This is a genomic window from Burkholderia sp. AU30280 (genome assembly GCF_020420125.1).
Lineage (GTDB): Bacteria > Pseudomonadota > Gammaproteobacteria > Burkholderiales > Burkholderiaceae > Burkholderia.
Genome location: NZ_JAIZRY010000004.1, coordinates 342724 through 569971 on the forward strand (window position 1 = coordinate 342724; position 227248 = coordinate 569971).

General features: G+C 66.8%; 213 protein-coding genes, 1 other RNA gene and 5 pseudogenes (1 of these 219 cut by a window edge). 144 read left to right on the top strand and 75 right to left on the bottom strand.

The window, feature by feature from the left end; all coding sequences use genetic code 11:
• Positions 1-235: 235 nt before the first annotated feature.
• From infA to LGN17_RS11820, 3 genes are all read right to left on the bottom strand, one after another.
• Positions 236-535 carry a translation initiation factor IF-1 gene (gene infA / locus LGN17_RS11810; protein WP_226196923.1) on the bottom strand — a complete coding sequence of 100 codons (300 nt, stop codon included), beginning with the start codon at positions 533-535 and terminating at the stop codon, positions 236-238.
• Between the two features lie 443 nt (positions 536-978).
• Positions 979-1182 carry a cold-shock protein gene (locus tag LGN17_RS11815; RefSeq protein WP_175005330.1) on the bottom strand — a complete coding sequence of 68 codons (204 nt, stop codon included), beginning with the start codon at positions 1180-1182 and terminating at the stop codon, positions 979-981.
• Between the two features lie 542 nt (positions 1183-1724).
• Complete coding sequence (locus tag LGN17_RS11820) at positions 1725-2042, bottom strand: hypothetical protein (protein ID WP_226197151.1); 318 nt, start codon at positions 2040-2042, stop codon at positions 1725-1727.
• 664 nt (positions 2043-2706) lie between these two features.
• Between LGN17_RS11820 and LGN17_RS11825 the strand changes: the two are divergent.
• From LGN17_RS11825 to LGN17_RS11845, 5 genes and pseudogenes are all read left to right on the top strand, one after another.
• Positions 2707-2853, top strand: a pseudogene (locus tag LGN17_RS11825) (IS256 family transposase); the annotation flags it as partial.
• 221 nt (positions 2854-3074) lie between these two features.
• On the top strand, positions 3075-3389 hold the full coding sequence (locus LGN17_RS11830; RefSeq protein WP_119337996.1) for a Dabb family protein: 315 nt from the start codon (positions 3075-3077) through the stop codon (positions 3387-3389).
• Complete coding sequence (locus LGN17_RS11835) at positions 3386-3865, top strand: PaaI family thioesterase (protein WP_175955894.1); 480 nt, start codon at positions 3386-3388, stop codon at positions 3863-3865. The genes LGN17_RS11830 and LGN17_RS11835 overlap by 4 nt, the downstream gene beginning before the upstream one ends.
• A gap of 169 nt (positions 3866-4034) precedes the next feature.
• The gene (locus LGN17_RS11840; protein WP_226196925.1) at positions 4035-4994 is read left to right on the top strand and encodes an alpha/beta hydrolase; all 960 of its coding nucleotides are present in this window, start codon (positions 4035-4037) and stop codon (positions 4992-4994) included.
• Between the two features lie 41 nt (positions 4995-5035).
• A complete protein-coding gene (locus tag LGN17_RS11845; protein WP_226196927.1) occupies positions 5036-5476 on the top strand; it encodes a GNAT family N-acetyltransferase in 441 nt (146 codons plus the stop codon).
• 20 nt (positions 5477-5496) lie between these two features.
• On the opposite strand, the gene LGN17_RS11850 is transcribed toward LGN17_RS11845, so the two are convergent.
• Both LGN17_RS11850 and LGN17_RS11855 read right to left on the bottom strand, forming a co-directional pair.
• Complete coding sequence (locus LGN17_RS11850) at positions 5497-6342, bottom strand: NRDE family protein (RefSeq protein WP_226196929.1); 846 nt, start codon at positions 6340-6342, stop codon at positions 5497-5499.
• A 76-nt stretch (positions 6343-6418) separates the two neighbouring features.
• On the bottom strand, positions 6419-7453 hold the full coding sequence (locus tag LGN17_RS11855) for a YgfZ/GcvT domain-containing protein (RefSeq protein WP_226196930.1): 1035 nt from the start codon (positions 7451-7453) through the stop codon (positions 6419-6421).
• A gap of 77 nt (positions 7454-7530) precedes the next feature.
• Between LGN17_RS11855 and mltG the strand changes: the two genes are divergently transcribed.
• The 9 genes from mltG to LGN17_RS11900 all read left to right on the top strand — a co-directional run bounded on the left by mltG (position 7531) and on the right by LGN17_RS11900 (position 16157).
• Positions 7531-8550, top strand: coding sequence for an endolytic transglycosylase MltG (mltG, locus tag LGN17_RS11860; RefSeq protein WP_226196931.1), 1020 nt, complete (start codon positions 7531-7533; stop codon positions 8548-8550).
• The gene (tmk, locus tag LGN17_RS11865) at positions 8550-9170 is read left to right on the top strand and encodes a dTMP kinase (protein ID WP_226196938.1); all 621 of its coding nucleotides are present in this window, start codon (positions 8550-8552) and stop codon (positions 9168-9170) included. Before mltG ends, tmk begins: the two co-directional genes overlap by 1 nt.
• Before the next feature lie 19 nt (positions 9171-9189).
• The gene (locus LGN17_RS11870) at positions 9190-10218 is read left to right on the top strand and encodes a DNA polymerase III subunit delta' (RefSeq protein WP_226196940.1); all 1029 of its coding nucleotides are present in this window, start codon (positions 9190-9192) and stop codon (positions 10216-10218) included.
• Positions 10219-10360: 142 nt separating this feature from the next.
• Positions 10361-11140, top strand: a complete 780-nt coding sequence (locus tag LGN17_RS11875; protein ID WP_175955909.1) for a TatD family hydrolase — start codon at positions 10361-10363, stop codon at positions 11138-11140.
• Between the two features lie 43 nt (positions 11141-11183).
• A complete protein-coding gene (locus LGN17_RS11880; protein ID WP_175955911.1) occupies positions 11184-11894 on the top strand; it encodes an ankyrin repeat domain-containing protein in 711 nt (236 codons plus the stop codon).
• Positions 11895-12013: 119 nt separating this feature from the next.
• The gene (locus tag LGN17_RS11885; RefSeq protein WP_059506076.1) at positions 12014-12370 is read left to right on the top strand and encodes a Rap1a/Tai family immunity protein; all 357 of its coding nucleotides are present in this window, start codon (positions 12014-12016) and stop codon (positions 12368-12370) included.
• Between the two features lie 89 nt (positions 12371-12459).
• Positions 12460-13632 carry a mechanosensitive ion channel family protein gene (locus LGN17_RS11890; protein ID WP_226196942.1) on the top strand — a complete coding sequence of 391 codons (1173 nt, stop codon included), beginning with the start codon at positions 12460-12462 and terminating at the stop codon, positions 13630-13632.
• A gap of 30 nt (positions 13633-13662) precedes the next feature.
• Positions 13663-14838, top strand: coding sequence for an AAA family ATPase (locus LGN17_RS11895; RefSeq protein WP_226196944.1), 1176 nt, complete (start codon positions 13663-13665; stop codon positions 14836-14838).
• Positions 14839-15092: 254 nt separating this feature from the next.
• Complete coding sequence (locus LGN17_RS11900; RefSeq protein ID WP_175969683.1) at positions 15093-16157, top strand: glycosyltransferase family 4 protein; 1065 nt, start codon at positions 15093-15095, stop codon at positions 16155-16157.
• A 105-nt stretch (positions 16158-16262) separates the two neighbouring features.
• On the opposite strand, the gene LGN17_RS11905 is transcribed toward LGN17_RS11900, so the two are convergent.
• From LGN17_RS11905 to LGN17_RS11915, 3 genes are all read right to left on the bottom strand, one after another.
• The gene (locus tag LGN17_RS11905) at positions 16263-16850 is read right to left on the bottom strand and encodes a YSC84-related protein (protein ID WP_039367021.1); all 588 of its coding nucleotides are present in this window, start codon (positions 16848-16850) and stop codon (positions 16263-16265) included.
• A 230-nt stretch (positions 16851-17080) separates the two neighbouring features.
• On the bottom strand, positions 17081-17530 hold the full coding sequence (locus LGN17_RS11910; protein ID WP_175955919.1) for a hypothetical protein: 450 nt from the start codon (positions 17528-17530) through the stop codon (positions 17081-17083).
• Between the two features lie 269 nt (positions 17531-17799).
• The gene (locus tag LGN17_RS11915; RefSeq protein ID WP_226196945.1) at positions 17800-18090 is read right to left on the bottom strand and encodes a PsiF family protein; all 291 of its coding nucleotides are present in this window, start codon (positions 18088-18090) and stop codon (positions 17800-17802) included.
• Between the two features lie 274 nt (positions 18091-18364).
• Here LGN17_RS11915 and LGN17_RS11920 point away from each other — a divergent pair, with 274 nt between their 5' ends.
• Positions 18365-19387 (top strand): asparaginase, encoded by a 1023-nt coding sequence (locus LGN17_RS11920; RefSeq protein ID WP_226196947.1) that lies wholly within the window; start codon positions 18365-18367, stop codon positions 19385-19387.
• A 97-nt stretch (positions 19388-19484) separates the two neighbouring features.
• Here the strand turns inward: LGN17_RS11920 and lysM are convergent, their stop codons facing one another.
• From lysM to gcl, 5 genes are all read right to left on the bottom strand, one after another.
• Positions 19485-19955, bottom strand: coding sequence for a peptidoglycan-binding protein LysM (lysM, locus tag LGN17_RS11925; protein ID WP_021162125.1), 471 nt, complete (start codon positions 19953-19955; stop codon positions 19485-19487).
• On the bottom strand, positions 19921-20091 hold the full coding sequence (locus LGN17_RS11930; protein ID WP_226196949.1) for a hypothetical protein: 171 nt from the start codon (positions 20089-20091) through the stop codon (positions 19921-19923). Before LGN17_RS11930 ends, lysM begins: the two co-directional genes overlap by 35 nt.
• Before the next feature lie 322 nt (positions 20092-20413).
• Positions 20414-21352, bottom strand: a complete 939-nt coding sequence (locus LGN17_RS11935) for a 2-hydroxy-3-oxopropionate reductase (RefSeq protein ID WP_226197152.1) — start codon at positions 21350-21352, stop codon at positions 20414-20416.
• On the bottom strand, positions 21349-22158 hold the full coding sequence (gene hyi / locus LGN17_RS11940; protein WP_226196954.1) for a hydroxypyruvate isomerase: 810 nt from the start codon (positions 22156-22158) through the stop codon (positions 21349-21351). Before hyi ends, LGN17_RS11935 begins: the two co-directional genes overlap by 4 nt.
• Before the next feature lie 43 nt (positions 22159-22201).
• Positions 22202-23977 carry a glyoxylate carboligase gene (gene gcl, locus LGN17_RS11945; protein ID WP_226196956.1) on the bottom strand — a complete coding sequence of 592 codons (1776 nt, stop codon included), beginning with the start codon at positions 23975-23977 and terminating at the stop codon, positions 22202-22204.
• A gap of 172 nt (positions 23978-24149) precedes the next feature.
• Between gcl and LGN17_RS11950 the strand changes: the two genes are divergently transcribed.
• The 10 genes from LGN17_RS11950 (at position 24150) to LGN17_RS11995 (ending at position 31795) form a co-directional block, all read left to right on the top strand.
• Positions 24150-25061, top strand: coding sequence for a LysR family transcriptional regulator (locus LGN17_RS11950; protein ID WP_226196958.1), 912 nt, complete (start codon positions 24150-24152; stop codon positions 25059-25061).
• Between the two features lie 178 nt (positions 25062-25239).
• On the top strand, positions 25240-25881 hold the full coding sequence (locus LGN17_RS11955) for an RNA polymerase sigma factor (RefSeq protein ID WP_226196960.1): 642 nt from the start codon (positions 25240-25242) through the stop codon (positions 25879-25881).
• Positions 25871-26767: an anti-sigma factor family protein gene (locus LGN17_RS11960; RefSeq protein ID WP_175955933.1), complete on the top strand. Its 897-nt coding sequence runs from the start codon at positions 25871-25873 to the stop codon at positions 26765-26767. The genes LGN17_RS11955 and LGN17_RS11960 overlap by 11 nt, the downstream gene beginning before the upstream one ends.
• 242 nt (positions 26768-27009) lie before the next feature.
• Positions 27010-27384: a 30S ribosomal protein S6 gene (rpsF, locus tag LGN17_RS11965; protein WP_006402295.1), complete on the top strand. Its 375-nt coding sequence runs from the start codon at positions 27010-27012 to the stop codon at positions 27382-27384.
• Between the two features lie 40 nt (positions 27385-27424).
• Complete coding sequence (gene priB / locus LGN17_RS11970; protein WP_011657069.1) at positions 27425-27724, top strand: primosomal replication protein N; 300 nt, start codon at positions 27425-27427, stop codon at positions 27722-27724.
• Positions 27725-27728: 4 nt separating this feature from the next.
• Positions 27729-28004, top strand: a complete 276-nt coding sequence (rpsR, locus tag LGN17_RS11975; protein ID WP_006486248.1) for a 30S ribosomal protein S18 — start codon at positions 27729-27731, stop codon at positions 28002-28004.
• Positions 28005-28031: 27 nt separating this feature from the next.
• Positions 28032-28484, top strand: a complete 453-nt coding sequence (gene rplI, locus LGN17_RS11980; RefSeq protein WP_021156519.1) for a 50S ribosomal protein L9 — start codon at positions 28032-28034, stop codon at positions 28482-28484.
• Between the two features lie 142 nt (positions 28485-28626).
• Entirely contained in the window at positions 28627-30009 is a 1383-nt protein-coding gene (locus LGN17_RS11985; RefSeq protein WP_006486249.1) for a replicative DNA helicase, read from the top strand.
• 138 nt (positions 30010-30147) lie between these two features.
• On the top strand, positions 30148-30774 hold the full coding sequence (locus tag LGN17_RS11990; RefSeq protein WP_174388121.1) for a DUF47 domain-containing protein: 627 nt from the start codon (positions 30148-30150) through the stop codon (positions 30772-30774).
• Positions 30775-30784: 10 nt separating this feature from the next.
• Entirely contained in the window at positions 30785-31795 is a 1011-nt protein-coding gene (locus LGN17_RS11995; RefSeq protein ID WP_011354200.1) for an inorganic phosphate transporter, read from the top strand.
• Between the two features lie 115 nt (positions 31796-31910).
• Here the strand turns inward: LGN17_RS11995 and LGN17_RS12000 are convergent, their stop codons facing one another.
• On the bottom strand, positions 31911-33005 hold the full coding sequence (locus LGN17_RS12000; protein ID WP_226196962.1) for a C40 family peptidase: 1095 nt from the start codon (positions 33003-33005) through the stop codon (positions 31911-31913).
• Between the two features lie 237 nt (positions 33006-33242).
• Positions 33243-35045 carry a PhoH family protein gene (locus tag LGN17_RS12005; RefSeq protein ID WP_226196964.1) on the bottom strand — a complete coding sequence of 601 codons (1803 nt, stop codon included), beginning with the start codon at positions 35043-35045 and terminating at the stop codon, positions 33243-33245.
• Here LGN17_RS12005 and LGN17_RS36690 point away from each other — a divergent pair.
• A pseudogene (locus LGN17_RS36690) lies at positions 34941-35185 on the top strand (hypothetical protein); the annotation flags it as partial. The gene LGN17_RS12005 and the pseudogene LGN17_RS36690 sit on opposite strands and share 105 nt — an antisense overlap.
• A gap of 192 nt (positions 35186-35377) precedes the next feature.
• Here LGN17_RS36690 and LGN17_RS12010 read toward each other — a convergent pair.
• The 9 genes from LGN17_RS12010 to LGN17_RS12050 form a co-directional block, all read right to left on the bottom strand.
• Positions 35378-35839 carry a peroxiredoxin gene (locus tag LGN17_RS12010; RefSeq protein ID WP_006756046.1) on the bottom strand — a complete coding sequence of 154 codons (462 nt, stop codon included), beginning with the start codon at positions 35837-35839 and terminating at the stop codon, positions 35378-35380.
• Positions 35840-35947: 108 nt separating this feature from the next.
• Positions 35948-36844, bottom strand: coding sequence for a polysaccharide deacetylase family protein (locus LGN17_RS12015; protein ID WP_089456348.1), 897 nt, complete (start codon positions 36842-36844; stop codon positions 35948-35950).
• 13 nt (positions 36845-36857) lie between these two features.
• Positions 36858-37913 (bottom strand): bifunctional UDP-4-keto-pentose/UDP-xylose synthase, encoded by a 1056-nt coding sequence (locus LGN17_RS12020; protein WP_006482864.1) that lies wholly within the window; start codon positions 37911-37913, stop codon positions 36858-36860.
• A complete protein-coding gene (locus LGN17_RS12025) occupies positions 37910-38857 on the bottom strand; it encodes a formyltransferase (RefSeq protein ID WP_226196966.1) in 948 nt (315 codons plus the stop codon). Before LGN17_RS12025 ends, LGN17_RS12020 begins: the two co-directional genes overlap by 4 nt.
• Positions 38854-39891: a glycosyltransferase gene (locus tag LGN17_RS12030; RefSeq protein ID WP_226196967.1), complete on the bottom strand. Its 1038-nt coding sequence runs from the start codon at positions 39889-39891 to the stop codon at positions 38854-38856. The genes LGN17_RS12025 and LGN17_RS12030 overlap by 4 nt, the downstream gene beginning before the upstream one ends.
• Before the next feature lie 6 nt (positions 39892-39897).
• Positions 39898-41049, bottom strand: a complete 1152-nt coding sequence (locus LGN17_RS12035) for a DegT/DnrJ/EryC1/StrS family aminotransferase (RefSeq protein ID WP_226196969.1) — start codon at positions 41047-41049, stop codon at positions 39898-39900.
• Between the two features lie 134 nt (positions 41050-41183).
• On the bottom strand, positions 41184-41555 hold the full coding sequence (locus LGN17_RS12040; protein WP_011352303.1) for an EamA family transporter: 372 nt from the start codon (positions 41553-41555) through the stop codon (positions 41184-41186).
• A gap of 13 nt (positions 41556-41568) precedes the next feature.
• Positions 41569-43245 carry a glycosyltransferase family 39 protein gene (locus LGN17_RS12045; protein ID WP_226196971.1) on the bottom strand — a complete coding sequence of 559 codons (1677 nt, stop codon included), beginning with the start codon at positions 43243-43245 and terminating at the stop codon, positions 41569-41571.
• 124 nt (positions 43246-43369) lie between these two features.
• The gene (locus LGN17_RS12050) at positions 43370-43744 is read right to left on the bottom strand and encodes an Mth938-like domain-containing protein (RefSeq protein ID WP_012328660.1); all 375 of its coding nucleotides are present in this window, start codon (positions 43742-43744) and stop codon (positions 43370-43372) included.
• A 314-nt stretch (positions 43745-44058) separates the two neighbouring features.
• On the opposite strand from LGN17_RS12050, the gene LGN17_RS12055 reads away from it, so the two are divergent.
• From LGN17_RS12055 to LGN17_RS12080, 6 genes are all read left to right on the top strand, one after another.
• Positions 44059-45297: a pyridoxal phosphate-dependent aminotransferase gene (locus tag LGN17_RS12055; protein ID WP_226196973.1), complete on the top strand. Its 1239-nt coding sequence runs from the start codon at positions 44059-44061 to the stop codon at positions 45295-45297.
• A 52-nt stretch (positions 45298-45349) separates the two neighbouring features.
• On the top strand, positions 45350-46678 hold the full coding sequence (locus tag LGN17_RS12060) for a homoserine dehydrogenase (RefSeq protein WP_226196975.1): 1329 nt from the start codon (positions 45350-45352) through the stop codon (positions 46676-46678).
• Between the two features lie 12 nt (positions 46679-46690).
• Positions 46691-48142, top strand: a complete 1452-nt coding sequence (gene thrC / locus LGN17_RS12065; protein WP_175955952.1) for a threonine synthase — start codon at positions 46691-46693, stop codon at positions 48140-48142.
• A 242-nt stretch (positions 48143-48384) separates the two neighbouring features.
• Positions 48385-49632, top strand: a complete 1248-nt coding sequence (gene glp, locus LGN17_RS12070; RefSeq protein WP_226196976.1) for a gephyrin-like molybdotransferase Glp — start codon at positions 48385-48387, stop codon at positions 49630-49632.
• Between the two features lie 19 nt (positions 49633-49651).
• Positions 49652-49909: a molybdopterin converting factor subunit 1 gene (gene moaD, locus LGN17_RS12075; protein ID WP_175955956.1), complete on the top strand. Its 258-nt coding sequence runs from the start codon at positions 49652-49654 to the stop codon at positions 49907-49909.
• Positions 49910-49919: 10 nt separating this feature from the next.
• A complete protein-coding gene (locus tag LGN17_RS12080; protein ID WP_175969700.1) occupies positions 49920-50396 on the top strand; it encodes a molybdenum cofactor biosynthesis protein MoaE in 477 nt (158 codons plus the stop codon).
• Between the two features lie 66 nt (positions 50397-50462).
• On the opposite strand, the gene LGN17_RS12085 is transcribed toward LGN17_RS12080, so the two are convergent.
• Positions 50463-51023, bottom strand: a complete 561-nt coding sequence (locus tag LGN17_RS12085; RefSeq protein ID WP_226196978.1) for a group III truncated hemoglobin — start codon at positions 51021-51023, stop codon at positions 50463-50465.
• 248 nt (positions 51024-51271) lie between these two features.
• On the opposite strand from LGN17_RS12085, the gene LGN17_RS12090 reads away from it, so the two are divergent.
• Together LGN17_RS12090 and clpB are read left to right on the top strand one after the other, a co-directional pair.
• Positions 51272-51787 (top strand): Rrf2 family transcriptional regulator, encoded by a 516-nt coding sequence (locus tag LGN17_RS12090; protein WP_226196980.1) that lies wholly within the window; start codon positions 51272-51274, stop codon positions 51785-51787.
• A 158-nt stretch (positions 51788-51945) separates the two neighbouring features.
• Positions 51946-54543, top strand: a complete 2598-nt coding sequence (gene clpB, locus LGN17_RS12095) for an ATP-dependent chaperone ClpB (protein WP_175955964.1) — start codon at positions 51946-51948, stop codon at positions 54541-54543.
• A gap of 103 nt (positions 54544-54646) precedes the next feature.
• Here clpB and LGN17_RS12100 read toward each other — a convergent pair whose 3' ends face one another.
• Together LGN17_RS12100 and LGN17_RS12105 are read right to left on the bottom strand one after the other, a co-directional pair.
• Positions 54647-55084 carry a YidB family protein gene (locus LGN17_RS12100; protein WP_226196982.1) on the bottom strand — a complete coding sequence of 146 codons (438 nt, stop codon included), beginning with the start codon at positions 55082-55084 and terminating at the stop codon, positions 54647-54649.
• Between the two features lie 88 nt (positions 55085-55172).
• Positions 55173-55763 carry a ComEA family DNA-binding protein gene (locus LGN17_RS12105; RefSeq protein WP_226196984.1) on the bottom strand — a complete coding sequence of 197 codons (591 nt, stop codon included), beginning with the start codon at positions 55761-55763 and terminating at the stop codon, positions 55173-55175.
• Positions 55764-56049: 286 nt separating this feature from the next.
• Between LGN17_RS12105 and LGN17_RS12110 the strand changes: the two genes are divergently transcribed.
• Positions 56050-56511 carry a MerR family transcriptional regulator gene (locus LGN17_RS12110; protein WP_175955969.1) on the top strand — a complete coding sequence of 154 codons (462 nt, stop codon included), beginning with the start codon at positions 56050-56052 and terminating at the stop codon, positions 56509-56511.
• Positions 56495-56944: a carboxymuconolactone decarboxylase family protein gene (locus LGN17_RS12115; protein ID WP_226196985.1), complete on the top strand. Its 450-nt coding sequence runs from the start codon at positions 56495-56497 to the stop codon at positions 56942-56944. Before LGN17_RS12110 ends, LGN17_RS12115 begins: the two co-directional genes overlap by 17 nt.
• A 20-nt stretch (positions 56945-56964) precedes the next feature.
• Here LGN17_RS12115 and LGN17_RS12120 read toward each other — a convergent pair whose 3' ends face one another.
• Positions 56965-58881, bottom strand: a complete 1917-nt coding sequence (locus LGN17_RS12120) for a sigma-54-dependent Fis family transcriptional regulator (protein WP_226196987.1) — start codon at positions 58879-58881, stop codon at positions 56965-56967.
• A gap of 534 nt (positions 58882-59415) precedes the next feature.
• Between LGN17_RS12120 and LGN17_RS12125 the strand changes: the two genes are divergently transcribed.
• From LGN17_RS12125 to lipA, 6 genes are all read left to right on the top strand, one after another.
• Positions 59416-60474 carry an ATP-NAD kinase family protein gene (locus LGN17_RS12125; protein WP_226196989.1) on the top strand — a complete coding sequence of 353 codons (1059 nt, stop codon included), beginning with the start codon at positions 59416-59418 and terminating at the stop codon, positions 60472-60474.
• A gap of 59 nt (positions 60475-60533) precedes the next feature.
• Positions 60534-61310, top strand: a complete 777-nt coding sequence (locus LGN17_RS12130; RefSeq protein ID WP_226196991.1) for an SDR family NAD(P)-dependent oxidoreductase — start codon at positions 60534-60536, stop codon at positions 61308-61310.
• Positions 61311-61387: 77 nt separating this feature from the next.
• Positions 61388-62371, top strand: coding sequence for a thiamine pyrophosphate-dependent dehydrogenase E1 component subunit alpha (locus LGN17_RS12135; RefSeq protein WP_226196993.1), 984 nt, complete (start codon positions 61388-61390; stop codon positions 62369-62371).
• Positions 62372-62425: 54 nt separating this feature from the next.
• A complete protein-coding gene (locus LGN17_RS12140) occupies positions 62426-63430 on the top strand; it encodes an alpha-ketoacid dehydrogenase subunit beta (RefSeq protein WP_034181263.1) in 1005 nt (334 codons plus the stop codon).
• A gap of 4 nt (positions 63431-63434) precedes the next feature.
• A complete protein-coding gene (locus tag LGN17_RS12145; RefSeq protein WP_226196995.1) occupies positions 63435-64550 on the top strand; it encodes an acetoin dehydrogenase dihydrolipoyllysine-residue acetyltransferase subunit in 1116 nt (371 codons plus the stop codon).
• Positions 64551-64552: 2 nt separating this feature from the next.
• Positions 64553-65518, top strand: a complete 966-nt coding sequence (lipA, locus tag LGN17_RS12150; protein WP_226196997.1) for a lipoyl synthase — start codon at positions 64553-64555, stop codon at positions 65516-65518.
• Positions 65519-65529: 11 nt separating this feature from the next.
• Here lipA and LGN17_RS12155 read toward each other — a convergent pair whose 3' ends face one another.
• The 8 genes from LGN17_RS12155 to trxA form a co-directional block, all read right to left on the bottom strand.
• Entirely contained in the window at positions 65530-66891 is a 1362-nt protein-coding gene (locus LGN17_RS12155; protein ID WP_226197007.1) for an MATE family efflux transporter, read from the bottom strand.
• Positions 66892-66893: 2 nt separating this feature from the next.
• Entirely contained in the window at positions 66894-68651 is a 1758-nt protein-coding gene (locus LGN17_RS12160) for an ArnT family glycosyltransferase (RefSeq protein ID WP_413227020.1), read from the bottom strand.
• A 219-nt stretch (positions 68652-68870) separates the two neighbouring features.
• Positions 68871-69131: a type B 50S ribosomal protein L31 gene (locus LGN17_RS12165; RefSeq protein ID WP_006753671.1), complete on the bottom strand. Its 261-nt coding sequence runs from the start codon at positions 69129-69131 to the stop codon at positions 68871-68873.
• 157 nt (positions 69132-69288) lie between these two features.
• Complete coding sequence (locus LGN17_RS12170; protein ID WP_175955991.1) at positions 69289-70122, bottom strand: zinc-dependent peptidase; 834 nt, start codon at positions 70120-70122, stop codon at positions 69289-69291.
• A 38-nt stretch (positions 70123-70160) separates the two neighbouring features.
• Positions 70161-71717, bottom strand: a complete 1557-nt coding sequence (locus LGN17_RS12175) for an MFS transporter (protein WP_226197009.1) — start codon at positions 71715-71717, stop codon at positions 70161-70163.
• On the bottom strand, positions 71714-72214 hold the full coding sequence (locus tag LGN17_RS12180; protein WP_226197011.1) for a MerR family transcriptional regulator: 501 nt from the start codon (positions 72212-72214) through the stop codon (positions 71714-71716). Before LGN17_RS12180 ends, LGN17_RS12175 begins: the two co-directional genes overlap by 4 nt.
• 131 nt (positions 72215-72345) lie before the next feature.
• Positions 72346-73608 (bottom strand): transcription termination factor Rho, encoded by a 1263-nt coding sequence (rho, locus tag LGN17_RS12185; protein ID WP_006478662.1) that lies wholly within the window; start codon positions 73606-73608, stop codon positions 72346-72348.
• A 193-nt stretch (positions 73609-73801) separates the two neighbouring features.
• Positions 73802-74128, bottom strand: coding sequence for a thioredoxin TrxA (gene trxA / locus LGN17_RS12190; protein WP_006402348.1), 327 nt, complete (start codon positions 74126-74128; stop codon positions 73802-73804).
• A gap of 406 nt (positions 74129-74534) precedes the next feature.
• On the opposite strand from trxA, the gene ffs reads away from it, so the two are divergent.
• The 10 genes from ffs to LGN17_RS12240 all read left to right on the top strand — a co-directional run bounded on the left by ffs (position 74535) and on the right by LGN17_RS12240 (position 84105).
• Positions 74535-74633: signal recognition particle sRNA small type (gene ffs / locus LGN17_RS12195), an RNA gene on the top strand.
• Positions 74634-74760: 127 nt separating this feature from the next.
• The gene (locus tag LGN17_RS12200) at positions 74761-77121 is read left to right on the top strand and encodes a DNA polymerase III subunit gamma/tau (RefSeq protein ID WP_226197013.1); all 2361 of its coding nucleotides are present in this window, start codon (positions 74761-74763) and stop codon (positions 77119-77121) included.
• Between the two features lie 92 nt (positions 77122-77213).
• Entirely contained in the window at positions 77214-77540 is a 327-nt protein-coding gene (locus LGN17_RS12205; RefSeq protein WP_006482124.1) for a YbaB/EbfC family nucleoid-associated protein, read from the top strand.
• A 31-nt stretch (positions 77541-77571) separates the two neighbouring features.
• Entirely contained in the window at positions 77572-78168 is a 597-nt protein-coding gene (recR, locus tag LGN17_RS12210) for a recombination mediator RecR (RefSeq protein ID WP_006478665.1), read from the top strand.
• 48 nt (positions 78169-78216) lie between these two features.
• Positions 78217-79422 (top strand): CaiB/BaiF CoA transferase family protein, encoded by a 1206-nt coding sequence (locus LGN17_RS12215; protein ID WP_226197015.1) that lies wholly within the window; start codon positions 78217-78219, stop codon positions 79420-79422.
• A 222-nt stretch (positions 79423-79644) separates the two neighbouring features.
• Positions 79645-80406 carry a 5'/3'-nucleotidase SurE gene (gene surE / locus LGN17_RS12220; RefSeq protein ID WP_226197017.1) on the top strand — a complete coding sequence of 254 codons (762 nt, stop codon included), beginning with the start codon at positions 79645-79647 and terminating at the stop codon, positions 80404-80406.
• Positions 80403-81335, top strand: a complete 933-nt coding sequence (locus LGN17_RS12225) for a protein-L-isoaspartate(D-aspartate) O-methyltransferase (RefSeq protein WP_226197019.1) — start codon at positions 80403-80405, stop codon at positions 81333-81335. Before surE ends, LGN17_RS12225 begins: the two co-directional genes overlap by 4 nt.
• Positions 81336-81340: 5 nt before the next feature.
• Positions 81341-82225 carry a peptidoglycan DD-metalloendopeptidase family protein gene (locus LGN17_RS12230; protein WP_226197021.1) on the top strand — a complete coding sequence of 295 codons (885 nt, stop codon included), beginning with the start codon at positions 81341-81343 and terminating at the stop codon, positions 82223-82225.
• An 11-nt stretch (positions 82226-82236) separates the two neighbouring features.
• The gene (gene rpoS, locus LGN17_RS12235) at positions 82237-83325 is read left to right on the top strand and encodes an RNA polymerase sigma factor RpoS (RefSeq protein WP_175956006.1); all 1089 of its coding nucleotides are present in this window, start codon (positions 82237-82239) and stop codon (positions 83323-83325) included.
• A gap of 3 nt (positions 83326-83328) precedes the next feature.
• Positions 83329-84105, top strand: a complete 777-nt coding sequence (locus tag LGN17_RS12240) for a 3'-5' exonuclease (protein WP_226197023.1) — start codon at positions 83329-83331, stop codon at positions 84103-84105.
• 30 nt (positions 84106-84135) lie between these two features.
• On the opposite strand, the gene LGN17_RS12245 is transcribed toward LGN17_RS12240, so the two are convergent.
• Entirely contained in the window at positions 84136-84990 is an 855-nt protein-coding gene (locus LGN17_RS12245) for an endonuclease/exonuclease/phosphatase family protein (protein ID WP_226197153.1), read from the bottom strand.
• Positions 84991-85211: 221 nt separating this feature from the next.
• On the opposite strand from LGN17_RS12245, the gene rlmD reads away from it, so the two are divergent.
• A complete protein-coding gene (gene rlmD / locus LGN17_RS12250; protein WP_175956018.1) occupies positions 85212-86609 on the top strand; it encodes a 23S rRNA (uracil(1939)-C(5))-methyltransferase RlmD in 1398 nt (465 codons plus the stop codon).
• A gap of 63 nt (positions 86610-86672) precedes the next feature.
• Here the strand turns inward: rlmD and LGN17_RS12255 are convergent, their stop codons facing one another.
• Positions 86673-87371 (bottom strand): Bax inhibitor-1/YccA family protein, encoded by a 699-nt coding sequence (locus tag LGN17_RS12255; protein WP_006761414.1) that lies wholly within the window; start codon positions 87369-87371, stop codon positions 86673-86675.
• A 250-nt stretch (positions 87372-87621) separates the two neighbouring features.
• On the opposite strand from LGN17_RS12255, the gene ndk reads away from it, so the two are divergent.
• From ndk to LGN17_RS12340, 17 genes are all read left to right on the top strand, one after another.
• Positions 87622-88047, top strand: a complete 426-nt coding sequence (gene ndk, locus LGN17_RS12260; protein ID WP_006478674.1) for a nucleoside-diphosphate kinase — start codon at positions 87622-87624, stop codon at positions 88045-88047.
• A 55-nt stretch (positions 88048-88102) separates the two neighbouring features.
• A complete protein-coding gene (gene rlmN, locus LGN17_RS12265) occupies positions 88103-89242 on the top strand; it encodes a 23S rRNA (adenine(2503)-C(2))-methyltransferase RlmN (protein WP_089445762.1) in 1140 nt (379 codons plus the stop codon).
• Positions 89243-89406: 164 nt separating this feature from the next.
• Positions 89407-90426, top strand: a complete 1020-nt coding sequence (locus LGN17_RS12270) for a helix-turn-helix domain-containing protein (RefSeq protein ID WP_226197024.1) — start codon at positions 89407-89409, stop codon at positions 90424-90426.
• Positions 90427-90538: 112 nt separating this feature from the next.
• Positions 90539-91843: a flavodoxin-dependent (E)-4-hydroxy-3-methylbut-2-enyl-diphosphate synthase gene (ispG, locus tag LGN17_RS12275; RefSeq protein WP_226197025.1), complete on the top strand. Its 1305-nt coding sequence runs from the start codon at positions 90539-90541 to the stop codon at positions 91841-91843.
• Positions 91844-91859: 16 nt separating this feature from the next.
• Entirely contained in the window at positions 91860-93200 is a 1341-nt protein-coding gene (gene hisS, locus LGN17_RS12280) for a histidine--tRNA ligase (protein ID WP_039360260.1), read from the top strand.
• A gap of 54 nt (positions 93201-93254) precedes the next feature.
• The gene (locus LGN17_RS12285) at positions 93255-93884 is read left to right on the top strand and encodes a tetratricopeptide repeat protein (RefSeq protein ID WP_011352260.1); all 630 of its coding nucleotides are present in this window, start codon (positions 93255-93257) and stop codon (positions 93882-93884) included.
• Between the two features lie 41 nt (positions 93885-93925).
• Positions 93926-95071, top strand: a complete 1146-nt coding sequence (gene bamB, locus LGN17_RS12290) for an outer membrane protein assembly factor BamB (RefSeq protein WP_226197027.1) — start codon at positions 93926-93928, stop codon at positions 95069-95071.
• A 247-nt stretch (positions 95072-95318) separates the two neighbouring features.
• Positions 95319-96656, top strand: a complete 1338-nt coding sequence (gene der / locus LGN17_RS12295) for a ribosome biogenesis GTPase Der (protein ID WP_175956026.1) — start codon at positions 95319-95321, stop codon at positions 96654-96656.
• 154 nt (positions 96657-96810) lie between these two features.
• On the top strand, positions 96811-97050 hold the full coding sequence (hfq, locus tag LGN17_RS12300; protein WP_006399927.1) for an RNA chaperone Hfq: 240 nt from the start codon (positions 96811-96813) through the stop codon (positions 97048-97050).
• A 72-nt stretch (positions 97051-97122) separates the two neighbouring features.
• A complete protein-coding gene (gene hflX / locus LGN17_RS12305) occupies positions 97123-98298 on the top strand; it encodes a GTPase HflX (protein ID WP_226197154.1) in 1176 nt (391 codons plus the stop codon).
• Between the two features lie 47 nt (positions 98299-98345).
• Positions 98346-99686 carry an FtsH protease activity modulator HflK gene (gene hflK, locus LGN17_RS12310; RefSeq protein WP_226197028.1) on the top strand — a complete coding sequence of 447 codons (1341 nt, stop codon included), beginning with the start codon at positions 98346-98348 and terminating at the stop codon, positions 99684-99686.
• A gap of 15 nt (positions 99687-99701) precedes the next feature.
• Entirely contained in the window at positions 99702-100601 is a 900-nt protein-coding gene (gene hflC / locus LGN17_RS12315; protein WP_226197031.1) for a protease modulator HflC, read from the top strand.
• Positions 100602-100637: 36 nt separating this feature from the next.
• Positions 100638-100829, top strand: coding sequence for a DUF2065 domain-containing protein (locus LGN17_RS12320; protein WP_226197033.1), 192 nt, complete (start codon positions 100638-100640; stop codon positions 100827-100829).
• 102 nt (positions 100830-100931) lie between these two features.
• Positions 100932-102080: an ATP phosphoribosyltransferase regulatory subunit gene (locus tag LGN17_RS12325; protein WP_089440226.1), complete on the top strand. Its 1149-nt coding sequence runs from the start codon at positions 100932-100934 to the stop codon at positions 102078-102080.
• 113 nt (positions 102081-102193) lie between these two features.
• Positions 102194-103540 carry an adenylosuccinate synthase gene (locus tag LGN17_RS12330; RefSeq protein WP_175956029.1) on the top strand — a complete coding sequence of 449 codons (1347 nt, stop codon included), beginning with the start codon at positions 102194-102196 and terminating at the stop codon, positions 103538-103540.
• A gap of 7 nt (positions 103541-103547) precedes the next feature.
• Positions 103548-104144 (top strand): phosphoribosyltransferase, encoded by a 597-nt coding sequence (locus tag LGN17_RS12335; protein WP_011352251.1) that lies wholly within the window; start codon positions 103548-103550, stop codon positions 104142-104144.
• 276 nt (positions 104145-104420) lie between these two features.
• Complete coding sequence (locus tag LGN17_RS12340) at positions 104421-106337, top strand: potassium transporter Kup (protein WP_175956030.1); 1917 nt, start codon at positions 104421-104423, stop codon at positions 106335-106337.
• Positions 106338-106394: 57 nt separating this feature from the next.
• Here the strand turns inward: LGN17_RS12340 and LGN17_RS12345 are convergent, their stop codons facing one another.
• Positions 106395-107396, bottom strand: a complete 1002-nt coding sequence (locus LGN17_RS12345; protein ID WP_226197034.1) for a terpene synthase family protein — start codon at positions 107394-107396, stop codon at positions 106395-106397.
• Between the two features lie 416 nt (positions 107397-107812).
• Positions 107813-110137 carry a Tex family protein gene (locus tag LGN17_RS12350; RefSeq protein ID WP_226197035.1) on the bottom strand — a complete coding sequence of 775 codons (2325 nt, stop codon included), beginning with the start codon at positions 110135-110137 and terminating at the stop codon, positions 107813-107815.
• Positions 110138-110297: 160 nt separating this feature from the next.
• On the opposite strand from LGN17_RS12350, the gene LGN17_RS12355 reads away from it, so the two are divergent.
• From LGN17_RS12355 to LGN17_RS12365, 3 genes are all read left to right on the top strand, one after another.
• Entirely contained in the window at positions 110298-111050 is a 753-nt protein-coding gene (locus LGN17_RS12355; protein WP_226197037.1) for a hypothetical protein, read from the top strand.
• A gap of 75 nt (positions 111051-111125) precedes the next feature.
• Complete coding sequence (locus LGN17_RS12360) at positions 111126-111341, top strand: YdcH family protein (protein ID WP_006478692.1); 216 nt, start codon at positions 111126-111128, stop codon at positions 111339-111341.
• 55 nt (positions 111342-111396) lie between these two features.
• Positions 111397-113643 (top strand): ATP-dependent DNA helicase, encoded by a 2247-nt coding sequence (locus tag LGN17_RS12365; RefSeq protein ID WP_226197038.1) that lies wholly within the window; start codon positions 111397-111399, stop codon positions 113641-113643.
• Positions 113644-113764: 121 nt separating this feature from the next.
• Here the strand turns inward: LGN17_RS12365 and LGN17_RS12370 are convergent, their stop codons facing one another.
• Positions 113765-114589, bottom strand: coding sequence for an outer membrane protein assembly factor BamD (locus LGN17_RS12370; RefSeq protein WP_021163132.1), 825 nt, complete (start codon positions 114587-114589; stop codon positions 113765-113767).
• Positions 114590-114630: 41 nt separating this feature from the next.
• Here LGN17_RS12370 and LGN17_RS12375 point away from each other — a divergent pair, with 41 nt between their 5' ends.
• From LGN17_RS12375 to LGN17_RS12410, 8 genes are all read left to right on the top strand, one after another.
• Complete coding sequence (locus LGN17_RS12375; protein WP_226197041.1) at positions 114631-115839, top strand: RluA family pseudouridine synthase; 1209 nt, start codon at positions 114631-114633, stop codon at positions 115837-115839.
• Between the two features lie 6 nt (positions 115840-115845).
• A complete protein-coding gene (gene pgeF / locus LGN17_RS12380) occupies positions 115846-116685 on the top strand; it encodes a peptidoglycan editing factor PgeF (protein WP_226197042.1) in 840 nt (279 codons plus the stop codon).
• Between the two features lie 360 nt (positions 116686-117045).
• Complete coding sequence (locus LGN17_RS12385; RefSeq protein ID WP_226197044.1) at positions 117046-118911, top strand: PHA/PHB synthase family protein; 1866 nt, start codon at positions 117046-117048, stop codon at positions 118909-118911.
• Between the two features lie 99 nt (positions 118912-119010).
• A complete protein-coding gene (locus tag LGN17_RS12390) occupies positions 119011-120192 on the top strand; it encodes an acetyl-CoA C-acetyltransferase (RefSeq protein WP_089440219.1) in 1182 nt (393 codons plus the stop codon).
• Positions 120193-120313: 121 nt separating this feature from the next.
• The gene (locus LGN17_RS12395; RefSeq protein WP_175956262.1) at positions 120314-121054 is read left to right on the top strand and encodes a 3-ketoacyl-ACP reductase; all 741 of its coding nucleotides are present in this window, start codon (positions 120314-120316) and stop codon (positions 121052-121054) included.
• Between the two features lie 119 nt (positions 121055-121173).
• Positions 121174-121740: a polyhydroxyalkanoate synthesis repressor PhaR gene (gene phaR / locus LGN17_RS12400; protein ID WP_006485265.1), complete on the top strand. Its 567-nt coding sequence runs from the start codon at positions 121174-121176 to the stop codon at positions 121738-121740.
• A gap of 430 nt (positions 121741-122170) precedes the next feature.
• Positions 122171-122506 (top strand): lysozyme inhibitor LprI family protein, encoded by a 336-nt coding sequence (locus LGN17_RS12405; protein ID WP_226197051.1) that lies wholly within the window; start codon positions 122171-122173, stop codon positions 122504-122506.
• Entirely contained in the window at positions 122503-122964 is a 462-nt protein-coding gene (locus LGN17_RS12410; protein ID WP_226197053.1) for a hypothetical protein, read from the top strand. Before LGN17_RS12405 ends, LGN17_RS12410 begins: the two co-directional genes overlap by 4 nt.
• A 144-nt stretch (positions 122965-123108) precedes the next feature.
• Here the strand turns inward: LGN17_RS12410 and LGN17_RS12415 are convergent, their stop codons facing one another.
• From LGN17_RS12415 to LGN17_RS12425, 3 genes are all read right to left on the bottom strand, one after another.
• Positions 123109-123345 carry a hypothetical protein gene (locus LGN17_RS12415; RefSeq protein WP_226197055.1) on the bottom strand — a complete coding sequence of 79 codons (237 nt, stop codon included), beginning with the start codon at positions 123343-123345 and terminating at the stop codon, positions 123109-123111.
• A gap of 831 nt (positions 123346-124176) precedes the next feature.
• A complete protein-coding gene (locus LGN17_RS12420) occupies positions 124177-124764 on the bottom strand; it encodes an inclusion body family protein (RefSeq protein WP_226197057.1) in 588 nt (195 codons plus the stop codon).
• Between the two features lie 621 nt (positions 124765-125385).
• Positions 125386-125658 carry an HNH endonuclease signature motif containing protein gene (locus tag LGN17_RS12425; RefSeq protein WP_319000820.1) on the bottom strand — a complete coding sequence of 91 codons (273 nt, stop codon included), beginning with the start codon at positions 125656-125658 and terminating at the stop codon, positions 125386-125388.
• A 132-nt stretch (positions 125659-125790) separates the two neighbouring features.
• Here LGN17_RS12425 and rimO point away from each other — a divergent pair, with 132 nt between their 5' ends.
• The 5 genes and pseudogenes from rimO to LGN17_RS12450 all read left to right on the top strand — a co-directional run bounded on the left by rimO (position 125791) and on the right by LGN17_RS12450 (position 130163).
• Positions 125791-127152 carry a 30S ribosomal protein S12 methylthiotransferase RimO gene (rimO, locus tag LGN17_RS12430; protein WP_089456309.1) on the top strand — a complete coding sequence of 454 codons (1362 nt, stop codon included), beginning with the start codon at positions 125791-125793 and terminating at the stop codon, positions 127150-127152.
• A 3-nt stretch (positions 127153-127155) separates the two neighbouring features.
• A complete protein-coding gene (locus tag LGN17_RS12435) occupies positions 127156-128082 on the top strand; it encodes a sugar kinase (protein ID WP_226197058.1) in 927 nt (308 codons plus the stop codon).
• Between the two features lie 96 nt (positions 128083-128178).
• A pseudogene (locus tag LGN17_RS12440) lies at positions 128179-128307 on the top strand (acetyl-CoA C-acyltransferase); the annotation flags it as partial.
• Positions 128308-128325: 18 nt separating this feature from the next.
• The gene (locus LGN17_RS12445; protein WP_226197060.1) at positions 128326-128868 is read left to right on the top strand and encodes a hypothetical protein; all 543 of its coding nucleotides are present in this window, start codon (positions 128326-128328) and stop codon (positions 128866-128868) included.
• 113 nt (positions 128869-128981) lie between these two features.
• Positions 128982-130163, top strand: a complete 1182-nt coding sequence (locus LGN17_RS12450) for a cystathionine beta-lyase (RefSeq protein WP_226197062.1) — start codon at positions 128982-128984, stop codon at positions 130161-130163.
• Positions 130164-130250: 87 nt separating this feature from the next.
• On the opposite strand, the gene serB is transcribed toward LGN17_RS12450, so the two are convergent.
• On the bottom strand, positions 130251-131096 hold the full coding sequence (gene serB, locus LGN17_RS12455) for a phosphoserine phosphatase SerB (protein WP_226197064.1): 846 nt from the start codon (positions 131094-131096) through the stop codon (positions 130251-130253).
• Between the two features lie 167 nt (positions 131097-131263).
• Positions 131264-132205 carry a LysR family transcriptional regulator gene (locus LGN17_RS12460; protein ID WP_175956250.1) on the bottom strand — a complete coding sequence of 314 codons (942 nt, stop codon included), beginning with the start codon at positions 132203-132205 and terminating at the stop codon, positions 131264-131266.
• Positions 132206-132327: 122 nt separating this feature from the next.
• Here LGN17_RS12460 and LGN17_RS12465 point away from each other — a divergent pair, with 122 nt between their 5' ends.
• The 3 genes from LGN17_RS12465 to LGN17_RS12475 all read left to right on the top strand — a co-directional run bounded on the left by LGN17_RS12465 (position 132328) and on the right by LGN17_RS12475 (position 134780).
• The gene (locus LGN17_RS12465; RefSeq protein WP_226197065.1) at positions 132328-133344 is read left to right on the top strand and encodes a zinc-binding alcohol dehydrogenase family protein; all 1017 of its coding nucleotides are present in this window, start codon (positions 132328-132330) and stop codon (positions 133342-133344) included.
• 159 nt (positions 133345-133503) lie between these two features.
• Positions 133504-134055 (top strand): DUF6013 family protein, encoded by a 552-nt coding sequence (locus LGN17_RS12470; RefSeq protein ID WP_226197067.1) that lies wholly within the window; start codon positions 133504-133506, stop codon positions 134053-134055.
• Between the two features lie 251 nt (positions 134056-134306).
• Entirely contained in the window at positions 134307-134780 is a 474-nt protein-coding gene (locus LGN17_RS12475) for a PliI family lysozyme inhibitor of I-type lysozyme (RefSeq protein ID WP_226197078.1), read from the top strand.
• A 41-nt stretch (positions 134781-134821) separates the two neighbouring features.
• Here the strand turns inward: LGN17_RS12475 and LGN17_RS12480 are convergent, their stop codons facing one another.
• Positions 134822-135625, bottom strand: a complete 804-nt coding sequence (locus LGN17_RS12480) for an ABC transporter permease (protein ID WP_175971808.1) — start codon at positions 135623-135625, stop codon at positions 134822-134824.
• The gene (locus tag LGN17_RS12485) at positions 135622-136323 is read right to left on the bottom strand and encodes an ATP-binding cassette domain-containing protein (protein WP_226197080.1); all 702 of its coding nucleotides are present in this window, start codon (positions 136321-136323) and stop codon (positions 135622-135624) included. Before LGN17_RS12485 ends, LGN17_RS12480 begins: the two co-directional genes overlap by 4 nt.
• 152 nt (positions 136324-136475) lie before the next feature.
• Here LGN17_RS12485 and LGN17_RS12490 point away from each other — a divergent pair, with 152 nt between their 5' ends.
• The gene (locus LGN17_RS12490) at positions 136476-138767 is read left to right on the top strand and encodes an AsmA family protein (protein WP_226197082.1); all 2292 of its coding nucleotides are present in this window, start codon (positions 136476-136478) and stop codon (positions 138765-138767) included.
• A gap of 6 nt (positions 138768-138773) precedes the next feature.
• On the opposite strand, the pseudogene LGN17_RS36695 reads toward LGN17_RS12490, so the two are convergent.
• A pseudogene (locus LGN17_RS36695) lies at positions 138774-139225 on the bottom strand (lipocalin-like domain-containing protein).
• Between the two features lie 167 nt (positions 139226-139392).
• Here LGN17_RS36695 and LGN17_RS12500 point away from each other — a divergent pair.
• From LGN17_RS12500 to LGN17_RS12525, 6 genes are all read left to right on the top strand, one after another.
• Complete coding sequence (locus LGN17_RS12500; protein ID WP_226197084.1) at positions 139393-140985, top strand: ABC-F family ATPase; 1593 nt, start codon at positions 139393-139395, stop codon at positions 140983-140985.
• Between the two features lie 244 nt (positions 140986-141229).
• A complete protein-coding gene (locus tag LGN17_RS12505; RefSeq protein WP_226197086.1) occupies positions 141230-141979 on the top strand; it encodes an FkbM family methyltransferase in 750 nt (249 codons plus the stop codon).
• A complete protein-coding gene (locus tag LGN17_RS12510) occupies positions 141980-142972 on the top strand; it encodes a phosphotransferase enzyme family protein (protein ID WP_226197088.1) in 993 nt (330 codons plus the stop codon).
• A 1-nt stretch (position 142973) separates the two neighbouring features.
• Positions 142974-143852 (top strand): 4Fe-4S cluster-binding domain-containing protein, encoded by an 879-nt coding sequence (locus tag LGN17_RS12515; RefSeq protein ID WP_226197089.1) that lies wholly within the window; start codon positions 142974-142976, stop codon positions 143850-143852.
• Positions 143849-144910 carry an asparagine synthase-related protein gene (locus LGN17_RS12520; RefSeq protein ID WP_226197092.1) on the top strand — a complete coding sequence of 354 codons (1062 nt, stop codon included), beginning with the start codon at positions 143849-143851 and terminating at the stop codon, positions 144908-144910. Before LGN17_RS12515 ends, LGN17_RS12520 begins: the two co-directional genes overlap by 4 nt.
• A 7-nt stretch (positions 144911-144917) precedes the next feature.
• Positions 144918-146126 carry a glycosyltransferase gene (locus tag LGN17_RS12525; protein ID WP_226197093.1) on the top strand — a complete coding sequence of 403 codons (1209 nt, stop codon included), beginning with the start codon at positions 144918-144920 and terminating at the stop codon, positions 146124-146126.
• Here LGN17_RS12525 and LGN17_RS12530 read toward each other — a convergent pair.
• Entirely contained in the window at positions 146083-146772 is a 690-nt protein-coding gene (locus LGN17_RS12530) for a cephalosporin hydroxylase family protein (protein ID WP_226197094.1), read from the bottom strand. The two genes, LGN17_RS12525 and LGN17_RS12530, sit on opposite strands and share 44 nt — an antisense overlap.
• 25 nt (positions 146773-146797) lie before the next feature.
• On the opposite strand from LGN17_RS12530, the gene LGN17_RS12535 reads away from it, so the two are divergent.
• Positions 146798-147763 (top strand): phosphotransferase, encoded by a 966-nt coding sequence (locus LGN17_RS12535; protein ID WP_226197095.1) that lies wholly within the window; start codon positions 146798-146800, stop codon positions 147761-147763.
• Between the two features lie 12 nt (positions 147764-147775).
• Here the strand turns inward: LGN17_RS12535 and LGN17_RS12540 are convergent, their stop codons facing one another.
• The 6 genes from LGN17_RS12540 to LGN17_RS12565 form a co-directional block, all read right to left on the bottom strand.
• Positions 147776-148351: a polysaccharide deacetylase family protein gene (locus tag LGN17_RS12540; RefSeq protein ID WP_226197096.1), complete on the bottom strand. Its 576-nt coding sequence runs from the start codon at positions 148349-148351 to the stop codon at positions 147776-147778.
• 85 nt (positions 148352-148436) lie between these two features.
• On the bottom strand, positions 148437-148946 hold the full coding sequence (locus LGN17_RS12545; RefSeq protein WP_264165906.1) for a hypothetical protein: 510 nt from the start codon (positions 148944-148946) through the stop codon (positions 148437-148439).
• Positions 148947-149237: 291 nt separating this feature from the next.
• On the bottom strand, positions 149238-150047 hold the full coding sequence (locus LGN17_RS12550; protein WP_226197098.1) for an ABC transporter ATP-binding protein: 810 nt from the start codon (positions 150045-150047) through the stop codon (positions 149238-149240).
• Positions 150040-151113 (bottom strand): FecCD family ABC transporter permease, encoded by a 1074-nt coding sequence (locus LGN17_RS12555; RefSeq protein WP_226197099.1) that lies wholly within the window; start codon positions 151111-151113, stop codon positions 150040-150042. The genes LGN17_RS12550 and LGN17_RS12555 overlap by 8 nt, the downstream gene beginning before the upstream one ends.
• The gene (locus LGN17_RS12560) at positions 151110-152051 is read right to left on the bottom strand and encodes an alpha/beta hydrolase (protein ID WP_226197100.1); all 942 of its coding nucleotides are present in this window, start codon (positions 152049-152051) and stop codon (positions 151110-151112) included. The genes LGN17_RS12555 and LGN17_RS12560 overlap by 4 nt, the downstream gene beginning before the upstream one ends.
• Before the next feature lies 1 nt (position 152052).
• Positions 152053-153168: an ABC transporter substrate-binding protein gene (locus LGN17_RS12565; RefSeq protein WP_413227021.1), complete on the bottom strand. Its 1116-nt coding sequence runs from the start codon at positions 153166-153168 to the stop codon at positions 152053-152055.
• A 160-nt stretch (positions 153169-153328) separates the two neighbouring features.
• On the opposite strand from LGN17_RS12565, the gene LGN17_RS12570 reads away from it, so the two are divergent.
• The 11 genes from LGN17_RS12570 (at position 153329) to LGN17_RS12620 (ending at position 167729) form a co-directional block, all read left to right on the top strand.
• The gene (locus LGN17_RS12570) at positions 153329-154309 is read left to right on the top strand and encodes a helix-turn-helix transcriptional regulator (RefSeq protein ID WP_226197102.1); all 981 of its coding nucleotides are present in this window, start codon (positions 153329-153331) and stop codon (positions 154307-154309) included.
• Between the two features lie 117 nt (positions 154310-154426).
• Entirely contained in the window at positions 154427-156571 is a 2145-nt protein-coding gene (locus LGN17_RS12575) for a TonB-dependent receptor domain-containing protein (RefSeq protein ID WP_226197103.1), read from the top strand.
• A 49-nt stretch (positions 156572-156620) separates the two neighbouring features.
• Positions 156621-157805, top strand: a complete 1185-nt coding sequence (locus LGN17_RS12580) for an isochorismate synthase (RefSeq protein ID WP_226197104.1) — start codon at positions 156621-156623, stop codon at positions 157803-157805.
• Positions 157802-159415 carry a (2,3-dihydroxybenzoyl)adenylate synthase gene (locus LGN17_RS12585; RefSeq protein WP_226197105.1) on the top strand — a complete coding sequence of 538 codons (1614 nt, stop codon included), beginning with the start codon at positions 157802-157804 and terminating at the stop codon, positions 159413-159415. The genes LGN17_RS12580 and LGN17_RS12585 overlap by 4 nt, the downstream gene beginning before the upstream one ends.
• A gap of 52 nt (positions 159416-159467) precedes the next feature.
• Positions 159468-160346, top strand: a complete 879-nt coding sequence (locus LGN17_RS12590) for an isochorismatase family protein (protein WP_226197106.1) — start codon at positions 159468-159470, stop codon at positions 160344-160346.
• Positions 160343-160666: a DUF2218 domain-containing protein gene (locus tag LGN17_RS12595; protein ID WP_226197107.1), complete on the top strand. Its 324-nt coding sequence runs from the start codon at positions 160343-160345 to the stop codon at positions 160664-160666. The genes LGN17_RS12590 and LGN17_RS12595 overlap by 4 nt, the downstream gene beginning before the upstream one ends.
• 45 nt (positions 160667-160711) lie before the next feature.
• Positions 160712-164629, top strand: coding sequence for a non-ribosomal peptide synthetase (locus LGN17_RS12600; RefSeq protein WP_226197108.1), 3918 nt, complete (start codon positions 160712-160714; stop codon positions 164627-164629).
• Complete coding sequence (locus LGN17_RS12605) at positions 164626-165420, top strand: 2,3-dihydro-2,3-dihydroxybenzoate dehydrogenase (protein ID WP_226197109.1); 795 nt, start codon at positions 164626-164628, stop codon at positions 165418-165420. Before LGN17_RS12600 ends, LGN17_RS12605 begins: the two co-directional genes overlap by 4 nt.
• A 28-nt stretch (positions 165421-165448) precedes the next feature.
• The gene (locus LGN17_RS12610) at positions 165449-165817 is read left to right on the top strand and encodes a hypothetical protein (protein WP_226197110.1); all 369 of its coding nucleotides are present in this window, start codon (positions 165449-165451) and stop codon (positions 165815-165817) included.
• Complete coding sequence (locus LGN17_RS12615) at positions 165798-167027, top strand: MFS transporter (RefSeq protein ID WP_226197111.1); 1230 nt, start codon at positions 165798-165800, stop codon at positions 167025-167027. Before LGN17_RS12610 ends, LGN17_RS12615 begins: the two co-directional genes overlap by 20 nt.
• A 222-nt stretch (positions 167028-167249) precedes the next feature.
• A complete protein-coding gene (locus LGN17_RS12620; RefSeq protein WP_175956187.1) occupies positions 167250-167729 on the top strand; it encodes a DUF2501 domain-containing protein in 480 nt (159 codons plus the stop codon).
• Positions 167730-167861: 132 nt separating this feature from the next.
• On the opposite strand, the gene LGN17_RS12625 is transcribed toward LGN17_RS12620, so the two are convergent.
• Together LGN17_RS12625 and LGN17_RS12630 are read right to left on the bottom strand one after the other, a co-directional pair.
• Entirely contained in the window at positions 167862-168227 is a 366-nt protein-coding gene (locus tag LGN17_RS12625) for a hypothetical protein (RefSeq protein ID WP_059234078.1), read from the bottom strand.
• 311 nt (positions 168228-168538) lie between these two features.
• Complete coding sequence (locus LGN17_RS12630; protein WP_226197112.1) at positions 168539-169300, bottom strand: hypothetical protein; 762 nt, start codon at positions 169298-169300, stop codon at positions 168539-168541.
• A gap of 124 nt (positions 169301-169424) precedes the next feature.
• On the opposite strand from LGN17_RS12630, the gene LGN17_RS12635 reads away from it, so the two are divergent.
• From LGN17_RS12635 to LGN17_RS12645, 3 genes are all read left to right on the top strand, one after another.
• Positions 169425-170861 (top strand): aldehyde dehydrogenase family protein, encoded by a 1437-nt coding sequence (locus LGN17_RS12635; protein WP_226197113.1) that lies wholly within the window; start codon positions 169425-169427, stop codon positions 170859-170861.
• A 123-nt stretch (positions 170862-170984) separates the two neighbouring features.
• Entirely contained in the window at positions 170985-172175 is a 1191-nt protein-coding gene (locus LGN17_RS12640; RefSeq protein WP_226197114.1) for an NAD(P)H-dependent flavin oxidoreductase, read from the top strand.
• A 65-nt stretch (positions 172176-172240) separates the two neighbouring features.
• Positions 172241-172882, top strand: coding sequence for an OmpW/AlkL family protein (locus LGN17_RS12645; protein ID WP_175914602.1), 642 nt, complete (start codon positions 172241-172243; stop codon positions 172880-172882).
• Positions 172883-172957: 75 nt separating this feature from the next.
• On the opposite strand, the gene LGN17_RS12650 is transcribed toward LGN17_RS12645, so the two are convergent.
• The gene (locus tag LGN17_RS12650) at positions 172958-173161 is read right to left on the bottom strand and encodes a DUF1289 domain-containing protein (RefSeq protein WP_021159754.1); all 204 of its coding nucleotides are present in this window, start codon (positions 173159-173161) and stop codon (positions 172958-172960) included.
• Positions 173162-173581: 420 nt separating this feature from the next.
• Between LGN17_RS12650 and LGN17_RS12655 the strand changes: the two genes are divergently transcribed.
• The 4 genes from LGN17_RS12655 to LGN17_RS12670 all read left to right on the top strand — a co-directional run bounded on the left by LGN17_RS12655 (position 173582) and on the right by LGN17_RS12670 (position 177663).
• Positions 173582-174676 carry a polyamine ABC transporter substrate-binding protein gene (locus LGN17_RS12655; RefSeq protein ID WP_175956172.1) on the top strand — a complete coding sequence of 365 codons (1095 nt, stop codon included), beginning with the start codon at positions 173582-173584 and terminating at the stop codon, positions 174674-174676.
• Between the two features lie 85 nt (positions 174677-174761).
• Entirely contained in the window at positions 174762-175922 is a 1161-nt protein-coding gene (locus LGN17_RS12660; protein WP_175956170.1) for an ABC transporter ATP-binding protein, read from the top strand.
• Positions 175919-176845, top strand: a complete 927-nt coding sequence (locus LGN17_RS12665) for an ABC transporter permease subunit (protein ID WP_175956168.1) — start codon at positions 175919-175921, stop codon at positions 176843-176845. The genes LGN17_RS12660 and LGN17_RS12665 overlap by 4 nt, the downstream gene beginning before the upstream one ends.
• Positions 176842-177663: an ABC transporter permease subunit gene (locus LGN17_RS12670; RefSeq protein ID WP_226197115.1), complete on the top strand. Its 822-nt coding sequence runs from the start codon at positions 176842-176844 to the stop codon at positions 177661-177663. Before LGN17_RS12665 ends, LGN17_RS12670 begins: the two co-directional genes overlap by 4 nt.
• A 173-nt stretch (positions 177664-177836) precedes the next feature.
• Here the strand turns inward: LGN17_RS12670 and LGN17_RS12675 are convergent, their stop codons facing one another.
• Genes LGN17_RS12675 through LGN17_RS12685 form a run of 3 tightly spaced genes read right to left on the bottom strand, consistent with a single transcriptional unit; the run spans position 177837 to position 181243 of the window.
• Positions 177837-178643: a sulfite exporter TauE/SafE family protein gene (locus LGN17_RS12675; protein ID WP_226197116.1), complete on the bottom strand. Its 807-nt coding sequence runs from the start codon at positions 178641-178643 to the stop codon at positions 177837-177839.
• 18 nt (positions 178644-178661) lie between these two features.
• The gene (locus LGN17_RS12680; RefSeq protein ID WP_226197117.1) at positions 178662-180329 is read right to left on the bottom strand and encodes a bifunctional protein tyrosine phosphatase family protein/NAD(P)/FAD-dependent oxidoreductase; all 1668 of its coding nucleotides are present in this window, start codon (positions 180327-180329) and stop codon (positions 178662-178664) included.
• 29 nt (positions 180330-180358) lie between these two features.
• Positions 180359-181243: an MBL fold metallo-hydrolase gene (locus LGN17_RS12685; RefSeq protein WP_226197118.1), complete on the bottom strand. Its 885-nt coding sequence runs from the start codon at positions 181241-181243 to the stop codon at positions 180359-180361.
• Between the two features lie 248 nt (positions 181244-181491).
• On the opposite strand from LGN17_RS12685, the gene LGN17_RS12690 reads away from it, so the two are divergent.
• Both LGN17_RS12690 and LGN17_RS12695 read left to right on the top strand, forming a co-directional pair.
• Complete coding sequence (locus LGN17_RS12690) at positions 181492-182889, top strand: sigma-54 interaction domain-containing protein (protein ID WP_226197119.1); 1398 nt, start codon at positions 181492-181494, stop codon at positions 182887-182889.
• Between the two features lie 72 nt (positions 182890-182961).
• The gene (locus tag LGN17_RS12695; RefSeq protein ID WP_175956160.1) at positions 182962-183492 is read left to right on the top strand and encodes a M949_RS01915 family surface polysaccharide biosynthesis protein; all 531 of its coding nucleotides are present in this window, start codon (positions 182962-182964) and stop codon (positions 183490-183492) included.
• A 17-nt stretch (positions 183493-183509) separates the two neighbouring features.
• Here the strand turns inward: LGN17_RS12695 and LGN17_RS12700 are convergent, their stop codons facing one another.
• The 4 genes from LGN17_RS12700 to LGN17_RS12715 all read right to left on the bottom strand — a co-directional run bounded on the left by LGN17_RS12700 (position 183510) and on the right by LGN17_RS12715 (position 190482).
• A complete protein-coding gene (locus LGN17_RS12700) occupies positions 183510-184538 on the bottom strand; it encodes a MerR family transcriptional regulator (protein ID WP_226197120.1) in 1029 nt (342 codons plus the stop codon).
• A gap of 120 nt (positions 184539-184658) precedes the next feature.
• Entirely contained in the window at positions 184659-186224 is a 1566-nt protein-coding gene (locus tag LGN17_RS12705; RefSeq protein WP_226197121.1) for an efflux transporter outer membrane subunit, read from the bottom strand.
• Between the two features lie 2 nt (positions 186225-186226).
• On the bottom strand, positions 186227-189376 hold the full coding sequence (locus LGN17_RS12710) for an efflux RND transporter permease subunit (protein ID WP_226197122.1): 3150 nt from the start codon (positions 189374-189376) through the stop codon (positions 186227-186229).
• Positions 189373-190482 carry an efflux RND transporter periplasmic adaptor subunit gene (locus LGN17_RS12715; protein WP_226197123.1) on the bottom strand — a complete coding sequence of 370 codons (1110 nt, stop codon included), beginning with the start codon at positions 190480-190482 and terminating at the stop codon, positions 189373-189375. The genes LGN17_RS12710 and LGN17_RS12715 overlap by 4 nt, the downstream gene beginning before the upstream one ends.
• 186 nt (positions 190483-190668) lie before the next feature.
• Between LGN17_RS12715 and LGN17_RS12720 the strand changes: the two genes are divergently transcribed.
• Positions 190669-191289: a TetR/AcrR family transcriptional regulator gene (locus LGN17_RS12720; protein ID WP_175956151.1), complete on the top strand. Its 621-nt coding sequence runs from the start codon at positions 190669-190671 to the stop codon at positions 191287-191289.
• A gap of 93 nt (positions 191290-191382) precedes the next feature.
• On the opposite strand, the gene LGN17_RS12725 is transcribed toward LGN17_RS12720, so the two are convergent.
• Positions 191383-193116 carry a ClcB-like voltage-gated chloride channel protein gene (locus LGN17_RS12725; protein WP_226197155.1) on the bottom strand — a complete coding sequence of 578 codons (1734 nt, stop codon included), beginning with the start codon at positions 193114-193116 and terminating at the stop codon, positions 191383-191385.
• A gap of 103 nt (positions 193117-193219) precedes the next feature.
• A complete protein-coding gene (locus tag LGN17_RS12730) occupies positions 193220-194284 on the bottom strand; it encodes a YeiH family protein (RefSeq protein ID WP_226197124.1) in 1065 nt (354 codons plus the stop codon).
• 112 nt (positions 194285-194396) lie between these two features.
• On the opposite strand from LGN17_RS12730, the gene LGN17_RS12735 reads away from it, so the two are divergent.
• The 8 genes from LGN17_RS12735 to LGN17_RS12770 all read left to right on the top strand — a co-directional run bounded on the left by LGN17_RS12735 (position 194397) and on the right by LGN17_RS12770 (position 202292).
• A complete protein-coding gene (locus LGN17_RS12735; RefSeq protein ID WP_226197125.1) occupies positions 194397-195290 on the top strand; it encodes a LysR family transcriptional regulator in 894 nt (297 codons plus the stop codon).
• A gap of 164 nt (positions 195291-195454) precedes the next feature.
• Positions 195455-196219 carry a TIM barrel protein gene (locus tag LGN17_RS12740; RefSeq protein ID WP_226197126.1) on the top strand — a complete coding sequence of 255 codons (765 nt, stop codon included), beginning with the start codon at positions 195455-195457 and terminating at the stop codon, positions 196217-196219.
• 28 nt (positions 196220-196247) lie between these two features.
• On the top strand, positions 196248-197240 hold the full coding sequence (locus LGN17_RS12745) for a sugar kinase (protein WP_226197127.1): 993 nt from the start codon (positions 196248-196250) through the stop codon (positions 197238-197240).
• Between the two features lie 109 nt (positions 197241-197349).
• The gene (locus tag LGN17_RS12750; protein WP_226197128.1) at positions 197350-198630 is read left to right on the top strand and encodes an MFS transporter; all 1281 of its coding nucleotides are present in this window, start codon (positions 197350-197352) and stop codon (positions 198628-198630) included.
• Between the two features lie 5 nt (positions 198631-198635).
• Complete coding sequence (locus LGN17_RS12755) at positions 198636-199601, top strand: NAD(P)-dependent oxidoreductase (RefSeq protein ID WP_175956137.1); 966 nt, start codon at positions 198636-198638, stop codon at positions 199599-199601.
• 428 nt (positions 199602-200029) lie between these two features.
• Positions 200030-201073, top strand: coding sequence for a LacI family DNA-binding transcriptional regulator (locus LGN17_RS12760; protein WP_226197129.1), 1044 nt, complete (start codon positions 200030-200032; stop codon positions 201071-201073).
• Between the two features lie 54 nt (positions 201074-201127).
• A complete protein-coding gene (locus LGN17_RS12765; protein ID WP_226197130.1) occupies positions 201128-201916 on the top strand; it encodes a YhfC family glutamic-type intramembrane protease in 789 nt (262 codons plus the stop codon).
• A 13-nt stretch (positions 201917-201929) separates the two neighbouring features.
• Complete coding sequence (locus LGN17_RS12770; RefSeq protein WP_175956131.1) at positions 201930-202292, top strand: DUF3022 domain-containing protein; 363 nt, start codon at positions 201930-201932, stop codon at positions 202290-202292.
• Positions 202293-202325: 33 nt separating this feature from the next.
• Here LGN17_RS12770 and LGN17_RS12775 read toward each other — a convergent pair whose 3' ends face one another.
• A complete protein-coding gene (locus LGN17_RS12775; protein ID WP_226197131.1) occupies positions 202326-202757 on the bottom strand; it encodes a PGDYG domain-containing protein in 432 nt (143 codons plus the stop codon).
• Between the two features lie 135 nt (positions 202758-202892).
• Positions 202893-203438, bottom strand: a complete 546-nt coding sequence (locus LGN17_RS12780; RefSeq protein ID WP_226197132.1) for a Spy/CpxP family protein refolding chaperone — start codon at positions 203436-203438, stop codon at positions 202893-202895.
• 382 nt (positions 203439-203820) lie between these two features.
• Between LGN17_RS12780 and LGN17_RS12785 the strand changes: the two genes are divergently transcribed.
• Positions 203821-204285 carry an Lrp/AsnC family transcriptional regulator gene (locus tag LGN17_RS12785; RefSeq protein ID WP_006481526.1) on the top strand — a complete coding sequence of 155 codons (465 nt, stop codon included), beginning with the start codon at positions 203821-203823 and terminating at the stop codon, positions 204283-204285.
• 29 nt (positions 204286-204314) lie between these two features.
• On the opposite strand, the pseudogene LGN17_RS12790 reads toward LGN17_RS12785, so the two are convergent.
• Positions 204315-204815, bottom strand: a pseudogene (locus LGN17_RS12790) (hypothetical protein); the annotation flags it as partial.
• Positions 204816-205063: 248 nt separating this feature from the next.
• Here LGN17_RS12790 and LGN17_RS12795 point away from each other — a divergent pair.
• A complete protein-coding gene (locus LGN17_RS12795; RefSeq protein WP_011352168.1) occupies positions 205064-206164 on the top strand; it encodes a saccharopine dehydrogenase family protein in 1101 nt (366 codons plus the stop codon).
• A gap of 98 nt (positions 206165-206262) precedes the next feature.
• Here LGN17_RS12795 and LGN17_RS12800 read toward each other — a convergent pair whose 3' ends face one another.
• Together LGN17_RS12800 and cydX are read right to left on the bottom strand one after the other, a co-directional pair.
• On the bottom strand, positions 206263-206880 hold the full coding sequence (locus LGN17_RS12800; protein WP_175956122.1) for an AAA family ATPase: 618 nt from the start codon (positions 206878-206880) through the stop codon (positions 206263-206265).
• On the bottom strand, positions 206877-207023 hold the full coding sequence (cydX, locus tag LGN17_RS12805; protein ID WP_043182986.1) for a cytochrome bd-I oxidase subunit CydX: 147 nt from the start codon (positions 207021-207023) through the stop codon (positions 206877-206879). Before cydX ends, LGN17_RS12800 begins: the two co-directional genes overlap by 4 nt.
• A 179-nt stretch (positions 207024-207202) precedes the next feature.
• On the opposite strand from cydX, the gene corA reads away from it, so the two are divergent.
• Positions 207203-208180, top strand: a complete 978-nt coding sequence (gene corA, locus LGN17_RS12810) for a magnesium/cobalt transporter CorA (protein ID WP_226197133.1) — start codon at positions 207203-207205, stop codon at positions 208178-208180.
• A 7-nt stretch (positions 208181-208187) separates the two neighbouring features.
• On the opposite strand, the gene LGN17_RS12815 is transcribed toward corA, so the two are convergent.
• Together LGN17_RS12815 and LGN17_RS12820 are read right to left on the bottom strand one after the other, a co-directional pair.
• Positions 208188-208481, bottom strand: a complete 294-nt coding sequence (locus LGN17_RS12815) for a YciI-like protein (RefSeq protein WP_175956119.1) — start codon at positions 208479-208481, stop codon at positions 208188-208190.
• A 225-nt stretch (positions 208482-208706) separates the two neighbouring features.
• A complete protein-coding gene (locus LGN17_RS12820) occupies positions 208707-209195 on the bottom strand; it encodes an adenosine-specific kinase (RefSeq protein WP_226197134.1) in 489 nt (162 codons plus the stop codon).
• 145 nt (positions 209196-209340) lie between these two features.
• Between LGN17_RS12820 and LGN17_RS12825 the strand changes: the two genes are divergently transcribed.
• The 15 genes from LGN17_RS12825 to LGN17_RS12895 form a co-directional block, all read left to right on the top strand.
• Complete coding sequence (locus LGN17_RS12825; RefSeq protein ID WP_226197156.1) at positions 209341-210330, top strand: cysteine synthase A; 990 nt, start codon at positions 209341-209343, stop codon at positions 210328-210330.
• Positions 210331-210440: 110 nt separating this feature from the next.
• Entirely contained in the window at positions 210441-210926 is a 486-nt protein-coding gene (locus LGN17_RS12830; RefSeq protein ID WP_175956115.1) for an aminoacyl-tRNA deacylase, read from the top strand.
• 826 nt (positions 210927-211752) lie between these two features.
• Entirely contained in the window at positions 211753-212451 is a 699-nt protein-coding gene (locus tag LGN17_RS12835; protein WP_011352160.1) for an energy transducer TonB, read from the top strand.
• A gap of 86 nt (positions 212452-212537) precedes the next feature.
• Positions 212538-213452: a MotA/TolQ/ExbB proton channel family protein gene (locus LGN17_RS12840; RefSeq protein WP_226197135.1), complete on the top strand. Its 915-nt coding sequence runs from the start codon at positions 212538-212540 to the stop codon at positions 213450-213452.
• A 20-nt stretch (positions 213453-213472) separates the two neighbouring features.
• Positions 213473-213895, top strand: a complete 423-nt coding sequence (locus tag LGN17_RS12845; RefSeq protein ID WP_175013681.1) for an ExbD/TolR family protein — start codon at positions 213473-213475, stop codon at positions 213893-213895.
• A 323-nt stretch (positions 213896-214218) separates the two neighbouring features.
• Complete coding sequence (locus LGN17_RS12850; RefSeq protein WP_175971862.1) at positions 214219-214650, top strand: ExbD/TolR family protein; 432 nt, start codon at positions 214219-214221, stop codon at positions 214648-214650.
• A gap of 16 nt (positions 214651-214666) precedes the next feature.
• A complete protein-coding gene (locus LGN17_RS12855) occupies positions 214667-215857 on the top strand; it encodes a tetratricopeptide repeat protein (protein ID WP_413227022.1) in 1191 nt (396 codons plus the stop codon).
• A gap of 303 nt (positions 215858-216160) precedes the next feature.
• Positions 216161-216736 carry a helix-turn-helix domain-containing protein gene (locus tag LGN17_RS12860; protein ID WP_043182976.1) on the top strand — a complete coding sequence of 192 codons (576 nt, stop codon included), beginning with the start codon at positions 216161-216163 and terminating at the stop codon, positions 216734-216736.
• A 322-nt stretch (positions 216737-217058) separates the two neighbouring features.
• On the top strand, positions 217059-219842 hold the full coding sequence (locus LGN17_RS12865; RefSeq protein ID WP_226197136.1) for a TonB-dependent receptor: 2784 nt from the start codon (positions 217059-217061) through the stop codon (positions 219840-219842).
• Positions 219843-220064: 222 nt separating this feature from the next.
• Positions 220065-221987: an extracellular solute-binding protein gene (locus LGN17_RS12870; RefSeq protein WP_226197137.1), complete on the top strand. Its 1923-nt coding sequence runs from the start codon at positions 220065-220067 to the stop codon at positions 221985-221987.
• A 13-nt stretch (positions 221988-222000) separates the two neighbouring features.
• A complete protein-coding gene (locus tag LGN17_RS12875) occupies positions 222001-223053 on the top strand; it encodes a microcin C ABC transporter permease YejB (protein WP_175956103.1) in 1053 nt (350 codons plus the stop codon).
• A complete protein-coding gene (locus LGN17_RS12880; RefSeq protein ID WP_226197138.1) occupies positions 223007-224119 on the top strand; it encodes an ABC transporter permease in 1113 nt (370 codons plus the stop codon). The genes LGN17_RS12875 and LGN17_RS12880 overlap by 47 nt, the downstream gene beginning before the upstream one ends.
• A complete protein-coding gene (locus LGN17_RS12885; RefSeq protein ID WP_226197139.1) occupies positions 224119-225762 on the top strand; it encodes an ABC transporter ATP-binding protein in 1644 nt (547 codons plus the stop codon). The genes LGN17_RS12880 and LGN17_RS12885 overlap by 1 nt, the downstream gene beginning before the upstream one ends.
• Positions 225755-227206 (top strand): TldD/PmbA family protein, encoded by a 1452-nt coding sequence (locus LGN17_RS12890; protein ID WP_226197140.1) that lies wholly within the window; start codon positions 225755-225757, stop codon positions 227204-227206. Before LGN17_RS12885 ends, LGN17_RS12890 begins: the two co-directional genes overlap by 8 nt.
• Positions 227206-227248 carry the 5' end (the start) of a metallopeptidase TldD-related protein gene (locus tag LGN17_RS12895; RefSeq protein WP_226197141.1) on the top strand. Its footprint extends 1319 nt past the window's final position, so only the first 43 of its 1362 coding nucleotides appear in the window; its start codon is at positions 227206-227208; its stop codon lies beyond the right edge, outside the window. Before LGN17_RS12890 ends, LGN17_RS12895 begins: the two co-directional genes overlap by 1 nt.

The window sequence follows — 227248 nt, forward strand, 5'->3', positions numbered from 1 at the left end:
GTTGCAGCGCGAAGGAGGGGCGATGCAGCAAGAGGGCGGATGGAGGGGCGAAAGATCGGAGGTCTGGTGATCTCCCTGATGAACCCATCATACGCGCATCGTTTGATGCCCGTATGATTTATTTTGGGTACGTACAAGAACCTGTCGGCTTGCGGTGCGACAGGTGTGTGGTATCGGCTTGCGTGTGGCAGGCGGTGACCTTGTCACGCGTCCACTCGACGACCGCGTGATCAGGCTAGCGTCGAACGAATCGCTTTCCCGTCGAAGCGCCCGGCGCCCGGTCGTCTCTGTGCCGGAAATTGATGCGGCCGTTGGTCAGATCGTAGACGGACAACGCCAGCCTTACGCGAGCCCCTGCGAGGATCCTGATACGGTGCCTGGGCATGCGTCCCGATGCGTGTGCGGCGACTGTCGCGCCGTTTTCCGGTGTCACGCGGAATCTGCTGCCCGGGAGGACTTCATCGACAACGCCGTCCGGTTCCGGGCGTTCTTCTTTTGCCGTGCCAATGTCTCCCGTCAGAGCGATGACCTGCATCCGAAGGCAAGTTCGCTGTTACGACCGGCTCAATTCGCTATTGCGGCGCAAGTGGGCGCCTCTTCGGGCGCGAGTTGGTGCCCGAGGGCGGCTTTGGCGGCACCCAGTTCAATGCGGTGCCCAACTTGGGCAGGATCATGGCCTGCTTGGCACGCGGAGGGGCCTTGTTACTGCGAGGCTGACTTCGGGTCATGCGGATTCTCCTGATGTGCGGCTTGCGGGGAGGCGGTGAACATGCCTTGCCCGATCGCACTCGTGCGGCTGAACACGCGCGCTACGAGCGATGTTTGCGTATCGACATACGCACTTGGTCGACGGCCGGATGTGAGACGGATGGTCGGGCCTGGTCTGCGTCGAGTCGCGTTGCATCTACGACGGAGGGTGTAGCAATTGAAGCGGCAGTGAGGTGTCGCTTCGTGAGCAGGACGGATGGCGTCGGGCGATTACAGCGGGGTAATGTTCGATGCTTGCAGACCCTTGGGGCCATTCTTTGTCTCATAGCTGACTTTCTGACCTTCCGCGAGGGTCTTGAAGCCGTCGCCGCGAATTTCCGAGAAGTGAGCAAACAGATCGTCGCCGCCGCTGTCGGGGGTGATGAAGCCGAAGCCCTTGCTGTCGTTGAACCACTTGACGGTACCGGTATCCATGGCAGATCTCCTGAAAATGGACGAGCACATACGCCTCGAATGGACGAGGAAAAGAAATCAAGGAGGGAGAGGACAACGAATACCGCAGGTTGCGGTCGATGATGAGCAGCAATCGCGCTTCTTGAATACTTCAGCGACCGACAGTACGCGTCGTCAAGAAATGTGTCAAGCGCTTTTGGCCGGGGGGGAGCACGTGACAAACCGGTGAGTGACCGGAACTCAAGTGCCACAGTCGATGCAGGCGTCGTGCACCGACCGACGTTGATCAATTCTTCGAATTGCGAATGAATTTGCAGGTAGCGAACTGGGGGGCGTGGCTCTTGCGAACGACTGGACGATGCGTGAAAGCGCTGACCGATGCGTTCACGCGGCAACGTTCCGAAACGGGTGTGGATCACGTCGTCTCGTTCCCCAAACGGACTGCCTGGTGACACAGCTGCAAGGTGATCATTGATCCCGTCGTTCCGGGTGGCGAATCGCGATGGCGGGCACGGATGATCGTCAATTCGCGGACACGGCACGTTGACGCTGGCAAAACAACACTATCGTCGCGGGTGCTTCATTTCCTCGGCTTCCACCGCGGCGAGTCGTTCCTCGCTTGCGGAAACGGATCCCATGGCTTCGTCGATCGATGCCAATGCATACTCGCAAGCCAGTTTCGTTTCTTCAACCGTAGGCTCTGGCTCCGCATCGTCGCTGGGCAGAGGGGAGAGCATGTCTCCGAGCATCATCGCCAGTTCAGGGGTGTCCCATTGCTCGCCCCTTTGTTCCTTCTTCTTTATATGGTGCCGGATTTCCGCGTCTTGCTCTGGCGAGAGTGGAAGGTGTCGAAACGTGTTGCTTGGTTTGGCGTCAATCATGATGTTGCCCTGAAGGTTGAATTCGACTTGCTTGAACTGCCTCCCGGATTGGACGAGCCCAGGAAAATGATGAGGCTGACGGAACTGGTTTCTATTTGCAACTGCGCGCATTGTGGATTTGTTCGAGGCGTCCCAAAAGCTCATCTACTTGGAGTTCGAGGACCTTGTTTCGCTGAGATTGCCTGCGGAGTCTGTTGAGCTTGACTGTCCAATACGATGGATTGCTTACAGGCGATCTGTCGATGAAGGCATGTTCTGCTTGCTCAAGGAGTCCGATCGCTCGCCTGATGTGGACCAACTCGCGCTCCACTTCGCAGTACCAGCTCATGTTTGCCGCCTGTTGTTGACGATTTGCATCTTGACTTGCTGCCCCGCCAGAGCACTGGAGTTCACTCAGGGGCGCAGGAGTCGACTCCGAGCTGTGTCGCTGCCGCGCGGCGGGTGTGGTGAGGGGGGAATGTGGTGCGCAAGTAGGGCGCGACACGGACTGCAGGGGAGGGAGGGCCGTTAATCCACAAATGGAGCCCGGACGAAACCATCATACGCGCATCGCCGGTCAGGCAACTGTTTAATTTCGGTTGCGACGAAGAACACGCATCGTTGAATGCGAGATGAATCGCCGTCTCGGCTACGCGCCAGGCAGCGCCAAACCGTCCGGCGTGAGCTAAGCAAGATCATCAAGACCCGAGGCCGCTTCCCGACCGACAATGCGGCAACGAAACTGGTCTGGCTGGCACTGCGCAACCTCACGGCTGACTGGGGGCGTGCCGCTCACGACTGGAAGACAGCCATGACCCAGTTTGGTAGGCTTGTTGCCTGCCTTCGCTTGTCGGGTCTTGATGTCGGCAAGTGGCATGGTGAAAAAGAGGTATCGTCTTTGGATGGTCGAAATGATACCCCCCCTTTATTCCCCTACTTTTCGGCCGGACGCGATTTTCGGCGGATGTGAGCGAACGGTGGAAGGGCGTAAGGTGCCCAACTGGCAAGGGTTTTGGGGAAATTCCCGAACCATCACGAACAGGAGCGAACGAAGTGATCAGACATATTGTCATGTGGAAGTTGAAGGAATCGGCCGAGGGCGCGACGCGTGCACAGAACGCGCTGAAGCTGAAGGAAAAGCTCGAAGGCTGCCGCGACCTCGTGCCAGGCACGCTGCAGATCGACGTCGGCGTGGCGACGCCGGGCCTCGACGCGACCGCCGACATCGTGCTGGTATCCGATTTCGCGGACAAGGCCGCGCTCGATGCGTACCAGGTGCATCCGGTTCACCAGGAAGTGAAGAAATTCGTCGTCGCGGTGGCCGAATCGCGCGAGTGCGTCGACTACATCGTCGACACCGCACGATGAGCGACGCGGCAACCCCGACGGACGTCCCGTCGATCGAAAGCCCGTTCGTCGACCTGCTCGGTGTGCAGCTCGTGTCCGCGAAGGACGGTGCGAGCGAGCTCGTGTTGCCGCTCGAAGAGCGGCACATGAACACGTGGAGCATCGCGCACGGCGGCGTGACGATGACGCTCGCGGACATCGCGCTCGCGATGGCTGCACGCAGCCTGACCGATGACGGTGTCGGCGTCGTGACGGTCGAGATGAAGGTGAACTTCATGCAGCCGGGTCGCGGCGAGTTGCGCGCTTACGGGCGCGTGATGCATCGCTCGACGACGATGGCCTACTGCGAGGGCGAAGTGCGCGACAGCGACGGCAATTTCGTTGCGAAGGCGCTCGGCACGTTCAAGTACATGCGGCGGCTCGCGGTGGGCCGCGACATCAAGCGGCAACGCTCGCGCACGGCGCCTGACGCCCAGCCGGGCCCGAGCGACGCGTAAGCGCCCGGACGCACGGCCCTGCCTCTTCACCGGCGGGGCCGTCCTGTTTTGCGACGCGTCTTGGGGCACCGGAATGTCGATACGCACGGCGCGTGACGCTTGCCTGACGCGCGCATGGCATCATGCACGCTTGTCCGTTCACGGTGCCCCGCAGGCGCCGTCCTAACCGATGCCGCTGAATCCGAAGATCGCCCAGGTGCTCGACATGATCGAGCGTGCGAAACGTCCGTCCTATCACCACCAGACGCCGCAGCAGGCGCGTGCCGCGTACGAGAAAAGCGCGCCGATTCTCGACGTCGCGCCGGCGCCGATGCATTCGGTCGAGGAATGCGTCGTGCCGACGCGCGACGGCCGCACGATCGGTGCACGGCTGTACGTGCCGGTCGCGCCGAGCCTCGCGGAGCCGCTGCCCGCGCTCGTCTACTTCCATGGCGGCGGTTTCACGGTCGGCAGCGTCGATACGCACGACGCACTGTGCCGGATGTTCGCGCACGATGCGCAATGCGCGGTGCTGTCGGTCGGCTACCGACTCGCGCCGGAACACCGGTTCCCGACCGCGGTGAACGACGCCGACGACGCGTTGCAATGGCTGCATCGCGAGGCCGCCACGTTCGGTATCGACGCCGAACGGTTGGCCGTCGGCGGCGACAGCGCGGGCGGCACGCTCGCGACCGTATGCGCAGTGCTCGCACGCGACGCAGGCATTCGCCTGGCGCTCCAGATGCTGATCTATCCGGGCGTGACGGGCTACCAGGACACCGAATCGCATGCACGGCTCGCGAGCGGATACTTGCTGACGCAGGACACGATCCAGTGGTTCTTCACGCAATACGTGCGCGATCGGGCGGACCGCGACGACTGGCGTTTCGCGCCGCTCGACGGCATGCGCGATGCGCCGTCGTTCTCGGGCGTCGCGCCGGCGTGGATCGCGACGGCCGAATACGATCCGCTGAGCGACGAGGGCGCCGCGTATGCGGACAAGTTGCGCGCGGCGGGCAACGTGGTCACGCTGGTCTGCTATCCGGGGATGATCCACGAATTCTTCAAGATGGCCGGCTACGTGCCCGAGGTACGGGCCGCGCATGCCGATGCCGTCGCGGCGCTGAAGGCTGCATTCGACGACGTTTGATGGCGATGGTTGAGCGGCGTACGCGCCGCATGGGAGCTGCGATGACGGAAGGCGTGGTGGAAACCGGCGACTGGACGGTACTGGGCGGCGACGCCGCGCGGATTCGCGACGCGGTGTTCGTGCGCGAGCAGCAGATTCCGCCGGAATGGGAGCTAGACGAAGACGATCCGCTGTCGCTCCATGCGGTGGCGTACCGGGTCGATGCGGCGACCGGTACACGCCGCGCGGTCGCGACGGGGCGGCTGCTGCCGTCCGGCACGATCGGGCGCGTCGCGGTGCTGGCCGACGCACGCGGGCAGGGCGTCGGGTCGGCCGTGCTCGACGCACTGCTGGAGGCGGCGCGGCGGCGCGGCGAAATCGTCGTGCGGCTCTACGCGCAGGATTCGGCCGTGTCGTTCTACTTGCGGCACGGCTTCGCGGCGGTCGGTGAACCGTTCGTCGAAGCCGGCGTGCCGCACGTCGAGATGGCGCGCGCGCCGTAGCACGGCGCCTGTTCGCGCGCTCAGCGCGGCTGTGTCGCGTCGAGGTCGAACGTGAATGCGCGCTCGAACGTGCCCGGGCGGACGGTTCGGTGCGAGCCGTCGTCGTCGCAGCGTTCCTTGATCTCGACCGTCAGACGCACGCCTTCCTTCATCGTGACGCGCAGCGCGGTCGTGCCGCGTGTCCCGTATTCGGGGGTCTCGATGAACGCGGCCGACAGCGCACGCTCGCGCTCGATCGGAATGCCCGTGTGCGGGAGTGCGTCGTCGTCCGCGACATGCGGGTCGCGCATCAGCGCGATCAGCTCGTCGAGCGTCGGGGTTGGATTGTCGGTGAGCAGCGTGCCGAGTTCCGCGCGCTTGCGCACCACTTTCGGCCAGGGCGTATCGAGCCGCGCATTCGACAGCGCATGCACGCCGGGTGCGATCGCGACGGGCGCGGCGACACCGCTTTCGCCCTCGGGCGCGCGATTGCAGAACCACGCGAGTTCACGCCGCCGCCAGTCGCCGACGAGCAGGTTGAAGCCGTTGTAGACGGCCGCATGCTCGGCGAGCTGCCCGAGGTAGTCGAGCGGCGCGACGGACGGCCCGCCGAGGAAATCGGACACGAGCTTGCCGCGGGTTGGCGCGCCGGCGCGAATGTCGAACGGGGCGCGGTAGTTCGTCAGCGCGGCGAAACGGCCGTCGCGCGATACGCCGAGCCACGTGCCGCCTGCTTCGAGATCACGGCCGGCAAGCACGCCCGGTACATCTTCCCACCACGAGAGCGGCGCGCTCGTCCGACGGAAGAACTCGTCGCGATTGGCGGTGAGGGTAAAGACGGGACCGGCGGCGGCATCGGGCTGCCAGTCGAAGGCAATCAGACACATCGGGCGAATCTCTCGCAGGAAACGTCGGGCGCCGGCTGCGACTCGCGAACCGGCGCGCGAACGGGTTGTCGGTGCATCACGCTTCCGTCGGCCAGGCGTACGGCAGCGTGTCGAACGCAAGCACCGGGCCGTCGGCCGAACCGAGGTGCACCGTGCCGTTGTCGAGCGCGGCGAGCTTGATCTCGACGAGCGCGTCGACGCCACCCGCGGGCGCGGCCGCCGCGTTGACGATCATCCCGCACGGCTGGCCGGGATCGTCGCTGTGGAACAGCTCGATGCCGGCATGCACGGTATCGGTCTCGCCGGCGAGGTGCGCGAGCGCGGTGCGGCGCTTGATCGTGCCGCGGTACTGGCTGCGCGCGACGATTTCCTGGCCCGGGTAGCACCCCTTGCGAAAGTTAACGGCGCCGATCACGTCGAAGTTGACCATCTGCGGCACGAACTGTTCGACGGCAGGCTGCGTGATGCGCGGTTCGCCCGCGCGGATGTCGAGCCAGTCCCAGACGGCCGGCGACACGACCGGGAGCGTGCCGCCGAGCGCGGCGATGCGCGCGTCGACTTCCGCGCGCGGGCCGATCCACAGATAGCGCTTGCGGCCGGCTGCATCGGGCACGCGGATCAGCGTGCCGGCGGGGCCGTCGACCTTCACGTGCACGCCGTCCGGCAGCGCGTCGAAGATGCCCGACAGCGCGTCGCGCACGTCGCCGGCGAAACCGACCACCGCGAGCGCGTCGCTCGCATCCGTCAGCTTCGCTTTTGCACGCAGCACGAACATCGACAGCCGCTTCTGCACGGCGGGCTGCACGTCCTTCGACACCAGCAGGCGCACGCCGTGGCCGGCGCGCCACGTGAGGAACGAGCCGAGGAGGCGCCCCTTCGGCGAGCAGTAGCCGGACAGCCGCGCGCTCGCGGCGTCGAGATGTTCGATGTCGTTGGTGAACTGGCTGTGCAGGAACGTCGCGGCATCATCGCCGGCCACGTCGATCACGCCGAACTGCGGCAGCGGCATGCAGGCGCCCGGCGCGTCGAAATCGGCGGCGGGCGGGCGGGGGAAAACGGGGAGCGAGGCGGGTGCGGCCTGGACTGCCGGTGAAGCGAACGGTGTGCTCATGGAATGAGGGAACAGTCAACCCTGACTTTGACGGAGGCGAGCAAGTATTATATGGGTCTTACCTGAGTCACGTTTCCATGTCCCTACTGAAGAAATGCGCCGCGACGATCGCGGCGCTGGCCGTCGTTGTGGCCGCTGCCGGCGCGGGCGGCGGATATTACTGGGCAACCCGGCCCCTGCTGCTGGGTTCGGCATCGCTCGACGTCACGATCAAGCCGCGCAGCAGCGTGAAGAGCGTCGCGCTGCAACTGAAGCGCGGCGGCGTGCCGGTCGAGCCGCTCGGCTTCGTCGCGATGACCCGCGTGCTCGGGCTGTCGAGCCGGCTCAAATCCGGCAACTACGAATTCAAGACCGGCATCACGCCTTACGAGGTGCTGCAGAAGATCGCGCGCGGCGACGTGAACGAGTATGTCGCGACGGTCATTGAAGGCTGGACCTTCAAGCGGATGCGCGCGGAACTCGACTCGAACCCCGATCTTGCGCACTCGACGGCCGGCATGAGCGACGCCGAGCTGCTGCGCGCGATCGGCGCGTCGGACAGCGCGGTGCAGCGCGGCAGCGGCGAGGGGCTGTTCTTCCCCGATACCTATCTGTTCGACAAGGGCACGAGCGACCTGAACATCTACCGGCGCGCATACCACCTGATGCAGACGCGTCTCGACGAGGCCTGGGCCGCGCGCGTGTCGGGCCTGCCATACAAGACACCTTACGAAGCGCTGACGATCGCGTCGATCATCGAGAAGGAAACCGGCCATGCGGCCGACCGCGCGTTCGTCGCGGCGGTGTTCGCGAACCGGCTGCGCATCGGCATGCCGCTGCAGACCGATCCGTCGGTGATCTACGGGCTCGGCGATCTGTACGACGGCCGCCTGCGCAAGCGCGACCTGCAGGCCGACACTCCTTACAATACCTACACCCGGCGCGGGCTGCCGCCTACTCCAATTGCGTTGCCCGGCGTGGCCGCGCTGCAGGCGGCGATCAATCCGGCACAGACGAGCGCGCTCTATTTCGTCGCGAAAGGCGATGGCACGAGCGTGTTCTCCGACACGCTCGGCGACCACAACAAGGCCGTGGACAAGTACATAAGAGGGCAATAATGGCGAGCGGTAAATTCATCACGTTCGAAGGCATCGACGGGGCGGGGAAGACCACCCACCTGCAATGGTTTTGCGAACGCCTCCAGGGCAAGCTGGCCGCGGCCGGCAGGCAGGTTGTCGTCACCCGTGAGCCGGGCGGCACGCAGCTCGGCGAGAAACTGCGCGAGATCCTGCTGAACCAGCCGATGGATCTCGAGACGGAAGCGCTGCTGATGTTCGCCGCGCGCCGCGAGCATCTGGCGCTCGTGATCGAGCCGGCGCTCGCGCGCGGCGACTGGGTCGTGTCCGATCGCTTCACCGACGCGACGTTCGCGTACCAGGGCGGCGGCCGGGGGCTGCCGCGCGACAAGCTCGAGACGCTCGAGCGCTGGGTGCAGGGCGGTTTCCAGCCCGACCTGACGGTGCTGTTCGACGTCGCGCCGCAGGTTGCGAGCGAGCGCCGCGGCGCCGCGCGCATGCCCGACAAGTTCGAAAGCGAGTCCGACGCGTTCTTCAAGCGCACGCGCAGCGAATATCTGCGACGCGCGGAAGAGGCGCCGCACCGCTTCGCGATCGTCGACGCGGCGCAGACGATTCCCGAGATCCGCCAGCAGCTCGAACGCGTGCTTGCCGCGCTGTAATTCGCAAGGAGCGCACCCCATGATCTATCCGTGGCAGACCGACGACTGGAACCGCCTGCAGCAGCTGCGTGCGCAATGGCCGCACGCGCTGCTGCTGCATGGGCAGGCCGGGATCGGCAAGCTGCAGTTCGCGCAGCATCTCGCGCAGGGCTTCCTGTGCGAATCGCCGCAGCCGAACGGCGAGCCGTGCGGAACCTGCGCGGCCTGCACCTGGTTCTCGCAGGGCAACCATCCGGACTACCGGATCGTGCTGCCCGAGGCGCTGGCGGGCGAGGCGCCGGGCGCCGCGGACGACGCGAAGGCGGCCGACGCGGACGAAGGCAGTAAGAAGACGCGGGCGCCGAGCAAGGAAATCAAGATCGAGCAGGTACGCGCGCTGCTCGACTTCTGCGGGGTCGGTTCGCATCGCGGCGGCGCGCGCGTCGTCGTGCTGTATCCGGCCGAGGCACTCAACGTCGCCGCGTCGAACGCGCTGCTGAAAACGCTGGAGGAACCGCCGTCCGGCGTCGTGTTCCTGCTCGTGTCGGCGCGCATCGACCGCCTGCTGCCGACCATCATCAGCCGCTGCCGGCAGTGGCCGATGACCGTGCCGGCGCCGGACGCGGCCGCGGCCTGGCTTGCCGCGCAGGGCGTCGATCATGCGCCTGCGCTGCTCGCCGAGGCCGGCGGCGCGCCGCTCGCCGCGCTGGCGCTCGCGAGCGACGAGAATCGCCCGCTGCGCGACTACACGCTCGGGCAACTCGCGGCCGGGGTGGCGTGCGATCCGTTCGCGTGTGGCGAGACGCTGCAGAAGCTGCCGGTGCCGCTGGTGCTTGGCTGGCTGCAGCGCTGGCTGTACGACCTGCTCGCCCAGCGGATGGCGGGCACGCCGCGCTACTTCCCTATGCACGCGGCGGCGCTCGCGCGCTGCGCGGAAGCGGTCGATGCGAACGCGTTCGCCCGCTTCATGAAGGCCGTGACGCGGCAGCGGACGGTCGAGAACCATCCGCTCAACGCGCGGCTCGTATTCGAGGAATTGTTTCTCGGCTATCGGGAAATTTTCGCGTGATCCCGGCATTGTTTCGCATGAGTTGCGAAGCGATGACCGGCTCACACCGCGACGCGACCGTGGCCGGCCGGCCCGCGAACGCCGCCCGTTGCCGCATGCCGGCGCGCGCATGAGCAAGCGCCTTACGAATTCAGGAAACACGATGTTCGTCGATTCTCACTGCCATATCAATTTCAAGGGCCTGGCCGACCGCCTGCCGGCTGTTCTCGAGAACATGCGCGAGCACGACGTCACGCACGCGCTGTGCGTGTCCGTCGATTTCGAGACGCTGCCGGAGGTCCTTGCGATCGCGGACGCGCACGACAACGTCTATGCGTCGGTCGGCGTGCATCCCGATCATGAGGACGCGCGCGAGCCGACGCTCGCGGAGCTTGTCGAGCTGGCCGCGCACCCGAAGGTCGTCGCGATCGGCGAAACGGGCCTCGACTACTACCGTCTCGAAGGCCGTTCGATCGACGATATGGAATGGCAGCGCGAACGCTTTCGCACGCATATCCGCGCGGCGACCGCGACGATGAAGCCGCTGATCATCCACACGCGCTCGTCGTCGGAGGACACGCTGCGGATCATGGCCGAGGAGCGCGCGGACGTGCCGGGCGGCGTGATGCACTGCTTCACCGAGCCGTGGCCGGTGGCCGAACAGGCACTCGCGCAGAACTTCCATATCTCGCTGTCGGGCATCGTCACGTTCAAGAACGCGACCGACGTGCAGGACGTCGCGCGGCGCGTGCCGCTCGACCGGCTGCTGATCGAGACCGACTCGCCGTACCTCGCGCCGGTGCCGTATCGCGGCAAGCCGAATGAACCTGCGTACGTCAGCCATGTCGGACGCTTTATCGCATCCGAGCGCGGGATCGCCGTCGAGGCGCTTGCCGATGCGACGACGCAGAACTTTTTCCGGCTGTTCAAGATCGCCCGCTAACGACGCGCGCGCAGCCGACAACCCAGGGAAGGAGCCCACAACAATGACGAAGCCGACCAACCATCTGCCGAAACGCGTACTCGTTGCCGCCGCGCTTGTCGCGAGCGGCCTGTTCGCGACCGCCGGCGCGCATGCCGAATCGCTCGATGCGATCGTCAAGGCCGTCAAGTTCGACGACATCGCCGACATCGGCCAGCAGCTCAAGAGCGGCAAGCTCGATCCGAACACGGTCGCACCGAACGGCGACCCGCTGATCGTGATCGCCGCACGCGAGAAGTCCGACAAGGTCGCGGCGGCGCTCGCCACGACGCCGAACGTCGACCTCGAGAAGGAAGACAAGGCCGGCGAAAATGCGCTGATGCTCGCGTCGCTGAACGGCGACCTCGGCCTCGCGAAGCTGCTGATCGACAAGGGCGCGGAAGTCAGCAAGAAGGGCTGGGCGCCGCTGCACTACGCAGCGACCAACGGCCAGGACGCAGTGGTGAAGCTGTTGCTCGACCACGACGCGTACATCGATACCGCATCGCCGAACGGCACGACGCCGCTGATGATGGCCGCGCGCGGCAACCATGCGTCGACGGTCACGCTGCTGCTCGACCAGGGCGCCGATCCGCAGGTGAAGAACCAGCTCGGCATCACCGCGCTCGAATTCGCGAAGCACTACAACGCGCCGGACGCGATCGAGATCCTGAGCAAGCGGACGACGCGCATCGGGGCATCGACGCCGGCAGATGCGCAAAAGAGTGCAAAATAGCGGTTTTCGGTGCGGCAGACGGTGCCCGCCCGGCCGGATCCCGGCCGGCGCAGGGCGTCCCGGCGCCGCGCCGGCCAAGGCAGCAGGCGGTCTCGGGCCGCATTGACATAAGGAACACCATGTTGCGCGCAATGTTTTGTGCCGCGGCGTTTGCCGTGCCGTTGTCGGCGGCGGCTTTCACGGGCGCTGATCTCGACCGGCTGTGCGCGAAGACGGACGTCAAATCGCGGGCGTCGTGCGCGGCCTACATCGAAGGCGCCGCCGACGGCGTCTACAACACCATCGACGCGATCGGCGGCACGACGGGGCCGCGGGTCGGCCAGTATTTCTGCCTGCCGCCCGACATCCGGGCGCAACAGATGACCGACGCGGTGCGCAAGTACATCGCGGAAAATCCGAAGCTGGCCGACTACAACGCGAGCACCGCGGTGTCGCTCGGTCTCGGCAAGGCGTTTCCCTGCAGGAGCGGCAGCTGACCTGACGCCGTGTCCGGGCCCGCGCGTGGCCCGGGCGTCGCCGACGCATCCAGGACGAGGCGTGCGCGCCTCATAACCCACGGGCGCCGATGATTTCAATCGAGGAACTGCAGCGCATCACCGATGCGCCGCTGCATTCATGGCTCGGCACGCTGGCCGTGTCCGTCATCGTCTTGCTGGTCGTCACGGTCGTGCACCGTCTCGGCGCACGCATCGTCAAGCGCATCGCGCAGCCGTATCCGTTGATGAGCGCGATCCTGCGCTACATCGACAGGCCGTCGCTCGTCGTGCTCGCGCTGCTGGCGCTCGAATTCCTGTGGGTCCAGGCCGACGACGGCATGTCGTTCGTGCGCGGCATGCGCACGGCGGCGGCGGTCGGCTCCATCATTTCGCTCACGTGGCTGCTGGTGCGGCTCGCGGCCGGCGTCGGCGACGCCATCATCCAGGCGCATCCGATCGATACGGCCGACAACCTTCAGGCCCGGCGCATCCATACGCAGGCCAAGGTGCTCGTGCGGACGGTGATGGTGCTGATCGTGATCATCGGCACCGGCGCCGCACTCATGACGTTCCCGAACGTGCGCCAGGTCGGCGCGAGCCTGCTGGCGTCGGCCGGTGTTGCGGGCCTGGTCGCCGGTATCGCCGCGCGGCCGGTGCTCGGCAACCTGATTGCCGGGCTGCAGATCGCGCTGACGCAGCCGATCCGGCTCGACGACGTCGTCGTGATCCAGGGCGAGTGGGGGCGCATCGAGGAAATCACCGGTTCGTTCGTGTCGGTGCGCCTGTGGGACCAGCGGCGCCTCGTCGTGCCGCTGCAATGGATCATCGAGAACCCGTTCACGAACTGGACCCGCAGCAGTTCGGAAATCATCGGCACGGTCTACCTGTCGGTCGACTACCGCACGCCGCTCGCGCCGCTGCGTGAGGAACTCGCGCGGCTCGTCCACGCGGCACCCGAGTGGGACGGTCGCGTGCAGGTGCTGCAGGTGACCGACGCGACGGAACGCACGATGCAGCTGCGCGCGCTCGTCAGCGCGGCCGATTCGTCTTCATGCTGGGACCTGCGCTGCCGCGTGCGCGAAGGGTTGATCGCCTACCTGCAGGACCGCTATCCGCAATGCCTGCCGCGCAGCCGGATGGAACTGTATCCGCATGATTCCGCGCCGGATGCGCCGAATCCCGAACGGCCGCACGCGCGGTCGCCTGCCGCCAGTACGGCGGCCCATACCGCGGCCGACCCGCAGACCGCCGAAGGCCGCTGACAGCGGCCCGCATGCTCACCGTCCCTCGTCATGACCGCGCTGAACACGCTCGCCATCGCCAATTACCGCTCGCTGCGCGAGCTGATCGTGCCGCTCGCGGCGCTCAACGTCGTCACGGGGCCGAACGGCAGCGGCAAGTCGAGCGTGTACCGCGCCCTGCGGCTGCTCGCCGATACCGCGCAGGGGCGCGTGATCCCTTCGCTCGCCCGCGAAGGCGGGTTGCCGTCGACGCTGTGGGCCGGCCCCGAGCGTTTCTCCCGGGCGATGCTGGACGGCGATGCACCGGTTACCGGCACGGTGCGCAAGGGGCCCGTGAGCCTGAAGCTCGGCTTCGCCTGCGACGATTTCGGTTATTCGATCGATCTCGGCATGCCGACCCCGAGCAGATCGCAGTTCTCGCTCGATCCGGTGGTCAAGCGCGAGTGCATCTGGGGCGGCACGCCGTTACGCCCGTCGACGCTGCTGGTCGACCGGCAGGGCGCGCAGATCCGCGCGCGCACCGCATCGGGCGAATGGCGGACGATTCCGCAGCCGGTGGCCAGCTTCGACAGCATGATGACCGAATTCGCCGATCCGAGCGGCGCGCCCGAGATGATCGCGGTGCGCGAGCGGATCCGCTCGTGGCGCTTCTACGATCACTTTCGGACCGATGCGCAGGCGCCGGCGCGGCAGTCGCACATCGGCACCCATACGCCGGTGCTCGCGGACGACGGCGCCGACCTGGCCGCCGCATTGCAGACGATCCGCGAAATCGGCGACGGCGCGGCACTCGATGCGGCGCTCGACGACGCGTTTCCCGGTGCGTCGATCGAGATCGACAATCCGGGCGGCCGTGGCCGCTTCGACGTGCTGATGCGCCAGCCGGGGCTGCTGCGGCCGCTCGCGGCGGCCGAGCTGTCGGACGGCACGCTGCGCTACCTGCTGCTCGCGGCTGCGCTGCTGACACCGCGGCCGCCGGCGCTGATGGTGCTGAACGAACCGGAGACGAGCCTGCACCCCGATCTGCTGCCGGCGCTCGGCCGCCTGATCGCGCAGGCGGCGCAGCGTTCGCAGGTGCTCGTCGTGTCGCACGCCGCGCGGCTCATCGCGACGCTCGAGCGCGAGGCCGGCTGCGAATCGCTGGTGCTCGACAAGCAGCTCGGTGCGACGCGGCTCGTCGATGCCGAGACGCGCGACCTGCCGGCATGGAAGTGGCCGTCGCGCTGACAGGCAGGGTGGCCTTCGTCCGGGCTCGATTGTCGCGTTGGGGGCCGGATCGGCCCGACGGGCGGAATGTATCCTGCCTGTAACAACTTCCATAAAATGAAAGACGGGCGGTTCCGGGCACCGGGATCGCGAATAATGAAGCGATATCCGGCTGGCCCCGTGCCGGCCATGCGCCGCATGGGGGCGAGCGGGGCGCGAAAGCCTAGAGGCCCGCCGGCCGTGCCGCAACGGACAGGACACAGGAGACGTGGACCATGAGAATTGCCCAGATCGCGCCGCTGACCGAATCGGTGCCGCCGAAGCTGTACGGCGGCACGGAGCGCGTCGTGTCCTACATCACCGAGGCGCTCGTCGAGCTCGGCCATGATGTGACGCTGTTCGCCAGCGGCGATTCGACGACGCGGGCGAAGCTCGAGCCGGTCTGGCCGCGCGCGCTGCGGCTCGACGCGTCGATCCGCGACCGGGTCGCGCCGCACATGCTGCTGATGGAGACGGTCGCGCGCCGGGCGATGGACTTCGACGTGCTCCATTTCCACATGGACTACTACTCGTTCTCGGTCTTCAACCGGCAGGAGACGCCTTACGTGACGACGCTGCACGGCCGGCTCGACCTGCCCGAGCAGCAGCCGGTGTTCGACACGTTCAACACGGCGCCGGTGATCTCGATTTCGAACTCGCAGCGCCAGCCGCTGCCGCAGGCGAAATGGCTGACGACCGTCTACCACGGGCTGCCCGATACGCTGTACATGCCGCAGCCGGTCGAGCCGCGCTACCTCGCGTTCCTCGGCCGCATCTCGCCGGAGAAGCGCGTCGACACGGCGATCCGCATCGCCCGCCAGTGCGGGCTGCCGATCAGGATCGCCGCGAAGATCGACGCGGCCGACCAGGAATACTTCGAGCGCGAGATCAAGCCGCTCTTCGCGTTGCCGCACGTCGAATTCATCGGCGAGATCGCGGATCACCAGAAGGCCGAATTCCTGTCGGGTGCGCATGCGCTGCTGTTTCCGATCGACTGGCCGGAGCCGTTCGGCCTCGTGATGATCGAGGCGATGTCGTGCGGCACGCCGGTGATTGCGTTCAATCGCGGCGCAGTGCCCGAAGTGGTGGACGAGGGCGTGTCGGGTTTCATCGTCGAGGATGAAATCAGCGCGGTGGCCGCCGTGAACCGGCTGCACCTGCTGCCGCGTGCGCGCGTGCGGCAGCGCTTCGAGGCGCGCTTCACGTCGCGCCGCATGGCGCAGCAGTATGTCGATGTCTACCAGTCGGTGATCCGTGCGCAGAAACGCTCGCGCTTCAAGGTGATCGACTCGACGACCTGACGCGCGCGGCGCACGGCGCGCGCGGATAAAAAAACGGCGATGCCCGCAAGGACATCGCCATTTGCGCATCGCCCGCGCGCCGTGCGCACGGGCGGTGCGCCAGCGTCAGATCTTCAGCTTCGTGACTTTCGTGCCGTTGATCGACACGTCGCCCATCAGGCCCGCGTTCGTCAGCACGACGACCTGGACCGGTGCGGTGGCCGTGGTCGTGTCGACCGCGCCGTTCGCGCCCATCTTCACGAGCGCGACCGACGCGCCGGCGCCGGCTGCCCAGCCGTCCGAGCCGCGGAATTCGTCGAGCGCTTCCTGCGTCATGAACAGGAACACGATCGCCTTCGACTGTGCACCGGCCTGCAGGCCGACCGACAGCGACGACGTGTTGTAGTAGCCGACCGTGCTGCCGCCGACGCGCAGTGCGCCATTGCCGGACTGGCCGCCGACGATGAAGCCGGCCTGGATGACGTCCGGGAAGACGAGCACGCCGCGCGACTTCGCGACGAGTTCACGCGAACCCTTGACCGTGGAGTACATGCGCGACAGCGTGGCGTCGACGCTCGAGTCGATTGCCTGGCGCTTCGACGCGTTCGTTGCGGCGTTGTCCGGCTTGTCCGGGGTGGTGGTGCAACCGGTGAGCGCGAGGCTACCGACGATGAGCGCAGCGGCGGCTTTCAGCACAAGATTCCGTTTTTGCATCGTTCTTCTCCATCGGATGATGTTCGGAGTGAGTCTCGCTCAGGGAGCGGATCACGTCGGCAGTTATATCACAGCGGATTACAGCCTCTTTTCGTTGCGACGTGAAAAAGCGTCAAATCGCTCGAGGATGTCGCGGCGCGCCAACGGACGAACCGGCGCCCGCATGGCGACGTCACGTCGGCATGCGGGAAACACGGAGGTCGATCGGACTGCGGCGCCTGCCGCGCGCATCAGTGCGTGACGGGCGGAACAGGCGGCTTGATCGGGGGGCGGCGCAGCGCGCGGCGGATCAGCGCGATCACGACCCCGCACGCGAACAGGAACGCGGCCGGCACGACCCAGTAGCCGACGAACGCGTGCCACAGGTAGCTCGCGAGCGTGCTGCGACGCACCACGTATTCGTCGCGGGCCGCCTGCTGGCGCGGTGCATTGGCGGCGAGCACGTCGGCCGGGCAGCCGGCCGCGCGCGCCTCGTCAGGATCCCCGTGGCACTTCGCGGCGGCGCCGGTTCGCTGCTGCGCGTCGGTGAGCTGCCAGGTGGTCAGCGCGAGCTGCAGGTCCGCCTTGTTGTACGCCATTTCCTCGCGGATTTCGCGCACGGCGACGATCGCAACGGGCACGGCCCAGAACACGATCACGATCAGCCAGCGGCGGAACCAGCGGTGTTGTCTCCATGCCATCCATGCCTCCGTTTGACGCGCGTGCGCGTCTGTCTCGAGGGCGGCCCGATGGCGCTTCTTGTACTTGGATGGGCCGCGTTGCAGCCATCATAGAAGAAAACGCGGCGAATTGCCGCACCATGTGGCGGCGCCGGTACGGCAAGCCGGGAAAGCGGGGCAGGCGGCGTGGTAAAAGCGCGGGGGCGGGGCGCGTCGATGCGCGTGCAACGAAACAAAAATGCCGCGCCCGCCGAAGCGGTGCGCGGCATTCGATACGGGAGCGCCGGAACTCAGGCTGCCGGCTGGCTGCTCAGGCAGCTCTTCATGAAGGCCTTGCGGTCGTCGCCTTTCTTGCCGGTGGCCTGCGTGTTGCACGCCTTCATCTTGTCCTGCTGCGACATTGCCTTCGCGGGCTTCGCTGACAGGCAGTCCTTCATGAACGCCTTGCGTTCGTCGCCCGTCTTGCCGGTTGCCTGGGTGTTACAGGCTTTCATCTTGTCCTGCTGGCTGTTCGCCGCGAACGCGGGGGAAGCCAGCATGCCGCCGAGAAGCACTGCGGCTACGAGCGATTGGATTTTCATTTCGACACTCCCATGGGGTGAATTGCGTGTTATCGACGCCGTCACGAAGCACCGCGCAATGAAGTTGGGGCCGCATCGCACAGCGCGCTCCGATTATGGCAAATCAATGTGAAAACACCAAAACGGCATTTTCTATAACGTTGCGGACACCACGGCCGTTGACGGCACGTGGTGCCGGACGATCGGGATAAACCATGATGATGTGCGGCGGCCAGCCTCGGTCACCGTACCGGAACCTGCCGGATCCCGGCCGCAAGCCTTTACAATCGCGGCCATGAATACTCCGAATTTCGCAATCCGTTCGTCCGCGGCGGCCCTGCCGCGCATCGCCGTGCTCGCCACCGGCGGCACGATCGCCGGCGCCGCGCCCGACGCGGCCAGCACGGCCGGCTACCAGGCCGGCGCGCTCGGCGTCAATTTGCTGGTCGACGCGGTGCCGGCGCTCGCGTCCATCGCGCGCATCGACGCCGAGCAGATCGCCAGCATCGACAGCAAGGATCTCGCGCCGCCGCTGTGGAATACGCTCGCCGCGCGGATCGACGCGCTGATGGCCGATCCGGCGATCGACGGCATCGTGATCACCCATGGCACCGACACGCTCGAGGAAACCGCCTATGCGCTGCACCTGGTCGTCAAAGGCGACAAGCCGGTCGTGCTGACGGCCGCGATGCGCCCGGCGACTGCGCTGTCGTCCGACGGCCCGCTGAACCTGCTGAACGCCGTGACGGTGGCCGCGCATCCGTCCGCGCGCGGGCAGGGCGTGCTGGTCGCGTTCAACAACCGGATCCACGGCGCGCGCGACGTCGTGAAGACGAGCACCTATGCGGTCGACGCGTTCCAGTCGCCGGAGCTCGGCGCACTCGGCTGGGTGCAGGACGGCCGGGTCGAATTCGCGCGCCGCATCACGCGTTCGCGCGACACGCAACTGGCGATCGCCGCCGCGTGGCCGCCCGTCGAAGTTGTCGCGAGCTACGCGGGCGTGACGCGGACGGCCGTCGACGCGCTCGTCGCGGCCGGCGTACGCGGACTCGTCGTCGCGGGCACGGGCAACGGCTCGATCCATGCGACGCTGCAGGCGGCGCTGGCCGATGCGGTGAATGCAGGTGTCGCGGTGGTTCGCGCGTCGCGCGTCGGGTCGGGGCACGTGATGCGCAACGGCGCCGCGAACGACGATGCGCTCGGCTTCGTGAGCGCAGGGTCGCTGAACCCGTTCAAGGCTCGCGTGCTGCTGATGCTCGCGCTCGCGAACGGCATTCATGGCCGCGACGAACTGCAACGCATGTTCGATACGTTGTAACCGGCCGATTGATCCGCGCAGCCCGGGCCGCCGCGCGTCACCATGAAAAAAAGCAGGCCGATGGCCTGCTTTTGTCGCATCAGTCCGGCGGAAATGCTCAGGACTGCGGCGGAATCACGAGCTTCTGGCCCGGGTAGATCCGGTCCGGGCTCGACAGCATCGGCTTGTTCGCCTCGAAGATCGCCGGGTACTTGTTCGCGTCGCCATAGACTTCCTTGGCGATCGCCGACAGCGTGTCGCCCGGCTTCACGTCGTGGTACTGCACTTCCGGATCGTCCGGTTGCAGATCGTCGTCGTTGACGCCCGCGACACCCTGCACGTTACCGGCCGCGACCTTGACCTTGGCCTTCGTGTCGAGGTCGGCGACGCTGCCCGACAGCGTCACGGTGCGCGATGCGCCGTCGAACGCGACGGTCAGGTTCGACGTATCGAGACCCTGCGTGTTGATGTAGTTCTTGATGGCATCGGCCGCGGTCTGGTTTGCGGCATTCGGATCTTCCGCTGCTTGCGCATCGGCATGACCCAGCAGTTTTTCACCCGCCTCTTTGATAAACGAAAGAAGACCCATCGTTGCACTCCTTTGGTGGTTGAAAAGAAAACGCGCCATGAAGTGGCGAAAAAAACACCGCGCTGGGCGCGGTCACCGAAGTGACCGCAAGCGCGGCGGTTTTCTCGAAAGGCGTGGCGAAAGTGTAGGCGTTCATGACGACGATTGCATGAAAAATCGCACGCTTGAACGTAAAGAAATGTAATACGCGAAATCCGACAGGCGGACACCCGACGACGACGTCTGACCGACCAAGGCTTCCCCGGCGTCGCCGGGTGCCGCTGCGGACCCCACCACGCCGCTCTCAGCCCAGAGCGGCGTTTTTTCGCCCCGTTCCGCATGCCGTTGGCAGTGCAGGGCGGGGCGCCCCACCGTGATGCGCGAATGTGCCGCGCATCGATGCGACCGGCCGGGCCGGTCGCGTATGTCTGTCGCGCGCCTCCGCCATCGCAGCGGAAACGCGCATCGCCGCAGCCGCGTCAAGCGGTCGGCGTCTGGCCGATCTCGAAGTTCGACATGATCTCGAGCGCACGCACGAGTGCCGAGTGATCCCATGCCTTGCCGCCGTGCGATGCACACACGCTGAACAACTGCTGCGCGCTCGCCGTGTGCGGCAGTGCGAGGCCGAGCTTGCGTGCGCCGTCGAGCGCGAGGTTCAGGTCCTTCTGGTGCAGTTCGATGCGGAAGCCCGGATCGAACGTGCGCTTCGTCATCCGCGCGCCGTGCACTTCGAGGATGCGCGATGCGGCGAAGCCGCCCATCAGCGCCTGGCGCACGCGCTCCGGATCGGCGCCTGAACGTGCGGCGAACAGCAGCGCTTCGCCAACTGCCTCGATGTTCAGCGCGACGATGATCTGGTTCGCGACCTTGCAGGTCTGGCCCGCGCCGTTGTCGCCGACGAGCGTGATGTTCTTGCCCATCTTCTCGAACAGCGGCTTCGCGCGCTCGAAGGCCGCTTCCGGGCCGCCGACCATGATCGTCAGCGTCGCTTCGCGTGCACCGACTTCGCCGCCGGACACCGGCGCGTCGAGGTAGTCGCAGCCGAGTGCGTTGATCTGCTTCGCGAATTCCTGCGTGTCGAGCGGCGAGATCGAGCTCATGTCGATCACGAGCTTGCCGGCCGTCAGGCCCTTCGCGACGCCGTCGTCGGCGAACAGCACGTTACGCACGTCCGGCGTATCCGGCACCATCGAGATGATGATGTCCGCGTTCCGTGCGACTTCGGTCGAGTTCGCGACGACCTTCGCGCTCGTGCGCAGGTCGTCCGGGATCGGGAACGCGCCGTTCACGACGAGCTGGTGGTCGCCCTTGAGCAGGTTGCGCGCCATGTGCGCGCCCATGATGCCGAGGCCGATGAAACCGATGGTTGCCATGTGAAAGTCTCCTATGGGGCTGAAAACGGGAAGGGCGCTACTCAGGCTGCGCGACGCGCGGAGCCCGGCGCGCAGCCGGCGAAGCCTTGCAGCCAGCCGAGGCCTTCCGTCGTGGTGGTGCGGGGCTTGTATTCGCAGCCGACGTAGCCGGCATAGCCGAGCCGGTCGAGCAGCGCGAACAGGAATGCGTAGTTGATCTCGCCGGTGCCCGGCTCGTTGCGGCCCGGGTTGTCCGCGAGCTGGACGTGGCCGATCGATGCGAGGTTGCGTTCGATCGTCGCGGCCAGTTCGCCTTCCATGCGCTGCATGTGATAGATGTCGTACTGCAGGAACAGGTTGTCCGAGCCGACCGCGCGGATCACGTCGAGTCCTTCCGACGAGCGGTTCAGCGCGAAGCCCGGGATGTCGAAGCTGTTGCACGGCTCGACGAGCAGGCGGATGCCTTCGCGCTTGAGCGCGTCGGCGGCGAAGCGCAGGTTGTCGACGATCGTGACGAACGTCTTGTCGCGCGCCGTGCTGGCCGACGGGATGCCGACGAGGCAGTTCAGCTGCGGCACCTTCAGCGCCTTCGCGTACTCGATCGCACGGCCGACCCCTTCCTGGAATTCACCGACGCGATCGGGCAGGCACGCGATGCCGCGCTCGCCCTGGTCCCAGTTGCCCGCGGGCAGGTTGTGCAGCACGAGGCGCAGGCGATGCGTCTCGAGCCGCTCGGCGAGTTCCTCTTTCGCGTACGGATACGGGAACAGGAACTCGACGGCGTCGAAGCCCGCGTCGGCGGCCGCCTTGAAGCGGTCGAGGAACGGCACTTCGTTGAACAGCATGGTCAGGTTTGCAGCAAACTTCGGCATGAGCTAAGCCTCTTCGGTCGGTCAGTCAAAAATGTCGTGCGGTTCAGTCGAGCATCGAGATCGCGGTCGGCGCGTGCTCGGCCTTCTCGGCGAGATCCTCGAATTCATTGATCGCGTCGATTTCGGCGCCCATCGAGATGTTCGTCACGCGCTCGAGGATCACCTCGACGACCACCGGCACGCTGAACTCCTCCGCGAGCGCTTGCGCCTGACGCAGTGCCGGCTCGATCTCTTCCGGCTTGAACACGCGCAGCGCCTTGCAGCCGAGGCCTTCCGCGACGGCCACGTGGTCGACGCCATAACCGTTCAGTTCCGGCGCGTTCACGTTGTCGAACGCGAGCTGCACGCAGTAGTCCATGTCGAACGCACGTTGCGCCTGGCGGATCAGCCCGAGGTACGAGTTGTTCACGACGACGTGCACGTACGGCAGCTTGAATTGCGCGCCGGCGGCCAGTTCCTCGATCATGAACTGGAAGTCGTAGTCGCCGGACAGCGCGACGATCGGGCGGCTCGGGTCGGCCGCACGCACGCCGAGCGCGGCGGGAATCGTCCAGCCGAGCGGGCCGGCCTGGCCGCAGTTGATCCAGTTGCGCGCCTTGAACACGTGCAGGAACTGCGCGGCGGCGATCTGCGACAGGCCGATCGTGCTGACGTAGCACGTATCGCGGCCGAACACCTTGTTCATCTCTTCGTACACGCGCTGCGGCTTGACCGGCACGTTGTCGAAGTGCGTCTTGCGCTGCAGCGTACGTTTGCGTTCCTGGCATTCCGAGACCCATGCGCTGCGGTCCTTCAGCTTGCCGGCGGCCTTCCATTCCTGTGCGACGGCGACGAACAGCTCGAGTGCCGCCTTCGCGTCCGACACGATGCCGAGATCCGGGCCGAACACGCGGCCGATCTGCGTCGGTTCGATGTCGACGTGCACGAACTTGCGGCCCTTCGTGTAGACCTCGACGCTGCCCGTGTGGCGGTTCGCCCAGCGGTTGCCGATGCCGAGCACGAAGTCCGACGCGAGCATCGTCGCGTTGCCGTAGCGATGCGACGTCTGCAGGCCGACCATGCCGGCCATCAGCGGGTGGTCGTCCGGAATCGCGCCCCACGACATCAGCGTCGGGATCACCGGCACGCCGATCGTTTCGGCGAACTGGACGAGCAGGTCTTCGGCCGCCGCGTTGAGCACGCCGCCGCCCGACACGATCAGCGGCTTGTCCGCGTCGTTGAGCATCGCGAGCGCCTTCTCGATCTGCGCGCGGGTGGCCGCGGGCTTGTAGACCGGCAGCGGTTCATACGTGTCGATGTCGAATTCGATTTCGGCGAGTTGCACGTCGATCGGCAGGTCGACCAGCACCGGGCCCGGACGGCCCGAGCGCATCAGGTGGAACGCCTGCTGGAACACGCGCGGCACGAGCGCCGGCTCGCGCACGGTGACGGCCCACTTCGTGACGGGCTTGGCGATGGATTCGATGTCGACGGCCTGGAAGTCTTCCTTGTACAGGCGGGCACGCGGTGCCTGGCCGGTGATCGCGAGGATCGGAATCGAGTCGGCCGATGCGGAATACAGGCCCGTGATCATGTCGGTGCCGGCGGGGCCCGACGTGCCGATGCACACGCCGATGTTGCCCGGGGCCGCACGCGTGAAGCCTTCGGCCATGTGCGACGCGCCTTCGACGTGGCGTGCCAGCACGTGGCTGATGCCACCCGACTTGCGCATCGCGGAGTAGAACGGGTTGATCGCCGCACCCGGCACGCCGAACGCGGTCTGGATGCCTTCTTTCTCGAGCACGAGCACAGCGGCGTCGACGGCTCTCATCTTGGCCATGAATGTCTCCTTGAATGGGGTGGATCTTGCAAATGGGTCTGTTGGGGACACTTTAGGGATGCAGGAAAGGTTTGATAAGATCAGCCGAAGTCGCTTATTTCGAAACTAAAAGTATGGAATGACGGCTGGGCGAGGCTTTTCGCCGGTGCCGGAACAGAGACGGAGACGGGAGATGGATCGCTTCAAGCAGATCGAGACGTTCGTGCGGGTGGCCGATGCCGGCAGCCTCGCGGCGGCGGCGCTCGAGGAGGGCGTGTCGCCGGTGGTACTCGGGCGGCGCATCGACGCGCTCGAAAAGCGTCTCGGCGTGAAGCTGATGTACCGCTCGACGCGGCGCCTGGTGGTCAGCGAGGAGGGCGCTGCGTTCCTCGAGCGTTGCCGCGGTCTCCTGTCCGAATGGGACCAGGCGGAGAACGAGCTGGCCGCCGGGCGCCGCGCGGTCAGCGGGCACCTGATCGTGTCCGCGCCGGCCGCGTTCGGGCGCAAGCACGTCGCGCCGCACGCCCCCGGCTTTCTGGCCGACAAGCCCGAGATGCAGCTGTCGTTCAACCTGACCGACCGTGTCGTCGATCTCGTGCGCGAAGGCTACGACCTGTCGATCCGGATCGGCGGCGCCGTCGATCCGAACTTCGTCGCGGTGAAGCTCGCATCGAACCGGCGCGTCGTGTGCGGCACGCCCGAGTATTTCCGCCGGCACGGCCGGCCGAAGTCGCTCGACGACCTGCTCAAGCACAACTGCCTCGCGTTCAACCTGCAGGGCGGGCAGAACCGCGGCTGGTATTTCCAGCGCCACGGCAAGATCGCGACGATGCGCGTGGCCGGCAATCTCGACTGCAACGACGGCGAACTGCTGCACCGCTGGGTGGCCGAGGGTCTCGGGCTCGGCTGGCGCTCGACGTGGGAAATCGCCGCGCAGCTCGAGACGGGCGAGCTCGAGACCGTGCTCGACGAGTATGCATTGCCCGATTACGACATCCTCGCGGTCTACCCGCAGCAGCGCTACGTGCCGGCACGCGTGCGCTACTTCATCGACTACCTGCGCGCCGCTTACGCGAGCCCAGGCTACTGGAACACCACGCCGTAACTGGCGCGATCGGCCCCGGCCACCGGGCCGCCCGGCGTTTTTTTACGCTTCGGGCGCGCGGCGCGGGAATAAACTCGACGCAACGACGGTAAGGTCATCGAGCGCGCGCGTTGCCGGTCTGTCCGGGCACCGTGCGCGCGACGGGCGCGGCTTCGGCCGCCGGGACCAGGGAGGCCATGTGGGGCAAGGCGGACAGGCGGTCGATGAGCGGTCGGCGGACGACGCGGTGGCGCGCGGCGAGCGGTTTCGCGCGCTCGTGCTGCCGCATCTCGACGCCGCGTACAACCTCGCGCGCTGGCTGAGCGGCAGCGCCGGCGATGCGGACGACGTCGTCCAGGACGCGTGCATGCGCGCGCTGCGCTTCGTCGATTCGTGTCGCGGCGACAACGCACGGCCGTGGCTGCTGACGATCGTGCGCCACACCTGGTACACGGAATGGCGGCGCCGCACGCATGCGCACGAGGTCGCGCTGCCCGACACGCTCGACGACACCGACGTGCCCGACGACTGGCAACCGGCGACCGAGGATCCGCTCGCGCACCTGCTGCGCGGCGAGAATGTGCGGCTCGTGAATGAAGCGCTCGCGAAGCTGCCGCCCGAATACCGCGAGGTGCTCGTGCTGCGCGAGATGGAAGACCTGAGCTATCGCGAGATCGCGGCGATCGCAGATGTGCCGGTCGGCACGGTGATGTCGCGGCTCGCACGTGGCCGGCGCAAGCTCGCCGCGCTGCTGGGCGGCGCGCTGGCACCGGCGGCCGAAGGCAGGCCGGGCCGTACGCCGGCGGGCGGAACCGCATCGGAGGCTATCGATGGACTGTAACGAAGCGCGAGCGTTGCTGGACGCGGACGTCGACCGCGAGCTGTCGGCGCCCGACGCGTTGCGGGTCCAGCAGCATGTCGAAGGGTGCGAAGCGTGCCGCCGTGAACGCGCGCGGATCGTCACGCTGGTTCAGGCCGTGCGTCAGGCCGACTATCACCGTGCGCCGGATGCGCTGCGGGCGAGCATCCTTGCGAGCCTGCCGGCAGCGGCCGATGCGCCTGCACGCGAGCAGGCGCGGGCGGAGCCGCAGCCCGAACCGCGGTCACGGCCGCAGCCGCGTCCGCGTGGCCGCCGCTGGTTCTCGTGGCTGACGGATCAAGGCGCAGCGGCGCGCCCGGCGCCTGCCGGTGCGGGGCCGCGGGTCGCCGCGCTGCCCGGCCTCGGCTGGGGTGTCGCGCTGCTGGTGGCGCTCGCGGCGGCGGGCGGGATGGCATTGTCGGCGCGTCACGCCGACATCGACCGCACGGTCGACGAACTCGTGTCGAGCCACGTGCGGGCCGACCTGTCGGCGCGTGACATCGACGTGATCTCGACCGACCGGCACACGGTCAAGCCGTGGTTCAACGGCCGGCTCGACTATGCGCCGCCGGTCGAGGATCTCGCGGCGGACGGCTTCGCGCTGGTCGGCGGCCGGCTCGACTACGTCGGGCGCCGCCGCGTCGCGGTGCTCGTCTACCGTTACCGGCAGCACGTGATCGACGTCTACGTGCGGCCGGCCGGCGAAGGGCCGGGCACGCCGTACGCGACGGTGTCGCAGGGCTATGCGCTCGACCGTTGGGACGCGGCCGGGATGACGTGGTGGGCCGTGACCGACGCCGAGCCGCCGGCGCTCGCGGCGTTCAGGACCGCGCTCGATGCGCGGCTCGCCGGTACGCGCACCGAGTGACGGCGCGGCGGCGGCCTGCGGGCCCGCCGCGCGTTTCTGTTCCGACCCTGACCAGGAAAAGAGCCGAAGCGCGGCCCGCCCGCGCGGGTTCGCCTCTTCAAGTCTTTGAAAACATGGCCGAATCCGCGCGCGAATCGTCGATTGGCCTTGCATGCGCCCCGTATCCGGGTTAGAATCTTCGGCTTCTCACTTGCCACACCGGTTCAGACGCCCGGGTGGCTTCAATCCACAAGGAGTGTGTAATGCGTCATTACGAAATCGTATTCATCGTGCACCCCGATCAAAGCGAGCAAGTGCCCGCGATGATCGAGCGTTACAAGACCACGATCACGTCGCACGGCGGTCAGATCCACCGTGTCGAAGACTGGGGCCGTCGCCAACTGGCCTACATGATCGAGAAACTCGCGAAGGCTCACTACGTCTGCATGAACATCGAGTGCGACCAGACGACGCTCGACGAACTCGAACACGCGTTCAAGTTCAACGACGCCGTGCTGCGTCACCTCATCGTCAAGATGAAGAAGGCCGAGACCGGCCCGTCGCCGATGATGAAGGAAGTTCAGCGCGAAGAAGCCAAGAAGGCGGCTGCAGCTCAGCCGACCGAAGCGCAGGCTTAAGTTCGTCATTCATTAAGCCATCAAGGAGCGCGCCACTCACGTGAACAGGTTGCAATTGACGGCAAGCGTCGTCGAACGCGCGCCGGTGCGATATACACCGGCTGGTGTTCCGATCGCAAGCGCCACATTGCATCACCGCACGGAAGTCGTCGAAGCAGGCATTCCCCGTCAGGTCGAAATGACGATCGAGGCGGTGGCGGCCGGTGAGGCGAGCGGCAGGCTGGAAAGTCGTGAAATGGGCGTCGAAACGCTGTTCACGGGCTTCCTGGCAAAGAAGAGCCGCAACGCGAGAACCTTGGTGTTTCACATCACAGCATTGCAGGACATTGGAAAGGACTGAAATCATGCCCCGCCCGACTGGTAAGAAATTCGACAAGCGTCGTCAGCAACAAAACCCGCTCTTCAAGCGCAAGAAGTTCTGCCGTTTCACGGCTGCAGGCGTCGAGCAGATCGACTACAAGGACACGGAAACGCTGAAGGACTTCATCGGCGAAAACGGCAAGATCACGCCGGCTCGTCTGACGGGTACGAAGGCGCACTATCAGCGTCAGCTGGATACGGCCATCAAGCGTGCGCGTTTCCTCGCGCTGCTGCCGTACACCGATCAGCACAAGGCGTAATCAGGCGACGCAATAAGGAGAATTCGAATGCAAATCATTCTGTTGGAAAAAGTCGCCAATCTGGGTAACCTCGGCGACATCGTCAAGGTCAAGGACGGTTACGCTCGCAACTTCCTGATCCCGAACCGCAAGGCTCGCCGTGCAACGAAGGAAGCGATCGCCGAATTCGAAGTTCGCCGCGCCGAACTCGAAAAGATCGCCGCTGAAAAGCTGGCGGCATCGCAGGCAGTCGGCGAGAAGCTGAACGGCCAGTCGTTCGAAATCACGCAGAAGTCGGGCGTTGACGGCCGTCTGTTCGGCTCGGTCACGAACGGCGACGTCGCGGAACTGCTGAAGAAGGCAGGTTTCGAAGTCGAGAAGCTGCAAGTTCGCATGCCGGAAGGCCCGCTGAAGATGATCGGCGAGCACAACGTCCAGGTCGCGCTGCATACGGACGTCGTCGTCGACGTCACGATCAACGTGATCGGCGACCACGCGTAAGCGTACGCAAGCTTTCCGGGCGGCTTCCGCCGTCCGGGCTAGGGCAGGCGTCCGGGCAACCGGGGCCTGCCTTTTTTATTGCCTGCTCGCCGGCGGCTGTCTCTCTGGCGTCGTCGTAGGTTATTCGCGATAATCCCAACCCATGAACGCGCCGCAAGATCCCCAAATCGAATCGCTGAAAGTCCCGCCGCACTCGGTCGAAGCCGAACAATCGGTGCTCGGCGGCCTGTTGCTCGACAACGCGGCCTGGGACCGGATTGCCGACTTCCTGTCGCAGGGTGATTTCTACCGCTACGACCACCGGATCATCTACGAGCACATCGGTCGCCTGATCGCGTCGACACGCCCGGCCGACGTCGTGACCGTGTACGAAGCGCTGACCACGTCCGGCAAGGCCGACGACGTCGGAGGGCTCGCGTACCTGAACGCCCTCGCACAGAACACGCCGAGCGCGGCGAACATCCGCCGCTATGCGGAAATCGTGCGCGACCGCGCGGTGCTGCGCCGGCTCGTGTCGGTCGCCGACGAAATCTCGGCCGATGCGTTCAACCCGCAGGGCAAGGAAGTCCGCCAGCTGCTCGACGAGGCGGAGTCGAAGGTGTTCTCGATCGCCGAAGAGGGCGCGCGCGGCAACCAGGGCTTCCTCGAGATCGGCCCGCTGCTCACGCAGGTCGTCGAGCGCATCGATACGCTGTACCACACGGCGAACCCGAGCGACGTCACGGGCACGCCGACGGGCTTCGTCGACCTCGACCGGATGACGTCCGGGATGCATGGCGGCGAACTGATCATCGTCGCAGGGCGTCCGTCGATGGGTAAGACGGCGTTCTCGATGAACATCGGCGAGTACGTGGCGGTCGAGTACGGGCTGCCGGTCGCGGTGTTCTCGATGGAAATGCCGGGCACCCAGCTCGTGATGCGTATGCTCGGCTCGATCGGCCGGCTCGACCAGCACCGGATGCGGACGGGCCGCCTGACCGACGAGGATTGGCCGAAACTGACGCACGCCGTGCAGAAGATGAGCGAGGCGCAGCTCTTCATCGACGAAACGGGCGGCCTGAATCCGATGGAATTGCGCTCGCGCGCGCGGCGTCTTGCACGGCAGTGCGGCAAGCTCGGCCTGATCATCGTCGACTACCTGCAGCTGATGTCGGGTTCGTCGCAGGGCGAGAATCGCGCGACCGAAATCTCGGAAATCTCGCGATCGCTGAAGAGCCTGGCAAAGGAGCTCGACGTGCCGGTGATCGCGCTGTCGCAGCTTAACCGTGGCCTCGAACAGCGTCCGAACAAGCGCCCGGTGATGTCGGATTTGCGCGAATCAGGCGCAATCGAACAGGACGCGGACGTGATCCTGTTCATTTACCGTGACGAAGTTTACAACCCGGACAGCCCCGACAAGGGCACGGCCGAAATCATCATCGGCAAGCAGCGTAACGGTCCGATCGGCCCTGTTCGGCTCACGTTCCTGGGGCAATACACGAAGTTCGATAACTTTGCAGGGGCGCAGACGTTCTACGGCGAGTAACGCCGGTTGTAAAGCCCTAAATCGCCAAACGTTGTATCCAATCCCGGCGCGCGCATGTGCGCGCGTCGCGGCGCGACCGAAAACGGTACAATGTCGCCCGTTTTCGTGACAGTAGTTTGACAATCTCTCAGGAATCCCATGTTCGGTCGATTCATGCCCACCGAGGGCAAGTTCTTTGAACTCTTCAACGCGCACGCGAAGCACATCGTTTCCGGTGGCCGCGAGCTCGAACTGCTGATCGACAATCTCGCCGACGCCGAGATTCACAAGCAAAACGTGCAAATCGCCGAGAAGGCCGCCGACAAGCTCACGCACGAGGCGATCGATCTTCTGCACAAGACTTTCATCACGCCGCTCGATCGCGACGAGATCCACAAGCTGATCACGACGATGGACGACATCCTCGACCTGATGGAAGACGTCGCGACCGCCGTGTCGCTGTACGACGTACGTTCCGTCACGTCGGAAGCGAGCCAGCTCGCGCACATCGTCACGCAGTCGGCCCAGCACGTGCAGCAGGCGGTCGGGTTGCTGTCCGACATGAAGCAGTCGGCGCAGATCCTCAAGCAGTGCGAGGAGATCGACCGCTGGGAGTCGGAGGCCGATCGCGTGCTGCGCGCGGCAATGTCGAAGCTGTTCCGCGAAGAGGATGACGTGAAGACGCTCATCAAGCTGAAGGCGATCTACGAACTGCTCGAAGAGATCACCGACAAGTGCGAAGACGTCGCGAACATCATCGAAGGCATCGTGCTGGAAAACGCCTGAGCGGACCACGATGCATTCGATACAACTTGCCCTATGGATGGTCGCGACGCTGGTGCTCGTCGCGCTCGTATTCGACTTCATGAATGGCTTTCACGACGCGGCGAACTCGATCGCCACCGTCGTGTCGACCGGGGTGCTGAAGCCCCAGCAGGCCGTCGTGTTCGCGGCGGCGTTCAACGTCATCGCGTATTTCATCTTCCACCTGAAAGTCGCGCAGACCGTCGGTAAAGGCACGATCGATCCCGAGATCGTCGACCACTACGTCGTGTTCGGTGCGCTGGTCGGTGCGATCGGCTGGAACGTGATCACGTGGTACTACGGGATTCCGTCGAGTTCGTCGCATGCCCTGATCGGCGGCCTGGTCGGCGCCGCGCTCGCCAAGTCGGGCTGGAGTTCGCTGAACATCGACGGGCTGCTCAAGACCATCGCATTCATCTTCATCTCGCCGCTGCTCGGTTTCATCCTCGGCTCGCTGTTCATGCTCGGCGTGTCGTGGCTGTATTTCCGCACCGCGCCAAGCAAGGTCGACCGGCGTTTCCGCCGGCTGCAACTGCTGTCGGCCGGGCTGTACAGCCTTGGCCACGGCGGCAACGACGCGCAGAAGACGATCGGCATCATCTGGATGCTGCTGATCGCGTCGGGCTATGCGTCGGCGACGGCCGATGCGCCGCCGGCGTGGGTGATCGGCGCGTGCTACCTGTCGATGGGCCTCGGCACGCTGTTCGGCGGCTGGCGCATCGTGCGCACGATGGGCCAGAAGATCACGAAGCTCAAGCCGGTCGGTGGTTTCTGTGCGGAAACCGGCGGCGCGATGACGCTGTTCCTCGCTTCGTTCCTCGGCATTCCGGTGTCGACCACACACACGATCACCGGTGCGATCGTCGGCGTCGGCGCGACGCAGAAGCTGTCGGCCGTGCGCTGGGGCGTGGCCGGCAACATCGTGTGGGCATGGGTGCTGACGCTGCCCGCGGCTGCGTTGTTCGCGGCCGGTGGATGGTGGCTTGGCCACCGTATCTTCTGATCGCCGATACCGTCGAACGGATATGACATGCGCCGCAAGCCGAAAGGCTGCGGCGCATTTTTTTGGAGTGCGGGAATGGGCGGCGAATGGCGGGTGCAATCGCGGGCGAAGCGGGCTAGTAGCTTCCGTTCGCGAATCGGGCAATCGGATCGTCTGCGGTGGCGGTGCGCGGGCTGACGGGCGCAGATTGAGTCGACGCGCGCCATACCTGAACAGGGGCGGGCTCGATACTGCGCGGTGACGCCGCGGCGGTGGCGGGCGGCGGTTCCGCATCGAAAGCGGCAGCCTGGGCGGCAGTCAGCGCCGTCGTCGGAATCTGCGTGCCGACCTCGGCCGGGCCGGGCGGTGCGGCATTCGCCGTCATGGCAGTGATGCCCGTACCGTCGTTCACGGACGTAGCCTGCTGCTGAGCCGTCTGCATGCGCGGCTGCGGCGGTTCATACGGGTCGGCCGACGCGGCTGCGGGGGCAACCGCTGCGGTCGATACGACCGGTGCGGCCGGCGTGACCGGTACAGGTGCCTGGGGCGCGGCAGCTCGTAACGACGCATAGGCCGGCTGTCGCGGCGCGGCGGCAGTCACGACGACGGGAGCGGGCGCAACGGCCGGCGCGCTGCGCGGCTCGTCACGCTTCGCCTCGTAGGTCGGCGCATCGAACGGCGTAGGCACCCCGCGCGGCGGCGCGACGCGGCGAATGCCGTCGAAACGCTTGGCCCAGTAAGGGTTCGTCAGGTAGTCGAGCCGCACGGTGCCGCCCGTCGACGGTGCGTTGACGAAGCGCAGCTTGCCGACATAGATGCCGACGTGCGAATGCGGCCGCCCGGTCGTATTGAAGAAGATCAGGTCGCCCGGCGCGACCTGGTCGGGCTCGATCGATATGCCGCGGCCGCTCATGTCGGCCGTCGTGCGCGGCAGGTTCACGTCAGCCGCACGGCCGATCACGTAGCGCACGAGCCCGCTGCAGTCGAAGCCGCTCGTCGGTGTGTTGCCGCCCCAGCGATACGGGACGCCGACGAGGCTCATCGCCTGGATCGAGATTTCTTCCTGGCCGACGCTGTGATCGACGAACTTCGGGAAATTGGCGGGGGCGGGGAACGCGCGTGGCGTCGTGATCTTCATGCCCGAGGCGGGGCGCGATGCCGACTGCGGCGGCACGCTGGAGCAGGCCGCAAGCAGTGAAACGACAGCAACGGGAACCCAGATTCGAAGCATGGCAAGGCGGGCAAGCGCGGCGCGCTCGCGAATCGTATGACAACAGACAGACCCGATGGTAGACGCTCTGGCGGGGCTTAAGCAACTATTCTTGAGAATTTACTTGAAGTTTCGCGCGTAAACCGGGTTGTTGCGTGACGATGTGTTACCTGCGTTTTCGACCCCAAATAAAAACGGCGCTCCGGAAACGGAGCGCCGCGATGCGTCGAAAGCCGGCCGGGCGGCCGGCCTGTCGCGTTACAGGATGTCCGACGCGTAGTCGGCGAGCCGCGAGCGTTCACCACGCGCGAGCGTCACGTGGCCGCTGTGGCCCCAGCCCTTGAAGCGGTCGACGACGTACGTGAGCCCCGAACTGCCTTCGGTCAGGTAAGGCGTGTCGATCTGCGCGATGTTGCCGAGGCACACGATCTTCGTGCCCGGGCCCGCGCGCGTGACGAGCGTCTTCATCTGCTTCGGCGTCAGGTTCTGCGCCTCGTCGATGATCAGGTACTTGTCGACGAACGTGCGGCCGCGCATGAAGTTCATGCTCTTCACCTTCAGGCGCGAACGGATCAGTTCCTGCGTCGCGGCACGGCCCCATTCGCCGGCCGCGTCGTCGGTCTTCTGCAGCACTTCGAGGTTGTCGTCGAATGCGCCCATCCACGGCTGCATCTTCTCTTCCTCGGTGCCGGGCAGGAAACCGATGTCCTCGCCGACGGGCACGGTCGCGCGCGTCACGATGATCTCGTTGTAGCGCTTGTCGTCGAGCACCTGCGCGAGGCCGGCCGCGAGCGCGACGAGCGTCTTGCCGGTGCCGGCCTGGCCGAGCAGCGTGACGAAGTCGATCTCGGGGTTCATCAGCAGGTTCAGCGCGAAGTTCTGCTCGCGGTTGCGCGCGGTGATGCCCCACACGTTGTTCTTGTGGTGGCTGTAGTCGCGCAGCGTCTGCAGCAGCGCCGTCTTGCCGTTCAACTCGCGGACGATCGCGTGGAACGTCGGTTCGCCGTTCTGCGGCTCGAGATAGACGAACTCGTTGACGAGCATCGACGCGACGAGCGGGCCGGTCACGCGGTAATACGTGGTGCCCGTCTTCGTATCCTGCCAGCTCTCCATGCCCTTCGCGTGCTTGGTCCAGAAGTCCTGCGGCAGTTCGCGCACGCCGTTGTACAGGAGATCGGAGTCCTCGAGGACCTGGTCGTTGAAGTAGTCTTCCGCAGGCAGGCCGAGCGCGTGCGCCTTGATCCGCATGTTGATGTCTTTCGACACCAGCACGACCTGGCGGTCGGGCCGGTCGCGCTGCAGCGCGCGCACGACGCCGAGGATCTGGTTGTCGGCCTTGCCTTCGGGCAAGCCTTCGATCGGCGCGATGTCGGCAAGCTTCGTCTGGAAGTACAGGCGACCGAGCGCCTCGCGGCTGCCGAGGCGCGACAGCGGAATGCCGGCCGTGATCGCACCGGCATCGGCGACGAGCGCGTCGAGCGTGCGGCTGACCTGGCGTGCGTTGCGCGCGACTTCGGACATCCCCTTCTTGTGGTTGTCGAGTTCCTCGAGCGTCATCATCGGCAGATAGACGTCGTGTTCCTCGAAGCGGAAGAGGCTGCTCGGGTCGTGCATCAGCACGTTGGTGTCGAGCACGAACAGTTTCTGCAATTCGGCGTCGGCGGGCTTGCGGCCGCGCGATTTCGTCGCCGCGCCGGCATCGCGCGCCGGAGCGGCGGCCGGCTTGTCGGCGGCCGGCCGGTCGTTGCGCGCGACGACCGGCGCCGCGGGTTCGGCGGGCGCCGGCATCGGCTGCAACAGTGCGGCCGTCTGTCTGGTCTTGCGGCCGCGTGCGGGTGCGCTCGCGGCATCTTGCGTCGAAGACGCGACGGCGCGCAGCGGCGCGGCCGTATTCGCGGCTTCGATCATCGGTTGGGCCACGCTGGCCGGACCATAGTCACCGGCTGTGGATGCGTCCCCTTCGGCGGATTTCTTCGCGGCTTTCGCGGGCCGCGCTTTCGCCTTGTATTCGTCGGGCGGCAGCAGGCTGCCGAGCTTGCTGGGGGGAGTAGGCAAAGGCATGGTGTCCCTCGGGAGGAATCGTGTCGCAAGGCGTGCGCCGCTGATCGCATCCTGCGTGACGTAGACGCATGCAGTTTGCGCGCGGTGGCGCACAGGAAGTTCGTCTAGCCGGTTCGCCTAAGTGTCGATCAGCTCCTTGACGGGGTGAGGGCCGGACCGAGGGCCGGCGCGCAATCCATAAAAAAAGCCGCTGCCCCGTCGACAGGGACATGCGGCTCGGCTGATACCGTCGTGATGCGCGTCAGGTGCCGGGAAGCGTCGCATCGGGCACCGGCGCAGCTACGAGAAATATGGGGCGAACTGGCATTCATTGCGGCCCAATATAACGCGCCTCAAAGCGCTTGTACAGCACTTAGCACGTCGTCCACATGACCCGGTACCTTGATGCCGCGCCATGCCTGGCGAAGCACGCCGTCGGCGTCGATCAGGAACGTCGAGCGCTCGATTCCGCGCACTTCCTTGCCATACATTTTCTTCATCTTGATGACATCGAACAGCGCGCACAGCGCTTCGTCGGCATCGGAAATCAGCGGGAACGGCAGTTCGAGCTTTGCCTTGAAATTGTCATGCGAGCGCAGGCTGTCGCGCGACACGCCGATGACTTCCGCACCGGCTTTCTTGAACTTCGGATAGAGATCGCGGAACTGCAGCCCTTCGGTCGTGCAGCCCGGTGTGTTGTCCTTCGGATAGAAGTACAGCACGAGCTTCTTGCCCTTCAGGTCGGACAGCGAAATGTCGCCGCCCGTGGCCGGCGCGGTGAAATCGGGAACTTGACGGTCAACTTCGACAGACACGTGTTTCTCCTGTTGTTATGGAAAGGCGCCGCGGCGGCGGCGCGGTTCGGCGGGGCGTCGCGGCAGCGCCGCAAGGATGCGGCGGGCGACGCCGGCTCGCGCGCGAACTCAGTCGGGCTGGACGATCAGTTCGCCGGAGCGGCCGGGGATTTCGCCCCACGTGACAGGGTACGATGGCAGCGAGTCGCGGTCCAGCGTCGCGTGGTAGTCGCCCATCGTCGCAAACGTGTGGCCTTGCGCGCGCCAGCCGGCGAGCAGTTGTTCGAACACGGGCGCGAGCTTCTGGCCTTCCAGTTCCGCATGCAGCGTGAACACCTGGTCGTGCGGATTGGTTTCGGTGAACTTGAGGATGTGCGCGGCGACGTTGTGCGTGTCGATGCCGTCGATGCCGAGCACTTCGTCGAGCGTCGGCAGTGTGGTGGGCATCTGCACGTGCGACAGCGTGCGGCCGTTGACAACGGGCAGGTACGGCGAATGGCCGCGGCCGTCGGATGCGTAGCGCATCCCCCATGCGTCGATCTGCTCGAACGCGGAATCGTTCATCTGCCAGCCGGCCGCGCCGTGCGTGACGGGCGGCGCGCCGAAGACCTCGATGAAGCGTGCGTGACTCTTCTGCATTTCACGTGCAGTCCAGTCGCGATCCCGCGCGCGGACGTTGTCCTGCCAGTACACGTGATCCCACGTGTGGATCCCGCATTCGAAGCCGGCCTCGTGGATCGCGCGCATGTCGGCGATCGCGCGGCGGCCGATGTCGGGGCCCGGCAGCAGCACGCCGTACATCAGCTGCTTCACGCCGTAGTGCTCGACCACCGACGTGCGCGACACCTTCTTCAGGAAGCCGGGGCGGAACACGCGCCGCAGCGCCCAGCCCGTGTGATCGGGCCCGAGGCTGAAGAGGAAGGTCGCGCGCGCATTGAAGCGGTCGAAGATGCGCGCGAGGTTCGGCACGCCTTCGCGCGTGCCGCGCAGCGTGTCGACGTCGATCTTGAGGACGATGCGAGCCAAGCGAACGTCCCGATCAGCCTTGCTGTTCGACGAGCGCGCGCGCGTCGGCAACGTGGCCGCGATACGCTTCGAAGATGTTGCGCAGCGCGTCGTCGAACGTCGCTTGCGGCGCCCAGCCGAGCTCCTGCATCGTGTTGTCGATCTTCGGCACGCGGTTCTGCACGTCCTGGTAGCCGTTGCCGTAGTAGGCGCCGGACGTCGTTTCGACGAGCTTCACCTGCTTGGCCGAATCGGCGTACTCGGGGAATTCCGCCGCCAGTTCGAGCATCTTGTGCGCGAGTTCCCGGACCGAGAAGTTGTTCTTCGGATTCCCGATGTTGTAGATCTTGCCCGACGCGACGCCGTCCTTGTTTTCGATGATCTTCATCAGCGCGCTGATGCCGTCGCCGATGTCGGTGAACGCGCGCTTCTGCGAGCCGCCGTCGACGAGGCTGATGTTCTCGCCGCGCACGATGTGGCCGAGGAACTGCGTGACCACGCGCGAGCTGCCTTCCTTCGGCGTGTAGATCGAGTCGAGGCCCGGGCCGATCCAGTTGAACGGACGGAACAGCGTGAAGTTCAGGCCTTCCATCCCGTAGCCCCAGATCACGCGGTCCATCAGCTGCTTCGAGCATGCGTAGATCCAGCGCGGCTTGTTGATCGGGCCGTAGGTGAGGGCCGATGCATCCGGATCGAACTGCTCGTCCGAGCACATGCCGTAGACCTCGGAGGTCGACGGGAACACCAGGTGCTTGCCGTACTTGACGGCCGAACGCACGATCGGCAGGTTCGCCTCGAAGTCGAGTTCGAACACGCGCAGCGGCTGCTGGACGTAGGTGGCGGGCGTCGCGATCGCGACGAGCGGCAGGATCACGTCGCACTTCTTCACGTGATATTCGACCCACTCCTTGTTGATCGTGATGTCGCCTTCGAAGAAATGCATCCGCTCGTGGTTGACGAGGTCGCCCAGCCGATCGGTCTGCATGTCCATGCCGAACACTTCCCAATCGGTGGTTTCAAGAATGCGTTTCGACAGGTGATGGCCGATGAAGCCGTTCACACCCAGGATCAGGACTTTTTTTGCTTTCATGAATGACGGGAAGAATGAATGAACTGCGCGAATTCCGCGGGCGTCACGACGGTTTCGCTGCCGTCGCGCTGCTGCCACAGCTCGAGTATGGATAGGGCGCGGCTGTCGCCGCAGACGCCGAATAGCGCATTATCGCTTACGTGCAGGCCGGGCGGCAAATCTGCCGCGGCGGCCGCTACCGCGCTGCCGGGCGCCGCGAGGCGCGCGCGCGCGATCACGAAACGCGTGCCGTCGACGTCCGTAAACGCGCCCGGATACGGGGGCGCGACCGCGCGCACCAGGTTGTAGACCTGCGCGGCCGGCTTCGACCAGTCGACGCGGCCGTCCTCGGGCTTGCGCCCGCCGTAGTAGCTGCCGGTCGCGAGATCGTTCGGCAGGTGCGGCGCCTCGCCCGCGAGCAGCGCGGGCAGCACGCGCCAGAGCGTCTGCTCGGCGGCTACCGTGACCTTGTCGAACACCTGCGCGGCCGTGTCGTCCGGCAGGATCGGCACCGCGGTCTGGCCGATGATCGCGCCCGCGTCGGGCTTCGCGGCCATCTCGTGCAGCGTCGCGCCGGTTTCGGTTTCACCGTTCAGCACCGCCCAGTTGGTCGGTACCCGACCCCGGTATTTCGGCAGCAGCGAACCGTGCATGTTGTACGCGCCACGCGGCGCGATGGCGAGCAGGTCCACCGGCAGCATGTGCCGGTAGTAGAACGAGAAGATGAAGTCCGGCTGCGCGTCGGAAACCGCGCGGCGCAGCGCCGGATCGGCGGGATCGGCCGGCGTGACGACCGGAATGCCGTGCTCGGCGGCTACGGAGGCGACGCTGCCGAACCAGATGTTCTCGTTCGGGTTGTCCTCGTGCGTGACGACGAGCGCCACGTCGACGCCGCGCGCGAGCAGCACCTGCAGGCACCGGACGCCGACGTTGTGATACGCGAAGACGACTGCGCGCGGCTTCATTGCGCGGCCCCCGCGCGGTTCGCGCCGGCCGGCACCGCCGGCACGCCGTCGTGCTGCTCGAGCACGGCCTGGATCAGGTAGCGCGGCCGTGCGCGCACCTGCTGGTAGATGCGGCCGACATATTCGCCGAGCAGGCCGAGCGCGAAGATGATCACGCCGAGCAGGAAGAACGTGATGGCAAACAGCGTGAACACGCCTTGCACTTCCGCGCCGACGATGAAGCGTCGCACGAGCAGCAGCACGAACAGCGCGGCGGAGCCGAGCGACAGGATCACGCCGATGAACGACAACCACTGCAGCGGCACGACCGAGAAGCCCGTCACGAGGTCGAAGTTCAACCGGATCAGGCTGTACAGCGAGTACTTCGACTCGCCGGCGAAGCGCTCCTCGTGCGCGACCTCGATCTCGGTCGGCTTCTGCGCGAACGTGTACGCGAGTGCGGGGATGAACGTGTTGACTTCGCCGCACACGTTGATCGTGTCGATGATGCGGCGGCTGTACGCGCGCAGCATGCAGCCCTGGTCGGTCATCTTGATGCGCGTGATGCGCTCGCGCAGGCGGTTCATCATCTGCGACGCCTTGCGCCGCCACAGGCTGTCCTGGCGCTGCTTGCGGATCGAGCCGACGTAGTCGTAGCCCTCGCGCATCTTCGCGATCAGCTTGCCGATTTCCTCGGGCGGGTTCTGCAGGTCGGCGTCGAGCGTGATGACGATCTCGCCGCGCGATTGCGCGAAGCCGGCGAGGATCGCCATGTGCTGGCCGTAGTTGCCGTTGAGCAGCACGACGCGCGTCGTGTCGGGGCGCACGTGGAACTGATCGGCGAGCATCGCGGCCGAGCGGTCGCGGCTGCCGTCGTTGATCAGGATCACTTCGTATGACGTGTCGAGTGCGTCGAGCGCCGGATACAGCCGCGCGAACAGCGCGGCGAGGCCGTCTTCCTCGTTGTACACGGGGATGATGACCGATACTTCGGGTCGGCCGGCGTCCAGGTGCGCGGCGCCCGGATGCCCGGCGCGTGCTTCAAGGTGACTCATGTACGCTTATTTTCCGTATTGTTCGCAAATCTGGTTGATGGCATCGACCACGCGACGCACGTCGCCTTCCGTCATCTGCGTGAAGAGCGGCAGCGTGACGGTCGACGCGCCGTACCGTTCGGCGTGGGGGAACATGCCCTCCTTGAAGCCGCGTGCACGGTACAGCGTGAAAAGATGGATCGCCGGGTAATGGATGCCCGTGCCGATGCCGCGTTCCTTCATCTGCGCCATGAACTCGGCGCGCGAGATCGTCAGCCGCTCGAGCGGCAGCGTGATCAGGAACATGTGCCAGTTGCCGTTCTCGAATTCGGCGATCGGCAGGCCGACGCCGAGCTTCACGGCCGCGCTGCCGTCGAATGCGGCGAAATAGGCGCGCGCCAGCGCGCGGCGCTGCGCGGTGAAGCGTTCGAGGTGCGGCAACTGGCCGAGGCCGACGCGTGCGGCGACGTCGGTCAGGTTGTACTTGCCGCCGAGCACGTCGCAGTCCATCCCGTCGAAGCCGGTGCGCGTGATGCCCTGCAGCCGGTATTTCTGCGCGAGCGTGGCTTCTTCCTCGTTGTTCAGCACGAGTGCGCCGCCTTCGATCGTCGTCAGGTTCTTGTTCGCGTGAAAGCTGAACGACACGATGTCGCCGATCGCGCCGATGCGCTTGCCGTTCCACGTCGAGCCGAACGCCTGCGCCGCATCCTCGATCACGCGCAGCTTGTGCGCGCGCGCAATGGCGTACAGGCGGTCCATGTCGACCGGCAGGCCGGACAGGAACACGGGGATGATCGCCTTCGTGCGCGGCGTGATCACCTGCTCGAGCTTGTCGAGGTCGATGTTGCGGGTGACGGGATCGATGTCGGCGAACACGGGCGTCGCGCCGGTCTCGAGGATCACGTTGCTGGTCGAGACCCACGACGCCGGCGTCGTGATCACCTCGTCGCCGGCGCCGACGCCCGCGATGCGCAGGCCGATCTCGAGCGTGCAGGTGCCCGAATTGAACGCGCGGACCGGACGGCCGCCGCAGTACTCGGACAGCGCCGCTTCGAATTTCTGGCTCTGCGGGCCGGTGGTGATCCAGCCCGAGCGCAGCACTTCGACGACGCCCTGGATGGTTTCCTCATCGATCTCGGGGCGGGTGAACGGCAGAAACGGAGCGGTAGTCTGGCTCATGGACGCTTTGGTCTGTAATGGCGTGTAATAAAAGGGTCGGGCGATCCCGGCCGAAACCGGCATTAAACACCGGTTGGCGGAATCGCACCGTGATTTTTTGTAGGCGGACGCTTAACGCACGCGGCGGGGCGCAATCAGCTTCGCGCGAGCACCAGCACGCCGATCAGGATGATGCCGATGCCGACGAGCCGCTGGACCGACAGCACTTCGCCGAACAGGTACCAGGCCGCGAACGCGTTGACGACGTAGCCGAGCGACAGCATCGGGTACGCGATCGACACGTCGACCCGCGACAGCCCGACGATCCAGACCACGACGCTCAGCACGTAGCAGCCGAGGCCGCCGATGATCGGCAATTGGGTCGCGATCTTCAGGCCGACCGGGATGATGTTCGCACGGCTGAATTCGAAGTGTCCAACGGCGTTGACGCCGGCTTTCAGCAGAAGTTGCGCACAGGCGTTGAGCATCACGCCGGTGATGATGCAGACGAACGAAACGGGATTCATGCGGCGGGCGTCCTTACGATTGCGGTTTCTCGACGATCACGCGGCGGTTGTCGCGCGCAATCACGCGCATCGGCACGCCTTGCTTGACCAGGGCGTCGTACTGGTCGGGCGGCATGATCGCGAGCGCATGGGTTTCCTGCTCCCAGCGCTTGACCCACTCGTCGACGGTCGGAATCCACTTGTTCGGCTCCATCGAGATCCCGAACGCGAGCTCGTCCTGGCGCTGGACCATGATCGTCGTGTGGCCCACATAGAACGGGAACGTGTGATCGAGCATCTCGATCGAGTAGAACGGCGTATCGGCCGGCAGTTTCGCCAGTTCGGCGCGCACCGTCGGCGCAAGCAGCGCGCCCGAGCTGTAGCGGCCGAATTCATCGTGACCGGTGCCGCCGATCGTGCCGAACGCGAGCCAGGCGGCGCCAAATGCGGCGAGCGCGGCGGCGACGCCCGTGCGGCGGTTCAGCCATGCGGCCGCGAGCGTCAGCACGGCTGCGACCGCGAGGCCCGCGTACAGCCACATCTGGAACGCACGGTACAGCGCGTTCGGCGTGCGGGCGTCGCCCTGGTATGCGAGGAAGATGATCCCGAACGCCGCGACGACGAGGAACACGAGGTAGCCGAGCAGGTGGCGGCGGAACCGGTCGGCGCTCATCAGCGGCAGGTACGCGCCGATGATGAGCGCGAGCGCCGGCGCGACCGGCAGCACGTACGAGATCAGCTTCGAATGCGATGCGCTGAAGAACAGGAAGATGAATGCGCTCCAGGTCAGCAGCACGAGCATCGGCGAGAAACCGTTCGGCTGGCGCGGCATCCGCAGCGCATGGCGGAGGCTCTGCCACGCGACCGACAGCCACGGCAGGAAGCCGACCAGCAGCACGGGCACGAAGTAGTAGAGCGGGCCCGGGCGGTTCTGTTCAGGGGTCAGGTACCGGCGGAACTGCTGGACGATGAAGAAGAAGTTGAAGAACTCGGGGTTGCGCTGCTGGACGAGCACGAACCACGGCGTGACGATCGCGAAGAAGATCACGAGGCCGCTCACCAGGTACAGGCGCTTCCAGAGCGCCCAGTCGCGTGCGATCAGCGTATAGAGCACGAGCACGGCGCCGGGCAGGATCAGGCCGACCAGGCCCTTCGACAGCACCGCGAACGCCATCGCGGCCCAGCATCCCCACATCCAGCCGCGCGCCACGGCCGGGCGCAGCCCGGGCCGCTGCGCGAGCAGCAGCGAGCACAGCGACAGCGACATCCAGAACGCGAGCCCCATGTCGAGCGCGTTGAAGTGGCCCATCAGGTTCCAGTAAGGCGACGACGCGAGCACGACGGCGGCGAGGAAGCCCGACAGCGGGTTGAACAGGCGCGCGCCGGTGTAGCCGACCAGCAGGATGCCGGCGAAGCTCGCGACGGCCGTGTAGAGGCGCGCCTGCCATTCGCCGATGCCGAACCACGCGAACGTGAGTGCGTTCAGCCAGGTCTGCAGCGGCGGCTTCTCGAAATACTTGTAGCCGTTGTAGCGCGGCGTGATCCAGTCGCCGGTGACGAACATCTCGCGCGCCATTTCCGCGTAGCGGCCTTCGTCGCTCGGGATCAGGTGGCGCAGCCCGAGCGGCGCGAACCAGACGATCGCGAGTGCGACGACGAGGAGGACGAGCGTGATGCGATTGAGCGGTAGCCTCGACGGCGTATCGTTCATGGATTTTCAGCCTGTTGGTTATTGTGACGGGCCGCCGGCGGGTTGCGCCGGGGGCGGGCGGTCTGGCCGGGCCGATCCGGGGGATCGACCCGCTGAGCCGGCCCGAGTTTTACCGCATCGGGGATTAACGTTCAATTAAGAGCGCGGCGGCGACTTTGCGGCCCTCGGCCATCAGGATGTTGTAGGTCCGGCAGGCGGCCTGGAAATCCATCGTCTCGACGCCGATCCGCTTGGCCGTGAGCGCCGCGACGAGCCGCGGGTGCGGGAAGCGCAGCCGCGCGCCGCTGCCGAAGATCACGAGTTCGGGCGTCGGGTCGAGCAGCATCGCGAAATGCTCGGGCGCGAGCGCGTCGAACGACGACACGGGCCATGCCTGGACCGGCGCGCCGGGCAGTACGATGACGCTCGTTTCGTGGCGTTCGAGATTGACGTCGACATAATCGGGGCCGTAGCCGGTGACGGTGTTGAGCGCGCCGCTCGTGTCCTGGTGCAGTTTCAAATCGGTATTCCGCGGTTCCGTAGGGGAATGTATCGCAGGGCCACACGGGCCCGGATGGCCGGTTTCGCTCGCCCGGGCACGCGGGACGCCTGACGGCGCGGGCCCGGCGCGGCTATGGTGCATTGCGAAAGTCGGCCAAAATCCGCTAAATTATAACTTTTTGGTCGCCCCCGGGCGCCACTTGCGTCGCGCGTCGCCACAAGCCGCGCCCGACCGCCCGCTTTTTCCCAGTCTAGACAGCGCGCACAGACCGGCCGCTTTCCAGTTTTGATCCCGTCCCCCGGCCGCAAGGCCAACCCAGGAACCGTGTCGTCGTGAAACCGATTCAGAAGTCGAACAAGCTGCTCAACGTCTGCTACGACATCCGTGGCCCGGTGCTCGAGCACGCGAAGCGCCTCGAGGAAGAAGGCCACCGCATCATCAAGCTGAACATCGGCAATCTCGCGCCGTTCGGTTTCGACGCGCCGGACGAAATCATCCAGGACATGATCCGCAACCTGCCGACGTCGTCCGGCTATTCGGATTCGAAGGGCGTGTTCTCGGCGCGCAAGGCCGTGATGCACTACACGCAGGAAAAGGGCGTCGTGGGCGTCGGCCTCGACGACATCTACATCGGCAACGGCGCGTCCGAGCTGATCGTGATGGCGACCCAGGCGCTGCTGAACGACGGCGACGAAGTGCTGCTGCCCGCGCCCGACTACCCGCTATGGACGGCCGCGGTCAGCCTGTCGGGCGGCACGCCGGTGCATTACATCTGCGACGAGCAGAACGCGTGGATGCCCGATCTCGACGACGTCCGCCGCAAGATCACGCCGAACACGAAGGCGATCGTCGTGATCAACCCGAACAACCCGACGGGCGCGCTTTATTCGGACGAATTGCTGCTCGAGCTGCTCGAGATCGCGCGCCAGCACGGGCTGATCGTGTTCGCCGACGAGGTGTACGACAAGATCGTCTACGACGGCCTCGAGCACACGGCGCTGGGTTCGCTGTCGGAGGACGTGATTACCGTCACGTTCAACAGCCTGTCGAAGAGCTATCGCTCGTGCGGCTACCGAGCGGGCTGGATGGCCGTGTCGGGCCTCGGCGGCGACAACCGCCGGCGCGCGAAGGATTATCTCGAGGGGCTCGGCATCCTGTCGTCGATGCGCCTGTGCGCGAACGTGCCCGGGCAGTTCGCGATCCAGACGGCGCTCGGCGGCTACCAGAGCATCAACGAACTGATCGTGCCGAGCGGGCGCCTGTATAAGCAGCGCGAGCTCGCGTACGACATGCTCACGTCGATCCCGGGCGTGACCTGCGTGAAGCCGCAGGCCGCGCTGTACATGTTCCCGCGCCTCGACCCGAAGCTTTATCCGATCCAGAACGACCAGCAGTTCATTCTCGACCTGCTGCTCGAGGAGCGCGTATTGCTCGTACAGGGCACGGGCTTCAACTGGACGACGCCGGATCACTTCCGCGTGGTCTTCCTGCCGAACCTCGACGACCTGACCGATTCGATCAACCGGATCGCACGCTTCCTCGACGGCTACCGCAAGCGCCATTCGGCCTGAGCGGCAGAACCACGCGACACTCACTACTTCTTACTCAGCGATCACACGCAGCATGGAACCGATCAAAGTTGGCCTGTTGGGCTTCGGCACGGTGGGCAGCGGCACCTTCACGGTGCTGGGCCGCAACCAGGAAGAAATCAAGCGACGCGCGGGGCGCGGCATCGAGGTGACGCGCATTGCGGTGCGCAACCCGGCCAAGGCGCTGGCTGCGCTCGGCGGCAACGCCGGCGACGCGCAGATCACCGACGATTTCAACGCAGTCGTCGATGATCCGTCGATCGCGATCATCGCCGAGATGATCGGCGGCACGGGCATCGCACGCGAGCTCGTGCTGCGCGCGATCGCGAACGGCAAGCACGTCGTGACGGCCAACAAGGCGCTGCTCGCAGTGCACGGCACCGAGATTTTCGAGGCCGCGCGCGCGAAGGGCGTGATGGTCGCGTTCGAGGCGGCCGTCGCCGGCGGCATCCCGATCATCAAGGCGCTGCGCGAAGGCCTGACCGCGAACCGCATCCAGTACATCGCCGGCATCATCAACGGCACGACCAACTACATCCTGTCGGAAATGCGCGATCGCGGGCTCGACTTCGCGACCGCGCTGAAGGCCGCGCAGGAGCTCGGCTACGCGGAAGCCGATCCGACCTTCGACATCGAAGGCGTCGACGCCGCGCACAAGGCGACGATCATGAGCGCGATCGCTTTCGGCGTGCCGGTGCAGTTCGAGCGCGCGTATGTCGAGGGCATCAGCAAGCTCGACGCGACCGACATCCGCTACGCGGAAGAGCTCGGCTACCGGATCAAGCTGCTCGGTATCACGCGCCGCACCGAGCGCGGCATCGAGCTGCGCGTGCACCCGACGCTGATTCCGGAGAAGCGCCTGCTCGCGAACGTCGAAGGCGCGATGAACGCGGTCGTCGTGCACGGCGACGCGGTCGGCACGACGCTGTACTACGGCAAGGGCGCGGGCGCGGAGCCGACCGCATCGGCCGTGGTCGCGGATCTCGTCGACGTCACGCGCCTGCACACGGCCGACCCCGAGCATCGCGTGCCGCATCTCGCGTTCCAGCCGGACAGCCTGTCGAACACGCCGATCCTGCCGATCGAGGAAGTCACGAGCGGCTACTACCTGCGCCTGCGGGTGGCCGACCAGACGGGCGTGCTCGCCAACATCACGCGCATCCTCGCCGAATCGGGCATCTCGATCGACGCGCTGCTGCAGAAGGAATCGGAGCAGGTCGACGGCGCGAACGGCGAGACCGACATCATCCTGATCACGCACGAGACGCTCGAGAAGCGCGTCAACACGGCGATCGCGCAAATCGAGAGCCTCGCGACGGTCGTGTCGAAGGTGACGAAGCTGCGCATGGAAGCGCTGAACTGAGCTGAGGACGACATGAACTACATCTCCACGCGCGGCGCCGGCATCGGCGAGCGCCACACGTTCTCCGACATCCTGCTCGGCGGTCTCGCGAAGGACGGCGGGCTCTACCTGCCGGCCGAGTATCCGAAGGTGTCCGCCGACGAGCTCGCGCGCTGGCGCACGCTGTCGTACGCGGATCTCGCGTTCGAGATCCTGTCGAAGTTCTGCGACGACGTGCCGGCCGACGACCTGCGCGCGATCACGCGCCGCACGTACACGGCCGACGTGTACCGCAATACGCGCCATGGCGAGAACGCGTCCGACATCACGCCGCTGAAGACGCTCGGCACCGAGCACGGCGCGCCGATCTCGCTGCTCGAACTGTCGAACGGCCCGACGCTCGCGTTTAAGGACATGGCGATGCAGTTGCTCGGCAACCTGTTCGAGTACACGCTCGCGAAGCACGGGCAGACGCTGAACATTCTCGGTGCGACGTCCGGCGACACCGGCAGCGCGGCCGAATACGCGATGCGCGGCAAGGCCGGCGTGCGCGTGTTCATGCTGTCGCCCCACAAGAAGATGAGCGCGTTCCAGACGGCCCAGATGTTCAGCCTGCAGGATCCGAACATCTTCAACCTCGCGGTCGAGGGCGTGTTCGACGATTGCCAGGACATCGTGAAGGCCGTTTCGAACGATCACGCGTTCAAGGCGCAGCAAAAGATCGGTACGGTCAACTCGATCAACTGGGCGCGCGTCGTCGCGCAGGTCGTGTACTACTTCAAGGGCTATTTCGCGGCCACGCAATCCAACGACGAGCGCGTGTCGTTCACGGTGCCGTCGGGCAACTTCGGCAATGTCTGCGCAGGCCACATCGCGCGGATGATGGGGCTGCCGATCGCGAAGCTCGTGGTCGCGACCAACGAGAACGACGTGCTCGACGAGTTCTTCCGCACGGGCGCGTATCGCGTGCGCAGCGCCGAGAACACGTATCACACGAGCAGCCCGAGCATGGACATCTCGAAGGCATCGAACTTCGAGCGCTTCGTGTTCGACCTGCTCGGCCGCGATCCGGCGCGCGTGATGCAGTTGTTCCGCGACGTCGAGGAGAAGGGCGGTTTCGATCTCGCGGCGAGCGGCGATTTCTCGCGCGTCGCCGAGTTCGGTTTCGTGTCGGGCCGCAGCAGCCATACGGACCGCATCGCGACGATTCGCGACGTGTTCTCGCGCTACGACACGATGATCGATACGCATACGGCCGACGGCGTGAAGGTCGCGCGCGAACATCTCGACGCAGGCGTGCCGATGGTCGTGCTCGAGACCGCGCAGCCGATCAAGTTCGGCGAGACGATTCGCGAAGCACTCGATCGCGAAGCCGAGCGTCCGGCTGCATTCGACGGGCTCGAGGCGCTGCCGCAGCGTTTCGAGGTCGTGAAGGCCGACGCGCAGCAGGTGAAGGACTTCATCGCCGCCCATACGGGCGCATGACGCGCGGCCGGGCCGCGGGCCCGGCTGCGCAAGACGGCCGGAATGCCGATTCGTCGAACGGATCGGGGTTCCGGCCGTTTCGTTTGGCGGTGCCGCGTGGCGACCGCCGCACGGCACCCAAAACAAGTGCCAGAGCGGCGCGTTCGCGCCGATCACAGTTTCCGCATGCCGGCCATATCGCGCGCCCGTGCGACGGCGTCGCTACAATGACGGTTTGAATCCAACGATCCCCGATTCCATCGATGTCGAACCCGAATCCCGCGGCGCCGCGCGCGCCGATGCTGTCGACCGCCGAGGCACTCGCCGCGCTGCTCGATGCCGCGAAGCCGTTGCCCGGCGCCGAAACGGTCGCCACGCTCGACGCGCTCGGCCGCGTGCTGGCCACTGACGTGAGCTCGCCGCTCGACGTGCCGCCGATGCATACGAGTGCGATGGACGGCTATGCGGTGCGCGTCGCCGACCTGCTGCATGGCGAGCGGCGCTTGCCCGTGTCGCAGCGCATTCCGGCAGGTCATCCGGCCGCGCCACTGGCTGCCGGCACGGCCGCGCGGATCTTCACCGGCGCGACGGTGCCGCCCGGCGCCGACGCCGTCGTGATGCAGGAACAGACGGCGGCCGACGGCGATGCGGTGGAAATCCTGCACACGCCGAAGGCCGGTGAGTGGATCACCGCACAGGGCGCGGATATCCGGCAGGGCTCGGTGATCCTGCCGGCCGGCACGCGGCTCACGCCGCAGGCGCTCGGCCTGGCCGCATCGGTTGGCTGCGCGCAACTGCCGGTCGCGCGGCGGATTCGCGTCGCGGTGTTCTTCACCGGCGACGAACTGACGATGCCCGGCGAGCCGCTGAAGCCTGGCGCGATCTATAACTCGAACCGCTTCACGCTGCGCGGGCTGCTGGAGCGGCTCGGCTGCCACGTGACCGACTACGGGATCGTGCCCGATTCGCTCGCCGCGACGCGCGACACGCTGCGCGCGGCCGCCCGCGATCACGACGTGATCCTGACGAGCGGCGGTGTGTCGGTCGGCGACGAGGACCACGTGAAGCCGGCCGTCGAGGCCGAAGGGCGGCTCGCGCTGTGGCAGATCGCGATGAAGCCCGGCAAGCCGCTCGCGTACGGCGCGGTGCGCCGCGGCGACGATCGCGCCGACGCGCACTTCATCGGATTGCCCGGCAACCCGGTGTCGAGCTTCGTCACGTTCCTGCTGTTCGTACGGCCGTTCCTGCTGCGCTTGTCCGGCGTGCGCGACGTCACGCCGCGCGCGCTGTCGCTGCGCGCCGACTTTTCGCAAAACAAGGGCGACCGGCGCAACGAATTCCTGCGTGCGCGCGTGAACGCGGCCGGTGGCCTCGACCTGTTCCCGAACCAGAGCTCGGCGGTGCTGACGTCGACAGTGTGGGGCGACGGCCTGATCGACAACCCGCCGCAGCACGCGATCAGCGCTGGCGAGACCGTGCGTTTCATTCCGTTTTCCGAACTGCTGTCGTAACGCGACGGCCTCCCGAACCATGAAGATTCAACTGAAATTCTTTGCAAGCGTACGCGAGGCGCTGGGCGTCGCCGACGAGCAGGCCGACGTGCCGGACAGCGTCACGACCGTCGGCGACGTGCGCGCGTGGCTGCGCGTGCGCGGTGGCGCGTGGGCCGAGACGCTCGCCGAAGGGCGCGCACTGCGCATGGCGTGCAACCACGAGATGACCGATGCCGACACGCGGCTCACCGAAGGCTGCGAAGTCGCGTTCTTTCCGCCGGTGACGGGCGGTTGAGGCACGGGCGATGACAACGGTACGAATCCAGTCCGACGACTTCGACCTGAACGCGGAAGTCGCGGCACTGCGCGCACGCAACCCGAAGATCGGTGCGCTCGCGTGCTTCGTCGGCACGGTGCGCGACCTGAACGAAGGCGATTCGGTTGCCGCGTTGGAACTCGAGCACTATCCGGGAATGACCGAGAAGGCGCTCGAGAAGATTGCCGCCGAGGCCGGCCGGCGCTGGCCGGGCATCGACGTCGCGATCGTGCATCGCGTCGGCCGACTCCTGCCGCTCGACCAGATCGTGATGGTCGCGACGGTTGCGTCGCACCGCGGCGATGCGTTCGCGTCGTGCGAGTTCGTGATGGACTACCTGAAGACCGAAGCGCCGTTCTGGAAGAAGGAAACGACGCCGGATGGCGAGCGCTGGGTCGATGCGCGCAGCACCGACGATGCAGCACTCGCGCGCTGGGGCATCGAATCGGGCAATACGCGGCGCTGAGCGCGGCGTCAGGGGAGTGCGGCGAGGTGCCGCATGTGCGCAAGCGTCGCGCGTGACGGCTGCCCGTTACGCGTCCGGATCGCTGCTGCGCCCGATGATCTTCGTCGGAAACGGCTCGCCGCGGGCACGCGACGGCAACGCGTGCGGCTCGTCGCCCACGTCGCGACGGCGCGGCGAGATTGCGTCGAGCAGGGCCTGCTGCTCGGGCGGAATCGGGTAGTCCCAGCCGAACCGGCTCAACTGGAGGCTCTGCGCGATCCGCAGCGCAGGCGCCATGAAGCGGATTGCCGCGGGCGGCGCGTAGCGCGCCTCGACGGTCTTCAGGAACAGTGACAGCCAGCGGCTGAAATGGGCCGGCTCGATCCCGTCGAGCGGCTGATGCGCCTGCTGCACGTTGCCGCGATAGCCCTTGGTGCCGAGCACGAGGCTCGACCAGAAAGTGACCATCTTCGGCAGGTGGTCGTCCCAGCGACCCGCCAGCTTCGCATCGAACACGGGCCCGAGCAGCGGATCGGCGCGCACGCGGTCGTAGAACGCGTAGACGAGATCGCGGATGTTCTCTTCGGTCGGCTCGGTGTCGCGAAGGCGGGCCGGTGCGGTATCGGGCGAGGCGGGCGTGACGGTCATGGCAAAGGGCCGGAGAAATAGGCAACGACGGGGTGGCGGCGCGGACATCGTGCAGGACACCGACCGAATTTTGACGCAAAATGGCGTCCAATGACCCCTGAAAACGTGTAAGTGTCAAGCATCTTATTGCGCGCACGCCCTCCCGGCAAGCCGGGGCCGCAGAACAGGGCCGTCAACCGGCTTCGTGTGCATCCCGACCGGCCCGGCTCACGTAATCGGGGCACGATCGATCTTTTCCGTATTCGCCCATGAGACTCACCGACTACACCGACTATTCGCTGCGCGTGATGCTGTACCTTGCCGTGCGCGGCGAGGGGCTCGCCACGATCCAGGAGATCTCGGACGCTTACGGCATCTCGAAGAACCATCTGATGAAAGTCGTGCAGCAGCTCGGCGAGCTGGGGTGGGTCGATACCGTTCGTGGTCGCAATGGCGGGCTGCGGCTGTTCCCCGAATCGCTGCAACTGACCGTCGGCCAGGTCGTGCGCGCGACCGAGAGCGATTTTGCGCTGGTCGGCTGCTTCTCGGCCGACGGCGAGTCGCGCGGCTGCGTGATCGAGCCGCGGTGTCGGTTGAAGGGCGTGCTGGCGGCCGCGCGCGATGCATTCTTTGCCGAACTCGACCGTCACACGCTAGGCGAACTGGTCGAACCCGCTGCGCCGCTCGCCGCGTTGCTCGGCATCCGCCTGGTCGTGCACATGCGTGCCGAGTCGTCGCCGGAAGACGCACCGGCGCCCGTCGAGCCGCCGTCGACGGCCGGCTGATGCGCGCTCGCCGCGCTTCTCGATCCGGCCGTGGCCCCGTCCGGGCGCCGCTTCAAGGATATCCATCGATTTTTGCGCTGAATCAACCCGAATTTCGCTTGAAAGCCGCATAACCATCCTCATCTTGGTGTTAATCGAAAATTGGAGGTCTCGACTAAATGAGAATCGACAAGCTCACCACCAAGTTCCAGGAAGCACTCGCGGACGCGCAAAGCCTCGCGGCAGGCCGCGACAATCAATACATCGAACCCGTTCACGTTCTCGCGGCGCTGGTCGCGCAGCAGGACGGTTCGGCCCGCTCGCTGATGTCGCGTGCGGGCGTGCACATTCAGGCGCTGCAAGGCGCGCTGAACGAGGCTATCTCGCGCCTGCCGCAAGTGACGGGCACGGGCGGCGACATCCAGGTCGGCCGTGAACTGGCCGGGCTCCTGAACCAGGCGGACAAGGAAGCGCAGAAGCTCAACGACACGTTTATCGCGAGCGAGATGTTCCTGCTCGCCGTGTCCGATGACAAGGGCGACGCCGGCAAGCTCGCGCGTCAGCATGGCCTCACGCGCAAGGCGCTGGAAGCCGCGATTGCCGCTGTGCGCGGCGGCTCGCAGGTGCACAGCCAGGATGCGGAAAGCCAGCGCGAGGCACTGAAGAAATACACGGTCGACCTGACCGAGCGCGCCCGTGCGGGCAAGCTCGATCCGGTGATCGGCCGCGACGACGAAATCCGCCGTTCGATCCAGATCCTGCAGCGCCGCACCAAGAACAACCCGGTGCTGATCGGCGAGCCGGGCGTCGGCAAGACGGCGATCGTCGAAGGGCTCGCGCAGCGGATCGTCAACGGCGAAGTGCCCGAGACGCTGAAGGGCAAGCGCGTGCTGTCGCTCGACATGGCCGCACTGCTCGCAGGTGCAAAGTATCGCGGCGAATTCGAGGAGCGCCTGAAGGCGGTGCTCAACGACATCGCGAAGGACGAAGGCCAGACGATCGTCTTCATCGACGAAATCCACACGATGGTCGGCGCGGGCAAGGCCGAAGGCGCGATGGATGCGGGCAACATGCTGAAGCCGGCGCTGTCGCGCGGCGAGCTGCACTGCATCGGCGCGACCACGCTCGACGAATACCGCAAGTACATCGAGAAGGATGCCGCGCTCGAGCGCCGCTTCCAGAAGGTGCTCGTCGACGAGCCGAGCGTCGAGGCGACGATCGCGATCCTGCGCGGGCTGCAGGAGAAGTACGAACTGCACCACGGCGTCGACATCACCGACCCGGCGATCGTCGCCGCGGCCGAGCTGTCGCACCGCTACATCACCGACCGCTTCCTGCCTGACAAGGCGATCGACCTGATCGACGAAGCCGCGTCGAAGATCAAGATGGAAATCGATTCGAAGCCCGAAGAGATGGACAAGCTCGACCGCCGGCTGATCCAGCTGAAGATCGAGCGCGAAGCCGTGAAGAAGGAGCAGGACGAAGCGTCGCAGAAGCGCCTGCAGCTGATCGAGGAAGAGATCGAGCGGCTCGGTCGCGAGTATTCGGATCTCGAGGAAATCTGGACCGCCGAGAAGGCCGCGGTGCAGGGCAGCGCGCAGCTGAAGGAAGAGATCGAGAAGGTGCGGGCGGACATCGCACGGCTGCAGCGTGACGGCAAGCTGGAGAAGGTCGCCGAGCTGCAGTACGGCAAGCTGCCGCAGCTCGAGGCGCAACTGAAGCAGGTCACGCAGGCCGAAGAGCAGGAGCAGCACAACCCGACGCGTCCGCGCCTGCTGCGTACGCAGGTCGGCGCCGAGGAAATCGCGGAAGTCGTGTCGCGTTCGACCGGGATTCCGGTGTCGCGGATGATGCAGGGCGAACGCGAGAAGCTGCTGCACATCGAGGAAAAGCTGCATGAGCGCGTGGTTGGCCAGGACGAGGCGATCAGCGCGGTGGCCGACGCGATCCGCCGTTCGCGCGCGGGTCTCGCCGATCCGAACCGTCCTTACGGCTCGTTCCTGTTCCTCGGCCCGACGGGTGTCGGCAAGACCGAGCTGTGCAAGGCGCTGGCGTCGTTCCTGTTCGATTCGGAAGAGCACCTGATCCGCATCGACATGAGCGAGTTCATGGAGAAGCACAGCGTCGCGCGGCTGATCGGCGCGCCGCCGGGCTATGTCGGCTACGAGGAAGGCGGCTACCTGACGGAAGCCGTGCGCCGCAAGCCGTACAGCGTAATCCTGCTCGACGAGATCGAGAAGGCGCATCCGGACGTGTTCAACGTGCTGCTGCAGGTGCTCGACGACGGCCGCATGACGGACGGGCAGGGGCGCACGGTCGACTTCAAGAACACGGTGATCGTGATGACGTCGAACCTCGGCTCGCAGGTGATCCAGGCGATGACGGGGGCGCCGCAGGAAGAGATCAAGGACGCCGTGTGGCTCGAGGTGAAGCAGCATTTCCGCCCCGAGTTCCTGAACCGGATCGACGACGTCGTCGTGTTCCATGCGCTCGACCGCAGCAACATCGAGTCGATCGCGAAGATCCAGCTCGCGCGCCTGCACGAACGGCTCGCGAAGCTCGACATGGCGCTCGACGTGTCGGAAGCGGCGCTCGAACAGATCGGCAAGGTCGGCTACGATCCGCTGTTCGGTGCGCGTCCGCTGAAGCGCGCGATCCAGCAGGAGATCGAGAACCCGGTCGCGAAGCTCATCCTCGCGGGCCGCTTCGGTCCGAAGGACGTGATTCCGGTCGACGTCCACGACGGCACGTTCGTGTTCGACCGCGTCGTGCACTGATCGCCTGCCACCGGCTGCCGCCCGGTTTGCGCCGGGCGCGCGAAAACAAACACCCCGCCTCGGCGGGGTGTTTGCTTATGGCGCGTCGCAACGACGCGGCGCGTCAGCCCTGCTTGTTGCCGCCGAACATGCCGGCGATCTGCGACAGCGAGCCGAGCACGTTCGACGGGTCGACCTGTGCCTGGCCGTCGGCCGGCACCGTGCCGTCCGGCGTCGCGTGGTTGACGACGTGCGGCAGCACTTGCGCGAGGACGGTCGAGGCCATCGACGGATCGACGCCGAACTTGCTCGCGAGCGCGCCGATCGCGTCCGAGCCGAGCACGTTCTGCAGCGTGTCCGGCGAGATCGGCTGGTTCTGGCCGTTGCCGACCCACGAGCCGATGATGTCGCCGGCGCCGCCGGCCTTGAATTTCTCGATCAGGCCATTCAGGCCGCCCGGCTGGTTGTTGATGAATTCGAGCGCGGTCGTGATCAGCGCGCTTTGCGAGTTGCCGCCGGCCTGGCTGCCGAGCAGACCGCCAACGATGTCGAGGAGACCCATGGTTCTTCACCTTTACCGATAAGGGCGCCACGCAGTGGGCGCCCGTTGAACGAATGCCGCGCGCACGCCGTCGCGCGCGCGGCGCACATCAGGCGCCCGACGCCGCGGCGGCGGAGGCTGCCTTGTCCTTCTTGCCTTTCTTCTTCGAACTCTTCGTCGCTTTAGCCGACGACGCCGCGGCCGGTGCGCTCGCACCCGCATCGGCGGATGCCGCCGCTGCCGCGGCCGCTTTTTCCTTCTTCGTCATGCGCTTGGCCTTGGCCGGCTTCGCCGCCGCATCCGGCGCGCTGGCCGCCGGTGCCGGTGCCGGTGCCGGTGCGGTGGCCGTCGTGCCTGCTGACGTCGTTGCCGACGGGGTGGCCGAAGTCGTCGCGGCCGGCTTCGACAGCTTCACCCCCTTCGGCGGCGTCGTCGAGCCGCCGATCGTCAGGCCGTTTTCCTCGAGATGCCCGACCGATTTCGTGCCGAGGCCCTTCACGCGGTTCGCGAGATCGTCCGCGTCCTTGAACGGGCCGTTCTTGGTGCGTTCGTCGATGATCGCCTTCGACTTCACGGGCCCGAGACCCTTCACGGATTCGAGCGCGGCCTGGTCAGCCGTGTTGACTTCGACGGCCGCCGCGAGGCCTGCGGCGAGCGACAGCGATAGCGCGACGAACAGCATCAGCAGCTTTTTCAGCATGGCAAAGGCTCCCTGGTTCTGACGGATGAATGGCTGTTGCAACGAACGGCGGAGCGAGACCCGGCCGGGCGTCGCCGTTAAGCATAGGACAAATGCGTGCCCTTTTTAAGACAGGCTGACCGAATCTTGCTGAAGGCTTGCGGCGCTGTAAAGGCCGAAACTCGCGCCGGGCGGCGGTTTTGACCATTCTTTACGGTGTCGCCGGGGTATCGCCGAGGATCGTCGCACTGGCCGTTCGACAGGGCTTGACTTAGAGTGAACTCTAACTCCTAACCTTGTTCCTGCCATGTCGAAAACCGTAACCCAACCTTCCTCCGCCGGCCCGCTGACGATCGGCCAGGTCGCCGAAATGACCGGCTTGTCGACGCATACGCTGCGGTACTACGAGCAGGCCGGCCTGCTGCGCGCAATTTCGCGCACGGCGGCCGGGCACCGGCTCTATGCGCCGGCCGACCTTGACTGGCTGGCCTTCGTGATGCGCCTGAAGGCGACCGGTATGCCGATCGCGCAGATGCAGGCGTTCGCGGCGCTACGCGCGCAAGGCGAAGCGACCTTCGGTGCGCGGCGCAGTCTGCTGGTCGAGCATCGCGATGCGGTGCGCGCGCATATCGCGGAGCTGCAGGCGAGCCTCGACGTGATCAGCGACAAGATCGCGTACTACGAAGCACAGGAGCGGGATGCGGCGAGACGGGCGAAACCTTCTCACTCTCCATCGGAACAGGACGGACACAATGGAACGACTCGTTGAAGACCGCTACACGCGCGGCTGGAACAAACTGAAGGAAATCGACGGCGAAGTGGGCGAGCGCGTGATCGCGGCCCTCGCGCCGGTCGCGCCGGACTTCGGTCGGCTCCTGGTCGAATTCGGTTTCGGCGACATCTACAGCCGGCCGCAACTCGACCTGAAAGCGCGCGAGATCGCGACGATCGCGGCGCTGGCCGCGCTCGGCAACGCGCAGCCGCAACTCAAAGTGCATATCGAGGCCGCGCTCAACGTGGGTTGCACGCGCGACGAGATCGTCGAGGTATTCATGCAGATGGCCGTCTATGCGGGTTTTCCGGCCGCGCTCAACGCATTGTTCGCCGCGCACGAGGTGTTCGTGCGGCACGACGAAGCCGAGGCGGCCGGCAACGCGGGTGACACCGCGAACGCGCGCGAAGCGGCGGCGCATGCGTCATGAGTGGTAGGCGCGCCGGCGCGTCACGCGCGATGCGGCGCGACGATCCGGTGCTTCGCGATGCGCCGGTACAGCGTCGCCCGCGAGATGCCGAGCGCCTGCGCGGCCGCGTCGGGCCGCCAGCGATGCGCGGTGAGCGCGGCGATGATGCGGCCGCGTTCGTCGTCGGGCAGCGTGCCGGTCGCCACGCCGCCGAGTGACGCGGCAATATCGGCCGGCAGATCTTGCCGCGTCACGCGCGCGGCGTCGCACACCGCGCACGCATAGCGCAGCACGTTGCGCAACTGCCGCACGTTGCCGGGCCACGGGTACGCGGCGAGTTGTTCGGCGAGCGTCGCGTCGAGCGTCAGCACGTGGCCGGTTGCCTGCGCCTCCTCGGCGAACACGGCGGCAATCACGTCGCGCACGTCGGCACGCTCGCGCAGCGGCGGCAGTTCGAACGTCGCGCCGCTCAGCCGGTAGTACAGATCCTCGCGGAACGTGCCGTCGGCCACCATGCGTGCGAGATCGCGGTGCGTCGCGCAGATCACGTCGAGATCGACGCGTACGGGCGTGTCGCTGCCGAGCGGCACGACCTCGCCATCGGCGAGCACACGCAACAGGCGCGTCTGCAGCGCGAGCGGCATGTCGCCGATTTCGTCGAGGAACAGCGTGCCGCCGTCGGCGAGCGCGATCTTGCCGCGCGCGCCATGCTTGCGTGCGCCGGTGAACGCGCCGGCCGCATAGCCGAACAATTCGCTCTCGATCAGCGCTTCCGGTAGCGCTCCGCAATTGACGGCGACGAACGGCCGCGCACGTCGCGCACCGGCGTCGTGGATCGCACGCGCGAACACTTCCTTGCCCGCACCGGTTTCGCCGAGCACGAGAATCGGCAGCCGCTTGCTCGCGACACGCAGCGCGAGCTCGGCCTGCTGCGCGATATGCGCGTCGCTGCTGTGCAGGAACGGCGTCAGCGCGCCGACGTGGCGTTGCGCGGTGCCCGGGCGGCGCGAGGCCGTGCCGGGTTCGCGGCCGGTGCGCCGAAGCGGCGCACGCAGCCGTGCATAGAGCGGCGCGCCGGTCGCGCGCAGCCGCAGCGCGACGATCGCATCGAGCCGCGCGGCATCGCGCAGCGGCATCTCGGTCGCATCGAAGATCTCGTCGATATGGCGCGGTTCGCGCAGCGCCGGCAGCGCATCGCGTGCCTGCCGGTTCGCGGCGACGATATTGCCGCATTCGTCGAACGCGATCAGCCACTCGGGTTGCGCTTCGACGTAGTGACGATTCGGATGCCCGAACAGGATCCAGTGGTGCGCGGTGCTGTGCACGAAGTAGCCGTCTTCGATCAGCGCCGCGCTCTGCCGCACGAGCTGATAGACGAGACGCTGGCTGTCGCGGCCGTCGGGCGAATGAACGGCCGACGCGTCGAGCACGCCGATCAGTTCGCCGCCCGGCGAGAAGATCGGCGCCGCGCTGCAGGTGAGCGTCGTGAATGCCGCGCGAAAGTGATCGGTCTTGTGCACGGTAATCGGCGCGAGATCGGTCAGCACGTTCGCGACACCGCACGTGCCTTCCTCGCTTTCCGACCAGCACGAACCGATATGCAGCCCGGCGTGGCGGAAGTCGTTGCGGCGCTCGCGGTCGATCCGGTAGTCGATCGTCACGCCGTGTGCGTCGGTCAGCATCACGCAGTAGTCGGCGACGCGGATCATGTCGTGCAGCCGCGTCAGGCACTGGCCCGACGCGCGCAGGAACGCCTCCTCCTTGTCGCGCACTTCGCGCAGCTCGGCCGCGGTCAGCACGCGCGGACCGATCGACGAAGCGGGGTCGAGACGGTAGCGCTCCAGCGACCGCTGCCACGACGACACGAGGCGCGACGATTCGGCCGGCGCGGGCAGGCGTCCGGCGAGCGCGCCGAGCACACGGTCGGCGTGCTGGGCCTGGGGGACGGCGTAAGGCATGGTCGGCTCCGGTTCCGTACGGCGGGGAATGCGCTGTTCTTGTAGCACATCCCGTTCGACGGATCACATTGCATCGCAGCACGCGACGGGCGTGAGACGTTCGTCTCACCGGTATCGCGGGCCGTCTCGTGACGTTGAGACGCGTTCATGCGCGACCGGCGGAGATCGTCCCGCATGATGCGGCATGCGCGGCGCCGCGATGCCACGGGGTTTGCGAGCGCAACGGCCTGCTTGCGCCGGCGTCGCGAGGACCGTTTCGTCGCATCGGCGATGTGAGACGCACGAGCCGAATTGCCGCGTGCTCCGTCCTGCCAGCCGCGAACCGGGGAGCACCTGCATACCCGCCGCGTCAACATTCATAAGGGTTTCACGCACATCGCACGCACGATGGCACGCCGCTTGCAGAGATCACGGGCAAGTCGGCGCGGTCGCGTCGACGACGATCCGCCGCCCGGCGATGGCAGCGGACGAGACAGGCAAGGCCGCGGCGCACACCCATGCACCGGGGCCGGCCAACCGGATGGAGACGAACCCGTGACGACGCCCGTTACCGTCGGCGTGATCGCGAACCCCGCATCGGGGCGCGATATCCGCCGCCTCACGACGCATGCATCCGTATTTCCGACGGCGGAGAAGGCGAACATGATCGTGCGCCTGCTGGCCGGCCTCGGCGCGATGGGCGTCGAGCGCGTGCTGACGCTGCGCGACCGGACGGGCATCGCGACGCTGCTGCTGCGTGCGCTCGACACGCATCGTGCGGTCGCGCCGCGCGAGCGCTGGCCCGAGGTCGAATTCGTCGACCTGCCGATCACCGATACCGTCGCCGATACACAGGCCGGCGCCGCGTACCTGCACCGGATGGAGGTCGCGCTGATCGTCGTGCTCGGTGGCGACGGCACCCATCGCGCCGTGGCTGCGCACTGCGGCGCGACGCCGCTCGTCGCGCTGTCCACCGGCACCAACAACGCGTTTCCCGAGCATCGCGAAGCCACCGTCGCCGGGGTCGCGGCAGGACTCGCCGCGACCGGCGCGGTGCCGGCCGAAGTCGCGTGCACGCGCAACAAGCGGCTCGTCGTGCGCTGCGTGGCGGGCGCGCAGCCGGGGCGCGAGGAGATCGCGCTCGTCGACGTCTGTGCGGCACGGCAGCGCTTCATCGGCGCCCGTGCGATCTCGGGGCCTGACGACATCGATTCGCTCTACCTGACATTTGCGGAACCCGACGGGATCGGCCTGTCCGCGCTCGGCGGCGCATGGGCGCCGCTCGAACGCAGCGCGCCGCACGGGCTCGCGATGCGCTTCGCGACTGAAGGCAAGACGGCCGGCACGCCACTCGTCGCACCGATCGCGCCGGGCCGCGTCGATCGCGTCGTGATGCGCAGTTGCGAGCGGCTCGAGCCGGGTGCATGGCAGACGATCCCGTTCGAGCACGGCACGCTCGCGTTCGACGGCGAGCGCGAGATCGAGGTCGCGCGCGGCGATCGCTACGAGATCTCGCTGGACTGGCGTGGGCCGCTGACGGTCGACGTCGGCCGCACGCTGCGCTACGCGTCGTCACGCCAACTGCTGCGCGATGCCGGCGAGCGGCGCTATTGAGGCGCCGTGTTGCCGAGTGACATTTCGCCATCCATAACGATCACCCAGGAGACATCGCCATGACAACCCCACTCGACGGACAGGTCGCCATCGTCACTGGAGGTGCGCGCGGTATCGGTCGCGGCATTGCATTGACGTTCGCAGGCGCGGGCGCCGACATCCTGCTCGCCGACCTGCTCGACGACGCACGCGATGCCACCGCGCGCGAGGGACGCGCGCTCGGCCGCCGGGTGGCGGTCGCGAAGGTCGACGTCACGCAGGCCGCGCAGGTCGATGCGATGGTTGCGCAGGCGCTTGCCGAACTCGGCCGGCTCGACATCCTCGTGAACTGCGCGGGCGCGATCAGCATTCATCCGGTCGGCGAACTGACCGAGCGCGACTGGGATGTCGTGATGAACGTGAATGCGAAGGGCACGTTCCTCGGCTGCCGCGCGGCGCTCGCGCCGCTGAAGGCGCCGGGCCGCGGCCGGATCGTCAACGTCGCGTCGATCGCCGGCAAGGAAGGCTTTCCGAATCTCGCGCATGACAGCGCATCGAAATTCGCGGTCGTCGGCTTCACGAATGCACTCGCGAAGGAGGTCGCGCGCGACGGCGTGACCGTCAACGCGATCTGCCCCGGCATCGTGCGTACCGACATGTGGGACTGCCTGTCCGACGCATGGAAGACCGACGGCGAATCGGTCGAGGCGTCGTGGCAGCGGCACCCGTTGACGCTGATTCCGCAGGGCTGCGCGCAGACGCCGGAAGACATGGGCCGGCTCGCGCTGTTCTTCGCGACGATGGACAACGTGACGGGCCAGGCCGTGAACGTCGACGGCGGCTTCACGTTCCACTGACGGCCACAGGCCGTGCAATCCGTCGCCACGGCGCGGCCGGGGCGGCATTCGCAGTCAGACCTACCCAGGAGACACACATGACAGCTTCGACACAGCTCAGCAGGGACAAGCTGCTGGACGCCTACCGGCTGATGCGCACGATTCGCGAATTCGAGGAGCGCCTGCACGTCGAATTCGCGACCGGCGAGATCCCCGGCTTCGTTCACCTGTATGCGGGCGAGGAGGCGTCCGCGGTCGGCACGATGCTGCACCTCGGCCTCGACGACTACGTCGCGACCACGCACCGCGGCCACGGCCATTGCATCGCGAAGGGCGTCGACGTGCACGGGATGATGGCCGAGATCTACGGCAAGAAGACGGGCATCTGCCACGGCAAGGGCGGCTCGATGCACATCGCCGACCTGGCGATGGGGATGCTCGGCGCCAACGGGATCGTCGGTGCGGGCGGCCCGCTCGTCTGCGGCGCGGCGCTCGCGGCGAAGCACCGGAAGACCGGCGGCGTCGGCGTGTGCTTCTTCGGCGACGGCGCATCGAACCAGGGCGTGATCTTCGAATCGATGAACCTCGCGTCGGTGTGGCGGCTGCCCGCGATCTTCGTGGCCGAAAACAACGGCTATGCGGAAGCGACGTCGTCGAGCTGGTCGGTCGCGACCGACAACATCGCCGATCGTGCGAACGGGTTCGGGATGCCGGGCGTGATCGTCGACGGCTTCGATTTCTTCGCGGTGCACGAAGCGCTCGGCGAGGCCGTCGATCGTGCGCGCAACGGCGGCGGCCCGACGCTCGTCGAGGTGAAGTTCACGCGCTACTTCGGCCATTTCGAAGGCGATGCGCAAACCTATCGTGCACCTGGCGAAGTGCAGAAGCTGCGCGACGAGAAGGATTGCCTGAAGCATTTCGAAACGCGCGTCGTGCGGGCCGAAGCGCTGGCGACCGCCGATCTGCGCGCGGTCGATGCACAGGTCAAGGCGCTGATCGACGATGCGGTCGCGCAGGCGAAGGCCGCGCCGGTACCCGATGCAGCCGACCTGCTGACCGACGTCTACGTGTCGTACCCGTGAGCACGGCCTGACACCGCAGCCGGCACGGCGAACCGAACATTCCAGGAGACAGACATGGCAAGGAAGATCACTTATTCGCAGGCGATCAACGAGGCGCTCGCGCAGGAAATGGCGCGCGACGACAGCGTGATCGTGATGGGCGAGGACAACGCAGGCGGCGCGGGTGCGCCGGGCGAGGACGACGCGTGGGGCGGCGTGCTCGGTGTGACGAAAGGGCTGTTCCACAAGTTTCCGGGCCGCGTGCTCGATACGCCGCTGTCCGAAGGCGGCTACATCGGCGCGGCGGTCGGCGCGGCCGCATGCGGGATGCGGCCCGTCGCGGAGCTGATGTTTATCGATTTCATGGGCGTGTGTTTCGACCAGATCTTCAACCAGGCCGCCAAATTCCGCTACATGTTCGGCGGCAAGGCGGTGACGCCGGTCGTGATTCGCGCGATGTACGGCGCCGGCTTGCGCGCGGCCGCGCAGCATTCGCAGATGCTCACGTCGCTGTTCACGCACATTCCGGGGCTGAAGGTCGTGTGTCCGTCGACGCCGTACGACGCGAAGGGGCTGCTGATCCAGGCGATCCGCGACGACGATCCCGTGATCTTCCTCGAACACAAGTTGCTCTATACCCGTGAAGGCGACGTGCCGGAGGAGTCCTATGCGATTCCGTTCGGCGAGGCGAACGTGATGCGCGACGGCGACGACGCGACGATCGTCACGTACGGCCGGATGGTGCATCTCGCGATGGACGCGGCCGCGAAGCTCGCGAAGGACGGCATCCAGGTCGACGTGATCGACCTGCGCACGACGTCGCCGCTCGACGAGGAAACGATCCTCGAAAGCGCGGAGCGCACCGGGCGCGTGGTGGTGGTCGACGAAGCGAACCCGCGTTGCTCGATCGCGACCGACATCGCCGCGCTCGTCGCGCAGCGCGCGTTCCGAACGCTTAAGGCGCCGATCGAACTCGTGACCGCGCCGCATACGCCCGCGCCGTTCGCGAGCGTGCTGGAAGACCTGTATATCCCGTCCGCCGATGCGATTGCGCAGGCGGTCCTGAAGACGAGGAGCTGACACGATGTCGATTCACATGATCACGATGCCCAAGTGGGGGCTGTCGATGGAGCAGGGGCAGGTCAACGGCTGGCTGAAGGCGCTCGGCGAACGCGTGACGAAGGGCGACGAAGTGCTCGACGTCGAGACCGACAAGATCTCGTCGGGCGTCGAATGTGCGTTCGACGGTACGCTGCGCCGGCAGGTCGCGCAGGAAGGCGAGACGCTGCCGGTCGGCGCGCTGCTCGGCGTCGTCGCGGCCGCCGACGCGAGCGATGCCGACATCGACGCGGCGATCGCCGATTTCCAGCGCGATTTCGTGCCGAGCGCGGCTTCCGACGAAGCCGCGGGCCCACAGCCCGAAAAGGCGCAGATCGGCGGCAGGACGGTGCGCTTCCTGAAGCTCGGCGAAGGCGGCGGCACCCCCGCCGTGCTGATTCACGGCTTCGGCGGGGACCTCAACAACTGGCTGTTCAATCACGCGGATCTCGCCGCGCACCGGCCGGTGTGGGCGCTCGACCTGCCCGGTCATGGCAAGTCGGGCAAGGCGGTCGAGACGGGCAGCCTCGATGAACTGGCCGACGCGGTGCTCGCGCTGCTCGATGCGAAGGGCATCGACAAGGCCCACCTGATCGGCCATTCGATGGGTGGCGCGGTCGCGATGGCGGCGGCCGGGCGCGCCCCGCAACGCGTCGCGTCGCTCACGCTGATCGCGAGCGCGGGGCTCGGCACCGACATCAACCGCGCTTACATCGACGGCTTCGTCGCCGGCAACAGCCGCAACACGCTGAAGCCGCATCTCGGCGCACTGTTCGCGGACAACGCGCTGGTCACGCGGCAGCTCGTGGAGGATCTGGTCAAGTACAAGCGGCTCGAAGGCGTGCAGGCTGCGCTGGAGAAGATCGCGCATGCCGCGTTCGACGGCGCCGCGCAGCGGCGCGTGTTCCGCGACCGGCTCGCGACGCTTGCGCCTCGCACGCTCGTGATCTGGGGCGAGCGCGACCAGGTGATCCCGGTGCAGCACGCGCAGGGTTTGCCGGATGGCGTACGTGTCGAGGTGATCGCCGGCAGCGGGCACATGGTGCAGATGGAGGCGGCCGCCGATGTGAACCGCCTGATCGTCGCGTTTCTCGGAGACTGACGATGGCCGCCGCGCTCGAACGACCCAGCCTCACGGCGCTCGGCCAGCCGGGTGCGAGAAGCCGCGACAAGCTCGCGCGCATTCCGGTGCGCGTCGAGCCCGCGGCCGGTGCGGCATTGCCGAAGCCGCCGTGGCTGCGCGCGCGGCCGATGATGAGCGCGGCGGTCGCCGACACGGCGGCCGTGCTGCGCGACCATCGGCTGCATTCCGTCTGCGAGGAGGCGATGTGCCCGAACATCGGCGAATGCTTTGCGCAGCGCACGGCGACCTTCATGATCATGGGCGGCCTGTGCACGCGGCGCTGCCCGTTCTGCGACGTCGCGCACGGCCGTCCCGAGCCGCTCGATCCCGACGAGCCCGCGCGGCTGGCCGATGCGGCTGTCGCGCTCGGGCTGCGCTACGTCGTGATCACGTCGGTCGACCGCGACGACCTGCGCGACGGCGGCGCCGCGCATGTCGCCGCGTGCATCGCGGCGGTGCGCGCGAGCGTGCCGGGTATCGGCGTCGAAGTATTGACACCGGATTTCCGAGGCCGCGTGGGCCGCGCGCTCGATGCGTTGTCGACGGCATGGCCCGACGTGTTCAACCACAACATCGAGACGGTGCCGTCGCTGTATCGCGCAGCGCGGCCGGGCGCCGACTATCGCGGCTCGCTCGAACTGCTCGCGCAGGCGAAGCGGGCGCGGCCGGGACTGGTGACGAAATCGGGGTTGATGCTCGGCCTTGGCGAGTGCGACGACGAAGTGCGCGACACGCTGCGCGACCTGCGTGCGCACGACGTCGACGTGCTGACGCTCGGCCAGTATCTCGCGCCGTCCGCGCACCATCTGGCGGTGCGGCGCTACGTGAGCCCGGACGCATTTGCCGCGTGGCGCGACGAGGCACGATTGCTCGGTTTCAGGGAAGTCGTCGCGGGCCCGCTCGTGCGGTCGTCTTATCACGCGGCCGACGTGCTGGACGAGACGTAGCGTGCAGCGCGTCAGGCGGACGCGAAAGCGGAGGCATGCGCGCGACCGACGCGGCGCAGGTACAGCACGAGCCCGGCGCCCGCGAGCATCAGGCTGATCGTGTTCGCGAACCAGAAACCGCGCGCGCCAGTCAGCCACGCGGGTGCGATTCCGCCCACGTCGAAACCGAGCACGTAGCCGCCGCTGAGCCCGACGCCCCACAGCGCGACCGCATAGATCACGGTCGGCACGACCGCGACCTTGTACGCGCGCAGCACGAACGCCGACGTGACCTGCAGCGCATCGAAGACGTGGTAGCACGCGACGATCGCGACGAGCGGCATCGCGGCCGCGGCGACGGCCGGGTTCGGCGTATAGCCGCCGATGATCAGCGGGCGCAGCACGAACACGAGCAGGCCGTAGGTCGCGGCAATGCCGCACGCGAAAATCACGCTGTGCCGGCCGAGCAGCCGGGCTTCCTCGGGCTGCCCGGCGCCGAGCGCGCGCGCGACCAGCGTCGACGCCGCCACGCCGATCGACAGCGGCGTCATGTACAGCACCGCGCCGATGTTGCCGGCGATCTGGTGGCCGGCGAGCGTCGTCGTGCCGAACTGCGCGATGAACAGCGCCATGCACGTGTACGACGTGACCTCGATCAGGTACGACAGGCCCATCGGCACGCCGAGCTTCAGGATGGCCTTCTGGCGTTCCCAGACCGGCCAGCAGAAGCGCGAGAAGATCGCGAGCGGCGCGAACACGTCGAGCTTCGCGAGCAGCGTGTAGCCGATCAGCGCCAGCGCCCAGTTGATCAGCGTGCTCGCGAGCCCGCAGCCGGGGCCGCCGAGGGCCGGCACGCCGAACTCGCCGAAGATGAACCACACGTTGAGCGGAAACTTGAGCAGCAGCGCGCCGATCTGCAGCATCATCGCGAGGCGCGGCTTGCCGGCCGCGTTGGTCAGCGCGTTGTAGATGCGGAAGACGAGGCTGGCGGGCAGCCCGTACGACAGGATGCGCAGGTAGTCGACGGTGCGCTCGTGCAGCGCGGCGGGCGTGTGCGCGACGCGCAGCAGCGGTTCGGGAAAATGCAGCAGGAGAAAACCGGGCACCGCGAGCAGCAGCGCGAGCCACAGTGCCTGACGCACTTCCTCGCCGATTTCGGCATAGCGTCGCGCGCCGTACAGTTGCCCGGTGATCGGCTGCAGCGCCGACAGGATGCCCGTCAGGCCGATATAGATCGATATGTAGATCGACGAGCCGAGCCCGAGCGCGGCCAGATCGACGGCCGAGTAGCGCCCGACCATCGCGGTGTCGATCACGCCGAACGCGATGATCGCAAGCTGGCCGACGAGCACCGGCCACGCGAGACCGACGATCCGGCGGATGTCGCCGAACATCGTCAATCGGCCGGCTGGCGGCGCGGCGGACGTCGCTTGACGGGCGTCTTCGGCCGTTCGATGCGCTCGTACAGGCGGAAGCGCTCGTCGCGGTCGGCGGCGCGGCGGCCTTCCCACACGAGACGCCACACATATTGCGACATCGAGCTCGGCTCGCCGAAGTCGGCGCGATCCTGACGCAGGATCACGTCGCAGTCGCCGGAGAATTCGAAGCGCATGTTGCCGAAATACGCGAAGGTCGCGAGCTGCGCGTCACCGAGCCGTACCGGCGAGATGCACTCGTAGTCGGACGGCAGGTGCACTGCGATCTGCTGCGCGACATCGCGATAGGTTCGGCCGTAGTTGACAATCGGCAGCCACAGCGTCATCAGCAGCACCCACATCAGCGTGGTGCCCGCACTCGACAGCACGACGCTGCGCCACAGCACCTTCGGCTGTCGCGAGATGCGCCAGCGCACGAGGAAGCACCAGCACACGGTGGCGATCACCGCGCAGATGAACGACAGGATCTTGAAATGCGGTTCGTAGCCGGGCACGAGGCGCGCGAGGTTGCGCGCGAGCGGGTAAGGGAAGCCCGTGAGCGATGCGAGCCACACGAGCCACACGAAGGTGCCGAGGATCGTGAAGCTCAGCACCGCGAACCAGTCGATCGCGTTGATCGCGCCGCGCTTGAGCGTTGGCAGCGCGAACGTCGCGAGCACCGCGAGCGGCGGCAACAGCAGCATGTACATGCGGTTCGACTGCTGGCTCTGCAGGATCACGAGCGCGACGAGCGGCACGGCGACCGACAGCGGAATCGCGACGTGCGCACGGCGGCGCATGCCGGCCCAGCTCCACCACGCCCAGATCGCGAGCGGCCACGCGGGCCAGGTGAACAGCGGCAGGTTCTTCGCCGCATAGCCGAGCACGGCGGTCGGCGGCCCCGAAAAGCGCATCAGGCTGCCGTGGATCCACTGGTTGAAGAACCATGCGGCGTCGTCGGGCGCCGCGACGAACGCGGCCAGCGGCCACAGCGCGAAGATCGCGGCTGCGAGCGGCACGCCGACGAGCGGCAGGCTCAGGTTGCGCATCTCGGGCGTGACGATCCACAGCACGGCCGTGCCGACGAGCAGCGCGACGACCAGTACCGGATTGCCGGACAGTGCGACCAGGCCGATCGCGACGCCCCACCACAGCGCGCCCTGCATCGGCTTGTCGATGCCGCGCACGATCCCGTAGACGAGCATCGCGATCCACGCGAACTGCGCGAGCTGCGGCGTCGTTTCATGCCCGCGCTCCGCGAGACCGAAGCAGGCGACGAGAACCAGCAGCGCGCCGTCGGCGAGCGTGCGGCCGTAGTCGCGGGGCTCGGGCTCGCCGCCGAATGCGTATTTGAACGGCTGGACCTCGGCACGCCGGCCCAGCAGGTAGGCCGCGTACCAGACGAATGCACACGCGACGCAGAACAGCACGCCGGTTTCGACGCGCGACGCGTTGCTCGCGTCGACCCACGGGCCCAGGCCGCGGATCGACAGCGCGCCGAGCCAGTAGCCGAGCGGTCCGTCGGTCGTGATGAACTTGCCGACCAGGTTCGGCAATAGCCAGTCGTGCCAGCCGCCCTTGGCCATCGTCCACATCACGCCAAAGCCCGCCGCGTCCTCGTTCTTCCACGGGTCGCGGCCGAACAGGCCGAACGCGGCGTAGACGAAGCAGAGTGTGAGCAGCAGCCAGCGCGGCAGCGCGCGCGTGGCGGAGGCGGTGAGGCGGACGACAGGCTTCATGCAGATGAGCGATTTGTTATGGGCGGGCGGCCGGCGCGGAGGTGCGCGGTCGAGCCGGCTTCGAGCATCCGGCATTGTAGACGCGCCTGCTGTTGCGCGTCAGGTCGATGCCCGGGCGCCGGCCGGCGCCTGCCGGGCGAGCAGAGACAAAAAAGGGCAGCCTGGGCTGCCCTTTTGTGCGACACCGGTGCGTTGCAACCACCGGATGCAATGCGAAGCTTACTTCGCCTTGCCGCTGGCGCGTACGCCGAACTTGTTCTTGAACTTCTCGACACGGCCTGCCGTGTCCATGATCTTTTGCTGACCCGTGTAGAACGAGTGCGATTCCGACGACACTTCGATCTTGGCGAGCGGGTAGGTCTTGCCGTCGAGTTCGATGTTTTCGCGCGTCTGGATCGTCGAGCGCGTGATGAACTTGAAGCCGTTCGACATGTCTTGGAAGACGACTTCGCGGTAGTTCGGGTGGATGCCTTCTTTCATGGTCTTTCCTTGGTGAGAGCGGTAGCCAACCCGCCGCTTGCCGTGCCGGAGCGCGCACATTGCGCAAACCAGACGACGCCAAGCCCGGCGCGAGCCACTTGCCTAAGGTCGAAAAACGGCGATTATGCCAGAAAATCAGATGGTTGACGAATAATTTTCACGGTGCGTCGAGCGCGCCGGTGCCGGCCGGGTCTTGCCGGTAGTAGCGCGCGAGCAACCGGTACAGCTCCGGAAATTCGGACTCGAACGCTTTCGGTCGCACGAACAGCGCTTCGCTGCATACCGCGAAGAATTCCGACGGGTGGTCGGCCGCATACGGATCGATCAGCGAGTCCCGCTCGAAGCGCGCCCACGCGCGGTCCGGCACAGCGTCGACGCGCGCGCAGAATTGGTCGTACGCGTGCTCGAACACGTCGGCCCAGGCCTGCGCATCGAGGTGAGGCGCGTGCCAGCGTCGAAATAGGGGCGGATAGCCGTCGGCCGCGCCGTTGACCATGTCGATCTTGTGCGCGAACTCGTGGATCACGACGTTGTACGCATCGCGGCCGTCCGTCATCTGCGCGTCTTCCCAGGACAGGATCACGGGGCCGCCTTCCCAGGCCTCGCCGCTCGCATCCTGCTCGACCTCGTGGACGACGCCGTCCTCGTCCTGCACCGTCTTGCGGATCACGAATTCGCCCGGATAGACGACGACGCCGACCCAGCCGTCGTACAGCGACAGGTCGAGATTCAGCACCGGTAGGCAGGCCTGCGCGGCGATCGCGACGATCATCGCGTCGGTCAGCTCCAGCCCGTGCGCGGTCGAGAACGATTTCTTCGCGACGAACAGGCTCGTCAGTTCGCGCAGCCGGCCGAGCGCGTCGGGCGACAGCGCCGCGAGGAACGGCAGGCGCTCGACGGTGTCCTGCCACAGTGCGTCGGGGATCGGGTGGCTGCGCAGCGCGCGGTCGCGGCGGCGGTCGTCGAACCAGCGGGTCAGTTTCGAGAGCATGAAGGCGGCTCGCGGAAATCCAAAGCCTGTCTTTTAACTCAATCGATCTCTTTTTGCCATGCCGCGAAGAGCCCGCCGACCAGCGCCACGCCCGCCAGGAAGTAAAAGCCGTCGAGCGACGCGAGGAACGACGCCTGTTGCGCGACCATGCGCGCGATCGACGCGATCGCGAGGCCGTGCGCCTCGTTCAGCGCGTGGCCGGCGGCTGCGTAGCTGCGCGTCAGGGCGTCGACGGTCTGCTGGAACGCGGGGTCGAACACGTTCGCGCGCTCGACGAGCCGCGTCTGGTGCACGGCCACGCGGTGCTGTTCGACGATGATCACCGACGACGTCGCGAACGAGATCGTCAGTTGCCGCACGATGTTCTTCAGCCGGTAGCCGTGCGTATATTCGTCGATCGCGAAGATCCGGAACGTCAGGTTGGCCACCGGCAGCACGATGAAGAGCAGCAGCAATCCGCGCAGCAGCAGCGGGACGATCAGCGCGGCTTCACCGACCTGCGGCGTCATCCGCGTCATCCACAGCGCGGCCGTGATGGCGATCGCGAATCCCGGCACGACGAACCACTTCTTGTGCGTGACGAATTTCGCGTAACGCAGGTACGCGAACAGCGCGGTGGCCGAAATCAGCGACATCGTGCCCACCAGCCGCCCGGCGTTCTCGACCGGATAGCCGAGCCCGCCTTCGAGAAACCGCGACGTCAGGTAACTGAAGCCCGTCGACTCGTAGTAATAGAACATGTAGAGCAGCAGCCCGACCTGGAACGTCCGTTCGCGGAACGCGTGCAGCCGCACGAGCGGCTTCGGATGGTTCCACTGGTGATACGCGAACCACGCAAGTGCGCCGATCCCCGCGATCGTCAGCAGGATCAGCAGCGGCGAGCCGCTGTAGAGCTGGTAATGCACCTGCTGCAGCACGATCTGCAGCGCGCCTTGCGCGAGCGCGAACACGACATACGGCCAGAAGTGCCCGGAGCCGCGTTCGTCGTCGGGTGTCCGGCCCGAATCGGGCAGCGTGAGCAGCGCGAGGATCGCGAACGCGATGCCGGCCGGCGCCGAGCACGCGAACAGCGCGCGCCACGTCGAATGCGCGACGAGCAGGCCGCCGACGATCGGCGCGAGCGCGCTGCCGAGCAGGATCATGATCAGGAACGCGCGCGTCGCGGGCGGCCGTTCCTGCGGCTTGAAGCTGATCTGGATCAGGATCCGGCACGCGCCCATCATCGGGCCGATGAAATATCCCTGAAAACCGCGCGCGAACGCGAGTTCGAGCGAGGTGTCGGCGAGCGCGGCCGCGATCGCGCCGAACGAGAACATCAGCATGCAGCCCGCGACGTAGCGGCGATGCCCGAGCCGGTCGACCCACCATTGCTGTTGCAGGATGCCGAGCACGGCCGTCACCGCATACGCGCTCGACGACCACACGAGTTCGTCGGGCGACGCGTTGATGCCGCCCGCGATGTAGCTCGCGAAGAACGAGAAGGCCGCGTTGTCGAAATAGTCGATGCCGGTGACGAGTGCGAGCGCCCACGGGAACAGGTCCGCGCGCAGGTTGGCGCGGCTCCACAGTGGCGAGCGGCCGGGCACCGCATTCATTCGCGGTCCTTGCGCGTGCGCCGCGAGCCGGCTTCGGCCTGCCGCTGCGCGATCAGCGTATCGGGGCTTTCTCCGGCGAGACGCCGCTCGACGTAGTCGATGTCGTGCTGCAACTCCTTGCGCAGTGCGACGGCTTCCTTCAACTCGCGCTGGACGGCCGCGATCCGCCGGTCGAGCGTGTCGATCTGCTCGGCAAGGCCGGTACGGATGTCGCGCAGCGACGCGTCAGAATAGCGGCGCCTGCCGTCGCCCGTTTCTTCCAGCGGGCGCTTCAGCATCTCGGTGATGCCATGCAGCGAGAAGCCGAGCGCGCGCAGCCGCAGGATGCGCGCGAAACGTTCGAGGTCGGCTTCGTCGTAGAGGCGATAGCGGCCCTCGCTGCGCGATGGCGTGACGAGCCCGCGCTCTTCGTAATACTTCAGCGTGCGCGGCGTGACGCCGAGGCGCGATGCGGCGTCGCTCACGGTCAGCAGTGGGGGGCAGGCGTCGTTCGGCATCGGGAGGCGGGGATTCGATCGGGGCGATGACGCGATTATAGATCAACCTGTACGTTCACGTTCAGGTTGGGATCGAAAAACGGCCGCCGGGCAGGATGCGCGGGCGGCCGTTCGTTGCGGGGCGGGGGCGATCAGCCGCCGCGGCGCATCAGGTCGAAGAACTCGGAGTTGCTCTTCGTCTGGCGGATCTTGTCGAGCAGGAATTCCATCGCTTCGACTTCGTCCATGTCGTGGATGAACTTGCGCAGCACCCAGATCTTCTGAAGGATTTCGGGCTTGATCAGCATTTCTTCGCGACGCGTGCCCGACTTGTTCAGGTTGATCGACGGATACACGCGCTTTTCCGCGAGACGGCGCTCGAGGTGCACTTCCATGTTGCCGGTGCCCTTGAACTCTTCGTAGATCACGTCGTCCATGCGGCTGCCGGTTTCGATCAGCGCGGTGCCGATGATCGTCAGCGAACCGCCTTCCTCGATGTTGCGCGCCGCGCCGAAGAAGCGCTTCGGACGCTGCAGCGCGTTCGCGTCGACACCACCCGTCAGCACCTTGCCCGACGCCGGGATTACGGTGTTGTACGCGCGTGCGAGACGCGTGATCGAATCGAGCAGAATCACGACGTCATGCTTCATTTCGACGAGGCGCTTGGCCTTTTCGATCACCATTTCGGCGACCTGGACGTGACGCGTCGCCGGTTCGTCGAACGTCGACGCGATCACTTCGCCGGCGACCGAGCGCTGCATTTCGGTCACTTCTTCAGGGCGCTCGTCGATCAGCAGCACGAACAGGATCACGTCCGGGTGGTTCTGCTTGATCGCGTGGGCGATGTGCTGGAGCATCACGGTCTTGCCCGACTTCGGCGACGCGACGAGCAGGCCGCGCTGGCCCTTGCCGATCGGCGCGATCATGTCGATGATGCGGCCCGTGACGTTTTCCTCGCCGCGCATTTCGCGTTCGAGCGACAGCGGCTTGTTCGGGTGCAGCGGCGTGAGGTTCTCGAACATGATCTTGTGTTTCGAGGCCTCGGGCGGCTGCCCGTTGACTTTGTCGACCTTCACCAGCGCGAAGTAGCGCTCGCCGTCCTTCGGCGTGCGGACTTCACCTTCGATGGTGTCGCCGGTGTGCAGGTTGAAGCGGCGGATCTGCGACGGGCTGATATAGATGTCGTCGGTGCTTGCGAGGTACGACATTTCCGGCGAGCGCAGGAAGCCGAAGCCGTCCGGCAGCACTTCGAGCGTACCGTCGCCGAAGATCGTCTCTCCCGTCTTGGCGCGCTTTTTAAGAATGGCAAACATCAACTCCTGCTTGCGCAGGCGGTTCGCGTTTTCGATCTCCAGGCCATTGGCCATTTCGATCAGTTCGGAGACGTGCAGAGACTTGAGCTCGGATAAATGCATACGGAGAACCCGCCAGGGAGGAGACGACGAAAGAAATAAAGGGAGGAGGGCGAGCGGAAGCGCTCAGAGACTTAAATGCGTCTTGTAGACGTTTTTTAATTCTAGCATAGGCCGATTCGCGCTTGAGCGAGCGATCGGCGGCTTGTCGACGGACGTGTTGCCGGTTGACAACACGTCCGCGGAACTACCTGTATTACAGGTGGCTGTCCAGGAATGCGGTGAGCTGCGACTTCGACAGCGCGCCGACCTTCTGCGCGGCGGCCGCGCCGTTCTTGAACAGGATCAGCGTCGGGATGCCGCGCACGCCGAACTTCGCGGGCGTCGCCTGGTTGTCGTCGACGTTGATCTTCGCGATCTGCAGCTTGTCGCCGTAGTCCTTCGCGACTTCGTCGAGGATCGGGGCGATCATCTTGCACGGGCCGCACCATTCGGCCCAGAAATCGACGAGCACGGGCTTGTCGGACTTGACGACGTCCTGTTCGAACGATGCGTCGCTGATGTGTTTGATCTGTTCGCTCATTGGGTCAATACCTCTTTCGGTTCGGGGACTGCCTGCTTGCGCGTTGCGGCGTACCGGCTGCCGTTGGCTGCCGGCCGCTGCGGCAGGTCACTCCGCTCTCCGGAAAGGAGGGGTGTAAGCGCTGCATGCCGCGGCTCGCGGGTCGTTCGGGCGTCATATTAGCCTAAATTGCTATCTGCTGCGGGCGGCGATAGTAGCCGCTATGCGAGTAGGGGTACGACGCGACGTTCGACCGTTGTATCCCGCAGGTGGAGGCCGGCCCGCGAATTACAAGGGGTGGGCGCGCATGCAATTCGCTTTCTGGTGAGCTTCGTGCCGCCCGATGCGCGCCGGTTTGTCTGGTCAAATTGGCATTGGTGCGAACAAACGGTCGCATTCGTCCGGAAGCGGTGATAGAATATGCCGTGACGGGCCTCCTCGCATGGTGGGGCGGTGAACCTGGTCAGGTCGGGAACGAAGCAGCCACAATCGTTTTCCGCCAGTGCCGAGGGTTGGGCTCGTCACCTTCCTTCTCGCCCCGTTCGCCGGGCGTTTTTTATTTCTGCATCACACTTCGTTTTACCTGCGCGTTGCCTGTCTTCCGCACCGTTTCGCGTGTCGGCGCGACGCAGCGTTACTGATACAATTTCCCGATGACCTATCAAGTTCTCGCACGCAAGTGGCGTCCGAAGGATTTCGCTTCGCTCGTCGGCCAGGAGCACGTCGTCAGGGCGCTTACGCACGCGCTCGACGGCGGGCGTCTCCATCACGCCTATCTGTTTACCGGAACCCGCGGTGTCGGCAAGACGACGCTGTCGCGGATCTTCGCCAAGGCGCTCAACTGTGAAACCGGCGTCACGTCGCAGCCGTGCGGCGTGTGTCGCGCCTGTCGCGAGATCGACGAAGGGCGTTTCGTCGATTACGTCGAGATGGACGCCGCGAGCAACCGCGGCGTCGATGAAATGGCCGCGCTGCTCGAGCGCGCGGTGTACGCGCCCGTCGATGCGCGCTTCAAGGTCTACATGATCGACGAAGTGCACATGCTGACGAATCACGCGTTCAACGCGATGCTGAAGACGCTCGAAGAGCCGCCGCCGCACGTCAAGTTCATCCTCGCGACGACCGATCCGCAGAAAATTCCCGTTACCGTGCTGTCGCGCTGCCTGCAGTTCAACCTGAAGCAGATGCCGGCCGGACACATCGTGTCGCATCTCGAACGGATTCTCGGCGAAGAGCAGATCACGTTCGAGCCGCAGGCATTGCGCCTGCTCGCGCGTGCCGCGCAGGGCAGCATGCGCGACGCGCTGTCCCTTACCGATCAGGCGATCGCCTATTCGGCGAACGAAGTGACCGAGTCGGCTGTGTCGGGCATGCTCGGTGCACTCGACCAGACATACATGGTGCGTCTGCTCGACGCGCTTGCCGCAGGCAGCGGCCCGGAAATCCTCGCGATCGCCGACGAGATGTCGCTGCGCAGCCTGTCGTTCTCGACCGCGCTGCAGGATCTCGCGAGCCTGCTGCACCGGATCGCGTGGGCGCAGTTCGCGCCGGGCTCGGTGCTCGACGAATGGCCGGAAGCGGGCGACCTGCGCCGCTTCGCCGAGACGCTGAGCCCCGAGCAGGTCCAGCTGTTCTATCAGATCTCGACGGTCGGTCGCGCCGAGCTCGGTCTGGCACCGGACGAGTACGCCGGTTTCACGATGACGCTGTTGCGGATGCTCGCGTTCGAGCCGGCGGTTGCCGCCGGCAGTGCGCCGGGCGGCCAGCCGTCGGTGCCGCGTGCGGTGCCGGGGCCGCGCGTTGCGGCGGCATCGGCCGCTGCGGCGAAGCCGGCATCGGCTGCACCTGCCGAAGCAGCGCGGCCGCAGGCCGTTGCACCGGCAGCGCCCGCGGCACCGGTCGTGCGTGCAGCGCCGGTACAGTCCGGCGACGAAACAGACCGGCCGGCCGTGAAGCCGGCTGCCGTCCGGGCGGCAGCGCCGGCCCCGGTTGACGCGCCAGCCATCGAAACGCTGCAGCCGCAGACGCCTGCAGCACCGCAAGCAGAGCCTGCCGGCGATAACCCGGCACCTGCCGGCAAGGAACCCGAGCTGCCTGTTGCCGTTGCGCAGCAAAGCGACGAACCGGCGGCGCCGGCCGAACCGGTGCCGCGTGCTGCGCCGCCCGAGGCTGCTGCGCGTCCGGCAGCGCGTTCCGGAGGAGCCGCCGCCGCGCTCGACGTGCTGCGCAATGCGGGGATGCGTGTATCGTCCGACCGCGGGCGCGCAGGCGCGGCCGCTAAACCGGCAGCCCAGCCGGCCGCCGAGAAGTCGGCGGCAGCGCGTCCCGCCGCTGTGCAGGTGCCGACGCCGCGCGCTGCGGCCCGTGCGCCGCAGGCAGCCGATTCGCGCCAGGCGTCGCCGCCGTGGGAAGACATCCCGCCCGACGACTACGTACCGCTCAGCGCCGACGAGATGTTCGGCGGCCCGCCTGACGATGGCTTCGTGCCGGTGTTCGACAGCGGCCCCGACGATGTGCGCGTGACGCCGAGGCCGGCGGAAACCCGTCCTTCCGCGCCGGTCGACATGCGTCCGTTGCCGCCCGCGATCGCACTCGATCCGGTCGGCTTCGACGGTGAATGGCCGGCGCTGGCCGCGCGGCTGCCGCTCAAGGGTGTCGCGTACCAGCTCGCGTTCAACAGCGAACTGACGGCCGTCGATGCGACGACGTTGAATCTTTCCGTGCCGGTGCCGCAATATGCGGACGCCGCGCAGGTGGCGAAGCTGAAGGCCGCGCTGGCCGATGCGCTCGGCAAGCCGGTCGAGGTGGCCGTCGAAGTCGGGCCCGCACGGCGTACGGCGGCGGCGCTCGATGCGGCCGCGCGCGCGGCACGTCAGCGCGAGGCCGAGCAGGAGATTCACGGCGATCCGTTCGTCCAGCAACTCGTGCGCGATTTCGGTGCGCGCGTCGTCGAGGGTTCAGTGCGCCCGCTCGCCGACGCGTCGTCGGATGGCCCGCCGCCGACACTGCATTGAACTGACCGCCCCGCGACAGGCACAATCACGCCCACACATTGGCCGGCACGCACCGCGTGCCGGTTTTTACACGATCAAGAAGGAGTATTCCCATGTTGAAAGGCAACCTCGCCGGACTGATGAAGCAAGCGCAGCAAATGCAGGAAAACATGAAGAAGATGCAGGAGCAGCTTGCGCTGATCGAAGTCGAAGGGCAGTCGGGCGCCGGCCTCGTCAAGGTGACGATGACGTGCCGCAACGAAGTGCGTCGCGTGTCGATCGACCCGAGCCTGCTCGCGGACGACAAGGACATGCTCGAGGATCTCGTCGCGGCTGCGTTCAACGACGCCGTGCGCAAGGCCGAAGCGACGTCGCAGGAAAAGATGAGCGGCATGACGTCGGGCCTGCCGCTGCCCCCGGGCTTCAAGCTGCCGTTCTGAGCGCAGCGTCCGTGCCACTTTTTGCTGCCGTATGAAACAGCCGTCCGCCCTGTCCGCTCTCGTCGAAGCGCTGCGCGTGCTGCCCGGCGTCGGGCCGAAATCCGCCCAGCGCATGGCGGTCCACCTGATGCAGCACGATCGGGAGGGCGCGGAGCGGCTCGGCCGGTCGCTGCTGTTCGCGACCGAGCACCTGCAGCACTGCGAGAAGTGCAACACGTTCACGGAAGCGCAGATCTGCGAGGTCTGCAGCGACGAAGAGCGTGATCCGACGCTTTTGTGCGTCGTCGAGACACCTGCCGACCAGATCATGCTCGAGCAGACGATGACTTACCGCGGGCTGTATTTCGTACTGATGGGGCGCCTGAGCCCGCTCGACGGGATCGGCCCGAAGGAAATCCATTTCGACCGTCTCGTGCGGCGCGCGTCCGACGGCGTCGTCAAGGAAGTCGTGCTCGCGACCAACTTCACGAACGAGGGCGAAGCCACCGCGCACTACCTCGGCCAGACGCTGAAGGCGCGCGGGCTGGCAGTCACGCGCCTCGCGCGCGGCGTGCCGGTGGGCGGCGAGCTCGAATACGTCGACGCGGGCACCATCGCCCGCGCGATGCTCGACCGCCGCACGATGTAAGCCGGGCGCCGCTTGCGGGCGGCGCCGTTCCTCATGCCAGGGAGACACATGAGCACCAGCCAGGGCCCGCTCGCGGGCGTCAAAGTGCTCGAATTCGGAACGCTGATCGCGGGGCCGTTCGCGTCGCGGCTGTTCGCCGAATTCGGCGCGGAAGTGATCAAGATCGAGGATCCGAACGGAGGGGACCCGCTGCGCAAGTGGCGCAAGCTCTATCCGGAGCAGGGCGGCACGTCGCTGTGGTGGTCCGTCCAGGCGCGCAACAAGAAATCGGTCACGCTCAACCTGAAGGCCGACGCCGGCAAGGCGATCGCGAGGCAACTCGCGCGCGAGGCCGACATCGTGATCGAGAATTTCCGCCCGGGCTTGCTCGAAAAGCTCGGGCTCGGCTACGACGTGCTGTCGGCCGACAACCCGGGCCTCGTGATGGTGCGCCTGTCCGGTTACGGGCAGACCGGCCCGTACCGCGACCGGCCCGGATTCGGCGCGATTGCCGAGTCGATGGGCGGGCTGCGTCACATCACCGGCTATCCCGAGCTGCCGCCGCCGCGCATCGGCATCTCGATCGGCGATTCGATCGCCGCGCTGCACGGCGTGATCGGCGCGCTGATGGCGCTGCATCACCGCAAGGTCAACGGCGGTGCGGGGCAGGTGGTCGACGTCGCACTGTATGAAGCCGTCTTCAACATGATGGAAAGCGTGGTGCCCGAATACGGCGTGTACGGGATGGTGCGCGAGCGCACCGGCGCGTCGCTGCCGGGCATCGTGCCGTCGAATACGTATGCGTGCCGCGACGGCAGCATCGTGATCGGCGGCAACAGCGATCCGATCTTCAAGCGGCTGATGAAGGCGATCGGGCGCGACGACCTCGCCGACGATCCCGCGCTCGCGCAAAACGATGGGCGCGTGCCGCGCACGCAGGAGATCGACGACGCGATTGCCGCGTGGCTCGCGCCGCGCACGATCGACGAGGCGCTCGTCGTGCTCAACGCGGCCGACGTGCCGGCCGGGCGCATCTACAGCGCCGCCGACATGTTCACCGATCCGCAGTTCGTCGCGCGGCAGATGATCCAGCGCTTCAAGCTGGCCGACGGCACCGACATTCCGCTGCCGAACATCACGCCGAAGCTGTCCGACACGCCGGGAGAAACGCGCTGGCTCGGGCCCGAGCTCGGCGAACATACGGACGAGGTGCTGCGCGGCCTGGGCTACGACGCGCAGGCGATTGCCGCATTGCGCGACGCGGGCGCGATTTGAGCGCCCTCGGGCCAGTCGCTTCGAGCCAGGCTCCCGGAATAGCGCGTTCCCCAAGGGGGCTTGGTTGGCGGGGGGGAACCCGGGGCGGCGCGGCGTTTTCCTGAGCCTGCGGAACGCCGCACCGCAACGCAATGGCGCCGCGTGTCCGGGTGCCCGCAATCGTCCATCCGCAGACGCCGGACTGTCGCTCTCGCGCCATCTTTCCTCGGTTACAATCGCCGGATGCGAATCCTACTCAGCAACGACGACGGCTATCTCGCCCCCGGTCTCGCCGCGCTCAGCGACGCGCTGCAGCCGCTGGCCGACCTCACGGTGATCGCGCCCGAGCAGAACTGCAGCGGCGCGTCGAATTCCCTCACGTTGTCGCGGCCGCTGTCGGTGCAGCGGGCGGCGAGTACGGGTTTCTTCTACGTGAACGGCACGCCGACCGATTCGGTACACGTCGTGTTGACGGGGATGGCCGACGCTACGCCGGACCTCGTGGTTTCCGGGATCAACAACGGCCAGAACATGGGCGAAGACACGCTCTATTCGGGGACAGTTGCGGCCGCCACCGAAGGCGTCATGTTCGGCGTGCCGGCCATCGCATTTTCGCTGGTCGACAAGGGTTGGGCCCATCTGGCGGACGCCGCGCGCGTCGCCGCGGAAATCGTCGAGCACTATCTCGCGCATCCGCTGCCGGGCCAGCCGCTACTGAACGTCAATATTCCGAACCTGCCGTACGACGAACTGAAAGGCTGGAAGGTTACACGCCTCGGCAAGCGTCATCCGTCGCAGCCGGTGATTCGCCAGACCGACCCGCGCGGCGAACCGATCTACTGGATCGGCGCGGCGGGCGACGCGCTGGACGCCAGCGACGGCACCGATTTTCACGCAGTGGCAAACGGTTTCGTGTCGATCACGCCGCTGCAGCTCGACCTCACGCATACGCAGATGCTGCCCGCGACGCGCGAATGGGCGCGCGCTGGAGGGCGGGCTTCATGAGCGGCGAGCGCGCGAAGCGGTTCCCGCTCGCGCTCGAAGATCTCAAGCGAGCGCCACGCAAGTCGGAAGGTCGGGCCGGCGAACGCCATGCGGCGGTCGCGGTATCGAAGGCCGCCGACAAGCCCGCGGCCGTGCTGAAACCGGTTGCGGTGAAGCCTGCTGCGGCGCGAACGGCATTGCCCGGCTCCGCCGCCGCGAAGCCGGCGAGCGCACCGAAGCCGACCGTGCTGAAGCCTGCGGTGCCGAAGCCGGCCGCGCCGAGCGCCGCGCCGGCCGGCGCGTTTGCACTCACGTCGGAACGTGTGCGCGAACGGATGGTCGAACGGCTGCGCGCGAACGGCGTGACCGACGCGCGCGTGCTGGACGCGATGGCCGCGGTGCCGCGACATATGTTCGTGGATCCGGGGCTCGCGACGCAGGCCTACGAGGATTCGGCGTTGCCGATCGGCCACCAGCAGACCATTTCAAAGCCGTCGGTCGTCGCGCGCATGATCGAGCTCGCGATGGCCGGCCGCACGCTCGAGCGCGTCCTCGAGATCGGCACGGGCTGCGGCTATCAGGCCGCCGTGCTGAGCCACGTGGCACGCGACGTGTATTCGATTGAACGCATCAAGCCGCTCTACGAGCGCGCGAAGCTGAACCTGCGGCCGCTACGCGTGCCGAACATCCGTCTGCATTACGGCGACGGGCGTGTCGGTCTGCCGTCCGCGGCCCCGTTCGATGCGATCGTGATCGCGGCGGCGGGGCTCGACGTGCCGCAGGCGCTGCTCGAGCAGCTCGCGATCGGCGGGCGGCTCGTCGCGCCGGTCGGCGCGCAGAGCGGGCAGCACCAGGTGCTTACGCTCGTCGAGCGCGTCGCGCACGCGCAATGGCGAGAGTCACGGCTTGATCGCGTTTTCTTTGTCCCTTTAAAATCCGGAGTAATTTGAAACCGATGAGTATGTTGCGCGCGATGCAAAACAACCGTTCCAGGGAGCCGCTCACGCTCGCCCAGCGCGCGATCTGCGTGGCTGCGTTCTCCACGCTTCTGGCCGCCTGTGCGACGCGGCTCGACAACGCGCCCGTCGTCGATCGCTCCGGTTCGCTCGGCACGACCGGCACCGCGCAGCCCGCGGCGCCGCTCCCCCCGGCGCCGCCGGGTTACTACCGGGTGAAGCCGGGCGACACGCTGTACCGGATCGCACTCGAAAACGGGCAGAACTATCGCGACATCGCCGCGTGGAACAACCTGGCGAACCCGAATCAGATTGAAGTCGACCAGCTGCTGCGCGTTTCGCCGCAGGCCGGTGCCGCCGTTGCGGGCACGCAGGTCGCCGCGCCGATCGCGGGCGCCGCGGTTGCGACCGCGCCGCTCAGCAGCGGCCCGGCAACGCCGGGCGCCGGTACGTCGTCGGTCGCGACGCCGCCTGCCGCGGCAGCCGCATCGAGCGATACGGCTGCCGCGCCGAGCGGCCCCGTGACGTTCGCGTGGCCCGCGCGCGGCCCCGTGCTGAACGGTTTCGACGACGCGAAGAACAAGGGCGTCAATATCGGCGGCACGGCCGGCGAGGCCGTGAAGGCGGCGGCCGACGGTCGCGTCGTCTACTCCGGGAATGGTCTGCGCGGCTACGGCAACCTCATTATCATCAAGCACGATGCAACTTACCTCACGGCGTATGCACACAATCGCGCTTTGATGGTAAAAGAGGGGGACGCGGTAACGAAGGGGCAGAAGATCGCCGAGATGGGGAACAGCGATTCCGACCGCGTGATGCTGCATTTCGAGGTTCGCCGGCAGGGTAAACCTGTCGATCCGCTGAAGTATTTGCCGCCTCAATAACCGAGACGACCATGCCGAAATCGAAGCGCCACGAGCCGCAAGCCGAGTCTGAGAAAATCAGTCGTGCCACGCAAGCATCGGTGGGGCGAGCTGGTGCTTCGACGGACGACGAAGACGATGTCGCGGACAACGAGCGTGACCTCGAGGCACGCGACTCTGACGCGGAAGGTGGCGACGACGAGCGCGAAGGCCGCGCCGAGGCGTCGCCCGACGTCGACGATTTCCGTACGCTGCTCCAGGCCGAACTCACGGCCGACACGATTCAGCATTACCTGAACCGCATCAGCGTGAAGCCGCTGCTCACCGTCGAGGAGGAGCAGCGCTATTCGCGTCTGGCCAAGGCCGGCGAATTCGAGGCGCGGCAGGTGATGATCGAGCGCAACCTGCGCCTCGTCGTCAGCATCGCGAAGGGCTATCTGAACCGTGGCGTGCCGCTGCTCGACCTGATCGAGGAAGGCAACCTCGGCCTGATGCATGCAATCGAAAAATTCGACCCGACGCGCGGCTTTCGTTTTTCTACGTATGCGACGTGGTGGATCCGGCAGAGCATCGAGCGCGCGATCATGAACCAGGCCCGCACGGTGCGCCTGCCCGTGCACGTGATCCGTGAACTGAACCAGGTGCTGCGCGCGAAGCGCCACCTCGAAAAGAACTCGATGTCGACGGGCGAAGCGGCCGAGCGCCGCGAAGCCAGCATCGACGACATCGCCTATCTCACCGGCAAGACCGCCGAGGAAGTTACCGACATCCTCGCGCTCAACGAGCACACGGCGTCGCTCGACGCGCCGCTCGACCTCGATCCCGCGAGCAGCCTGCTCGACCTGCTGCCCGACGACCAGAGCCAGTCGCCCGATGCCGAGGTGCAGCACCGCGAGCTCGAGACGCTGACGCGCGCGTGGCTGTCGCGGCTGTCCGACAAGCATCGGCACGTGATCGAGCGTCGCTTCGGCCTGAACCACATCGAACCGGCGACGCTCGAGGAGCTGGCCGACGAGATGGGGCTCACGCGCGAGCGCGTGCGTCAGATCCAGCAGGAAGCGCTGGTGCGCCTCAAGCGGTTTTTCGCCTCCAACGGTGTGCGCAAGGACGCCGTTCTGTAACCGATGACTCCGATTCTTGTTTTTGACATCGAGACAATTCCCGATGTCGACGGCATTCGCCGTCTGGAAGACCTGCCCGCGACGCTCGACGATGCCGCGGTGGCCGAACATGCGTTCGCCGCCCGCCGCGAGAAGACCGGCAGCGATTTCCTGCCGCATCACCTGCAGCGCATTGCAGCGATTTCGTGCGTGTTCCGCGACAACAACGGTTTTCGCGTGCGCTCGCTCGGCACGCCGCAGGACAACGAGGCGACGCTGATTCAGTCGTTCTATCGCGTGATCGAGAAATACACGCCGCAGCTCGTGTCGTGGAACGGCGGCGGCTTCGATTTGCCGGTGCTCCATTACCGCGCGCTCGTGCACGGCATTCCCGCGTCGCGCTACTGGGATCTCGGCGAGGACGACCGCGATTTCAAGTGGAACAACTACATCTCGCGCTACCACTCGCGGCATACCGACCTGATGGATGTGCTCGCGATGTATCAGGCGCGTGCGAACGCGCCGCTCGACGCGCTCGCGAAGATGTGCGGATTTCCGGGCAAGCTCGGAATGGACGGCAGCCAGGTGTGGCCGGCGTTCCAGGCCGGGCGGCTCGAGGAAATCCGCAACTATTGCGAAACCGACGTCGTCAATACCTACCTGCTGTATTGCCGGTTCCAGTTGATGCGCGGCGGCCTGACGCCGAGCGAGTATGCAGACGAGATCCTGCTCGTGAGGAACTCGCTTGCGCAGGAGCCTGCGTCGCACTGGACCGAATACCTGGCCGGCTTCGACGCGTAACGCGGGTGGAGTGCGCAGCAGCCGGTGCGATCAGGAGAGTTCGAGCAGCACCGGCTGGTGATCCGACGCGCGCACATCGCCGTCGATCTCGCAGCGCGTGACGCGCGGCAGCAGCGTATCGGTCACGAACACGAAGTCGCACGTGAGCGGCCCCTCCGACCATTGCACCGTATCGTAGACGCCGGCCGTCGGCGGGGGCGTGCGGCCAGGGTGCCGTGCGATCCACGCGTCGATGAAGCGCGGCGCGTCTGGGATCGGCTCCAGGAATCGGCGATAGGCATCGCTGCCGAACGCGCTGTTGAAATCGCCGCAGACGATTGCATCGCCCGGCTGGCCGGTCGCGCTGAATGGCCCCTCGGCGGTTTCGGCGGGCGCCGGTTGTGCCGCGTGCGCGCAGGCCTCGCGGTGCCGGTCACGCAGCGCGTCGACCTGAGCGAGCCGCTGGCGCGCCGAATAGTATTCCAGATGCGTGGTGACCACCCGCAGTGGCCCGAAGGGCGCCTGCAACTCGACGTCGAGTGCAACGCGCGGCATCGACGGCGCGCCGGCGTCGGCTGGCCAAGGCAGCAACTGGCGGAGCACGCGCCCGACCGGTAGCCGGGTCGCGATCGCGTTGCCGAACTGGCGGCGCGGTGCGCCGGCTTCGATGGCTGGCAGGTCGGCGCCGATCGCCTCGATGATCGTATGGCCGGGCAGCAGCGCCGCGAGTTCGGCGAACTGGTCAGCGCTGGGCCGGCCGGGCAGTGCGCCGAAGCCGCGCGTAACCTCCTGAAGGCACAGCACGTCGAAGTCGCCGAGTTCGCGGATTGCCGCGACGGTGCGCGCAAGATCGACGCCGCCGTCTGCGTCCCGACCCCATTGGATGTTCCAGTCGATCAGTCGCATGGTCGAATCTCCTGTCGGGCGAATTTCGGGCCGAGGGCCGCGTCCGATCGGCCTGTCGATCGGCACCTGGCCATGGCGCTTCCGGGCCGCCTGTCTCGCGGCTCCGGCGCGATGCCGGACCGTCTATGCTCAAGTATCGACGCTTGCGTCATGCAAAGCGGGCGATACGGGCCTTCGTCGTCTACAATCTCGCCTTCTTCAACGTTTGTCAGGAAAAGCTGGTGTCCGAAGCCGTCCCCACTTCTGCGCGCAAATCTAGAAATGCGCCCGTCGCGCCCGGAATTGCCCCGGTTCTCGAGATCGAATCGCTCGACATGGAAGCGCGCGGTGTCGGCCGCACGATGACCGAGGACGGCGAGCCGGGCAAGGTCATCTTCGTCGAGGGTGCATTGCCGGGCGAGCGCGTGACCTATTCGAGCTTCCGTCGCAAGCCGAGCTACGAGCAGGCGACGGTTGTCGACATTCTGCGCCCGAGCGTGATGCGCACGAAGCCGAAATGCGCGTTCTTCGGCACCTGCGGCGGCTGCTCGATGCAGCATCTCGACATGCGTGCGCAGGTGGCGGTCAAGCAGCGCGTGCTCGAAGACAACCTGTGGCACCTCGCGAAGCTGCGCGCGGAAACGATGTTCGCGCCGATCCACGGCCCGTCCTGGGGCTATCGCTACCGCGCACGCCTGACCGTACGCAACGTCGCGAAGAAGGGCGGCGTGCTGGTCGGCTTCCATGAGAAGAAGAGCAGCTACGTCGCCGACATGACGAGCTGCGAAGTGCTGCCGCCGCACGTGTCCGCAATGCTCGTGCCGCTGCGCCGGCTGGTCGAGGGGCTGTCGATACGCGATCGGATGCCGCAGATCGAGCTCGCGGTCGGCTCGGAAGTCACGGCGCTCGTGCTGCGCGTCCTGGAGCCGATCAACGCGGACGACGAAGCGTTGTTGCGGGCGTTCGCGGACGAGCACAAGGTGCAGTTCTGGCTGCAGCCGAAAGGGCCGGACACGGTAACACCGTTCTATCCGCTCGACGTGTCGCTCGACTACACGTTGCCGGAATTCGGCATCCGCATGCCATTCAAGCCGACCGACTTCACGCAGGTCAACCATCAGATCAACCGTGTGCTGGTGGGCCGCGCGCTGCGTCTGCTCGCGCCGTCGCGCGACGACCGCGTGCTCGACCTGTTCTGCGGGATCGGCAACTTCACGCTGCCGCTCGCGCGGCTGTCGCGCGAGGTGATGGGCATCGAAGGCAGCGATACGCTGACGACACGCGCGCTGGCGAACGCCCGCGAGAACGGTGTCGACGGCCATACGACGTTCGCGTGCCGTAACCTGTTCGAAGTGACGGGCGATGACATCCGCGCGCTCGGCGCATTCGACAAGTTCCTGATCGACCCGCCGCGCGAAGGCGCGCTCGCGGTGTCGAAGGCGCTGGCCGAGATCGCGCAGAGCGGTGAAGGTCCGCTGCCGAAGCGCATCGTCTACGTGTCGTGCAACCCGTCGACGCTGGCGCGCGACGCGGGCCTGCTCGTGCACGAGGCCGGCTACCGCCTGAAGGGCGCCGGTGTCGTGAACATGTTCCCGAATACGTCGCACGTCGAATCGATCGCGCTGTTCGAGCGCGACTGAGCCGGGCGGCGGACGAAAAAAAACCGGCCCGCGGGCCGGTTTTTTCATGGTGTGCAGCAAACGTCAGTTGCGGTTGCCGCCGAAGATGCCGAGCAGCGCGAGCAGGTTCGTGAACACGTTGTACAGGTCGAGGTAGATCGCGAGCGTGGCCGAGATGTAGTTCGTCTCGCCGCCGTTCACGACGCGCTGGACGTCGAACAGCATGTATGCGGAGAAGATCGCGATCGCGAGTACCGACACGGTGAGCATCAGGGCCGGGAGTTGCAGGAAGATGTTCGCGACCGAGGCGAGCAGGATCACGATCACGCCCATGAACAGCCACTTGCCGAGCCCCGAGAAGTCGCGCTTGCTGACGGTGGCGATCGTTGCCATCGCGGCGAAGATGATGCCGGTGCCGCCGAACGCCAGCATGATCAGCGACGGGCCGTTCGAGAAGCCGAGGATGAAGCTCAGCAGCCGTGACAGCATCAGACCCATGAAGAACGTGAAGCCGAGCAGCACGAACACGCCGGCCGCGCTGTTTTTCGTCCGCTCGATCGCGAACATGAAGCCGAACGCAATCGCGAAGAACGCGAGCAGGCTCATCATCGGGCTCGTGGCCGCGAACAGCGAGAAGCCCGTCGCGACGCCGACCCAGGCGCCCAGCACGGTCGGCACCATCGACAGCGCGAGCAGCCAGTACGTGTTTCGCAGCACGCGGTTGCGAACTTCGGCGGTGCTGACGGAACCGCCGCGGCCGAAATTGTACGGATAGTCGTTCATGGTTTCTCCTAACATTGAACGCATGGGCGTCCAGGGCCGGTTCGGCGCGCGCGATGTGCGGCGCAGCAAACCGGGGCAGCTATGGCTAAGATACGTTCCGTGCCGAGAGGTTTCAATGGCCGGGCGGCACTAAAACATATGGATTCTGAACCTTTCACGTGTGTAAGGGTTCAATCGCAATGATACACGGGATCGTGCTACAATAGCGGATTCATTTGAACCTGTAACTTCTTAATTTTTTGGAGTTTTTATGGCAATCGAGCGCACCCTGTCGATCATCAAGCCGGATGCGGTGGCAAAGAACGTGATCGGCCAGATCTACAGCCGTTTCGAAGGCGCCGGCCTGAAGATCGTCGCATCGCGCATGGCTCACCTGTCGCGTGCTGACGCAGAGAAGTTCTATGCGGTTCACGCAGCACGTCCGTTCTTCAAGGACCTCGTCGATTTCATGATCTCGGGCCCGGTGATGATCCAGGTTCTGGAAGGTGAAGGCGCGATCCTGAAGAACCGCGACCTGATGGGCGCAACGGATCCGAAGAAGGCGGAAAAGGGCACGATCCGCGCCGATTTCGCCGACAGCATCGACGCGAACGCCGTTCACGGCTCGGACGCTGCAGAAACGGCAGCGGTCGAAATCGCGTTCTTCTTCCCGGAAATGAACGTTTACTCGCGCTAAGCCCTGGCTGGCAGCAAGTAGGCAGGATTCAGCGCACGCGGCAAGGCAGCACATCATGACGAGCGAAACTTCCGTCAATCTTCTCGACTTCGACGCCGAGGGTCTTGTCGCGTACTGCGGCAGCCTCGGCGAGAAGCCGTTCCGCGCCAAGCAGTTGCAGCGCTGGATCCACCAGTACAACGCTGGCGACTTCGACGGCATGACCGATCTCGCGAAGTCCTTGAGAGAAAAACTCAAGGGCCGCGCGTCGATCGGCATGCCCGAGATTGCCAGCGATCACGTTTCCACCGACGGCACGCGCAAGTGGCTGATCGACGTCGGAAACGGCAATGCGGTCGAAACCGTGTTCATCCCGGAAGAGACGCGCGGCACGCTGTGCGTGTCGTCGCAGGCCGGGTGTGCGGTCAACTGCCGCTTCTGTTCGACGGGCAAGCAGGGCTTTTCCCGCAACCTGTCGACAGCCGAAATCATCGGCCAGCTACGGATGGCCGAATTTGCATTGCGAGCGTCGCTGGGCCGTGCGCCCGGCCCGAACGGTAAGGCAGAGCGGGTCGTCACCAACGTGGTGATGATGGGCATGGGCGAGCCGCTGCTGAATTACAGCGCGGTCGTGCCGGCGATGCGGCTGATGCTCGACGACAACGCGTACGGCCTGTCGCGCCGCCGCGTTACGCTGTCGACGTCCGGCGTAGTCCCGATGATGGACCGCCTCGGCGCCGAACTGCCGGTTGCGTTGGCCGTTTCGCTGCACGCGCCGAACGATCCGCTGCGCGACGAGCTGGTGCCGCTCAACAAGAAGTATCCGCTGCGCGAGCTGATGGCGGCTTGCCAGCGATATCTGAAAGTCGCACCGCGCGACTTCATCACTTTCGAATACTGCATGCTGGACGGCGTCAACGACACCGAAGCGCATGCACGCGAACTGCTTGCCGTCACGCGCGACGTGCCGTGCAAGTTCAATCTGATCCCGTTCAATCCGTTTCCGGAATCGGGCCTCATCCGCTCGAAGCCGGAGCAGATCAAGCGCTTTGCACAGATTCTCATCGACGCGGGAGTCGTCACGACCGTGCGCAAGACGCGCGGCGACGATATCGATGCCGCGTGCGGCCAGCTGGCCGGCGCAGTGAAGGATCGCACGCGCCTCGCGGAACGTACGGGCGCAGCAGGAAAAATCATCGAAGTTCGGGCGATTTGACAGGGGCGCCCGGCCGGGGATGCCAGGGCCTTTGAGCGGTACAACACGCGAACAGCGATCGGTCGCGGCGCCTCGGCGTCGCGCATGGTATGGACAGTTGCGGGTGCCGGCCGGCGGGAACCGGCGGCGGCCGCCAGTGAAGAAGAATCGACGCGAGGACAAGGATGAGTGAGCCGCAGCCGTCTAACGGCGCAGAGACGAATGGCGCGAAGCCGGCACCGGCAGGGTTGGAATCGCTTGCGGCAGTCGGCAGCCGACTGGCGCAGCTTCGGGAAACGAGAGGTTGGACCGTCGACGACGTGTCGGCGCGACTCAAGGTCGCACCGCAGAAGCTTCGGGCGCTCGAGGCTGGCGACATCAGCCATTTGCCCGGCGTAACGTTCGCGCTTGGTGTCGTGCGCAGCTACGCGAAGATGCTCGGCGTCGATCCGGAACCGTTCGCGCAGGCGTTGCGCCGAGAGCGCGGGGTACCGGAAGTCGACCTGTCGATGCCTGCGTCGTCGGGGACGGATCTGCCGCGCGGCCGCGTGTCGATTCCGCTGGGCGGATCGTCGCGCCATCACCCGTGGCTGTGGGGCACGGGGATCGTCGTCGTCGCGGTGGTTGCAGTACTGATGTGGCACACTGGCGGCGATTCGTCGAGCCTGCTCGCGCGCTTCAAGAGCGGCGACGCGGAGCATGCGTCGGCCGCGAGCGTGCCGGCGGCGGCATCGCTGTCATCTGCCGAAGAGGCGGCCTCGAGCGGGGCATCTGCCGTGGTCGCGAACGAGGTTCCGGCCTCGGCTGTTGCGTCTGCAGCCCCGGCGCCGGCCGTTGCGTCGGCTGTTCCGGCGCCTGCGCCCGTGGCGCCGGTCGTGACGGCAGCCGCTTCACAGCCCGTCGGGGCAACGACGGCCGCAAGCGCCGCCGCGCCGGCGAGCGTCGTGGTCGCGGCCGGCCAGTCGATGGTGGAGCTGAAGGTGAAGCAGGACAGCTGGTTCAGCGTGCGCGACAAGAGCGGCAAGGAGCTGTTCTCCGGGCTGGTGCACGGCGGCGAGGCGAAGCAGGTCGCCGGCGACGGCCCGTTCAAGGTCACGATCGGCAACAAGGCGGGCCTCGACGCAATCGCGTTCGACGGAAAACCTGTCGATCCGGCAAAATATTCGGCAGCGCGGGGTAATGTGGCGCGGTTCACGTTGCCCTGACGTCAAGCGCCGTGGCGAAGGCCTGTCGTCGATATCGACGGGCCGCGAGGGCACGGCGCTTTTTCAATTCATGCGCCGCGTCGCGGCGCATTCCGCGTAAATGGATCTATCGATGCAATCCGAAGCTCAATCCCCACGCAGCAGTCAGATTTGTTCAACCGAGCCGGTGTTCGGCGGGCATCAGCCGCGCCGTGTATCGCATGCGGTGGATGTCCGCTGGGGCGGGCAGCTCGTGACGATCGGCGGCGACGCGCCGGTGCGCGTGCAGTCGATGACGAATACCGACACGGCTGACGCGATCGGCACGGCAATCCAGATCAAGGAACTCGCGAACGCGGGCTCCGAACTGGTGCGCATCACGGTCAACACGCCCGAGGCCGCGGCCGCCGTGCCGGCGATCCGCGAGCAGCTCGACCGCATGGGCGTGACCGTGCCGCTCGTCGGCGATTTCCACTACAACGGCCACCTGCTGCTGCGCGACTACCCGGGCTGCGCCGAGTCGCTGTCGAAGTACCGGATCAACCCGGGCAACGTCGGCCAGGGTGCGAAGCGCGATACGCAGTTCGCGCAGATGATCGAGGCTGCGGCCAAGTACGACAAGCCGGTGCGGATCGGCGTGAACTGGGGCAGTCTCGACCAGGACCTGCTGGCACGCATGATGGACGAGAACGGTGCGCGTTCGCAGCCGTGGGATGCGCAGAGCGTGATGTACGAGGCGCTGATCCAGTCGGCGATCGGCTCGGCCGAGCGTGCGGTCGAGCTGGGCCTCGGCCGCGACCGCATCATTCTGTCGTGCAAGGTCAGCGGCGTGCAGGACCTGATCGCCGTGTACCGCGAACTCGGCCGCCGCTGCGGCTTCGCGCTGCACCTCGGGCTGACCGAGGCCGGAATGGGCTCGAAGGGCATCGTCGCGTCGACGGCTGCACTCGGCGTGCTGCTGCAGGAAGGGATCGGCGACACGATCCGCATCTCGCTGACGCCGGAACCGGGCGCATCGCGCACGGGCGAAGTGATCGTCGGCCAGGAAATCCTGCAGACGATGGGCCTGCGTTCGTTCGCACCGATGGTGATCGCGTGCCCGGGCTGCGGCCGTACGACGAGCACGCTGTTCCAGGAACTCGCGATGCAGATCCAGACCTACCTGCGCGAACAGATGCCTGTCTGGCGCAAGGAGTATCCGGGCGTCGAGAAAATGAACGTCGCGGTGATGGGCTGCATCGTCAACGGCCCGGGCGAATCGAAGCACGCGAACATCGGCATCAGCCTGCCGGGCTCTGGCGAGAACCCGGCCGCGCCTGTCTTCATCGACGGCGAGAAGGTCAAGACGCTGCGCGGCGAGCGGATCGCCGAGGAATTCCAGCAGATCGTCAGCGACTACGTCGCACGCAATTACGGCCGAGCTGAGGCCACGAACTAATTCGTCCACACACACGATGACTGAACAAAAACGCAAGATCGAGAAGCTCACCGGCGTCAAGGGCATGAACGACATCCTCCCGCAGGATGCCGGCCTTTGGGAGTTCTTCGAAGCTACGGTGAAATCGCTGCTGCGCGCATACGGTTACCAGAACATCCGCACGCCGATCGTCGAGCACACGCAGCTCTTCACGCGCGGCATCGGTGAGGTCACCGACATCGTCGAAAAAGAGATGTACAGCTTCACCGACGCGCTGAACGGTGAAAACCTGACGATGCGCCCTGAAAATACTGCGGCCGTCGTGCGCGCGTCGATCGAGCACAACATGCTGTACGACGGCCCGAAGCGCCTGTGGTACATCGGCCCGATGTTCCGTCACGAGCGTCCGCAGCGAGGCCGCTATCGCCAGTTCCACCAGGTCGGCGTCGAGGCGCTCGGCTTCGCGGGTCCTGATGCGGATGCCGAGATCATCATGATGTGCCAGCGCCTGTGGGACGACCTCGGCCTGACCGGCATCAAGCTCGAGATCAACTCGCTCGGCCTCGCCGAGGAGCGCGCCGCGCATCGCGTCGAACTGATCAAGTACCTCGAGCAGTTCGCCGACGTGCTCGACGAGGATGCAAAGCGCCGCCTGTATACGAACCCGCTGCGCGTGCTCGACACGAAGAACCCCGCGCTGCAGGAAATCGCGCAGAACGCGCCGAAGCTGATCGACTTCCTCGGCGACGAATCGCGTGCGCACTTCGAAGGGCTGCAGCGCCTGCTGCTCGCGAACAACATTCCGTTCAAGATCAACCCGCGTCTCGTGCGTGGTCTGGACTACTACAACCTGACCGTGTTCGAGTGGGTGACCGACAAGCTCGGCGCGCAGGGCACGGTCGCGGCCGGTGGCCGCTACGATCCGCTGATCGAGCAGCTCGGCGGCAAGCCGACCGCCGCGTGCGGCTGGGCGATGGGCATCGAGCGGATCCTCGAACTGCTGAAGGAAGAGGATCTCGCACCCGAGCAGGAAGGCGTCGACGTATACGTCGTGCACCAGGGCGAGACCGCGCGCGAACAGGCGTTCATCGCGGCCGAGCGTCTGCGCGACACGGGCCTCGACGTGATCTTCCACTGCAGCGCCGACGGCGCGCCGGCGAGCTTCAAGTCGCAAATGAAACGGGCCGACGCAAGCGGCGCCGCGTTTGCGGTGATCTTCGGTGAAGAAGAGGTCGCGAACGGCACGGTGGGCGTGAAAGCGCTGCGCGGTGCGGGCGGAGACGGGGAAAAGAACGTTCAGCAGACCGTACCGGTCGAAGGCTTGACCGAATTCCTAATCAATGCGATGGTTGCATCCGCCGAAGACGGCGACGACTGATCGCGCTGACATCCGCTCGACAAAAAAGCCTGAACAGGAAGGAATCGCTCGCCGATGAGTTATCACGACGAACAAGAATCGATTGAAAGTCTCAAGGCGTGGTGGGCCCGCTGGGGCAACCTCACCACGTGGATCGTGCTCGCGGCGCTCGTCGTCGCGGCCGGTTTCAACGGATGGAACTACTGGCAGCGCCGTCAGGCTGCCGAGGCGTCCGGGCTGTACGAGCAGGTCCAGAAGGCTGCCGCCGCGAACGACAAGGCGACGATGGCTCGCGCGGCCGCCGACATGGAAGACAAGTTCGGCAGCACGCCGTATGCGCAGATGGCGGCGCTTTCTGCCGCGAAGACGCTGTACGCAGCCGGCGACTCGGCCGGTGCGAAGGCGCAGCTGCAATGGGCCGTCGATCACGCCAAGGATGACGAGTACAAGCAGATCGCGAAGCTGCGTCTCGCGTCGCTGCTGCTCGACGAGAAGGCGTACGATGCGGGCCTCGCGCTGCTGTCGGGTACGCCGGTCGATGCATTCAAGGGCCTCGTGGCCGATCGCCGTGGCGATCTGCTTGCCGCGCAAGGCAAGACCGACGATGCGCGCGCGGCTTACAAGCTCGCGCTCGACGGCCTGTCGAAGGACGACCAGTCTGCGCGTCAGCTCGTGCAGTTCAAGCTGGACGCGCTCGGCGGCTGAACCCCGGTCCCCTCAACCTCTTAACTCTGCTTCGCTAACCGATGAATTTGCTGAAACGTTACGCTGTGCCCGTTGCCTGCGCGGCGGCTGTCCTCGCTCTGGCGGCCTGCTCGTCGTCGAAGGACGCGCGCCGCGTGCCGACGCCGCTCACCGAGTTCAAGCCCGTGATGGACGTGCAACAGGTCTGGAAGGCGAGCGTCGGCAAGGGCGGGCGCTACCTGTTCTCGCCGGTGGCCGTGGGCGACGCCGTCTATGCAGCGGGCGAAAACGGTTCGGTCGAGAAGATCGACGCGAAGACGGGCCAGACGCTCTGGCGCGCGAAGGTCGGCTCCGACCTGTCGGCCGGTGTCGGCAGCGACGGCAACCTGACCGCGGTCGGCGCCCTGAAGGGCGGCGTGTTCGTGCTGGGTCCGGACGGCAAGCAACTGTGGAAGACCAGCGTGCAGGGCGAGATCTTCTCGCCGCCGCTCGTGGGTAACGGCCTCGTGGTCGTCCGTACGATCGACGGCCAGGTGATCGCGTTCAACGCGCAGACGGGCGAGCAGAAGTGGAACTACCGTAACCGCGCGGTGCCGCTGAACCTGCGCGTGTCGGCCGGCATGACGTTCGCGGGTGACGCGGCGGTGCTGGCGGGCTTCCCCGGCGGCGGGCTGGTCGCAATCAACCTGCAGACGGGCGAGCCGTTCTGGCAGACGCCGGTATCGTTCCCGAAGGGCGTGACCGAGGTCGAGCGCATCAACGATGTCAGCGGTCCGCCGACGCTCGTGGGCGCGGAAGCCTGCGCGGTGACGTTCCAGGGGCAGCTCGGCTGCTTCGATGCAAACTCGGGCCGCCCGCTGTGGGAAAAGCCGTTCTCGAGCCGCAGCGGTCTCGCGCAGGACGATTCGGTCGTCGCCGGCGGCGACGACTGGTCGGTCGTGACGGCGTACGATGCCGCCTCGGGCAACCAGCTGTGGCGCAACGACAAGCTGAAGAGCCGTGACGTCGGCGTGCCGTATCTGCTCGGGCATGCGGTCGTGTTGGGCGATTACCAGGGCTTCGTGCACTTCCTGTCGCGCGAAGACGGCAGCTTCATCGCACGGATGAAGACCGACGGCAGCGCGATTACGGCGGCGCCGGTCCTCGCGGGCAATACGCTCGTCGTGCAGACGAAGGACGGCGGCCTGTACGGGTTCCGTCCGCGCTGACGCGCAGGAAACATGCGCGGTCGCGGCGCGGCGGGCTTGTCCCGCTTGCCCCGGCCGCGCGACATGAAGGCGGCCGGTGTTCCCGGCCGCTCGGTATTTGAAAGGCAGTTCGAGACGAAAGACGACGGCGCGCAACGCGCGGCCGGCGCGCGCATCCGGCGCTGCGCGAATTCGTGATATTTTCATTCAGCGCAGCCGCCCGCAGCAGCGGGCCTCCCGCTGCTGCGCTTCACCGTAGAAAACACAGATGAAACCGGTCATTGCCCTAGTTGGGCGCCCCAATGTGGGGAAATCCACGCTGTTCAACCGGCTCACGCGCTCGCGCGATGCGCTGGTTGCCGACTTGCCGGGCCTGACGCGCGATCGCCATTACGGCGAAGGGCGCGTCGGCGAGCGGCCGTACCTGGTCGTCGATACGGGCGGCTTCGAACCCGTCGCGAAGGACGGCATCCTGCACGAGATGGCACGCCAGACGCGGCAGGCCGTCGAGGAAGCCGACGTCGTCGTGTTCATCGTCGACGGCCGCAACGGGCTCGCGCCGCAGGACAAGTCGATCGCCGACTACCTGCGCAAGACCGGCCGGCCGATCTTCCTCGTCGTCAACAAGGCCGAGGGGATGAAGTACACGGCGGTCGCGACCGACTTCTACGAACTCGGGCTCGGCGATCCGCGCGCGATCTCGGCCGCGCACGGCGACGGCGTGACCGACATGATCAACGAGGCGCTGGAAGTCGCGTACGCGGACCAGCCGGAAGAGGAAGACGACAACGACCCGTCGCGCGGCATCAAGATCGCGATCGTCGGCCGTCCGAACGTCGGCAAGTCGACGCTCGTGAACGCGCTGATCGGCGAGGATCGTGTGATCGCGTTCGACATGCCGGGCACGACGCGCGATTCGATCTACGTCGACTTCGAGCGTAACGGCAAGAAATACACGCTGATCGACACGGCCGGCCTGCGGCGCCGCGGCAAGGTGTTCGAGGCGATCGAGAAGTTCTCGGTCGTGAAGACGCTGCAGTCGATCTCCGACGCGAACGTCGTCATTCTTCTGCTGGATGCGCAGCAGGACATCTCCGACCAGGACGCGCACATTGCCGGCTTCGTCGTCGAGCAGGGCCGTGCGCTCGTGATCGGCGTGAACAAGTGGGACGGGCTCGACGACCACGCGCGCGATCGTGCGAAAGCGGATTTGACCCGCAAGCTGAAATTCCTCGACTTCGCGAAATCGCACTTCATTTCGGCCGCGAAGAAGACGGGCATCGGCACCCTGATGCGCTCGGTCGACGACGCGTACGCGGCGGCGATGGCGAAGCTGCCGACGCCGAAGCTCACGCGCGCGCTGATCGAGGCCGTCGAGTTCCAGCAGCCGCGTCGTCGCGGCCCGGTGCGTCCGAAGCTGCGCTACGCGCACCAGGGCGGCCAGAATCCGCCGATCATCGTCATCCACGGCAACGCGCTCGATGCCGTGACGGAAACGTACAAGCGCTACCTGGAAAACCGGTTCCGCGAAACTTTCTCACTGACAGGGACTCCATTGCGCATAGAGTTCCGTTCGTCGAACAATCCGTACGCGGACAAGAGCTGAAGACGTCTGTTACACGCGTCACGCAAGGGGGTGGCCGCAAGGCCTATGCCCCGGGCGGGCCAGGCAAAATCGGCTATAGTGTAGCGATTGGCGCCGGATCTCTTTTTCTTCGCCGCCAATCCAGATCAACCTGCAAAAAAAGATGGAGTACGCCATGAGCAACAAAGGGCAATTGTTACAAGACCCGTTTTTGAACGCACTGCGCAAAGAGCACGTTCCCGTTTCGATCTACCTCGTCAACGGCATCAAGCTTCAAGGGAACATTGAATCGTTCGACCAGTACGTCGTGTTGCTCCGTAATACGGTGACCCAGATGGTGTACAAGCACGCCATCTCGACGGTCGTGCCGGCGCGCCCGGTGAATTTCCACCCGGACGCGGAAGCCTCGTCCTAACCTATCGCAGCGGCCGGCATCCGGTCGCCGCGAGCGACCGATGCCAGCCGCCTTATCTTGACACCTGAAAATTTGATCAACGCAGCGCTCGTCGGCATCGATTTCGGCAAGACCGATTTCGAAGCCAGTCTCGAAGAACTCAGTCTTCTCGCCTCCAGCGCGGGGGCCCGTCCCGCAGTCACCCTCACGGGTCGTCGCTCCAGTCCCGATGCCAAGATGTTCATCGGCAGTGGCAAAGCCGAAGAACTCCGGCTCGCCTGCGACGCACACAACGTCGAAATCGTCATCTTCAACCACGCACTGGCGCCAGCCCAGCAACGTAATCTGGAGCAGGCACTTAACCGGCGTGTGGTCGATCGCACCAGCCTCATCCTCGACATCTTTGCACAGCGCGCCCGCAGCCACGAAGGCAAGCTGCAGGTCGAACTCGCACAGCTTCAGTATCTGTCGACGCGGCTCATTCGCGCATGGACCCACCTTGAGCGGCAGAAGGGCGGTATCGGCCTGCGCGGCCCCGGTGAAACCCAGCTCGAAACCGACCGCCGGCTGATCGGTGAACGCATCAAGATGCTGAAGTCGAGGCTCGACCGGTTGCGCCGGCAACACAGCACGCAACGCCGCCAGCGCGCGCGTAGCGGCACGATGTCGGTGTCACTCGTGGGTTATACGAACGCGGGCAAGTCGACGCTGTTCAACGCGCTGACGAAAGCGCAGGCCTACGCGGCCGACCAGCTGTTCGCCACGCTCGATACGACGTCGCGGCGCGTGTACCTCGGCGACGAGGTCGGCCAGATCGTCGTGTCGGATACGGTCGGGTTCATCCGCGAGTTGCCTCACCAACTGGTCGCGGCATTCCGCGCGACGCTCGAGGAAACGATCCACGCGGATCTGCTGCTGCACGTGGTCGATGCGTCGAGCGCGGTCAGGCTTGAACAGATCGAGCAGGTCAATGGTGTGCTGCACGAGATCGGCGCGGACACGATCCGGCAGGTGCTGGTGTTCAACAAGATTGATGCCGTGCCTGAGCTGGCGGCCCGCGGCGACGCGGTCGAGCGGGACGAGTATGGTAATATTTCGCGCGTCTTTTTGAGCGCGCGCACCGGTCAGGGTCTTGACGCGTTGCGTGCCGCCATCGCCGAAATCGCCTCCGCGGAACACCTTTCCGGCGCGACGTTACCCAACGGCGTGCTCGACGGCGCCCCCGCTGAACCACACGAAGACCACACGATTTCCGAACACGGGCGCTAACCGGTCCCGGCCGGTTCGCCGGCGTCTAATCTGGTGAACAAACTCTGGTGAACGAATACAACGAGCGGAGTACCTGGCGGCGGATGCGCGCCTTGCTGTCGATCAACGATCCCCGCTGGGGACGTGGCGAAAGCAATGGCAAAGACGGATCCCGTCCCCGTCCGAACGAATCGAAGCGTCCGCAAGGCGGCGACGGCGATGGTCCGCCCGATCTCGACGAGATGTGGCGCAACTTCAACCGGCGCCTGAACGGCCTGTTCGGCGGCAAGGGCGGCAACGGTTTCCGTCCTGACAACGGGCGAGCCGCGCGAGTCGGCGTCGGCATCGTGATCGGCGTGCTGGTCGCGGTCTACGCGGGCAGCGGGCTGTTCGTGGTACAGGAAGGACAGACGGGCGTCGTGCTGCAGCTCGGCAAGCTGTCGGGCACGGTCGGCCAGGGCGTGCACTGGCGCGCGCCGTATCCGTTCGCATCGCACGAGATCGTCGATACGTCGCAGGTCCGCTCGATCGAGATCGGCCGCAACAACGTCGTGCGTCTCGCGAACGTGAAGGAAGCGGCGATGCTGACGCGCGATGCCGATATCGTCGACGTGCGCTTCATCGTCCAGTACCGGATCCGTTCCGCGACCGATTACCTGTTCCGCAGTGTCGATCCCGAGCGCAGCGTGTCGCAGGCCGCCCAGGCCGCGGTACGTGCGATCGTCGGCACGCGCAGCGCAGCCGACGTGCTGAACCAGGACCGCGACGCGCTGCGCGAGCAGCTCACCGCCGCGATCCAGCGCGATCTCGATCGCTACCAGTCCGGGCTCGAGGTGACGGCCGTTACGATGCAGAGCGTTGCGGCGCCCGAGCAGACACAGGCCGCCTACGGTGAAGTCGCGAAGGCGCGCGACGAGCGCGAGGCCGCGAAGCGCGCGGCGCAGGCGTATGCAAACGACCTGCTGCCGAAGGCACAGGGCGATGCGGCGAAGCTCGTCGACGAAGCGAAGGCGTACGCCGATCGCGTGGTCACGGAAGCTGAAGGCGATGCCGATCGCTTCAAGCAGGTCTATGCGCAGTATTCGAAGGCGCCCGCGGTGATTCGCGAGCGGATGTATCTCGAGACGATGCAGGAAATCTATTCGAACGCGACGAAGGTGTTCGTCGGCAACAAGGGCGGCAACAGCGTCGTGTACCTGCCGCTCGACAAGCTCGTCGAGCAGGGGCGACAAAACGCCGCGGCGTCCACCGGCGCGTCCGCGCCCGATGCGGCGTCGGCACCGGCGGCTGTCGCGCCGGCTGCAGCGGCACCTGCGAGTGCGGCGTCGGCCGTGGGGGCGTCGGGCAACGACGTGCTGCGATCGCGCGAGGCGTTTCGCAGCCGGTCGCGCGAAGACGATCTGAAGTAACGGGGAGCGCAGAACATGAACCGAATCATTGCGCTCGTCGTCGCAATCGTGATCGTTGCCTTCGCGGCATCGTCGACAGTCCTTACCGTCGATCCGCGCCACGCGGCCGTGCTGTCGGGGCGCGATGGCGCGCAACCCGAGCTGGCAGGCCCGGGTATCCATTTCAAATTGCCGCCGCCGCTGCAGACGGCCACGCTGATCGACACGCGCCTGCAATCGCTCGAGTCGTCGGATCCGCTGCAACTGGCAACGGAAGACAAGCACGACCTGCTCGTCGCTTACGCGGTGAAGTACCGGATCAGCGATCCGATGAAGTATTTCACGACGACGGGCGGCGACCCGTCGGCAGCCGGCGACCGCCTCGCCGGCGCGCTGAAGAGCGCACTCGGTGACGCGTTCGGCAAGCGTGCGCTTGACGACGCGCTTGGCGGCCAGCGTGAGATCGCCGATGCGGCGCGCGACGAAGTGAAGACGACGGTGTCCGGCTTCGGCGTCGACGTGGTCGACGTCCAGCTGACGCGCGTCGACTTGCCGGCCGCTCAGACCGACGCCGTCTATCAGCGGATGATCGGCGCGCTGCGCGATCAGGCTGCGCAGGTGCGTGCGCAAGGCGCGGCCGACGTCGAGCAGATCAAGGCGGACGCCGAACGCGAACAGCAGGCCGTGCTCGCGAACGCGTACAAGTCCGCCCAGACGATCAAGGGCGAGGGCGACGCGAAGGCCGCGTCGATTGCCGCCGATGCGTTCGGCCGCGACCCGCAGTTCTATCAGTTCTACGCGAGCCTGCAGGCCTACCGGAACACGTTCAAGCGCAACGACATCATCGTCGTCGATCCCGACAGCGAGTTCTTCCGCTTCATGCGCAGCCCGACGGGCGGTGCCGCACCGGCGGCGCCTGCTCCCCGCAAACATTGACCTTGGGGCGCCGCGTCGAGCGGCGCCGTCGCTCGCATGGACCTGGCTGGCTCGTTGTTGCTTGCAGTAGCGCTGATGCTGATCATCGAGGGGGCGTTCCCCTTCGTGTTTCCCGTTGCCTGGCGCGACACGTTTCGTAGAATAGCTGAGCGGCCGCCGCATCATATCCGGATCGGTGGGCTGCTCGTGATGGTGCTCGGGCTCATACTGCTGCTGCTCGCGACCTGATCCGGACGGCGCATCCGCCGTTTGTCCCGCCCGAATTCAGAATTTCCGATTCACATCGCGGCGCGCGTGTCGCGCGCTGTTTCCCGTCGTAGGACCGTACCGATGTCGACCTGGTTACTTCCCGAGAATATCGCCGACGTACTGCCGTCGGAAGCGCGCAAGATCGAGGAGCTGCGCCGCAGGCTGCTCGACCGCTTCCGTTCGTATGGCTACGAAATGGTGATGCCGCCGCTGCTCGAGTATCTCGAGTCGCTGCTGACGAGCGGCGGCGCCGACCTGCGCCTGCGCACCTTCAAGCTGGTCGACCAGTTGTCGGGCCGTACGCTCGGCCTGCGCGCGGACATCACGCCGCAGGTCGCGCGGATCGACGCGCACCTGTTGAACCGCCAGGGCGTGACGCGTCTTTGCTATGCGGGCCACGTGATGCATACGCGTCCGCGCGGCCTGCACGCGACGCGCGAGCAGATCCAGATCGGCGCCGAAATCTACGGGCATGCCGGGCTGGAAGCTGATCTCGAGATCCAGCAACTGATGCTCGACGCGCTGCATCTCGCAGGCCTGTCGCGCATCCGCCTCGACCTCGGCCATGCGGGCGTGCTCGCTGCGCTGCTGGCGCGCGACGCGCAGGCTGCCGAGCGCGGCGAGTCGCTGTACGACGCGCTGTCGGGCAAGGACGTGCCGCTGCTGAACGAGCTCACCGACGATCTCGGCGCCGACACGCGCGCCGCGCTGCGCGCGTTGCCGCACCTCTACGGTGACGCGAGCGTGCTCGCCGAGGCGCGCGCACGCTTGCCGGTGCTGCCCGAGATCACGCGGGCGCTCGACGATCTGGCGCAACTCGCGGCGCAGGCAAAGGGTGCCGAGGTGGCGATCGATCTCGGCGACCTGCGTGGCTATGCGTATCACAGCGGTGCGATGTTCAGCGCCTACATCGACGGCGTGCCGAACGCGATTGCGCGGGGCGGCCGCTACGACCATGTCGGCCAGGCGTATGGCCGTGCCCGCCCGGCGACGGGCTTCTCGCTCGACCTGCGCGAACTCGCGCGGATTTCGCCGGTCGAGGCGCGCGGCACGGCGATTCTCGCGCCGTGGGCGCAGGACGACGCGCTGAGCGCGGCCGTGGCGGCGCTGCGCGATGCGGGCGAGGTCGTGATCCAGGCGCTGCCGGGCCACGATCATGTGCTCGACGAGTTCGCCTGCGACCGTTCGCTCGTCGAGCGCAACGGCGCATGGGTGGTCGAACCCCGATAAACAGACGTTCGCGGGACGTGCTTCGGCGCGCATATCGTTGAAGCGAAACGGAAAAATTCGGAATCGCCCGCGAACATAGGTAGAATACGTTTTTAACCAGCTAACGAATCAACATGTCTGCCAGCGCAGTGAACGTGACTCCCGGGCGCAATGTCGTCGTCGTGGGAACGCAATGGGGTGATGAAGGCAAGGGCAAGATCGTCGACTGGCTGACGGACCACGCTCAGGGCGTCGTGCGTTTCCAGGGCGGTCACAACGCCGGCCACACCCTCATCATCGGCGGCAAGAAAACGATCTTGCGCCTCATTCCGTCGGGCATCATGCGTGAAGGCGTCGCCTGCTACATCGGCAACGGCGTCGTCCTGTCCCCCGAAGCACTGTTCAAGGAAATCGGCGAGCTGGAAGAAGCCGGCGTGAACGTGCGCGACCGCCTGTTCATCTCCGAAGCCACGACGCTGATCCTGCCGTACCACATCGCGATCGACCAGGCGCGCGAAGCGCGCAAGGGCGCGGGCAAGATCGGCACGACGGGCCGCGGCATCGGCCCCGCGTACGAAGACAAGGTCGGCCGTCGCGCGCTGCGTGTGCAGGACCTGTTCGACGCGAAGACCTTCGCCGACCGCCTGCGCGAAAACCTCGATTTCCACAACTTCGTGCTGACCCAGTACCTGGGCGGCGCGGCCGTCGATTTCCAGGCCACGCTCGACACGATGCTCGGCTATGCCGACCGCCTGAAGCCGATGGTGGCCGACGTGTCGCGCCGCCTGTACGACGCGAACAATGCGGGCCAGAACCTTCTGTTCGAAGGCGCGCAAGGCACGCTGCTCGACATCGATCACGGCACCTATCCGTTCGTCACGTCGAGCAACTGCGTCGCAGGTGCGGCGTCGGCCGGCGCGGGCGTGGGTCCGCAGAAGCTCAACTACATCCTCGGTATCACGAAGGCCTATTGCACGCGCGTCGGCTCGGGCCCGTTCCCGAGCGAACTGTACGATGCGGACAATCCGCAGCGTCAGGATCAGGTCGGCGTCACGCTCGCCAACGTCGGCAAGGAATTCGGTTCGGTCACGGGCCGTCCGCGCCGCACGGGCTGGCTCGACGCGGCCGCGCTGCGCCGCTCGATCCAGATCAACGGCGTGTCGGGCCTGTGCATGACGAAGCTCGACGTGCTCGACGGCCTCGACGAAGTCAAGCTGTGCGTCGGCTACAAGATTGACGGCAAGGATGCGGACATCCTGCCGCGCGGCGCTGCCGACGTGGCCCGTTGCGAGCCTGTATACGAAACGTTTGCCGGCTGGAAGGAAAGCACGGTCGGCATCAAGACGTGGGAAGCACTGCCGGCAAACGCGCAGGCGTACCTGGCCCGCGTCCAGGAAGTGGCTGGCGTGCCGGTCGACATGGTGTCGACGGGGCCGGACCGCGACGAAACGATTCTGCTCCGCCATCCGTTCAAGGTGTAATTTTCAGATGACGCAGCAAATCACGATGACAGCGGCAGATTTGATGACCGATCCGCGCAACGACGACAAGAACCTGTGGGTAGGCTGGGACGAGTATCACCGTCTCATCGAGCTGCTCGCGCTGCAGGTGCATGCATCGGGGTGGAAGTTCGACCAGATCCTGTGCCTCGCGCGCGGCGGCCTGCGCGTCGGCGATCAACTGTCACGCATCTACGACGTGCCGCTTGCGATCCTCGCGACGAGTTCGTACCGCGAGGCGGCCGGCACGGAGCAGGGCGATCTCGACATCGCGCAGTACATCACGATGACGCGCGGCAACCTGGCGGGCAACGTGCTGCTGGTCGACGATCTCGTCGATTCGGGCGTGACGCTTGCGCGCGTGCAGGAGCACCTGAAGGAGCGCTATCCGTCGGTGACGGCCGTGCGCTCGGCCGTGCTCTGGTACAAGGGTTGCTCCAAGGTCAAGCCCGACTATCACACGCAGTTTCTGCCGACGAATCCGTGGATTCATCAGCCGTTCGAGGAGTGGGACACGGTTCGGCCGCACAACCTCGAGGCGTGGATCAAGCGCGGTCGCGCACAGCGTGACGGCTCGGGCGCGTAAGCGGCCGGCGAATCGAAGGAAAGCCTTGTACGGCGCCGCTTGCGGCGCCGTTTTTCATTACGGCGCCATGCGTGCCGGTGCCGCGCGTACCGTGGATCCGGTAGGCAGACGGCGCTGCCCCGGCTATGATTGGCAGCCCTGCCACAGCTCGCGCCAGATTGCATGCGCAGCGTGGATCACGTGGTTACAAGGCAACAGAGCAGGGCGGCGATTCACGGGGGCGCGAGTAGAATAGCGCTCGTTTTGTCCGACCCGGACCCGATTATTCCGCTTTATATGAACGACACGATCCACGCGACCGACGCAGCACACGCGCCGCATTCGACGCACCAACACTCGATGCGGGCGCTAGCGATAGCAGCCATCGGCGTCGTGTTCGGCGACATCGGCACCAGCCCGCTGTATTCGCTCAAGGAGGCGTTCAGCCCCGCACACGGCATTCCGCTCACCGAAGCATCGATTCTCGGCGTGATCTCGCTGCTGTTCTGGGCAATCATCCTGGTGGTCGGCATCAAGTACCTGCTGTTCGTGATGCGGGCGGACAACAACGGCGAAGGCGGCGTGCTCGCGCTGATGGCGCTGTCGTTGCGCCCGCTCGATTCGAAGACCCGCGTCGCGGGTGCGCTGATGGCGCTCGGGATATTCGGCGCGTGCATGTTCTACGGGGACGCGGTGATCACGCCGGCGATCTCGGTGATGTCGGCGGTCGAAGGTCTCGAAATCGCGACGCCGCACCTGTCCCATCTCGTGCTGCCGATCACGATCGCGATCCTGATCGCGCTGTTTTGGATCCAGCGTCACGGCACCGCGCTGGTCGGAAAGCTGTTCGGCCCGATCATGGTGTTGTGGTTCGTCGTGATCGCGGCGCTCGGCGTGTACCACATCGTGCGCGTGCCGGGCATCATGGCGGCCATCAACCCGTATTACGCGGCGTCGTTCATGGCCGACCACCTGCTGCAGGCGTACGTCGTGCTCGGCTCGGTCGTGCTGGTGCTGACCGGTGCGGAAGCGCTCTACGCGGATATGGGCCACTTCGGTGCGAAGCCGATCCGCATCGCGGCCTACGGGCTCGTGATGCCGTCGCTCGTGCTGAACTACTTCGGCCAGGGCGCGCTGCTGATCCAGAACCCGAAAGCGATCGAGAACCCGTTCTTCCTGCTGGCGCCCGAATGGGGGCTGCTGCCGCTCGTCGTGCTGTCGACGGTCGCGACCGTCATCGCGTCGCAGGCCGTGATCTCGGGCGCGTATTCGCTGACGTCGCAGGCGATCCAGCTCGGCTACGTGCCGCGCATGAAGGTGCTGCATACGTCCGATCTCGCGATCGGCCAGATCTACGTGCCGGTCGTGAACTGGCTGCTGCTGTTCGTGATCCTCTGCATCGTGGTCGGCTTCAAGAGCTCCGACAACCTCGCGGCCGCGTACGGCATCGCGGTGACGGCGACGATGGTGATCACGACCGTGCTCGCGGCCGTCGTGATGGTGAAGGTGTGGAACTGGAACCGCCTGCTGGTCGGTGCGATCATCGCGGTGTTCCTCGTGGTCGATCTCGGCTTTTTCGGTGCGAACCTGCTGAAGGTTGCGCAGGGCGGCTGGCTGCCGCTCGGCATCGGCGCGTTGCTGTTCTTCCTGCTGATGACCTGGTACAAGGGGCGCCACATCGTCAAGGAGCGCACGGCGGCAGACGGTATTCCGCTCGAGCCGTTCCTGCAGGGATTGCTCGCGCATCCGCCGCATCGCGTGTCGGGCACCGCGATCTACCTGACCGGCAACGACAAGCTCGTGCCCGTCAGCCTGCTGCACAACCTGAAGCACAACAAGGTGCTGCACGAGCGGACCATTTTCCTGACGTTCGTCACACGCGACTTTCCTTACGTGCGCGACGACAAGCGTCTGAGCTCGCGCGATGCGGGCGGCGGGCTGTACATCGTGAAGGCCGAGTACGGTTTCAACGAGACGCCGGATGTGAAGGCCGTGCTCGAGGAATTCGGCCGCACGCGCGACATGACGTTCGAGCTGATGGACACGTCGTTCTTCCTCGCGCGCGAAACGGTCGTGCCGACGCATCTGCCCGGGATGTCGATCTGGCGCGAGCGGGTATTCGCGTGGATGCATCAGAACGCCGCGAAGCCGACCGACTTCTTCTCGATCCCGGCGAACCGCGTGGTCGAGCTCGGGACGAAGATAGAGATCTGACCCCGGGGGCGGCGCGGGCCGTTCAGCCGCGCGCCGCCGAATCATCTGACCCGGCAATCAGGCAATCAGGCCGCGATCGTCCGCATCGCCGGCCGCGAATGCAGCCGCATAGCGCTGCGTATCCCGCGCCACCCAATCGAGATAGCCGCGTATCCAGTATCGGCAGCCGTCGACGAGGCCGCGCACACGCGTGTCGGCGTGCCGTGCGAGTGCATCGGCGCAGATGACGAAGTCGGTGATCTCGGTGCGTACGCGCTCGGCCGTGTAGTCGACGCTTGCCTGCAGCGTATGGCCGCGCGACGCGTGGATCAGCACCATGTTCCGGAACTGCCCTGGCTGGCGTGCCTCGACGCCGACGCTCTGGATATCGTTGCTCCAGCAGACGATATGGTTCGCGTGCCGGCACAGCGTCTGGATCTCCGGCCGATGAAACGTATCGGGCGGGACGGCGCCGGCATTGGCCGCGTCCGCCAGCGCGAGGCACGGATTCATCCCGCTCGTGTGACGCCGGATCGTCTCGTATTGCGGGATTGCGACGGGCTCTGTCCTCAGGTGGGCGAGGATCTGGAGCCCGGCGGTGGTGGCCCACAGGCGCATCCCTTGTGCGAAGCGCGCGAAATGTTCGGCCGACAGGCGCGCGCGCAGGCGCTGGCACAGATCGAGCCACGCTCGCTCGCCGTAGACAGGCTGGGGGCTGATACATTCGTAGTCGAGCACATCGATCATCGCGGTCAGATTGCGCAACGTATCAGGGCCGACCGGCGCCACACGATCGACGAACAGGTCGTCGACGAGAAAGAACCACACGAAATAATCGGCGAGCGCCTGCAGCAGGGAAGGATCGGCGTTCGGGTAGCAGCGCGCGGCGAGCCAGCCGTACCGGGTGCGCGCGACGCGTTCCCGGTAAGCGTCGCTGATGAACATGCCATATGCGTCGGCCCATTCGAGCATGCGCGATTCGATTCGTTCGACGTGCGGTGAACAGGCGCCGGCCCATGGCACATCGAAAACGGGAATGTGCAATGCGGCCAGTTCGGTTTTCAGATGGTCTTCTGTCATGGTTTCCCGATCCATTTTTCGCGAATCCGTCCCGGTTCACCGGCCAGGTGAGTACCGGATGCAATGCGTCGCGAATCGACTGCAAACAGCGAGACTGAAAGACGGGCGGGCCGGAAATGCATCGCGTGCGCGAGGGCTGCTGAGAACCTTGCCGCTGAGCGGAAAAATCGCTGCGTATTCCGGAAGCATCAAAATACTGTCGTTCGCAGATTTATTTTATGTACCGCTTGTGAAGCGTCAAGAAAACGTATCTCACAACGCGGATTGTTCAACTCGCCGATTAAACACGGGTAAATGATGATGAAAACGCGCATATTCGGTTTTCATCGCGAATACTGGAAATGCGTATGACGACTCAATAAAAAATGCCCGCCGGAAGGCGGGCATTTTTGTATGTCGAGAACGCTTGCGCGTACTCAGCGTTTCAGCTTCGCGAACGCCGCGGCCATTGCGCCGGCCGGTTCCGGCTCGCGCGAACGCTGCGGGCGGGCGGCGCCGCGCCCTGCGGTGCCGCGATCCTGGCCGCCGCGCGACGACATGCCGGGCGCTGCCGCGTCGTCGTCGAGGCGCATGGTCAGCGCAATGCGCTGGCGCTTCACGTCGACGTCGAGCACCTTCACCTTGACGACCTGGCCGGCCTTCACGACTTCGTGCGGGTCCTTGATGAACTTCGTCGACATCGCGGATACGTGGACGAGGCCGTCCTGGTGGACGCCGATGTCCACGAACGCGCCGAATGCGGCGACGTTCGTCACGACGCCTTCGAGCGTCATGCCCGGCACGAGGTCCGACACCTTCTCGACGCCTTCGCGGAACGTCGCGGTCTTGAATTCGGGGCGCGGATCGCGGCCCGGTTTCTCCAGCTCCGACAGGATGTCGCGCACGGTCGGCAGGCCGAAACGTTCGTCGACGAATTCAGCGGGGGACAGGCCCGACAGCGCCTCGCGGTTGCCGAGCACGTCGTCGATGCGCTTGTTGATCTTCGCGAGCATCCGCTCGACGACCGGATAGGCTTCCGGGTGCACCGACGAGCGGTCGAGCGGATTCTCGCCGCCGTTGATGCGCAGGAAGCCGGCGGCCTGTTCGAAGGTCTTGTCACCGAGGCGCGGCACCTTGCGCAGGTGCTCGCGCGACGGGAACGGGCCGTTTGCATCGCGATAGTCGACGATGTTGCGTGCGAGCGTCGCGTTCAGGCCCGACACGCGGGCGAGCAGCGGGGCCGACGCGGTGTTGGCGTCGACGCCGACCGCGTTCACGCAGTCCTCGACGACCGCGTCGAGCGAGCGGGCGAGTTCGCGCTGGTTCACGTCGTGCTGGTACTGGCCGACGCCGATGGCCTTCGGCTCGATCTTCACGAGCTCGGCGAGCGGATCCTGCAGGCGGCGTGCAATCGATACGGCACCGCGCAGCGACACGTCGAGCTCCGGGAATTCCTTCGCGGCCAGCTCGGATGCCGAATAGACCGACGCGCCGGCTTCCGACACGACGATCTTCTGCAGGCGCAGCTCCGGGTGTTTCGCGATCAGTTCGCTCGCGAGTTTGTCGGTTTCACGCGACGCGGTGCCGTTGCCGATGCTGATCAGCTCGGCCTGCGTCTGCGCGGCGATGCGTGCGAGTTTCGCGATCGAGCCGTCCCAGTCGCGGCGCGGCTCGTGCGGGTAGATCGTGTCGGTCGCGAGCACCTTGCCGGTGCGGTCGACGACCGCGACCTTCACGCCCGTGCGCAGGCCGGGGTCGAGACCGATCACGGCCTTCGGGCCGGCCGGCGCGGCCAGCAGCAGGTCGTTCAGGTTGCGCGCGAACACGCGGATCGCTTCGGTTTCGGCCGTTTCGCGCAGTTGCGTGAGCAGCTCGTTCTCGATATGCGGTTGCACCTTCACGCGCCAGCACCAGCGGCATACGTCGGACAGCCATTTGTCGGCCGGGCGATTCTGGTTTGCGATGCCGAAATGGCGTGCGATCATCCCCTCGCCGGGATGCGGCACCTGCGCGTCGAGTTCTTCACCGAGACCGAGCTTGACCGTCAGCACACCCGCATTACGGCCGCGGAACAGCGCCAGGGCACGGTGCGACGGCACGGTCTTGATGGTTTCCGCGTAGTCGTAATAGTCGCGGAATTTCTCGCCTTCCTCGTTTTCCTTGCCTTCGACGACGGCCGACGACACGACGCCCTGGTTGTACAGGTAGTCGCGCAGCTTGCCGAGCAGCTCGGCCGTCTCGCCGAACTGTTCGGACAGGATGTCGCGCGCGCCGTCGAGCGCGGCCTTCACGTCGGCGACGCCCTTGTCGGCGTCGACATACGCGGCCGCCTCGGCCTGCGGGTCGAGCAGCGGGTTCGCGAGCAGCGCCTGCGCGAGCGGCTCGAGGCCGGCTTCGCGGGCGATTTGCGCGCGCGTGCGGCGCTTCGGCTTATACGGCAGATAAAGGTCTTCGAGCACCTGCTTGCTGTCGGCCGCATCGATCGCGGCGCGCAGTTCGTCGGTCAGCTTGCCCTGTTCGTCGATGCTCGACAGGATCGCCGCGCGGCGATCCTCGAGCTCGCGCAGGTACAGGAGGCGTTCCTCGAGTTGGCGCAACTGCGTGTCGTCCAGGTTGCCGGTCACTTCCTTACGGTACCGGGCAATGAACGGAACGGTCGAGCCTTCGTCGAGAAGTTGCACTGCCGCCGCGACCTGGCGCGGCTGGACGGACAGTTCGGTGGCGATGCGCTGTACGATCTTGAGTGCTACGGTTTCCGTCATGTCGTGGATGATGTGCCTGCTGAAATCGCGGCGCGGGCCGGCGGGCCCGAAGCGGCGGGCTGCGTGGCGGGCCCGACGGGCCAGATGCCGCGGGTGAGTGAAGCGGGGCATTTTGCCATAAATGGCGGAGCGTCCAGCCGGGGGTGATAGAATTTGACACATGTCCCGCAGCTTTCCTACGACGTTGCCAACTTCCCGAATTTCTCTCGTCGCGCTCGGCGCAGCGCTCGCCGCGGCTTTGTCTGCCGGGGCCTCCGGCGCGTTCGCGCAAGCTTCGGACGCAACCGCGCCGGCCGCCGCCGCGGCTGCGCCCGCGATGGCCACGGCCGCACCGGATTTCGACGCCCGTCAAAAAGTGCTCAATCAACGCTCCGCAGAAAACGATTATCGTTATGCGGTGGCCGAGCACGATTGCTACAGCAAGTTCTTCGTCAATCACTGTCTCGGCAAGGCGCGTGACCAGATGCGCGACGAGCGGGCGAGCATCCGCCAGGAGCAGCTCGCGCTCAACGACGAGCAGCGGGCGGTGCGCGCGCAGCAGCGCGACCAGCAGCAGGCGCTGAAGGCGGCGCAGAATGCGGCGGAGGCGCCGCAGCGCGCGGCGAACGATGCGGCAAACGCGGCTGCGTTCCGCGACAAGCAGGAGCAGAATGCGCTGAAGCAGGCGCAGCGCGGCGCGGAAGGGCCGCAGCGCGCGGCGAGCAAGCAGGCATACGACCAGAAGCAGGGCGATTTCCAGCGCAAGCTCGACCAGGCGCACCAGCAGGCCGCGCAGAAGGCGCAGGAGCGGGCGGACAACGCCGCGCGCTACGAGCAGAAGCAGAAGGAAGCCGAGCAGCACAAGGCCGATGTCGAGCGGCGTCAGAAGGAAGCGGCCGAGAAGGCGCAGCAGAAGCAACAGCAGGGGCAGTAACGTGTTGGATTGATCGGGTCAGTCTCGGGCGCGCGGGCACGCCAGTCGGCGCGCTGCTTCGATGAGGAGGCAAATATGCAAAACCGTCACACGGAACAGCAGCAGGAATTGCACAACCGTTTGGCTGCATTGCAGGAGCAGCACCAGCAGCTCGCTCGGGAGATCGAGCTGAAGGAAGGGCACTCCGACATCGACGACATCACGCTGCACCGGCTGAAGAAGGAAAAGCTGGCGGCCAAGGACAAAATCATTTTGCTGCAGTCGCAGCTGGAACCGGATAAGCGCGCCTGAGCGCGGCCTGGCAAGCGCCGGCGCCGCCCGGGCGCTGGATACAGGAACGCTTGCCTTGAATTCACCGCTTGAAGCCACCCCCGATGCCCGGCGCGACGTGTCGTCCGCCGGGCGCGCTCGTGCGCCCGAAGGCACCTTTGAGCTGAGCCGCAAGCGCGTCGACGAACTCGACACGATCTTCGGCGAAGGCGGATTGCTGGCGCGTGCGCTCGACGGCTATCGGCCGCGTATGTCGCAGATCGAGATGGCGCGTGCCGTCGCGTCCGCGATGGAGGCGTCCGCCCGCCGGATGCCCGAACCCGAGATCTTCGAAACCCGCAAGCGGCCGGCGCGTCGCCTCGGCGACGGCGGCAAGGCGGCCGAGCCCGGCGCGGACGGCGGCGCAACCGAGTCCGATAGCGATGCCGGCGACAACACGCTGATCGTCGAGGCCGGCACGGGTACCGGCAAGACCTATGCGTACCTCGTGCCCGCGATGCTGTGGGGCGGCAAGGTGATCGTGTCGACCGGCACGAAACACCTGCAGGACCAGCTGTTCCAGCGCGACATCCCGACCGTGCGCAACGCGCTGGCGGTGCCGGTGTCGGTCGCGATGCTGAAGGGCCGCGCAAACTACCTGTGCCACTACTACCTGCAACGCACGGCCGACAACGGCCGGTTGCCGTCGCGGCAGGATACGGCCTATCTGCAGGAAATCGTCCGTTTCGCGAAGATCACGAAGAGCGGCGACAAGGCCGAGCTCGCGAGCGTGCCGGAAACGGCGCCCGTGTGGTCGATGGTCACGTCGACGCGCGACAACTGCCTCGGCCAGGAATGCCCGCATTACAAGGATTGCTTCGTGATGCAGGCGCGGCGCGAGGCGCAGCAGGCCGACATCGTCGTCGTCAACCACCACCTGTTCTTCGCGGACATCATGCTGCGCGACACGGGGATGGCCGAGCTGCTGCCGAACGCGAACACGGTCATCTTCGACGAAGCGCACCAGTTGCCGGAAACGGCGACGCTGTTCTTCGGCGAGACGTTGTCGACGACGCAGATTCTCGAGCTCGCACGCGACACGGTGGCGGAAGGCCTGAGCCATGCACGCGACGCGGTCGAGTGGGTGAAGCTCGGCGGCGATCTCGAGCGCGCGGCGCGCGACTTGCGCCTTGCGTTCGCGAACGACCAGATCGTCCGCATGTCGCTCGCCCAGCTCGGCGACGATCACCCGATGTTCGGCGCGCTCGATGCGCTCGAGGCTGCGCTCGACGCGCTGGCATCAGCGCTTGCGAGCCAGGCCGAACGGGCGGAATCGCTCGGCGCGTGCCTGCGGCGAGCACGCGAGCTGCAGGACCTGCTGGCGGGCTGGGTCGCGCCTGGCGCGACGGAAGCGGCCGCGAAGGCCGATGCAGCGGCGGCCGGCGACAAGGCGGCATCCGACGGCGATCCGAACGAGAAGGTGCGCTGGGTCGAAGTGTTCGCGCATACCGTCCAGCTACACGAAACGCCGCTGTCGGTCGCGCCGATCTTTGCCAAGCAGCGCGCGGGCGTGCCGCGCGCATGGGTGTTCACGTCGGCCACCTTGTCGGTGCGCGGCGATTTCACGCACTACGCGGCGCAAATGGGCCTCAGCTCGCGTCGCTCGATGACGCTCGCGAGCCCGTTCGACTACCAGTCGCAAGGGCTGCTGTACGTGCCGCGCAACCTGCCGCAACCGTCTTCGCCGGCGTTTACCGACGCCGTCTTCGACGCCGCGCTGCCGGCGATCGAGGCGTCCGGTGGCGGCGTGTTCATGCTGTGCACGACGCTGCGCGCGGTCGACCGGATCGCGTCGAAGCTGCGCGACGTGATCGAATCGCGCGGCTGGAACACGCCCCTGCTCGTGCAGGGCGATGCGAGCCGCACCGAATTGCTCGACCGTTTCCGTGCGTATGGCAACGCGATCCTGGTCGGCAGCCAGAGTTTCTGGGAAGGTGTCGACGTGCGCGGCGACGCGCTGTCGCTCGTCGTGATCGACAAGCTGCCGTTTGCGCCGCCGGACGATCCGGTGCTGGCCGCGCGGCTCGACGCGCTGACGAAGAAGGGGCTGAGCCCGTTCGCCGTGCACCAGTTGCCACAGGCCGTGATCACGCTGAAGCAGGGGGCGGGCCGGCTGATTCGCGCGGAGACGGATCGCGGCGTGCTGATGATCTGCGACACGCGGCTCGTCGACAAGCCCTACGGTCGCCGGATCTGGCAGAGCCTGCCGCCGTTCAAGCGGACCCGCGAGATCGCGGTTGTCCAGGACTTCTTCGACGAGCATCGCTCGGAAAAACGCACGTGACGGCACGCGCGGCGACCGCCGCGCGCCCGCATCCGTGCCGCCGGAATGCGGTGCCAACAAAAAACCCGGCCATCGAGCCGGGTTTTTTGTTGGTGCAGCTGGTGTTGCGTTGCTCAGTGCTTCAGAACTGCCACCACGACTTCTTCGCGCCGGGGCGCGAGTGGCCCGTGACGTACGGGCTGTCGGGGAACGTGCCGGCGAGTACTCGCTTCGTGTCCTCGGCAAGTTGCGGCTGGTTCAGCTTGCCGTACGACAGGATCATGATGTGCAGCGCGTCCTCGATCGCCGGGGCGCCCTTGTAGTCCTTGATCGCGAGCTGCGCACGGTTGATGGCCGCGACGTAGGCGCCACGACGGTAGTAGTAGTCGGCCGCGTGCACTTCGTGCGATGCGAGCGCGTTGACGATGTAGCGCATCCGCGCGGCGGCGTCGGGCGCGTACTTGCTCTTCGGGAAGCGGTCGACGACGACCTTGAACGCATCGTACGATTCGCGCAGTGCCTGCGGATCGCGCTCGCTCATGTCCTGGCCGGAGAAGCGGCCGAACAGGCCGAGATCGTCGTTGAAGTGGATCATCCCTTTCAGGTAGTACGCGTACGGGATATCCGGATGATCGGGATGGAGCTGGATGAAGCGATCGACGGCCTGGTCGGCGGCGGCCGCTTCGTTATCCTTCCAGTTGCAGTATGCAACGTTGATCTGTGCCTGTTGCGCGAAATGGCCGAACGGATCGCGACCTTGCAGCGATTCGAAATATTTCGCGCACTTGCCCCAGTCGCCGCCGGACAGTGCGTCCTGGGCCTCTGAGTATAATTTGTTGTTCGACCAGGTAGCCGTCTCGTCCTGCTTCTGCGGCAAGCCGTGGCAGCCGGCGATGAGGGCCGCGGCCGCTACCGCCGCAGCCCGGGCGGCGACGGTTCTGGCCGTACGTTTGGTCGAATTCATCATGCTCGCATGTCCTAGCTTCAAGTCTCGGTGACCCAGTCTAAATGACCCGTTCAAGTTCGCAGAATGCCCAGCCGGGCACACCAAATCGCGAAGATTATAGCCCAAGCGATCGGCCCGCCGACGCTGCCTCGGGGGATTCCCTCGATGACGATCTGACCGGCGACGCAATACAGCCGCCCGTCGTGCCGTCCGCGGCGGCCGATGACGCGCCGCGCATCGTCGAAGTGCCGATGTCGCTCGCGGGTGAACGCCTCGACAAGGCGCTCGCCCAACTGTTCCCCGAATTCTCGCGCAGCCGCCTGCAGAGCTGGATCGAGGCGCAGCGCGTACTCGTCGACGGCGCGCCGTCGAAGATCCGCCAGCCGGTGCCGCTCGGCGCGAAGATCGAGCTCGTGCCCGACCTGCTCCCCGAGCAGCTTGCCTTTGCGCCGGAGCCGGTGCCGCTCGACGTGATCTACGAGGACGACGCCCTCGTCGTCATCAACAAGCCGGCCGGCCTCGTCGTGCATCCGGCCGCCGGCAACTGGAGCGGCACGATCCTCAACGGGCTGCTGCATCGCTATGGCGACGCGGCGGCCGGCCTGCCGCGCGCAGGGATCGTCCACCGGCTCGACAAGGAAACGTCGGGCCTGATGGTGGTGGCGCGCACGCTGGCCGCGCAGACGGACCTCGTGCGCCAGTTGCAGGCCCGCACGGTGAAGCGCCGCTATTTCGCGCTCGTGTGGGGCACGATGCCCGAGGAAGGCACGATCGACGCGCCGATCGGCCGCGATCCGCGCGAACGCACGCGCATGGCCGTCGTCACGGGTGCCTCGGGCAAGCCCGCGCGCACGCATTTCCGCACGGTTGACACATGCCTGTGGCAACGTCAGCCGGTTTCGGCGATCCAGTGCGATCTCGAGACGGGCCGCACGCACCAGATTCGCGTGCACTGCGCGCACGTCGGGCATCCGCTGCTCGGCGATCCCGTGTACGGCCGTGCGCGCGGCAAGCGCTCGGTCACGCCGCTGCCGGACGGGTTCGCGCGACAGGCGCTGCATGCATGGCGGCTCGGCCTCGTACATCCGGTCACGGGCAAGGCGATGCAATGGCGTTGCCCGCTTCCGGACGACATGAACGCACTCGTTGCGGCGCTCGGCTTCGGGCAGGGCGACGAGGAATTCGACGACGACGACGGTGTCTACGACGATGACGATTTCGGCGGCGAGTATCACGATGACGAGCCGTACCTGGACGATGAGGAGGAGTGAGTGCCGATGACGAACCTGGCGCCGTTGACGTGGCGGGACTGCGTACAGCCCGATTGGCAGGTGTCGCCGCGCGTGCGCGCGCTGATCACGACGCGTGACGGCGGGGTGAGCGAAGGCCCATTCGGGCGCTGGCAGGGCGGAGAGGCGCTGCCGGGCGGAATGAATCTCGGCCTGCATACCGGTGACGACCCGGCCCATGTCGCCGGGAATCGCGCGCGCTTGCTGGCGCTGGCGGGCCAGTTGAGTGCCGCGTGGCTCGAGCAGGTTCACGGCGCGCAGATCGTGCGGGCGGACGAGGTGATCGCGGCGGCGCCTGCTGCCACGGCACCGGTGCAGGCCGACGCGAGCGTCACCGACCGGGCGGGTGCCGTCTGCGTGGTAATGGTCGCGGATTGCCTGCCCGTGCTGCTGTGCGACACGCAGGGCCGCGCAGTCGGCGCCGCACATGCGGGCTGGCGCGGGCTGGCGGCCGGCATCGTCGAGCAGACCGCGGCGCGCGTCGCGGCACTCGCGGGCGGCGCGACGGACGCGCTTCATGCGTACCTCGGGCCGGCGATCGGCCCGCGGGCGTTCGAGGTCGGCGCCGACGTACGCGACGCGTTTCTCGACACGGCCCCGCAGTCGGAGCATGATGAAACCCGGCTTGCGTTCGTCGCGATCGATGGCGCGCCGGGCAAGTTTCTTGCCGATCTCTATGCGCTCGCGCGCCTGCGTCTCGCGCGTGCGGGCGTTGCGCACGTGAGCGGCGGGACGGCCTGTACGCTCACCGAACAGGATCGCTTCTATTCGTACCGGCGCGATCGCGTGACGGGCCGCATGGCGGCGGCGATCTGGCTGGCGGATTGACGGGATGCGTATGCGCGTGGGGTTTGTTGCGTCGCAAAATCGGGTTATCTCGATATTTTGGCAGTCATGCCACGCAGCATGCGCGATCGAATGAAAGATTGCGACGTCAAGTCAATCAAAATGTTTTATGTTTCGCCGGAACCCTTGTCCCGTCTGTTGCGCGAGGATTATCTCCGTACGGAAATGTTCAGCGGTTTGACATGGCGCTTCACATGGGGAAAACGATAATGATAAAAATACCGCACTGCGGCAGAATCTGGAGACGCCTCTCCAGAGCATGACGGCCCGGCTCGCAGCCGGCACGCCGCGCGCGAGCAGGATTTCACGATAGACGCTCACGAATCACCGGTAAGGCAGGTAATGACAGCATCGAAAAAATCGTCGACGTCCGCTCAGGCGGGCACTTCCCCGGGCAGCATTGGTTTCGATCCGGCCGCCCAGCCGATGCAGCAGATGTTCGAGTCATGGTTGAATGCATGGCGCGGTTTTGCGGATCCGGCACGCGCCGCGACTGCGTCGGCCACCATGAATCCGTTCGCGACATTCCAGTTTCCGACATCGTTTCCGTTCCGGATGCCGTCGATGCCCGATTTCGGCGCGATGGCGTCGCCGTTCGCCGGGTTGAAGCTGCCGGCCGCCGCGATTCCGCCCGAGCGGCTGCAGGCGCTGCAGGCCGACTACGCGCGCGATTGCATGGCGCTGATGCAGCAGGCCGCCGCGGCGAAGCTCGAGTCTCCCGAACTGAAGGACCGCCGTTTCAGCGGCGATGCGTGGAAGGCGTCGCCGGCGCATGCGTTCGCGGCGGCCTGGTATCTGCTCAACGCGCGCTATCTGCAGGAACTGGCCGACGCGCTTCAGGCCGATCCCAAGACGCGCGAGCGCATTCGTTTCACGGTCCAGCAATGGACGGCCGCAGCCGCGCCGAGCAACTTCCTCGCGCTCAATCCCGATGCACAGAAATCGATCCTCGAAACGCAGGGCGAAAGCCTGCGGCAGGGGATGATGAACCTGCTCGGCGACATGCAGCGCGGCAAGATTTCGCAGACCGACGAATCGCAGTTCGTGGTCGGCAAGAACCTCGGGTGTACTGAAGGTGCGGTCGTCTACGAGAACGACCTGATCCAGCTGATCCAGTACACGCCGAAGACGGACAAGGTGTTCGAGCGGCCGCTGCTGATCGTGCCGCCTTGCATCAACAAGTTCTACATCCTTGACCTGCAGCCCGAGAATTCGCTCGTCGCGCATGCGCTGTCGAACGGCCATCAGGTGTTCCTCGTGTCGTGGCGCAACGCGGACGCATCGGTCGCGCACAAGACGTGGGACGACTACATGAACGAAGGGCTGCTCGCGGCGATCGACGCCGTGCAGCAGATCAGCGGCCGCGAGCAGATCAACACGCTCGGCTTCTGCGTCGGCGGCACGATGCTCGCGACCGCGCTCGCGGTGCTCGCCGCGCGCGGCGAACATCCGGCCGCGTCGATGACGCTGCTCACCGCGATGCTCGACTTCACCGACACCGGCATTCTCGACGTGTTCGTCGACGAGGCGCACGTGCAGATGCGCGAGCAGACCATCGGCGGCAAGAACGGCGCGCAGCCGGGGCTGATGCGCGGCGTCGAATTCGCGAACACGTTCTCGTTCCTGCGGCCGAACGACCTCGTGTGGAACTACGTCGTCGACAACTACCTGAAGGGCCGCACGCCGGCGCCGTTCGACCTGCTGTACTGGAACAGCGATTCGACGAGCCTGCCGGGCCCGATGTACGCGTGGTACCTGCGCAATACCTATCTCGAGAACAAGCTGCGCGAGCCGGGTGCGCTGACCGTGTGCGGCGAATCGGTCGACCTGACGCTGATCGACGTGCCGACCTTCATCTACGGCTCGCGCGAGGATCACATCGTGCCGTGGCAGACGGCCTATGCATCCACGTCGATCCTGTCGGGCCCGCTGAAGTTCGTGCTCGGCGCGTCGGGGCACATCGCGGGCGTGATCAATCCGCCGGCGAAGAAGAAGCGCAGCTACTGGGTCAACGACAGCGACCTGCCCGAATCGGCGGACGACTGGTTCGCCGGTGCAGCCGAGCAGCCGGGAAGCTGGTGGACGACCTGGGTCGAATGGCTCGATCAGTACGGCGGCCGCAAGGTGGAGCCGCCCGCGCAGCCCGGTACCGCGCAGTTCCCGGTGATCGAGCCGGCGCCGGGGCGTTACGTGTTGCAGCGCGATTGACGAAAACCGGACAGCGGAGCACGCTGTCCGATGCACCGCAGTTTTTTTAACAGGGCCGGTAGCGATGCGCCGTGTCGTGCGGGCCTGGAGGAAAGGGAAATGACGGACGTAGTGATCGTATCGGCCGCGCGGACCGCGGTCGGCAAATTCGGCGGTTCGCTTGCGAAGATTGCGGCGCCGGAGCTGGGCGCGACGGTGATCCGCGCGGTGCTGGAGCGTGCGGGCGTGAAGCCCGAGCAGGTCAGCGAAGTGATCATGGGCCAGGTGCTGACGGCCGGCTCGGGGCAGAACCCGGCGCGGCAGTCGCTGATCAAGGCCGGGCTGCCGAATGCAGTGCCGGGGATGACGATCAACAAGGTGTGCGGCTCGGGCCTGAAGGCCGTGATGCTGGCGGCGAACGCGATCGTCGCGGGCGACGCGGAGATCGTGATCGCGGGCGGCCAGGAGAACATGAGCGCGTCGCCGCACGTGCTGCCGGGCTCGCGCGACGGGTTCCGGATGGGCGACGCGAAGCTGGTCGACACGATGATCGTCGACGGCCTGTGGGACGTGTACAACCAGTACCACATGGGCATCACGGCGGAGAACGTCGCGAAGGAATACGGGATCACGCGCGAGGAGCAGGACGCGTTCGCGGCGCTGTCGCAGAACAAGGCGGAAGCCGCGCAGAAGGCCGGGCGCTTCGACGACGAGATCGTGCCGGTGGCGATTCCGCAGCGCAAGGGCGAGCCGCTGCAGTTCGCGACGGACGAATTCGTGCGTCACGGCGTGACGGCGGAATCGCTGGCGGGGCTGAAGCCGGCGTTCTCGAAGGACGGCTCGGTGACGGCGGCGAACGCGTCGGGGCTGAACGACGGCGCGGCGGCGGTGCTGGTGATGTCGGCGCAGAAGGCGGCGGCGCTGGGCCTGACGCCGCTGGCGCGGATCAAGGCGTACGCGAACGCGGGCGTGGATCCGAGCGTGATGGGGATGGGCCCGGTGCCGGCCTCGCGCCGGTGCCTGGAGCGCGCGGGCTGGACGCCGGGCGACCTGGACCTGATGGAGATCAACGAGGCGTTCGCGGCGCAGGCGCTGGCGGTGCACAAGCAGATGGGCTGGGACACGTCGAAGGTGAACGTGAACGGCGGGGCGATCGCGATCGGTCACCCGATCGGCGCGTCGGGCTGCCGGATCCTGGTGACGCTGCTGCACGAGATGGCCAAGCGTGACGCGAAGCGCGGGCTGGCGTCGCTGTGCATCGGCGGCGGGATGGGCGTCGCGCTCGCGGTCGAGCGTCCGTAACCGGCCGGTCTCGACCAGCGAACCGAATCCGTGTGCCGGCCGATTGCGGTTTCGGCCGGCGTCACGTGAAGTCAGAGGGGCCTTCGGCTGCCCTCGAAACCAAAAGAATGGAGTGAGATATATGTCTCAGCGAATTGCGTACGTAACGGGCGGGATGGGCGGCATCGGCACCAGCATTTGCCAGCGTCTGTCGAAAGACGGCTTCAAGGTCGTCGCGGGCTGCGGCCCCAACTCGCCGCGCCGTGTGAAATGGCTCGAGGAACAGAAGGCGCTCGGGTACGATTTCATCGCGTCGGAAGGCAACGTCGGCGACTGGGACTCGACCAAGGAAGCGTTCGACAAGGTGAAGGCCGAAGTCGGCGAGATCGACGTACTGGTCAACAACGCGGGCATCACCCGCGACGTCGTGTTCCGCAAGATGACGCACGAAGACTGGACCGCCGTGATCGACACGAACCTGACGAGCCTGTTCAACGTGACGAAACAGGTGATCGACGGGATGGTCGAACGCGGCTGGGGCCGGATCATCAACATTTCGTCGGTGAACGGCCAGAAGGGGCAGTTCGGCCAGACCAACTACTCGACCGCGAAGGCCGGTATCCACGGCTTCACGATGTCGCTCGCACAGGAAGTCGCGACGAAGGGCGTGACGGTCAACACCGTGTCGCCGGGCTACATCGGCACGGACATGGTGAAGGCGATCCGCCCCGACGTGCTGGAGAAGATCGTCGCGACGATCCCGGTGCGGCGTCTCGGCGCGCCGGAGGAAATCGGTTCGATCGTCGCGTGGCTCGCGTCGAATGATTCCGGTTTCGCGACGGGCGCCGACTTCTCGCTGAACGGCGGCCTGCACATGGGCTGAGCGTCCGCGCTGCGCGGGCCGGGCGGCCGCGCAGCCGGGCGTTTTCCGAAGGCCCCCGCCTCCCGGATTCGGGCGGCGGGGATTCGTCACTTCCGCTACGCTGCACTCAAAGGCGTTACATGACTACTACAAAGAAGACGGCCGAACGGCTCATCAAGAAGTACCCGAACCGTCGGCTCTACGATACCGAGACAAGCACGTACATTACGCTGACCGACGTGAAGCAGCTCGTGCTGGAGCAGGAGGACTTCAAGGTCGTCGATGCGAAATCCAACGAAGACCTGACGCGCAGCATCCTTCTGCAGATCATCCTCGAAGAGGAAAGCGGCGGCGTGCCGATGTTCTCGTCGTCGATGCTGTCGCAGATCATCCGTTTCTACGGGCATGCGATGCAGGGCATGATGGGCACGTACCTGGAAAAGAACATCCAGGCGTTCATCGACATCCAGAACAAGCTCGCGGATCAGTCGAAGAACCTGTACGAAGGCAACGCGATGAATCCGGAAGTCTGGTCGCAGTTCATGAACATGCAGGCGCCGATGATGCAGGGGATGATGACCAGCTACATCGAGCAGTCGAAGAACATGTTCGTGCAGATGCAGGAGCAGATGCAGAACCAGGCGAAGTCGATGTTCAGCACGTTCCCGTTCAAGCAGCCGGGCGCGTCGGAGCCGGAAAAGAAGTAACGGTTTCGCGGCAGGCCGACCGCGGTGGGCAACCGGTCGGGCGTCGGTGCCGTGAAGCAACGCGGTGCGGGTCGGCCGATCGCGCATCCGTGCGCGACGATGGGCGGCCGCCGCCTGCCGGATCCTCTCGCCGACGGTCGTTCATGACCGTCGGCACCGAATGCGCGTGCCGGGTACGGGCGTGCATGACCGTTGTCCGGTCGATCGAGATCCAGTCACCCGTGAATGATCCCGGCGTGCATCGCGCCTGGCGGTGTGCATTCATGCAGGCACGCGTACCGATATGCGGCGCCGCAGGGTGATGCGTGATTGCAGCGTTCGGCGAAAGGCGATACCGGTACCCGGCATCACGGGCCACGATGGGCAATGCCGCATCGACGCAGCATGATCAAGAAAAAGCCAATTGAGAGAGAGCATGCGAGGGATTCGAATGGTAGGGGCCCGCAGGCTGGCGGGTCTTGCGTCGATGTTCGTGATGGGCGTTGGCGTGGCGGTGCCGGCCTTTGCGATGGATTGCGCGAAAGCCGCGCAGCCGATCGAGAAGCGCGTCTGCGCGAGCCCTGTATTGCGTGCGGCCGACGCACGCATGAATTCGGCCTATGCGGGCGTGCTGAAGGCCGCGCCGGACACGGCCATCCGCGACATGCTGGTGCGTAGCCAGCGCCGCTGGATCGACGCGCGCAACAACCGTCTCGGTGCCGATTACGAAGGCCGCCCGCTGGCCGTCGACGAAGTGCGCAAGGCAATCGATCGGCTAAAGGATTGATCGCGCGCGCACAGGCCGAGCGCCAGTGGCTCGCGAAATACACAGGCGGCCCGCTCACCGGTTTCGATGCGAACTGCGATTTCATTCCCGACGATGCGCGCGGCGCGCACGTTTCCTATGCATGTTTCGGCGCGGTCCATGTGCAGCATCATGCGCGGGTCTGCAGCCAGAGCGAGGACTGGGCGACCGGCGCGGTTTATCAGTACCGCTCGGTGAGCACGGCCGATGGCGGGAAGGTGCGACCGGTGGCGTTCTGTGAAGCGCAGGCGCATGGGAGTGCGTGCGACAACGGCGGAAAGCAATCGGCGTGGATGCGTGCGGGGGCGTCCGGTGACGATAACCGCGCGTCGGCGCCGGTGAGCGGGTTGCCGCAGCTGGATGCGGAAATGTGGCCGATCGGCGATGGAGACGATGCGGTGTGGTTCGATCGCTGCTTGACGGCGGCGAAGTTTCCGTGAGTGCAGGACTGGATTGAGCCCGCTTCGGCGGTTTTTTTTACGATTTCGTCGCTCGAGTGATTTCATGCAACGCAGGCCGGGCGTGTGCGATTGCCGGCGGCAAGGCCGACGGGTCCGGCCCGAATTGTTTCGCCGCGCCGGGAATTATTGCGCGTCGTCGTGCGGAGGAAGGTCGAGCACGAGCTTGACGGCGCTGTAGTTGGCCTTGAGCGAAAACACGCGGCCGATCACGAGAAACGTCTGGCGCGAATTCTCGAGTTCGACAAAGTCGCCCAGTTGCGGCACGTGCGCGCCCTGGTCATACGAAAAGCTGGTGCTGGTTTGCTCATCGATGGCTTCTGCTGCGTGCTCGGTGAATTCGATCGTGATGTGGGTGGTCATGCGGGCCCCGCTGGGTCGATTGAAAAGGGTGGATGCCGGGATTTTCGCATAGCGGGTAGCGGTTTCGGGACGATTCTTGCTTGATGAGTGGCATTGGGGACGGAGCCAGAACGCGGCTTCGCGCGAAATGAAGGGGCATATCCAATAGGGCTCGACAGCAAACCCGAAACGCACCGGGCATTCGAGCGGGCGATCCACATCGTCGTCAACCGCTCGTTTTTGGCTCGCCGAACACTAAATCGCTGTAAACTCTCGCTTTTGCTGCCACGCCCCCACACTCTAGATGTCCCAATCCCCCAAAGTAGGGGTCGTATCCGTCGGGTGCCCGTGGCGCTGTCAATATAAACCCCTGTTTTGTGCGTGCTATTAGGCGCATCCTGTCCATCAGCTTTTGATGTCGCGATCGCGGCCTGCGTTTCTGTTCGAGATCAAATAGTCGAGCGGTACGAGGGAGACGCGTATGACGGCAAGATTGCCAAGGCGTTCGAATACGTTTGCTTCGCGCGAGGATGGAAGAGGCCGCAGACAGTAGTCGGACACTCGAGACCTAGAACACTGGCAGCGCAACGGCGATACATCAGCTGGTGCTGAAATCCGGAGGTCCGGCGACGCACTCCGTGAACTCATCGCCGTCCTTCGGGGGCTTGTTGGTTAAGCCGTGGAGTTCGCGGAGTACGCTGACCGTGCCTGCATCGTCAACCGGCAATGTGAGGGAATCTACGACCTGTTGATGAGCGATACGCGAACTGATCAGCCACGCTAGGCGTGGCTGATCTCTCATATAGGTATCCGTTTGGCCGAAGTGGCGCCATTACACCTACTCACAAACTGCTACTTCGGCTGAACGGTAGTAATAGCCGGATCCCATTTGTAGTAGCCGACAAGGTTCTGGGTTTCCCGATCATCTCCAAGCTCATACAAGCCAAACCAAACCCAGAAATTCTCTGTTCCCTTCCCGGTAATGCGTGTGTCAAGCACCTCGAAACTTCTTGGGCGATGAAGTGCTGGCATGCCATCACGCTGCCTCGAATCGGGCTGTGCTGCAGCTTCCAGCGGATAGACGCGTTGGCGTAATCCAGTAATATCTAATACCTCTTCGCCATAATTGTGTTCCAGGTGATAAATGATTACGGCATTTGTTGCGTTGTTGTGAATCGACGTTCCGGTAAATGATACCCAATCATATTTTTTTGCGAAAAATGAGAGATCCCCTGTTCCTTGTCCACTTATTACTCCGTTTGGATAGGGGTCTGCGCATAGCATGTATTGGTTTTCATGGGTAATTGGATAAGGGCTGTCTTTTGTCTTGTTGCGTGGGTACTTCCCTTGTTCAACTTCCTTTACAAGCTTGTCTGCGTCAATTGCCACGAGTATTTTAATTTCTGCGGCTGTGACGTCAAATCCGGATTCTTTGTACATTTTAAATCTCCTATCTGATTAAAATGAATGCGTGAGCCACCGGTAAATTTGAGGCGAAAGGGCTCGCAATGCGCCTGACTTCGAGCGTTGGGGGGCGTCGATGCTTAACTCGATTAAATCTAAGTCGTTTGATTTTGCGGCGCGACGTTTGAAAGCTCACGCACAACAAACATAGCTTCCCGCACGCAGCAGATCCATTACAGTCAATTACACGCCTGCGTAAGCTAGCGGCTGCGCTATTCGATGGAATTGATGAGGCTCGATTTTTTCTGTATGGCGGGACTGGAACAAACAAGGGACGGCGCCAATTGTCCCAGTTTCTGTCATACCGAGGCTGACTTCGATTGCATGCGAAGGTGCCCGCAGCCTATCAGGAAGTTTCGATATGACCTGATCGCGACGTCCCAAACCACGTGCGTCGCATTCGGGTCGGAATCGAGGATGCGGCCCTGCATGTCAATCACCGTGAGCGTCGCCGGCTCACCGTCGGGCTTCGTCAGGCTCAACCGCTAGACGCTGACTTCGCTGACCGTCCTGGCGATCGGCGCGACCGCCTATAGGGCAAGCTGTTCGTTCGAGCGGCGTCAAAAAGTCCACTGGACACTGGCACTTCCTGGCGTACTACTGACGCTTGAGACGCGGGATCTTTTCGTAGAGCGTCTCAATGAGGCTCTTTGAATTTTGCCCGTAGTGAAGCTTGTGGTGGCAATTTGGACATGCGGCTACTGCGTTTTCGATGCTATCAGCGCCTTTCTCAGCGAGCTTTCTGACGTGATGGACTTCAAGATACGGACGGCCATCGGGGCCAATACGCCAGCGCGCCTTGCCGCACATGGCGCTGATGGTAGGCCGACAGCCCTTCGCCCGGAGTGATAGGGACGCATCAAGCACCATTTTGTTGTCGGCCGCCCAGCGGGCGGCGCACTCAAGCTGTCGATCGACACTACCGCCGGCCGCTTGTTTTGGCTCGCCGAACCCTAAATCGCTGTAAACTCACGCTTTTGCTGCCACGCCCCCACACTCCAGATGTCCCAATCCCCGAAAGTAGGGTTCGTATCCCTCGGGTGCCCGAAGGCGCTCGTCGACTCCGAACAGATCATCACGCAACTGCGCGCCGAAGGTTATGAAATCTCCGGCACGTACGACGGTGCCGACCTCGTCGTCGTGAACACCTGCGGCTTCATCGACGAAGCCGTGCAGGAAAGCCTCGACGCGATCGGCGAAGCGCTGACCGAGAACGGCAAGGTGATCGTCACCGGCTGTCTCGGCGCCAAGTCGAGCGCCAGCGGCTCGAACCTGATCGAGGAAGTCCACCCGAAGGTGCTCGCCGTCACCGGCCCGCACGCGGTGGGCGAAGTGATGCAGGCCGTGCATTCGCACCTGCCGAAGCCGCACGACCCGTTCACCGATCTCGTGCCCGCGGCCGGCATCAAGCTCACGCCGCGTCACTACGCATACCTGAAGATCTCCGAAGGCTGCAATCACCGCTGCACGTTCTGCATCATCCCGTCGATGCGCGGCGACCTCGTGTCGCGCCCGGTCGCCGAAGTGATGCTCGAAGCCGAGAACCTGTTCAAGTCGGGCGTGAAGGAACTGCTCGTGATCTCGCAGGACACGAGCGCGTACGGCGTCGACGTGAAGTACCGCACGGGCTTCTGGAACGGCAAGCCGATCAAGACGCGCATGACCGATCTGGTCGCCGCGCTCGGCGAACTCGCCGCGCAGTACGGCGCATGGGTGCGCCTGCACTACGTGTATCCGTATCCGAGCGTCGACGAAGTGATTCCGCTGATGGCCGAAGGCCCGTTCAAGGGCCACGTGCTGCCGTATCTCGACGTGCCGTTCCAGCACGCGCATCCGGAAGTGCTGAAGCGCATGAAGCGTCCGGCGAACGCCGAGAAGGTGCTCGAGCGTGTGCAGAAGTGGCGCGAGATCTGCCCGGACCTGACGATCCGCAGCACGTTCATCGCGGGCTTCCCCGGCGAGACGGAAGCGCAGTTCGAAACGCTGCTCGACTTCATCCGCGAGGCGGAACTCGATCGCGTCGGCTGCTTCGCGTATTCGCCGGTCGAAGGCGCCACCGCGAACGAACTCGACGGCGCGCTGCCGGATGAAGTCCGAGAAGAGCGCCGCGCGCGCTTCATGGAAGTCGCCGAGGAAGTGTCGGCGAACCGCATCCAGCGCAAGGTCGGCAAGACCCTCAAGGTGCTGATCGACGAAGTCAGCGAGGAAGGCGGGATCGGCCGCACGGCAGCCGATGCGCCGGAGATCGACGGGGTCGTCTACGTCGAGCCGGCAGCGAAGGCATCGAAGCGCTACAAGGTCGGCGATTTCGTGTCCGTGAAGATCACGGGCGCTGATGGCCACGATCTGTGGGGCGAGGTGTAAGCGATGGCCGCCGCGTTTCCGGAGATCCTCGCGCTCGGCGAGGCGATGGTGGAATTCAACCAGTCGCAGCCGGGCCGGCCTGAATTCCTGCAGGGCTTCGGCGGCGACACGTCGAACTTCTGCATCGCCGCGGCGCGTCAGGGCGCGTCGACGGGCTTCGTGTCGGCGATCGGCGACGATCCGTTCGGCCGGCTGCTGGCCGACATGTGGCGCGCGGAGCACGTCGACACGACGTACGTTCGGGTCGACCGTGCGGCGCCGACCGGTGTGTATTTCGTCACGCATGGCGCCGACGGTCACCAGTTCGACTACCTGCGTGCAGGCTCGGCGGCGAGCCGTTATGCAACGGGCGACCTGCCGCTCGACGCGCTGGCCGCCGCGAAGGCCGTGCACCTGTCGGGCATCAGCCTCGCGATCGGCACGACCGCGTGCGACGCCGCGTTCGCGGGGATCGACCATGCGCGCCGCAACGGCGCGAAGGTCAGCTTCGACACGAACCTGCGGCTGAAGCTGTGGCCGCTGCCGCGTGCTCGCGCGGTGATGCGCGAGGCGCTGCGCCAGACGGACATCTGCCTGCCGAGCTGGGACGACGTGACGGCACTCACGGGCGCGAACGATCGCGACGCGATCGTCGATGCGATGCTCGAACACGGGCCGCAGGTCGTCGCGCTGAAGCTGGGCAAGGAAGGCGCCTACGTGGCGACGCCGAACGAGCGGCGCGTCGTGCCGGGCTTCGCGGTCGAAGCCGTCGACGCGACCGGCGCGGGCGACTGCTTCGGCGGTGCGTTTGTCGCGCGGATCGTCGCGGGCGACGACCCGTTCGCGGCGGCGCGTTATGCAAACGCCGCGGCGGCGCTGTCGACGACGGGCTACGGCGCGGTCGCGCCGATTCCGCAGCGCGAGGCGGTGGAGCGCCTGATGCAACGCTGATGCGGGATGCGCACGCCGGCCACGGCATCGCTCGGACGATTCATGCGATCAGCAGGATGAGGCGGCGACATGCACGGTGAAGCGGTGATGGCGAGCGGTGCGACGGGCGCCCTGATCACCGTCAAGGCGCTGTACGAGTTGCGGTGCGTCGGCGGCCGATTTGCGCTCGTGACGATGTGCATCGGCGGCGGGCAGGGCATCGCCGCAATTTTCGAGCGAATCTGAAGCAAGGAGCAACACAAGGTGGGTCGATATTCGCAATGGCAACGGGCGCTCGTCGTCGCGGGCGCGCTGGCGGCGGGCATGGCGATGCCGGGCGTCGTCGCGGCGCAGGCCGTCGCGCCGGGCATGCAGCAGGATGAACCGGCACTGGCGCGGCCGCTGAAGCCGAATCCCGAGTTCGCCCGCCTGCCGCGCTACGAAGGCACGCTCGGCGACCGGCCGATCGTCGTGCATCTCGGCCCGAAGACGGACGAGGAAGGCGTGCACGGCGAATACCAGTTCGCCGATACGGGCGAGGTCGTGCTGCTCGCGGGCGATCGCGACGGCGACACGCTCGAAATCGAGGAATCGAACGACGGCACGAACATCACCGGCGTGTGGATCGGCCGCTTCGACGCGACGGGCGACCTGAAGGCCGACCGGATGAATTCGGACGAGTCGGATCCGCAGCCCGTCGTGCTGCGTCTCGCGCCGGGCAAGCGCACGGCGTTGCAGGTGCGCGACGGCCGCGTGCAGGAAATCGAGACGGTGGGCGGCGTCGTCAATCTGCGCACCGACGACTGAACCCGCGCTGGCTCGGTGCGCGCGGCGCGCATTGTACCGGGCCAATTGCGCCGATTTTGGCTAATCTAGCTGCATATTCCGCAACCGAACGGCCTCGTGCCCGGCTTCCCGTCATGACTGCATCCACTCCCAAGCGCGCACTGCAAACCCGCATCGTTCAACCCGACGACGCGATCCCGGAAGGCTTCCGTTCATTCGTGCCGCCGGTCGCGCGCGCGTCGACGGTCGTGTTCCCCGATCTCGCGACGATGCGTGCGCTCGTCTGGCACAACGACAACCAGTGGCGCTACGGCCTGCATGCGACGCCGACGTCGCTCGCGCTCGCGCAGCGGCTCGCCGAGATCGAGGGCGGCACGCATGCGCTGCTGCAGCCGTCGGGTCTCGCGGCGATCATGAACGTCTATTTCGGGATCGTGAAAGCCGGCGACGACGTGCTGATTCCGCACAACGTATACGGGCCGAACGCCGATTTCGGCAACTGGCTCGCGAAGGATTTCGGCATTACCGCGCGCTTCTACGATCCGCTGATCGGCGCCGGCATCGCCGACCTGATCCAGCCGAACACGCGGCTGATCTGGATCGAGGCGCCCGGCTCGGTGACGATGGAAGTGCCGGACGTGCAGGCGATCACGGCGGCCGCGAAGGCGCGCGGCATCGTTACCGCGATCGACAACACCTTTTCGGCCGGGCTCGCGTTCAAGCCGTTCGAACACGGCGTCGACATCTCGGTGCAGGCGCTGACCAAGTACCAGTCGGGCGGCAGCGACGTGCTGATGGGTGCGACGATCACCGCGAACGCGGAGCTGCACGCGAAGCTGAAGCTCGCGCGGATGCGCTGCGGCGTCGGTGTGTCGGTCGACGATTGCTCGCTCGTGCTGCGCAGCCTGCCGAGCATGCAGGTGCGTTTCGACGCGCACAGCAAGAGCGCGCTCGCGCTTGCGCAATGGCTGAAGGCGCGGCCGGAGATCGCGGCGGTGCTGCACCCGCAAATTGCCGATTGCCCGGGGCACGCGTCGTTCATGCGCGATTTCACAGGCGCGGGCGGGTTGTTCTCGGTGGTGTTCGACGAGCGCTACAGCGCGGAGCAGGTCGACCGCTTCGTCGAGTCGCTCGAGCTGTTCGCGATCGGCTGGAGCTGGGGCGGCGCGTGCAGCCTCGCGATGCCTTACGACGTTGCGTCGATGCGTCCGGACTGGCCGCATCGCGGCACGCTGGTGCGTTTCTATGTCGGCCTGGAAGACGAAGGCGACCTGCGCGCGGATATCGAGCGCGCGATGCAGGCCGCGCTCGGCTGATCGCCAGCCGATAACGTTCGGCAGAAAAACAAAACGCCGGCGCGATGTTGCATCGCGCCGGCGTTTTTCATTTGGCGTGTGACAGGATCAGAACAGCCGCAGCAGCCCGTCGAGGCCGATGTGGTCGAACGCGACCGTCGCCGCGTCGCGCACGACTGGCTTCGCGTGGTACGCGACCGACAGCCCGGCTTCGGCCATCATCTTCAGGTCGTTCGACCCGTCGCCCATCGCGATTGCACGGCTCGGCTCGAGGCCGAGCGACGCGCACGTCTCGCGCAGCAGGCGTGCCTTCACGTCGGCGTTGACGATCTCGCCGAGCACCTTGCCGGTCAGCTTGCCGTCGACGATCTCGAGCGTGTTCGCATGCGCGTAGTCGAGGCCGAGGCGGGCCTTCAGCCGTTCGGTGAAGAACGTGAAGCCGCCCGACACGAGCAGCGTCTTCATGCCGGCGGCCTTCACGCCGGCGAGCATCTTCTCGGCGCCCGGCGACAGTTGCAGACGTTCCTCGTACACGCGTTCGAGCGCGTGCGCGTCGAGCCCGGCCAGCAGTGCGACGCGGCGCGTCAGGCTTTCGTTGAAGTCTCGGATCTCGCCGCGCATCGACGCTTCGGTGATCTCGGCGACCTGCGTTTTCAGCCCGCAGAAATCGGCGATCTCGTCGATGCACTCGATCGTGATCAGCGTCGAATCCATGTCCATCACGGCGAGCCCGAAATCGCCAAGCGAGAGGCCGGCCTCGACGAACGCGAAGTCGAGCGCGTGCGTGCCGCAGTAAGCATCGATGTCGAGGCGCTGCGCCGGGTTCGCGTTGTCGATCCGCAGCGCGTGATCGTCGGTCTGCACGATGCGGGTGCCTCGGGACAGCGCGAGCAGCGGTTTGTGATGGGCGTCCGACAGCGGCGCAAGGCTCTGGATGACGAGGTTGTGGGTCATGACGGGATGGTTGGAAAGCGAATGAAATGCGTCTGCGGCTCACGGGCAGCCGCCTGCCGATGCGGGCCCCGTCCGGCGTCGGGCCCTTGCGTGGCGAACGCGCCATTGTAGCCGGTTGGCCGCACGCGGCGGTCGGCTGCGGAGCGAAACCGTGCGCGGCGCCGCGGTCATTGCCCGTCCGCGCGATCCCAGTACGGCGGATCGCCGAAATGCTCGGCCAGGAACGCGATGAAGGCGAGAGTCTTCAGCGGCACATGCGCGCGGCTCGGGTAGACGGCCCAGATCGCGATGTCTTCCGCGAACGGATAGTCGTCGAGCACGGTGACGAGCGCGCCGCTCGCGAGCAGCGGGCCGACGTCCCAGGTGGACTTGATCGCGATCCCGAAGCCGTCGACGAGCGCTTCGCGGATCGCCTCGCCATTGCTCGCGACGAGCCGGCCGCCGACCCGCACCGTGAGCGGGCCTTGCGGCGTGGCGAACGACCAGTCGCGCTGGTCGCCGAGGATCACGCATTCGTGCTGCGCAAGGTCGGCGGGATGGCGCGGCGTGCCGTGTTCGGCGAGATACGCGGGCGAGCAGCACAGCACGCGGCGATTCGCGGCAAGCTTGCGCGCGACGAGCGTCGAATCCTTCAGTGCGCCGAGGCGGATCGCGACGTCGTAGCCGTCGTCGACGAGGTCGACGATCTCGTCCGACAGCCGCAGGTCGAGCGACACGGACGGATAGCGGCGCAGGAACGCGGGAATCACCGGCGCGACATGCTGGCGGCCGAACGACGACGACATCGACACCTTCAGCCGCCCGTACGGCTCGGTGCGGCCGTGGCCGACCGACGCGCGGGCGGCGTCGGCGGCCGACAGCAGCGTGTCGGCATGCGCCATGAAGACGTCGCCGTCCTGCGTCAGGCTGATGCGACGCGTGGTGCGGTGCAGCAGCCGTGCGCCGAGCTGGCGCTCGAGCTGCGCGATGCGCGCGCTCGCGACCGCGGCCGACACGCCGAACTCGCGTCCGGCCGCGGTGACGTTCGCGAGTCGCGCCGCGCGCACGAACAGCGCGACGTCGAGCAGGTCGATCGGCTTGTCGGGGGCCGGAATCGGATCGGAGGCCATTATTCTGAAATTCCTGAAAATGTTTCAGGAAATATAGCGGTTTTATCGAATGATCGGGTTGCCTACGATGGCGTTCATGGGGCTGCGCCGCGGCCCGGAGGATTTCCTGAAGGAGTGTCGTGATGAAAGCCGTTGGACTGACCCGTTATCTGCCGATCGACGACCCGCAAGCCCTGCTCGACGTGGAGCTGCCGCAGCCCGTGCCGGGACCGCGCGATCTGCTCGTGAAGGTCGAGGCGATTTCCGTGAACCCGGTGGACACCAAGGTGCGCGCGCCGAAGCCGCAGGTCGAGGACATGCCGCGCGTGCTCGGCTGGGATGCCGCCGGCACGGTGATCGCAGTCGGCGCCGACGTCACGCTGTTCCGGCCCGGCGACGAAGTGTTCTACGCGGGCAGCATCACGCGGCCGGGCGCGAACAGCGAATTCCATACGGTCGACGAGCGGATCGCCGCGCTGAAGCCGCGCACGCTTGATTTCGCCGCATCCGCCGCGCTGCCGCTGACCGCGCTGACCGCGTGGGAAGCGCTGTTCGACCGGCTGCACGTGTCGCCGCGGGGCGCGGACGCCGGCAAGTCGGTGCTGATCATCGGCGGCGCGGGTGGCGTGGGTTCGATCGCGATCCAGCTCGCGAAACAGCTCGGCAAGCTGCGCGTGATCGCAACCGCGTCGCGGCCGGCGTCGGCCGAATGGGTGCGCTCGCTGGGTGCGGACACCGTGGTCGACCATTTCGGCGACCTGCCTGCGCAGTTGCGCGAAGCCGGGCATCCGAATGTCGACTACGTGCTGATTCTCAACGACACGGATCGTCACTTTCCTGCCGCTGCGGAGGTAATCCGGCCGCAGGGCGGCATTTGCACGATCGTCGAGAACGACAAGCCGGTGCCGGTCGAGCTGCTGAAGGCGAAGAGCGCCGCGTTTCACTGGGAATTCATGTTCACGCGCGCAATGTTCGAGACACCGGACATGATCGAACAGCACCGGATCCTCGGCGAAGTCGCGCGGCTCGTCGACGGCGGCACGCTGCGCACCACGCTCGGCGAGCAGCTCGGCACGATCAATGCCGCGAACGTGCGGCGCGCGCACCAGTTGCTCGAGGCCGGGCGTTCGATCGGCAAGCTCGTGCTGAGCGGCTTCTGAGCACGCATCGCGCGTAAGGTTGCGGCGCCGCGAACGCAAGCGGGGTAACACCCGATGCGTTTGCGGCGCACTGCATGCCGCTTGGCGGTAGACTGGCAGCGCATCATGCATCGAAAACCGCGCGGCACGCGCGTGCCGCCGCATACCAAGGAGGTCAGCATGAGCCAACACAGCTTGTCAGTCGCCGCTTCGTGGTCGGTCGTGTTCGCGGCGGCGTGCGTCAGCGCGAGCGCATTCGCGGCGCCGCCGGTCAAGGGCAGCCTGAAGGGCGGCGGTACCGGCCAGCTCGAATACACCGTCAAGGTCGACTCGAAGACCTTCGGCAATACGCAGGAGACCCGCAAGATCCGTTCGGGCGAGACGGACGACTTCAACTGGAAGTCGGTGCCGCCGAGCGGCGCGGTCGCGATGCCCGATGGTTGCCCGAACGTCGACAGCCTGCCGCGCGACGAGAACGGCGCGATGGTGCGCCAGACCCAGGTGCGGCTCGCGCCGTCGATCGACGCAAAGGGGATCGCCAACGTGCAGATGAGCTTCCAGGCGGCCGCGCCGAAGGGCACGCGCAGCGTGACGGCCGGCGGCAAGTCGTTGCAGTGCCCGGACGTCGTGTCGGTGAGCCAGGTGAAGTGGGTGTCGATCCCGACCAACGGCGGGTCGAAGGTCGTCACGATGAGCGACGGCACGAAAGTGACCGTGTCGATCAAGCGCTGAGCGGCGAGCGTGGGCCGGCGCCGGAGCCGGTGTGCGCGCAACGGATTCGACCTGCGGGCCGGCCCGGCGACATGTGGCCGTTTCGTGTCGCCGTCACGATGCTTTCCCGCTACCTGCCGCGTGGTACCGTGTTGCTGCAACGGCAGGGTAGTCGTTTGACGTCCGACAGCGTCGCGTGGCGACCTGCGTGACGTCATGCGCATGGCGCGCTATGCTCGCCCGCATCATCACCTTCCTGTCACGACATCCCGATGAAATACCGAATGCGCGCGTTGCCGTGTGCCTTTGCGCTCGTCGCCGCGCACGCGCATGCGGCCGACGATTGCAGTTTCGTGAAGAAGGTCGAGCTGCCGGCGCGGCAGCAGGTGGCGGTCGTGTCGAGCGGCGCCCTCGAACCGTGCTCGACCGGCAGCTACGCGGTGCGCGTGTATTCGACCGCGCATGCCGCACCCGGCTTCGATACCGACGATTACGTAACGGGCGCGCTGCATGCGCGTGACGGTACGGTCACCGATGCATTCACGGCCGACCTCGGTGCACGTGCGCCGCAGGCGCTCGTCGTGACGATGCGCTCGGCCGGCAGCGGCGGCTATGTCGGCGCGCAGGCCTATGTGACGACGCCGCGCGCGGTGAGGCTCGTCGCGTCGGTCGACGGGCTCGCGCCGGACGCGGACATCGCGGCCGCGTTGCGGCAGGCGATCGGCAAGCGCCGCAGCGCGCGCTGATTGGCGAGCCGCGCGAACGCATCGCGCGAGGGCACCGCGTGTCAGTGCGCGCGCTCTTCGAGCCGCGCCGCGAGAAAGCGGTGATCGGCCGAGAACAGCCGGCGATAGGTCATCAGCACCGCGCCGACCGTGCCGAGCGCCGAGGCGGCGGCGATCAGGAACATGATCACGATCTGGTAGCGCACGGCCTGCAGCGGCGACTGGCCGGCCAGCACCTGGCCCGTCATCATCCCCGGCAGGCTCACGACGCCAACGACGGCCATCTGGTTCAGCGTCGGCAGCATACCGGCGCGCACGGCCTGGCGCGCAGCGTCCTGCGCGGCCTCCCAGCGCGTTGCGCCGAGCGCGAGTGCGGTTTCGACGCGATCGCGGCGCGCCGTGAGTTCTTCCATCATCCGCTCGACGCCGAGCGACACGCCCGTGAGCGTATTGCCGAGAATCATCCCGAGGATCGGAATCGCGTATTGCGGTGCGTACCACGGATGGATGCGAATCACGACGAACAGGCCGACCGCCGCGACGAACCAGCTGCTGAACCAGATCGACGCGATGCTGTCGATGCGCTGGCCGCGATACGTGCGCTTGCCGCGCCCCGCGCCGGCGAACCCGGCGATCAGCGTCATCAGCGCGGTGAGCGGCAGCACGACGGTCCAGTGAGGATGACCGAACACCCAGCCGAGCACGTAGCCGATCGCGAGCAACTGCACGACGGTGCGCACGGCCGCGAGCGCGAGCTTGCGGCCGAGGCCGAGCGACAGGGCCATCGAGATCGCGCCGTTGACCGCGACGAGCGCGGCGGCGATGCCGACGTCGACGAGGCTCAGGTCCTGCAGTGCGGGGCTCATTGCGTGGCCTCCGTCGGGTTGGCAACCTGCATCACGCCGGCCTGCATCACGAGCCGCCTCGTGCCGATCCGCGCGGCCTGGGCCGGATCGTGCGAGATCCACATGTACGCGCGGGCGGCGGGCGCCGCGTCGAACCATGCGCCGACGAGCGCCTCGATCGCGCGCGCCGACTCGGGGTCGAGCGCGGACGTCGGTTCGTCGAGCAGCAGCACGTCGGGATCGAGCTGCAGCACGCGCAGCAGCGCGGCGATCTGCGCTTCGCCGCCCGACAGGTCGCTCGCGCGCTTGTCGAGAAAGTCGGGGCCGCGGCCGGCCTGCGCGGCGAGCGCTTCGGCCCGCGCGCGATCGAACGCAACGTCGCGATAGATCGCGAGCGAATACGGATAGCGCAACTGCGACTCGACGGTGCCGTCCATCTGCGCGGGACGCTGGCGTACATAGGCGACGCTGCGACGGTAACGCGGGATCGCATTGCGCCGGATCGGTTTGCCGCGCCACAGGATGTGGCCGCCGTCGAGCGGATCGAGCAGGGCGAGCGCGCGCAGCAGCACGCTCTTGCCCGACCCGGACGGCCCGGTAATAGCAATGCGCGATCCCGCTGCGAGGCTGAAATCGGTCGGGGCGAGCAGGATCTTGCCGCTGCTGGCATCGCGTCGCGTGATGCGCGCTGCATCGATGAGGCCGGTGGGGGCTGTCATGTCACAAATGAAAAAAAGCGTTAATGGCGCCGAAACGTCACGATGGCGTGCGTCATAATACCGATTGAAAAGCCGCGGGTGTCGTGCGCCGTTCGTCCACGCAAGCGGCCCGGCATGGCGCGGCATCATTTCAGAACAACTACGGAACCGCCATGACGCTAGCCCGAGCCATCGGCAAATCGGCTGCATGGATCGTCGGTATCGTCGCGGTGCTCATCGCGGCGGCCGGCGTCTTTCTCTTCGTCTTCGACTGGAACCGCGCGAAGCCGTGGGTCAACGAACAGGTCACAGCCGCACTCGGCCGCCCATTCGCGATCAACGGCGACCTGAAGATCGGCTGGCGCCGCCCCGACGGCGAAACCGGCTGGCGCGCGTGGGTGCCCTGGCCGAGCTTTACGGCCACCCAGCTCGAGATCGGCAACCCCGACTGGGCGAAGACGCCCAAGTTCGTCACGCTCGACGCCGCACACTTCGATCTCGCAATCCTGCCGCTGCTCGCGCATGAAATCGTGATCCCGTCGATCGACGTCGTGAATCCGGCCGTCGACCTCGAGCGGCTTGCCGACGGCCGCAACACGTGGACCTTCCAGTTCAAGCAATCGTCGCAGCCGTCGCCGTGGAAAGTACGGCTCGACAGCTTCGGCTTCGCGAAGGGCACCGTCACGTATCGCGACGCGATCACGAAGGCCGACCTGACCGTCGCGATCGATACGCTCGGGCAACCGATTCCGCTCGGCGACGTGCTGAAGGAGCAGGAGCAGACCTCGCGCGCGGCATCGGCGCAGCGTGTCGGCAAGCGCGGCGCCGCGCAACTGAGCGCGAAGGCCAATGCGGAGGCCGCGTCGAGCGCTTCCGCCGCGCAGGCTGCGAGTGCGGCGTCGGCAACGGGCGCGTCGGTCGCGTCTGCCGTGGCGGCGGCTTCGTCGTCTTCGTCCACCTCTTCAGCATCGGCTGTTGCCGCCGCCACATCCGGTGCAAGCGGCGTCGCGGCGCCCGCGAAGCCGTCCGGCCCGACCTATGCGTTCGGGCTGAAGGTCGACGGCCGCTACAAGAACGTGCCGATCAGCGGTACCGGCAAGCTGGGCGGCGTGCTTGCGATCCAGGACGCGTCGCGGCCGTTCCCGCTGCAGGCCGACGTGAAGGCCGGCGACACGCGCCTCGCGATCGTCGGCACGCTGACCGATCCGATGCATCTCGCGGCCATCGACCTGCGGCTGTGGCTGCAGGGCACGTCGATGTCGCATCTCTATCAGCTCAGCGGCATCACGTTGCCCGATACGCCGCCTTACGCGACCGAAGGTCGGCTGATCGGCAACTTCAAGCGGAAGGCCAGCACGTTCCGCTACGAGAATTTCAACGGCCGCGTCGGCGGCAGCGATCTCGGCGGCACACTGGTCTACGAGCAGCGCGAACCGCGACCGAAGCTGTCGGGCGAGCTCGTGTCGAACCTGCTGCAGTTCTCCGATCTTGCCCCGGTGATCGGCGCGGATACGGCCGCGAGCAAGGCCAGGCGCGGCGACACGACGAAACAGCCGTCGAGCCGCGTGCTGCCGGTCGAAACCTTCCGCACCGACCGCTGGCGCGCACTCGACGCGGACGTCAAGTTCACGGGCCGCAAGCTGGTCAAGAGTTCGGATCTGCCGATCACCAACCTGTACACGCACATCGTGATGACGGACGGCGTGCTGTCGCTCGAGCCGCTGCAGTTCGGCGTCGCGGGCGGCACGCTCGCAACGACCGCGCATCTCGACGGCAGCGGTGCGCCGCTGAAGGGCCGCTTCACGGTGGCCGCGCGGCATCTGAAGCTCAAGCAACTGTTCCCGGCGCAGAAGGTCATGCAGTCGGCGCTCGGCGAGATCAACGGCGATGCGTCGCTGTCGGCGACCGGCAATTCGCCGGCCGCGCTGGCCGCGACGTCGACCGGCGAGGTGAAGGCGCTCGTGACGGACGGCCGTATCAGCCGCCTGCTGATGGAAGCGGCGGGGCTGAACGTCGCGAACGTCGTCTACGAGAAGCTGTTCGGCAACAACGACGTGAAGATCAACTGTGCAGCGATCGACTTCGTCGCGACCAACGGCATCCTCGACCCGAAGGTGTTCGCGCTCGATACGGACGACGCGCTGATCAACGTCGACGGCCCGATCAGCCTGCGCGACGAAACGCTGAACCTGAAGATCCACCCGCACACGAAGGGGTTCCGGATCTTCTCGCTGCGCTCGCCGCTGTACGCGAAGGGTACGTTCAAGAACCCGGACGTCGGCGTCGATGCCGGCGCGCTCGCGTTGCGTGCCGGCGCGATGATCGGCCTCGGGCTGATCAACCCGTTCGCGGCCCTGATTCCGCTGATCGCGCCGAGCAACAACAGGGATGTGCCTTGCTCGGAACTGTTCGGGCATATGAATGCGAAGGCGGCGCAGCGGGCGGCGGCGAAAGCCGGCAAGTGACGGGCGTCAGCGGCCCGCGCGCACCCGGAGCAGCACGGCATCGACTTCCAGGCCGTCGATCCGTACCGGGGCCGCAGTGCCGAGCGGCAGGCGATCGCCGTCGAGCCTGACGGCGCGCTGCCGGACGTGGCCGATCCAGTTCGGGAACGGGCTGAGGTCCATTTCGTGGGCCAGCGTGCCGTCGTCGGCGACGTGAAAGGGGGCGGAATAGGCGATGTAGCCACCGCCGCCGCCGCGCGTTCGTCGGCGGTGTCGCCCTGCAGGTCGCCGTCCGCGCAGGGCGGCCTGCCGGCGGCCATCAGCTGGGCAGACATGTAGCCGTCAGGCGTATAGAGGATCCAGCCGCGCACGTCGCGGCCGAGCGGGTAGGTGACCGCGCTGCCGTCGCGCGGGCGGATTTCTTCGGATACGAGGCGCCACGCGCCGACGCGTCGTTCGCGAATCTGGCTGGCAAGCATCCGGGATTCCGGCAAGGCGGCGGTGGGGCGCGAGCCGCCGTGTTGGCGGGCTGCCGGACGCCGGGCCAGGGGGCTGAAATGCGCCGCCGGAACGGCGTGGTCGGCAGTTTCTCCGACACCTGCTAAAATACGCGGTTTTCCGTCGATTTATCCTTTCGGGACCTGCCGTGCTTTCTACTGCCAACATCACGATGCAATTCGGGCCGAAGCCCTTGTTCGAGAACATCTCGGTCAAATTCGGCGAGGGCAACCGCTACGGTCTGATCGGCGCGAACGGCTGCGGCAAGTCGACCTTCATGAAGATCCTCGGCGGTGACCTCGAGCCGAGCGCCGGCAACGTCGCGCTGGAGCCGAACGTCCGCCTGGGCAAGCTGCGCCAGGACCAGTTCGCGTACGAAGACGTGCGCGTGCTCGACGTCGTGATGATGGGCCACACCGAGATGTGGGCCGCCATGACCGAGCGCGACGCGATCTACGCGAACCCGGAAGCCACCGACGACGACTACATGCATGCGGCCGAGCTCGAAGGCAAGTTCGCCGAATACGGCGGCTACGACGCCGAGGCGCGCGCGGGCGCGCTGCTGCTCGGCATCGGCATCGAGGAGAAATTCCACAACGGCACGATGGCCGACGTCGCGCCGGGCTGGAAGCTGCGGGTGCTGCTCGCACAGGCGCTGTTCTCGAAGCCGGACGTGCTGCTGCTCGACGAACCGACCAACAACCTCGACATCAACTCGATCCGTTGGCTCGAGCACACGCTCAACGAGTACAACTCGACGATGATCATCATCTCGCACGATCGTCACTTCCTGAACGCGGTGTGCACGCACATGGCCGACATGGACTTCGGCACGCTGAAGGTCTGGCCGGGCAACTACGACGACTACATGCTCGCATCGGCACAGGCGCGCGAGCGCCAGGCCGCGGCGAACACGCGCGCGAAGGAGCGCGTGGCCGAGCTGCAGGACTTCGTGCGCCGCTTCTCGGCGAACAAGTCGAAGGCCCGCCAGGCGACGAGCCGCGCGAAGCAGATCGACAAGATCAAGATCGAGGAATTCAAGCCGTCGTCGCGCCAGAACCCGTTCATCCGTTTCGAGTTCGAGAAGAAGCTGCACAACGTCGCGGTGGTGGCTGAAGAGATCACGAAGAAGTACGAGCGCACGATCTTCCAGAACTTCAACCTGTCGGTTCAGCCGGGCGAGCGGATCGCGATCATCGGCGAGAACGGCGCGGGCAAGACGACGCTGCTGCGTTCGCTGCTCGGCGCGCTCGAGCTCGATCACGGCACGGTGAAGTGGTCCGAGAACGCGAATGTCGGCTACATGCCGCAGGACACGTACGAGGAGTTCCCGAACGACATCACGCTGATGGACTGGATCGACCAGTATCGCAAGGACGGCGACGACGAAACGATGGTGCGCGGCACGCTGGGCCGCCTGCTGTTCTCGTCGGACGACATCAAGAAGTCGGTGAAGGTGCTGTCGGGCGGCGAGAAGGGCCGCATGATCTGGGGCAAGCTGATGCTCGGCCGCCACAACGTGCTCCTGATGGACGAGCCGACCAACCACATGGACATGGAGTCGATCGAGTCGCTGCAGATCGCGCTCGAGCAGTTCGAAGGCACGCTGATCTTCGTGTCGCACGACCGCGAATTCGTGAGCGGGCTGGCGAACCGGATCATCGAAGTGCGCACGGATGGCACGCTGTTCGACTTCGGCGGCAATTACGAGGAGTTCCTGACGAGCCAGGGGCAGGAGTAATTGTCCTGACGCTTCCGTTCGTGTGATGCGGCCAGGCAGCAGTACGAAGCCGGGGCGCATGGCAGCGCGAAGCCGCCGGAGACGCATCGGGCCCGCATCGACAGTATTGTCGATGCGGGCTTTTTCATTTCCGTGCCGGTGAAGCGCGGCAGTGTCGCGCATTTCCGTTTCCTGCCCTCAATCGACTTCGGGTAAATTACGCTCCGAATACTTATCTCAATTCCGACCCGGAGCCGCCCCCTCGATGCAGGATCATCCTTTCCCGCTCGACCTGTCCGGCCTTGCGCAAAGCCTGTACGCGCAGGGCACCGAGGAAGGCATCCTGTCGCGCCTGATGGAGCGGATCGCGCCGACCCACCGCTTCTGCGTCGATATCGGTGCAAGCGACGGCCTGCGCAACAGCAACACCGCGCGGCTGCTGCGCGAACAGGAGTGGTCCGGCGTGCTGGTGGAAGGCAGCGCATACCGTTTCGGCAAGCTGGCGGCCCACTACGCGGGCGCGGACCGCGTCCGCCTGCACCACGACCGCGTTCAGCCCGACACGATCGACACGTTGCTCGCCGAGGCGAACACGCCAACCGACTTCGACCTGCTGTCGATCGACATCGACGGCAACGACTACTGGGTCTGGCGCGGCCTGCAGGCATTCCAGCCGCGCATCGTCGTAATCGAATACAACCCGTACTACACGCCACCCGAGCGTTGGGTCATGTGCTTCAACCCGGACCACGAATGGGACGGTTCGACGTACTACGGCGCGAGCCTCGAATCGCTCGTCCACCTCGGCAGGCAGAAGGGCTATGAACTCGTCTGCTGCGACGACATGGGCAACAACGCGTTCTTCGTGCGGCAGGACCTGTATCCGCTGCTCGGCATCGCGAACAACGCTGCGTCGGTGCTGTTCCGCCCGGCGATGTACAAGGTGCGCTATGTCGGGCACAACACGTTCCTGAGCGGCCATCCGTATCGATACGGGCCGGCCGAGCACATCTGAATGGACCCGCTCGCCACGACCTTCGACGAGATCCGCGAGGCCTACGCATTGGGCCCAAGCGGGCAGCCGCGCCAGGTCGGCGAACGCGTATGGCACCTGCCGACCGCTGACGGCGGCGTAGCGGTCAAGCTCTACGCGTCCGAACATCATGCGCGTGCGGCCAAGGAAGCGGCCGTCCTTGCGCACTTCGAGACGCACGGCGATGCCCGTTTCCATGTGCAGGCGCTGAAACGCACGGCAGCCGGCGCACCGCTCTGGGCGGGGTCAACTGCCCACGCGATGCTGACGCGTTGGGAAACCGGGCAGTTCAGAACCTACGACACGTTTTCACCGGCCGAATGGGATGCGCTCGGCGAGAGTCTGGCGGCGTTGCATCTGAGCCTCGAGCAACTTCATCTGCCGCAGGTCGACACGATCCGCGCACGGCTGACCGCGATCGACGCGGACGCGGTGCGCGGCAGCCTGCTCGACGCGCTGGATCGCGGCCGCTCGAACGACGGCGCGGAGAACCTGCGCCGCTACGTCGATCTCGCGCTGCGCATGCTCGAGCGCTACTATCCGGGCAGCATCGACGCGTTTCCTGCCGGCGATCCGCAATGCCCGATCCACAACGACTACAACCAGTTCAACTATCTGTTCACGGGCACGCTGCCGCCGCTCATTCTCGACTGGGAAGCGTCGATCGGTGCGCCGCGCGAATATGAGCTGGTGCGTTGCCTGAACCATCTGCCGCTGGAGGCGCCGCATCTGGCGGAGGCGTTCGTGCGGGCATACCGGCGGACCCGGCCGGTCGATCCCGCGCGTATCGCATGGGCGGTCGATGCCGCGTGTCTGCAGCACGCGCTCAAGCTCTGGATCGTGCAAGGCTGGCTCGACGATCCGTCGCGCTTTGCATCGCATCTGAACGGCGCGGTGACGATGGCGTCCGCGATGGTGGATGCGCGCGATCGTCTCGTCGATTTCTTTTCCCGTTGTGTGGAAACAGGACGCTGAAGTGAATGCGAATCTGAACCGGATGTCGAATCCGTCGCCGCCGGCCGAGCGGAAGCATGTGTTTCCGCCGCCGCTGGATCGCGATTACCGCGTCGAAGACGGGCGCGTGCTGACGCGCTCGCTCGAAGCGCATGTCGTCGACCACTGCAACCTGACCTGTGCGGAATGCTGCTCGCTGTCGCCGTTGCTGCCCGAGTGGCACGCGAGCCCCGAATCGCTCGAGGCCGATCTGCGCAAGGCGGCGAAGGTGCTGCGTCCGCGTATGTTCAAGCTGGTCGGCGGCGAGCCGCTGCTGCATCCGGCGCTCGTCGAACTTGTCCAGCGGGTGCGTGCCACGGGCATCGCGCCGGTGATCTCCGTCACGACGAACGGCCTGAAGCTCGGCGAGATGACGGACGCGTTCTGGCAGGCAGTGGATGCGCTGACGATCTCGCGCTATCCGAAGCCGGCGCTGTCGCCCGACCTGGTCGCGCACATCGAGCGCCAGGCCGCGCGCTTCGACGTGCGCCTGAACTGGAAGGTGCAGGACGTGTTCACGACGATGAACCGCGCGGAGCCCGGTACCGATCGCGACGCCGCGCAGCGCCTTTATCACGATTGCTGGATACGCGAGCGCTGCCATATGATTCGCGACGGCATGTTCTACACATGCACGCGTCCGGCGCATTTCCATACGCTCTACAAGGGCGAGAAGGATTTTCAAGCCGACGGCCTGCCGCTGCGCGACGACGCGGGCATGCTCGACGCGATGCTCGCCTATCTGCAACGCGAGGCGCCGCTCGAAGCGTGCCTGCATTGCCAGGGCGGCAGCGCGCCGGTGGCGCCGCATCGCATCCTCAAACGCATTGAAGTGGACGCCTTGAAGGCTCGTTATCCATGATCGTCGGCACGCGCGACCTGTTCGGCTTCGACCGGCTTCACTACCATCCACGCAGCGGTGCGACGGCGTCCGGCATCCAGGCTGTCCTGCGCGCAGCGGGGCAACCGGCCGGCGAGCCGGACCCGGCGGCCATCGCAGGCTACCTGAGCGGCGAGCGGCCGATCGACCGCACCGTGCTGCGCGACGTGCGCGCGGTGCCGCCCGGCCATGCGCTGATCCGTTCGCCGCAAGGGCTGACCGTGCAGCCGGCGCCCGAGCGGCCGCGGCACGCCGATCTGGAAACCGTGCTGCGCGCATCGCTGCAGCGCGCGCTCGACAGCGGCAAGCGTGCCGCGCTGGCGTTGAGCGGCGGGCTCGATTCGGCGCTGCTGCTCGCGTTGCTGCGCGAACTCGGTGCGCAGCGGCACGTGATGTCCTACGTGCTCGTGACCGACATGCCGGACTATTGCGAGCGCGATGCCGCACTCGAACTGGCCGAGCAGATGCAGGCGAACGTGAAGATCGTGCGCGCGAACGAGGCCGATTTCGTCGCGGCGCTGCCGAGAACGACGCATGCGGTCGAGGAGCCGATGTTCAACCTGCATCCGGTCGCGAAGCTGCTGCTCGCCGAGGCGATGGCCGCGGACGGCGTCGAGGTGGCCATTACCGGCGACGGCGCGGACCAGGTGCTGCGTCGCGACCGGTCGGCCAACTACCTGCCGCTGTGCCATGCGCTGTTCGACGCGGCGTCGGTCGAGCTGCATCCGCCGTTCGTCGACGATGCCGTCGTCGCGCATCTGATAAGCATCGCGCCCGATCCGGACAAGCAATGCCTGCGCGATCTCGGCGCGCGCCTGAACTTGCCGGACCGGCTCGTGCATGGCCCCAAGCGTGGGCGGCTCGCCCCGGCGATGGACCTCGCGGCGCTGCTCGATCGCGACCGCACGCACGCGCTGGCCGACAAACTGGGTCTGGCCGCACCTGCGCTGCAGACGGACAACGAACGCGTGCTGTGGACGACGCTGTCGCTGATCCTCGATCATTTCGACCACCTCGATGCCGTGCATCGCCCAACCTGAGTCGTTCATGAAACGCATCCTGTTCTGCGTGGTGCCCGAGAAAGGGCACGTCAATCCGTGCATCGGCCCGGCCCAGCATCTGCGCGCCGCCGGTTGCGACGTCGCGTTCTACGCGCCGGCCGATATCAGCGCCCAGCTCGACGGCGCGGGCGGCTTCGCGTTCGTCGGGCCGCGCGAGACGCCCGAGCGCCACGACCTGTCGCGCGGCGCGAGCTTTGCCGCGAACATTCGCGACGCGGGCTGGCTGCGGCACTGGATCCGCACGCTGCTGATCGATCTTGCACCCGCGCAGGTGGACGGCATCCGCGCGGTGCTGTGCGACTGGCAGCCCGACGTGGTCGTGATCGATCCGCTGCTCTATGCGGCGGCGATTGCCGCGGAGCTGGAAGGGCTGCCGTGGGTTTCGATGTCGAATTCGCTGAATCCGGTGCTCCCGGACGATCTCGATTCGGAGCTGCTGCGCACGGTGCGATGGCTCGCGCCGGAACGCACGCGGCTGTTCGCGCGCTACGGGCTCGATGCGCGTTTTCGCGGTTGCGACATCCTGTCGCCGCACCTGACGCTCGCGTTCACGACCGACGCGCTGGTCGGTGCGCCGCCGCCCGGCGTCGAGCTGGTCGGCCCGGCAATGCCGTCCGGCCCGCGCGGCGACGAGACGCCGTTTCCGTGGGAGCGCCTCGATGCCGGTCGTCCGCTCGTCTACATGTCTCTCGGCAGCCAGCTTTACTACCATCCCGACGTGTTTGCGAAGGTCATCGACGCGGCGCGCGCGACGTCGGCGCAACTGGTGCTGTCGGTGGGCGAACTGGTCGATTCGGATCTGCTGCCCGCCGGCGACGAGCGCGTGGTCGCGGTGCGTTACGTGCCGCAACTGGCGCTGCTGCGGCGCACGCACGCGTTCGTCAGTCATGGCGGCGCGAATTCGGTGATGGAGTCGCTTGCCTGCGGCGTGCCGATGCTGCTGTCGCCGTTCTGCAACGACCAGTTCCATTCGGCGCACTTCGTCGAGCGGGCCGGCGCGGGGTGCGTGCTGGATCTGCAGCAGGCCGGCGTGGCGGACATCGCCGATGCGCTCGAACGGCTGTTGCGGCCCGGATCGTTGCGCGAGCAGGCGGCGCGGATCCGCGCGAGCTATGCTGCGCGCGACGGTTCGGCCGAGGCGGCGCGCCTGATCAGCGCACTCGCTTCAGGAAACCGCCGGGCGACAGCGTCATGAGGACGCGGTCCTCGATGTCGTAGTCGACCTCGAACCGGGCGTCGCGGGCGAGGAATTCATGCGCGGCGGTGGCCGGGTTGTTGCCTTTGCCGTACGGCTTGCCGTCGAACATCGACGCGGGCAGGTACTCCATGATGGTGTCCATCACGATCGCGTAGCTGCCGGGCGTCACGAGCGGCGCATAGCATTCGAGTTCGCGCAGCACGTGCGCATGGGTGTGCGTGAGATCGAGGATCGCCATCACGCGCGCGCCGTCGCCGATCCGTGCGCGCACCGACGCGAGCGTGTCGGGCGCGCACGATTCGCCTTCGATCAGCGTCATGCGATGGGCGAGCCGGTGCGATTGCAGGCGCTGCCTGACTTCGTCGCGCAGGCGCGGTTCGATCGCGACGACGCGGCCGCTGCCGCCCGCCAGTTCCAGCATCGACGCGGAGAACACGACGCCGCCGCCCGCCGCGATGCCGGTCTGCACGATGCAGTCGGGACGCTCGCGCCAGATCAGTTCCTGGAGCGCGAGCATGTCGCCGGGCAGATGGAAGAAGCGCTCGCCGAGCCAGCGCGTCTGGAACAGATGGCCGAATTCGGCGGCGCGCGTCAGCCATTCGATATTGATGTCCCGCATGCGGGCCGAGGGACGCTCTGACATGGTCAATGCAACGAACAGGAGTGACGTGAAAACGCTGGAACCGTGGCTTCACCGGTACTGGAACATCGGGCCGGCGCACCTGCAGGCGCTGGCGTCGGGCCATACTAACAAAACGTATCTCGTCGAGTGCGATGCGGGGCGCGCGGTGCTGCGCGTGTCGTGGTCCGGCAAGGCGGTCGAGCAGGTGCATCGCGAGGCGGCGATGCTCAGCCACCTCGGCCACCCGCGCACGGCGCCGAGGCTGCCCATGCTGCCGCGCCTGCGGCCGACCGTGGATATGCAATCCGGTGTGCAACTGCCCGATGGACGCTGGCTGCATCTGTTCGAGCATATCGACGGCAGCCCCGGCCTGCCGGACGACGCGGAGGCGGGCGCGATCGATGCGATGCGTGCGCTTGCGCATCTGCATGCGGCGATGGCGGCGATACCCACGACCGAATCGGCGCCCCTGGCGTGGCTGTCGGCACGCCACGCCCGCGTAGCGGCGCGTGCCGCTCCATCGTTGCCGGGGGACTTGAGCGGCCACTGCGAGACGATGATTCGTCGGATCGGCGCACATCTCGATGCCGCCGCGCGCTGGCTGACAGGGACGGCGCACTGGCTGCACGGCGATTATCACGCGGGCAACGTGCTGTACGTCGGGCACGCGGTGAACGGCGTGCTCGATTTCGACGATGTCGGGCAGGGCGCACAGTGGCTCGAAGCGGCCTTTGCGCTGTTCGCGCTGTCGCGCGATGCGGGCAGGGACGATCGCTTCGTATTCGATACGCGGCGCTGGGAGGCCGGCCTGCAAGCCTATGCCGCGACGCGTCCCGATGCCGCACCGGACTGGATGCACGAGCGCCGCGATGCACTGATGGCCCTGTTTTGCGCAGACCAGACGCTGATTCATCTCGAAGCCGCGCAGCGCGGCCTGTGGACGCTGGGGCCCGGCATCGGGTTTCTCGGCGGCTGGCGGCAGTTGCTGGATGGTGCGACGCCCGGGCGCTAGCCGGCTGCTGCGTCAACGCGACCGATTCAGGAACAGGCGCACCGCTTCGACCGTGTTGGGCCGCGCCTCGCCGTGCCGCGATCCGTCGTGCAGGCAGAACAGCACGTCGCGCTGCCGTGCCGCGCTGGCGTCGACATGCGCGCACATCGCGTCGAATAGCGCCTGCGGCGACGGCGCGGGTCGCTGCCAGTCGTCCAGTATCGCGGTCCAGCCCGTGTGTTCGCGCTGCAGCCGCGTCAGCACGCCGGCGCGGTTGTCCTGCGGCATCAGTCCATAAGGCAGGCGCAACGGAATCGTGTCCGGAGCCGGAACACCGGCGCGGCGATAGGCTTCGCGGATCAGCGCGTCAGTCGTCTCGATCTCGTCGATCAGCGCGTCGTCCGCCAGTACGCCGGGCTTCGCGTGCGAATGGGTGTGATTGCCGAGTGCATGGCCGTGACTCGCCATTCTCGCGGCGACGTCGAGCGCGCCTGCGAGATTCTGGCCGAGGAGGAAGAAGGTCGCCTGGCAGGGTGCGGCGCGCAGGACGTCGAGCAAGGGGGGCGTCGAAGGGCCGGGGCCGTCGTCGAAACTGAGGCGAATGGGCATCTCGGGTGGGTGCGCTTTTCAAGGTGTACCGGAGGAACGATAGCGCAAGTCGTGGCGAGCGGCGGCGTGCGCATCCCTTGGTCTGCTAATGGAGCGGCTCGATCGCCAGCGGACAGGTGCCGATCCGGCGTAACCGCGTGCCGGCCCACTCATAGAAGAACCGGGCGGCCTTTGCGTTGCTGTCGTCGCAATCGTCGTTGAAGCAGCCCGCGACGATCAGCAGCCTGCTGTCGGGCCGGAAATCGACGCGCTCGTCGTCGTTGCCCATCACGCCCGCGATGGCCTGCACGCCGGGCATCGTGTAGGTCGCGCCCGTGTACTTGTCGACGATCGCGAAGTTCCGGCAATCCGTTCCGCAACCCCAGATCGCGACCCGGTAGTGGCCGGCAAAATTGGCCGGTTGCGTGAATTCGTCGCGAATGACGGTGCGGTAGAGGCGGGCTTCCTTGGTGGTCAGGCGTGGCGCCGTGACCGGCTTGCGCGGCGCGGGTGTCGCGCGCACGGGATAGTGTTCGAACGATGGCGACGGGCAAGGCGGGGCAGGTGCCACCGCAGCGGGGGCCGGCAAGGCAGCCGCTGCCCAGCCGGCAAGCATGGCCGAGGCGCCGGCCGTCAGCAGAAGTCGGTATGCGCGTATCACGCTGTCGTCCTTGCAGGTTCGAGGAACAGGCCGCCGTACGCACGGCGGTCGCGCGTTCGTTTGCCGATGTCGCGGCGGGCAGGGCCCGTCGGCCTGCAGCGCGATTCTATGCCGCTTTGCGCGCGCCGATGGTGCGTTTCGATTGCGTGTACGCCGCGGCTGCGGCGTTGCCGGGAGGGCGGCGAACGGGCACCGGAAGGATGCCTGCAAGCCGGATCGGCCGTCGGCGCGACGACCGGTACCCGTTCAGGCGTCGCACGCGTCCTGCGCCTCGTCTGTAATCGCCCGTTCCGCGAGCGCGATGTAATCGCCTGCCGCCGTCCGTTCGACTCGCGCATCGACGCGATACGCGCGCCGCAAGTGCGGCGGCGTCAGGACGCCGGCGGGCGTGCCGTCGGCGACGAGGCCGTCGGTGCCGAGCAGTACGAGCCGGTCGCAGAATCGCGACGCGAGATTCAGGTCGTGCAGCGCGACCAGCACGACCGCGCCGCGCCGGCGTGCCGCGTCGCCCACCGCCTCCAATGCGAGCAGTTGCCAGCGCAGGTCGAGAGCGCTCGTCGGTTCGTCGAGCAGCAGCAGCGGCGTTTCGCGCACGAGTACCTGCGCAAGCCCGACCATCTGCCGTTGCCCGCCCGACAACCGGTCGAGCGGCGACATCGCGAGCGCCTGCAGCCGCAGCCGCTCGAACACCTGCTGGAGGCGCAGGTCGCGCGCCGCGTCGGACAGGCCGGCACAGGTCGCCCTCAATGCACTGCGTACGGCTTCGTAGACGAGCAGCGACGACGGCTGAGGCAGCGTCTGCGGCAGATAGCCGACCTGCTGCGTGTGTTCCCGGCGCGAACCGCGCAGCAGATCGAAGCCGTCGAACGCCGCGTGGCCGTGCGCGTCCGCAAGCCGGGCGAGCGCACGCAGCAGGGTCGACTTGCCGACGCCGTTCGGCCCGAGCAGGCCGACCATCGTACCGGGCGCGACGGGCGCGAGCGACAACCCGTCGAGCACGACCCGTGCGCCATAACGCGCGACCAGGCCGTCGATGCACAGCGCGCGTTTATCCATCGAGCCTCCGGCGACGACTGACGAGGATCATGAAGAGCGGCACGCCGACCAGCGCGGTGATGATCCCGATCGGCAGCGTCACGCCCGGGATCAGCGTCTTGCTGAGCACGGACGCGCCGGCCAGCATGATCGCGCCGGCGAGGGCGGCGCCGGGCAGGTAATAGCGATGCTCGTCGCCGACGAGCAGCCGCGCGACGTGCGGCCCGACGAGGCCCACGAAGCCGATCGTGCCGACGAACGACAGCGCGGTCGCCGACAGCAGGCTGATGCGCGCCAGCGCGACGAGCCGCAGCCGCTCGACCGCGATGCCCATGCTGCGCGCCTGCTCGTCGCCGGCGCGCAGCGCCGTCATCGACGCGACGTCGAAGCTTGCCCACAGCGTGCAGGCGGCGAGCACGCACGACAGCAGCGCGATCTTGCCCCACGTCGCGCGCGCGAGGCTGCCCATGCTCCAGAACACGATCTGCTGGAGCGCATTCGCGTCTGCGAGAAACTGCAGCAGCCACAGCAGCGCCTCGAAGCTGAACATCAGGCCGATACCGAACAGCACGACGGTTTCCGTCGTCGCGCCGTGTCGCCACGCAAGCCAGACGATCAGCAGCGTCGCGAGGCTCGCGCAGCAGAACGCGCCGAGCGACAGCGCAATGTTCTCGTTCCACAGCACGACGTGCCAGCCCGAGATCACGACAAGCGATGCGCCGACGCTCGCGGCGGCCGACATGCCCAGCGTAAACGGGCTCGCGAGCGGGTTGTTCAGCACGGTCTGCATTTCCGCGCCGGCGAGGCCGAGCGATGCGCCGACCAGCACGGCCATCAGCGCGTACGGGAGGCGCACGTCCCAGAGGATCACGCGCTGCTCGAGCGGCAGCGCGTCCGGCCGGAACAGGCCGGCGACCAGATCCGCGACCGGGAACGGCGACGGACCGGTGCCGATGTCGACGACGAGCAGGGTGCCGAGCACGCCGGCCAGCAGCAGTAGCGCGCCGACACGGCGTGCGGCCACCGCGCGGTAACGCAGCTTCAGCGATGCGGCGGGCGTGGTGGAAGCGGGCGAGGTAGCGCTCATGCGGCGGCTCCCGCGGCGGGTTCGCCGGCGATGCGCGCGGCGAGCATCGCGCTGGGCACCGCGACGCCGCCGTGATCCTCGCCGTCGATCAGGCGGAACGCGGCGTCGAGACCCGGTCGCGTGCCCACGCGCCGGACGAAATCGCGGGCGGAAGTGACTTGCTTGCGCGCCTGCTGCCGGCGCATGCGTTCGGCATCGGGATTGGGCGCGCTTTCCTCGAGGCTGCCCGCGGTGACGAGCAGCCGCAGCGCGGGCGCAAGCGGTGCCGGTAGCGCGGCGAAGCGCTCCGCATAGGGCAGCAGCGCACGATCGCCCCACCAGATCGACGGGCTCGCCGCGACATAGCGCCCGAACAGGTGCGGGCGCGTCAGCATCGCGTACAGCGTCAGCAACCCGCCGTACGAATGGCCGAAAAGCGTCTGGCGCGCCGGGTCGACGGCAACCTGCCGCGCGAGCCAGGGCTGTACGTCGTGCTCGATGAAATCGAGAAAGCGGTCCGCGGCGAGGCCCTGGCCGTCGGGCAGCGGCGCGAGCGTGTAGTCGTCCGCGCGGGCGGCCATGTCGTACGACGCATCGGTCGGGTAGCCGATGCCGATCACGACCGGTTCGGCGTCGGGTGTGCCGTCAGGCCGCGCGCGGCGGTTGCGGACGAGTTGCGCGGCAAGCGGAAAGAGCGCGTTGCCGTCGAGCACGGTCAGCACCGGATGGCGCGTGGTGCCGGAAGCCCGGGCGGGCAGCGCGACGAACAGCCGGCGGGTCCGGCCGGCGATCGCCACGTCGAACTGCCGGCTGTTCGGCACCTGAACGGCGGGAGCCGCGTCGAGCGCAGGCCAGCCCGACTCATTGGCGGCGAAGGCGGGGCCGACCCGGCTGCCGAACGGGCCCGCGAGGCCGGCGACGAGCAGCGAGCGGCGCAGCGTGGAAGAAGGCGGCAGCATGTCAGGATCCTTCCTGCACCCAGTATTCGCCGTCCAGCGGAACGGGCTGGAAGCGCCGCACCATCGTGTCGAACGTGCTGCGCGGATCAAGGTCGGCGAACAGCGCGGGATGCAGCCACTTGGCCATGGCCTGTACCGCGACGACGTTGAACGGCGAGTTGTAGAAGTGATGCCAGATCGCATAGGCCCGGCGCTCGCGGACCGCGCGCAGCGGCGCGATCTGCGGTCGCTGCAGTGACCGGTCCAGCGAGCGGGCGGCGGTGTCCCGCGACACGCCGGCGCCGAGCGCGATGCGCAGTGGCGCGCTTTGCAGCGTCCGGGTCGAGCCGATACCGGTACCGATGTAGAAATCGGGCTGGCGGCTGAGCAGGTATTCGGGGTTCAGCGTTCCGTGCTCGCCGGGCACGCGGCCCTTCGCGATGTTGTTGCCGCCCGCGGCGTCGAGCAGGCGGCCCATCATGCCCGTCATCGTGTCGCAGCAGTCGCTCGACAGGCCGACGCGGCTTTCGAGGAACACGCTCGGCGCGGCCGGTCTGGCGTTCGCGAGCCGCGTACGGACGAGATCGAACTGCGCTTGCCAGAACGCATTGAAATCCGCTGCGCGCTGTGGCGCGCCGAGAACCTGGCCGAGCAGCGCGATGCTGCGCGTGGTGTTGACGAGCGGATCGTGCCGGAAATCGACGAAGACGATCGCGACGCCGGCGGCTTCGAGCCGCGCGAGCGTCTCGCGGTCGCGCTCGCCGGGGCCGTGACCGCCGCCGAGGCCGAAGATCGCGACCTGCGGACGCAGCGCGAGCGCACGTTCGTCGCTGAAGCTGCCGGATTGCGAGCGGCCGATGCGCGGCACGTCCTTCAGGCGCGGAAAGCGCGCGAGCCATTGCGCGTAGCTGGCCGGGTCGAGCTGTTCGAAATCCCCCATCATGCCGACGAGGCGGCGGGCGGGATCGGCGTCGACGACCGCCAGTGCGGGCAGCAGGCGCCCTTCGCCGAGCAGCACGCGCTCGACGTGTGCGGGAATTCGAACCTGCCGACCGGCGAGGTCGGTCACGGTCGTGTCCGCATGCGCCGCATGCATCACGAGCCAGCCGCACAGCCATGCACCGAACATGGCCCACATTCCACTTGTCTTTCTCACGCGACTCCCGATACGATATAAATGAGAATTGTTCTCATTTGATTGTAACCGAGCAGCGAGGCATCAAGGCATGCAGGCTGTTTGATCCAACGACGAATTAGTTTGTGCGGGCGCATCGCGCACGCGACGGGGGTATCACGACATGACAGCGCAAACGTCAGCTGTTTTTCATTCCGGCGGCACTCGCCACGACGCGCACGTCGCGCACGTCGCGAGGATTCGCGAGGTGCGCCCGGGCTTGCGCATCCATGCGGACGATGCGACCGACGAATTCGATGCGGTGATGTCCGGGCAGTGCGCGCCGGGCCTGCATCTCGTCCTGCTGCTCGAAGGCGCGCTCGACGTGTCGTACGGCGACCGGCGCGTGGTGCTGGCGACCGACGCGCGCCAGGGGATCCGCGCGGCGCAGCCGCGGTCCTCGGTGCGGATGCAGTCGTTCCTGCTCAACGCGGTGCAGCCGGACACGTTCCGAAGGCGGCTCAGCAAGGGCGGCTATGCGCGGCGGCTGAGTCTCGCGATGTCGGGCGAGTGGCTGGGCCATCTGCAGGCCGCGAGCCACGGTGCGCTGCCGGCGCGGCTGGATGCGATGCTGTCCGCGCACCTGGCGATCCGTTTCTGGCACCCGACACCGCGCGCGACCGCGCTGGCCGAGCAGATCGTGCGGCCGCCCGCGTATCAGCCGATGCTGCAGGCGATCTATCTCGAAAGCCGCGTGCTCGAATTGCTCGCCGAGGCGTTCGCGCCGCTCGAGACCGAGGTCGAGGCGGTGCAGGCGCCGGATGCGGCGCTGGGCTCGCGCGACTATCGCCGGATGGCGGAGCTGCGCGCGTTTCTGGCGAGCGACGCGGTGCAGGAATTGTCGCTCGAAGACATCGCACGCCACGCGGGAATGAGCGCCAACGCGATGCAGCGCCAGTTCCGCGCCGCCTATGGCACGACGGTGTTCGATTTCATCCGTGAGCACCATCTGCAGCGTGCGCGGCTGGCGCTCGAGCGCGACGCGGTAAGCGTCAAGCAGGCCGCGGCGCTTGCCGGCTATACGAGCGCGGCGAATTTCGCGACCGCCTACAAGCGCCGATTCGGCGTCACGCCGACGCTTGCGCGCCGCAGCGACCGGCGCTGATTGCGCGCCCGGCGCCGCTCAAACGAGTTCGAAGCTTACGCAAAGGTTTCGGCGCATTACATGTTCCATAATGCAAATGAGAATCAGTCACATTAATGGAACATCGAAAGCGCCACCATGTCGAGTCAAGCCGCGTATGCATTGAAGCCGGTCGTCGTTGCCGGCCTGTATCTGATGGGGGTGTCGAGCGCGTGGGCGCAGACGCCCGACCAGTCCGCCGCGTCCGCCACCGTGCAGCCGACCGTTGCCGAGTCGCCGGATCGGGTCGTGCCGAAGGAAATCGTCGTGACGGCGAGCCGTCGCGAGCAGGCCATCCGCGAAGCGCCCGCGAGCATCTCCGTGATCGGGCGCGACGACATCGAGGCGAAGCCCTATACGTCGGTTGCCGAAATCGTCGGCAATGTCGAGGGCGTGAGTGTCGTTGGCGCCTCGCCGAACGACCAGGACATTTCGATTCGCGGGATGCCCGGCGAGTACACGCTGCTGCTCGTCGACGGCCGCCGACAGAACACGCGTGAAACGATGAACCGCGGCAGCTCGGGCGTGCAGTCGAACCTGATGCCGCCGCTGTCCGCGATCGAGCGGATCGAGGTCGTGCGCGGGCCGATGTCGTCGCTGTACGGCGCCGACGCGATGGGCGGCGTGATCAACGTGATCACGCGCAAGGTGCCGAAGCGCTGGGGCGCCTCGATCACGGCCGGCAGCGTGTGGCAGCTCGAATCGGACCAGGGCGATACGCAGAGCGTCGACTTCTGGCTCGGCGGCCCGCTGAAATCCGACGTGCTGGGGCTGCAGGCGTCGGGCCGCCTCCTGCATCGCGGCGAGGACGACATCTATTATCCGAACAGCGGAACGGGCGGCGCGAACGGCCAGCGGATCGGCAGCTTCGACGTGAAGCTGGCGGCGAAGCCCGCGCGCAACCAGGATGTGAGCGTGAACGTCGGGCGCGAGCAGCTCACCTACCTGAGCACGCCGGGCAAGAGCGCGGCGCCGCTCACGCCGCGCACGGCCGCGACGGCGGTGACCGAAACCCGCCACGTGCGCGACTACTGGGGCATTACGCACGACGGCCGCTGGGGGTTCGGCAACACGACGCTGTCGCTCTACGGCGAGCGAGGCGTGCAGGACCAATGGACGCCGGCCGGCCGCGCGGCGACCCGGCCCGCGTTGACCGACACGATTCTCGAAGGCAAGGCCGAGGTGCCGTGGTGGGGCGAGCGCAACATCCTGACGGTCGGCGGCCAGCACATCTGGTCGACGCTGTCCGGCGTGGCCCGCCAGGACGCCGTGCCGCAGGGTCATGCGGCGAACTCCGACCGGATCCGGCGCAATGCGTGGGCGCTGTTCGGCGAAAACGACTACTTTTTCAACGACCGCTTCACGCTGACGACCGGCGTGCGGCTCGATCACGACGATCGCTACGGCAGCCACGTGAGCCCGCGCATCTACGGCGTCTACAAGCTCAGCCGGGCGTGGACGGTGCGCGGCGGCGTGTCGACGGGCTTCCGGCCGCCTTCGCTGCGCCAGAGCACCGGCGGCTACTGCATGACGTCGGGCGGCGCGGCCGGCGCGGTGCCCGGCACGCTATGCGGCAATCCGGACCTCAAGCCCGAGACCAGCCTGACCGAGGAACTCGGCGTGCGCTACGACCTGGGCGACACCTATGCCGGGCTGACGCTGTTCAACAACCTCTTCAAGAACAAGGTGTCGAGCTACGACACGGGCAAACCGGATCCGCGCTCGCCGGGCCGCAACCTCTACGTGTACGACAACATCGACCGGGTCAAGCTGTACGGGCTCGAGCTCGGCGCGGGCACGCGCGTGCTGCGCACGCTGAAGGTGTCGGGCGCCTATACGCTGACCCAGTCGCGCCGCGAAGGCAGCGGCGAGAAGGCGTTCAACGGCAGTTCGCTCGACGGCTATCCGCTCGACAAGACGCCGAAGCACAAATTCAACGTGCAGGTCGACTGGACGCCGACGGCGAAGCTCGACCTGTATGCGACCGCGAACTACATCGGCAGCGAATACTGGGCGGCGTTCCGCAACGGCGCGCAGGGCGTGCGCGAACGGCCGTCGACGACGACCTTCGACCTCGGCGGCCGCTACCGGATCGACAAGCGCTTCTCCGTCAACTTCGCCGTGCTGAACCTGACCAACAAAATGGTGCCAATCGACGACCGCACGCGCGCGACCGGCCTGCGCGGCAACTGGCTGGTCGACCAGGGGCGCCGCGTCGCGGTGAGCCTCACGGCTGAAATGTGAGGGCATGGCCGGCGCAGGGGCCGGCCCGTTCAATCTGGAGGTCAATACCATGAATGCAATATCCCGTCCTTCCGATCTATTAGTAGCCCATAACATATGGGATCTGTATCGCACCGATACGCCGCTGTTTCTCGCGACGCCGGCCCATACGCTGCTCGCGGCCGATGCGGCGCAAGTCATCCCGCACGCGGATGAGCCGCTGGCCGAGCGCGTAACGACGGCGCTGCGTCGTGCGCAGGCGCAAGGGCATGCCGGTGCGGCCGTAGTCGGTGCCGTGCCGTTCGACGCCGATGCGCCGGCTGCACTGCGGGTCGCGCGCACGATGCTGCGTGCGGCGCCGCTCGGCGCGCCGCACGCACCGGCGCCGTCCGCAATGCGTCATGCGACGCGCGAGGTGCCGCCGGCGAATGCCTATGCGGACGCCGTGGCACACGCGGTCGCGCGCATCAGGGCAGGCGAACTCGACAAGGTCGTGCTGGCCCGCACGCTCGAGGTCGTCGGCGAGCAGCCGGTCGAAATCGCGCCGCTGGTCGCGCGTCTCGCCGCTCATAACCCGCACGGCTATACGTTCTCGATCGATCTCGGCGCGGGCCGCACGCTGTTGGGCGCAAGCCCGGAGCTGCTCGTGAACCGATTCGGCGGCGTCGTGCGCGCGAATCCGCTGGCAGGCTCCGCGCCGCGCAGCCGCGATCCCGTCGAGGATCGTCGCCGTGCGCAGGCGCTGCTGGATTCGGTCAAGGATCTCGATGAACACCGCGTCGTCGTGGAGGCGGTACGGGACAGTCTCGCACCATTCTGCAGACATCTCGACGTGCCGTCGCGGCCGTCGCTGATTCATACGGAAACGATGTGGCACCTGTCTACCGAGGTGCGCGGCGAAACCGAGGCGGATGCGCTGACGCTCGCGCTCGCGCTGCATCCGACGCCCGCGGTGTGCGGTGCGCCGCGGGCCGCGGCCCGTGCCTGCATTCGCGATGCCGAGCCGTTCGATCGCGGCTTCTATGCGGGGATGCTCGGCTGGGTCGATGTGCGCGGCGACGGCGAATGGGTTGTGACGATTCGCTGCGCGGAAGCTTTCGACCGCACGCTGCGGCTTTACGCGGGGGCGGGCGTCGTCGCCGGGTCGACGCCCGACGGCGAGCGGGCGGAAACGGCCGCCAAGTTCGGGACGATGCTGGATGCATTGGGGATTCGACGCGATGCCGCATCGGGCGGCGAGCGGGAGGCGGCGTGACGGGCGCACACGGCACGCCGTGGCCGGCCGCGCTGGCCGACACGTACAGGAAAAAGGGCTATTGGCAGGGTGAGTCGTTCGCGCAGTGGCTCGATGCGCGCGTCGAGCAATTCGCTGGACGGACGGCACTCGTGCAGGGCGACCTCCGGTGGTCGTACCGGACGCTCGCGCTCGAGGCGCAACGGATCGCCTGCGCACTGAGCGCGGCGGGTATTGCGCGAGGCGATCGCGTGGTGCTGCAACTGCCGAACTGCGTCGCGTTTTTCGCGACGACGTTCGCGTTGTTCAGCATCGGCGCGCTGCCGATATTCGCGTTGCCCGCGCATCGCCGTCGAGAGATCGGGTTCTTCTGTCGGCACGCGGGCGCGGTGGCGTATATCGCGGCGGAACGTCACGACGGTTTCGACTACCGGTCGCTTGCGCACGACGTGCGGGCCGACGCACCGACGCTGAAGCAGGTGCTGTTCACGACGCCGGGCAACGCAGGGCTCGATCTTCCCGATGCGCGGGACGCTGCCTTGCCGCCGGGGCCGGCCGCGCACGACGTGGCTTTCCTGCAGCTCTCGGGCGGCAGCACGGGCACGCCGAAACTGATCCCGCGCACGCACGACGATTACCTGTACAGCGTGCGCGAGAGCGCGCGCATCTGCGGGTTGAGCGATCGCAGCGTCTATCTTGCCGCGCTGCCGGCCGCGCACAACTACGCGCTCAGTTCGCCCGGCTCGCTGGGGGTGTTCCATGCTGGCGGCACGGTCGTGCTATGCGACAGCGCCAGCCCGGACGTGGCGTTCGACCTCATCGAGCGTGAACGCGTGAACGTGGTCGCGCTGGTGCCGCCGCTCGTGAGCGTCTGGCTGAGCGCGGCCGCGCGGCGCGGGGGCGCGCCGGCGAGCCTCGAACTCGTGCAGGTGGGCGGCGCGCGATTCGATCCGGCGCTGGCGGCGCGCGCGGCGGACGGGTTCGGCGCGCAGCTCCAGCAGGTATTCGGGATGGCGGAAGGGCTCGTCAACTACACGCGGCCGGGCGATCCGCGCGACGTCGTGATAGCCACGCAGGGCCGGCCGATCTCGCCGGACGACGAAATTCTCGTGGTCGACGACGACGATCGTCCGGTGGCGCCGGGCGAGACCGGTCACCTGCTGACCCGCGGCCCGTACACGATCCGCGGCTACTACGACGCGCCGGCGCACAACGCGCGTGCGTTTACGGCGGACGGTTTCTACCGCACCGGCGATCGCGTGCGCGTGACCGAGGGCGGCTATCTCGTCGTCGAAGGCCGGGCGAAGGATCAGATCAATCGCGGCGGCGAGAAGATTCCCGCGGAAGAAATCGAACACCTGCTGCTTACCCATCCGGGCATCGTCGACGCGGCGCTGGTGCCGATGCCGGACCCGTATCTCGGCGAGCGCAGCTGCGCCTACGTCATTCGCGGCGCCGCTTCGCCGAGTGCGGCCGATCTCGTGCGGTTCGTCCGCGAGCAGGGTGTCGCGACCTACAAGGTGCCGGACCGGATCGAGTTCATCGATGCCTTCCCGAAGACGCCGGTAGGCAAGATCGACAAGCGGGCGTTGCGGCAGCGCATCGCCGATTCCCTGGCCGCCTCCGCGTGATCCGCGCCGCGGCGGCATTTCCGAACTCCTGAGTTTTCCTACCCATTCCATCATGGCCATTCCGAAAATCGCTTCCTATCCGATGCCGGCCGACATGCCGGCCAACCGCGTGACCTGGCGGTTCGAGCCGCATCGCGCGGCGCTGCTCGTGCACGACATGCAGGACTACTTCCTCGATTTCTACGATCGCGGTGCGGCGCCGGTGCCGACCTTGCTGGCTCGCGTACGGCGCCTGATCGATTTCGCGCACGCGGCGGGAATGCCGGTCTACTACACCGCGCAGCCGGCGACCCAGGCGCCGGCGGATCGCGCGCTGCTGACCGACATGTGGGGCCCGGGCCTGACCGGGCAACCGGCGCACGCCGCGATCCACGAGGCCGTCGCGCCGGCGTCCGGCGACATCGTGCTCGACAAGTGGCGCTACAGCGCGTTCCGGCGCTCGGACCTCGAAGCCCGGCTGCGCGAGCAGGGGCGCGACCAGCTTGCGATCTGCGGGATCTACGCGCACATCGGCTGCCTGATGACCGCGTGCGATGCGTTCATGCGCGACATCAAGCCGTTCTTCGTCGGCGATGCGCTGGCGGATTTCTCCGAGCGCGAGCACCAGATGGCGCTCGACTACGTCGCGGGGCGCTGCGGCAGCGTCGTGTCGACCGACACGCTCGTCGCCGCCGCGCGCGGCGATGCCGCGACGCCGATGCTCGACGAGGTCGTGCGGCTGGTTGCCGAGAGCCTGCGCGTGCCGGCCGCGGAATTGCGTGTGGACGCCAACCTCGTCGATTGCGGCGTCGACTCGATCCGCATGATGACGTTCGTCGAGCGGTGGCGGGCCGATGGGCACGACGTGACGTTCGTGCAGCTTGCCGAGCAGCCGACGCTCGAGGCGTGGGCACGCCTGCTGCAACAACGCGCCGCGCTGGTGCCGGCATGACGATGCAGGCAGGGCTCGACACGCGTGCGGCGCCGTTCGTCAGCACCGCGGAAGTCACGCTTGCGCAGGCCGAACGCGTGCTGTTCAAACTGTGCAAGCACTACGCGATCAAGGTGCCCGTCGTGTTCGACGCGCACCGCGCGACCGTCGATTTTCCTTACGGAACCTGCCGGATGCAGCGTACCGACGATCTGGTGCGGATACGCTGCGAAGCCGATTCGGCCGACAAGCTCGCACAGATCCAGTACGTGATGGACGAGCATCTGGTGCTGATGTCGCGCAATCGCGAACTCGTGATTGCGTGGCAGCGCGCGGACTGACCGCGTGCCGTTCCGGTTCAACGTTTATTCGCGATACCTTCATTCATGCAACTCGAAGAACGACCGATGCGCGCGACGTCCGCGCAATACGGAATCTGGGTCGCGCAGCAGGTCGATCCGGACGATCCGGGCTACCTGACGGCCGAAATCGTCGAACTCGACGGCGCACTCGACGCCGACGCGCTGACCGGGAGCGTCGAGGCGGTACTCGATCATGCCGACGCGCTGCACATGCGCTTCGCGTGGGCGGACGACCGGCTCTGGCAAATCCGCCGTGCGTCGAATACGCGTCTGCCGCTCGTGGACCTGTCGGCGCAAGCCGAGCCGGAGCAGGCGGCGCACCGCTGGATCAAGGCGTCGCTGGCGGTGTGCTGCGACGTGACGTCCGATCCGCTGTATCGCACCGCGCTGCTGAAGCTGTCGCCGACACGGCACTGGTGGTATCTGCAGGTTCATCACATCGCGCTCGACGGCTTCGGCTACGGGCTGCTGCAGCAGGCCGTCGCCGCCCGCTACAGCGCATGCATCGGCCATGCGCCGCCGCCGGCGTTGCCCGACTGGCGCGTGGATCGCGTCGTCGACGCCGAAGCGCGTTATCGCGAGGGCGGCGGCTTCGATACCGATCGCGTGTTCTGGCGCGAGCATCTGCGCGACGTGCCCGCGCCGCTCGTGCTCGCACCGAAACAGGACATCGCCGGCGACGCGCTGCGGGTCACGCGCGTCGTCGACGGCAGCCGGCTGGCCGCGCTCAGGCAAGCCGCCGAGCGCGCGGACGTCGACTGGAACGCGTGGCTGCTGTGCGCGACCGGAATCTGGCTGGCCCGGCAGGGCGGCCAGCGCGACCTGACGCTCGGGCTGCCGGTGATGAACCGTCTCGGCACGCCCGCGCTCGGCGTGCCGTGCATGGCGATGAACATCGTGCCGTTTCGCGTGCATGTCGACGCGGGCCATTCGCCGGGCGATCTCGCGCGCGCCTGTGCGGCGCAGCTGCGCGCGATCCGGCCGCACCTGTATTACCGCTACGGCTGGATTCGCGGCGATCTGGGTCTGCTCGAGGGCAATGCTTTCCTGTTCAACCAGGCCGTCAACGTGATGCCGTTCGAGCGGCAGGTCGCGTTCCGCGGGCTGGCGAGCGATACGCGCGCGGTGAGCGGCGGGCCGGTGAGGGACCTGAACGTGACGCTTGCCGTGCGCGGCGGCGCATGGCATTTGACGCTCGAGGCGAATCCGAACGCGTACGACGCCGCCACGCTGGCGGGCTACGCACAGGCCTTCCTGCACTGGCTCGACACGTTCGCCGCCTGCGCGGAGAACGAACCGGTCGCGCGTCTGCTGGACGACATACCGGCGCCGTCGATCGTGCGCGGCCCGCCGCTGCCCGGGCCGCACGACGACGTACTCGCGCTGATCGAGCGCGCCGCCGGCACGACGCATGCACGCACGGCGATCGAATCAGGGGATCGTCGCGTCGACTATCGGACGTTGCTCGCCGATACCGACGCGCTGGCGGCCGAGCTTGCGCGGCGCGGCGTGACGCGTGAGACACGCGTGGCGATCGCGGCGCCGCGCGCGCCGGACGTGATCGCGGCCATGCTGGCCGTGCTGAAGCTCGGCGCCGTCGTCGTGCCGCTCGATCCGGACGGGCCGCCGCAACGGACGGCCGCGATGCTGGCGGACGCGGCGCCCGCGCTCGTGATGACGCGCGGCGCGTATCGTGCATGCGCGGGCGCGTATCCGGTGCTCGATCTCGATGCGGCGCACGTCCCGGCGATGCGCCCCGCCTCGACACCGGACGAACCGGTACCGGACTCGCTGCCTGCGTATCTGTTGTACACGTCGGGGTCGACCGGCCGCCCGAACGGTGTGCTGATCGGACGCGGCGCGCTCGCGCAGTTCGTCGCGAGCACGCGCGGGTTGTATCGCATCGGGCCTGGCGATCGCGTGCTGCAGTTCGCGCCGCTGCATTTCGACGCGAGTTTCGAGGAGATCTTCGCGACGCTCTGCCACGGCGCGACGCTCGTGCTGCGGGACGACGCGATGCTCGATTCGGTCGAGACGTTCACGGCCGAAGTGGAGCGGCGCGGGATTACCGTGCTCGATCTGCCGACCGCCTACTGGCACGTGCTTGCGCATGCGCTCGACGCGCGTCATGCGCGTCGGCTCGAGCGCGTGCGCCTGACGATCATCGGCGGCGAGGCTGCATTGCCGGAGCGAATCCGGCGCTGGCGCACGCACCTGCCGCATCAGGCGCTGCTCAACACCTACGGGCCGACCGAGGCGACGATCATTGCGACCGCGGCGTGCGTCGGCGGCCCGGATGCGACCTGGCGGGACGGCGAGCCGGTGCCGATCGGCACGCCGCGCGCGGGTGTCGACGTGTGCATCGTCGACGAGCGCGGATACCCGGTTGCCGAGGGGCGCACGGGCGAACTGATGCTGAGTGGCGGCGGCCTGGCGCTTGCGTATGCCGGCAATCCCGCGCTGACGTCGGAGCGGTTCGTGACCTTGCCGCGCGGCGGCCGGCGGGCGTACCGCACCGGCGATCTCGCGACGCTGCGTGACGGCCGGCTGTATTTCGACGGCCGGATCGATCACGAAGTGAAGATCAGCGGCGTGCGCATCGACCCGCGCGAGATCGAGGACGCGCTGCTGCGCGTGCCGGACGTGCGCGAGGCGGCGGTGGTCGCATCGCGCAGCGGGGCGGGGACCGTGACGCTCGCGGCGTTCGTCGCCGGGCCGGCCGAAGCTGCCGCGTTGCGTACGCAACTCGCGCAGCGCCTGCCTGCCGCCGCGATTCCGGATCGTTGCCATGTGCTCGAGCGGCTGCCGCGCAACGCGAACGGCAAGATCGATCGCCAGGCGCTGCAGCGGTTCGATGCGCGGCGCGATGACGCGGCCGACGATCCGCGCACCGGCGCGCTCGAGCGGCAGGTGATGGCCGTGTGGCGCAACGTACTCGGCGACGTCGCGCTGACGCCGGACACCAACTTCTTCGACATCGGCGGCAAGTCGCTGCAGGCGATGCAGGCGAGCGCAAGGCTCGCGACGGAGCTCGGGCGGGACGTGCCCGTATCGATGCTGTTCCGGCATCCGACCATCGCGGCGCTGACTGCCGCATTGCGCACGCCGCTGCCGTATCGGCCGCGCACCGAACGCCATGCGTTCGCCCCGCACCTGGCGATCCAGACGGCCGCGGGGGATGCCCCGCGGCTCGTCTGCATTCATCCGGCCGACGGTCTCGCGTGGAGCTACCTGCGTCTCGCGGCCTACCTGCCCGACGCGACGGTCGACGGACTGCAGCTCTGCGTCGACGATACGCGCGGCGCGGCCGATTTCGACGCACTCGTCGAGACCTATGTGCGACGCGTACGGGCGCTTCAACCGGATGGTCCGTATCACCTGCTCGGCTGGTCGCTCGGCGGCGCGCTCGCGTATGGCGTCGCAGCCGCGCTGGCGAGCGACGGCTGCACGGTCGGCACGGTCGCGCTGATGGACAGCTATCCGTCGTCGGCCTGGGCGGCGCGGCCGCGGCCGGTACGCGGCGACGCACTGCGGATCCTGCTGACGGTCAATGGCGACTTCGATACGGCGGAGCTGTCCGACGCGGCACTGCGGCAGCGCCTGCTGCGCGCGGGCAGCCCGTTCGCGACGCTCGGCGGCGCGGGCCTCGACGCATTCGTCGAGGCCACGCTGTGGCAGATGCGGCAGTTCCGGGCGGCATCGACACCACGCTACGACGGCGAAGTGCTGCTCTTCAACGCGACCCGCAAGCGACGCGGCACGCCGTCGCCCGAGAGCTGGGACGCGCACCGGCCTCCCGCGTCGACGATCTGCGTGGCGCTCGACTGCTCGCACGACGGGATGTCGGATCCTGAACCGATGGCGGCGATCGGCGCCGTCCTGACCGAACGGCTCGCGTCATGCGCGGGCCCGGCGCATCAAGCACGGAATTCGAATCGATGAACAGTAAAACGAACCTGACTTTTCCGGCCGGCGTGGCCATCGTGACCGGTGCGGCGCGAGGGATCGGCGCCGCGGTTGCGCGTGCGCTCGCCGAACTCGGTGTCGACGTGGCCGCGTTCGATGCGGACGGCGACGCACTGGCGCGCGCCGTCGCCGACCGCCGGCCGGCGCCCGGGCGCATGCATGCATTCGAGGTCGATGTCGCCGACGCGCATGCCGTGCGCACGGCGGTCGAGCGAGTGGAAGCGTCCGTCGGTCCGATCGGGATGCTTGCGAACGTCGCCGGTGTGTTGCGGCTGGCGAGCACGACGTCGCTGACGGACGACGACTGGGCGCATTGCTTCGGGGTGAACGCGCACGGCGTGTTCCACCTGTCGCGAGCAGTCGCGCCGCACATGATCGCGCGGCGGGCGGGCAGCATCGTGACCGTCGGCTCGAACGCGGCGCTCGTGCCGCGCACGCAGATGGCCGCGTATGCGGCATCGAAGGCGGCCGCTCACCAGTTCACCCGTTGTCTCGGGCTCGAGCTGGCCGGTCACGGCATTCGCTGCAATATCGTCGCACCGGGCTCGACCGATACGCCGATGCAGCGCCAGCTCTGGGCGGGCCCCGAAGGGCCGGCGGGCGTCATCGGCGGGTCGCTCGGCACCTATCGAACCGGTATTCCGCTCGGCCGCATCGCGGCTCCCGAGGATATTGCCGAAGCCGTGCTGTTCCTGCTGTCCGACGCGTCGCGCCACGTCACGCTGCACACGCTGTGCGTGGACGGCGGCGCGACACTGGGCGTGTGAGGCGCGATCGGTTGCCAGGGCACAAGCGATGAAACACCTGACCGTACTGACCGGGCAGGGCGCGGCGGACGCTTTCGCGCAGCCGCGCCAGGACGAGCGGCTGCGCGTCGGCGTGCGCCTGCCGTCTCCCGACACCCTGCGCCGCGACGTGCCGGCGTCGTTCGCCGCGCTGGCGACCGTCGACGCGGGACGCTCGCAGTCGCGCGCGATTCTCGGGCGGCGCGCTGCGCGCCGGCTGCTCGGTGACCGATCCGTGCATCGGCTGGGAGGCGACCGAGGACGCGCTGCTGCATGCGCGCAGCCGGCTGCGCGAGCGGGCGCGCCGACGTGGCCGACATACGCCGCTTTTCCCCCATTTCTTCATCATCAACGCAACCATGTCTACCACTTCTGCTGACACCCTGAATACGCCGGCCGGTGCCGGCGCGTCTTTCCTGCCGCTGCTGCTCGCGAATTTCTCGATGGTCGCGGGGACCTATGCATTCGTCACGGTCGCGGGCCCGATGGCGCGCCGCATGCATCTCGCGCCGCTGCACATCGGCGCGATCATCGGCATCGTCGGTCTCGTGTGGATGCTGGCCGCACCGCGCTGGGCGCGGGTTGCGGACCTGCGCGGACGGCTGCCGGCGATGCGTGCCGCGATCGGCGGCTTCGTCGCGAGTTCGCTGCTGCTGACGGGTTACGTCGGCTGGGCGCTGCGCAACGGCGGTACGGCCGTTCCGGCTGTCTGGACCGGCTTCGTCGCGCTGCTTGTGACGCGAGCGGCGATGGGCGGCTGCTATGCGGGGCTGCCGGTTGCCGCGACCGCATGGATTGCAGACCGGACCGCCGTCGAGGGGCGGGCGGGGGCGATTGCCAGGTTCGGCGCCGCGGGTGCCGTCGGGATGGTCGTCGCGCCGCCGCTGGCCGGCTGGATCGCCGGATACGACATGACGCTCGCGCTGGCGGTGTTTGCGCTGTTGCCGCTGGCCGGGCTGGCCGGATTGCGCGGCCAGCGCGAAGGGCACGAATACGCGGTGCGGCAGGCGCCGCCGCGCCTGAAGCCGACCGAGCCGCGCCTGCGCTTGCCCTGGTTCAGTGCGCTGGCGCTTTATAGCGCGGTGATGATCGCGAACAGCGCACTCGGGTTTTACGTGATCGACCGGCTGGGCGTGAGCGCGCAGGCCGCGTCGCTCACGACGGGCTATGCGCTCGGCAGCGCGGGCCTCGGCCTGATCGCGATGCAGGCGCTGGTCGGGCGTTTGCGGGTGGTCGCCCCGATGCAGTGGCTGCGATGGGGCGCACTCGTCGCCGGCGCCGGATTCGCGTCGGTTCTGGTGGCCGGAGCCGCGCAGCCGCTGCTGCTGTGTGCAAGCTATCTCGTGGCGGCATGCGGAATGGGGGCGGCGTTTCCCGCTGCAGCGGCGCTGGCGAGCGCGCGCGTGGCGGCCCACGAGCAGGCCGCCTGTGCGGGGGCGATGTCGATGGCCCAGGGGCTCAGCATGGTGATCGGACCGCTCGCCGGCGCGATGCTGTACGAGTTGCATCCGGCCCTGCCGTTCGTGTCGATCGGCGTAATCCTGGCAGGCGTTTCCGCTGCCGCGTCGTGGCGCGGATCGCACGCGTAGCGCTGCATGCGCCGGTGCCGTGCGACACGCGTCGGCTGTCGGCTCATGGCACGAGCGACGGCCGGCGGCACCGGCTCGTTACGTCAAGCTTTGTCAAATTGTCGAAAAAACGGCCGGCCGGGCATATCCGGCGGCCCAGCGGGGGCTCTCAGGTGCGGGTTGATTGAGTATCCTTGAATGCGATTCGCGGTACTCATGCAATCACCACTCGGGAGGCTCTACATGAATGCACGTCTATACCGCGCGACCGTTGCCGGCGCGCTGATCGGGTTGCTCGCACCGTTTTCGGTGGCGCATGCGCAGCTCGGCGATGTCCTGAAGCAGGTCGGCGGCGGTGGCGATTCAGGCGGCAGCGCGGGCGGTGCGCTCGGCAATCTCGGCGGGCTCGGCGGTGCCCTGACGGGCGGGGGCGGTTCATCGCTGATGCCGGGCAGCACCGGCAACGTCGCGGGCATTCTGCAGTTCTGCATCCAGAACAACTATCTCGGCGGGGCGTCCGGCGGCGCGTCGTCGGTGAAGGACGCACTGATGGGCAAGCTCGGCGGCGGTGCGTCGTCCGACAGCGGCTATACGAGCGGCGCGAGCGGGATCCTCGATGCCGGCAATGGCAACAAGCTCGACCTGAGCGGCGGTGGGCTGAAGCAGCAGGTCACCAAGCAGATCTGCGACAAGGTGCTGGCGCAAGGGAAGTCGCTGCTGTAAGCGCCGCGGCGCGTGGCGGCGCAGCGTGCGGTGCGCGACGTACCGTTACGCACAGGTCATTCCGGCTGCCGCGCACCCATCATCGACGAGAAGACGGGCGGCCGCGCGCTGCCGCGGCCCGCACGCATGGACTCAATCGGCCAGCCGCTTGTCGGCGAGCGCCTTGCAGCAGTCTTCGTAAACCCATTGCACGAGTTTCGCCCGATAGTCGAGATCGTCGGTATCGACGATTTCCTCGACCGCGTCGCGCGCCCATGACGCATCGACGAACCCGGCGTGCCGCTTCGCGATGTCCTGCGCGAGCGCCGCGAGCTTGGCAACGGCCAGCCAGTCGGCCTGGCGGTGATGGCGGTCGAGCCAGCGGTGCGCAGCCTGGACCTGGAACGTGGCGTCCGGCCACGATTCGTTGAGGTAAAACGCGCCGAGATTGCCGCAGGTGAGCCAGCAAAGCAGTTCCAGGCGGTCTTGCGAGCCGAGTGTATGGGGTGCGTCGGACATGGCAGCGCTCACGAAATTCGTCGATTCCGGGCGGCGCCGGTTGGTTGCAATGGGCCGGTGCCGATAATAAAAACATAGCACGATGCGGACCCGGCCGCGCACCCGGGCGGATGCTGACATGGCGGCGACGAAACGGACCCTGCGCCGGCGTGGACGGCCGACGGCAGAGTGAGGGGGAGCGGGAACGGAAAGCGCGCGAACGCATGAGGAACCGCGCGGGAAGAAGCGGCCCGGAACCGGCCGCTTGCGCCGCGATGCGGACCGGTTGCCGACCCGCCGCAGCCCGGCGCGCGGGCTGCGGATGAGCGGGATCAGGCCGTCGTGTGCGTGGCGCGCGCGATCGAGCGGATGCTGCGCTCGACGCGGATCAGGATGATCAGCACCGCGAGCGACACGAACGAATACAGCGCGACGAGTGCGGCGACGCCCGCGTAGCGCGCGGTCTGGCCATTCTCGGCGGCCGTTTCTTCCGCGGCCTTCTTTTCGTTGTCGATCGCGGTCCGGCGTGCATCGTAGCGCTCGGAGAAGTCGCGCATGACCGCCGACACGACGTCGGTGTACGCCTGTTCGCGCGCATATTCGTCGTCGTGCCCGGAGACCTTCTTCTTGACGCTGGCCGCGACGTCCGCGCGCGACAGCACCTTGTCGAGATACGCGATCTGCTGCTCGTAGTACGCGACGTCCGGATGGTCGTCGTCGCCGAGCACGCGCTGGAACGACGGCTCGTACGCGTCGCGATCGACCGCGTAGTCCGGCGACAGGGCCGCCCGGCCGTGCTTCTGCACGATGCCCGACAGGCGCGTCGACAGGCGCAGCGCGGGCGACGCGTTGTCGTCCTTGGCTGCCGCGCCGTCGGCGGCCGGCGTGGCCTTGGCGGGTGCGTCGTTCTCCCACGCGAACGACGCTGGATCGACCTGGATGGCCGAATCGACCTTCGGCGGTTTCGAGAGGCGCGCATCGAGTGCGATCGCGCCGAAAATGACCCCGCCGATCAGGACCGCGGTCGCGAACAACAGCACGATCACGCGCAGTACCTGAAGATAGCCGCCCTCGATTTTGGTCAGGATGCTCAAGGCATTCTCCTTTCTTATGATGAATGAGGCGCCGAGGCTAAAGACCTTTCCAATGGCTGTCAATCGTCACACCGGTGGACTGAAACGCTCGCTAGAATGTCGGCTTTCCTGGAGGCGGAAAGCGATGAAAATCTACGACCAGTTCTATATCGACGGCGCGTGGCGCAAACCGGCCGGCACCGGCACGATCGACGTGATCGACTCGGGCACCGAAGCCGTGATCGGCCGGATTCCGGAAGGCGTCGCGTCCGACGCGCAGGACGCGATCCGCGCGGCGCGCGCAGCCTTCGACGCGTGGGCGGCTACGCCGGCCGCGACGCGCGCGGGCTACCTGCGCAAGATCGTCGAGCATCTGCAGGCGCGCAGCGAGGAACTCGCGCAGTCGATCACCGGCGAAGTCGGGATGCCGATCAAGCTGTCGCGTGCGATCCAGGTCGGCGGCCCGATCTACAACTGGAAGGCGTACGCGAAGCTTGCGGAGTCGTTCGAGTTCGAGGCACAGGTCGGCAACTCGCTCGTCGTGCGCGAGCCGGTCGGCGTCGTCGCGGCGATCACGCCGTGGAACTATCCGCTCAACCAGGTGACGCTGAAGGTCGCGCCGGCGCTCGCAGCCGGCTGCACGGTCGTCCTGAAGCCGTCCGAGGTCGCGCCGCTCAACGCGTTCATGCTCGCCGAAGCGATTCACGAAGCCGGGCTGCCGGCCGGCGTGTTCAACCTCGTGTGCGGCTATGGCCCGGTGGTCGGCGAGGTGCTCGCCACCGACCCGGACGTCGACATGGTGTCGTTCACCGGCTCGACGCGCGCCGGCAAGCGCGTGGCCGAGCTGGCGGCCGCGGGCGTCAAGCGCGTCGCGCTCGAGCTGGGCGGCAAGTCGGCGTCGGTGATCCTCGACGATGCCGATTTCGCGACGGCGGTGAAGGGCACGGTCAACGCGTGCTACCTGAACGCGGGGCAGACCTGCTCGGCGCACACGCGGATGCTGGTGCCGGAAGCGCGCTACGAAGAGGCGCGCGAGCTCGCGAAGGCGGCGGCAGAAACCTACGTCGCCGGCGATCCGCGGCAGGACGCGACGCGCCTTGGCGCGCTTGCGTCGGCCGTCCAGCAGCAGCGTGTGCAGGACTACATCCGGCGCGGGATCGACGAAGGCGCGGAACTCGTGACGGGCGGCACGGGCATGCCGGAAGGGCTCGCGAAGGGCTTCTTCGTGAAGCCGACCGTGTTCGGCCGGGTCGATCCGAAATCGACGATCGCGCAGGAAGAAATCTTCGGGCCGGTGCTGTCGATCATCACGTATCGCGATGAAGACGAGGCCGTGCGAATCGCGAACGATTCGCCGTACGGGCTCGGCGGCGCGGTGTGGGCCGGCAGCGACGAACGCGCGATGCGCATCGCGCGCCGCATCCGCACCGGGCAGGTCGACATCAACGGCGGCACGTGGAACATGGCCGCGCCGTTCGGCGGCTACAAGCAGTCGGGACACGGCCGCGAGAACGGCGTGTACGGGCTCGAAGAATATCTCGAGTACAAGTCGATGCAGCTCAAGCCCGCGAAGCCGGCCTGAGCGTTTCTCACGGCCCGAACCGGAAACGGCACGCTCGCGTGCCGTTTTTTTATTGACGGGCGTCAAGGTGCGCGTCGGTGGATCGTCGATCATCGCGGTTCCGATGTTCCGATGAGGTTTCAGATGACCGTACGCACTTCCTTTCCGCCGCTGACGATTCGCGGCCGCACCTTGCTGCCCGTCGTGCAGGGCGGCATGGGCGTCGGTATCTCCGCGCACCGGCTGGCGGGCAGCGTCGCGTGCGAAGGCGCGGTCGGCACGATCGCGAGCATCGACCTGCGTCACCATCATGCGGACCTGCTCGCGCGTTGCCGAGCGCAACCCGATCGCGCGACGCTCGAGGCCGCGAACCTCGAGGCGCTCGCGCGCGAGATCCGCCTCGCGAAGACCTACAGCGAAGGGCGCGGGATGATCGCGGTCAACGTGATGAAGGCCGTGAGCGCGCATGCGGACTACGTGCGGGTGGCGTGTGACGAGGGGGCGGACGCGATCGTGATGGGCGCGGGCCTGCCGCTCGACCTGCCCGACCTGACGCAAGGACACGACATCGCGCTGATCCCGATCCTGTCGGACAGCCGCGGGATCGCGCTCGTGCTGAAGAAGTGGATGAAGAAGGGGCGCCTGCCCGACGCGATAGTGATCGAGCATCCGGCGCATGCGGGCGGCCATCTCGGCGTCACGCAGATCGACGACATGCACGACCTTCGATTCGATTTCGCGCGCGTGCTCGACGAAACCGCTCAGGTGATGGCATCGCTCGGGCTCGCGCGCGAAACGATCCCGTTGATCGTTGCGGGCGGGATCAACAGTCACGACGCGGTGCGTGCGGCGCTCGAGGCCGGCGCGAACGGCGTGCAGGTCGGGACACCGTTCGCGGTGACGGAAGAAGGCGATGCGCATCCGCACTTCAAGCGTGTGCTGGCCGACGCGACGCCCGACGACATCGTCGAATTCGTCAGCGTGACGGGGCTGCCGGCACGTGCGGTGAAGACGCCGTGGCTCGATCGTTACCTGCGCAACGAGGCGCGCATCCGCACCAAGCTCGGCGCGCTGAAGCAGCGTTGCCCGACCGCGCTCGAATGCCTGAGCGTATGCGGCTTGCGCGACGGCATCGAGAAGTTCGGCCATTTCTGCATCGACACGCGGCTTGCGGCTGCATTGCGCGGCGACGTCGCGAACGGGCTGTTCTTCCGTGGCCGCGAAGCGTTGCCGTTCGGCCGTGCGATCCGCAGCGTGCGCGATTTGCTCGATCTGCTGCTGACGGGCCATGCGACCGAGCCTGCGGCAAACCGTCCCACGTTTACGCTGGCTTGACGGATATCAACATGACGAAAAGACCCTGCAGGGAGAATGGAAACCATTCTTTGGGGGTCCGTACCATGCATAAAACGATTCGAACTTGTGTTACCGCTGCCGCCGTTGCGGCCGCTTTCGCCGCGATGCCTTCGCTGTCGCACGCGGCCTCTCCCGGCGACGGCATCAACCAGGGCGACGTTCTGGTCCGGCTGCGTGCGATCAGCATCCAGCCGAACGAACGCGCGAGCGATACGCTGGGCGCGCTGAACGTCGGCGTGAACAACGCGATCGTGCCCGAGCTCGACTTCACGTACATGATCCGCGACTACCTCGGCGTCGAACTGATCCTCGGCACGTCGAGGCACCAGCTGACGTCGAGCCTCGGCAATCTCGGCGGCGTGGGCGTGCTGCCGCCGACGCTGCTGCTGCAGTACCACTTCAACCACGCCGGCAAGGTGCGTCCGTACGTCGGCGCGGGGGTGAACTACACGTACTTCTACAACAACGGGCTCAACGTCGGCGGGGAGGGCGTGTCGATCAACAAGAGCAGCTTCGGCCCCGCGCTGCAGTTCGGCGTCGACGTGCAGTTGACGAAGAAGGTGTTCATGAACGTCGACGTGAAGAAGATCTGGATGAGCACCGATGCGACGCTCGGCGACAAGGGCATCGGCACGCTGCACATCGATCCGCTGATCGTCGGCGTGGGCGTCGGGATGAAGTTCTAGGCGCGTTCGGAAAAGAACAGAGTTGGGGTTGGCGGCATGGCGGTCGGCATGCCGCTTTTTTTATGCGCGGCGGATTTACAGCTTGTCGTACTGGAAGCGCATCGCGGTGCCTTCGCGCTGGATGCGCTCCCACACCGCGCGCTTTTCGTCGTCGCTCAGGAACACCCAGTTCGACACCTCGGCGGCCGTGCGGCCGCAGCCCTTGCAGACTTCGTCGAAGAGGGTCGAGCACACGCCGATACAGGGGCTGTCGGGCAGGTCGTGGAGATTGGAGGCCATCGGAAGGGTGCACGCAGTTGAATCGTCAGCCGCCATTTTAATGCATCGCGGCCGGACGGTCGGACGGGGGCGGCCAGCATGCCGCACCGGTGCCGTGACTCGACGGTACGGCCGGGTTCGGGCACAGCCGTCAGCCGGTTCGCGGCCGGCCGGCGCACGCGGTTTCGCCGCCGCCCGTTTTTCCCGGTGGACAGCCGCCGATTACCCGATAGAATTCCCCGGGAGCACCCCGCCGCACGGGCGGCCAGCCTGGCCGGCGGCGGGAATTTGTTCCGTTTGCGCGACACCGGCATGATTTTTTTGTGACGGCGCGCGAATGATGGTAGTTTTCGGGGTTTTCGAGGGGCGGCGCGCCAGAATGCGCCGCCATGACGAGGCAGACGGCAGCCGGACACACGGTCCGGCCGGAGGGAGAACGGGATGAAAGCAAAGGTAGTGGGCCGGTTCGCGGCGCTCGCGCTGTGCGTGGGTGCATCGGCGGCAGCGGCGAAGGATACGCAGCTCAATGTCTATAACTGGTCGGACTACATTGCGAAGGACACGATCCCGAACTTCGAGAAGCAGACGGGCGTCAAGGTCCGCTACGACAACTACGACAGTGACGACACGCTGCAGGCGAAGCTGCTGACGGGCAGCTCGGGCTACGACATCGTCGTGCCGACCAGCAACTATGCGGGCAAGCAGATCGCCGCCGGCATCTTCGCGCCGCTCGACAAGTCGAAGCTGCCGAACCTCAAGTACCTCGACCCGCAACTGATGGCGCTCGTCGCCGGCGCGGATCCGGGCAACAAGTATTCGGTGCCCTGGGCATACGGCACGACCGGTCTCGCGTACAACCTGACCAAGGCGCAGCAGGCGCTCGGCAAGGTGCCGCTCGACAACTGGGACATCCTGTTCAAGCCGGAAAACCTGTCGAAGCTGAAGACCTGCGGCGTGTCGGTGCTCGACGCGCCCGACCAGATGTTCGCGGCGGCGCTGCACTACATCGGCAAGGATCCGATGAGCACGAACCCGGCCGACTACAAGGCCGCGATGGACGTGCTGAAGAAGATCCGCCCGTACATCACGCAATTCAACTCGTCGGGCTACATCAACGACCTGGTCGGCGGCGACATCTGCTTCGCGTTCGGCTGGTCGGGCGACGTCGTGATCGCGAAGCATCGCGCGATCGAGGCGAAGAAGCCGTACAAGATCGAGTACTACATTCCGAAGGGCGGCGCGCCGGTCTGGTTCGACGTGATGGCGATTCCGAAGGACGCGAAGAACAAGGAAGCGGCCCTCGAGTGGATCAACTACATCGAGGATCCGAAGGTCCACGCGGCGATCACGAACGCGGTGTACTACCCGAGCGCCAACGCCGAGGCACGCAAGTACGTGCGGCCCGACGTCGCGAACGACCCGGCCGTGTATCCGCCGGCCGACGTCGTGAAGACGCTGTTCCTGCTCAAGCCGCTGCCGCCCGAAATCCAGCGTCTGCAGACGCGTCTGTGGACCGAGCTGAAGTCGGGCCGCTGATACGAGCCGATGTTCCCAGCAGTCATGAAGCCCCTGGTGTCCCCGGGGGCTTTGTTCGTTCAACGCAGGAGAGAAGCAGCACATCATGAATAGCCAGTCGGGTGCGCCGGTCGCGGGCGCACCGTCCTCCGTTTTCTCCTCCGGCGCCGATGCGCGCGCCGAGAACTTTGTCCAGATCGTCGACGTCGTCAAGAAATTCGGCGACACCGAAGCCGTGCGCAGCGTCAACCTGACCGTGCGCCAGGGCGAGCTGTTCGCGCTGCTCGGCAGCTCGGGCTGCGGCAAGTCGACGTTGCTGCGGATGCTCGCGGGCCTCGAGACGGTCACGTCGGGCAAGATCCTGATCGACGGCGAGGACCTCGCGCAGATGCCGCCGTACAAGCGGCCCGTGAACATGATGTTCCAGTCGTATGCGCTGTTCCCGCACATGTCGGTCGAGTCGAACGTCGCGTTCGGTCTCAAGCAGGAAGGCACGCCGAAGGCCGAGCTGAAGGAGCGCGTCGCGTCGGCGCTCGAACTCGTGCAGATGAGCAAGTACGCGAAGCGCAAGCCGCATCAGCTGTCCGGCGGCCAGCAGCAGCGCGTCGCGCTCGCACGCTCGCTGGTCAAGCGGCCGAAGCTGCTGCTGCTCGACGAGCCGATGTCCGCGCTCGACAAGCAGATCCGCCAGCGCACGCAGATCGAGCTCGTCAACATCCTGAACAAGGTCGGCGTCACCTGCATCATGGTCACGCACGACCAGGAAGAGGCGATGACGATGGCCAATCGCCTCGCGGTGATGAGCGAAGGGCAGATCGTGCAGATCGGCTCGCCGAACGAAGTGTACGAATATCCGAACAGCCGCTTCTCGGCCGAATTCATCGGCTCGACGAACCTGTTCGACGGCGTGACCGTCGAGGACGAGCCCGACCACGTGTATATCGAGTCGCCGGAGCTGCCGAGCCGGCTGTACGTGAGCCACGGGATTTCGGGCCCGCTCGGGATGCCGGTCACGGTGTCGGTGCGCCCCGAACGGATCGCGCTGACGCGCAAGCCGCCCGAAGGCGCGTTCAACTGGGCCCGCGGCCGGATCAGCAACGTCGCGTACATGGGCGGCTACTCGCTGTATCACGTGAAGCTCGAAGCGGGCAAGACGGTGATCGCGAACGTGTCGAGCCTCGCGATTTCGGAGCTCGACACGCCGGCGCTCGGCGACGAGATCTACGTGCGCTGGAGCGCGACTGCCGGCGTGGTGCTGACGTCATGACCGCGTTCAAGTCCATGCTCTCGTGGCCGGTGCGGCGTTTCAACCTGACGGGCGCCACGGCGGTCGTCGCGGGGCCGTTCACGTGGCTCGTGCTGTTCTTCCTCGTGCCGTTCGTGCTGGTCGTCAAGATCAGTTTCGCGGAGCTGCAGCTCGGCATCCCGCCGTACACGGAGCTTGCGTCGTACACCGACGGCGTCGTGCACGTCGCGCTGAACCTGTCGCACTACGCGTTCCTGTTCACCGACAGCCTGTATTTCGCGACCTACGTGAACTCGGTGTGGGTGGCCGCCGTGACGACGCTGCTGTGTCTGCTGATCGGCTATCCGATGGCGTACTACATCGCGCGCTCGAACCCGGCGACCCGCAACCTGCTGATGATGGGCGTGATGCTGCCGTTCTGGACGTCGTTCCTGATCCGCGTGTACGCGTGGATCGGCATCCTGAAGAACAACGGGCTGCTGAACAACTTCCTGATGTGGATCGGCCTCACGCACACGCCGATCGAGCTGTATCGCACCAACTACGCGGTGTACATCGGGATGGTCTATTCGTACCTGCCGTTCCTCGTGATGCCGCTCTACGCGCACCTCGTGAAGATGGACCTGCGCCTGCTCGAGGCCGCGTACGACCTGGGAGCCAAACCCTGGAAGGCGTTCGTGCAGATCACGCTGCCGCTGTCGAAGAACGGGATCATCGCGGGCTGCCTGCTCGTGTTCATCCCGGCGGTGGGCGAGTACGTGATTCCCGAGCTGCTCGGCGGCGCGAACACGCTGATGATCGGCCGCGTGATGTGGAATGAGTTCTTCAACAACGCAGACTGGCCGATGGCGTCGGCGGTGACCTGCGCGATGGTGCTGCTGCTGCTCGTGCCGATGGCGATGTTCCAGCACTTCCAGGCGAAGGAGCAGGAGGCCCGTCGATGAAGCCGAATCGTTACCTGCAGTTCGCGGCGCTGTTTGCCGGCTTCGCGTTCCTGTACATCCCGATCATCAGCCTGATCGTCTATTCGTTCAACGAGTCGAAGCTCGTCACAGTGTGGTCGGGTTTCTCGTTCAAGTGGTACGCGGCGCTCGTCGAGGACGACGAGTTGCTGACGGCCGCGTGGCTGTCGCTGAAGATCGGCGTGCTGACCGCGTTCGCGTCGGTGTTCATCGGCACGTGGGCCGGCTTCGTGCTCGCGCGGATGGGGCGCTTTCGCGGTTTCGCGCTGTTCAGCGGGATGATCAACGCGCCGCTCGTGATTCCCGAGGTGATCCAGGGGATCTCGCTGCTGCTGCTGTTCATCGAGCTGGCGAAGTGGATCGGCTGGCCGGCCGAGCGCGGCATCTTCACGATCTGGCTCGGCCACGTGATGCTGTGCATCTCGTACGTCGCGATCATCGTGCAGTCGCGCGTGCGCGAGCTGAATCCGTCGCTGGAAGAAGCCGCGCTCGATCTCGGCGCGACGCCGCTGAAGGTGTTCTTCACGATCACGCTGCCGCTGATCTCGCAGGCGCTGATCGCGGGCTGGCTGCTGTCGTTCACGCTGTCGATCGACGACCTCGTGCTGTCGGCGTTCCTGTCGGGCCCCGGCTCGACGACGCTGCCGCTCGTCGTGTTCTCGCGCGTGCGCCTCGGGCTGAACCCGGAAATGAACGCGCTCGCGACGCTGTTCATCATCGCGGTGACCGCCGGCGTCGTGATCGCGAACTTCGTGATGCTGCGGCAGGAGCGCAAGCGGATGGCGGGGTTCGCGGCCTGACGTTCAGGTCGTGATCGCCATGGAAAACGCCCGGTGCCGAAGATGAGTCGGGCCGGGCGTTTTGTTTGGGTGGCGCCGCGTGTGGATCGGCCCCGGTCAGGATGCGATTGCGACGGACGAGGGGCGCCGGCGCCAGGGCATGGCTTCGATTACCGTGCCCGGCCGTGGCCGCTTCATGCGCGGAACGCCGCCTTCGCCAGCAGCCCGAGCGCGACGCACACGAGCACGACCGCGAACCCGGCCTGCACGTGCCGGGCGGCGAGGTGGCGTGACGCGCCGCGGCCGGCGGCCATGCCGAGCGCGGTCGCGACGGTGAACCACAACGTCACGTCGAGCGGTGCGCGCGTGCCCGACACGAGCGTGGCGAACACGCCGCCGGTGCCGACGAGCGCGATCACCATCAGCGACGTCGCGACCACGCCGTGCATCGACACGTTCGTGAACTTGCGCAGCATCGGCACGATCACGAAGCCGCCGCCCACGCCGAGCAGCCCCGTCATCAGGCCGGTCATCGCACCGGTCGACGCAAGCGCGACGCCGACCGGCCAGGACCAGACGAGCCGGCCCGTATCGGGATTCACGCGGCCGACGCACAGCGGCGACGTTTCCGCGTCGACCGGCGCGTGCCGCAGCGCCTGCAACAACAGGCGGCCGGCGACCACCAGCATCGTCAGCGCGAATAGCGCGAGCAGCAGGCGTTGCGGCAGCACATGCGCGAGCCGCACGCCGAGCGTGGTCAGCGGCACGCCGGCCACCGCCATCAGCAGCGCCGCGCGGTAGCGCACGAGCCCACGGCGGAAACCTTCGAGCGCGCCGAGCGCGGCGCTGCCGGCCACCGCGACGAGCGCGACAGGCGTGGCCTGCTGCATCGGCCAGCTCATGCCGACGACGAGCGCGGGCACCGCGAGGATGCCGCCGCCGGCGCCGGTCAGGCCGAGCACGGCGCCGACGAAACCGCCCAGTACGAGGGAAATCAGCATGACGTCATCGCGCTCCGGTCAACGTGCGATCGCGGGCTTCGCGAGCCACTCGCGGCCCTTGAGCATCGCCTTCCAGTAGAGCGGCGGCAGCACGCGTTCCTTGAGCAGCCACGCGAGCCGCGACGGACGCTTGCCGTCGATCAGCCACGCGGGGAAGGTCGGTGCGACCTTGCCGCCGTACAGGAATTCGGCGAGCACGATCTTGCCGCGCTCAACCGTGAGCGGGCACGAGCCATAGCCGTCGTACGCGGCGTCGCCCTGCGCGTGGCCGAGCGATGCGAGCAGGTTGTGTGCCACCACCGGCGCCTGCTTGCGGGCAGCCGCGGCCGTTTTCGCATTGGTCGTGTTGGTGGCGTCGCCGAGTGCGTAGATGTCCGGAAACTGCTTGTGCCGCAGTGTCGCCGGATCGACGTCGATCCAGCCGGCCGCGTCGGCGAGCGGGCTCGAACGCACGAAGTCGGGCGCCTTCTGCGGCGGCACGACGTGGATCATGTCGAACGCGCGCACGACGGTTTCCTGGCCGCCGTCCGGCAGCGCGCGCGCGAACGTCGCGCGGCGCGCGGGCCCGTCGATCGACACGAGGTTGTGGCCGAACGATAGCGCGATGTCGTAGCTTTTCACGTACTCCATTAGCGCGGGCACGTAGTCGGCGACGCCGAACAGCGCGGCGCCTGCATTCAGGAACTCGACGTTCGCGGCCTCGAGGCGGCCCGCGCGCCGCCAGTGGTCGCACGACAGGTACATCGCCTTCTGTGGCGCGCCCGCGCACTTGATCGGCATCGGCGGCTGCGTGAAGAGTGCGTTGCCGCCGCGGAACGCGCGCACGAGCTCCCACGTGTACGGCGCGAGATCGTAGCGGTAGTTGGACGTGACGCCGTTGCGGCCGAGCGTGTCGGCGAGCCCTTCGATCGCGTGCCAGTCGAGCTTGAGCCCCGGGCACACGACGAGCTTGCGATAGCCGATGCGGCGGCAGCCGTCGAGCACGACGGTGTGCGCGTCGGGCTCGAAGCCCGCCACGGCGGCCTGGATCCGCTGCACGCCGCGCGGCAGCACGTCGGTCATTCGGCGCGCGGTGGTCTCGGGCCGGAACACGCCCGCGCCGACCATCGTCCAGCCGGGCTGGTAGTAGTGGACGTCGGCCGGATCGATCACCGCGATGTCGAGCGACGCATTGCGCGCGAGCAGGCTCGACGCGACCGCGATGCCGGCCGCGCCCGCGCCGACGATCACGATGTCGTGCCGCGCGTCGACGGCCGGCGCCGCCTGCTTGCCGCCTTGCATGACGCGCGAGGCGAGCGCGCGCAGGTCGTAGCCGGCTGCGCCGGCCGTCGCGACGATGTCGTTCAGCGGGCGCAGGCCGGCTTGCGACAGCGCCCACAGCGTGGCCGAGCGCGTGCCGCTGCGGCAATACGCGAGCACCGGGCCTTCGAGCGACGCGACGAGCGCACCGAACTGCGCGGCCTGGTCGTCGGTCACCTTGCCCGTATCGACCGGCAGGTAGTGCACGTCGATGCCGAGCGGGGCGGCGGCCGCGCGGATCTCGGTGACGGTCGGCTGGTCGGGGCCTTCTCCGTCGGGGCGGTTGCAGATGATCGCGCGGATGCCGGCCGCGTGAAGCGCGGGCAGGTCGGCCGCCGCGATCTGCGGCGAGACCGACAGCGTGTCGGTCAGCGGGCGGATGGTCATGTCGGGGTTCTCCGGGTGGGGCGTGCGGCTCAGATCGCGTCGAGCGGGATCTTCAGGTAACGCACGCCGTTGTTTTCAGGCTCGGGCAGGTGGCCGGCGCGCATGTTGACCTGCACGGACGGCAGCATCAGCACGGGCATCGCGAGCGTGGCGTCGCGCGCGGTGCGCATCGCGACGAAATCGTCCTCGGTCACGCCGTCCTTCACGTGCACGTTCGCGCGGCGCTGCTCGGCCACGGTCGTCTCGAACTGCACGTCGCGGCCGCCCGGCTGGTAGTCGTGGCACAGGTACAGGCGCGTGTCGGGCGGCAGCGCGAGCACGCGCGCGATCGAGCGGTACAGCGTGCGCGCATCGCCGCCGGGGAAGTCGCAGCGGGCCGTGCCATAGTCGGGCATGAACAGCGTGTCGCCGACGAAGGCCGCGCGCTGCGTCGCATCGTCGACGCAGTAGGTCATGCACGCGGGCGTATGGCCCGGCGTATGCAGCGCGCGGATCGTCAGCGCGCCGAGCGCGAGCGTGTCGCCGTCGTCGAGCAGCCGGTCGAACTGGCGGCCGTCGTGCGCGAAGCCGGGGCCCGCGTTGAACAGCGTGCCGAACACGTGCTGCACGCGGCGCACGTGCGAACCGATCGCGATCCGGCCGCCGACGTGTTCCTTCAGGTACGGTGCGGCCGACAGGTGGTCGGCGTGCACATGGGTTTCCAGCAGCCAGTGCACGTCCGCGCCGAGTTCGGCGACGCGGGCGATCAGCCGGTCGGCGCTCGCCGTGTGCGTGCGGCCGGATTTCGGGTCGTAGTCGAGCACGCTGTCGATCAGCGCGCACGCGCGGCTCGCGGTATCGAGCAGCAGATAGCTGACGGTGTGGGTCGCCGGGTCGAAAAAGCCTTCGACCGACAGCGTGGGGGCGTTGCTCACGGGGTGTCCTCGATCGGGTTCTGCATCTGCAATCCGGATCAGTAATTCAAGAAGCGTGCCAGCCTGCATCGCAGTGCCGACCGATCTGCCAGGGACTTGATTCGGCTCGGATTTTCGGTGCGGCCGCGGCGATGCGCGGGTGTCGCCGGCACCGGTTCGTCACGGTGGACTGCCACGACTGGCAGTGCCGTGGCAGAATTGGCAGTCTGCGTGGCAGTTCGTCAGGCAGCCCTACACCGAGCGTCCGCATGAATCCGCACGACACCATCCCGATCGTCCCCGCGCCGCGCCACGACGTCATGCCCGACGTGCGCGCGCTCGTCGCGTATCTCGAGCAGGACCCGCAGCCGATGATCGTCGTCGATCCCGACTACCGCATCCTCGCGGCGAACGATGCGTACCGGCGCCAGTTCGGCGTCGCGGGCGTCGAGCACGTGGGCCGGCACTGCTTCCAGGTCTCGCATCACTACGACGTGCCGTGCGACCAGGCCGGCGAGCATTGCCCGATGAAGCAGGCGCTCGAATCGCGCGGGTTGAACCGCGTGCTGCACATCCACCACACGCCGCGCGGCCCCGAGCATGTAGACGTCGAATTGCGGCCGATCTTCGATGCGCAGGGCAACGTGATCGCGTACGTCGAGCGGCTGACGACGGTGCGCAGCGCGTCCGCGCAGCCGAGTGCGGAAGGGCTCGTCGGCGGCGCGGACGCGTTCAATGCGGCGCTCGGCGCATTGCAGCGCGTCGCGCCCTCGATGCTGCCGGTGCTGCTGCTCGGCGAATCGGGCACCGGCAAGGAACTGTTCGCCCGCGCGCTGCACGAGGCGAGCGACCGAGCGATGGGGCCGTTCGTCGTCGTCGACTGCTCGGGGATCGCCGAGACGTTGTTCGAGAGCGAACTGTTCGGGTACGAGAAGGGCGCGTTCACCGGCGCGAACCAGCGCAAGCCGGGGCTCGTCGAAACCGCGCAGGGCGGCACGCTGTTCCTCGACGAGATCGGCGACGTGCCGCTGCCGATGCAGGTGAAGCTGCTGCGCCTGATCGAGTCGGGCACGTTCCGCCGCGTCGGCGGCGTCGAGGCGCTGCGCGCGGATTTCCGGCTGGTCGCGGCGACGCACAAACCGCTGCGCGAGATGATCGACGACGGCCGGTTCCGGCAGGACCTCTATTACCGGATCAATGCGTTTCCGATTCCGTTGCCGGCGCTGCGCGACCGGCGCGGGGACATCGCGCTGCTGGCCGAATCGATCCTGCGGCGGATCGCGAACGCGCGCGCCAGTGCGGGCGACGGGAGCGCGCGGCCGTTCGCGGCCCGGCCGTTCGTGCTGACCGAGCGCGCGCGTGCGTGCCTCGAAGCGTATGCGTGGCCGGGCAACATCCGCGAGCTGCGCAACGTGCTCGAACGCGCGTGCCTGTTCGCGGACGACGGGACGATCCGGATCGAGCATCTGCCAGCGGAGCTGGTCGCCGCATCGGCGGCGCCGCAGGACCATACGGCCGATGCGCGCGGCGTGTCGGACGCGGAGCTGGTGCGCATCGCGCGCACGTTCGACGGCACGCGCAAGGCGCTCGCCGAACAGGTCGGCATGAGCGAGCGGACGTTGTACCGGCGGATGAAGGCGCTCGGGCTCGGATCGCGCGAGCGCTGAACGGGCGGGCCGCTGGTAGCGGCACGTGGCTTTGTCGATAATGGCGGGTTCGATCCTGCCTCCACGTCACCGATGAAGACACGCTTCCTTTCGCCCGGTCTGTTTCTTGCCGCCACCGCGCTGTGCAATCTGGCGCAAGCCGCCGCCCAATACACATGGACCGACGCGGCCGGTGCACACGCGGTGACGCTCGCCAGGACCGAATCCGGCGACGACGTCGAACTCAAGGTGGCCGCGACGCTCGACGGCCGGCCCGACTGGACCGTACGTGACTACGTGAAGGCATGCCCGGTCGACGTGATCCTCGACGTCGTGCCCGCGTCGATCGAAATGCGCGACCTGCTCGGCAACGGCCGCAAGCAGTTCCTGTTCGCGTACAAGATCGGCTGCCGCGGCGACGTCAGTGCCGACCAGGTCAAGTACTTCCTGGTCGACCAGGGCACGAAGTACGTGCTGCGCGGCGAGGAAACCGTCACGGTCAACGGCAAGTTCATGGACGGCGGCGCGGCGCCCGTGCCGAATGCGGACCTGAAAGCCCAACCCGCGTTTCTGCGCTACATGACGAAGCACTGGCACGGGATCAGCGTGCGCGACTATCGATAGGCGTGCACTCAACGCACTCAACGCGCAGGCGCAAGCTGCGCCATCGCCTCCCGCACGAAGCCGATCAGCGTGTCGTCGATCCACGAATCCTGCGTCAGCGACGGCTCGTTCATCATCGCCCGGCGGAATTTCGCATGCGTGGCCGGATCGTTGCCGGCATAGCTGCAGAACAGCGCGAGCCAGCGCTGCGCGAGCGCGCGGCCTTCCGGTGAATCCGGCCTGGCGCCCGCATCGATCGCGTCGCGCACGTCGCCCATCAGCTGCGGCCATGCCATCGCGCTTTCACCGTAGTGGGCGCGCATGAAACGGATCTCGTCCGGCGCGAGATACTTCTCGAAGATCCGCATCTTGGTTTCCGACGACGCGCGCAGCACATAGTCGCGCAGCGCGGTCGAAATGCCGATCTTCGACTGCATCGCCGGTTCATGCTCATGCATCAGGTTCAGCTTCGCCAGCAGCCGCGGGTCGTTGTTCGTGTCGCGCACGAGCAGCGACATCCAGCGGCTGGCGAGCGCACGGGTGCGCTCGTCCTCGGCGGGTACGCCCGCATCGTGCAGCGCACGCACGTCGTCGACGAGTGCGATCCATTCGGCGTCGCCCGCCTGGCTCTTCCGGTACATCGGCAGGCGCGCGAGTTCTTCCTCGGAAAAATATTTGTCGTACACGGTCATCAACTCCAGTGTGGTGAGCCAGTCGGCCAGCTCCGGCTCCGTGCCCGCGGCGAGCTGCGCATGCAGGCTCACGAGCCGCTCGCGCAGCTGCGCGGTCTGCGCGAGCTGACGGTCGAGCAGCGCGATCTGCTTCGCGACGATCTCGACGAGCGGGGTGTCGGGCTGGTTCAGGTGGTTGCCGATTTCGGCGAGCGACAGGCCGAAGCGACGCAGCGCCTGGATCTGGTGGAGCCGGGCGATGTCGTGGCGGTCGTACAGCCGGTAGCCGTTGTCGGCACGCGCCGAAGGCGTCAGCAGACCGATCGCGTGATAGTGATGAAGCGTGCGGACGGTCAGCCCGCTGCGTTTCGCCAGTTCTCCCACTTTCAGTCGCATTCGTTCCTCCGTTCGGGTCGCACACTGGAGTCTCGAACGTTACGCTACGTGAGGGTCAAGCGGAAGATCGGGAATCGGGTGCGCGGGGAGAGGCCGCGCGCACCCGACGGCAGGGCCGGCTTATTGCGCCGCAGGCGGGGTGCCGGCGGTGGCGGCGCGGGCTTGCTGGCCGGTTGCGGCGTCGCCGGCTGCCGGGGCGGTCTTGCCGGACCGGCCGGCCTGGTCGACCGGCGGCGTGCCCATCGCCTGGTAAAGCCGCGCGGTATCCGCGAACCGCGCGCCGGTCGCGCGGATCTCGTCGAGCCGCGCGTTGCGGTACTGCAGCTCGCTGGCGCGCGCGGCCGACGGCGGCAGCGCGCCGAGCCGCACGCGGGCCGCCGCGTCGTCGTATGCGCCGCGCGCGGACAGCGCGGCGCGCGACGACGCGTCGAGCGCCTCCGCGTCATGCTCGAGCGCCGCGAGCGAATCGGCGACGTTCTGGAACGCGCCGAGCACGGCCTGCTTGTACTGGTCGACGGCGGCCTCGTAGGTCGCCTTCGCCGCGCGGCGCTGCGCGAGCAGCGCGCCGCCATGAAAGATCGGCTGGCTCAGCGACGCGCCGACGTTCCAGATCGCGCCGGCGCCCGAGAGCATCGCCGGCCAGCTGAAACCGCCTTTGCCCATCGCGGCCGACAGCGACAGCTGCGGGAACATCTGCGCGGTCGCGAGGCCCACTTCGGCCGCGGCGGCCTTCAGCCCCGCGTCGGCCGCCTGGATGTCCGGGCGGCTTTGCAGCAGGTCGGACGGCACGACGACGGGCACTTGCTCGGGCAGGTGCAGATCGGCGAGCGTGAGATCGGCCGGCGGCCGGTCGGGCGTGCGGCCGATCAGCACCGCGAGCGCATGGCGCGCCGAGTCGCGCTGCTGGCGCAGCGCGGGCAGGCTCGCCGCGAACGTGTCGGCGCTTTGCCGTGCGTTCAGCGCGTCGCTGCGCGAGGCCGAACCGAGCGCGTAGCGGCGTTCGGCATCGTGCGCCTGGTCGTTGGCGAGCGCGACGAGCCGCTCGGTCGTGCCGATCTGCGCATTGAGCACCGATACCGTGATCGACGCGGTGACGATGTTCGCGGCCAGCGCGCGCCGCGCGGATTCGAGCTGGAACGCGCTGACGTCGACGCGCCGCGCGAGCGCACGGTTCGCGAAACGCGACGCGCCGAACAGGTCGATCGTATAGCTCGCCTGCAGTTGGCCGACGAAGGTGTCGTACAACAGCGTCGGCGCGCCGAGCGCGGGAATCGGCACGCCGAGCGCACGCTGGCGCGTGGCCTGGCCGCCCGCGTCGATCGACGGCAGCATCGAGCTGCCGATCTGCCCGCGCAACTGTTCGCGCGCGGCATCGAGCGAGTGCGATGCCGCGCTCAAGGTCGGGCTGTTGTGCAGCCCTTCGTCGACGAGCGCGTTCAGCGCATCGGAGCGGTACTGCTTCCACCAGTCGGGCACCGGTTGCGCGCCGACCTCGAACTGCTGCGCGACGCCTTGCGCGGACACGGTCTGCTGGACTTGCGGTGTGGTGCCGTAGTGCGCGGGCGACGGCATCGCGGGCGGCTCGCCGCTCGGCGCGAACCAGGCGCAGCCCGCGAGCGGGCCGGCGAGGCTCGCCACGGCGAGTGCCCGCACGGCTTGGGTTTTCAGGTTCATCGATCGATCCATGGTCAGGCTCCCGACGGCGCGGCCGGCGTGCTGCCGCCAGGCGGCGGGCCGTCCTGCGGGTCGCGTTCGTCGCGCTTCACGCGGAACCACGTCGCATACAGCGCGGGCAGGTAGAACAGCGTCAGCACGGTCGCGCTCGTGATGCCGCCCATCAGCGCGGTCGCCATCGGCCCGAAGAAGTTCGAGCGCAACAGCGGGATCAGCGCGAGCACGGCGGCCGCGGCCGTCAGCGTGATCGGGCGGAAGCGCCGCACGGTCGCGCCGATGATCGCGTCGATACGCCGGTGGCCGACCGTGATGTCCTGTTCGATCTGGTCGACCAGGATCACCGAGTTGCGCATGATGATCCCGAACATCGCGATCACGCCGAGCATCGCGACGAAGCCGAACGGCTGGCCGAACAGCAGCAGCGTGGCGACCACGCCGATCAGCCCGAGCGGCGCGGTCAGCACGACCATCAGCACGCGCGAGAAGCTCTGCAGCTGGATCATCAGCAGCGTGAACACGGCGATCGCCATCAGCGGCATTTGCGCATTGATCGACTTCTGCGCCTTCGCGCTTTCCTCGACCGAGCCGCCGATGTTGATCTGATAGCCGACCGGCAGTTGCGCGCGCAACGCGTTCAGCTTTGCGTCGACCGCATGCGTGACGTCGATGCCCTGCGCGCCGGCGCGCACGTCCGACTGCACGGTGATGGTCGGCTGGCGGTCGCGTTCCCACACGACGCCGTATTCGAGCGTCGGCTTGAAGCGGCCGAGCGAGCCGAGCGGCACCGGGCCGTTCGGGGTCGGCAGCGCGAGGCCGGCGAGCTTCGCGGGGTCGACTCGGTCGGCCTTTGGCGCGCGCAGGTCGACCGCGATCAGCTTGTCGCGCTCGCGGTATTGCGTGACGGTCGTGCCGGACAGCGTCATCGCGAGGAAGCTTGAGACGTCCTGCGACGTGACGTTCAGCTCGCGCGCCTTCTTCTGGTCGATCTCGAAGCGCACCGAACGCTCGGCCGGCTCGTCCCAGTCGAACTGCACGTTGACCGTGCGTGCGTCGCCGCGCATCGTCGCCGCGACCTTCTCGGCAATCGAGCGGACCGTCGCGATGCTGTCGCCGCTCACGCGGAACTGCACCGGATAGCCGACCGGCGGACCGTTCTCGAGCCGCGACAGCCGCCAGCGCACGGCCGGGAACTGCTCGCGCAACGTGGTTTCGAGCCAGGTCGCGAGCTTCTCGCGGTCCTTCACCGAGTGCGCGGTGATCACGAACTGCGCGAAGTTCGGCAACTGAAGCTGCTGGTCGAGCGGCAGGTAGAAGCGCGGCGCGCCGCTGCCGACGAAGTTCACCGAATGATCGATCTCGGGGCGCTTGTCGATCACTTTCTCGAGGCGCTCGGTCTCGCGCAGCGTCGCCGCGAATGATGCGCCTTCGGGCAGCCGCAGGTCGACCAGCAGCTCGGGGCGATCGGAACTCGGGAAGAACTGCTGCGGCACGAGCGAGAAGCCCATCAACGCCACGACGAAGAGCGCGCCCGTGATCAGCAGCACGATGAAGCGCCGCTCGATGCACCAGTCGATCCAGCCGCGCAGCCGCCGATAGAAACGCGTGTCGTAGATGTCGTGCTCGTGGTCGTCGGGCAGGTGCGCCTCGTGCGCCTGCCGCTTGCGCTCGGGCAGCAGGTGGAAGCCGAGCAGCGGGATCAGCACGACCGCCGCGAACCACGACGCGATCAGCGCGATCGCCGACACCTCGAAGATCGAGCGCGTGTATTCGCCGGTGCTCGATTTCGCGAGCGCGATCGGCAGGAAGCCCGACACGGTGACGAGCGTGCCGGTCAGCATCGGGAACGCGGTGCTCGTATAGGCGAACGCGGCCGCGCGTGCGCGGGTGTAGCCCTGCTCGAGCTTCACGGCCATCATCTCGACCGCGATGATCGCATCGTCGACGAGCAGCCCGAGCGCGAGCACGAGCGTGCCGAGCGACACCTTGTGCAGCCCGATGTCGAACAGGTACATGAAGAGGGCGGTGACCGCGAGCACGACGGGAATCGAGATCACGACCACCATCCCGGTGCGCAGGCCGAGCGACACGAGGCTCACGACCAGCACGATCGCGACCGCTTCCGCGACGGCCTCGAGGAAGTCGTCGACCGAATGCGCGACCGCATGCGGCATGCTCGATACCAGCGTCAGCTTGAGGCCGGCAGGCAGTTGCGCCTGCAGGTCCTTCGATTCGTCGTCGAGCGCCTTGCCGAGCCGGATCACGTCGCCGCCCGGCTGCATCGTGACGCCGATGCCGAGCACCGCGTGGCCGTTCGCGCGCATCTGCGTGACGGTCGGATCGTCGTAGCCGCGCGTCACCGTCACGAGATCGCCGAGCCGGAACGTGCGGCCGTTGATGCGGATCAGCGTGTCGGCGATCGCGCCGACGTTGTCGAACTGGCCGCTCGGCCGCACGAACACGCGGTCGTCGGCGGTCGTCAGCGTGCCGGCCGACGAGATGTCGTTCTGCGCGTTGATCGCCTGCCCGAGCTGCTGCGGCGAGATGCCGAGGCGCGTCAACTGCGCGTTGTTGACCTCGATGAAGATCCGCTGGTCGGGGTCGCCGAAATAGTCGACCTTGCCGACGCCCGGCACGCGCAGCAGCACGGTGCGCAACTGGTCGGCGTAGTCGTGCAGCTGCGCGGGCGAGAAGCCGTCGCCCTCGAGGGTCCAGATGTTGGTGTAGACGTCGCCGAACTCGTCGTTGAAGAACGGGCCCTGCACGCCGGGCGGCAGCGTATAGCCGATGTCGCCGACCTTCTTGCGGATCTGGTACCAGGTCTCGGGCACGTCCTTCACGGGCGCCGAATCCTTCATCGTGAAGAAGATCAGCGATTCGCCGGGGCGTGAATAGCTGCGCAGGAAGTCGATGGCCGGCGTTTCCTGCAGCTTGCGGCCGATCCGGTCGGTCACCTGTTCCTGCACCTGCCGCGCGCTCGCGCCGGGCCAGAACGTGCGGATCACCATCACGCGGAACGTGAACGGCGGGTCTTCGGATTGCGCGAGGCGCGTGTAAGCGAGGATGCCCGCGAGCGTCGCGAGCGCGATCAGGTAGACGACCAGCGCCTGGTGGCGCAGCGCCCACGCCGACAGGTTGAAGCGGCCTTCTTCGTAGGAAACGCTCACGATGCGAAGTCCTCCGGATGCAGCGGCGCGATCGCGCGTACCTTCTCGCCCGCGCTGACCGTGTGCACCCCCTGCAGCACCACGCGTTCGCCGGGCTGCAGCCCGTGCGACACCGTCACCGTGCGCTCGTTGAAGCGCGCGACGTCGACGCGGCGCAGCTCGAGCGTGTCGTCCTTCGTGCGCACGACCCATACGGCCGGTTGCTGGCCATCGTGGAACAACGCGGTCGCGGGCAGCGTGATCGATTGCGCGTCGGCGGCGGCCGGTGCGCCGTCGAACGCGACGCTGGCCGTCATGCCGAGCTTGATTGCCGGATCGGGCGCGGCGAGCGTGAGCTTCACGCGATAGGTGCGGCTTTGCGGATCGGCGGCCGGCGCGATTTCGCGCACCTTCGCGGCGAACGCGCGGCCCGGCAGCGCCGGCAGCGTGACGCTAGCCGCGTGGCCGGGCGTGAGCGACGCAAGCGCGGACTCGGGCACGTCGCTGACCACGTCGACGTCGCCGGACCACGCGAGCTGGTAGACGGCCTGGCCGGCCGACACGTTCTGGCCGGTATCGGCCTGTTCGGCGGTGATGGTGCCCGCGTGATCGGCGACGAGCGTGGCGTAGCGGAGCTGGTTCTTCGCGAGCGCGAGCTGCTGCTGCGCCTGGTCGCGCTGCGCGAGCGCCGACGTGTAGCTGTTCTCGGTCTGCTCGAGCTGCGCGGTGGCGATCAGGTTTTCGCGCGCCTGCGCGCGATCGCGGTCGAGCTGCTGCTTCGCGAACGCGAGGCTGTGCGTCGCGGCATCGAGTTGCGCCTGCGCGCTCGCGGCGTTCTTCTCGACGTCGGACGGATCGAGCAGCGCGACGACCTGGCCAACCTTGACCGTATCGCCGAGGCGCACCTTGCGCTCGATGATCTTGCCGGCGATGCGGAACGACAGCGGCGTGGCATAGCGCGGCTGGATCTCGCCGGGGAGCGTGCTGGCGACGGCGGCGCCGTCGGCATGGGCGGGCAGCGCGACGACGGGGCGCGGCGCGGGCGGCGCGGATTCTTTCGGATGACAGGCGGCGAGGACGAGCGCGGCGCCGACCAACAGCGCGGCGCGGGAACCGGAGCGATTCACGAAACCCCCAGATGAGGTGAGAGCGAGAGCGGAACGAAGCCGGCAAGCGCGGCGGGCGCTTGCCCCGAGCGGCGCCGGCACGGGCGTGCGGACACCATCTTTCAGAAACTGTGGCGAATTCTAATACACACCTGTATCTGAATGCAAAGATGAATCCGAAAGGGGATTGGTGCTAGACTGCGCGCCATGAAACCTCAGCGCTTAACCCGCGAGCAGAGCAGGGACCAGACGCGCGAACGTCTGCTGAATGCCGCGCATCGTATTTTTCTGAAGAAAGGCTTTGTGGCCGCGAGCGTCGAGGACATTGCGGCCGCGGCGGGCTTTACGCGCGGTGCGTTCTACTCGAATTTCCGCAGCAAGTCGGAACTGCTGCTCGAACTGCTCGCGCGCGACCATGATTCGGTGCGGGCCGATTTCGAAGCGATCTTCGAGGAAGGCGGCCCGCGCGAGCAGATGGAGTCGATGGCGCTCGCGTACTACCGGACGCTGTTTCGCGACGATGAATATTCGCTGCTGTGGGGCGAGGCGAAGCTGCAGGCCGCGCGCGACGCGAAGTTTCGCGTGCGCTTCAACCAGTTCCTGCACGCCAAGCGGTTGCAGATGGCCGAATTCATCCAGCGCTTCGCCGAGCGCGCGGGCACGCCGCTGCTCCTGCCGGCCGAGACGCTCGCGTTCGGCCTGATGTGCCTGTGCGACGGCGTGCAGTCGTTTTACACGGCCGATCCGCAGCACGTGTCGGCCGACTCGGCCGAAGCGGTGCTTGCCGGGTTCTTCGCGCGGGTCGTGCTGGGGCGCGCGCCGGACTGAGCGGGGCGGCGGGTGCGCGGGCGTCGTGCTCGCCCGCGGCAGACGGCAGGCGGCATGCGATGAAGCGGGGCGGCGCGCACCGCGCCATGCGCGTCAGCGCTCGCCCGTCATCCGCCGATATGCGTCGAGCAGCGACGTCTTGTAGACCACCCCCGCGAGCGTCGGCTCGGCCTCGCTCTCGATCACCGGCAGCCGCTCGCCCTGGAACGCCATGAAGCGTTCGAGCGCGGTGGCCAGCGGCATGTCGGGCGTGAGGAGCGGAAACGGCGTGTGCGCGTAGTGCGCGGCCGTCTTGTCGGTCGTGTCGCGCTTGTCGAGCAGGTCCGACGTGATGTCCTTCAGCGCGACCGCGCCGCGAAAGCGCCCGGCGTCGTCGGTCACGTACAGGTACTTCACCGGATACTCGAGGAACACGCGCGTCATGTCCGCGACGCTCGCCGTGAGCGGCACGACCGTCTGCGCGGGCTGGATCAGCTCGCGCATCTGCGTGGTGCGCAGCCGCATCCGCTCCTGCGCGTCCTGGTAGTGATGCAGCGTGATCTCGTACATCGACGTCGTGCCCGTCGCGCGGGCGACGAAATACGCGAACACGCACGACACCAGCAGCGGCAGCACGACCTGGTAGCTCAGCGTCATCTCGAAGATCATCAGGATCGCCATCAGCGGCGCCTGCGTGGCGCCCGCCATGAACGCGCCCATCCCGACGATCGCATACGCGAAGTACGCCGACGTATGGCCGGGCCACAGCGCTTCCATCGCGAGCCCGAACAGCGAACCGAACACCGCGCCGACGAACAGCGTCGGCGTGAACACGCCGCCGATCGCGCCCGAGCCGGCGGTCGCGGCGGTCGCGATCACCTTGAACACGAGTACCGCGACGAGCGCCTGCCAGGTCCACGGTGAATGGAGGATGTGGTTCACGACGCTGTAGCCGTTGCCCCACACGTCCGGAGTCCACACCGAGATCACGCCGACGACGAGGCCGCCGAGCGCGAGCCGCACGGGCAACGGCACCGGTAGCCGCTTGAACTGGTTCTTCGACGCGTCGAGCAGGTGCAGGAACTGCGGCGCGAGCACGCCGCACAGCGCGCCGAGCACGACGAACAGCAGCACCTCGGGGCCGGTGACGGCCGGAAACACCGGCATCTCGTACGGCGGCCGGTAGCCGACGAATTCGCGCATCACGATGTTCGCGACGACCGACGCGACGACCATCGGCCCGAAACTCTCCATCGCGATCGTGCCGAGCACGATTTCCGATACGAAGAAGGCGCCGGCGATCGGCGCGTTGTAGGCGGACGTGATGCCGGCCGCCGCCCCGCAGGCGACCAGCAGGCGCAGGCGCGGCGGGTCGAAGTGCGCGAAGCGGCCGACGAGCGACGCGGCGAGCGCCGCGAGCTGCACCATCGGGCCTTCGCGGCCGATCGAGCCGCCGCTGCCGATCGTCAGCAGCGACGACACGCTGCGCCACAGGCTCTGGCGGACCGGCACGATGCCGTTGCCGAGCGCGACCGATTCCATGTAGTCGGTCTTGGCGGCCTTCTTGTCGCCGCGCGTCGCCAGCAGCAGCACGCAGCCGGCGAGAAAGCCGCCCGCGGCCGGCATCCAGAACCGCACGTACCAGGGCAGGCTCTTCGCCATCTGCACGAAGCTGCCGCTGTGCCCGGAGATCAGGTGCTGCATCAGGTCGATGCCTTCGCGGAACGCCATCGTGGCAAAGGCGCCGCCGACGCCGACGATGGCCGACCAGATCAGCATCGTATGGGCGTCCGACAGGCGGAACAGCGTTTGGGCGCGAGTGCGCAGCTTCAGCAGGAACGAGAGCACGGCTGAAAGAGGGCGATGGAAAACGACGCGAAGCATAGCACTGCGCCGCGCCCGCGGGACCATCCCGTCGGGCGCGGCGCGCGAAGTGTCACGGGCGGGCAACTCAGCCAAGCCAGTGCTGCACGGCCCAGGTGATCCCGTAGCCGCCGGCGATCAGCCATACGTACAGGATCAGGCCGGTCATCAGCGCGCGGGGGCCGGCCGCGCGGATCTGCGCGACGCGGGTTTCGATGCCGAGCGCGGTCATCGCCATCGTCAGCGCGAAGGTGTCGAGCACGTTCAGCGTGTGCGTGACGTCGGCGGGCAGCACGTTCAGCGAGTTGACGATCACGAAGCCGAGGAAACCGAGCGCGAACCAGGGCACGGCCACCTTGCGCTTGCCTTGCGCGCCGCCGGCGGCGCGCGCCGAGCGGGCGAGCCACCAGCCGAGCACCAGCAGCACCGGCACGAGCAGCATCACGCGGGTCATCTTGACGATCGTCGCGACGTGCGCGACCTGCGGGCTGATGTCGCTCGCCGCGCCGACCACCTGCGCGACCTCGTGGATCGTGCCGCCGAAGAACAGGCCGAGGCCGGCCGGATCGAGGTTCAGCAGCCCGGCGTGATACGCGAGCGGGTACAGGAACATCGACAGCGTGCCGAACAGCACGACGCTGCCCACGGCCATCGCGCTCTGGTGCGGCTTCGACTGCAGCGTCGACTCGAACGCGAGCACGGCGGCCGCGCCGCAGATCGCGCTGCCCGCGGCGGTCAGCAATGCCGAGTCGCGGTCGAGCTTCATGATCTTCATGCCGGCCCAGGTGCCGATCACGAGCGTGCTGACGACGACCAGTACCGACACCGTCAGGCCCGGCAGCCCGACCTGCGCGATTTCCTGCAGGCTCACGCGCAACCCGAAGAACGCGACCGCGATGCGCAGCAGCTTGCGCGCGGAGAAATTGACGCCGGCCGCCCAGCTGGCCGGCATGCCGTCGCGCAGCGCGTTGCCGTACAGCGCACCGGCGACGATGCCGACGATCAGCGGCGACAGGCCGAGCCCCGCGATCGCGGGCAGCTGGGACAGGCTCGTGACGGCGGCGGCGAACAGCGCGACGAACAGCACGCCGTTCAACTGGCCGCGCATCGACGGCGCGGCGGGGCTGAGATGGGGAGTCGGGGCAGTGGACATGGAAGCACCGTGATGGAGCGTGTTGCGATGCTGTAATCCTAATTTCGTTATATCGATATGAAAAATTGTGATTTGTGACGTAAACTATCCGGAAAGCCGATAATTTCACCCCATGACCCCGGATCAACTGATAACGTTCGCCGCCGTCGCCGAGCACCTGAACATCAGCCACGCCGCCGTGTCGCTGCATCTGTCGCAGCCGGCCGTGTCGGGCCAGTTGCGGCTGTTGCAGGACGAATTCGGCGAGCCGCTGTACCAGCGCGAAGGCCGCGGCATCCGGCTGACGCCGGTCGGAGAACAGCTCGCGCAATACGCGAAGGCGCAGCGCGACACCTTTGCGCAGGCGCGCGCGTTTCGTGACGCGGTACGCGGCCTCGAGGCCGGCACGCTGCGCATCGGCGCGAGCACGACCCCCGCGAGCTACCTGCTGCCGTACCTGATCGCGGCGTTCCAGCCGCGCGCGCCACGCGTGGCGATCCACACGATGAGCGGCAACACGGCCGACGTGGTCGCGGCGCTGCCGTCGCTCGATATCGCGATGATCGAAGGGCCCCCTGGCGAGGCACTGCCGCCGGGCACCGCGGTGCATGCGTGGCGCGAGGACGAGATCGTGGCGATCGTGCCGACCGGTCATCCGCTGGCCGCGCCCGACTATGCGTCGGGGGTCACGCTCGACGCGCTGGCGGCCCATCCGCTCGTACTGCGCGAGGCGGGCTCCGCCGTGCGGCAACTCGTCGAGCGTGCGTTCGCGCAAGGCGCGGCGCCGATGCGCGTCGCGTTCGAGATCGCGGGCGTCGAGGCGGTGAAGGAAGCGGTGCGGGCCGGGATGGGCGTCGGGTTCGTATCCGCGATGTCGCTGCGTCACGACGATGCCGCGCTCGTCCTGCGCTCGCTCGCGCCCGCGCCGCTCGCACGTCACTTCTCCATCCTCGTGCCGCACGGCGGCGCGCCGTCGCGGGTCGCCGCACAATTCCTCGAGATGAGCCTCGCGCACGACGTCGCATGAGTGGCCGCACGCCCGGCCCGGGAACGCGCGATGCGCGCCGTGTCGGTGCGCATCTGCGTCGTTGCCCCATCTTAGGGATTTCCTCTATGGCGTGGGTCTGACGCGAAGCGCACCATCCGTCTCAAGCAAATGGAACCGGTTCCATTCCGGTGAAAAAGGGCAAAATGACAGACATCGTGATCGTGGCGAGCGCATTCGGGATGGATCGCGTGCGTCAGGAGGGCCACGGCGCATTCGTCGCGACCGCGGCAGCGTCCGGTGCGACCGGCTTCGAGGTGCGGCGTGAACTGTTCGCGTCCGAAGCGGAAGCAGCCCCCGCCGCGCTGGCCGCGCTCGGCGCGCAACTGGCCAGCCACGGGCTGTGGTCGGTCTATTCGACGCCGGCCAACCTGTACACGGAAACGGGTGCGCTCAATGCGGACGCGTTGCGCAGCGCGCTCGCGGAAGCCGACGCGCTCGGGGCGCGCTTCGTGAAATTCCAGCTCGGCGGCTTCGCCGGCGACGCGCACGCGGCGGACATCGTCGCGCTGTCGCGCGGTGCGCGTGCCCGGGTGGTGGTCGAAAACGGCCAGCTTCCGGTGGGCGGCGCGCTCGCGCAGTTCCGCGGGCTGTTCGCGGCGCTGGCCGCGGCGGGCACGCCCGATGCGCTCGGGATGACCTTCGACATCGGCAACTGGCAGTGGCCGGGCGAAGCGCCGCTTGACTGCGCGCAAGTGCTCGCGCCGTATGTGGAATACATTCATTGCAAGGCGGTCGCGGGCGAGGGCGCGCGCCGTTTCGCCGCCGCGCCGGCGCCGAACGACCCGCTCGTGACCGGCGTGCTCGCGGCGCTGCCGCGGCAGGTGCCGCGCGGTATCGAGTTCCCGTTCGACGCGGCCGACCTGGCGGGCGATGCATGCCGGCGCGTCGCGTGGCTCGCGGCCGCGTGACGGCGGAAGGATCCTGGAGAGTTCATTCATGAAAGCAGCACTCGATGTCGTGACCTACGGCGAAGCGATGGCGATGTTCGTCGCGAACGAGCCCGGCCATCTCGCGCACGCGACGCAATTTTCGAAGCGGATCGCGGGCGCCGACCTGAACGTCGCGATCGGCCTGTCGCGGCTCGGCTTCCGGGTCGGCTGGATGAGCCGCGTCGGTCGCGATTCGTTCGGCGGCTACGTGCTCGACACGCTGGCGCGCGAGGGCATCGACGCGTCGTGCGTGACGGTCGACCCGCGTTATCCGACCGGCTTCCAGCTGAAGTCCCGCAACGACGACGGCAGCGACCCGACCGTCGAATATTTTCGCAAGGGCTCGGCCGCGAGCCACCTGTCGTGCGACGACTACGTGGCCGACTACGTTCTCGGCGCGCGCCACCTGCACCTGACGGGCGTCGCGCCGGCGATCTCCGCGACGTCGTGCGAGCTCGCGTTCAAGCTCGCGCGCGAAATGCGCGCGGCCGGCAAGACGATCTCGTTCGACCCGAACCTGCGCCCGACGCTGTGGCCGTCCGCCGACGTCATGGCGAAGACGCTGAACGCGCTCGCGTCGCTCGCGGACTGGGTGCTGCCGGGCATCGCCGAAGGGCGGCAACTGACCGGGCACGACACGCCGGCCGACATCGCGGGCTTCTACCTGGCGCAGGGTGCGCGTGGTGTCGTGATCAAGCTTGGTGCCGAAGGCGCGTACTACCGGACGGCCGATGGTCATGACGGCACGGTGGCGGGCGAGCGCGTGCAGAACGTCGTCGACACGGTCGGCGCCGGCGACGGTTTCGCGGTCGGCGTGGTCAGCGCGCTGCTGGAGGGCAAGACGATCGAGCAGGCCGTGGCGCGCGGCAACCGGATCGGCGCGCTCGCGATCCAGGTGATCGGCGACTCGGAAGGGCTGCCGACCCGCGCCGCGCTCGATCGATTCGAAAACGTCAGCAATCGCGCCGATCGCTTAGAGGAAACCTTCACCGCGCAATGAGAGGCCGGACACGGCACAATCCGCGGACTCTTTCGTCGTGCACGCGCACGGCAACGTTCGGGACCGGGGCGCGCGCCGAAGCGTGCGTTCCGACACAGGAGACATTCTGATGGCCAACACACTTGCTGCCCGCCGCTGGTGGACGATCATGCCGATCGTCTTCATCACGTACAGCCTCGCCTACCTCGACCGCGCGAACTACGGATTCGCGGCCGCGGCCGGCATCAACCAGGACCTCGGGATCAGCAAGGGCCTGTCGTCGCTGATCGGCGCGCTGTTCTTTCTCGGCTACTTCTTCTTCCAGATCCCCGGCGCGATCTATGCGGAACGCCGCAGCGTGAAGAAGCTCGTGTTCGTCAGCCTCATCCTGTGGGGCGCTTGCGCGGCGCTCACGGGCGTGGTCAGCAACATCCCGTCGCTGATGGCGATCCGCTTCGCGCTCGGCGTCGTCGAGGCGGCCGTGATGCCGGCGATGCTGATCTACATCAGCAATTGGTTCACGAAGAACGAGCGCTCGCGCGCGAATACGTTCCTGATCCTCGGCAACCCGGTCACCGTGCTGTGGATGTCGATCGTGTCGGGCTATCTCGTGCACGAATTCGGCTGGCGCCACATGTTCATCGCCGAAGGCGTGCCGGCCGTCCTCTGGGCCGTGTGCTGGTGGTTCCTCGTGCAGGACAAGCCGGCCGATTCGCCGTGGCTCAACGCGCAGGAAAAGCGTGACCTCGACGCCGCACTCGCGGCCGAGCAGGCAGCGATCAAGCCCGTGCGCAACTATGGCGAGGCGTTCCGTTCGCCGGCCGTGATCAAGCTGTGCGCACAGTATTTCTGCTGGAGCATCGGCGTGTACGGCTTCGTGCTGTGGCTGCCGTCGATCGTCAAGAACGGCTCCGACCTCGGGATGGTCGCGACCGGCTGGCTGTCCGCGTTGCCGTATCTCGCCGCGACGATCGCGATGCTCGCCGCATCGTGGGCGTCCGACAAGGTCGGTTCGCGCCGCGGTTTCGTGTGGCCGTTCCTGCTGATCGGCGCGGCTGCGTTCGCCGCATCGTACGCACTCGGCTCGTCGCACTTCTGGATTTCGTATGCGCTGCTGGTCGTCGCAGGCGCCGCGATGTACGCGCCGTACGGCCCGTTTTTCGCGATCGTGCCGGAACTGCTGCCGAAGAACGTCGCCGGTGGTGCGATGGCGCTGATCAACAGCATGGGCGCGCTCGGCTCGTTCGTCGGCTCGTACTTCGTCGGCTACCTGAACGGTGCGACCGGCTCGCCCGTCGCGTCGTACGCATTCATGAGCGCCGCGCTCGTCGCGGCGGTGATCCTCACGCTGTCCGTCAAACCCCAGGCGCGCGATGCGCATCCGCTCGCGACGCCGCTGCAAGGAAAATGAATCAGATGAAGCCCCGTATCGTCGCGTACAAGCCGCTGCCCGATGACGTCCTCGCGTACCTGCGCGAGCATGCGGACGTCGTGCGGGCCGACGGCGCCGCAGCCCTCGCCGATGCGCTCGGCGATGCGGACGGCGCGATCGGCGCGAGCCTGAAGGTCACGCCGCAGATGCTCGACCGCGCTCCGCGGCTGAAGGCGTGGTCGACGATCTCGGTCGGCTACGACAACTTCGACGTCGCGGATCTCACGCGGCGCGGCATCGTGCTCGCGCATACGCCGGACGTACTCACCGAGTCGACCGCCGATACGGTGTTTTCGCTGATTCTCGCGTCCGCGCGACGCGTGGTCGAGCTGGCCGAGTGGGTGAAGGCCGGCCACTGGCATCACAGTATCGGCCCCGACCTGTACGGCACCGACGTGCAGGGCAAGACGCTCGGCATCGTCGGGCTCGGGCGGATCGGCGGCGCGGTCGCGCGGCGCGCGGCGCTCGGCTTCCGGATGCAGGTGCTGTACGCGAACCGCTCCGCGCATGCGGAAGCCGAGACGCAGTACGGCGCGCGGCGCGTCACGCTCGACGAACTGCTCGCGCAATCGGATTTCGTGTGCCTGCAGGTGCCGCTGTCTGCGCAAACGCACCACCTGATCGGCGCGGCCGAATTCGCGAAGATGAAGCGCGGGGCGATCCTGATCAACGCATCGCGCGGGCCGGTGGTCGACGAAGCCGCGCTGATCGATGCGCTGCGCGCGGGCACGATCCGTGGCGCGGGGCTCGACGTGTTCGAGAAGGAGCCGTTGCCGGCGGATTCGCCGTTGTTGCAGATGAAAAATGTCGTCGCGCTGCCGCATATCGGCTCGGCGACGCACGAGACGCGCCACGCGATGGCGCGCTGCGCCGCGGAAAACCTGGTCGGCGCGCTGGCCGGCACGCTGCGCACGAATCTCGTCAATCCGGATGCGCTCGCGCACGCCTGAGCCGCCGCGGGTAGCGGGGCGGCCACCGGTCGATGGTTGGCCGGCGGGGTACCGGCTTCGTTAGAGTCTATGGTCTTGGTGCCGGATGGCTGGCTGCGTTATGATCGCCCGCGTCGCATCGACGGCCCGGCAACGCTGCCGGCGGCGTCCCGCGACGGGTATCCGCGCCAGGTCCGGTGCGGCCGACTGTTTTTGCAGGTGACCGGGGCGGGTGCCGACGCGCCGGCGCCGATCAGCAGAAGCAGGGGATCAGCGTAAGCTCAAGCGCCAACGCTGACTGACTGCGAAGCATGGGATCCGCGTAAGTGCCGAAGCGCTGGAGCGCTGACGCGGGTCGACAGGAGATTCCACCGGGTGGCTTACGTTTCCAACAACAAAGGTCCGTCTGCTCACGAAGCGGCGCGGATCGTACGTCGCGAGGCACGACAGTGACCGATTCGCAACCTACCACGACGCGTCCGGCGACGATCAGCGATGTCGCGCGCGAGGCCGGCACGGGCAAGACCAGTGTGTCGCGCTACCTGAACGGCGAGACGCACGTGCTGTCCATCGATCTGCGCCAGCGGATCGAATCGGCCATCGCGCGGCTCAACTACCGGCCGAACCAGATGGCGCGCGGGCTCAAGCGCGGCCGCAACCGCTTGCTCGGCATGCTCGCGGCCGACCTGACCAATCCCTATACCGTCGAAGTGCTGCAGGGCGTCGAGGCCGCATGCCACGCGCTCGGCTACATGCCGCTGATCTGTCACGCGGCAAACGAAGTCGAGATGGAACGCCGCTTCCTTCAACTGCTCACGACTTACCGCGTCGAAGGGCTGATCGTCAACGCGCTCGGCGCCGATGAGGATGTGCTGCGCCCGCTGCGCGGAGCCGGCATCCCGGCCGTGCTTGTCGACCGGACGGTCGAAGGCTTCGAGGCCGACCTGATCGGCCTCGACAACGCCGACGCGATCGAGACGGCACTCGCGCACCTGGTCGAACACGGTTTCGACGCGATCCATTTCGTCGTGCAGCCGTTCGAGCGCGTCAGCTCGCGGCGCCTGCGCGAGGCTGCGTTCCGCGCGGCGCTGGCGGCGCGCGGGCTGACGGTGCCGTCGACGGTCGTGCTCGACCTGAACGCGCCCGACGCCGTCACGGCGGCGCTGGCCGACATCGATGCCCGCATCGACGACGCGGCGCGGCGCGGCGTGCGCGCGGCGCTGTTCGCCGCGAACGCGCCGGTCGCGCTCGCGATCGCGCGCCACCTGCGCGCGCGTTTCGGCACCGGATGGCAGCAGCAGGCGGCGCTGCTGTCGATCGACGATCCGGAATGGGCCGAGCTGATCGGCATCACGACGATCCGCCAGCCGACCTACGAAATCGGCTACAAGGCCGTCGAATTCGTGCACGAGCGGATCGACGGCGCGGCGGGCGACGTACGCGTCTCGCTGTTGCCGGGCGAACTGGTTGCGCGCGCGTCGACCGCAAGCTGAGTATCATGCGGGGCACGCAGCGCGCCGGATGCGCTGCCCCGAACAAGGAAATACATGACTGTCGCTCCCGTCACGCTGGCGGTGCTGATCGCCGCCACGCTGATCATCGCGCTCCTGCCGCTCGTCCTCTTCCGACTCCTGCGCAAGCCGCTGGCGCTGAACCGCCGCGATACGATCGTCGGCGTCGCCGTCTTCACGCTGTTTGCGATGATCCTCGAACGCGCGTTCCACGGGCTCGTGCTGAGCCGGACGCCGCCGGATGGCTGGCTCACGCAGCCGCTTGCGTTCGTCGCGTACAGCGTGCTCGCGACCGCCGTGTTCGAGGAGGTCGGCCGCTATCTCGGGATGCGTTTCCTGAACCGCCGCTACGGCCCGTCGGCCGGCGACAGCCGCGGCATCGGCTACGGGATCGGTCACGGTGGCGCCGAAGCATGGTTCGTCGGCGTACTCGTGTGGGCCCAGTGGTCGTATCTCGCGTGGCTCGCGAGCCGCGGCCAGCTCGAAACGCAACTCGCCGACCTGCCGGGCGATACCGTCGTGCGGCTGCACGTGATGCTTGCGACGCTGTCGGCGCAGTCGATCCTGTTGTTGCTGCTCGAACGCTGCGCGGCATTCGTGCTGCAGCTTGCGCTGTCGGTGCTGGTCTGGCGCGGCGTGCGCGCCGGCCGCGCGGGCGTGTTGCCGCTCGCGATCGTGCTGCATGCGCTGGCGGCTGCGCCGGCGTTGCTGTACCAGGTTCGCGTGCTGCCGGCCGGCTGGGTCGAGGCCGCGCATGTCATGCTGGCCGCGATCCTGGTCGTCGTGCTGGTGAAGGTGTGCCGGCCGTCGCAATCGGCAGCCTGACGGGAGAGACGGGATGGATGACTATCTGATCGAATGCCAGAGCGCGGAATTCGACGCGCTCGCCCGCGTGATCTGCGATCTCTTTCCGGAGCAGACGCGTTTTGCCGAAAGCAGCGACGCCCGCGGGCGCTTCCTGTCCGTTCACTGGCTCGCGATGCGTTTCGGCTCGGCGCCGAAGCGGATGACGCTCGATATCCGTATCGTGCCGGCGGCGCTCGCGCGCTATCTGGCGCTCAAGCCGATGCAGCGTGCACGCAGCCATGCGGTGCTGCATGCGTATACGGAAGCGATGCTCGGGTCGCTCGAGGAGCGCCACGCGGCCGGTGAGGCCGTCGAGCGCGACGCGGAACTCGAACTCGACGAAGACTTTGCGTGACCGTTCGCGCCGGTGCCATGCCGGCGCGTCGCATCACGCGTCGCGGTAGACCTGCGCGAAGCGCTGCGCCTGCACGACACCGTAGTCGCCGGGCGCATACTGCATCACCCAGTCGCCGGCGACGCCGCGCAGCATGTCGCCGTTTTCCGAGCGGGCGATCGTGAAGGGCTCGTCCATCCGGCGGGCGAGCACGACGGCAGGCCGGTTCCGGTAGTCGCCCGGCTCGCCGTGCGTGAGCGCCGGATCGGCGGGCAGGTATTTGGCGTCGAAGCGCGCGCGCGACACGACCCAGCGGTCGCCGGTCGAGCCCGTGATCAGCGCGTCGCCCGCCGCATAGCGGTTCGGGCCTTCGAGGCTCATCAATTCGCCGTCGGCCTCCGCGAAGGACACGGCAACGGTTTCGTCCTTGACGACGCGACGGGCCTGCGGATCGGTACGCAGGTCGAGGTGCTGGAGTTCGAGCATGGCGGAGAAGTGCGGGAAAGCTGGAAAAGCCGGGAGCTTATCCCGAATCCGGCGCGCCGTGTGACGCGCCGGTCGCCTGGAGTGGCGCGGCGCCGTTCGGCCCGGACGGGCGGTACGGCGCCGGCGGGGAGGGCGTCAGGGCTGCGCGGGTGCGCTGGCGGCCGCTGCGGCTGCCGCCTTGCCTTCCTTGCCTTTCGTCTTGCCCTTGCCGCGGTGTTCGCCGCCGTGGTGCAGCCAGCTGCGGAACGTCGTGTCGGCCAGCGCCTTCTGGTCGGCCGGGAAGCTCTCGTAGAGCGGCGCAAAGGCGTCGGCGAGCTTCTTTGCGCCGTCGGCGTTCGCCTGCGACAGTTCCGCGTACTGTTTCATGTCGTCGAGTGCGGAGACGTCGTGCTTGGCCATCCGTTCGCGATAGAGGCGCCCCATCGTGTCGCCGTTGTCGCGCATCGTGTCGGCGAACGTCTTCCACTGCGGTTCCTGCGCCGACGTGATCTTCAGCTGGTCGTGCAGGTACTTGATGCGCTGCTCGACGCGCGCTTCGTGGCGCGCCTCGCGCTGCTCGGCACTCGGGGCCGAAGCCGCGGCCGTCATGGCCTGGGCGGGCGCTTGCGGCTGCGCCGGGGTTTGCGCGAACGCGCTGGCTGCAACCGCGAGCGTAGCGAGGGTGAGCGAGATTTTCTTCATGGTTGGCTCTCCGGGATGGTGTCTTGCGAGCGGGCGCGGCGGCAATTGCCGCAAACGTTTCTCGCGTCGCCTGCTATTAGTAGCACGTTGCGTGCGGCGCGGCAGTGAATGCGACACTTGCTTACAACCGATACGAATCGAAATTGAAAGGGATATGGCAGGTCGGCACGGGCCCGCGATGGTCCGGCGCGTACTGGCGCCAGGCGCGGAAAGCGAGCGGCAAGTGCGATCCGGATGCAGTCGTGGCGACGGACAAGGCCGCGCGACCGCATGACGATGCGCGATCGCGCAGTCGTGCGATGCCGTTTGGGCGCACCGGCGTTCGGCGCTATCATCGCGTCACATTCCACTTAGCCGGCGCGTCTCGCGCCGGCCCAGCCTCATGCGTCCACCCCGCCTCGATCAACTCGACGATCTCGACCGGCAACTCGTCGCGCTGCTGCAAGCCGATGCGCGCGCAAGCGTCGCGGATCTCGCGCGCCAGCTCGACGTCGCGCGCACGACGGTCGTCGCACGCATCGCGCGGCTCGAACGCACCAACGTGATCGCCGGCTACAGCGTCCGGCTCGGGCAGGACGTGCTCGACGCGAGCATTTACGCGTATGTCGGCATCATCCTCACGCCGAAGTTCGGCAAGGACGTGTTGCGCAAGCTCGACCGGATGCCCGAAGTGCAGTTGCTTTGCGCGGTGAGCGGCGAGTACGACTACGTCGCGTGGCTGCGGGCCGATTCGCCCGAACGGCTCAACGACCTGCTCGACCAGATCGGCACGCTCGAAGGCGTCGAACGCACGACCACGTCCATCATTCTTTCACGCAAGATCGATCGCGGGACGATCGGCGGCTGACGCTCGAGCGCGGTGTTCGTCGCGCGGCGCGTGAAGCCGAGCCCGAGCGCCTCGGTTGCGAGATCGCCCGCGGCGGTGCGCGGCGCGAACGTGCAGAGGACCGCGGCGCAGGAGAACAGCTCGGGCCGCGGCGTGACGATCGTGTCGATCGACAGCGTGCCTTCGACGCGATGCCACACGAAAAAGATCGCGGCGGTACTCGCATCGAGACTGACGTTCAGGCCGTCGGCGAGCAGGTCGGTGATCTGCGTGCCAACGATGCCGACCAGCACAGCACCTTGAGCCCGTAGATCCACGGCACGTAGCGGCACGTATCAGCACGTGCGCAACTGCAGCCACAGCGCGATCGTTAGCAGCGACGCCATTGCGACGCGCGTGACGGCCTGGCCGAGTCCCGCGTTGACCGCAAGAAAGTCCGCGCCGGTTTCGCCGACCGTGGTTGACATGATCTTGATGATCCAGAACGACAGCGCGACGTCGGGCACCTTGTTCAGCCAGCGCGGCGTGCGTTGAGCGGGCAGGGATTGCATGCGATGCCTCCTTGGCAATCGGGCGGCCGGCATGCAGTCTGAAACGGAAGACTCAGGCCAGCCATGGCGAGGCCGGCAGCGGGGAAAAGGTGTTGTTTCGACGTTTCGACGAAATGTATCGTCGAAACGTCGAATTTAGAGGTCGTTTCGCATCATTCTTCGTCTTGGAACTGATTTTGCGCGTCCCTAAACTGTGTTCATGGCTCAACGCCGTTCACAACACCAACCCATCATCAGGAGATAAGCGCATGAAAATCGCCATCGTCGGCGCAGGTCTGATCGGCCACACCATTGCTCACATGCTGCGTGAAACGGGCGACTACGAAGTCGTCGCGTTCGACCGTGATGCGGATGCGCTTGCGAAGCTGTCGCGCGAAGGCATCGCGACGCAACGGGTCGATTCGGCCGACGCGAACGCGATTCGCGAAGCAGTGAAGGGCTTCGATGCGCTCGTCAACGCGCTGCCTTACTACCTCGCGGTCAACGTTGCGGCCGCGGCGAAGGCGGCCGGCGTCCACTACTTCGACCTGACCGAAGACGTGCGCGCGACCCATGCGATCCGCGAGCTGGCCGAAGGCTCCGACCGTGCGTTCATGCCGCAGTGCGGCCTCGCACCGGGCTTCATCGGTCTCGCCGCACACGAACTGGTGAACGGCTTCAGCGAAGTGCGCGACGTGAAGATGCGCGTCGGCGCGTTGCCCGAGTACCCGACCAACGCGCTGAAGTACAACCTGACGTGGAGCGTCGACGGCCTGATCAACGAATACTGCCAGCCGTGCGAAGCGATCCGCGACGGCCGCAAGCAATGGGTGCAGCCGCTCGAAGGCCTCGAGCACTTCTCGCTGGACGGCACCGAATACGAAGCGTTCAACACGTCGGGCGGCCTGGGCACGTTGTGCGAGACGCTGTCGGGCAAGGTCGAGACGCTCGACTACAAGTCGGTGCGCTATCCGGGCCACCGCGATCTCGTGCAGTTTCTGCTCGAAGACCTGCGCCTGTCGACCGACCGCGACACGCTGAAGTCGATCATGCGCCGCGCGGTGCCGTCGACGAAACAGGACGTCGTGCTCGTGTTCATCACGGTGACGGGCGTGAAGGACGGTCAGCTGGTGCAGGACGTGTTCACCCGCAAGATTTTCGCGAAGGACGTGTGCGGGATGCACATGAGCGCGATCCAGATCACGACGGCCGGCGCGATGTGCGCGGTGCTGGATCTGTTCCGCGAAAAGAAGCTGCCGCAGAGCGGTTTCATCCCGCAGGAAAAGGTGTCGCTGAAGGCGTTCCTGTCGAACCGCTTCGGCAAGCTGTACGAAGGCGGCACGATGGAGCGCGTGCACGCGGTGGCCTGACCACCCGCCAGCCAGCCTCAGGCACGAGGGCCGTACGACGCCGGGAGCGCAGCAGCGCTTCCGGCGTTGTTTTTTGCGGGGAACGAAGGAATAACCGGTCAGGCCGGCAGCGGCGGGACGATCGTGGCCACCGGCGGAGGCGGCGCGATGCGGTACAGCAGCGCATTGACATCGGCATCGGATGGCGCGGTGTTGTCGAACATCACGATGCCGTCGCATTCGTGTCCGGTCGGCACGAAGCGGCGCTGCCGGTATTCGTCCCAGTGCGCGAGCTTGTAGGCATCGTTCGGATTGCCGCGCGCGACGATCCGCTGGTGCGCGACGTCTTCCGACGTGTGGACCCAGACGACCGTCAGCGTGACGTCGGGCGCGATGCCGAGCCAGGCGCGGTCGAGAATGCGGCGATCGCGCACTTCGCGCGACAGCGGGCCGACCACGAGCGCGCCGATGCCGAGCGCGAGATTTTCACGGGCCGTGTCGAGCAGGCCCTGGTATTCGGGATCGCGCAGGTGCTTCAGGTAGAGCGGGCTGTCGCGGTCGTTCGGATCCTCGGTGAGCGCGCCCATCGCGGCCGAACTGTAGCGGCCGTACAGCGTGTCCTTGTCGAGCAGGCAGAAGGCCTCGCCGGTCGCGCGCATCAGCGGCCCGATGAGCCGCTTCGCGAGCGTGGTCTTGCCGGTGCCGGCGTGACCGCAGAAGAACACCAGATGCGTCACGAAGCCTTGCCTCCCGAGCGCGGGCTCGACGCGCCGTTGCGCTTGTCGCCTCGCGAGAAGACTTCCGCTTCCAGCCACATCGCGTTGATGATGCCGAAGCCGAGCGCCACGCCGATGCCGAGTATCCACGAGAAATACCACATGGGTCTGTCTCCTTGACGGTTGGGCCGCACGGCCGTGCGGCTTGTGGTCCGAAGTGTCCGGGTGCGCATGCTGCGGCGCACGCAGCCCGATCATGACCAATATCGCCGTGCCGCGCAAGCCGGGCCGCCCGCGCAGCAAACCGGTAAACTGATGCGCAAACCGCAACATCACGGACAACATGCTGATCAACTGTGCTGCATACCAGGACGGCCGCAAGCTGGCCGACATCGATATCGACGCCATCAGCGACTACGTGTCGAAGCCCGAATGCTTCGTGTGGGTCGCGCTGAAGGATCCGACGCCCGACGAAATCGACCTGATGGGCGAGGAGTTCGGGCTGCACGAGCTGGCGCTCGAGGATGCCCGCAAGGGGCATCAGCGGCCGAAGATCGAGGAGTATGGCGATTCGCTGTTCGCGGTGCTGCATACGGTCGAGCTCGACGAGGACGGCGAATTCAAGCTGGGCGAGCTGAACGTGTTCGTCGGCCCGAACTACGTGCTGTCGATTCGCAACCACACCGAGCAGGATTTCCGCGAAGTGCGCAAGCGCTGCGAGCGCGAGCCGCATCTGTTGCAGGAAGGCTCGGCGTTCGTGTTCTACGCGCTGATGGACCAGGTCGTCGACCGCTATTTCCCGATCCTCGAATCGCTCGGCACCGAACTCGAGGAACTCGAGGATCGCATCTTCGCGAAGGCCACGCCCGCGTCGTCGCGCGCGATCATCGAGGATCTCTATTCGCTGAAGCGCCGGCTCGTGATGCTGTACCAGCATACGGCGCCGCTGATCGAGCCGCTCGCGAAACTCACCGGCGGGCGTGTTCCGCACGTCTGCAGCGGGATGGCGGCGTATTTTCGCGACGTGTACGACCATCTGCAGCGGATCGTGAAGACGATCGAAGGGCGCCGCGAGATGGTCGTGACGGCGATCCAGATCAATCTCGGGATGATTTCGCTGACCGAGAGCGAAGTGACGAAGCGGCTCGGCTCGTTCGCCGCGCTGTTCGCGATACCGACGATGATCGCCGGCATCTACGGGATGAACTTCGCGAACATGCCCGAGCTGCACCTGAAATACGGGTTCTACGGCTGCATCGCCGTGATGGTCGTCGCCGACTTCGCGCTGTGGTGGCGATTCAAGCGGGCAGGGTGGCTGTAGTCCCGCTTCACGCGCGAGGCGGCGCGTGCTTGCCGACCACGACGCGCCACGGACGCACGCGCCACGATTTCACGAGGCCGTTCTGCACGTACGGATCGGCGCGCGCGAACGATTCGGCCGCCTCCGGCGAATCCCCTTCGAACACGAGCACGGCCTGGTCGGCCGGGTCCGACAGCGCGCCGGCGAGCATGAGTTCGCCGCGTTCGGTTGCGGCCTGTGCGAGTGCGAGGTGCTCCGCGCGGAACGGTTCGCGACGGGACAGGTAATCGTCGACGAGTTCGTAGATCAACTGGTAATGCATGGTGGCTCCAGGGAGAGCCGCGGCGGCCGGGACGTCGGCGCGGCTGTCAGTCAGTCTGCTTGCGGGCAGTATAGGGCAGGCGGACGATCGCGGCACAACACGAGAGGCGGCGTTCCTACGTCTAAAACGCAACTAACGGTCTGGGCGCGATCCGTCCTGAAATCCCGGTTGCAACGCACCTTCACTACAGCCAGGTCTACAGGCCGTCCCCCGTGCGGCCCATCCCTACGCCTTGTAGCCGATCGTGCGCAGCAGATCCTTGCGCCAGCGGATGTCGTCGTCATTTTCGACACCGAGCGGCCCAAAGCCGTCGACGACGCCGACGATCCCGCGTCCTTGCGCGGTTTCCGCGACGATCACGTCGGTCGGGTTCGCGGTCGCGCAATAGATCCGGCAAACCTCCGGCACGGCCTTGATTGCATTGAGTACGTTGACCGGGTAGAAGCCGTCGCCGAGGAACACGATGAACGCGTGGCCGGCGCCGATCGCGCTGGCGTTGCGACATGCAAGCTCGACGAGCGCCGCATCGGTGCCGGAGTGGCGCACCAGCCGTTTGCCTGACGCCTCGCAGAATGCGAGCCCGAAGCGGATGCCGGGCACGGTGCCGACCAGCGCCTCGTGGATGTCCTCGACGGACTTGATGAAATGCGACTGGCCGAGGATGAAGTTCACGGTCTCGGGTTTGTCGACGGCAACGGTGTGCAGTTGCAGCATGGCGGACCTCGTCTCGCGATGCGGCGCACGCGCCGCAATGGGCTCTTCAAGCTTAATACGCGAGCGCCGGCGACGAAAGCCGCGCGGGCGGCCTATCCTTCGTTGTGTGTGGCGCGTGCGCCGCGCGAAGGCAACGGAGGCAGACATGGACGTGCGACACGGCTTCGTCGACTGCGTGGGGCGCACGCCGCTGATTCGCTTGACGAAGCTCAGCGCCGAGACGGGCTGCGAGATCCTGGGCAAGGCGGAATTCATGAATCCGGGCGGGTCGGTGAAGGACCGCGCGGCGCTCTACATCATCCGCGACGCCGAACGGCGTGGCGTGCTGAAGCCGGGCGGCACCGTCGTCGAGGGCACGGCCGGCAACACCGGCATCGGTCTGGCACATATCTGCGCGGCGCGCGGTTATCGCTGCGTGATCGTGATTCCCGACACGCAATCACCGGACAAGCTGGCGATCCTGCGCACCCTCGGCGCCGAGGTGCGTCCGGTGCCGGCGGCGCCCTACCGTGACCCGAACAACTATCAGAAGATTGCCGGACGGCTCGCGGACGAACTCGACAACGCGGCGTGGGCCAATCAGTTCGACAACGTCGTCAATCGTCAGGCGCACTACGAGACGACCGGGCCCGAGATCTGGCGCGATACGGCGGGCACGATCGATGCGTTCGTCTGCGCGACCGGGACGGGCGGCACGCTGGCCGGCGTGAGCCGGTATCTGAAAGAGCAGAATCCGGACGTCCGGATCGTGCTGGCCGACCCGCACGGCAGCGGGCTCTACGGGTACGTGAAAACGGGGGACCTCGGCGCGGAAGGCAGTTCGATCACCGAAGGCATCGGATCGACGCGCGTCACCATGAACCTTGCGGGCACGCCGATCGACGACGCCGTGCGGATCGACGATCAGCAGTGCGTGACGATGGTCTACCGGTTGCTGCGCGAGGAAGGGCTGTATGTCGGCGGATCGAGCGGCATCAACGTCGCGGCAGCGGCGTGGCTGGCCCGCCGGATGGGCCCGGGGCACACGATCGTGACCTTGCTGTGCGACCGTGGCGACATCTATCGCGCGCGGCTTTTCAATCGGGAATGGCTCCGCGAAAAGGGACTGGACCCGGGGGCTGAGCCCGTGAGTTGAACCGCCGGAGGCATGGCATAGGTGAGGATTTCCATCCGCCCGAATGCGACCTATGCTGAACGAATCCGGTGCGAACGCCGTTCGCCCGTTTCGCCCAGACGAGGTGCGCCATGCCTGTGTCAGCCACCCTGCAGGATTGCCTGCGTCAGAAGTCATCGCGGTACGAAGTGGTGTACCACCCCTATAGCCATACGAGCATGGAGACGGCCGCCGCCGCGCACATACCCGGCGATCGCCTCGCGAAAACCGTGCTCCTCGAAGACGACGAAGGCTACGTCGCCGCCGTATTGCCGACCACGCACGCCGTGCGCCTGTCGGATCTCTGGGTGAAGACGGGACGTCATCTCGTGCTCGCCCGCGAGGTCGAACTGCGCGAGCTGTTCAAGGATTGCGACATGGGCGCGTTGCCGCCGGTGTGCATGGCGTATGGAATGAAAACGTTTCTCGAGGAGCGTCTCGCGCAGCAGCCGGAAGTCTATTTCGAGGCCGGCGACCACGAAGCGCTGATCCACATGATGCAGGATGAATTCCTGACGCTGATGGAGACGGCCGAGCGCGCGCATTTCTCGCACAAGATGCAGGGCATGCACGCCTGACGCGCGCAGTGCAAGGGCACTGGTCGATGCGTGTGTGACACGGTTGTGAGCCGGGGGGCGTAGCTGTTTCGCGTGATAGTTAATTCGGTATGCGAAGTGATGGCATCGGTTTTGGGGCGGCAATGAAGGCCTGAAATTTGAATCGCATTCCGGATTAACTATTCGGATATCGATGGTGCGCAGGATGTTTCGAGGAAGCCGCGTCGGCCAGCTCGAGGTGGCCGAGCAGCGCATCGCGCGATCGACGCGGATGTCGACGAGGGGACGAGGGCACCGTCCCGGTCGCCGCCACGGCGGCTGATTTTGATGCGGTGCAGGAAATACGCCGGCATTTATGTTGAAACAACTTAATATCCGTTTCCGCGTATATCCATACAATTCAATTACCGTTTCAATAATAAAAGGCTGATTTGTGCTTACCGGAATATTATTTGAATAACCTCTCCAAACTTTGTATTCGGGCATCAAATAAAGTTTGACGTCAAAATTTTTTCCTTGCTATCTTCTGCACCCAAGTGAACGGCGCCATTGACATCACCGCGTAACGAACGACCAATCGTCAGACGAAACGCAAGGCGCTACCCACTCAGCTGACAATTGCCTGAACGTGCAGGCGCGTGATTTTCCGGTGCAAAGCCGGGCCGCGCCGGCCGGAACGATTCCTTGAAAAAGAACAAATCGGAAATCCAATTTGATTCTTTCAATTCGGATTGCTAATTGAATTTGAAATGAAATGTTCGGGTAGATGCGGTGGCGATGCCGACCTGGCTTCGCCGCCGGCAGCAATCCGAAACTGGGCAAATCGCTTGGGGGATGGATGGTGGGCATGAAAGTCGAAGAGCATCTGGCTACGTCGAACAGCGGACTGGCGACGCTGGGCCGTCCGCGGGAGTTCGGCAAGAAGCAACAGAATCCGGTCCGCCGGTTCGGCGGCATCGGAATCGTCCTGGTGCTGCATGCGGTGCTGATCTACGCGCTGCTCAACGGCCTCGCGACGAAAGTCGTGCAGGTGATCCAGCATCCGATCGAAACGCGCATCATCGAGCCGGTCAAGCCACCGCCGCCACCGCCGATGCCCGTGGTCAAACTCCCGCCGCCGAAATTCGCGCCGCCGCCGCCGCCGTTCGTCCCGCCGCCGGAAGTGCCGGTGCAGGCGCCGCCGCAGGCGACGATCACGCACCAGTCGGCCCCGGTACCGTCCGCACCCGCCGTGCAGGCGCCGGTCGTGGCGCCCCCGGCGCCGGCCAAGCCGGTCAGCCATGACGTGGGTGTGGTCTGCCCGAATTCGGACACGCTTCGCGCGTCGATCCAGTATCCGAAGGAGGCGCAGGAAAACAACATCACGGGCGACGTGACGATCGAATTCGTGGTGGATGCGGAAGGGAACATCACGAACGAGCGGGTGGCGCAGTCGGCGGATCCGATCCTCGATCGTGCTGCCTACAACACCGTGAAACGATTCAAGTGCGTCGCGCAGGGCCAGTCGGTGCGGGTCCAGGTTCCGTTCTCGTTCAATCTGAATTGATGCAGTGGGCGGCCCGGTGAGATCCGGGCCGGGAAAAACCATCTCGAACTGACGTATTAAGTTCATCGAAATAACTGGAGTGGGGTATGACGAAGCGTTCACTGGCCGCGCTGGCGGCAAGCATCCTGATGTCCGTCGCGGCAATCGACGGGTTCGTTGCACCGCAACTCGCCCACGCGCAGGCTAGCGGCACGGCCGGCACATCGGCACAGGTCGCGGCACCGTCGGCTGCACCGGCCCCGGCTCCGGCCGCCGCCGAGCCGGCTCCGCCGCCCGCGCCGGCCACGACGGAAGCGGTCGAGAATCCGTACGGGCTCGGCGCGCTCTGGAAGAACGGCGATTTCGTCGCTCGTTTCGTGCTGATCCTGCTCGTGATCATGTCGATGGGAAGCTGGTACATCATGATCACGAAGTTCGTGGAGCAGTTGCGCGCCAATCGCCGCGCGAAGCTGGCGGACGCGCAGCTCTGGTCCGCGCCGTCGCTGGCCGAGGGCGCCAAACTGCTCGACGAGGCATCGCCGTTCCGCTTCATCGCCGAAACGGCGATCGAGGCCGGCGAGCATCATGACGAGGCGCTGCTGGAAGCGGTGGACCGCAATACGTGGATCGATGTGTCGGTCGAGCGCTCGATCACGAACGTGTCGAACCGGATGCAGGACGGGCTCGCATTCCTGGCCACGGTGGGCTCCACCGCGCCGTTCGTCGGGCTGTTCGGCACGGTCTGGGGGATCTATCACGCGCTGACGGCCATCGGCATCGCCGGCCAGGCGTCGATCGACAAGGTCGCCGGCCCGGTGGGCGAGGCGCTCATCATGACCGCGATCGGCCTCGCCGTCGCAGTGCCGGCGGTGCTTGGCTACAACTTCCTGGTCCGGCGCAACAAGTCGGTGATGGAGCGGGTCCGCAACTTCGGCGCGCAACTGCACACGGTGCTGCTGGCCGGCAATCGGCGCCCGGTACGCGCGTCGTCGTCGCCGGCAGCTGCGTCGCTCGCGAACTGATCGGCTGACGGAGACGCGCGATGGCCATGAACGTCGGGCAGGACGATAGCGACGAGGTGATCGCCAACATCAACACGACGCCGCTCGTCGACGTGATGCTGGTGTTGCTGATCATCTTCCTGATCACGATTCCGGTCGTGACGCACACGATCCAGCTTCAGTTGCCGAAGGAGACGGTGCAGCCGCTGCAGACGACGCCGAAAAGCGTCGAGATCGCGGTGAACCGGGACGGCGATTTCTTCTGGGGCGAACAGCTGGTGGATGCACAGACGCTGCTCGCGAAGCTGAAGGACGTGTCGCAGCAGCAGCCGCAGCCGAGCGTCCACGTGCGCGGCGACCAGAACACGCGCTACGAGTTCATCGGCCGGGTGGTCACGATGTGCGAGCGCGCGGGGATCGCGAAGCTGTCGTTCATCACGGAGCCGCCTGCGCGCGGTGGATAGTCGCGTGTGGGAATCGTGGTGGAAATGGGGGCTGGCGGCAAGTGGGGGAGCGCTGACGCCGGTTGACCGCGAAGGATGGGATCTGCGTGAACGCTCAAGCGCTGACGCTGGTCGGCCGCGAAGCATGGGACCGGCGTAAGTGCTAAAGCACTAACGCTGGTCGACCGCGAAGCATGGGACCGGCGTAAGTGCTAAAGCACTAACGCTGGTCGACCGCGAAGCATGGGACCCGCGTAAGCGCTGAAGCGCTAACGCGGGTCGACCGCGAAGCATGGGACCCGCGTAAGCGCTAAAGCGCTAACGCGGGTCGACAGGAGTCGACGATGGGAATGAATGTGCCTTCGGGCGGTAGCAACGCCGAACCGGAAGTGATGGTCGATATCAACACCACGCCGCTGATCGACGTGATGCTGGTGTTGCTGATCATGCTGATCATTACGATCCCGATTCAGATGCATTCGGTGAAGATGGACCTGCCGGTCGGTAATCCGCCGCCGCCGGCCACGCCGCCGGAAATCGTGCAGATCGATATCGACTTCGACGGTACGACGACCTGGAACGGGGCGCCGGTGCCGGACCGCGCGGCGCTCGAATCGAAACTGACCCAGGTCGCGGCGGAACCCGTGCAGGCGGAAATCCACCTGCGTCCCAACAAGCTGGCGCCGTACAAGGACGTGGCCGCCGTGCTCGCATCCGCGCAACGCGTGGGCGCGACCAAGATTGGCCTGATCGGTAACGAACAGTTCATGCAATGAAGACACGGACGAGCCGATGAACCCGCAACGATGGAAACGGATGATGGCGGTGACGGCGCTCGGCGCGGCCGGCCTGCTCGGACGCCCGGCGTTGCCGGCGGACGCGCTGCGGCCGGACGTGGCGAAACCGTTGGCGGCCGCGCAGGAGCTGTACCGGGCGCACAAGTATCGCGACGCGCTCGGCAAGATCGCGCAGGCGGCCGCCGTGCCGAACCGGACGCCGTACGAAACCTACATGGTGGAGGAGATGCGCGGCGCGGCAGCGATGGCGGCCGGCGACTCGGGCACGGCCGCGCAGGCCTACGAGAGCGTGTTGAACTCGGGGCGGCTGTCGGGCGAGGACGAGCAGCGGACAACGGCCGCGCTGGCCGGCATCTACTTCCAGCAGAAGAACTACCCGCTGGCGATCCGGGTCGCGCAGCGCTACCTGAAGGCTGGTGGTTCGGATCCGGAAATGCGCACGCTGCTCACGCAGTCTTACTACCTGTCCAACGATTGCGCGCCGCTCGTGAGCCAGTTGAAAGCGAGCACGGACGCGCAGGCGAATGGCGGACACGCACCGGATGAAGGGCAACTGCAGATGCTGGCGACCTGTGCGCAGAAAGTGAAGGACGGCAACGCATATCGTGGTGCGCTCGGGCTGCTGGTGGCTTATCACCCGAGCCCCGCGTATTGGGACGAAATGGTCACGGCCATTCGCGGCAACCCCGGCTATCTGCCGTCGCTCGACCTCGACATCTACCGGTTGCGCCGCGCAACGGGCTCGCTCGCGACCGCCAACGCGTACATGGAGATGACACAGCTCGCGCTGGTTGCGGGGTCGCCCGCCGAGGGCAAGCAGGTGATCGACCAGGGGTTCGCATCCGGCGTACTCGGCAAGGACGCGCAGGCGGATCGCGAGAAGCGGCTGCAGGCGCTCGCCGCAAAACGCGCGCAATCGGGCGGGGATGCCACGACGCCCGCGGCGCCGATCGACGCGGGCATGAACCTCGTCTTCGCGGGGCATGCCCAGCAGGGGCTGCAGATGATGGAGCAGGCGATCGCGAAGGGAGGGCTCGAGCATCCCGATGCGGCGCGGCTGCGGCTCGGCGAGGCGTATTACGTGGCCGGCCAGAAGGCGCGTGCGGTCCAGGTGCTGCGCACGGTCAAGGGTAGCGACGGTTCTGCGGACCTGGCGCGCCTCTGGACGGTCGTGGCATCCCGGTAGCGCAACGAACGCGCACGACGGCGCGCAACGCAGGCGTGGTCGGCAAGCGGTGTGCCGCCGCGATGGCGCCGATGCACGATGGGCAGGTCAGCAGATGGTAAGGGGTCAGCCTTGTTGATTAGTATGCCAAATGAAATATGCGATGGACGCATGGTTCCGCGACACGGCTGCGGCGCCGCACCGCGTGTGGCCTGCACGCCGCGACAGCGTGCAACGGGGCATCGCGCCGGGCCGGTCGCGTCACGGCATCGGTCGAGGCTTGACGACATCAAACCGATTTCGACTGCGAGGGTCCGTCTTTCCATGGTTTTGCCCCCTGATGAGTCGGTGCTCGTCGCCGTGTCGCTAGGCAACAAGATCCGGGCGCTGCGCCAGCGCCTGAAACTCACGCTCGACGAAACGTCGACGATCGCCGGCATTTCGAAGCCGTTCCTGTCGCAGGTCGAACGCGGGCGAGCGACGCCGTCGATCACGTCGCTGGTGCGGATCGCGAAGGCGCTGGGTGTGACGATGCAGTACTTCATCGACACGCCGACGGAAGCGCGCTCGGTATGCCGCGGCAACGCGCTGCAGTATTTCCAGTTCACGAACTCGGCCAGCCTGTTCGCGAGGCTGACGAACCTGGTGGACGGCCGCAAGCTCGACGCGATTCTCGTCCGGATGCCGGCGGGGCAGCTGTCGTCCGAGATGACGACGCACGCGGGCGAGGAGTTCGTCTACGTGTTGCGCGGGCAGGTGGCGCTGACGCTCGAGGATTGCACGTTCACGCTGAACGAGGGCGATACCGCGCATTACGAATCGACGATGCCGCATGCATGGCGCAACACGGCCGACGAAGAGGCGGTGATCGTCTGGGTCGGCACGCCGAGGCTGTTCTAGCGAAGGCGGCCGGCAAGAAGGAGAAATACCCGATCGACGGCAGAGGGTACGGACACAGGCTCGCCTCGTGCAGAACCCGCTGTCCGTCGAATCGGGAAGAAGCAGGCAATGCGCTCAATGTAGGTAATTAGTATGACGAATCAAAATAGAAAACAACGGTGATGCTGGATGGTGCGGGTGACCGGAGGCCGATCCGTTCGAGTCGTGGCAGTCGAAGGCGTGGCAATCGCGGGTTCCGGTACACGGGCACCCAGGACGCGCAAGGAATTCACAAGGTTCCGGCGCAGCAGGTGGGGTCTTACTACGAGCGAGAGGGAACAAGATGAAGCAGAGAGTTTTGGCGTTGGCCATCAAGAGGATAGTCTGGGCGGAACTGGCGCTGACGGCCGCACTGGCGCCGCCGGCGTTCGCCCAGAGCCAGCCGGCGCCGGGCGCCGTCGCGATCGCGGATACGGTCGCGAACGGTGCGCCCGTGACCGTTGCACAGGCGGACGGCACGCCGGGCGCGGCAGCGCCCGCGGCGCCCGATGCGTCGGCCGGCGCGGCAGCCGAGGCGACACCCGCCGCACCCGGTGCGAACGGGCAGGGCAAGGTCGCGCAGATCAAGCGGTTCGAAGTGACGGGTTCGCTGATCCGGCAAGCCGACAAGACCGGCTTCCAGCAGGTGCAGACGATCACGCCGAAGGAAATCCAGGCCAGCGGCGCGGTGACCGTTGCCGACTTCCTGCGCGATGCGGCGTCCAACTCGGCGAACAGCTGGGGCGAAGGACAGTCCGGCAACTTCGCGGCCGGCGCGGCGGGCATCGCGCTGCGCGGCCTGTCGGAAAAATACACGCTCGTGATGATCGACGGCCAGCGCGTGGCGCCGTACGCGTTCTTCTCGAACAGCGTCGACTCGTTCTTCGACCTCAACACGATTCCGCTCAACGACATCGAGCGGATCGAAATCGTGAAGACGGGCGCCGTGTCGCAGTACGGTTCGGACGCGATCGGCGGTGTCGTCAACATCATCACGAAACACGATTTCCGCGGCCTGCAGCTCGACGGCAGCCTCGGCAGCGCGATCAACGCCGGTAACGGCGACGGTACGGTGAAGTTCGGCGTGCTCGGCGGCTTCGGCGACCTGAACGCCGACCGCTTCAACGTGACGGCCGCGCTCAGCTACTACAAGTCGAACGGCTTCACGCTTGCCGATCGCGACTCGACGCGCAACCAGGACTTCACCGCGAATCCGGGCGGCCTCTCGCTGCTCGCGCCGTCGTACTGGAACATGCCCGGCGGTGTCGCGCAGGCGCTGAGCGGGGGCTGCCCGTTCGGCGGCTCGGTCCATCCGGCCGCGTCGAATTCGCTGTCGGCCGGGTCGCCGGGCACGGTCTGCGCGTACAACACGGCCGAAAGCACGTCGATTCTGCCGATGACGGAACGCCTGAACGCGAAGCTCCATGGCGACTTCAAGATCGACGACAAGACGACCGCGTTCGCGGATTTCCTCGAAAGCTACAACACGACCACGACCAACGACGGCCTGTGGAACAACGTGATCGGCAACTCGCAGAATCCGGCGCTCGTCTGGAATCCGCAGACGAAGCTGCTGTCGCCGTTCAATTTCACGGTACCGACCAGCAACCCGTACAACACGACGGGCGCGGCCACGCCGCTCACCTACGCGTTTCCGAACACGGTCGCGCAGAAAACCTGGGCCAACTACTGGCGCGCGGCGGCCGGCATCAAGGGGTCGTTTACGCTGCCGTACGGTGACTGGGACTGGGCGACTTCGGTCAGCCATTCGCAGAGCACGGTGTCGAACGAGTACACGAACCAGCTGAACGTCAACGCGCTGAACAACATCTACCAGAACGGCACGCTGAATTTCGCGAACCCGGCGGCGACACCCAACGCGTTCAACGGGCTGTACCAGAACGCCAACAACCTCGGCATCTCGAAGCTCGACACGATCGACGCGACGGTGTCGACGCCGAACCTGTTCCACCTGCCGGCGGGCGACGTCGGCATCGGTTTCGGCGCGCAGTTCACGCACCAGAGCGAAACGCTGACGCCGGGCGCCGAATACCTGACCGGCGCCGTCATCTCGCCGGATCTGGAAACGGTGAACGGTGCGCGCAACGTCGCGGCGGTCTACTACCAGATCAACGTGCCGATCATCGAGAACCTGACGTTCAGTCAGGCAGGCCGCTACGACCACTACTCGGACGTGGGCGGCGCCTTCTCGCCGCGCTTCGCGTTGCGCTACCAGCCGATCAAGGCGCTCACGCTGTATACGTCGTACAACCGCGGCTTCCGCGCGCCGACCTTCGTCGAGGACAGCAAGTCGCAGACGCTCGGCATCCAGGTCGATCCGACCACCGGCCAGAACTACACGTCGATCACCGTCGGCAACCCGAACCTCGCGCCGGAACGCACGCGCAACCTGAACATCGGCTTCCAGGTCTCGCCGAGCCGTTACACCGACCTCGGCTTCGACTGGTACAAGATCCGCATCGACAATGTGATCGGGCAGGGCGCGCCGTCGCAGATCGTCACCGACCCGACGACGGGGCAGCTGCTGTACAAGGTGATCCCGTACCAGAACCTCGGCTACCTCGACACGAACGGCTTCGAAGGCACGTTCCGTCAGGGCCTGCCGATCAAGAACTGGGGCATCGTCACGCTGTCGGGCGACTGGGCTTACGTCAACAGCTACAAGATCGGCTTCCCGGGCGCCGCGCCGGTCAACGGCGCAGGCAACAACTTCACGATCACGCAGCCGTTCGGCGGCAGCTTCCCGCGCTGGCGCGGCAACACGACGCTGGACTGGAACTACCGGAAGTTCGATGCGGCGCTGACGTGGCAGTTCACGGGCCCGTACGCGCAGAACCTGATGCCCGCGCCGAGCAAGGTCGGTTCATACAGCCAGTTCAACCTGATGGTGACGTACACGGGCTTCAAGAACTGGACGATCTACGGCGGCATCGACAACGTCTTCAACCGCACGCCGCCGTTCGACCCGATCTTCGCAAACGGCACGCTGAGCCAGAGCGGGTACGACACGTCGGTGTATTCGTATATCGGCCGGTTCGCGCAGATCGGCGCGACGTACAAGTTCTGATGGAAACCGCGATGCAGTGACAGGCTTTAGACCGGCCGCTCCACGTCCACTACCCCCTTTTCGGAGCGGCCTTTTTTCGCCTGGCGCCAAGACGGCGCAACGCATCCGATCGTGAGCAGCATGAAAAATCAGCGGGACGCGGCCGGCATGCGGCGTCCGGCACGGGCATCGACATCGACCGCGCGCAGGCATCGCGCCCGCACGCTTCCGGACAGACCGACCATGAGACTGTTGAATGGGCGACGGGCACGCGTGCCGCGCCACTCGCACCTGACGCGCACGCACGGGCGGATGCGCACCGCCATGCGCGCCGCGCTGCTCGCGTGCGCCGCGTGGCTCGTGTCGGGCAGCGTCATGCCGCAGGCCGCGTTCGCCGTGCCGGCGATCTCGCAATACGACCATCCGAAATATCCGCCGGGCTTCACGCATTTCGACTACGCGAATGCGGATGCGCCGGACAGCGGCACGCTCCAGTTCGAAAACTACGACGAATCGCAGAGCTACGACTCGCTGAACCCGTTCCTCGTGCGCGGCGCACCCGCACCGGACATCAAGAACCTGATGTTCGACACGCTGATGCAGCGCAGCTGGGACGAGCTCGCTTCCGAATATGCGCTGATTGCCGACGACGTCGAAGTCGCGCCCGACGGGCTGTCGGCGACGTTTCACATCAACCCGGCCGCACGCTTCTCGAACGGCGACCCGATCACCGCGGCCGACGTCAAGTATTCGTTCGACACGCTGACGAGCCCGCAGGCGTCACCGCTGTACAACGCGCAGTTCGCGATCATCAAGCGCGCGGTGGTGGTCGACGGCCACACGGTGCGCTTCGAGTTCAAGCACGCGGAGCGCGACGCCGCGTTGATCGCGGGCGACCTGCCCGTGTTCTCGCCGAAATGGGGGCAGCGCGCGGACGGCACGCGACCGCCGTTCGACCAGATCGCGAACGTGCCGCCGATCGCGAGCGGGGCGTACCTGATCGACCAGCGCAAGAACGACAAGCAGATCAGCTACGTGCGCAACCCGCATTACTGGGCGGCGAACCTGCCGTCGCGACGCGGCATGTTCCGCTTCGCGCACGTGTCGTTCAAGCTGTACCTGGACCAGTACACGGCGCTCGAAGCGTTCAAGGCCGGCGACATCGACGCGCGCATGGAATACAGCGCGACGCAGTGGGCGCGCAAATATGTCGGCAAGAACTTCCGCAACGGCATGCTCAAGCGCGGCGAGTTTCCCGACGGCCCCGCACAGATGCAGGGCTTCCTGATGAACATGCGCAAGCCGATGTTCCAGGACGTGCGGGTGCGGCACGCGCTCGCGCTGGCGTTCGATTTCGACTGGATGAGCCGGATGATGTTCTACGGGCAATACCGCCGGACCAACAGCTTCTGGGAAGCGAGCCCGTTCGCGGCATCCGGCATGCCGAGCGAGAAGGAGCTCGCGCTGCTCGAGCCGTTCCGCTCGACGCTGCCGCCGGAGGTGTTCGGCCCGATGGTCCAGCAGCCGTCGACGCTGCCGCCGAACTCGCTGCGTGCGAACCTGAAGCAAGCGCGCGACCTGCTCGCGCAGGCCGGCTGGCATTACCGCGACGGCGCGCTGCGCGACGCGAACGGCACGCCGATGACGATCGAGATCATCGACGACCAGCCCGGCATGGACCGCCTGATCCTGCCGTACACGCAGGCGCTCGCGATGCTCGGCATCCACGCGTACCTGCGCGAGATCGACAGCGCGGTCTACCTGAAGCGCCTCGACAACTTCGAGTACGACATGACGACGTACATCTACCTGCCCGTGACGATTCCGGGGGCGGAGCTGACGCGCCGCTTCGGCAGCGCTGCCGCGTCGCAGCCCGGCTCCGAGAACTATCCGGGCGTGAAGTCGAAGGCCGTCGATGCGCTGATCCGCGCGGCGCTCGCGGCCGACACGCTCGACGATCTCGAGACGGCCACGCACGCGCTCGACCGCGTGCTGATCAACCTGTACGCGCTGATCCCGCAGTACTACCTGCCGAACGCGCGGATCGCGTACAAGGCGACGCTCGGCCACCCGGCGATCGTGCCGGATTCCTATCAGTACGAGGACTGGATCATCGACTACTGGTACGTGAAGCAGCCGGCGGCGAAACCCGCGCCGGCCGCCTGACGGAGGAACGACGATGCTGGCATACATACTCAGGCGCTTGCTGCTGATGATCCCGACGCTGATCGGGGTGGTGACGATCACGTTCGCGGTGACGCAGTTCGTGCCGGGCGGCCCGGTCGAACAGGTGCTCGCGCAGTTGCGCCACGGCAGCGCGCGCGGCGGGGAGGCGGGCGGCGCAGGCGGCGGCTATCACGGCAGCCAGGGCGTCGATCCGCAGCAGATCGAGCAGATCCGCAAGCAGTTCGGCTTCGACAAGCCGCCGCTCGAGCGCTACGTGCTGATGCTGAAAAGCTATGCGACGTTCGACCTCGGCCAGTCCTATTTCGCGCATCGCAGCGTGTGGGCGGTGATCCGTTCGAAGCTGCCGGTGTCGATCACGCTCGGGATGTGGACGGTGATTCTCACGTACCTGGTGTCGGTGCCGCTCGGCATCGCGAAGGCGGTGCGCAACGGGTCGCGGTTCGACACCGTGACGAGCGTGCTGGTGCTGGCCGGCTACGCGGTGCCGGGCTTCGTGCTCGGCGTGCTGCTGCTGATGCTGTTCGGCGGCGGCACGTTCTGGCAGGTGTTCCCGATGCGCGGGCTCACGTCCGACAACTTCGACGACCTGACGCTGATCGGCAAGGCGCTCGACTACCTGTGGCACATCGTGATGCCGGTGACCGCGTCGGTCGTCGGCAACTTCGCGATCGTCACGATCCTGACCAAGAACACGTTCCTCGAGGAAATCGGCCGGCAGTACGTGCTGACCGCGCGCGCGAAGGGCGCGCCGGAGCGCGACGTGCTGTGGAAGCACGTGCTGCGCAACGCGGCGATCCCGTTGCTCACCGGGCTGCCAGCCGCGTTCGTCGGCGCCTTCCTGAACGGCAACCTGCTGATCGAGACGCTGTTCTCGCTCGACGGCATGGGGCAACTGTCGTACGACTCGGTGATCCGCCGCGACTATCCGGTCGTGCTCGGCTCGCTGTTCCTGTTCACGCTGATCGGCCTGCTGACCAAACTCATCGCGGATATCTGCTATGTCCTCGTCGACCCCCGCATCCAGTTCAACCGCCTGGACCACTGACCCCGCGTGCGTCGCGTGCGCGGCCTCGCCGTCGCCGTGGCGGCGCACGTGGCTGCGCTTTCGCGCGCAGCCGCTCGGGTACTGGAGCCTCGTGATCTTCACCGTGCTGTTCGCGCTCAGCCTCGGCGCGGACCTGCTGTCGAACGACCGGCCGCTGATCGTGCGCTACGACGGGCACTATTACTTCCCGATCGTGAAGGACTATCCGGAAACCCTGTTCGGCGGCGACTTTCCCGCGATGACGAACTATCTCGATCCGTATATCCGCACGAAGCTCGAGTCGCACGGCAATTTCGCGATCTATCCGCCGAACCGCTATCGCTACGACACGATCGACTATTTCGCGTCGCGGCCGTATCCGGCGCCGCCGTCGTCGAGCAACTGGCTCGGCACCGACCAGTTCGGCCGCGACGTGCTCGCGCGGCTGCTGTACGGGTTCCGGCTGTCGGTGCTGATGGCGTTCGCGCTGACCGTGTCGGGCGTGCTGGTGGGCGTGGTGACCGGCGCGTTGCAAGGCTTCTACGGCGGCCGCACCGACCTGGTCGGGCAGCGCCTGATCGAGATCTGGAGCGCGTTGCCCGACCTGTACTTGCTGATCATCTTCGCGTCGATCTTCACGCCGTCGCTGTGGCTGCTGTTCATCCTGCTGTCGATGTTCGGCTGGCTCGTGCTGTCCGACTACGTGCGCGCCGAATTCCTGCGCAATCGCGCGCTCGACTACGTGAAGGCCGCGCGCACGATGGGGCTGAGCAATGCGCAGATCATGTGGCGCCACGTGCTGCCGAACAGCCTCACGCCGGTGATCACGTTCCTGCCGTTCCGGATGAGCGCGGCGATCCTGTCGCTGACGAGCCTCGACTTCCTGGGCCTCGGCGTGCCGCCGCCGACGCCGAGCCTCGGCGAGCTGCTGCAGGAGGGCAAGAACAACCTGGATGCGTGGTGGATCTCGATCGCGGCGTTCGCGGCGCTGGTGGTGACGTTGCTGCTGCTCACCTTCATGGGCGATGCGCTGCGCAACGCGCTCGACACGCGCACGCGCGGCTCGGCATTCGGCGGAGGGCGGTGATGACGCGACCGTTGCTGCAGATCGACGGGTTTTCCGCGCATTTCGGCGCGAACGCGGCCGTCCAGGACCTGAGCCTGTCGATCGGCCGCGGCGAGCGCGTGGCGCTCGTCGGCGAGTCGGGGTCGGGAAAGAGCGTGACTGCGCTGGCGATCCTGCGGCTCTCGCAGCAGGCGACGCTGTCGGGGCGGATGCTGTTCGACGGCGAGGATCTGCTCGCGAAGACCGAGCAGCAGATGCGCGGGATTCGCGGCGCCGATATCGCGATGGTGTTCCAGGAGCCGATGACGGCGCTCAATCCGCTGTATACGATCGGCAAGCAGATCGCCGAGAGCCTGCGGCTGCACGAAGGGCTGCGCCCGGGCGACGCGCGCGAGCGCGGGATCGCGCTGCTGCGGCGCACCGGGATTCCGGAGCCGGAGCGGCGCATCGACAGCTTTCCGCACCAGCTGTCGGGCGGGCAGCGGCAACGCGCGATGATCGCGATGGCGCTGGCGTGCCGGCCGCGCTTGCTGCTGGCGGACGAGCCGACCACCGCGCTCGACGTGACGGTGCGCCAGCAGATCGTCGACCTGCTGATCGAACTGCAGGAGCAGGAGGCCGCCGCGCGCGGGATGGCGGTGCTGCTGATCACGCACGACCTGAACCTCGTGCGGCGCTTCGCGCAGCGCGTGGCCGTGATGGAGAAGGGCGTGCTGGTGGAGACCAACACGACCGCCGAGCTGTTCGCGGCGCCGCAGCATCCGTATACGCGCCGGCTGCTCGACAGCGCGCCGCAACGGGCGCTCGAGCCGGTCGCCGCCGGCGCGCAGACGATCCTCGACGTGCGGCATCTCGCCGTCGACTACCGGATCGCGGCAAAGGGCTGGCGCTCGGTGCTCGGCAAGACGACGTTCCGCGCCGTGCACGACGTGCAGCTGAGCCTGAAGCGCGGCGAAACGCTCGGGATCGTCGGCGAGTCGGGCTCGGGGAAATCGACGCTTGCGGCCGCCGTGCTCGGTCTGCAGCGGCCGGCGTCGGGCGGGATCGAGATCGACGGCATGCCGCTGGCGTCGCTGCGCACGACGCAGGGCCGGCGCGCGCTGTACGGGCGCATGCAGGTGGTGTTCCAGGATCCGTTCGGCTCGCTGTCGCCGCGCATGACGGTCGAGCAGATCGTCGGCGAAGGGCTGGGCGTGCACCGGCCGCAGGTGGCCGGCGACGCGCGGCGGGCGCGGATCGCCGCGCTGCTGCAGGAGGTCGGCCTGCCGGCCGAGGCGATGCTGCGCTATCCGCACGAGTTTTCCGGCGGGCAGCGGCAGCGGATCGCGATCGCGCGGGCGCTGGCGGTGGAGCCGGAGCTGCTGGTGCTCGACGAGCCGACGAGCGCGCTCGACGTGTCGATCCAGAAGCAGGTGCTGAATCTGCTGACGAATCTCCAAAAGAAGTACAAACTCAGCTACCTGTTCATCACGCACGATCTGGCGGTGATGCGCGCGATGGCCCACCGGGTCGTCGTGATGAAGGCGGGGCGCGTGGTCGAGGCGGGCGAGACGCTCGACGTGCTGCACGCGCCGTCCCATCCGTATACGCGGGCGTTGCTCGCGTCGTCCATGCTGGCGCCCGAGCGTGGCCCGCAGCAGAGGCAAGAGAGAACCGATGATTGACGAGAACCGGGCGCCGGGCGCCCGAGCCGTGCAGGCGGCGCAGGCGTTGCGCAGCGACGCCGATTTCTGGTCGCTGCGCATCGTCGACGAGACGATCGACGAACACGCGGTGCGCAACGACGTCGCGCAGCCGTTTTCTCGTACGCGCGAGCGCGGCGCGATGCTGACGGCCTGGGCCGGCACCGGCGCGGGCTATGCGGCGACGCCCGACCTGTCCGCGGCCGGGCTGCAGGCGGCGCTCGACATCGCCACCGCGCGGGCGCGGGCCAGCGCGCCGTGGGCGCTGGTCGATCATCGTCAGGCTGCGCGCCCGCAGGCGAGCGGCACGTATGCGTCGCCGGATGTCGACGCGGCGCTGCCGTCGCGCGCGGAATGGATCGAGCGTCTCGCGCACGAATGCGCGGCGGCGAACCTCGGCGCGCGCATCGTCGAGCGCGCGGCGAGCGTGATGATCGTGCACACCGAGCAGTGCTACGTGACGAGCGACGGCGTGCGGATCGACCAGCGCTTCCGCTTCCTGATGCCCGAGTTGCAAGCGGTTGCCCATGGCGACGGCGACACGCAGACGCGCTCGCTCGGTCAGTCGGGCACGCTCGCGCAGGGCGGCATCGACGTGCTGGCGCGCTACGGCTTCGACGGCGCCGGCGTTCGTGTTGCCGACGAGGCGCTGCAGTTGCTCGCCGCGCCGAACTGTCCGACCGGCCGGCGCGACCTGCTGCTGATGCCGGACCAGATGATGCTGCAGATCCACGAGTCGATCGGCCATCCGCTCGAGCTCGACCGGATTCTCGGCGACGAACGCAACTTCGCCGGATCGAGCTTCGTCAGGCCGGAGATGGTCGGCCACTATCAATACGGCTCGCCGTTGCTGAACGTCACGTTCGATCCGGAGCCTGCGGCCGAAGCCGCGTCCTACGCGTTCGACGACGACGGCACGCCGGCGCGCAAGCAGACCCTGATCCGCAACGGCGTGCTCGAACGGCTGCTCGGCGGGGCGCTGTCGCAGCAGCGTGCGGGCCTGCCGGGCGTGGCCAACTCGCGCGCGTCGAGCTGGAACCGCGCGCCGATCGACCGGATGGCGAACCTGAACGTCGAACCCGGCGACCAGTCGCTCGATGCGCTGATCGCGGGCACCGAGCACGGGATCCTGATGCGGACCAACACGTCCTGGTCGATCGACGACCACCGCAACAAATTCCAGTTCGGCTGCGAATTCGGGCAACTGATCGAGAACGGCCGGCTCACGCAGGTCGTCAAGCGCCCGAACTACCGCGGCATCTCCGCCCAGTTCTGGCGCAGCCTGCGCGCGGTCGGCGATGCGAGCACGTTCGGCATCTACGGCACGCCGTACTGCGGGAAGGGCGAGCCTGCGCAGATCATCCGGGTCGGCCACGCCGCGCCGGCCTGCGTGTTCGCCGGCGTCGACGTATTCGGAGGCGCGTGATGACGGGATTCGATTCGATGGCACGCCGTGGCGGAATCGACT

What these genes read in the sequence shown, in the direction of transcription:
- LGN17_RS12785 (WP_006481526.1), top strand. Translation starts at nt 203,821, where the DNA reads ATGCGTCCACCCCGCCTCGATCAACTCGACGATCTCGACCGGCAACTC.
- LGN17_RS12755 (WP_175956137.1), top strand. Translation starts at nt 198,636, where the DNA reads ATGAAGCCCCGTATCGTCGCGTACAAGCCGCTGCCCGATGACGTCCTC.
- LGN17_RS12390 (WP_089440219.1), top strand. Translation starts at nt 119,011, where the DNA reads ATGACGGACGTAGTGATCGTATCGGCCGCGCGGACCGCGGTCGGCAAA.
- LGN17_RS12735 (WP_226197125.1), top strand. Translation starts at nt 194,397, where the DNA reads ATGACCCCGGATCAACTGATAACGTTCGCCGCCGTCGCCGAGCACCTG.
- LGN17_RS12385 (WP_226197044.1), top strand. Translation starts at nt 117,046, where the DNA reads ATGACAGCATCGAAAAAATCGTCGACGTCCGCTCAGGCGGGCACTTCC.
- LGN17_RS12850 (WP_175971862.1), top strand. Translation starts at nt 214,219, where the DNA reads ATGGGAATGAATGTGCCTTCGGGCGGTAGCAACGCCGAACCGGAAGTG.
- LGN17_RS12845 (WP_175013681.1), top strand. Translation starts at nt 213,473, where the DNA reads ATGGCCATGAACGTCGGGCAGGACGATAGCGACGAGGTGATCGCCAAC.
- LGN17_RS12750 (WP_226197128.1), top strand. Translation starts at nt 197,350, where the DNA reads ATGGCCAACACACTTGCTGCCCGCCGCTGGTGGACGATCATGCCGATC.
- LGN17_RS12825 (WP_226197156.1), top strand. Translation starts at nt 209,341, where the DNA reads ATGGACGTGCGACACGGCTTCGTCGACTGCGTGGGGCGCACGCCGCTG.
- LGN17_RS11915 (WP_226196945.1), bottom strand. Translation starts at nt 18,090, where the DNA reads ATGAAAATCCAATCGCTCGTAGCCGCAGTGCTTCTCGGCGGCATGCTG.
- LGN17_RS12555 (WP_226197099.1), bottom strand. Translation starts at nt 151,113, where the DNA reads ATGAGCGCTACCTCGCCCGCTTCCACCACGCCCGCCGCATCGCTGAAG.
- ndk (WP_006478674.1), top strand. Translation starts at nt 87,622, where the DNA reads ATGGCAATCGAGCGCACCCTGTCGATCATCAAGCCGGATGCGGTGGCA.
- LGN17_RS12605 (WP_226197109.1), top strand. Translation starts at nt 164,626, where the DNA reads ATGAACAGTAAAACGAACCTGACTTTTCCGGCCGGCGTGGCCATCGTG.
- LGN17_RS12160 (WP_413227020.1), bottom strand. Translation starts at nt 68,651, where the DNA reads ATGAAGCCTGTCGTCCGCCTCACCGCCTCCGCCACGCGCGCGCTGCCG.
- LGN17_RS12360 (WP_006478692.1), top strand. Translation starts at nt 111,126, where the DNA reads ATGCAAAACCGTCACACGGAACAGCAGCAGGAATTGCACAACCGTTTG.
- LGN17_RS12615 (WP_226197111.1), top strand. Translation starts at nt 165,798, where the DNA reads ATGTCTACCACTTCTGCTGACACCCTGAATACGCCGGCCGGTGCCGGC.
- LGN17_RS12860 (WP_043182976.1), top strand. Translation starts at nt 216,161, where the DNA reads ATGGTTTTGCCCCCTGATGAGTCGGTGCTCGTCGCCGTGTCGCTAGGC.
- LGN17_RS12375 (WP_226197041.1), top strand. Translation starts at nt 114,631, where the DNA reads ATGACCCGTTCAAGTTCGCAGAATGCCCAGCCGGGCACACCAAATCGC.
- LGN17_RS12480 (WP_175971808.1), bottom strand. Translation starts at nt 135,625, where the DNA reads ATGAGCCCCGCACTGCAGGACCTGAGCCTCGTCGACGTCGGCATCGCC.
- LGN17_RS11960 (WP_175955933.1), top strand. Translation starts at nt 25,871, where the DNA reads ATGGACTGTAACGAAGCGCGAGCGTTGCTGGACGCGGACGTCGACCGC.
- LGN17_RS12325 (WP_089440226.1), top strand. Translation starts at nt 100,932, where the DNA reads ATGTCGACCTGGTTACTTCCCGAGAATATCGCCGACGTACTGCCGTCG.
- LGN17_RS12675 (WP_226197116.1), bottom strand. Translation starts at nt 178,643, where the DNA reads ATGCTGATTTCCCTCGTACTGGGCGGTTTCGTCGGCGCCGTGCTCGGC.
- LGN17_RS12120 (WP_226196987.1), bottom strand. Translation starts at nt 58,881, where the DNA reads ATGCCTTACGCCGTCCCCCAGGCCCAGCACGCCGACCGTGTGCTCGGC.
- LGN17_RS12215 (WP_226197015.1), top strand. Translation starts at nt 78,217, where the DNA reads ATGAGCACCAGCCAGGGCCCGCTCGCGGGCGTCAAAGTGCTCGAATTC.
- LGN17_RS12170 (WP_175955991.1), bottom strand. Translation starts at nt 70,122, where the DNA reads ATGCTCTCGAAACTGACCCGCTGGTTCGACGACCGCCGCCGCGACCGC.
- LGN17_RS12370 (WP_021163132.1), bottom strand. Translation starts at nt 114,589, where the DNA reads ATGATGAATTCGACCAAACGTACGGCCAGAACCGTCGCCGCCCGGGCT.
- LGN17_RS12110 (WP_175955969.1), top strand. Translation starts at nt 56,050, where the DNA reads ATGTCGAAAACCGTAACCCAACCTTCCTCCGCCGGCCCGCTGACGATC.
- LGN17_RS12570 (WP_226197102.1), top strand. Translation starts at nt 153,329, where the DNA reads ATGACAGCGCAAACGTCAGCTGTTTTTCATTCCGGCGGCACTCGCCAC.
- LGN17_RS12730 (WP_226197124.1), bottom strand. Translation starts at nt 194,284, where the DNA reads ATGTCCACTGCCCCGACTCCCCATCTCAGCCCCGCCGCGCCGTCGATG.
- LGN17_RS12720 (WP_175956151.1), top strand. Translation starts at nt 190,669, where the DNA reads ATGAAACCTCAGCGCTTAACCCGCGAGCAGAGCAGGGACCAGACGCGC.
- LGN17_RS12460 (WP_175956250.1), bottom strand. Translation starts at nt 132,205, where the DNA reads ATGGCCTCCGATCCGATTCCGGCCCCCGACAAGCCGATCGACCTGCTC.
- LGN17_RS12560 (WP_226197100.1), bottom strand. Translation starts at nt 152,051, where the DNA reads ATGCTGCCGCCTTCTTCCACGCTGCGCCGCTCGCTGCTCGTCGCCGGC.
- LGN17_RS12700 (WP_226197120.1), bottom strand. Translation starts at nt 184,538, where the DNA reads ATGCGACTGAAAGTGGGAGAACTGGCGAAACGCAGCGGGCTGACCGTC.
- cydX (WP_043182986.1), bottom strand. Translation starts at nt 207,023, where the DNA reads ATGTGGTATTTCTCGTGGATACTCGGCATCGGCGTGGCGCTCGGCTTC.
- LGN17_RS12880 (WP_226197138.1), top strand. Translation starts at nt 223,007, where the DNA reads ATGTCCTCGTCGACCCCCGCATCCAGTTCAACCGCCTGGACCACTGAC.
- LGN17_RS12100 (WP_226196982.1), bottom strand. Translation starts at nt 55,084, where the DNA reads ATGGGTCTCCTCGACATCGTTGGCGGTCTGCTCGGCAGCCAGGCCGGC.
- LGN17_RS12060 (WP_226196975.1), top strand. Translation starts at nt 45,350, where the DNA reads ATGGAACCGATCAAAGTTGGCCTGTTGGGCTTCGGCACGGTGGGCAGC.
- hisS (WP_039360260.1), top strand. Translation starts at nt 91,860, where the DNA reads ATGACTGAACAAAAACGCAAGATCGAGAAGCTCACCGGCGTCAAGGGC.
- LGN17_RS12740 (WP_226197126.1), top strand. Translation starts at nt 195,455, where the DNA reads ATGACAGACATCGTGATCGTGGCGAGCGCATTCGGGATGGATCGCGTG.
- LGN17_RS12255 (WP_006761414.1), bottom strand. Translation starts at nt 87,371, where the DNA reads ATGAACGACTATCCGTACAATTTCGGCCGCGGCGGTTCCGTCAGCACC.
- LGN17_RS12285 (WP_011352260.1), top strand. Translation starts at nt 93,255, where the DNA reads ATGAGTTATCACGACGAACAAGAATCGATTGAAAGTCTCAAGGCGTGG.
- LGN17_RS12425 (WP_319000820.1), bottom strand. Translation starts at nt 125,658, where the DNA reads ATGGTGCTTGATGCGTCCCTATCACTCCGGGCGAAGGGCTGTCGGCCT.
- LGN17_RS11990 (WP_174388121.1), top strand. Translation starts at nt 30,148, where the DNA reads ATGTTCGGTCGATTCATGCCCACCGAGGGCAAGTTCTTTGAACTCTTC.
- LGN17_RS12830 (WP_175956115.1), top strand. Translation starts at nt 210,441, where the DNA reads ATGCCTGTGTCAGCCACCCTGCAGGATTGCCTGCGTCAGAAGTCATCG.
- LGN17_RS12510 (WP_226197088.1), top strand. Translation starts at nt 141,980, where the DNA reads ATGGACCCGCTCGCCACGACCTTCGACGAGATCCGCGAGGCCTACGCA.
- LGN17_RS12020 (WP_006482864.1), bottom strand. Translation starts at nt 37,913, where the DNA reads ATGAAAGCAAAAAAAGTCCTGATCCTGGGTGTGAACGGCTTCATCGGC.
- pgeF (WP_226197042.1), top strand. Translation starts at nt 115,846, where the DNA reads ATGACGAACCTGGCGCCGTTGACGTGGCGGGACTGCGTACAGCCCGAT.
- LGN17_RS11855 (WP_226196930.1), bottom strand. Translation starts at nt 7,453, where the DNA reads ATGAGCACACCGTTCGCTTCACCGGCAGTCCAGGCCGCACCCGCCTCG.
- LGN17_RS12450 (WP_226197062.1), top strand. Translation starts at nt 128,982, where the DNA reads ATGACTGCATCCACTCCCAAGCGCGCACTGCAAACCCGCATCGTTCAA.
- LGN17_RS12550 (WP_226197098.1), bottom strand. Translation starts at nt 150,047, where the DNA reads ATGGATAAACGCGCGCTGTGCATCGACGGCCTGGTCGCGCGTTATGGC.
- LGN17_RS12835 (WP_011352160.1), top strand. Translation starts at nt 211,753, where the DNA reads ATGAAAGTCGAAGAGCATCTGGCTACGTCGAACAGCGGACTGGCGACG.
- clpB (WP_175955964.1), top strand. Translation starts at nt 51,946, where the DNA reads ATGAGAATCGACAAGCTCACCACCAAGTTCCAGGAAGCACTCGCGGAC.
- infA (WP_226196923.1), bottom strand. Translation starts at nt 535, where the DNA reads ATGCAGGTCATCGCTCTGACGGGAGACATTGGCACGGCAAAAGAAGAA.
- LGN17_RS12530 (WP_226197094.1), bottom strand. Translation starts at nt 146,772, where the DNA reads ATGTCAGAGCGTCCCTCGGCCCGCATGCGGGACATCAATATCGAATGG.
- LGN17_RS12395 (WP_175956262.1), top strand. Translation starts at nt 120,314, where the DNA reads ATGTCTCAGCGAATTGCGTACGTAACGGGCGGGATGGGCGGCATCGGC.
- LGN17_RS12595 (WP_226197107.1), top strand. Translation starts at nt 160,343, where the DNA reads ATGACGATGCAGGCAGGGCTCGACACGCGTGCGGCGCCGTTCGTCAGC.
- LGN17_RS12205 (WP_006482124.1), top strand. Translation starts at nt 77,214, where the DNA reads ATGTTGAAAGGCAACCTCGCCGGACTGATGAAGCAAGCGCAGCAAATG.
- LGN17_RS12470 (WP_226197067.1), top strand. Translation starts at nt 133,504, where the DNA reads ATGAGCCAACACAGCTTGTCAGTCGCCGCTTCGTGGTCGGTCGTGTTC.
- surE (WP_226197017.1), top strand. Translation starts at nt 79,645, where the DNA reads ATGCGAATCCTACTCAGCAACGACGACGGCTATCTCGCCCCCGGTCTC.
- bamB (WP_226197027.1), top strand. Translation starts at nt 93,926, where the DNA reads ATGAATTTGCTGAAACGTTACGCTGTGCCCGTTGCCTGCGCGGCGGCT.
- LGN17_RS12320 (WP_226197033.1), top strand. Translation starts at nt 100,638, where the DNA reads ATGGACCTGGCTGGCTCGTTGTTGCTTGCAGTAGCGCTGATGCTGATC.
- moaD (WP_175955956.1), top strand. Translation starts at nt 49,652, where the DNA reads ATGAAGATTCAACTGAAATTCTTTGCAAGCGTACGCGAGGCGCTGGGC.
- LGN17_RS11950 (WP_226196958.1), top strand. Translation starts at nt 24,150, where the DNA reads ATGGATCGCTTCAAGCAGATCGAGACGTTCGTGCGGGTGGCCGATGCC.
- corA (WP_226197133.1), top strand. Translation starts at nt 207,203, where the DNA reads ATGCTGATCAACTGTGCTGCATACCAGGACGGCCGCAAGCTGGCCGAC.
- LGN17_RS12155 (WP_226197007.1), bottom strand. Translation starts at nt 66,891, where the DNA reads ATGTTCGGCGACATCCGCCGGATCGTCGGTCTCGCGTGGCCGGTGCTC.
- rlmN (WP_089445762.1), top strand. Translation starts at nt 88,103, where the DNA reads ATGACGAGCGAAACTTCCGTCAATCTTCTCGACTTCGACGCCGAGGGT.
- LGN17_RS11840 (WP_226196925.1), top strand. Translation starts at nt 4,035, where the DNA reads ATGCCGCTGAATCCGAAGATCGCCCAGGTGCTCGACATGATCGAGCGT.
- LGN17_RS12165 (WP_006753671.1), bottom strand. Translation starts at nt 69,131, where the DNA reads ATGAAAGAAGGCATCCACCCGAACTACCGCGAAGTCGTCTTCCAAGAC.
- tmk (WP_226196938.1), top strand. Translation starts at nt 8,550, where the DNA reads ATGGCGAGCGGTAAATTCATCACGTTCGAAGGCATCGACGGGGCGGGG.
- LGN17_RS12080 (WP_175969700.1), top strand. Translation starts at nt 49,920, where the DNA reads ATGACAACGGTACGAATCCAGTCCGACGACTTCGACCTGAACGCGGAA.
- LGN17_RS12565 (WP_413227021.1), bottom strand. Translation starts at nt 153,168, where the DNA reads ATGTGGGCCATGTTCGGTGCATGGCTGTGCGGCTGGCTCGTGATGCAT.
- LGN17_RS12485 (WP_226197080.1), bottom strand. Translation starts at nt 136,323, where the DNA reads ATGACAGCCCCCACCGGCCTCATCGATGCAGCGCGCATCACGCGACGC.
- LGN17_RS12130 (WP_226196991.1), top strand. Translation starts at nt 60,534, where the DNA reads ATGACAACCCCACTCGACGGACAGGTCGCCATCGTCACTGGAGGTGCG.
- LGN17_RS12670 (WP_226197115.1), top strand. Translation starts at nt 176,842, where the DNA reads ATGAAGCCGAATCGTTACCTGCAGTTCGCGGCGCTGTTTGCCGGCTTC.
- mltG (WP_226196931.1), top strand. Translation starts at nt 7,531, where the DNA reads ATGTCCCTACTGAAGAAATGCGCCGCGACGATCGCGGCGCTGGCCGTC.
- LGN17_RS11930 (WP_226196949.1), bottom strand. Translation starts at nt 20,091, where the DNA reads ATGAACGCCTACACTTTCGCCACGCCTTTCGAGAAAACCGCCGCGCTT.
- LGN17_RS12765 (WP_226197130.1), top strand. Translation starts at nt 201,128, where the DNA reads ATGACTGTCGCTCCCGTCACGCTGGCGGTGCTGATCGCCGCCACGCTG.
- LGN17_RS12660 (WP_175956170.1), top strand. Translation starts at nt 174,762, where the DNA reads ATGAATAGCCAGTCGGGTGCGCCGGTCGCGGGCGCACCGTCCTCCGTT.
- rpsF (WP_006402295.1), top strand. Translation starts at nt 27,010, where the DNA reads ATGCGTCATTACGAAATCGTATTCATCGTGCACCCCGATCAAAGCGAG.
- LGN17_RS12640 (WP_226197114.1), top strand. Translation starts at nt 170,985, where the DNA reads ATGACCGTACGCACTTCCTTTCCGCCGCTGACGATTCGCGGCCGCACC.
- LGN17_RS12030 (WP_226196967.1), bottom strand. Translation starts at nt 39,891, where the DNA reads ATGAGTCACCTTGAAGCACGCGCCGGGCATCCGGGCGCCGCGCACCTG.
- glp (WP_226196976.1), top strand. Translation starts at nt 48,385, where the DNA reads ATGTCGAACCCGAATCCCGCGGCGCCGCGCGCGCCGATGCTGTCGACC.
- thrC (WP_175955952.1), top strand. Translation starts at nt 46,691, where the DNA reads ATGAACTACATCTCCACGCGCGGCGCCGGCATCGGCGAGCGCCACACG.
- LGN17_RS12645 (WP_175914602.1), top strand. Translation starts at nt 172,241, where the DNA reads ATGCATAAAACGATTCGAACTTGTGTTACCGCTGCCGCCGTTGCGGCC.
- rplI (WP_021156519.1), top strand. Translation starts at nt 28,032, where the DNA reads ATGCAAATCATTCTGTTGGAAAAAGTCGCCAATCTGGGTAACCTCGGC.
- trxA (WP_006402348.1), bottom strand. Translation starts at nt 74,128, where the DNA reads ATGAGCGAACAGATCAAACACATCAGCGACGCATCGTTCGAACAGGAC.
- LGN17_RS12890 (WP_226197140.1), top strand. Translation starts at nt 225,755, where the DNA reads ATGATTGACGAGAACCGGGCGCCGGGCGCCCGAGCCGTGCAGGCGGCG.
- LGN17_RS12600 (WP_226197108.1), top strand. Translation starts at nt 160,712, where the DNA reads ATGCAACTCGAAGAACGACCGATGCGCGCGACGTCCGCGCAATACGGA.
- LGN17_RS11850 (WP_226196929.1), bottom strand. Translation starts at nt 6,342, where the DNA reads ATGTGTCTGATTGCCTTCGACTGGCAGCCCGATGCCGCCGCCGGTCCC.
- LGN17_RS12770 (WP_175956131.1), top strand. Translation starts at nt 201,930, where the DNA reads ATGGATGACTATCTGATCGAATGCCAGAGCGCGGAATTCGACGCGCTC.
- LGN17_RS12705 (WP_226197121.1), bottom strand. Translation starts at nt 186,224, where the DNA reads ATGGATCGATCGATGAACCTGAAAACCCAAGCCGTGCGGGCACTCGCC.
- LGN17_RS11835 (WP_175955894.1), top strand. Translation starts at nt 3,386, where the DNA reads ATGAGCGACGCGGCAACCCCGACGGACGTCCCGTCGATCGAAAGCCCG.
- rho (WP_006478662.1), bottom strand. Translation starts at nt 73,608, where the DNA reads ATGCATTTATCCGAGCTCAAGTCTCTGCACGTCTCCGAACTGATCGAA.
- LGN17_RS11900 (WP_175969683.1), top strand. Translation starts at nt 15,093, where the DNA reads ATGAGAATTGCCCAGATCGCGCCGCTGACCGAATCGGTGCCGCCGAAG.
- LGN17_RS12420 (WP_226197057.1), bottom strand. Translation starts at nt 124,764, where the DNA reads ATGTACAAAGAATCCGGATTTGACGTCACAGCCGCAGAAATTAAAATA.
- LGN17_RS12650 (WP_021159754.1), bottom strand. Translation starts at nt 173,161, where the DNA reads ATGGCCTCCAATCTCCACGACCTGCCCGACAGCCCCTGTATCGGCGTG.
- LGN17_RS12035 (WP_226196969.1), bottom strand. Translation starts at nt 41,049, where the DNA reads ATGAGCCAGACTACCGCTCCGTTTCTGCCGTTCACCCGCCCCGAGATC.
- LGN17_RS11905 (WP_039367021.1), bottom strand. Translation starts at nt 16,850, where the DNA reads ATGCAAAAACGGAATCTTGTGCTGAAAGCCGCCGCTGCGCTCATCGTC.
- LGN17_RS12045 (WP_226196971.1), bottom strand. Translation starts at nt 43,245, where the DNA reads ATGAACGATACGCCGTCGAGGCTACCGCTCAATCGCATCACGCTCGTC.
- LGN17_RS12575 (WP_226197103.1), top strand. Translation starts at nt 154,427, where the DNA reads ATGTCGAGTCAAGCCGCGTATGCATTGAAGCCGGTCGTCGTTGCCGGC.
- LGN17_RS12040 (WP_011352303.1), bottom strand. Translation starts at nt 41,555, where the DNA reads ATGAATCCCGTTTCGTTCGTCTGCATCATCACCGGCGTGATGCTCAAC.
- LGN17_RS12545 (WP_264165906.1), bottom strand. Translation starts at nt 148,946, where the DNA reads ATGCTTGCCGGCTGGGCAGCGGCTGCCTTGCCGGCCCCCGCTGCGGTG.
- LGN17_RS12025 (WP_226196966.1), bottom strand. Translation starts at nt 38,857, where the DNA reads ATGAAGCCGCGCGCAGTCGTCTTCGCGTATCACAACGTCGGCGTCCGG.
- LGN17_RS12245 (WP_226197153.1), bottom strand. Translation starts at nt 84,990, where the DNA reads ATGCGACTGATCGACTGGAACATCCAATGGGGTCGGGACGCAGACGGC.
- LGN17_RS12775 (WP_226197131.1), bottom strand. Translation starts at nt 202,757, where the DNA reads ATGCTCGAACTCCAGCACCTCGACCTGCGTACCGATCCGCAGGCCCGT.
- LGN17_RS11875 (WP_175955909.1), top strand. Translation starts at nt 10,361, where the DNA reads ATGTTCGTCGATTCTCACTGCCATATCAATTTCAAGGGCCTGGCCGAC.
- LGN17_RS12180 (WP_226197011.1), bottom strand. Translation starts at nt 72,214, where the DNA reads ATGCCGAACGACGCCTGCCCCCCACTGCTGACCGTGAGCGACGCCGCA.
- LGN17_RS12665 (WP_175956168.1), top strand. Translation starts at nt 175,919, where the DNA reads ATGACCGCGTTCAAGTCCATGCTCTCGTGGCCGGTGCGGCGTTTCAAC.
- LGN17_RS11890 (WP_226196942.1), top strand. Translation starts at nt 12,460, where the DNA reads ATGATTTCAATCGAGGAACTGCAGCGCATCACCGATGCGCCGCTGCAT.
- LGN17_RS12505 (WP_226197086.1), top strand. Translation starts at nt 141,230, where the DNA reads ATGCAGGATCATCCTTTCCCGCTCGACCTGTCCGGCCTTGCGCAAAGC.
- LGN17_RS12870 (WP_226197137.1), top strand. Translation starts at nt 220,065, where the DNA reads ATGAGACTGTTGAATGGGCGACGGGCACGCGTGCCGCGCCACTCGCAC.
- LGN17_RS12330 (WP_175956029.1), top strand. Translation starts at nt 102,194, where the DNA reads ATGTCTGCCAGCGCAGTGAACGTGACTCCCGGGCGCAATGTCGTCGTC.
- phaR (WP_006485265.1), top strand. Translation starts at nt 121,174, where the DNA reads ATGACTACTACAAAGAAGACGGCCGAACGGCTCATCAAGAAGTACCCG.
- LGN17_RS12815 (WP_175956119.1), bottom strand. Translation starts at nt 208,481, where the DNA reads ATGCATTACCAGTTGATCTACGAACTCGTCGACGATTACCTGTCCCGT.
- LGN17_RS11880 (WP_175955911.1), top strand. Translation starts at nt 11,184, where the DNA reads ATGACGAAGCCGACCAACCATCTGCCGAAACGCGTACTCGTTGCCGCC.
- serB (WP_226197064.1), bottom strand. Translation starts at nt 131,096, where the DNA reads ATGACCCACAACCTCGTCATCCAGAGCCTTGCGCCGCTGTCGGACGCC.
- LGN17_RS12520 (WP_226197092.1), top strand. Translation starts at nt 143,849, where the DNA reads ATGATCGTCGGCACGCGCGACCTGTTCGGCTTCGACCGGCTTCACTAC.
- LGN17_RS12885 (WP_226197139.1), top strand. Translation starts at nt 224,119, where the DNA reads ATGACGCGACCGTTGCTGCAGATCGACGGGTTTTCCGCGCATTTCGGC.
- LGN17_RS12355 (WP_226197037.1), top strand. Translation starts at nt 110,298, where the DNA reads ATGTCCCGCAGCTTTCCTACGACGTTGCCAACTTCCCGAATTTCTCTC.
- LGN17_RS12620 (WP_175956187.1), top strand. Translation starts at nt 167,250, where the DNA reads ATGAATGCACGTCTATACCGCGCGACCGTTGCCGGCGCGCTGATCGGG.
- LGN17_RS12580 (WP_226197104.1), top strand. Translation starts at nt 156,621, where the DNA reads ATGAATGCAATATCCCGTCCTTCCGATCTATTAGTAGCCCATAACATA.
- LGN17_RS12435 (WP_226197058.1), top strand. Translation starts at nt 127,156, where the DNA reads ATGGCCGCCGCGTTTCCGGAGATCCTCGCGCTCGGCGAGGCGATGGTG.
- LGN17_RS12335 (WP_011352251.1), top strand. Translation starts at nt 103,548, where the DNA reads ATGACGCAGCAAATCACGATGACAGCGGCAGATTTGATGACCGATCCG.
- LGN17_RS12610 (WP_226197110.1), top strand. Translation starts at nt 165,449, where the DNA reads ATGAAACACCTGACCGTACTGACCGGGCAGGGCGCGGCGGACGCTTTC.
- LGN17_RS12655 (WP_175956172.1), top strand. Translation starts at nt 173,582, where the DNA reads ATGAAAGCAAAGGTAGTGGGCCGGTTCGCGGCGCTCGCGCTGTGCGTG.
- LGN17_RS12840 (WP_226197135.1), top strand. Translation starts at nt 212,538, where the DNA reads ATGACGAAGCGTTCACTGGCCGCGCTGGCGGCAAGCATCCTGATGTCC.
- LGN17_RS12590 (WP_226197106.1), top strand. Translation starts at nt 159,468, where the DNA reads ATGGCCATTCCGAAAATCGCTTCCTATCCGATGCCGGCCGACATGCCG.
- LGN17_RS11985 (WP_006486249.1), top strand. Translation starts at nt 28,627, where the DNA reads ATGAACGCGCCGCAAGATCCCCAAATCGAATCGCTGAAAGTCCCGCCG.
- lysM (WP_021162125.1), bottom strand. Translation starts at nt 19,955, where the DNA reads ATGGGTCTTCTTTCGTTTATCAAAGAGGCGGGTGAAAAACTGCTGGGT.
- ispG (WP_226197025.1), top strand. Translation starts at nt 90,539, where the DNA reads ATGCAATCCGAAGCTCAATCCCCACGCAGCAGTCAGATTTGTTCAACC.
- LGN17_RS12225 (WP_226197019.1), top strand. Translation starts at nt 80,403, where the DNA reads ATGAGCGGCGAGCGCGCGAAGCGGTTCCCGCTCGCGCTCGAAGATCTC.
- LGN17_RS12175 (WP_226197009.1), bottom strand. Translation starts at nt 71,717, where the DNA reads ATGAATGCGGTGCCCGGCCGCTCGCCACTGTGGAGCCGCGCCAACCTG.
- LGN17_RS11910 (WP_175955919.1), bottom strand. Translation starts at nt 17,530, where the DNA reads ATGGCATGGAGACAACACCGCTGGTTCCGCCGCTGGCTGATCGTGATC.
- LGN17_RS12200 (WP_226197013.1), top strand. Translation starts at nt 74,761, where the DNA reads ATGACCTATCAAGTTCTCGCACGCAAGTGGCGTCCGAAGGATTTCGCT.
- der (WP_175956026.1), top strand. Translation starts at nt 95,319, where the DNA reads ATGAAACCGGTCATTGCCCTAGTTGGGCGCCCCAATGTGGGGAAATCC.
- LGN17_RS11920 (WP_226196947.1), top strand. Translation starts at nt 18,365, where the DNA reads ATGAATACTCCGAATTTCGCAATCCGTTCGTCCGCGGCGGCCCTGCCG.
- LGN17_RS12090 (WP_226196980.1), top strand. Translation starts at nt 51,272, where the DNA reads ATGAGACTCACCGACTACACCGACTATTCGCTGCGCGTGATGCTGTAC.
- LGN17_RS12415 (WP_226197055.1), bottom strand. Translation starts at nt 123,345, where the DNA reads ATGACCACCCACATCACGATCGAATTCACCGAGCACGCAGCAGAAGCC.
- LGN17_RS12005 (WP_226196964.1), bottom strand. Translation starts at nt 35,045, where the DNA reads ATGCCTTTGCCTACTCCCCCCAGCAAGCTCGGCAGCCTGCTGCCGCCC.
- LGN17_RS11870 (WP_226196940.1), top strand. Translation starts at nt 9,190, where the DNA reads ATGATCTATCCGTGGCAGACCGACGACTGGAACCGCCTGCAGCAGCTG.
- LGN17_RS12525 (WP_226197093.1), top strand. Translation starts at nt 144,918, where the DNA reads ATGAAACGCATCCTGTTCTGCGTGGTGCCCGAGAAAGGGCACGTCAAT.
- LGN17_RS12795 (WP_011352168.1), top strand. Translation starts at nt 205,064, where the DNA reads ATGAAAATCGCCATCGTCGGCGCAGGTCTGATCGGCCACACCATTGCT.
- LGN17_RS11885 (WP_059506076.1), top strand. Translation starts at nt 12,014, where the DNA reads ATGTTGCGCGCAATGTTTTGTGCCGCGGCGTTTGCCGTGCCGTTGTCG.
- LGN17_RS12345 (WP_226197034.1), bottom strand. Translation starts at nt 107,396, where the DNA reads ATGACAGAAGACCATCTGAAAACCGAACTGGCCGCATTGCACATTCCC.
- LGN17_RS12475 (WP_226197078.1), top strand. Translation starts at nt 134,307, where the DNA reads ATGAAATACCGAATGCGCGCGTTGCCGTGTGCCTTTGCGCTCGTCGCC.
- LGN17_RS11815 (WP_175005330.1), bottom strand. Translation starts at nt 1,182, where the DNA reads ATGGATACCGGTACCGTCAAGTGGTTCAACGACAGCAAGGGCTTCGGC.
- LGN17_RS12465 (WP_226197065.1), top strand. Translation starts at nt 132,328, where the DNA reads ATGAAAGCCGTTGGACTGACCCGTTATCTGCCGATCGACGACCCGCAA.
- LGN17_RS12680 (WP_226197117.1), bottom strand. Translation starts at nt 180,329, where the DNA reads ATGACCATCCGCCCGCTGACCGACACGCTGTCGGTCTCGCCGCAGATC.
- LGN17_RS12340 (WP_175956030.1), top strand. Translation starts at nt 104,421, where the DNA reads ATGAACGACACGATCCACGCGACCGACGCAGCACACGCGCCGCATTCG.
- LGN17_RS12745 (WP_226197127.1), top strand. Translation starts at nt 196,248, where the DNA reads ATGAAAGCAGCACTCGATGTCGTGACCTACGGCGAAGCGATGGCGATG.
- hyi (WP_226196954.1), bottom strand. Translation starts at nt 22,158, where the DNA reads ATGCCGAAGTTTGCTGCAAACCTGACCATGCTGTTCAACGAAGTGCCG.
- lipA (WP_226196997.1), top strand. Translation starts at nt 64,553, where the DNA reads ATGGCCGCCGCGCTCGAACGACCCAGCCTCACGGCGCTCGGCCAGCCG.
- hflC (WP_226197031.1), top strand. Translation starts at nt 99,702, where the DNA reads ATGAACCGAATCATTGCGCTCGTCGTCGCAATCGTGATCGTTGCCTTC.
- LGN17_RS12135 (WP_226196993.1), top strand. Translation starts at nt 61,388, where the DNA reads ATGACAGCTTCGACACAGCTCAGCAGGGACAAGCTGCTGGACGCCTAC.
- LGN17_RS12085 (WP_226196978.1), bottom strand. Translation starts at nt 51,023, where the DNA reads ATGACCGTCACGCCCGCCTCGCCCGATACCGCACCGGCCCGCCTTCGC.
- recR (WP_006478665.1), top strand. Translation starts at nt 77,572, where the DNA reads ATGAAACAGCCGTCCGCCCTGTCCGCTCTCGTCGAAGCGCTGCGCGTG.
- LGN17_RS12270 (WP_226197024.1), top strand. Translation starts at nt 89,407, where the DNA reads ATGAGTGAGCCGCAGCCGTCTAACGGCGCAGAGACGAATGGCGCGAAG.
- LGN17_RS12240 (WP_226197023.1), top strand. Translation starts at nt 83,329, where the DNA reads ATGACTCCGATTCTTGTTTTTGACATCGAGACAATTCCCGATGTCGAC.
- LGN17_RS11820 (WP_226197151.1), bottom strand. Translation starts at nt 2,042, where the DNA reads ATGATTGACGCCAAACCAAGCAACACGTTTCGACACCTTCCACTCTCG.
- LGN17_RS11845 (WP_226196927.1), top strand. Translation starts at nt 5,036, where the DNA reads ATGACGGAAGGCGTGGTGGAAACCGGCGACTGGACGGTACTGGGCGGC.
- LGN17_RS12140 (WP_034181263.1), top strand. Translation starts at nt 62,426, where the DNA reads ATGGCAAGGAAGATCACTTATTCGCAGGCGATCAACGAGGCGCTCGCG.
- LGN17_RS12405 (WP_226197051.1), top strand. Translation starts at nt 122,171, where the DNA reads ATGGTAGGGGCCCGCAGGCTGGCGGGTCTTGCGTCGATGTTCGTGATG.
- rpoS (WP_175956006.1), top strand. Translation starts at nt 82,237, where the DNA reads ATGCCGAAATCGAAGCGCCACGAGCCGCAAGCCGAGTCTGAGAAAATC.
- LGN17_RS12865 (WP_226197136.1), top strand. Translation starts at nt 217,059, where the DNA reads ATGAAGCAGAGAGTTTTGGCGTTGGCCATCAAGAGGATAGTCTGGGCG.
- LGN17_RS12540 (WP_226197096.1), bottom strand. Translation starts at nt 148,351, where the DNA reads ATGCCCATTCGCCTCAGTTTCGACGACGGCCCCGGCCCTTCGACGCCC.
- hfq (WP_006399927.1), top strand. Translation starts at nt 96,811, where the DNA reads ATGAGCAACAAAGGGCAATTGTTACAAGACCCGTTTTTGAACGCACTG.
- LGN17_RS11895 (WP_226196944.1), top strand. Translation starts at nt 13,663, where the DNA reads ATGACCGCGCTGAACACGCTCGCCATCGCCAATTACCGCTCGCTGCGC.
- LGN17_RS12230 (WP_226197021.1), top strand. Translation starts at nt 81,341, where the DNA reads ATGAGTATGTTGCGCGCGATGCAAAACAACCGTTCCAGGGAGCCGCTC.
- LGN17_RS12820 (WP_226197134.1), bottom strand. Translation starts at nt 209,195, where the DNA reads ATGCTGCAACTGCACACCGTTGCCGTCGACAAACCCGAGACCGTGAAC.
- rpsR (WP_006486248.1), top strand. Translation starts at nt 27,729, where the DNA reads ATGCCCCGCCCGACTGGTAAGAAATTCGACAAGCGTCGTCAGCAACAA.
- LGN17_RS11995 (WP_011354200.1), top strand. Translation starts at nt 30,785, where the DNA reads ATGCATTCGATACAACTTGCCCTATGGATGGTCGCGACGCTGGTGCTC.
- LGN17_RS12855 (WP_413227022.1), top strand. Translation starts at nt 214,667, where the DNA reads ATGAACCCGCAACGATGGAAACGGATGATGGCGGTGACGGCGCTCGGC.
- LGN17_RS12000 (WP_226196962.1), bottom strand. Translation starts at nt 33,005, where the DNA reads ATGCTTCGAATCTGGGTTCCCGTTGCTGTCGTTTCACTGCTTGCGGCC.
- LGN17_RS12695 (WP_175956160.1), top strand. Translation starts at nt 182,962, where the DNA reads ATGAAGACACGCTTCCTTTCGCCCGGTCTGTTTCTTGCCGCCACCGCG.
- LGN17_RS12490 (WP_226197082.1), top strand. Translation starts at nt 136,476, where the DNA reads ATGACGCTAGCCCGAGCCATCGGCAAATCGGCTGCATGGATCGTCGGT.
- gcl (WP_226196956.1), bottom strand. Translation starts at nt 23,977, where the DNA reads ATGGCCAAGATGAGAGCCGTCGACGCCGCTGTGCTCGTGCTCGAGAAA.
- LGN17_RS12625 (WP_059234078.1), bottom strand. Translation starts at nt 168,227, where the DNA reads ATGTCCGACGCACCCCATACACTCGGCTCGCAAGACCGCCTGGAACTG.
- LGN17_RS12635 (WP_226197113.1), top strand. Translation starts at nt 169,425, where the DNA reads ATGAAAATCTACGACCAGTTCTATATCGACGGCGCGTGGCGCAAACCG.
- LGN17_RS12690 (WP_226197119.1), top strand. Translation starts at nt 181,492, where the DNA reads ATGAATCCGCACGACACCATCCCGATCGTCCCCGCGCCGCGCCACGAC.
- LGN17_RS12350 (WP_226197035.1), bottom strand. Translation starts at nt 110,137, where the DNA reads ATGACGGAAACCGTAGCACTCAAGATCGTACAGCGCATCGCCACCGAA.
- rimO (WP_089456309.1), top strand. Translation starts at nt 125,791, where the DNA reads ATGTCCCAATCCCCGAAAGTAGGGTTCGTATCCCTCGGGTGCCCGAAG.
- LGN17_RS12875 (WP_175956103.1), top strand. Translation starts at nt 222,001, where the DNA reads ATGCTGGCATACATACTCAGGCGCTTGCTGCTGATGATCCCGACGCTG.
- LGN17_RS12780 (WP_226197132.1), bottom strand. Translation starts at nt 203,438, where the DNA reads ATGAAGAAAATCTCGCTCACCCTCGCTACGCTCGCGGTTGCAGCCAGC.
- LGN17_RS12145 (WP_226196995.1), top strand. Translation starts at nt 63,435, where the DNA reads ATGTCGATTCACATGATCACGATGCCCAAGTGGGGGCTGTCGATGGAG.
- LGN17_RS12105 (WP_226196984.1), bottom strand. Translation starts at nt 55,763, where the DNA reads ATGCTGAAAAAGCTGCTGATGCTGTTCGTCGCGCTATCGCTGTCGCTC.
- LGN17_RS12115 (WP_226196985.1), top strand. Translation starts at nt 56,495, where the DNA reads ATGGAACGACTCGTTGAAGACCGCTACACGCGCGGCTGGAACAAACTG.